This is a genomic window from Bacillus sp. E214, assembly GCF_008087365.1.
In the GTDB taxonomy this organism is placed as follows: Bacteria; Bacillota; Bacilli; order Bacillales; family Pradoshiaceae; genus Pradoshia.
Genome location: NZ_VENN01000002.1, coordinates 115,343 through 346,028, shown reverse-complemented (window position 1 = coordinate 346,028; position 230,686 = coordinate 115,343). Strand labels below are relative to the sequence as shown.

Here is a 230,686-nt window from a genome sequence, read left to right as displayed (position 1 = left end):
TGTAGTCGTAGTTTGATTGTATTCTTTTATATACGAACTGCTTACCCAGCCAGTTTTACCACTATAAGAAACCTTATACCATGAGCCTGATTTTGCTGTAGCCGTGATAATTTTATGCTTTGGTATAGTAAGGAGTCGAGTGCCACTTGTTGATGCTTTTGACCTCATGTTTAAATTTGCTGTCGTTTTAAATTTAGTCGACTTAATCGAAACAGTGGCAGAGGAACTCGTTTTTTTAGTGACCTTGATATATTTTGAGCTTACATAACCTGTTTTTGTTCCATATTTCACTTTATACCAGCTGCCGCTTTTTGAAAGATACGAAACTGTTTTTCCTTTTGGTATAGTCGTAATGATGGCCGCACTGGTTGAAGCTGATTTGCGTAAATTCAGATTAGCTGTCGTTGTGTATACTGATGTACTCGTTGGCAAAACGGCTTTTAAATAGCTAGAACTGACATAACCCGTTTTTGTTCCATATTTCACTTTATACCAGCTGCCGCTTTTTGATAAGTATGTAACTTGTTTTCCTTTTGGAATCGTTGTAATAATTGATGCAGTCTTACTTGCAGACTTTCGCAAGTTCAAATTAGCTGTTGTCTTGTAATATTTCTCCGCAGCTGCTTCTACTTTTAATTCCCAAAAACTATCCTTCAATCCAATTTCAGGCCCAAAAATCAAGCCTGTAGATAGAAGAACGGATGTTGCCATAACTCTAATTGGTTGTTTATACCTTTTATTCATTGAACTCTCCCTTTTTAGTAAATAAGACGCACCGTACTAAACTATTATTTAGATATACATTTTATTCTCTTATAAGCATATATTCCCCCCATTAATAGAATTACGAATAATAGCGCGTTTTTCTAAGGGTAAGCACTGAATTAATTCATTCATTAATCAATTTTCTTGTAAAAATGCTTACTTTTCACACTACCATTTCATTCTCTTCCCATAATAGTTTCAATCTTATTCGTGCCCACTTTCTTAATGATGACCAACAAAAAGAGGCTGTTGACATGATCAACAGCCTCTCTTTCTTAAACCTATTTATTTAACTCCCTTACTAAATAACTACCTGATACCCAGCCAACTGTGCCATTTGATAGCTTAACCTTATACCAACCGCCATTAGTGATTGGACTTTTACTTGAATCCACCACAAGCTCGACATATTGATGGTTCGATAAAGATCCCACTTTAGTCACTGCCGTACTAGCAGATGCGCGTACATTCAATGTACTCATACCACCAACACTTACACGGGCTAAATTTTTTACAGTCATATAATTATTATATGTGCTTAAGCTAACCGTATTTGTATAATATGTTTTGCCCTTATAAATAACTTTCAACCAGTAATCATTCCATTTTTCGAGTAGATTAAAGGTCTCACCCTTCTTAATCGTTGCGGCCACAGTCGCTGAGCTGCTTTTTGAGTTTCTTAGACTAAGAGATGAATTGGCAACAGCCATCGTACCTGTTGGGAATACATCCTTTCCGCTTGGATAGCTTGGTTTAGTTGGTACCGTCGTATTTGGACGTTGACTGACAGCCCCTTCCTTGCTATAAGCCAATATATTCGACATATGGGTAGAAACCCTTTTTCCCCAATCGGAATCACTCGCATAGTAAAAGTTCATTCCTTTACTTAAATCAGTGATTCGATTTCCATTCGCATCCTTAATTGTATAACCTAGCGTTGCACCCTTGTACTTCCAGTTAGATGGATTTAAATAGGTTGCTTTCATTTCCTGTGCAATAAAGGCAATATTCTCTTCAATAGAAGCAAATTTGACGGAGCCAACAAACGGCGTACTATCGTAGGACCCAAAACCAAACAAGTTATTTTTTGCTAACGCAATTGTAGATTTTCCATAATTACTTTCATGAATGGCATGTGCTGCTAAATAAAGGGCATTCACTCCATATTTATTGGCTGCTGTAATAAATGCAGATCCTTTATTATAGAGAACACTATTAGTCGATGTTGCATGCTTTGCAATATAGGCATTAATTTGCGCAGCCGTTACAGAGGATTTTGTACGTAAATCCATATGTATATAGGAATTCTTATTATTTTCATAAGAGTTCATTTTATCGTAATTCGCTTTTGTAATTAAGTAATCTCCTGAGACGTAGCCTGTTACTCCACCATATGTTACCCGATACCAGCCCTTGCTAGTTTTATAGGTAGATTTCACTTGAGTATATTTAGGGATTGAACCTACTTTAGCCGATGATGTCGAATCGGAGGCACGAATATTCAACTTAGCAATTGGCAAGTATATGTTTTCCGTAACACTAGAACCGCTCGAGTTGCTGCCCGTATTGTTGCTTGAACTATTATACGCAGCCAAATACGTACCGCTGACCCAGCCGGTTTTACCATTGTAGCTCACTTTATACCAATCTCCCGATTTTGCAGTAGCTGTGACAATCGTATTTTTAGCTATTGTGTCTAATTTCTCTCCGGAAGTAGATGCTGTCTTTCTTAAATTCAGATTGGCGGTAGTCTTAAACATTGTATCTGTAATAGACGCGCTTGATGAAGTTACCGCTTTTGAGAATTTAGCCATATTGATATATCCTGTTTTTCCACCATACGTTGTTTTATACCAATCTCCAATACGATAACTGGTTATTATTTTGGCTCCCTTTGGAATAGAAACCAAAGTCCCGTGTTTTTCCCCAGCAAATGAATATAAGTAAGTATTTTGGTTTGCCGTATAGGAGGTACTTGTAACATTTGCTGCAGATACCTTACTTACTGATCCAGCTTTAATATAATAATTTTTCCCTTTAAAAGAAACTCGATACCAGGTTTCTCCTATACTATTGACGATCTTTTGGGTAGAAGAAAATATATTATTCTTAGGAATCGAATAAACAGCTGCTTTATTTGTATTGGCAGCACTATACAGGGAGCTTGTCGCATTCGTCTTATAGTAAGCAATACTTGTCGTTGTAGTTTGATTGTACTCCTTTATATACGAGCCGCTGACCCAACCGGTCTGACCACTATAAGAGACCTTATACCACGAGCCCGATTTTGCGGTGGCTGTAATAACTTTATTCTTTGGTATAGTTAAGAGCCGACTGCTGCTCGTTGTGGCTTTAGACCTCATGTTTAAATAGGATGTTGTTTTATATTTAGTCGACTTAATCGTTGTTGACGCAGACGTAGATTCACTTGTTTTGTTCGTAACCTTTATATAGCTCGAACTGACATAACCGGTTTTTGTTCCATATTTCACCTTATACCAACTGCCGCTCTTCGATAGATACGAGACTGTTTTCCCCTTTGGGATGGTCGTTAAGATTACCGAACGGGTTGAAGCTGTTTTGCGTAAATTCAAATTGGCCGTCGTTGTATATACGGATGTACTTGTTGCCGGAGCAGTCGAACTCGGTACAATCTTCAGATAGTTGGAGTTGACATAACCTGTCTTCGATCCATATTTCACCTTATACCAACTTCCATTTTTAGATATATAGGTGACTTGCTTTCCTTTGGGAATGGTTATGATAATTTGGCCCTTAATACTGGCTGTTTTTCTCATATTTAGATTGGCTGTTGTTTTATAATATGATTCAGCAGCTTGAGCCACTTGCATTCCCAGAAAACTTTCTGTCGGTTCAAGACTGCTCCCCAAAACTAGACCCGTAGATAGAAGAACGGATGTTGCCATAACCTTAAGTGGTTGATTATACCTGTTATTCATTGCAATAAAATCTCCCTCTTTAGTAAATAAGACACCAAACTAAATTACTATTTTTATATATCTTTATTTTTATATAAAGTTTTAAAATTATCAAATATTTTGTAAATATCCAGATTTAATCAACTTTAAAACATATATTAATTGCTGATTAACCAATCAAATATTATGTCTAAATAGTTAATTTCCATCGTATTCGCTATAACTAATGGCTTACTTAATGAAAAAAGAGGTTGTTGACATGGTCAACAACCTCTTTTCCTAAATTCTATTTATTTAATTCTCTTGCTAAATAAGAAACTGATGCCCAGCCAACTGTGCCATTAGATAACTTAACCTTATACCATCCGCTACTAGTGATTGGATTATTGCTAGAATCTACCACAAGTTCGACATATTGATGGTTTTTTAAAGTTCCCACTGTAGCTGACTCCGCATTAGCTGACGTGCGGACATTCAACGTGCTCGCACCATTGACTCGCGCTAAATTTTTCACGGTCATATATTGATTATAGGTGCTCAGACTAACCGTATTTGTATAATACGTTTTGCCTTTATAACTGATTGTTAGCCAATAATCATTCCATTTTTCCAGTAGATTAAAGGTTTCACCCTTCTTAATCGTTGCAGCCACAGTCGCTGAACTACTTTTTGAGTTTCTAAGACTGATAGAAGAATTGGCAACAGCGATTGTACCTGTCGGGAACACATCCTTGCCGCTTGGATAGCTAGGTTTGGCTGGAACCGTTGTATTTGGACTTTGGCTGACTGCCCCCTCATTCCCATAAGACAGGATGTTAGACATATGTTTGGCAATCTTATTTCCCCAATCGGAATCACTGGCATAGTAAAAGTTCATTCCCTTACTTAAATCAGTGATACGATTTCCATTAGCGTCCTTAATCGTATATCCAAGTGTCGCCCCCTTGTACTTCCAGTTAGATGGATTTAAATAGGTGGCTTTCATTTCCTGTGCAATAAAGGCAATATTCTCTTCAATAGAAGAAAATTTAACTGAACCTACAAATGGCGTAATGTCATAGGATCCAAAACCAAACAAGTTATTTTTTGCTAACGCAATTGTAGATTTTCCATAGTTACTTTCATGAATCGCATGTGCTGCTAAATAGAGGGCATTCACTCCATATTTATTAGCCGCTGTAATAAATGCCGAGCCTTTATTGTAGAGAACGCTATTAGCTGATGTTGCATGCTTAGCAATATAAGCATTAATTTGTGCAGCTGTTACAGAGGATTTTTTACGTAAATCCAAATGCATATAGGAATTCTTATTTGCCTCATAAGAATTCATTTTATCGTAATTCGCTTTTGTGATTAAATACTCTCCCGATACAAAACCTGTTACTCCACCATATGTCACTCGGTACCAGCCCTTACTTGTTTTATAGGTAGATTTCACCTGTGTATATTTAGGGATTGAACCAACTTTAGCTGATGAAGTTGAATCGGAAGCACGGATATTCAATTCACCGATTGGCAAATATGTTGTTTCAGTTATAGCAGTGCCACTAGGTAATGTTGTTTGATTTCCGTTGTTACTATTTGAGCTGTTATTACCAGTACTGCTAGTGTACTTTGTCAAATAAGCACCACTTACCCAGCCGGTATAACAATTGTATGTAACTTTATACCAATCACCTGATTGTTCTGTAGCTGTAACTACTGTATTCAAAGGTATTGTAGTCAATTTCGCACCCGATGCAGATGCTGTCTCACGTAAATTCACATTAGCCGTTGTTTTAAACTCCGTAGCCGTAAAAGACGGTGTCGTTGAAGAGACTGTTTTTGTGAATTTAGTCAAATCAATGTAACCTGTTTTCCCGCCATAGGATGTTTTATACCAATCACCAATTCGATAATCAGTGGTTATTTTAGCTCCCTCTGGAATAGTAACCAAAGTTCCGTGCGATGCTCCAGCAAAGGAATACAAGTAAGTCTTTTCTTTTGCCGTATAGGACGTACTCGTAACGTTCGCCGCTGTTACCTTACTTACTGAACCAGATTGAATATAATAGTTATTTCCTTTATAGGAAACTCGATACCAGGTTTCTCCTATACTATTCACGACCTGTTGGGTAGAAGTGAACACATTATTCTTTGGTATAGAATAAACAGCTGCCTTATTTGTATTAGGAGCACTATACAAGGAGCTTGCAGCCTTTGTATTATAGTAAGTCGTACTTGTCGTCGTAGTTTGATTATATTCTTGTAAATACGAGCCGCTTACCCAACCGGTCTGACCACTGTAAGAGACCTTGTACCAGGAGCCAGATTTTGCAGTAGCTGTGACAACAGTATTCGCAGGGATTGTATTTAATTTCGCACCGGAATCGGAAGCTGTCTTACGTAAAATTAAATTAGCCGTAACCTTATATTTTGTAGCCTTAATCGATGTTTCCGAAGTAGCAACTATTTTTGTAAATTTAGTCAAATCAATGTAACCTGTTTTTCCGCCATAGGATGTTTTATACCAATCACCAATTCGATAATTAGTGGTTATTTTAGCTCCCTTAGGAATGGTAACTAGTGTTCCGTGTGTTGCTCCTGCAAAGGAATATAAATAAGTAGCTTCCTTTGCCGTATAGGAGGTGCTCGTAACCTGGGCTGCAGTCACCTTACTTACTGAACTGGATTGAATATAATAGTTTTTTCCTTTATAGGAAACTCGATACCAGGTTTCTCCAATACTATTAACGACCTGTTGCGTAGAAGTAAATACATTATTCTTTGGAATGGAATAAACAGCTGCTTTATTTGTATTAGCAGCACTATATAAGGAACTTGCAGCCTTTGTATTATAGTAATTCGTGCTTGTCGTCGTAGTTTGATTATATTCTTGTAAATACGAGCCGCTTACCCAACCGGTCTTACCACCGTAAGATACCTTATACCAGGAGCCAGATTTCGCCGTGGCTGTGACGACTTTATCCTTTGGTATAGTAAGGATCCGTGTACCACTCGTTGATGCGTTGGATCTCATGTTTAATTTTTCTGTCGTTTTGTATTTAGTGGCCTTCATCGTTGTAGATGTAGACGTAGACGCAGAAGCTGAGGAACTTGTTTTTTTAGAAACTTTTATATATTTGGAGCTAACATATCCTGTTTTTGATGAGTATTTCACCTTATACCAGCTGCCGCTTTTAGATACATACGTCACTGTTTTCCCTTTTGGGATGGTCAATAACGTAGCTGAACTGGTTGATGCCTGTTTACGCAAACGTAAATTGTCTGTTGTTGTGTATACAGAAGTACTTGTTGTGGAGGCAGAAGCAGAAGATGAAACTGTTGAACTCGCCGTCACCTTTGTTAAATATTGCGAACTGACAAATCCAGTTTTAGTTCCGTATTTCACCTTAAACCAGCTGCCACTTTTAGATATGTAAGTAACCTGTTTTCCTTTTGGAATTGTTGTGATTTTTTGCGCCTTTGTACTTGCAGACTTTCTCATATTCAAATTATCGGTTGTTTTATAATATGTATCAGCCGCTTCAGCTACTTGTATACCCGTTAAACTACCTGTTGGCCCAACACCACCACCCAAAACCAGTCCGGTAGATAAAAGAACGGATGTTGCCATGACCTTGAATGGCAGCTTATTTCTTTTAATCATAAAAATCTCCTTTTAAAATGGAAATATCAAACAAAACTATTATTTTAATATATTTATATCTAATAATGATACTTTATATAAATATATTAAACTTTTAATTACTTATCATTTTATTATATTAAACTAATTTTAGCATCTGCGGAATTATAACTTTATGGTAATTAAATAAAATAAAGAAGTTGATTACTGAACAGAACAGCAATCAACTTATTAAAATAATTATTTTCCTTTTTTATTTAAATAGATTTCATATATATACTAACACTCTAATTTTATGGGTTATTAGCATTCCTGTTTTTTGGTATTTAATAAATATAACCATGAGTAATTAAATCCATCATATTTATAGCTAATTTAATTTATTTTAGAAATCCTGGGCGTGAAAGCTTACCCATTTATATCAAACTTTCTCACAGTTCTTCTAAACTTATTCATTACTTTTTCTTTCTCTAATCCGAAAATACGTGTTCTTTCCTTAGTCATTTTCAGTATCCATCTTCAAATTTAGTTTAAAAAGCGCAAACAGGCTATCATCCTGTGATGATAGCCTGTTGATGAAAATTAAATTTCATGTATTTTATTTCGATGTGATCGTCATGCTGCTTTGTTTTTTAATAGCAGCTTCTCTAAATGCTTTTTGTTGAGCTGGAGTCATAGCTCTGTATTCTTTTAAGAATTTCTCATATTTTGGAACAACATCTTCCACTGTACCAAAATCTTTTATTTCTCCATATTCAAGCCATAAAGCTTTATTACAGAAATCCTTTATTTGTCCGATCGCATGGCTAACAAAGAAGATTGTTTTCCCCTGGTCTCGGAAGCTGTACATTTTCTTTTTGGATTTCTCAGCAAAAGCCTGGTCACCTACTGATAATGCTTCGTCAATAATCAGAATATCAGGATCGACGGTTACAGAAATCGCAAAACCAAGTCTTGATTTCATCCCGCTGGAATATTTCTTAACAGGCTGATCAATAAACTTGCCTATATCCGCAAATTCAATAATTTCCGGCTCCAATTCCTGAATTTGCTTTTTATTGAAACCCAGCATTAAGCATTTCAACTCAATATTTTCACGGCCAGTCAGCTGGTTATTTAAACCGGAAGCAATGGCAATTAAAGACGTTTGTCCAACTGTTTTAACCGAACCCATTGTAGGAGGTACCACACCGGCAATAATATTGGATAATGTTGATTTACCTGATCCATTAACTCCAATCAGTCCAATAACATCACCCTTACTTGCTGTAAAACTAATATCCTGAAGTGCATAGAAATCATCTCCATATCCTCCCGGAAGAAGAATATCCAATAATTTATCGGAGGTTTTGCTATGCATTTTGTATCTTTTATAAACATTTTTTACAATAACTGTTTCCATAGTAGACCTCACTCCATTTTACAAATAATCCACAAAATGATTTCTAAATTTCAAATGAAGCGCTGATCCAATCATGAGTAACACAATCGTTACTCCCCAAAAGTATAACGTATAGTCTGCATGCTCAATAAAGTACCAGGACTGGCCTAACATCGCTGCACGATACCCCTCCACTAGATACGTAAGTGGATTAAATTTAATAATCATTTGTAAAAATCCTGGCAAACTATTTGAAACCCACAAGATAGGGGTTAAATAAATCAGCATCCTCATGATGGCTTGGACAATCATCACTACATCACGGACAATGGTAGCCAACGTGGAGGTAACGAGTGTAACAGCAAAAAACAGAATGATAGCCGCAATCATAAAGTAAGGCAGCTGTAGATAATACAACGAAATAGGGAAACCACCAAACTGCAAAATGATAGAAACAATAATCACGATGACAATATGCTGATAAAATTTCGACATAATGACATATGAAGGAATCGCACTCATAGGAAAACTCATTTTAGAGATAAAATTAATCCTCGTATAAATCGATTTTGTTCCATCCATAATGGCTGGATTGGCAAAGAACCACAATGAAATTCCGGATAGCATCCAGTAGATAAATGGCACGTCCCCAATTTCTCTGCCTCCCCGGATTCCCATCCCGAATACAACCCAATATACTCCTATTTGAATCAAGGGATTTAAGAATTCCCACATGATTCCTAAATAGTTACTATTATTAGCACTTTTTAATTCAAATACAGACAATCGTTTTATTAAATAAAATGAACGTATTTGTTCTTGTATGACCGTAAACATAGACTTCATAAATTCTGAATATCCTTCCCCACTATTTTACAACAGATACATGTAATGCAAAGAGTCTTACAGCGCTCTCTGTTTGGATAGTATTGTTTTTTCATCAAACAAATATGAAATTAAGTTTTCGCTGGAATGTCCTTTTGAATACTTATTCCATTTATTTGCATACTCTTCAATCATGTCCATATCAAAGCTGTTCTCTTTAATGAGGTCAATAATCGCCTCTGTATTGTTTACTACTGGTCCTGGAACCATTTTTTCATATTGTTCCCAAAGTCCTCTATCTTTTGTGTATTCAACTAAATCATAGGCAAAGAATATCATCGGTTTCTTTAATAATGAAAACTCGTATGATATAGAGGAATAGTCTGTTATTAAAATATCCGCAACCACCAATAATTCATTAATATCGTACTTTGGTTTAGAATAATTCAGGACAAAATTGGGATAGATTTTTGAATAGTCCGGAATATCCTTAATAGCTGGATGCAAACGTAACATAACGACATAATCGTTATGCAATTCATCGTATAATCTTTTTAAATCTAATTCTAACTGAAATTTATCCAATTCGTTATCACGATAAGTAGGCGCATATAATATTACTTTTTTATCCCAGAGCAATCTGTTCTCGTTAGTCAATTGATTGAATACACTTTCTTTTTCAGCCTGATTATAAAAAAAGTCAGTTCGGGGGATACCAGTTCTAAGGATATTTTCTCCCTTTAAATTAAATGCATTCATGAAGTAAGTTCCCATAATATCAGAACCAACTACTACTTTGTTAAAACGTTTATAAACATCTTTAAAACGTTTTACAGCTTTTTCAGACCTGTTTTGAACAGAGGCATCTTCCAAGCCAAATTTTTTGATAGCTCCTGAGGCATGCCAAAGCTGAATACATTCCACTCCCGGTCTAAAGTCAGTGGCAGCCAAAAAACCATAATAATTATCAACAAATACATAACGAGATGTCGCCAAATGATAAATAGATTGAATGAAATCAATCGGATTTTTATTTTCAATCAGTGCTATAGTAGCATCCTCATATTGCTGAAATCTTTTATAGCTTGTCCCCTTACATAAAAAAACCACGTCAAAAGCAATATGTTTTCGACGCATTTCTTCATATACATACTGAGTGTTATCACCAAAAGATACAATAAATGCTACTTTATTTTGGATAGGAAATAAATTAAAAATATTAAATACGATTTTAAAAATCAACAAATACAACTGAATAACAAGATCTTTAACCATTTTTCACCTTAAATAAGTCTTTTTTGATTTGAGATGTTGAAATACCGATTGTTCTTGGCAAGTAAACGACCTGGCAGTGCTCTTTTAGAAAGTCAAAATGACCTTCCCAATCATCACCCATGACAAAAACATCAATATCATGTTCCTTAATATCTTTAATCTTCTGTTCCCAATTTTCCTCCGGAATCACTTCATCAACAAATTCGATTGATTCCAAAATCAGTTTTCTATTTTCATAGCTATGATAAGCTTTTTTATTTTTCGCCTTATTAAACTCGTCAGTGGACAAGCCCACTACTAAATAATCGCCCATTTCCTTGGCTCTTCGTAAAATATTGATATGACCGACATGTAATAAGTCAAAGGTGCCATACGTAATAATCTTTTTCATTTCTACATCTCCTTACCTAGTTCATTAGCAAACTGGTAACTGACCCAAAAAAACGGAGCATCATACAACAACAAGATGAAAACTTATTCTTAATTATATAACTCATGCATCTAACTTTCAAACCTGTGTCGAATACAATCTAAATTATATCGTATACACGTATTATTTGTAACATAAAGTTAACGCCTCTTTATGTTATATATGTTTATATCATGTCTAAGTCTTTATTTCATCTCACAAAAAAAGGAAATCATGATCTGGTCGATCATGATTTTTTAATTGGTTTTATAAATGTATCAACAAAACGTTTGGATGCTTTTCCATCAAAGTCTTCAAAGAATCGTTCTTTAAAAGCTTTAACCTTTTGAATGTTGAAGGAGTTTTGTTGAATCAGAGAGATAACTTGTTCTGTCTTCTCTGCAAGAGGGCCCGGGATAAATTCTTTGTACTCATAGTAGAAACCTCTATCCTCCAAATAATCCTCTAAATCGTATGCAAAGAAAATCATCGGCCTTTCAAGCAATGCGTATTCAAATATGACTGATGAATAATCACTTATTAATATATCTGTAATAGATAGAACATTATTGATATCATTCTTACTTAAATTTAATACAAAATCCTCTGCTTCTTTCGGTATGTCAATACCTTTCGTAACAGATGGATGAAGTTTCAATACTAATACATATTCATCCGATAGCTCTTCAGCCATTTTTTTTAAATCGAGCTGAATATTGAAGCTCGCTCGCTTTCCCGGACCTCCTCTAAAGGTTGGAGCATACGTAATGATTTTCTTATTACGTAAAGCCGGATAAACCGCTTCATATTTTTGTTTAATATATTCAATCCCTTCCGTATCAAAAAACACATCTGTTCTCGGAAGACCTACCGGATATACATTTTCTTCTGGTATATTAAAAGCTTCCGCATAGTGAGGGACTATTTCTTTACTTGTAACAGCCACTTTAGTATAGGAACCATGAGCTTCATTTTCAAACTCTTCCGTGTTGCTTTCTCTATAGCCTACCGCACTGTGTCCAAATTTCTTAAAGGCACCGGCAGCATGCCAAGTTTGAATCACTTCTGTTCTTTTTCTGGCCTTTAATTTATATAGCGGACGGTAATAATCATCCAAAATGACATATTTTGAAGTAGCAATGTCATAATATAATTTGGCAAACTCCTTACAGGATCTCTTCTTTTTAAAATACCCTACCACTTTATAGCCAGGTCTTGATTCCGCGATTTCATCATAAATACACTCAAAGGAATCCTGCAACTTTGGCATCTTATTTGATGCAAAGGTAATTTTATTTTGAAGAGGCAGAAATCCGGATAACGGAAAGACAATACGTCTTACAGCAGCTGTCTTTACTTTAGTCTTAAACCTTTTATATTTTCTGCCATACACATACATTTGGATAGGGAGGAAACTGTTCTGCCTATCTGTTTTTTGGGTTGCTATAAATGTTCTTTTAAAAGAAGGGGAATTCAATAACCTGGATTCAGTTTTAAAAGAAATCTTATCAAAAGCAATATCCAAACATTCCTTATAACTTTTTCTTGCTGAAGATCCCATTAAATCAAATCGATTCACTAAGTTTTTAAAAATAACCGTATGAAGCGCTGGAATTTCATTAAACAAATTCTTATCTAAACTCTTTATCCAATCATTAAAAATTTTAAAGGTTTGAACTGCAATGTCGCTATTTCTGCTATCCACAGCATTACGAATTGCCGGCCATATATCTGCAGAAACCAAGCGATTGTAATAAAATTTCTTAACATGAAAACGTGACACTTCGTTGTCAATATATTTCTCCCATAAAGGATCAGATATAGACATACTATTCATAATGTCTTTCAGGACACTAACTGAATTGACACGTACAGTTTGTGATAAAGATAGATTATCCTCGTCTTCTCTGGAACGATAATTATAGATCACTTTATCAATCGTATAAATATCAGCACCGGCTCGTAGATAAGCTTCAATAACAAATGGCTGATCTTCCGTTACCTTTATTCCTGATGGGAAGGATATATCCTTTACGATGTCACGGCGATAAATCTTATTGCATGGCCCCAAAGAATATAGTAATTCTTGATTAGCAATTAAGTTCTTCTCACCTTTTTCATACACTTTATTATTATAGTGGCTGCCAATAAACCAAGTCTCTGTTTTATTAAAGCTCAGGGATGCTCCAAGCACGATAGCTGAGTTCTTATCAAGAGCAGCTTTGTACATACTTTCTAACGCATCAAGCGGCAGTATGTCATCTGAATCCACAAAACTGATATACTCGCCTCGGGCTACTTTTAACCCATTATTACGGGCTGCACCAGGACCGGAATTCTCTTGCTTCACAAAAATGATATTGGAATATCTCTGACTGTATTCCTCAATAATCTCCGGGCTGCGATCAGTAGATCCATCATCTATCATAATGATTTCTATCGGTGATAGGGTTTGATTGACTAATGAATCTAATGTTTCCCGCAAATATTCTTCAACATTGTAGACGGGTGTAATGATACTCACTTTAATTTCTCTATTATTTACACCCTCAATTTGTTTAGTATCCATATTGACTTTAACCCCTCTTAGTAGTTGTTTTTCTGTTTTAATATTCATCATTTTAATAAATCGACAACTCGTTCGCTGGATTTCCCATCGATATCATCAAAAAAGTACTCTCTAAACGCATCTAGCTTTTCTGTATGAAACTGCCTGCTTTTTATCGTACTAATCAATTCTTCCTCAGTTCTAACCAGAGGACCTGGAATAAATGATTGATAGTCATAATAAAAATCTCTTTCTGACGTATATTCTTCCATGTCTGGAGCATAGAAAATCATAGGTTTATCCAATAATGCATATTCAAAACATACAGATGAATAGTCTGTAATCAGAAGATCTGTAATCAACAATAAGTCATTGATCTCACTATAAAATGAGAAATCATAAAAAAAAGAACTATACTTAAGCGGTATCTCCCATTTTTCCTTAACAAATGGGTGAATCTTAAACAAGAATATATATTCATCATGAAATGCCTGATAAATTTTATCCAGATTCAGATATTCCAACGGGTAATAAGCAGATTGTTGCCCAGGCCCCCGAAAGGTTGGTGCAAATAAAATAACCTTCTTATCTTTAAGAAAAGGATATTGCTCATAAAGCTCACTTCTCTTCTTAGTTTTATATTCCTGATCAGAAAATATATCAGTTCTGGGAATGCCTGTAGCGACAACTTTACTTTCTTCAATTCCAAATCCTTCAGCATAATGCTTTGCGACATTTTTGGAACTGACAATTGCTTTAGTATAGTTTTTATGGTTTAACGAATCCGGATCAGGGCCTCCCGGCAAACCAACACGGCTAAACCCGAATTTTTTAAATGCTCCTACTGCATGCCAAAGCTGAATCAGCTCAGCGCCTTCTCTGATTTTCAATGGGTATACCATTGGGTAAAAATCATCAAGTAAGATGTATTTCGATGTTGCTAAATCATAGGATAGCTTCAGAATTTCCTTACAGGTTTTCTTTGCTGATGTCCCCTCTTTTAACATATATCTATAAGTGAAACCTTTATTTTGCCTTTGCAATTCATCAAATACAAAACGAAAATTACCCTCCATTTTTGTTCGACTATCTGAGGCAAATAAGATTTTCTTTTTATTAATTGGCAAGATAGTAAATACCCGATAACAAAATCTAAATACATAGGTAGAGAAAAATCGATTAAAAATTCTCCCCTTATTCTCTTTGAATTTTGATGTTATTCTTAGAAGTAAATTTGATTTCTCCAAATAGATCACTCACTTTTATCTATAAAACTAACTTATACACGCTTTATTTTTCTTTACTTGCTCAATAAGTGTTTTACAATTCTTTCGCTGGCTCTTCCATCTGTATAATCAAAGAACTCCTGCTGAAATTCCTCAATTTTAGTAATATTATAGCCCTTTTCTTTAATCCAATTAGCTAACGGCAAAGTTTCTGTAAAAAATGGGCCAGGTATAAAGTCAAGATACGGATAATAAAAATCCCTCTCTTTTAAATACTCTTCCAAATCATCCGCTATAAAAGCGATAGGACGCTTCAACAGACTATAATCAAAAATAACAGAAGAATAATCCGTAACTAAAATGTCTGCTAAAACTAATAACTCTTGAATATTATATCCCTTTTTCATGTGGATTACGAAATCACTATATTGTTCAATACCACTTAAATGTAATTTCATATAGGGATGTAAATGAATAATAAAAGCATATTCATCACCAAGTTTTTTCCTCATCAATTCCAAATCTACAGGCATAGTAAACTCTTCCTGATAATGGCTTTTACCACGGAAAGTGGGGGCGTATAAAATTAATTTCTTTCCATCCAACTGTGGATATTGCTGATAAAAACGAATCCTAAGCTTTTTATGCTCTTCATGATTATAAAAATAATCCGTTCTCGGTACTCCCAAGGGAAATATTTGTTCTTCAGGCATATTAAAAGCTTCAGCATAAGCTGGTATTACTTTTTCAGAACTGACATAAACTCTGGAGTAATTGGAGTGTACCTTGACTGTCTTTAAATAATCCTCGCTGGGTCCAAAATCCTTACCGATTGTACTCCAGCCAAACTTTTTAAAGGCTCCGGCAGCATGCCAAAGCTGTACAAATTCAGAACCATTTCGCGGTTTAACTACGTATATAGGAAAATAAAAATCATCTACAATAAAAAAGCGCGAAGTCGCTAAATGAAAACTTGCCCGGATTAGATGAAAGAAATAAGAGACTTTCCCTCCAATAGAGCTATTAAACTTTTTCGCCAGAACAAACCTTTTTTTCCGCGGATCATTTCGATCTATTTCGTTTGCTATGTAGGATAAATTACCTTCCAATTCATTAGAACGATACGTAGCAATGGTTATTTTATTTGGATCAACCTTAAAAAAAAGAGAAGACAAAGCATAAGCAAATTGAATACTATACTTTGTTAATAACGTAGGTATCATCTTCAAATGCTTCATACTTTGCCTTCCTGCCTTCCAATATTTAAAAATTATATTTTCCATTCCATAACTGTCTTACCCCAAGAAGAAGTCAGATCCTTTTCAAATGCAGATAAAATATCCCCAATTGTTTTAACCTCTTGCACTTCTCCAACTAAAGTACCCAAATAGTCAACAACATCCGGGTTTTCTTTTAGAAAGTTTACTGTTCTCACAAAATCTTCACGTCCGCTGCGGCTGCTTCCAATTAGTGTGATTCCTTTTTCCAAAATCATTCTTGTATTAACCTCAACTGGGAACTCAGATACCCCCATTAGAGATATAGAACCTTCCGGATGAAGGTGGTCGATCATCTGGTCAATCGCATATTGGCTTCCTTTCCCACCAACACATTCAAATGCATGATCAATTCTCAAATCTTCCGGGATTTCATCAATTGTATAAACTTCATCCACGAAGGAGAAGTTGTCCAATTTATATCCGGTTTTACCGAAAATAATAACTTTGCAGTCTTTGTACATTTTTTTAAGGAATAGAGTCGTAATGAACCCAAGGTTTCCATCTCCCCATACGCCAAATACATTGCGGCGTTTATGAGACCGACTCTCAAATCTGGATAAAACATGAGTTGTAATGGTCATCAATTCCGTAAATGCAACAACATACGGGTCAATTCCTTCTGGTAATTCAACAATGCGGTCCCGTCCCATAAAGACATAATCCTGCATGAATCCATCATAGCCACTTGAACGGAATTTGCTGGAACGCAAGTAGTTCTCACCAATTACTTCATCTTGCTCTGTCGGTGTGTTAGGTATCATAACGACCATTGTACCATTCTTAATTTCACCCTTAGGATCGTAGACGACCTTACCTATAGCTTCGTGGATTAAAGCCATTGGCAGCTTTTTCGCCATTGCTTCTTTCCCTCGAGATCCAGTATAGTATCGTTGGTCAGCAGCACAAATAGATAGATGCGTTGGTCTAACTACAACAAAATCTTCATGGTACTGTAGTGAACGATCATTATAAGCTACTTCAAATTGCCTAGGAGATACAAGTCTATATACCTGATTAATCATTATTTATTCGCCCCTGTATAATAGCATTCGCCACTTTCAAATCATATGGAGTAGTAACCTTAATATTAAACACTTCGCCTTTAACGATCTTAACTTTTTCGCCTTTTAATGCACAGATTTTACAAGCATCTGTTAATATTCGTTTTTGCTCATCTGTTAAAGAGTTATAGTGTTCAGTCAACATTTTGATATTAAAGCTTTGTGGAGTTTGCCCCTGATACATGGTATCACGGACTGGGATGTCTGAAATAACTTCTCCATCCTCTGATTGGATGATTGTATCTATTGCTTCAATTACTGTATCAACCGCACCATATTTAAGACTGGCATCAATGTTCTCTTCAATAATCCGATGAGTTAAAAATGGACGTACAGAGTCATGAGTAATAATGACATCATCGTCATTGATCCCAAATGTCTCCTCTATATATCGAATACCACTCATAATGGATTCGTTTCGGTCTTTACCGCCTTCTACTACTACAATAAGGTTATTTTCACCGATAAATTTTCTGATGATATCTTTAGTATGGTTAATCCATTCTTTAGGTGTAACGACCAAAATTTTATCGAAGCGATCATTTAGCATAAATTTTTCAATTGTATGGATGATGATGGGCTTATTATTTAAAGGTAAATACTGCTTAGGCATATTCGTATTACCCATACGAGTGCCTTTACCACCTGCTAATATTTCTGCATAAATCATGACCTTACCTCATTTCTTTTTAAATTCAATATATGACAAAAAAGATTAAATTTCACCATTAGATTACGTTATAAAAATCCATGTAAACTATACACTTTTTCTAGTACCTTTTCAAGTATGCCCCTGCTAGCCCCTCTAAATCGACACACTTTATTCATTACTATACTAATTACCATACCATATAACTTATGTCCTTTGACATGCATAAACACATTTAACTATTACCAAGCAGGTTAAAGAAAAGGAACACGCTAAACAAAAACCTCCAAACCAGTTACCACCAGGCTGAAATATAAGCAGGTTAAATAACTAGTATTGGAGGTTTTGATATTCATATTAAACTACCACTTTATCGATAAACCGGTACATCGTATAGTAAGTTATATTGCGTTAAGCTGGCATACATTTCAGCCATTTTTCTTGTTTGTTTGACAGCCCAGCCAACATCAGATGCATATTGATGCGTAGCATATCCGTATTTAATCATTCCGTCTGGATTCCATCTCATTTTATAAAGAGTATTTTGTCCAGCGTGAATGTAATTCTTCGATACAAATGCCGCACCGCCTACAATGGCTTTTTCTATAGTCGTCCATCCTTGATTATAAGCATACTCTGCACCTTTATTATTAGCATCTCCATCAAAAGCTCCAATGCCGTATACATTGTACACCGTAACGCCATTATACTTGATTCCTGTTGCCAACGGACTAGTCCCATTTCCAGTTTCCAATAATGAATGGCTTATTAAATACACTTCGTTAATATTATGCGTCTTAGCAGCCTGTATAAAGGAGGATGCCTTACCAGCCAATACTCCTCTGCCCTTCAAAATTGTATTGTTAACTTCTGTCGCATTAGTTCCTGCCGGAGAAGACAGAACTAAGAACTGATAAAAGCTAGTAGAGGCCGCAGAGAAATTCTTTGGATCCATATAATAACGCACCTGCTCAGCAGTTGCATCAAAAAAACCTGGATCTGAAGCTCTCTCTATTGAGGTTATAAAATTCGTATATTTCGATAAGACCCCGGTAGTATCTGTTTGCGGCGGGGGATCCGTCAGCCTCATCTGCATTGCTACTGCTTGATCTAAAGTAATGGAGTACTGACTTAACTGTTCAGCACTTACATCAACCTTACGAATGTAAATATCCTGATACTTGCCATTTACCGTTATCCCGGTCACATACCAATTTGGACTGTAATCGTAATATTTTAATATTGTTCCTTTATTATATTTCCGTAAAACTTTAGAGTTAGTTGATGGTAATTGGTAAACATTTGTTGGTGATGTTTTTGCGATTCCCTGCAAGACTGCAGATTGTCTATCGGCTTGCTCTATATCTGCTTTATTAATATAAATAGTTGTTGCTTTTCCATTTACTGTGATAGTTGATTTATACCAATTAGTAGTATAATCATAGTATTTTAAAATGGTACCGGAAGAGTATCTTCTTAATACATTTGCATCTCTTGATGGTGCAGAATACACATTAGTTGGTTCCTTCAGTGCAATCCCCTCACCTTTTGTCGGGTTAGCAACAGGCTGCTCTATATCACTCTTTTTAATATAGATTGTCGTCAAGTTCCCTTTAATGGTGATGTTTGAACGGTACCACCCTGTTGTATAGGTATAATACTTTAATACGGTTCCTGCCGGATAAGTCCGGAGAACCTTACCGCCTGTTGATGGTGACGCATACACATTAGTAGGATTTTTTACAGCAACTCCCTCGCCTCTTACGGGGTTACTTGTCGGAAGTTCTATGTCATTCTTATTAATATAAATCGTTGTCAGTTTTCCGTTGACCGTGATATTAGATTTATACCATCCTGAAGTATAGGTATAGAATTTCAGTATGGTACCAGAAGCATAAGTTCTAAGAACCTTCCCATCTGTTGTTGGTGATGCATACATATTAGTTGAGGTTTTTAGTGCAACTCCCTCACCTCTTACGGGGTTGTCCGTAGCTTGTTCAATATCTTTTTTGTTTATATAAATCTTAGTTAATTTACCATTTACAGTAATATTAGACCAGTACCATTCTGTTGAATGTATATAAAATTTAAGCACTGTGCCTTTTGAATAGGTTCTAAGAACATTGGCACTCGTAGATGGAGTGGAATAAACTCTTGTGGCATTTAGTGTGACACCCTCGTAGACAGCAGAACTAGCTGCTACTGCCAGTTTACTCTGATTATTGCTTGTCTGCTGTTCTTCTGGTTGTTCCTCTTCAACTACTGGGTTCTGCTCTACAGTTTGTTGTTCTTCAGCAATTGGTTTGTCCTCTTCCTGATTGGATGGAACTTCTTCTTCAACCATTTCTTCCTCGGATGGAAGTTGGTCTACATTGGGTTCTTTTACTTGCGGTTTTTCTACTTGAGGATTTTCTTTCTGAATTTCATCATCCTGCATTTCTTGAGCAGGTAATTTAATATTTGATTTTTCTATATAACCCTTCCATATCTCACTCTTTTCTGGAATGCTATATTCGACAAGAAAAAAGCTTTCATCATCTTCATTTATCACAGTTACTTCCGTATTGTTTTGTAACTGAGTCAGAATCTCGCTCTCTTGATTATTTTCCTTATAAAGATTTACAGTACCACTCTCTTCTTCTGTGAATATGGTAGCCGTAACTCCTTCAGTATCCTTAGTTATCTCCTCGGTTACAGTTGCCAGCACCTGATAAGGCAGTAATGAAATAACCATACTCAGAATAACTAAATATATAGGTATTTTTTTTATAGCTGTCATTATATCTCCTTCTATATTAATTTCTCAGGTTGAGTAAATAGTTTAGCTCGTATGTATTTCTGCTTCACATCCTGAAAGTATAGTAAACAATCCTCCTTTTCTATCAATCAAATTACTTTTAACCCTTATAATAGGATATTAAATCCAAAAATACGCATATACTAAACTAGTCATATTTTAACAAACTACCAATATAATTTGTACCCTTTTTAGCAAAATTTGTCGAAAAATAACATATTAAGACTATTTTGGTTTTTAAAATATTTAAGTAAAGTTTTCTCTATGAAATTTCATAAATACTAAGCAATCTCCCTACTCCGATAATACTTTTCATAAACAAAAAGAAGCCGAGCGTCATAGCTCAAGCTTCTTTTTTACGTTTAGAATCAGTAAATCAAAAATCTAAAAACTGAGGTGTAATAAGGATAGAATTAATGTTGTGAACGAATACCACCGCATCAATATCATTTTTATTGATATATTCCTTAACAGTCATATGCTTATAGTGCCTTAAATCCAAAACTCTGGTTTCCTCAAAATGGGAAGGGAAAAATTGGATCATCGCATTAGCATAAGAATCTTTAAGGACTAATACCCTTTTGCCATTTTGCACGTTAGGATTTCGAATAATCCCTTCTGGCACATCTCCAGAGAAATAACTAACATATCGATTCGTATATACATCTTCTTTTTTTAATACCTCTTCATTAAAAAGAGGCTGATTACTTTTACCCCTATAGGATATTTCAAGCGGTTTTTCTTTTGCTTTTTTCTCCACTACCGTAATCGTGTCTACTTTGGAAATATTGCTTTTGCCTACCTTCCTCGCTTCAGAACCATAAAAAGAGGTAGTATCCTCCTTCCAACTATAGGCTGACATCGGTAAAGGTTGTCCAATATCAGCCAATCGTTCATTCATATTTGTTATGATTTCACTGTAAGCATAGTAGGCTGCCTTAGGCTTCCAATGATGGTCAGTATAAAAATACATATCTTTTTCATTCATATGCGGCTGAATAGCCGATCTCAAATCAAGAAAATTTACATCAGCAGAAAAACCTTTGGATAATTCATCAGACAGCTTATTAGCATTACTCTCTATATAATCCGGCAATTGATGCTCCATTATCGTTGTCTTATTAGGAGCCAGCGCAAAATAGACAGGTACACCTTTTTCCTTTAATCCAGCAGCGAAGTCATTGATCTTCTTATTTACATGTGTAATGGATTCATCCGTATTATCCGGCGCCACAGTGCTAATTAGATATCCATCATTGTTCATATAAACATCCTTAAAAAGACGTTGTCCAAAAACTTTATGACTGACAAGTGAATTGGTTTCTATCCAATGATTACGTAAAGGGAAATTATCATTATAATAATCCTCAAACCTGCTGAAATATTCGCCGGAGGTCAAAGTCTCTACATTTAAATCAGGTCGCTTCTCTAAAGTTCTTCCTTCCATTTCTGAACTCACACGATCCTGGTCTAACAAAGACCATATACCAAAAATAGAAATCAAACATAAGAAAAATATTGCTATAAAATATTGACTTGCTTTTTTTTCCATGCGATTACTCCTTTAAAAGCGGAAATAAATAAATGGGTTAAAAGTATTTGAAACAACATAGGTAACTGATAGGACAAATATAGTTACATAATAGACAGCTGACAACGTTTCTCTGCCGCCAATCATCATTTTAGATGATGTAAACACTGCTTTCTCTTGTATTAATTTAAATATAGGTGTTGCAGCTATAATAGCCATTAAAATAATGATGCCAAATTCAAAGGTATAATATTTCGCTTGAAGATCCCATAGGCCTATACCATTAAAGCCAAACATGGTCTGTATATAAGCAAATGCATAATCAAAAGTTTCTGATCGGAAGAAAACCCAACCAATAACTACAATAATCAAGGAATATACATGTTGCAGGAAAACTGGAATCCTTTTCAATAGTTTTCCAAGAAATGCTCTCTCCATCATAATAAATAAACCGTAATATAATCCCCAAGCTATAAAGGTCCAGCTCGCACCATGCCATAATCCTGTGGCAAACCAAACAATTAAAAGATTCCTATATGTCGTTAGATTGCCGTTTCTATTTCCACCCAGCGGGATATACAAGTAGTCCCTAAACCATGATCCTAAAGATATATGCCATCTTCTCCAAAATTCAGCAATGGACTTTGAAATATATGGATAGTTAAAGTTCTCAAGGAATTCAAAACCAAACATTTTCCCTAATCCAATAGCCATATCCGAGTATCCTGAAAAGTCGAAGTAGATTTGCAATGAATAGGCAATAATTCCAATCCAAGCTAGCCCAGTTGACATTTCCGAAGGATGCAAGGCAAATATTTGATCAGCTACTAACCCACAGTTATTAGCTAGCAACATTTTTTTTGCCAATCCGATAATGAATCTTTTTACACCTTCTGAAAATTTATCGAAGTTTTCAAACCTTACTTTAATCTGATCTGCCACTGTTTGATAGCGAACAATAGGTCCGGCAATCAATTGTGGGAACAAAGCAATATATAGAGCCATATTAAGAGGGTTTTTTTGCACATCCCCATCTCTTCGATAAACATCTATTACATAGCTCATTGCTTGGAAAGTGAAGAAAGATATACCGATTGGTAATGGAATAGTCGGAATTGAAATAGTAGTATGAAGAATCTCATTTATGCTATCCACAAGGAAGTTGGCATATTTAAAAACTCCTAATAATAATAGGTTGCACGCAACCATAATTCCCATTATCCATTTAACCTGAGTCTTTTTGTCTCTTTTAGCGTCTACAAATAAGGCAAAAAGATAATTCATTATAATGGATATAATCATAATGATTACAAATTTAGGTTCACCCCACGCATAAAAAAACAAACTAGCAGCCAGCAGTACGATATTCTTCAGTCCTGGCCGAACCAAAAAGTATAAAATTAAAACTAGTGGTAGGAATAAGAATAAAAAAACAGTCGAACTGAATAACATGTGCTTACCTCTCTTTATCTTGGCAATAAAATAAAAACCAAAAAAAATCATATCATATTTAACGAGATTAGAATACACATAATTATACCAATATGTTACATATACCTTCGTATAGCATTAGCCTTACTCTCTTAGCTCGCTATATTCACCCTTTTGATATGCCAAGTAGCTAAATAATGAGGCGCTTTTCCTTGCTAATGTCCCATAAATGACACATAGTAAGTAATACTTCCTCTCTTAGCCAAGTCTCTAAATAACAATTTCTTCTAGTTTACCGCCATTTACTAACATTGATGATTTTTAATGAAATTTCCTTTTTAATCTCCTGTAAAGTAAAATATAAAAGAATTATCTTTAGAAGGGCAGAAATACTTATGAAGAAGAATATTATATATATAGAAGGTATACCTTTTCACTCATCGACAATGCAGGAGTTTGTTCACTCGGAGATAAAGGATAGAATTGATAGAGAGGAAAAAACCTTTATCGTTACTGCCAATCCTGAAATTGTCGAGTATGCACGCAGTCACACTGATTACCGTAAGATTATCATGCAAGCTGACTATATCACACCTGATGGAGTTGGCATTATTATGGCTTCTAAAATTCTCAACAAACCATTAAAAGAAAGAATAACCGGCTATGATATGATGCTTGAATTTTTTAAAATGAATACAAAACGGCCTATACGCATATATATGCTTGGAGCTGAAGCAGAAGTAATTGAAAATTGTGCCGAGAAAGTCAAGGCATCCTATCCAAATGTTGAATTAGTTGGATACCATCATGGCTTTTTTGATATAGATGACAATCAATTTGCTACGGAAATCAGCGCTTTAAAACCCGATCTCGTTTTACTTGGCATGGGCTTTCCCCGTCAGGAAAACTGGATCACCAGACATTATGATAAATTTAATAAGGGACTCTTCGTTGGTATTGGCGGAAGCTTTGATGTTTTTTCCGGCAAACTGAAAAGAGCACCTGAATTTTGGATTAAGCTGAATCTTGAATGGTTGTATAGATTGCTCAAGCAGCCAAGCCGCTGGAAACGGATGCTTGTTCTACCATTATTTCTTTTAAGAGTTTTAAAACATAAATTTCTTAAATGAGATGAAAGGGAAATATTATTCCCTTTCTTTTCGTTTTGTTAATTTCTTACACTTCTCTATCATTGTTTTATAAATTTAACTAAGAATTAGGTGTTTAAAAGTTACATATTTTGTAAAATAACTAGAGGGAAATCAATTTTTAGTAGAGGTTTTGACATAAACCGTATATAATTGATAGTTGAGGTTGATATATTTATACAACCATTTCAATCTACTATATTTACTACAATCTGGTTTAAAAATAATCATATTGGGTATTTATATTCAGACTTATAAGATAGAGGGTGGACAATTTGTTAATTGCAGCTTTTTTAGTTGCCGTATGCCTAACCATACTCATCACCCCATTTGTAATTAAATTAGCGCATAAAATTGGAGCAACCGATGCTCCCAATAATAGAAAAGTGCACATAAAAGTGATGCCAAGCATGGGCGGATTAGCAATTTTCCTCAGCTTTATTATAACGCTTCCGATTTTTTCACCGGAAATTGCCCGTTCAGACACATTTTCAGCCATGTTTTTGGGTGCAGCTGTCATTTTAATTCTTGGTATATTTGATGATAAATATGAATTGGATGCAAAAGTGAAGTTAATCGGGCAAATTGCTGCCGCTTTAATTATTGTTATTGTCGGCGATATCCAGGTTAACTATATTAATACACCGTTTGGGGAAACGATTGAATTTGGATTTATGGCTATCCCAATCACTGTCATTTGGATTGTAGGCATCACGAATGCCATTAACCTAATTGACGGATTGGATGGATTGGCAGCAGGTGTTTCAACAATAGCTTTATTAACCATCTCCGCAATGGCGATCTTTAGAATTGGCGATATATTCGTTGCCATGATTGCTTTAATTCTTGCTGGAAGTACATTAGGATTTTTGAAATTCAATTTCTACCCAGCTAAAATATTCATGGGCGATACAGGAGCTATGTTCCTTGGATTTATGATATCAGTACTATCCCTATTAGGATTTAAAAATATTACGGTAATTTCCTTAATCATACCGATTATAATATTAGGTGTACCAATTTCTGACACGTTTTTTGCAATGGTACGGAGGTTCCTTCAGAAGAAACCATTGCATGCGCCAGATAAGTCTCATTTACACCACTGCTTATTGCGATTAGGCTATTCCCACAGAACCACTGTACTGATGATTTATGCAATGGCTGCTGTCTTTGGACTGGCCGCTTTCATCTTTAGTATGGCCACACTATGGGGCGGAATATTCTTCAGTTTTATTCTGCTTATAGCACTTGAATTGATGGTCGAACGAATTGGCCTTCTTGGCGATAATCATAGACCATTGCACAAACTTTTAGCATTACGTTCAGCTGATTCAAAGGAAAGATTATAATAGAAATTGATAAAGCTGCCATACAAATTAATGGCAGCTTTTTTTATGGGAACTTATTCAAAATGGGTATTAGTAGTTTCTAATAAATATCTAAACAAGCCGTTTCTTCTTTATTTCATTCATGCTCAGCTAAAAAGATCAAAGGAAATCTTCACTCTATAAATGCTAAAACCCCGAATTCTTTAACAGAATTCGGGGTTTTATTAGCAAATTAATCTTCATTCAATTATAACTGAATCATTAGGAATGGATTCTGTTTCTGCATCCTTTTTATAATCAAGATGAGCTTGGAGCTCCTGTTTAATATTTTCCAGGGATTGCTCGTCTAACTCATAATAATACGTACCTCCAATATAAGAATCCTGACCTTTCAGATTAATAGATTCGATTTGAAGGTTAGATGCAGCTAGCACATAGCTAGAGAAGCTCTTCATTTCTTTGAAGGTCATATTGGTTTTCATATTTTTACCGATACCTTCAATGACATCAGCATATTTCGTAATCGATTTAGCTGAAGCTGCCTTGTCAATTATAGCTGTCAGAATCTCCTGCTGGCGTTTACCACGCTCAATATCACTGTCTTTCTTTCTTGTTCTGGCCAATGCCAATGCTTCTTCACCGTTTAATGTTTGCAAACCTTCTTCAAGGGTGATCGCACCTTGCTCATCATTTGAGTTCTGCTCTGAGAATGTATAAGGCACATTAACTTCGATGCCTTCCAATGCATCAACTACATCAACAAAGGCATTAAAGTTCATTTTTACATAGTAGTCAACTGGGACATCCAGTAATTCTTCGACTGTATCGATTGTATATTTTACCCCGCCATATGCATGGGCATGAGTGATTTTTGAATACTTATCTTTCCCAGGGATGTATACATATGAGTCACGCGGTATACTTAACAATTTAACTGTTTTTTCTTTATCATTGAATGTAGCAAGCATAAGTGCATCTGTTCTAGAACCTTTTTCATTATTACGTACACTGCTATCATCTACTCCCATAAATAACACGGATACATTATCCTTAGCAGGATTTACTCCCCGTCCATCGTTTGCAAAATTTTCATCATATGATTCAGAAAGTACATTTTGAGCTTTCACATATAAGTAACCTGCATAACCACCAGCAATTAAAATAACAATAAGAATCGGAAATAAGATGACCGCTGCAATGCGTTTCTTATTTTTCCGCCTGCGCCTTACCTTGCGCATATTTTGCCTATTTTGCATTGGTTTTCTCCTTTTATATATATTAAAAACATAGAAGTCATTTTAGTCTTACATCATTGTACCCTTTTTCTTAAATTGCGTAAATTAATTTTTTCTCCCAAAAAAAGGGTAATAATCTAAATCTCAACATTATAATTCAAAAAAGACACTAGAATAAACCACTCTAGTGTCTTTCCATTTTTATTAAATTGGCTGACAGTATATAACGCTGCGGCGCATCCCCTATATAATCAAACGGATAACACGTAGTGACTGTCAGAACAGGACGTGACTTAGGCACAATAACGGTCCGATCATCTGCATCTACAATGCGGACGCCAAATACTTTATAGGTAAAAGTCCCAGCCGTTGTTTGAACAATCAATTCATCGCCTTTACCAACCTGCCCGAGTTTACGAAATACTGTATCACGATGGCCAGATAGAACTGAATTATCTTTCATTCCAGGCAGTACACTGTCTGCATAGTGTCCTACCCCCTTTTCCAGTTCATCTTCATCTGTTCCTTCAATAATCGGGAGATAAGCTGATATCTTCGGAATAATTAATTCACCAAATTTTTCACCTGTTTTTGGGTAAACTTTATATAAATCATCTAATTGATCCGTATCTTCTGACACAGAAACCGGTGCAGACTCGGGAGTTTCTTCAACATTTACCGGCCCAGGCGCTTTTGCCGTTATAAGAGGCAGACCATACTTCACTATCATGCCAGCACCTATGAGGATCAGAATGCTAGCCAAAAGCACCACTATTCTTGCTTTAGGAATCATGCAGCTTCCTTATTTTTCCGACGGAAAAATAATAGTCCAGCTCCTGCTGCCAAGGCTCCTATTCCTAGTAATACACCTTCAGCATAATTGCCGGCTGTATTAGGCAATTTACCGCCGTTAATTGTTTTATTAATGGCTTTTCCTTCTTTATTCTCGATTTTCCCTGCCTTATTCTCAACCTGTGGCTTTGGAACTGTCTTAACCGGTTCAGTAACCTTATCAATTAAATCAGAACCAAACATTTCTGCTGTAATAATCATGTCTGCAAGTAATTCACCTTGTTTGTTATAAAACTCGATTAGTAAATCTGCCCCATTAGTTGATTCAAGTACCATAAGTTCTTCAATAGAAATAGCCTTCTTGCTGCCATCCTTCGTTAAATAAAATTTAGCTTCCATTTGATAGATATCCAAAACTTCATTAAACAAAGCTACAATCTCTTTCATCTGTGCCTCAGTTAACTCTGAAGAACTCTCAAATTCCGGTAAATTATCTGCTCGTTTTTCTAATTCCAGGAGTTTCTCCTCTAGTGCAGGATCTTCAAAATCTATGGCAGAGATGTGTTTTTCTAAATTCTCCAACTCTTGCCTATCAATTCCGAATTCAGCAAGCCCTTCTAATATTGCATCTATAAACATATAACCTAAAACAGCTGCCTCAAGATCCTCAAGGTATTGATAATTGGATAAGCTATCACTGTTGCTGGATAACAATTCATTTAATTCCTCTAAAGTCATTTCATAATCCACAAGCCATTGTTTCAAGGATTCATCTGTTATTTCAGTGCCCTCAATTTCTTCCCAGCTTAATGCATGTTTTAAAATATTTATAAAAATATAGGTGTCTTCAATTGAGTTAGATTTGTCATAACCATCCTGGTATTCCAATTCAACCATCAATTCATCCCTGCTGGAAAATCCGTATGTTTCCATAAGCTCATTCAAATTTTCTTCAGTTATTTTTTCACCCAATTCTTCTTTCAAATCATCAATTGAGTTATATTCTGTATATTCTTTACCGAGGTATGTAAGTATGAGTTCTTCTAATGTATCTGGTGAAATCCCCTCTGCTTCAGCAAAATCCCCAAAATCTCCTTCATTAATTTCAGCCAAACCGACCACTGGCTTTATTACTGTAAATAACAGCATAAAAGCAACTAAAGACATAACTATCCGTTTCATCTTTTCCCCCCATAAAGTAATGTTACAAAAATATTACACTCCAAATTTAGTATAGTACTAATTAGAAAATATTACCACACGTTTTTTTATTAAATGACACATTCGTATATATTATTCTGACATTTAAGGTTAAAATAACCATATAATACGTTATAATTTGTAATATTATATTTTTCAAGGAGGAATCTAGTTTTGCTGGGTACAAGAAGACAGATCTATTCGCCCCTACATGTGAATAAAAGAACGAGGTTCTCTATTTGGCTTTCCATTATTACTATATGTTTTGTATTTCTCCTACCGTTAGCACTCATGATTGTCTGTGAAACTTTAGTCAGAAAAGACCTAAATTTATACACACTCGGTCAATTTTTTGATTTAAAGACGAAAGCTTTCCTATTAAACTATCTAATTTATTTTTCTGTCATTAATCTATTCTATATACTTCCACGTAAATTGTATTACATTACTTCTCTAGTCATAAGCGGTTTATTCATTCTCTTTACGATTGCCAATCAAATGAAACTTGAATTGCGAAATAGCCCCATTATGTTATCCGATATGAGTCTTATTAAGGAATTGCAGGGGTTAGATAATCTAGAATTACCAATGAAACCTATTATATTGGGACTTGTAATTTTAATTGTCGGTATACTGATCATCTACTTCTTACCAAAAGGGAAAGAATTTTGGATTCCAAAGACTCTACTGTTTACTGGTTCATTCGTTTTTCTCCTTATATTATGGAATGAGAAACCGATATCTCCAATGGCCCAGGCTAATCTTTGGTATACACGCTGGCGACCGGAACTGGGCATCAGCGAAAACGGTTTAATAGGCAATTTCACTCTCTTTGCAAAAAAGGCACAAATTCAGCCGCCAGTGGGGTATTCTGAAGCTAAGATTAAAGAGCTTGCTGAAAAATATCAACCTGACACGAAGCAGCAAACTGTCGAAGAAAACAAAAGACCAAATGTGATTTACATCATGAGTGAAGCATTTGTTGATCCATATACTTGGGGAAAGCAATATTTCACAAAGGATCCCACCCCTAATTTCAGAAAAGCCTTCCAGGAATCTATGCACGGATTTATGTATTCGCCCGAGTATGGCGGAGGAACGGCAAATGTCGAATTTGAGGCGGTAACAGGTTTGAGCAGACAATTCCTCCCCGGAGATGATGTGGCTTATAATCAATATTTAAATCATCCAGTTCCATCAGTTGCAAGAGCATTTAACAAAGCAGGATATCACACTACGGCGATTCACGCTTTCAAGAACTGGTATTATCAGCGTTCCACCGCTTATAAAAACCTGGGTTTCGATCGGTTTATATCCGGTGATTTTATGAATCTTGATTTCCCGTTCAATAGTGGGAATGGCTATCCATCCGATCGACATATGAATGATTCTATTTTAAAAATTGTAAAGGAAAATAAAAATCCTTCCTTTATACATGCCGTTGGACTTGAAGGCCATATGCCATATCCAAGAGAAAAAAATGGTTCCCCTTTTCTTGATAAAGCGAAAATGAAAATGGCTACTTATGAAACCTTTGGTACATATGTGAATAAATTAAACAGTGTGGACAAAGATTTGGGCAGACTGTTGGGGGAACTAAAAAAACTGGAACGACCAACCATTGTTGTCTTTTGGGGTGACCACTTCCCTGGTTTCACACCCTTTCAAACATTGTACGGAAAAGAAGGATTAAATTTTACATCCAGTCTAAATGGAAGTTTTGAGGACTGGATGAAACTTCATAAAGTCCCTTATTTCGTTTGGAACAGCAAGGATAATACACCGTTGGAACGAGATGTAACACCAAATATGTTCAGCCAAATTGTTACAGAAATGGCCGATATCGAAGGTAATGCGGTTACAAACTTGTTGACACAGGTCATGGAAGGCGGAACCTCCTATTTCCCATATAAGCAATTTACAAAGGAAATGGGAGACTATACGAATGAGATGAAGGATTTAGAAATGCTCCAATACGACATGCTTCACGGCAAAAGGTACTTTACGAAGACTGCCTTAGCTACAAAAGGTTCTTCCGACTACATCGTTGGATGGACGAAAAATCCAAAAGTTAACATAACTAAAAGTAATGGGGAAATCCTGATTTATGCTGAAGGAATACCTAAATACGCCAAACTATTTGATGAATCTGATGAAAAGCTAGAGATTACTTGGATAAAATCAGAAGAGGGTAGCTCAACTTTTAAGGTCCAAGGAAAACCGAAAAAGGTTTATTTTGAGGTACAGGATGATCGTAAAACAACTCTACTAAAAACAAAGAAATATTCTGTTGACTAATGACCGAATTGAACCCCCTCATTATTTCAGAGGGGGTTCATTTAAAAGCAATTATATGCCACTTTTCACTTTTACTCTCAATTTTCTTTTTAAAAAGGTAATAATCGATTCTTTTCGGTATTTTTCAAGTTCTTTATGGTACTCTTCCTTAGCCAAATTAATTATTGCCTGTAATCCCTCAGAAACTTTCATTTCATTTAATAAATTTTGAGACAATTGTTCATTTTTTTCTTTCAAATCATCATGATGCTTAAAGATATCTTCCAATATTTTATTCACGGCATGGTCGTTAATATGGTTGGCAAACACTATCCGATGCAATTTTAATAAAAAGTTATGATAATAATCCTCTGTGTAGTGAACATAAAAAGGTCCCCAAGGATGTTCTTTATATGTATGATATTCTTTATCATTTATTTCGATAACTGATACAGGATAATGATCAATTACATATTGATCAAGCTCATCCCAGTACCGGTTTAAGAGCTGTACATTTTCTTTTTTGACACGTCCACTTGTTGCTAAATCAACTAATGTACCATTATCATTGAGAATACTCACATTCCTAGCTTTATGTATTATGACATGACAATTGGGCAATCTCTCATTTAAAAAAGCGAACAGCTTATCTACACTCTGTTTCCACTTCACAAAATATTCTTCTGTATTATTTATTATCGTTAATCTCTCAATGACATCCTTCTCTATTAGGCTTTTATAGTAGGGGGTTTTCCATAATTTCCAGCGATTATCCGTAATATATTGGTCACACTCCAGGGATATTACCCCAAAGTGAATATCAGCGAAAAAATCAACAATTAAATAAGTTGGCTCCAGCTTAATTAAATCTGCAAGGAAACCCTTAGAAAAGTCCGTCTCTACATTCCATCTATCATAATCATCTAAATCACCAATGTCATTTTCGGTATAATTCAATGGATGAGACATCAAGCTTATCAAAGATGTTTGATTTTGCGTCAAGATACAATCATAATATTCTTTATAGCTTGGATTAAACTTTGAATTAAAATTATCCCTTGTTGCACAGCTACCCAAAACAGCTACTTTTATAATATCCATAATAGACTCCTTTTGCATATCTCGATAAATGAATTTTATCATAAAAAGTTCGCCTGTTATATAACAATTCTGTATATTTTATATAATTTCAACCATGCAATATCTAAAAAATCACCTAAAATGAATATTCCTCCTAATTCCTAACCGTCAACCGATATGAACTTGTGTTTCCGATAGTATCAGATAAGTAAACTTTCATGGTTATCTTTAATTTTTACTTTTTGACAGAAACGGAGAAGCTACCAATTTATTCGCTTTCCCTTTTCCTATTAATTTATTGTTGACATTCAACACGACATTCGCATATGGTTCTGTCGTACCTTTTACCTTCGTTGAATTGGGCGAGAATTTATTAATATTGATTAATTTAGGCGCCGTTTTATCCTTCACAATCGTTTTGGTGGCCGGACTCTTATTTCCTGTTTTATCAGTGGTCTGAATGAAGAGTGCCATTCCAGCCTTTTGGGCTGATTTCAGGGTCACTTTAAACTTCCCACACTGTTTGCATTGCCTGATGCCAACAGGCTGTTTCCCTTGCGAACAGTTACTTTTGTGCCTGCTTCTGCTTTTCCTTGAACAACTCTACTATTATTTGCAATACTGTTAATCTTGGGAGCAGCAGGCGGTGTTGTGTCTTTCACCCTTCGCTTGACAGACAACTTTCATTCCCTTTTTCATCGACTAGCTTAATAGAAACAATTGTATCTCCCTTTTGGGGAGGGATATTAATCAACTGATTAAATGTCCGGTCTGAGCTTAACTGCTTTTCAACTTTCGTTTTTCCTGTAATGATAACTTTACCCTTAAATGCTTCTTTATACTGTATACGAATGGCCTTATCTTTATCGGTTAGTTGGCTGACCACCGGGGTGGAAAGCAACCGGTATTTCAGGGCATTCGCCACATTTACCCTGCCCGCTCCATAACTGGTATCTTTCCCCCTTGCCCCAAGGTCATCCGCTGTAGACGCCAACCGATATGTCACCTGCTCATTCGTTAATTTGGGCTCCTTTGATAAAACCAATGCAGCTGCCCCCGCTACAATGGGAGCAGCCATTGAGGTTCACTCATTGACCCGTATTTATTATTAGGAAGAGTAGAGGTTATCTCTGAGCCTGGTGCGGATAGGTCTATCGAAGTCCTGTAATTGGATAAATATGACTTTTTATCAAACTTCGTTTAGAACTGACAGATAACACATTTTGCAATGCTGCCGGGAAGGATGGTCTGGTAGTTTGTTCATTGCCGGCTGCGGCTACATTCAATACACCTTTTTATAAGCAGCCTGAACAGCATCATTAAGTGCTTTTGAGCTTTCATACATCCCGAGGCTCATATTAATAACATCCGCACCTGATTTGGCTGCATATTAAATTCCTTTAATGATATCGGATGTATAAGCTACATCGTTTACAAAAACATTAATCAGCATTATTTTCACTCCAGGGGCAACCCCAGAACCGCCTATTTTATTATTCCCTACCGCAGCAATCAAACCAGCTACGTGCTTACCATGTTCCCCAACAGGCATCTTTTTGTTGGTATTTGCCATAATATCAAATGGCTTAATAATATTAGTAGAAAGATCCGGATGCTTTAGATCAATCCCATTATCAATCACCGCAACGATTGTTTGCTGAGAACCTTTTGTCGTATCCCAGGCTTGCCCTGATTGAATGGCATTATGATGCCATTGTTTATTAAGTAACGGATCATTCGATAATCCATCCAGCGTTACTTTATAATCAGGCTCAGCATAGAGAACCCCAGGATTTTTCTTTAACTCCTTCAAAAATGCAGCCATTGATTTACTATTTGGCTTTTGAAGCGTCATGAGGTTAGTCTTCTTTTCTAGTATCGAACTTCCGTATTGAAGCAATAACCCTATCAGTCGTTTCTTTGCTATTTTTCGAGTTTTGTATAGCTGCTTCGACAGGAGTTAAAGGCGCCAACACCAAAGCGATAATGCTTAGCGCCACTATCATTCTTTTCATTCTACTGCTCCTCTTCTCACTTATATAAATATATAATTCGACCAATTTTACCATTATTCCCTATAAACTCACATAGTTCTTTTTTATCATAAAAATAGAAAAAGTTCCCAAAACCCCTTCCTTGTGTTACCATATTATAGGAGATACTTTCAAAGGGGGAGTCCAAAATGAAATCAAAAGCTGTCGCATTCGCTGCCGTCGCCATACTTTCTGCAACATATGCAGGATCTACATCTGCCGATTCCAATTCATATACAATAAAAAAAGGAGATACCTTGTCGGCTATTGCCAATAAAAGCGGAACAACTGTAGCTGCTCTTAAACAAGTAAACCAACTAAAATCCGACTTGATTTATCCCAACCAAGTATTAAAGATTATATCTACTAGTCCTACCAAACCGGCAACAACTAAAAAGACCGCCCAAGCCAAAATTCCTTCCCAGACAAGCTCTGCTAAAACATATAAAGTTGTATCAGGAGACAGCCTCTCAAAGATTGCAGCCAAGTATAAAGTCTCCATTAACAATCTAATAGAGTGGAATAATCTCAAAAGTACCATCATTTATCCTAATCAGGTGCTTAAACTATCAAAAACTACAGGGACTATTAACCAACCAGATGCCCCTAAGTCCCCCTCCACTTCAAAAACTACAGTATATGTCGTGAAGAGTGGCGATAGCCTAAGCCAAATTGGAAAAAAGTACGGATTAACGGTAGCTAAGCTAAAAACCCTTAACAATCTTAAGTCCGATTTAATTTATGTTGGGCAGAAACTAAAGGTGGCAGTTCTGACTACAACCAATCCACCCAAACAGCCAACTGTACCTAAAACTCCAACTCCATCAACCAATACAACATACTCTGTAAGGGGCGGAGATACGTTGGGCAGAATCAGTCAGCAATATGGAATGACAGTGGCACAGTTAAAATCATTAAATAACCTTAAATCAGATATGATTTATGTAGGACAAACACTAAAGTTATCAGGTAACTCTGCAAGCAAACCAGCTCCTAAACAAGATGAAATTGTACGAGATGATTCAGATAGTCAAATCGGCAATTCCACTTTCACTTCTAGGCTAATCGATGAAAGTAAAAAGGTTATTGGAACCAAATATGTCTTTGGCGGCACCAGCACATCAGGCTTTGACTGCAGTGGTTTTATCTATTATGTATTTAATAAGGCTGGATATGATATTAATCGCTACTCAGCAGCAGGCTATTATGACCGTTCCTATTATGTAGATAATCCGAAGCCTGGCGATTTAGTATTCTTCGAAAATACCTATAAAAAAGGCATTTCACATTTAGGTATTTATATAGGAAATAATCAATTCATTAACGCAGATAATAGCGGCGTCAGAATCGTCAGCTTAAGTAATTCATATTATAAGAAGCACTTTTCCAGCTTTAAGAGATTCTATTAAACCCAACTCCAGCTAAATTATTATTCGGCTGGAGTTTTTATTACTTGCTAAGTCATAGGTAATATGAAATTGTCATTAATCAATAAAGTACTATATGTAATTTTTTCGTCTTATTCAGACAGATATATTATATAATATAAATAGAATGTAATATTTTGTAGAAAACGGGGAGTTATATGAGAACAGATAGAACAAAAAAGAAAAAGATGAAGACCTGGAAAAAGATAGTTTTAGGAATCATTGGACTATTTATTTTAGTTGGAGGCGTATACGCCTTTACGGTGTATCGTTCTTTCGACAATGCGTTAGACGCGATGCATGATCCTATCGATCGGGATGGTTCTAAAAAGAGGGTGGAGAAGGTCAGCTTGAAGGATAAGACACCTTTTTCTGTACTTTTATTAGGTGTAGATGAAAGAGAAGGCGATAAGGGCCGCTCTGATACGATGATTGTTCTGACGGTAAATCCAATCCTCGAATCAGTCAAAATGGTAAGTATCCCTCGTGATACAAGAATGGAAATAATCGGCAGAGGAACTGAGGATAAAATCAACCATGCATATGCCTTTGGCGGTGTCGAAATGTCCATGGATACAGTAGAGAACTTCCTTGATATTCCGATTGATTATTATGCACAAGTGAATATGGAAGGATTTAAAGATATCGTTGATGCTGTTGGTGGCGTCACTGTTGTAAACGATCTTGATTTTACAGCTGATGGTCATCACTTCGCAGAAGGAACCCTTAATTTGAATGGCGAGCAGGCCCTGGCATATTCACGAATGAGATATGAGGATCCACGCGGAGATTTCGGGCGCCAAATGAGGCAAAGGCAAGTTATCCAGGCAGTCCTTAAAGAAGGAGCAAGCCTTTCTTCTTTAACCCGCTTTGATGGTATTTTTGATGCACTTGGTGATAATGTGAAGACTGATATCAGTTTCTCTCAAATGGTCAGTATCCAGCAGAATTACAAGGAAGCAGCCAAGTCGCTAGAACAGCTGCAGCTTGAAGGGCAAGGAACAAAAATAAATAAAATTTATTATTATATTCCTTCAGATGAATCTCTGACAAACCTTCAGGATACGTTAAAGAAACATTTACAAATCAATAAGTAAATAAAAGAAACGGATTAAGCAGCTCGCTTAATCCGTTTCTCATTTATAGATGTTCTTAATCTCTGATTTAATTTCTTCGATGAATTCCTGTGCAGTTAATGTTTCATCTGTTGTTCCCCGAGTGTAGGCATTTCGAATTAGATCCATAAATGCTCTTACCTGAGTATCCTCAGTCTCTCTGTATTTTAGTTCATTAGTCATCCACTTTTCTCCTCCAAAAACCATTACCTAATTATACAAATTAATCTATATGTTGTAAATATCTGAGAGATTTTGACGCACAAAAGTAATACCAGTGAAACAATCATCTATTTAGATGACAAAAAATCTAACGGTCTTTCCTTCCTTTCCCTTTTATAATAGAGAATGGCCTCGACAATACGCCTGGATGCTTCCCCATCTCCATAAGGATTAGATGCTTTCGCCATTTCGGCATGCGCCCCTTCATCTGATAAAAGCTCATTTGCCATATTGAAAATAACATCCTCATCTGTACCCGCGAGCCTCAATGTACCGGCTTCTATTCCTTCCGGCCGCTCTGTCGTGTCTCTTAAAACCAATACCGGAACTCCAAGAGATGGAGCTTCTTCCTGAACACCGCCTGAATCGGTCAGGATTAAATAGGATCTGGAGGCAAAGTTATGAAAATCTATCACATCCAACGGTTCAATTAAATGAATACGCGGATTTTCTCCTAATATTTCAGCTGCCAGTTCTCGAACGACAGGATTTAAATGGACAGGATAGACCACTTGAATATCCTGGTGAACTTCAGTCAAATGCTGAATGGCTTTAAACATATTACGCATCGGCTGACCTTGATTCTCCCGGCGATGAGCGGTCATTAAAACAAGACGGTCTTCGCCCACAGCATCTAAAATAGGATGGGAATAGGTTTCTTTTACGGTTGTTTTCAATGCATCAATCGCTGTATTCCCGGTGATAAAGATTGATTCGTCCGGTTTATTTTCGTTTAACAAATTGAGCTTTGATTGATATGTAGGTGAGAAGTGCAAATCACTTAAGACTCCAGTCAGCTGACGATTCATTTCCTCAGGATATGGAGAATATTTATTATGTGTCCGTAAACCTGCTTCGACATGCCCAACCGGGATGGAATGATAAAATGCTGCAAGGCTTGCTACGAAGGTTGTTGTAGTATCACCATGGACAAGCACAATATCCGGTGTAACCTCCCCCATTACCTCGTGAAGCCCTTCAAGTGCGCGGGTCGTAATCCCTGCCAATGTTTGTTTATCTCTCATAATATTCAAGTCATAATCCGGTTTAATATCAAATATATCAAGTACCTGATCAAGCATTTGACGATGTTGGGCTGTTACCGTAACAATCGTTTCAATTTGCTCTGAATACTTTTCTAACTCTTTAACCAAGGGAGCCATTTTAATCGCTTCCGGCCTTGTACCAAAAACAGTCATTACCTTTATTTTTTGAGCCATCGGAACTCTCCTTTTTTCGACAATCAATAAACGTTGAACTCAAAACTCCAAGTTAGTTCATATATCCTATACTAACAAGTAAGCATCATTTGAACAAAGGAAATATTAAAAACCATCCTCATATTACCATATATATAGATAATAAACTCCATTATTAATATAATCTTTCGCTATTCTCTATTACCCTGAATCATAAACATTATTCTAGGAACTAATAGGCATAATTTACAAATTTCAGTTTTATTCATACACAAATTAATGGTCAGTTAATATTCCTGAAAAAACATCCTACCTCTATCTCATCAACTATATCGAACAGGCTATTTCAGACGCTAAAAAACTTACTGAAATAGCCTATTCAGACGGAAACCAACGTGTTAATATTTGGAAAAGAATAAGAGGTGATCTATGAAGCGAATAGGGATTACAGGTGTAACAGCTCTACTGTGTATTGGATTTTTAGTCTATGGGAATAACCATTATTATGCGGAAATTGAGGAGACCCGTGCAGAAGCGTACAAGCAATACACAGAGGATCAGGCAAACCAGAGCCTAGAAAAAGAACAACTCGAGAATGAACGAAAATCAATTAATGACTAGCAGCAAAAAAAGCTAAAAGAAGCCCAAAAGGTGATCAAAAAAGTGTATGATGACTCGAAGCATCAAAGCAGTGAATTAAAAGGGGTACTACAGGACCTTACTCCTCTAATTGAACAAAAAGGAGACTGAACTGACTAGACTTTAGAGTGTTCAGTCTTTTTTCCGTAAAAAAGAATCCATCCTTTTGCCTATATTCGGGACAAAAGGATTATTTTAGAATCAGAAGGGAATATATATTTTATATACTGAACAAAAAGAGGTGCTAAAATGATACTCTTAAAACATCTTTGGTATGAATATAGACTAAAACGCCTTATCAATAAAGCAGATTCCTGTACGAATCCCGATATGAAAAGGGATTTAAACAATAAAATTTATGACTTACATTTAAAGCTTAACGAAATAGAGAAATTTTATTTTTCAGGTGAACAATCCAATGGATGATTCATTCATATAGATGGAGTAGAATTGGAATACGCTCTGACCATTCTACTCCATAAAACGAACTCATCTTCTCTCCGTTTCGATCAGCCGAGCAATATATTTTAGAACATCCTCTCTTAGCTCTTCATTTTTCAAAGCAAAATCAATCGTTGTCTTGATAAACCCTAGCTTCTCACCTACATCATATCGTTCCCCTTCAAATTCATAGGCATAGACACGCTGGATTTGATTGAGATTTTGAATGGCATCGGTCAACTGAATTTCACCACCCGCTCCTATTTCCATTTCACCGAGAAAATCAAATATCTTTGGCTTAAAAATATATCGCCCAATAATAGCAAGATTAGAAGGTGCTGTTCCTCTCGCCGGCTTTTCAACAAAGCTGCCTACGAGATGGCAACGCCCATCCACCTGAATCGGATCAATAATCCCATACCGGTCGGTTTCATTTTCAGGTACAGCTTTAATGCCAATAACTGATGAATCAAGTACCTCATACTGTTCAATCAATTGCTGTAAGCACGGCTTATCATGGACGACAATATCATCACCGAGCAATACAGCGAATGGCTCATCTCCGATAAAATTACGCGCACACCAGATGGCGTGACCGAGACCTTTTGGTTCCTTTTGGCGGATATAATGAATATTCGCAAGCTCAGAGGGTCTTTGAACCTCCTCCAACAAATCAAATTTGCGCTTTTCCCTCAAATTATGTTCTAATTCAACAGCATGATCAAAATGATCCTCAATGGCTCTTTTTCCTTTACCTGTCACGATGATAATGTCTTCAATTCCGGATGCAACAGCTTCTTCGACTATGTATTGAATGGTCGGTTTATTCACAATTGGCAGCATTTCCTTTGGCATGGCCTTTGTTGCCGGTAAAAATCTTGTTCCAAGACCTGCTGCCGGTATGATGGCTTTCGTAATTTTTTTCATACGCATCCCCTTTATCATCAGTATAATCATTCACTCTATATAACTAATTCCCTAACCTCCATTCTATTCCTCCAAAAGTAAATAAACAGCCCGCTCAAATTTAGTTCTTCTGGGAAAGCAAGATGTAAATAGTATTTCGTAGTAATGATTCCGGCTTTTTACTGGGGGATCAGAAGGATAATGTCTTACAGCAAGACTAGTTAGATTCAACTGTTATAAGTAAATAGAAAAGCGGATTATATAATAAAGATGTAAAATTATCCATCTTCAAAACAGCATTGACAGTTACTTTATCATACTGGTATTTTTAAATTGTTATAATACATAAAATTTTATTCTATTTTTTGACAAAACGCGACTTTGGTCCCTGTTTTATATTTAATACATTTTGTACCATTATATTAAACGCTGAAAAAGCAAAGCTAGCGAAAACTAGTGACGCAAAACTAAAGGGACTAAGGCTCGTCTCATGCTAGCTAAGTCAGCCAGTTACCGAAACGAGGAGGCACGATTTTGAATTACTATCAAACTCCTGAGGAAATGTACAGAAAAAGAAAACTTAAAAAGACTGCAACCTATGCAGGCTTAATTGTAGTAGCTGTCGGAATCATTTTAGGATTACAAGTATTGCTATACAATATGTAAAAAAGAGTGGAACTATGGGTTTCATTCTTTTTTATATTCTTTCTTCTTATCTTTTGATGCTATGAAGAGGGTTCTATCAACGTAGCAATTTTTTATACACATATCTTAATGAATGATCAAAATATTTACACAAAATCATTTGAATAAAAGATGATATTTGAAAACTATTTATATCTTCTTCATTATCCTAGTTTAAAATTCGATGTTCCTTCCTAGAAGATATCGTGAATTGGGGAGTATTTTTGAGGCATTTTATAGTAGAAAAGTGGAGAAAACTTTAATGATTTCTCCACTTTTTTGAAACACTCATTATTTATTTAGAAAATAAAATAATCTATTTCTATTTAATTCTCCGTAAACCATTGTACGTCTTGATACATTTAGAGAATACTGGGTTTAACTTCTATCCTAGTCTTTTGAATTAGTGCAATACCCAGCTATTATTTCGACATATAACCTTTAGGATTATTCTTATGCCAATTCCAAGCATCAGTAATGATTTTTTCTAAAGAATCATACTGCGGTTTCCAACCCAATATGTCTTTTGCTTTCTGTGATGAAGCAATTAAGACAGCAGGATCTCCAGCTCTTCTTTCTTTTACTTCTGCTGGAATAGGATGGTTTGTTATATGTCTTGCTACATCAATAACCTGTTTGACAGAGTATCCATTCCCATTTCCCAGGTTAAAAATATCACTAGGATTTCCTTTTCTTAAATATTCTAATGCTTGATAATGTGCTGATGCTAAATCCATTACATGAATATAATCACGGATGCACGTTCCATCCTCTGTAGGGTAATCATCACCAAACATATAAACTTTATCCCGTTGACCAAGCGGAACCTGCAAAACCAATGGAATAAGATGTGTTTCCGGGTCATGCATCTCTCCTATATTTCCACTTTGATGAGCCCCAGCAGCATTAAAATATCGTAAAGAAACATATTTAATATCATATCCTTGGTCAAACCACTTCATCATTTTTTCCATCGCAAGTTTGGTTTCACCATATGTGTTGGTGGGATTCGTTTCATTATCTTCAACTATAGGAATATTTTTAGGTTCGCCATAAGTAGCTGCTGTAGAGGAAAATACTACTTTATTGACGTTATTGTTTTTCATGACATCCAATAAACACATCATGCCGTAAACATTGTTATGATAGTATTCATGTGGCTTACTCATGCTTTCTCCAACTAATGAGTTAGCAGCAAAGTGAATAACAGCCTCGATATTATGAGACTTAAAGACACGATCTAAAGATTCTTTATCTCTAAGATCAATCTCGTAAAAATGATCAACGTATACTGCCTCTCTATGTCCACTTTGTAAATTATCAACAACAACCACTTCTTCGTTCTGGTCTAAAAAGTACTTCACTGTATGAGAGCCAATATAGCCTGCTCCCCCTGTAATAAGTATCGCCATCCTAACACCTTCTTCTTATCTATTGATATTACCATAATAAAGCTTCCACTTTGCTCATCAAGCTATTCTGAACAGCATCCAGCTTTTCTCTACTATCCACCATCGTTTGGCCCTTCACACCAAAATAGAATTTCGCTTTTGGCTCTGTCCCAGATGGACGTAAAGCAATCCATGATCCATCAGTTAAATGATACTTCAACACGTTCGAACGGGGCAATTCAATTTTCTCTTCTTGTCCATCTACAACTCGAATAGAAGCTAAATAATCGTCAACCGCAATAACTTTCACACCAGCAATTTCAACTAATTGTTCATTTCTAAATGTCTCCATCAATCTTGCAATCTGCTCTGCGCCGTCTTTTCCTTTAAGGGTAATACTTTGCAAGGCTTCTTGATAAAACCCATACTTTTCAAAAATGGATAGCAGTCCTTCGTACAACGTCATGTTCTTCGTTTTATAGTAAGCCGCCACTTCAGCCACGAATATCGCTGATTGAACAGCATCCTTATCACGCACAAAATCTCCAATCAAATAGCCGTAGCTTTCTTCATAACCGAACAAGAAAGTATGTTCATTTGTCTCTTCAAATTCTTTAATCTTCTCTCCAATAAACTTAAAGCCAGTTAAGGTATCCAGTGTAACAATTCCATAATGCTCAGCAATAGCACGACCCATTTCAGATGTTACGATGGTTTTAATGACAACTCCATTTGCAGGAAGCTTTCCTTTTTCCTTCTTCTGAGAAAGCAAATACTCCACCATCAAAGCACCAATTTGGTTTCCCGTTAAGACGACATACTCTCCTGCTTCATTCTTTACCGCTACCCCAAGACGATCGGCATCCGGGTCCGTTCCCATGAGAATATCCGCATCAATCATCTTACCATAACGAATTGCCAATTCGAACGCTGCATGCTCTTCAGGATTGGGGGATTTCACCGTCGAGAAATTTGCATCAGGTAACTCTTGTTCTTTGACAACTGTTACATTTTCAAACCCAAATGCCTTAAGACCTGCACGTACCGGTTTATTCCCTGTCCCATGTAAAGGGGAGTAGACAATTTTCAGCTCTTTCGCTACATCTGCAACCATGTCAGGATTCATTTGCAGTGTAGTTAACTGCTGAATATACGCCTGATCGACCTTTTCCCCTATATATGTTAATACTTCACTTGAAAGAAGTTCCTTTTCTTCCGCGACTTCAACAGTCAATTCATTCTCAACTGCTTCGACATAACGGATAATCGCATCAGCTGCTTCTGGGGGAATCTGCCCCCCGTCTTCTCCGTATACCTTAAATCCATTATACTCAGGTGGATTATGACTTGCTGTAATCACTACTCCAGCGAAAGCGTTCAAATAACGAACCGCAAAGGATAGCACTGGTGTTGGACGTAACTCATCAAATACATATGCTTTAATACCATATTTCCCAACTGTTTTCGCTACCTCTAATGCGAACTCCGGTGATTTGTGACGAGAATCGTAGGCAATGACAACCCCACGCTGTTTTGCTAGCTCTCCTTGTTCCGCTATATAACGAGCAAGCCCCTCTGCTGCTCTTCGAATAGTATAGATGTTCAAACGATTTGTACCAGGCCCCAGTTCTCCGCGCATGCCACCGGTACCAAATTCTAAGTGCTTATAAAATAGGTCTTCTAAAATCTTTGGATCCTCTTTAAGTTCATTTAATTTTTCTTTAAGATCATCATTAAGCTGTTCAAATGATAGCCATTTATCTGCATTACTTTTCCAGTTCACTCATTATTCTCCTCTCTTATTCTATATTGGTTTAACTTTTAAACAATCTACCTGCAACTTCTCATCATTACTATTAAAATTTATAAACACAATAACTTATCTTTACCTGCCAAAACATCCCTTTTTACCTGGCAGCATTCTTCTTACTTTTTATTAATAATTTCATATCATCCAAATCAGTCTCGTCATAAACATTTCATGTAAATAATCAAAAATGTAGTCAAACCTCTAAAGGGTATTGAACATGGATAAACGAAGGGGTTTTTCATAATCGGTTCTGTCTGGGAAGTTTCTTTGAGCATCCCAATACGTTTCTATGTTACATCAAAATTCTGCTTCATTTAGCTACTGGTTGATTTGCACAGAAAAAAGCGGGACTTATCTCTCTAAGAAATAAGTCCCGCTTTAAAATTAAACAAGTGCAGCTTCTAAGCTATTAACTGTTTTTCTACCAATAGATTCATAAACAACATTCGCTTTTTTAGCAGATGTTAAGTTATAGCAGTTACGACCATCAAGGATAATTGGGTTCCTCATTAACTGGCTATACTTCGCTAAATCAAAATCTTTAACTTCATCCCATTCAGTAAAGATAAAACAAATGTCTGCATCTTTAAGAGTTTCTTCTATTGAGTTGCAATACGTAATTTCATTAGGATATATCTTCTTATAGTTATCAACACCAACTGGATCCCATGCTTTTACTTTTGCTCCATCCTCAAGTATCAATGGAATACTTACTAATGAAGGCGCTTCTCTTAAATCATCCGTTCCAGGCTTGAACGTTAACCCTAATACCGCAACATTTAACCCTTGTAGATTATTATAGTACTTACGTGATTTCTTAAATAACTTAAGTTTTTGATTCTCATTAACATCAATCGCAGCCTTAACTGTTTTCAACTCAGTATCATAGAAATTTGCTATCCAATGTAATGCCTTTGTATCTTTAGGGAAACAAGAACCGCCATAGCCAATCCCAGCATTTAAGAAACGATTTCCTATACGACCATCAAGGCCCATACCAAGCGCAACATCTTCAATATCTGCTCCAATGGTTTCACATAGGTTCGCAATTTCATTGATAAATGAGATTTTTAGTGCCAGAAAATCATTGGAAGCGTATTTAATCATCTCTGCGCTCTTACGATTTGTCACAACGATAGGTGCATTAAACCCTTTATAAACCTCTTTTAAAACCTCCGCAGCGTAATCTTCTTCAGCACCAATTACAACTCTAGAAGCCTGCAAAGTATCACGAACTGCTGTTCCTTGAGCCAAAAACTCTGGGTTAGAAGCAATATAAACATTGACGTCATGAATTAAATTTCGTTTAATCATTTCCTCAACCTTATCGTTCGTCCCAATAGGCACAGTAGATTTAACAACAACAACACAGTCTTTTTCTATACTCCGAGAAATCTGATCAGCTACTTCATAAACATAGGTTAAATTAGCGGATCCATCAGCTTTTTCAGGAGTACCCACACCGATAAAAATTACGTCAGCATCTTTATAAGCAGCATGATAATCAGTTGTATATGTTAACCGTTCCTTGTTTTTCTTCATTAACTCTTCTAAGCCAGGCTCATAAATTGGAGAAACTCCTGCTTCCATGATAGCTACTTTATTTTCATCAATATCTACACAAGTAACAGAGTGACCATGCTCTGCAAGACAAACTCCTGTTACTAAACCAACGTATCCTGTTCCAGCTACTGCAATTTTCATATTGCTCACCTCATATTTATGGATTATTTTAAACTTGTTATCTAATAGACCACTTATACTATACTAGTATAATAATTTTTAGTAGTATTGTACCACTATTAAATGAATATATAGCTACGATTTCAATAACTTGAGTATTCCCTTTGCCACTCTACTAGCCTCATTACTAAACTTGTTATCTCTTATATTTGTTGATTCATATAGTCCCTTTATAAATTCAGAATCAACTTCAAAGGATTTAAAATCATCCCATTCTATTGTCTTACATAAATTACGTTCCTTTAAATACTGAATGGTATTTTGATCTTCTCTCATTGATTGCCTGTTAACGAGCAATAATGGGGTATTGGAGCACAGTGCCTCCCCAATCATTCCCCAACCAGCCTTTGATATAACCAGATTTGATGCTGCTATATAGTTTTGTGTCTCAATGTAGTCAATTGGTACTTGATAGACATTTTCCCGAATTACCTTAACATTAGTGGATACAATAAAAGATACATTTGGACTATCCCAAATAGGTAAACTTTCAAGTAAATCGAGGTCAATCTTCATACCAAGTCCTAGAAATACTATATTATTATTACCTGTAGGGTTAATTAACTGTTGAATTCGGTTAACCTCTTTTTCATCTATAGCCCTTGAGAAAAATCCATAGTCCTGAACTTTACTATTCCATGGCTCTTGACTACCCGCCAAGGAAAAATAATGATCCATTTTTTGATATGCTTCTTTAAAGGGTTGTAAGTCTTGTTCTTCTATTAATTCCTGATAAGCTGTATACCATGTAAAGTTTGATATACCAATTGAAGGAATACTTAATTTGTTTGCTGCTTCAATACCCAGTGGAGATATATCTGATATCACCAATCTAACATTATTAATTTCTAAAAAATCACTTTCTTCCTTTACTTTGGTCTCCCAATCAAGGAGATAACTTTTATATTCTCTAAATAATAACCTTTTATCAGGATATATTGAGTTTTCCTTCAAAAAGTACCCTATATCTGTCTGAATGATTTTATAAGTGACTCGTTTATTCTGAATCGAGCTCTTAATAAAGTTATGTGCAAACGAATGACAAACAATAATACTCACCTTGGGATCTTTCAGTAATTCCCTAATAACAGCTATACTTCTCGAAGCATGACCATATCCATAGTCTGAAATATAGTAGGCGATGGTTTTCAATTCAATCTCCTCACACTAAAAAGGGAAAGAACCTCCATTATTCCCCAATTAATTATATAATTACTTTTGCCTTTGATTTAGTAAAGTGTGTAATAACCTCATCCCACTCAAAGCAAAGGCGGACAAAATCTTCATCACTAATCTCCGCACCTGTTTGTACCTCAACGAACTCTAATTCTGAAAGAGCTTTAATTCCGTGTTTCTTCCCTGCAGGAAGGTGAATAATGTCTCCTGCCTTGACACGAGTAATATGATTATCTAATGCCAATTCTCCTACGCCACGAACAATTGTCCATACTTCATCCCGTAAATTATGGAAATGATAACTCGAGTTTTTTCCATCATAAATACAGATACGCTTAGTTACCATTTCATTTCCATCATCATATTTCGCATAATCAAGTACTCTTGACCATCCCCAAATGCGTTCCTCATACATTGGAGGTTGATTTAAACCGCCAATTAACTCCTTAATTTTAGGACTTGATTCTTTATCGGCAACTAGAATCCCATCTGGACTTGCAGCTACAACAATATCTTTTGTTCCGATAACTGTTACCGGAATATCAAGTTCATTAATCAAGTGAGTATTAACCGAGTCCTCACTAAGAATACCCTTACCTATTTGAGAAGTTGCCATTTCTTCAGTTAGGGTATTCCAAGTACCAAGATCCTTCCAATATCCATCATAGGGTAAAGCAACAATATGACCGGCTTTTTCAACCACTTCATAGTCAAAGCTTATTTTCGGTAAATGTTTATATTTATGAACAAGCTCATCATATTGAAGCGGCAAATTTTTTTCTAATAAAATATTAATTAAATATTCTAATTTAAAAGCAAAGACACCGCAGTTCCATAGAGCATTCATATCAATTAAAGTTTGTGCTTTTTCCTCGCATGGTTTCTCTGTAAAATAATTTACCGTAAAATAGTTATCACCTTCAACATTCCCTTTAGGAACTATATAGCCGTATTTTGATGAAGGATAAGTTGGCTTAACTCCTACCAATGCTAAATCAGCTTGGGAATCAATTAAGACTTGCTCAAGCTCTTTAATCTTTTCAAAAAAACTGTCTTCCACATAAGGATCAACAGGTAGGATTACAATATACTCATCAAGGGATACAGTTTTTATAGAATGTAGATATGAAGCTGCAAGGGCAATGGCTGGGAATGTATCTCTTCTCTCTGGCTCAATAATAAGAGGAACACCCGTACCCACTTGACTTTGAATCATGTCTCTCTGCATTTTTGAGGTAGCAATCACAGCAGAGTCTGCAAGGCCTACTGTTTCTATTTGTCTCCAAACACGCTGCACCATAGATAGTTTCTCTTCATTCTTATTCATTAACACTTTTAAAAACTGTTTGGACCTAGTGTCATTTGATAAAGGCCATAAGCGTTTTCCTGAACCACCCGATAATAAAACTAGTTTCATGTAATTTCCCCCCTAAGAAAAAAAAAAAAAAAACCAATCGACGATTAGTTCTTTACTATTCCTATATAACAGTATTTAATTAATTTTACTTGAAATTTTTATAATCTTTTTAGCAGCTCGCGATATTTATTAATTGAGATTTCTTTTTTGAGGAATTTTTCCAAGTAAATCCTACCGTTTGTGCCAAGTTGTTTACGTTCTTGATCGCTTAATTTATAAAGTTCTTGTATTGCTTCTTTTATACTAGAATAATCCTTCGGTTCAACTACTACGCCGTTATTGCTATCCTCAATTAAACGCTGAGCTTCACTCCCATGCTCCAACACACCTAGTATAGGCTTACCAGCTGCCATCACTCCATATATTTTACTGGGTACTGATACACCTTTAATCCCTTTTTGATTGACTACAAGATGCACATCGGCAGCGTTCAAGGAATACTTAATAAAATCTTTAGGTTGATATGGAATAAATACTACATTGCTAAGATTATGTTCCATCACGTACTCTTCCATCTGTAGTTTTACAGCACCTTCTCCAATAAAAAGGAAAATAATATCCGATTGATGTTTAAATTCCTTGGTAATATGAATAATATTTTCCAAATCATAATAAAGACCAATGTTCCCTGAGTACATTACAATAAACTTTTCTTGCAGATTATGGTCATTTAGAAAGGCCATAATTTTGTCATGACTTTTCTCCAAGGGTACAATATCATCTTCATCCGTCCAATTATTTATAACCGTAAAATTAGGTACCTTCTTATTAGAAAATCGATTAATCAATGTCTCAACCATATCTTGACCTACTAAAACAACGTGATCTGCATAACGGCAATTTAATTTATCAATAAACATTGCTATCTTAAAAATAAATTGTTTATTCGTATACGAAACCACCTCTGCTTGCTCAGGGTTAAAATCTTGGATGTTATATACATGTTTAGAACGTTTCAAAAACTTTCCAATGGTACCAATTAGCCCACCTAAAACAGGAGGTTGAGAAATAGTATAAATAATATCAGGTTTCTTCACTTTTAGAAGAGCCAAATTCGCTAAAAGGAAATATGAGAATATATAACGTATTCTACTAAGTTTGGAAGTTTTATTTACCTTTGGAACTTTAATTCGGATAACTTTAATATTCTCCAAATAATCTAAATCAAATAATTTACTAGCGTTTTGATTTTCTCCAGCATAGCCTGGTTGGGCAGCAATTACAGTAATCTTAAAGTCACTTTGAAGATTTTTACAAAGCTCAGTCATCAACTGACCAGTCGAAGCTAAATCCGGATAAAAATAGTTAATAACAAATACTATTTTTTTCAACTTAATATTCCTCTTTCTCTTTAGGTCTTTTCTTTATAAACTTTGCAGGAGAACCCCCGTGCACCTCGCTTGCAGGTATATCTTTAGTGACTGTACTTCTAGCAGCTGCAACAGCCATTTCATGGATGGTAACACCCGGATGGATAAATACATCACTTGCAATCCAAGCTCCATCTTTAATTTTAATTGGTTTTGTAATTAATCCAAAGTAGGGGTCTTTTAAATCGTGTGTACCAGTACATAGATATGACTTTTGCGAAATAACACAATTTTCCCCAATTTCAATCTTATCAAGACTATAAAGATTCACATCGTCACCAATCCACGAATAATTTCCTATAGTAATTTTCCATGGATAAGTAAATTTTGCCGAGGATCTAATTTTTACTTTTTTTCCTATCTTGGCCCCAAAAAGTTTTAATAGGTATATACGCCAGTTGTACATATTATGAAACGAATATCGAAAGATTGTACCTTGAATAAACCACCATAATAAAACAACTACACTCGATCTACCTCTTGAGTACCATGATTGGTTATATTTCTCTAATTCAACCTTCATGTTCTATAACCTCTTTGAATATTTGATCTAATCTTTGCAAATAGTCCATCTCTTTAAATTTACTTAATATATGTTTTCTGTTCTCATTTGCAATATTGAATAATAATTGTTTATCAGATAAATTTAATATAGCATTAGCAATATCTTTGGAATCTTTTTCTTTAACAAGAATACCATTTTCGTTAGTGACAATATCAGGAATTCCCGCATGCCTTGTTGTTATAATAGCAAGTCCATTTCCCATAGCCTCTATAATGGAAATAGGCTGCCCCTCCTTAGGATAGTATGTGGGTAATGCAAAAATATCACATTTTAGGAGTAGTTCCTTCTTTTTTTCTCCTTTTACTATACCATGGTATTTTACTTTTTCACTTATACCATTCATAGAGATAAAGCTTAAAAAGTCATTTTTTTCGTCGTCGTTAAAAAATGCCCCTGCAAAATGAAATTCTATATTTTTACTCTGTAAAATTAAAGCTGCATTTAAAATATCCATATATCCCTTACTTTTAATAAAATTACTTAAATAAAGTACTTTAATATTTCCCTCATTACTTTGAAGATTTCTTAGCTTTTTTTCAAATAAATCTTTATCTAATAAGCTTGTATCTTCAATGAAATTCTCACAGACTCTGAGCTTACTACCCGGTACTATATCTAAAAATAAATTCTTTAATCCTTCACTAAGAACAACCATTAGATCAATTTTACTTAATAATTTATAGTTAACCTTTTTCTGTATTAGATTGAATGAACCATATAATTTTTGGTAATATCCACCGTGATAATGAATAATTATCTTTTTTTTCATTTTTATTAAGACCATTAATATAAGCATATCACGTAAATTTCCAAGTTTTGTTTGTGCTATCGTAAAATAATAAATATCAGCATTATATTTCTTTAATAAACTTAAATTATATAAAATTAATTTATTATTAGTTATATCAATTTTATATAATTTGTACTTGTTGTTTAAGTAACTAGAGTCAACAATAGTTTCCAAAGCCTTTGAGAGACCATGTATTGGTGGTGGAAATTGACCGATAATACATACTTTTTTCTTAGACACTATATCACCTTATTAATATTTATTTCGCTGAATTTTTTTGTACATCTGCTTAACTCTTTTATATAGACCTATCCTTTTTAGAAATATTCCAACATAATTATAGTACCTCAAGTTATAGTGCTTCGAAAATTGAACAAGTATTTCTTTACTCACTCCTATATTTTCTAACTCAAAACTATAATTATCTAACATTTTTGAGTCCCTCATTTTACTTAGCGAACCATGTGTTGATTCTCCCTCTAGCCCTATATTTTTAATAAGGGAATATCTCGGATAAACTGTGTAAGTATTTTGGATGAACTGATTATAACACCATCTAATTGCCCATGAATCTATTGTACCTTTTATTTGATCTTCAAGCATTTTGGCCATGTCATTTCCAGCCCTATTAAATTGTTTTCTTTTAACTTTATTTTTCTTGAATTGTTGATAATCCTCTATATTCCAATCTATACTGTTCCATCTATCAATCCATGTTGCCCATCCCCAAGAACATCCTCTTGGTATTAAGTAGATGTCGGATTTGTAGTACTGAGGAAATTCTATTTTTGGTGAATATCCTGAAATAGACCAAATATTTATATCAGATTGATAAAATTGCAATGATTTATTCATATATTCAAGAAAAGATGTTGAAGTTATTAAATCATCTTCCAACACTATTACTTTTCCATATTGTAAAATAATTTTGGAAACACCATTGATAACCGAATTTGCCAGCCCACAATTTTTATCTGAAATAAAAACTTCGACATTTTTAAAACCTTGGATATTATTAATAATTTCTCTTACTTTACTAACATTTATGTTCTGTTCACTATTTTTTGGACCATCTGAGAAAATAAATAAGGAACTTTCCTTAGCTAATTTGTTCCTTTTTAAAGCTTCTATAGTTTTAAGAGTAGATTCAGGACGATTATATACAAAAAGTAGAATTGGAGCTAAATTATTCATATCTTCACCTATTTATAAAAAATAATACTTTTTAGTTAGTTTTAAAGAATACATACTTTTTTTAAAAATAAATCATATATTTTCTTTATAAATTTTTTCTAAAATCATATTTTGTTTCCTTATATTGAAATTTTCTTCAGTATACTTAATCCCATTTTCACCGAATTGAGTTGCGATATCTTTATTGTTTAAAAGATATAATAATTTTGTAGCTAATTCTTCTGTATCTTTTGGTTTGCATAATATGCCAGTTTCACCATCTATCACTGCCTCTTTGATTCCACCCGTTTTAAAACTAACAATTGGCAACCCATTTGAACTAGCTTCTAAAAATACCATTCCCAACCCCTCTGACTCCCCAGTTTCTATCTCGACACTTGGCACACAAAATATATTTGATTGTCTCATGATATCCATTACTCTAGTATGTGGAAGTTTTCCTAAAAAAATAAAATTAGATAGTTTTTTTTGAGCATAACTTTCTAATTCCTTTTTCAGTGGCCCTTCTCCTATTACTATTAGCTTTGCATCTCTGTAATTCCTTTGAACAGTCTGCATGGCATCAATTAAATAATTTAACCCTTTATTTTCTACTAGTCTCCCAACAAAGAGTATAATTTTCTCATTAGAGATACTATTATTAACAATATTATTATTTTTATGTTCTATTTTTATTCCGGTGTAATGGACTACTATTTTATCTTCAGGGCAACCATTTTCAATTAATTTTTCTTTTATATAATTAGAAACTGCAATAACTTTAGTTGAGTCACTAAATATTTTTTGTTGATTTTTATAATATTTTTTTAACCAGATACTATTTGCATTCTCTTTCTTTCTTGTTATATCTGAGCCATGAAAAGTCACAAAAAAGGGAAGTCCTAGTTTCTTTGCTAATTTTAAACCATTTACTGCATCCGGCCCAAAATGTGCATGTATTAGTACTGGGTTCAATCTTTTGATATAGGAAGTTAAAAAAAAGTTAAAACCAGTAATTTTATTTATATAATATTTAAGTTTTCCAAATGCAGATCCATTACTTAACGTTATCACACTACGCTCTTTTAAATTAATACCATCAATTTTTTTTAAACCGACATAATAAGGTTTAAAATTAACTAATTCATTAGTTTGATCATAAATAAATGTTTCTGAATAACCCAATAACCATTCTCTATATATAATAATATTTTTTTTCATTATAATTTCACCTTTAGACTAGAGCATACATATCAACTAACTCTTTATATAAAACGTAGATTAATAGTTTGTAGTATATCTTTAACTCTTTCTTTTAAATAGAATCTCAAAGGATTTGCTTTTCTATAACTAACTATAATTCGAGGGTAATGTGAATTTATATATTTCTTACTACTAAAAAGCCGCATGTCTGATAAATATTCCCAAGGTCTGTCTCCATATTGTGAAGGTTCTCTAAATGAATCAATTTTATACTTTTTTGTTAGTAAACTAAAAATAGATTGGTCATGCCGATGATCAATAAATTCTTCGTAATTCTTCCCTTTAATATTTGTTAAATCACTAATTATATTTTTATTACAGCAATAACGTAAATATTCATCTATAAATTCCAATGTTCTGTTAGTCTTTTTCATTAAAAAATATGTTGCTATTCTTTGATTTGTATTAGTATACTCCTCAGTATTACACCCCATAAAATAGAAGCAATCTCCTTTTGTCCACTGTTTTTCAATCAAAGGATTTTCAAAAACTAATATATCTTGTTCATATTCTTCTAATGTTTTAATTAAATAATCAATGGAATTACAATAAAATGCCCCAGAATCACAATAAAATAAGTAGTCTCCCCATTCAATTTGTTGCAAAGCATGTCTGATAATATAAGGTTTCCATAACCAGTAACCACCCCCCCGAGGACTATTGAGAATAAAATTATTTTCTCTTTTAAACTCTAAATCTATATCCTCCGGTCCATATTCTAATACCTTGTCAAATTTTCCTTTTTTATAAGCAGTCTTTGTATTGAATTTTTGAGCTGCTTTAAATTTTACATCAGCATAATTTATTGCATACTTCATTAATCAATCTTCCTTCTGTTTTTTCTGTAAAAATCTCACTACATCTAAGGGACAAAACACTAAAATTATTATTTGAGAAATAATATTGGCTAATATTACACCACTCACTGATAAATCAAGGTATTGAATAAAATAGATCGCACATGGAATATTTACTATTACAGCAAAAAATACTGAGAACATCTGTATTTTCACTTTGCCGATTCCATTTTGGATATTAATAAATATTCCATTAAAACAAAGCAAAAATACATAGATTGCCATTAATATTATAAGATTATTTTCAACAACTGATGTTCTACCAATCCATAAATATGTGATTTGATCAAATAAAATTACACAAAAAACCAGTATTAGAGCTACGGGTATTAAAGAAAGCAATAGCTTTTTTATAGCACTTAGTATCCATTGGAATTCTTTCCGCTGATAGGCTTCCGCACTTGAATTCCATAAAGGTATTAGTAGGATAGAATATAAAGTATTAATAGTTACAAATAGCTTATTTAATATTGAATAATATGTGACATCTTGAGCTCCAATGTATTTAGAAATCAAGAAGTTATCTGTAGATATTAATAATAATGACCCTAATTGGAGGAAAAAAAATTTAAACCCCAAACCATACATATCTTTTTCTACATCAGACTTTTTATACTTTATTTTAGGGATAATATCTTTATTTATTGAAAACATTAAAATAGAAAGAGTAATATTACCAAAGGTAGTAACTAAACTATATACAATCGCTATGTATACAATATTAGCCACAACAATACTATTCAAGATATATACCATTATTAAAGTTATTAAAGATGTTACTGTTTGTTGTATGGTTGTGTAGTGGCTCTTATGCAGTCCATAAGCTACTGAATTACATAACCCAATAACAAAATTTAAACAAAAGTTAAAAATTACTATTAAAAACGCTATCCTAATTTCAGAATTATTTACACTTGTACCTAAAAAGATATCTTTAGGATTTAAAAATAATAGACAAAGCAATAAAACAAATAGTATAACTAACGATATTTTTAAGATTAATATATATGCGGCAGAAACATTTGCCTGCACTTTCTCTAATTTATTTTTTGCCACTAATTCTGTAATCTTATTTCGCAATCCATTCCCTATACCAAAGTTAGCTAACGTTGCCCAAGAAATTATTGTTAATATTGTTTGCCATATCCCAAATCTCTCATCTCCAAGATAATTTAAAGTAATTGGAATAGATATGAAGCCCAAAATCATACCGATTATACGAAATAAGTAATTGATTATTGAAACTTTAATAAAACTCATCTTGCTATACATATGAGGATCTCTTCCTTATATATTGTTTTGTTAAAAAACTGAAAGGGAATTATCATTATACCCTTCCAGTTTTTTTAATCTGTTATTTGTTATTATTACTAAACACAACATTAAAATGAAGTAGGGATGAACATATATAGCCATCCTTACCCCATAACAAACTAAACAAATTAACCCTATTCTATTTGTTATATAAAGTTCTGAGGTTTTACTTACATATTTGAATTTACGAACCCCACTTTTGACGATAAAAAATAAATACATCAAAAACCCTATTAGTCCAAACTCTGAAAGAATTCTAATATATAGAGAAGCCCCATCTTCGTAGTTTAAATACATTACGACCCCACTATACACTGAGTCTATGTATTCAAAATAAGTTCTTGCATGCGAATCTAAGCCTGTTCCAAAAATGAACCCGTCCTTAAGTTTTTCAATAGCTATTTTAAAATTTGAAATCACAGCAAAGCTTGATAGATTATTTGTATCTAACTTGCTTAATGTAAATAAACTTTCAAACTTATATCTTATAATAAGCAAACTATCAATATAATTTATTACTATAAAGGTAATAATTACTGTCAATCCCAAAGTAAAAAATACTTTTTTCCTTATATTTTTTCCAAACACAAAAGTAATCACTAAAATTGCCAAGAGTACTTCAAAATAAACAATCATAGAGAATGTTAAAAGGGTACATATAAAAATAACGATATTCTTGTAATTTTTAGTTATTCTCCAATCATTAAAATAACTCAGAGTCATTAAACTAACTCCATATACCATAAAAATTGCAAGGTGAGCTGGTTCAGTCATAAGTGATGTTACCCTCAAAAAATCCCCAGAAATTGAAACAGCGTTATTGACTCCTAAAAAAGAAAAATCATATAGAAACTCAATATTTAATAGATAAGCTAGCTCTTGTATAACTCCTATTAATGCTAAGTAAAAGCTTATGTTATACATAATTAGTATGAATTTCTTAAAATAGCTAATATTATTTAGATAATTATAAAAGGTAAATAGATAAACTATAAGGATAATTAAGCTTTTCAAACTCTCTATCCCATTTATATTGATAATAAAAGTTACTAACAATATATAATATAATGAAAAACACAATCCCTTATTTACTTTTAATTCTTTTTTCTTAATTATTTTCATCAAAATTAATGCTGATAATAATATCACAAATATTTGAGATAAATTAATTGGTAATAACCCATTAATATCTGCCATTCCTAAAGAGATAATTGATAATATCACTAGAAGATCTTCAAAATTATACTTCAGGTTTTGATTAACGTTCATTTCTTTTTCCTTATACTTTTTATTTTTTTGATTAATTTAATGATATTAGTCTTCAGAACTATATAACTGTATTTTTTACTACTAATGAGCCCATACTCTTTTTTTAATCTAGCTGTTTCTAAGACCCCATTTAGAGTTGATGATTCTCCGCCTAATCTAAAATTTGCTAAAATACTATAAGTCTTTTTATATTGAATGCTATCCACTTTATTTATTCTTAGGAAAAATTCATAGTCTGCTGATATTTTATATTTAGTATTATATCCTCCAAATTCTTCATAAATAGCTCTCGAGATAAAACATGAAGGATGGTTTATCATTCTCTCCTTAATAAATTCATGATTCTTAAATACTATTTCGTACTCTTTTTCATTCTTTATTAATCTAAGAGCACCATAAATAACATCCATACCGTTTGAGGCATTTGATTCATATCTTTCAACCACTTTTTCTAGACAATCTTCCTCATACCAATCGTCACTATTTAAAATACCTATTAATTTACCTTTACATAAGTTTATGCCCTTATTCATAGCATCATATATACCATTATCAGTCTCTGAAATATAACTCATTTTTCCATTAAATTTATCAATATAACTATTAATTATTTCTACAGTCTTATCATTAGATTTTCCATCAACAATTAAATACTCATAATTTGAAAATGTTTGAGATAAAACTGATTCTATAGTCTTTTTAATAGTACACTCACTATTATAACAAACAGTTATTATAGAGATTAAAGGTTCGTTATTACTGTAAGTTTTCATTTTTTATCCCCTAATATAAAGTTCCCGATGGTGAAATTGGTTTAACCAATGAAAAAGAGTGATTGAATAAAATTAATCACTCTTTTTAGAATAGTTTTTCCATATTTAATACAACTTTGCTTCACAAATATCTCGCTTACCGTTTCTAAGCAAGGAGTTTCCTAGGTAGATTGTTGATTAAATATAGTACTTTTCAACTTAACGGAAGAAGCATTATTAAAATTCTCTTTCTTTAGTAAGAATTAGCACAATATTTGACCGAATCATTCTAAGTTCATGCCAAACGACCCAAATAAATTGCATCAGAAAATCATTCGAATGTTTCAATCTTGCGCAGGAACAAAACTACCTTATCTTTTATTTGATGAATAATCTCGCTTAAAATGAGTTAAGGCATTCCATTGATACCCTTCAATTTGGGTCACTTATTTTTTCAATCTTTCAAAGATGTATACATCTTTCACTAGCTTACAAGCGTTACAGTTAATACCACAAGTCCTAGTCAAACATTCTTTTGATATTTTTTTCTTGACTAACCTTTAACATATCATGACTTACCATTTTCTTCACTAACTCTTCAAAAGAAGTTTTAGTAGGGTTCCATCCAAGTAGTTTTTTTGATTTAGTAGGATCACCCAATAACTGATCAACTTCTGCAGGTCTGAAAAACTTAGGATCTACATCAACTATCACTTCACCGGTTGATTTATTAATCCCTTTTTCGTCTATACCTTCCCCAGTCCATTCAATCTCAATGCCAACATGCTTAAATGCTAACTCTACGAATTCTCTTACCGTGTGCATTTCACCAGTAGCAATAACAAAATCTTCTGGTTTATCATGTTGTAGAATTAACCACATACATTCAACATAATCTTTTGCATATCCCCAGTCTCGCAAGGAATTTAAGTTTCCTAACGAAAGCTTCTTTTGCTTTCCTTGTGCGATACGTGCAGCTGCTAGAGTAATTTTTCGTGTTACAAATGTTTCTCCACGGCGCTCTGATTCATGGTTAAATAGAATTCCGTTCACAGCAAACATATTATAAGATTCACGATAGTTCTTGGTAATCCAGAAACCATAAATTTTCGCCACACCATATGGTGAACGTGGATAGAATGGTGTTGTCTCTTTTTGCGGTACTTCTTGCACCTTTCCAAATAGTTCAGATGTTGAAGCTTGATATACACGAGTTTTTTCTGTTAGACCTAAGATACGAACTGCTTCTAAAATATTTAATGTTCCTTTTGCATCTACATCTAACGTATATCCTGGCATATCAAAGGAAACACGTACATGTGATTGCGCTGCTAGATTATAGATTTCATCAGGTTGGATTTCACCGATAATACGTGTCACATTTAAAGCGTCCGTAACATCACCGTAATGAAGGTGAAAGTTTTTATTGTTCAATAACGAATTTGCTTCTTCCTCAGTTAGAAGATCCTCTAAACGCTCTTGGTTATATGAAGAACTCCTGCGAATGATTCCGTGTACTTCATATCCTTTTTCTAATAAAAACTCAGCTAAATAGGATCCGTCTTGCCCTGTTACCCCTGTAATTAACGCCTTTTTCATTTTAATCCTCCAATTTATGTTAGTTCACTGTTGTAATTTCATTTTCTAAGAACCACTGATAAGCCTTTTTTAGCCCCTCATTTAATGAAGTGGAAGCTTTCCATCCAAGAGAATTCAACTTATTTACATCAACTAATTTTCTTGGTGTACCATCAGGTTTAGTAGTGTCAAATTGAATATTTCCTGTATATCCTACAGTCTCTTTCACTTTTTCCGCTAGCTCTTTAATAGTTATATCTTCACCAACACCGATATTTACAATTTCTTCACCTGAATATGTATTCATTAAGAATACACAAGCATCAGCTAGGTCATCAGAATATAAGAATTCACGTTTAGGAGAGCCAGTCCCCCAAACTTCAACGAACGGTGCGTTGTTTTTCTTTGCTTCATGGAATTTACGAATCAATGCTGGAAGAACATGAGATGTATGCAAGTCAAAATTATCATTTTCACCGTACAGATTCGTTGGCATTACTGAAATATATTGTGTTCCATATTGACGATTATATGATTCACACATCTTAATTCCCGCTATTTTTGCAATAGCATATGGTTCATTAGTTGGTTCTAATTCACCAGTCAATAGATACTCTTCCTTTAAAGGTTGTGGAGCCATTTTAGGATAAATGCAAGTACTTCCTAAAAATAATAGCTTAGTCACATTATTTCGATAAGCCGCATCAATAATGTTCGTTTGGATTAATAAGTTATCACGAATAAAATCAACCGGATACTCGTTGTTGGCAACTATTCCTCCTACCTTTGCTGCAGCTAGAAAAACATAGTCTGGTTTTTCTTCTGCAAAGAAGGTATCCACCGCATATTTGTCTCTTAAATCTAATTCTTTACTTGTTCTATAAACCAGGTTTGTATATCCTTGTTCTTCTAGCTTCCTAACGATTGCTGATCCCACTAATCCACGATGGCCAGCAACATAAATTTTTGAGTCTTTATTCATCATTTGAATCCCTCTTTCCTAAAATGCATCTTTCGAACCAAATAATACACCCACTGTTTTAAAGATGATTTTAAAATCGAATAGAATGGAACGCTCTTCAATATATTTAAGGTCTAATTCCAACATTTCTTCAAAACCAACACTATTCCGAGCAGTAACCTGCCATAGCCCTGTACAGCCTGGTGTGACCATCAATCGCTGTTTATCATAATCATTGTACATTTCTACCTCTCTTGGTAGAGGCGGCCTTGGACCTACTAAGCTCATTTCCCCTTTTAAAACATTAAACAACTGAGGAAGTTCATCGATACTCGTTTTTCGAATAAACTTTCCTACCTTTGTTACGCGAGGGTCATCCTTCATTTTAAACATCGCACCAGAAACTTCATTATATTTAAGGAGTTCCTTTAATTTTTCCTCTGCATCAGTTACCATCGAGCGAAATTTATACATTTTAAACTCTTTCCCGTTTAATCCGACTCTCTTTTGGGCAAAGAAAATCGGACCTTTTGGATCTTCTATTTTAATTAAAATAGCAATGACAACAAATAATAAACTTAATAGGATAATTCCACATAATGAGCCGATGATGTCTATTAAACGCTTAGTATACAGATACCCACGGCTATTATTTAACTGAATTGACACATCTTGATTGCCAAATAATGCAATATCCTGATTTGCTTGTCCAGACACTCCTGCCCCCCCGCCTTTACTCAACCAATGATTTTCCATTTTCAAAACCAACAACCAATTGTTTCAAGTATTGCCTCATTTCATTTCGGAGGTCTTCATGTTGTAATGCATATTCAATTGTCGTTTTCACAAATCCAAACTTTTCTCCAACATCATAACGCCTGCCTTCAAAATCATAGGCAAAAACCCTTTGGATTTCATTTAATTTTTGAATAGCATCCGTTAACTGAATTTCCCCACCTGCTCCAGTTTGTTGCTTTTCAAGGAACATAAAGATTTCCGGCGTTAACACGTAACGTCCCATGATAGCTAAGTTAGATGGAGCCGTTCCCGGTGCTGGTTTCTCAACAAAGTTACTTACTTGATATCTTCTTCCTTCTTGTGTTGAAGGATCAATGATTCCATACCGATGCGTTTCATTTTCATCTACTGTTTGTACACCAATAACTGAAGATAAGGTTTTTTCATATTCATCAACTAGTTGACGTAAGCAAGGATTATCATTTTGAACAATGTCGTCCCCTAATAGAACAGCAAATGGTTCATTTCCAATAAAATTACGTGCGCACCAGACGGCATGTCCCAAACCTTTTGGTTCTTTTTGGCGGATGTAATGGATATCAACCTTGGAAGGAGCCTGTACTTTTTCGAGAAGATCAAACTTACCCTTTTCCATCAAGTTATTCTCTAAATCATACGCATGATCGAAATGGTCCTCGATGGATCTCTTTCCTTTACCGGTCACAATAATAATATCCTCAATCCCTGATTCAATCGCTTCTTCAACGATATATTGAATGGTTGGCTTATCAACAATAGGTAGCATTTCCTTTGGCATTGCTTTTGTTGCCGGTAAAAATCGTGTACCAAGTCCGGCAGCTGGTATAATCGCTTTTCTAACTTTTCGCAACGGTATTCCTCCTTCTAAAGGTTCGTTATGTATTTTACTAATAGACATAAATACCTATATTTAAATACATTAATTGTCATTTTTTATCTTTTATGCTTTTTAATTTTTAAGAATTGTATGAACTGATTAATGCTCATTCCGTATTTTATATAAAATACTTAATCTTACATAAATTAAAAAACGGGGCATCTAACCCATCCTCACACCATCCCATTGATGACTTCGCATCTAAGGAAGCTCCTGGCTCCCCACAGCATGGCCGAGTGCCTCCTTTGATAAAGGCTAGGAGGCATCACCTAACTAATTCACCATTAAAATAATCCTAAAAATTTACGTTTTCTGACTGGCTGCGGCATTTCTCTCATGATTGTCTGCCCGCTAATGAGTAACTCTGCATTTTCTTCAAAGTAATAGATTTGGTCCAATCCAAACTGTTTTTCCAGTTCATCCAACGCTTCGTTCATCCAGAATTGTCTGGACGAAACATTGTGCGCATCAGATGCTACAAAATGAATAAGATTTGCTTCAATGAGATCCGTAGATAATTTCTTGATTTTTTTTCCAAATTTACCAACGATGCTACCACTCGTGATTTGCGCACTGATGCCCTGTTGTATAAAGTCGTATAATAAGTTCGGATTATCAGCGATGGCTGCATTCCGTTCAGGATGAACCAAAATAGGATTTATTCCGCGTTGGAGTAAATCGAAAAATAAAGTGTTGGCATATCTTGGAACATAGTTTGAGGGAAATTCTATTAATAGATAGGAAGAATCGTTCACAGTCTGTATAAATCCTTGTTCCATATCTTCAAGCAGCTCCCCATAAACTCGTACCTCTTGGCCTGGTAAAACCGTTAGAGGAATTTGTTTCTTTTCTAATTCTTCGTTTAGCTGTTTAACCGATGATAGAATACATTCTTTTTCATTTTCATATTTTCCATTTTTATGATGAGGGGTTGCAATAATGGTCTCTATGCCATTACTAACGGCTAGTCTGGCCATATTTAGTGATTCCTCTAAACTTTTAGCTCCATCATCAAGATTCGGTAATATATGACTGTGTATATCAATCATTCTTGTGCAACCCCTTACTAGTATAATAATGTCGTAAACTGGTCACTCTTCGCTATATTCGAAAATAAAGTCTATGAAAATACTCTAATGATTACCGTAGTAATAATAGGTATTATCCTTCATTTGTTTGTTATTAAGAACAGCTCCGAGAATTTTAGTACCCGTTTTGGTCAGTAGTTCCTTTGTTTTAATTGCATCCTCTATCTGAGTTTTACCACTGCTGACTACCAGAACTATGCCTTGGCAAAGACTTGATATAATTTGAGCATCTGTGACAGCCGTTACAGGCGGAGTATCAATAATAATCAAATCATAGTCATTCTTTGCCTCGTTAATCAGCTCTTTCATTGCTTTTGATGACAATAACTCAGCTGGATTTGGAGGTATTGGGCCACTCGTTAACACATGCAATCCAAGCGGTTCAATAACATTAACAGCTTCTTCTAAACTGGAATGTTTCGTTAAAACACTCGTTAATCCAAAAGTGTTTGTAAAAGAAAATGTGTAGTGTGAAGATGGCTTACGCAAATCCGCATCGATAAATAATGTACGTTTTCCCTGTTGAGCAAACACAACCGCTATATTAGCTGCAGTAGTTGACTTTCCTTCTGCCGGACCGGAAGACGTTATTAACATCGTTTGAATTTCTTCATCAACCGAGGAAAACTGAATGTTCGTACGAAGCGTACGATACTGCTCTGAGATCGGTGATTTTGCATCCCACATGGTGATTAGTTTTCGTTGATTTCGATTTCCAGTTTGTTTTCCCTTATTACGCGCCATGCTGCCCACCTCTTCCTGATCGCTTCGTTCTTGCTCTCGCTTCCATTTGCGCATTATCCGCTTCAATAACACCAATCACACCAATAACCGGCAAATCAAGGATTCGTTCGATATCCTGCTCGGTTTTGATTGTATGGTCCAAATGCTCCATCAAAAATGCTAATCCGACACCGACCATCAAACCTACTACCATCGCAATCGCAATATTAAGTAACGGCTGTGGTTTAATCGGTGAATCATTATCTGAAACCGTTGCTTTCGCAAGAATGCTTACATTATCCACGTTCATGATTTCAACGATTTCTTCTTTAAAAATATCTGCTGTCGTATTGGCTATTTTAGCAGCCATGTGCGGATCCTCATCTGTAACTGATACGTTTACAACCTGAGAATTCTTTTCACTTGCTACCGTAATTTTTCCAGTGAGCTCGTCTACTGTTAGCTCTAATCTAAGTTCCTTAATTACCTTATCCAATATAGCCGGACTTTTCATAATGACATTATATGTTTCAATGAGTTGCAGATTTGTTTGAACCTCATTGTAGTTATACGCAGCTTGGTCTGTTTTAGCCTGATTAACAAGTAGCTGTGTAGAAGATTGATAGACTGGAGTCATAATAAAAAAGCTTGTTACTCCGCTTATCAAAATGGCCAAAACAGTAATCATAGTAATGAACCATGCACGTTTTTTTAAGGTTGCAAACAAATCCTTCAAGCTGATAGTTTCTTCCATTTCGCCCTCCGATTAAAATAATAATAGATATTATACTATAATATCTTTTTGAACACCTTTACTTTTTCTGGAATTTCACAAAACAGTGATAAACTTGAAAAAAATAGTGGATTTTTATTTTAATTCAAAAAAATATATAATATATAATATATTATTAATTATATTATTATAATAAATTTGTCAATGTGGAGGATGGAAAATGAAATATATAACAACGCTTTTACTTACCTTATTCACTTTCATTGTTTTAGTTTTCGGACAAACAAGCTGGAATAATCAAATTGAAGAAACTGTAGCGATGAATAGTGAAAAAAAGCAAACTGAAGAAAAAAAAGAAATGAACACAGAAAAGAGCACCGGCTCTTTATATAAGAATGTTAAAAATCAAGAACTAAAGAGCGCGCTTGAAAAAGGAATCAGTAAACATGAAAAAGCTAATGTTTTGATTGCGGGTTCCAAAGCATTGGGCGATCAAGATAACGGCCTTGGAAAAACAATTAGTTGGGAATTACAAGAAGAGTTTGAAGAGGGTATTGCTGTATCTCATATAGAATTTAACGGTACATCCACCGAATTAATAAAAGAGGGTCTAATCAGTGATTATCAGGATGCCAACCCTGATGTTCTGATTCTTGAAGCTTTCACATTGGCAGATAACGGAGTCGTGGAAGTGGAGGAAAATCACGAAAATATTACAACTATTATCCAAGAATTGAAGTCTATTAATGAAGATCTTTTTGTCATTTTGATGCCGCCTCACCCTATTCCAAATGCAATCATCTACCCGACACAAGTAGATGCTTTAAAGGAATATGCAGCAGAAAATAATATTACGTATATTAATCACTGGACTGAATGGCCTGATTATAAGAATGAAGCCGAATTGATGGAGTATTTGAAAGAGGATAAAAGCGCTCCGAACGAACAGGGAATTCAAATTTGGAGCAATGAGGTATATGAGTTGTTCGGAATTTAAATTGAAGTAGGATGGAGGCAGGGGGATTACCCCCCCCCGACTCTCACACTATTTTAAGTATGTTCGGTAATCAGCGGTTCAATTAAGATGGCTTACGTATTTTCTCGTAAAAACATGTAGATTTTGAAGCTGTAGGACTCCTCGTAAATTAAACGCTTATGACATTCCTGTGTAAAGGACTATCGAGGCACGAATAACATTAATGAGAATTTTTGTCACTTAATTAGTACAGATCGAATTATAGCTTTAGTTATTCTTTTGGTCCATAAGACTCCACTTCATATTCAACTTGGTGAAGCGGGAATCTTATGCACTCTGTTTCATTCTTTTTATATACTTTTAATTGGTCAATGAAATGGATTTAATATCCTTAACCTAAAACCTAGATAGAACTGGCTTCAACTTTTCCACTGTTATAAACTTTTTTAATACTTGAGTCTAAAGCAGTACCGAGTAATCCTCCAGTATAACTCTCATAATCAAGTGATTCGGTGTATATGTAACCTATATTCCCACTATTTGATAGGTCACTATTAGAAATTTGTCCAGCTATTCCGCCAGTATAAATGATATATCTCGATTTCAAAGAAATGTTATTGTTAACAGTGCTCCCCATTATTCCGGAATCCGTAATAGACCCGGCTAATCCACCGGCATAGACCATCTTCTTAACATTGCTTCTGCTAACCTTAATAGTACTACCAACTACCTTAACATCCTTTATATTTGAAAAGGCGACATATCCAAATAATCCAGCTGTTATTTCCTTATCAGCAATCATATCAATATTCATACCGGAAATGGAATACCCATTACCATTCAGTGAACCTGCAAATGGAGTAGCGACAGTTCCTATTGGCTCATATGCCGAGATAGCCGATAGATTAATATCATTCACAAGCTCAAAAAAGGAATTTTCCTTTCCTCTAATAGCTTGTAAATGTTCCGGCTTTGAAATTTGATAAGCACTAAACGCTGTTCCCATTCCACCGGCAAAATCTGTAGTGTTCTCACTAAGCTGTAATTGAGTTGATCTGAGTTTTGGAAAGGGATATATAGACTCCTTATCCATTATCCAAACATTATCAAAATCAAATCCTTGATAGGTTGATTGTTCTTTCAATTGCTCAATAGTTCTGGAAAGCTCACCACTGGATGGCTCGGAGAGATGATCCTTGTGATAATAAGTATTTACTTCCCTTCGAAAGAACATTGGTAGTACTGTTATACGCTTTACCAAACACAGCCAATCTACCAATACTATAACTATTCATAATTGAGGAAGAACTGTTCGCGAAACCGGATAGAGTTCCTGCTGTTAAGTGTCCATTGATTTTAGGTTTGTTGGCGGTAATATTTCCATAGCTAAAACTATTTTTAATCGTAGAGTTCGTCATATGCCCTGTAAGGTCGCCAATAAAGATTTCGTTTCTCTTGGCTGTTATAGTTACTCCGCTATAAGCACCGTTATATATTCCCCATCCGGAGATATAACCTGTGAGAGGTCTATATCATTCATTAAAATATAATGACCACTTAAATCATTACGGATATTATGTAAATCTTCCGGATTATAAATACCAATAAATCCATCAGGTACTTTTTGTTGAAATGCAGAAGCTTCTGATTTTCCAACGATCAACAAAAAACTCACTAAGAAAAGAATAAATATCATTTTGAAATTCTTAACGTACAGTCACTCCTCATAAAACCAAAAATTACATACACCATTTAGTAATACATAAAATAATTTCAAAAACATTCATATTATACTACGAAATTAATGCCATCCATATTTAACTATATACTTCTACTTTTGTTTACAAATACACTACGGATTTCACTTAATTAACCCAAAAATAAACCCTCCATAATAAAGGGAAGATTTAGATTGTACCACGCTTGTAAAATGTTGAATTGATAATTGATAAAAAGAACTTCTCTCTACAAATGATGTAAGATAGTTATAACAATTACCAAGACTAAATATATGATTTGCTATTTCAACACAGCAATTCTTTCATGGTATTTTTCAACTAACCGTGTAGATCCGCTCCATCGTTGTTTCCACTCGGAAAGATCGGTGGGTCAAAGCTATTATTTTAACTAATTCTGCTAGGATAGCATTAATAATAACTGCGCCAACTACATCGATATACGGCCAAACGAGACGCTTACCTTATTATAAATAAAAATAGCATCTCCTTTTGTTGAGTAATTATCGATAACTAAATCAACCGAATTATATAAATGCCTGCCACTTGACTGGAAGGCTAGCTCTGTGAGCAAATTTCCGTAGGATCACTGTTCGTTTGGTCAACAAGCTATCTAACTTTAATGTCCCGATTTTAAATGAAGGGGGGATCTTAGCTTAGTGCGAACCTATTCTATTATCTCATATATTTCCGAAGAAATATGAGGCATGCTCTATTATTACCTCTAACAAATCTTATATTGGATGGAGGAATACTTCGGAGATGATGTCTTAGCTACGGCAGTGTTAGACCGGCTGCTTCACCACTCCACTACGTTTAATATGAAGGGAGAATCTTATAGACTGCGAGAAAAACAGAAATCTGGAATTCAACCTGTACTAATTAAGTGATGAAAATGGGGATTTTTTGACCGCTGAAATTGGTGGATTTTTATACATTATTGACACTAAGGAGAGAAAAAGAAGAGATAACTAATTTAGGCTGTTTTAAATCTCCTTTTTTAGTATTAATATAATATATCTGTATCGAACTCATTTAGATATTTATTAAAGAGGCAACAGTACGTTAGAGGATTTTAAGTATTTATTTCTAAAAAGGCGGAGAAATCGTTTAGGATTTCTCCGCCTTTTTGAATTGTTATATTTCATAGGCCCGCTAATTTAAATGAAAGGTAGGATACGGAGCCATTCCTAAGGAATTGATAGGAAATCACCATTTTCCTTCTAATACATCAGCAATTCTTTTACTTGCAAAACCATCACCATATGGGTTACTAGCTTTACTCATTTTTTCATATTCTTCTTTATCTCCAAGGAGTAGCTTGAAGTTCTTATATATGTTTTCTTCATCAGTACCTACTAACTTAAGTGTTCCAGCTTCTATTCCTTCAGGCCTCTCAGTAGTATCCCTCATAACCAAAACCGGTTTTCCTAAGCTTGGCGCTTCTTCTTGAATCCCACCACTATCCGTCAGGATTAAATATGATTTAGAAAGGAAATTATGAAAATCTAGCACTTCTAACGGCTCAATAATTCTCACTCTTTCATTGTCACCGAGGATTTCGTTTGCTGCCTCTCTGACAGCTGGGTTCATATGGATGGGATAAATAACCTTAATATCTAGATGCTCTTCCACAATTCTTTTAATTGCTCTAAACATATTTCGCATTGGTTCTCCAAGATTCTCTCTTCTATGGGCAGTTATCATTATAAGTCTACTATCTGCTGCCCAAACAAGTTGTTCATGTGAATAGCCTTCTCTTACCGTCGTTTTGAGTGCATCAATAGCAGTATTACCAGTTACATAAACAGTAGAAGGTTCTTTTCCTTCTTTCAAAAGATTCAGTTTAGACACTTCAGTAGGGGCAAAATTATACTTTGCAACAATACCTACAGCCTGACGATTAAACTCTTCTGGAAAAGGCGAATATATATTATAAGTTCTTAACCCTGCTTCTACATGTCCAATCGGAATTTGTAAGTAAAAACATGCTAAAGACGTGACAAAAGTTGTAGATGTATCCCCATGTACTAACACAACATCCGGCTTTACTTCTTCCAATACTTCCTTCATTTTTTCTAGTATATTTATGGTTACATCAAATAAAGTTTGCTTTGCTTTCATAATCAATAAATCAAAGTCTGGTACAACATCAAATGCATCTAAAACCTGATCTAACATTTCTCTATGTTGACCGGTTACACATACAATTGTCTCTAATGTATTCCTTATTTTTAATTCTCTAACTAAAGGACACATTTTAATAGCTTCTGGTCTCGTTCCAAATACAACCATTATTTTTTTCCTCATTTATCTACCAACCTTAATTCAAACTATTTTTATACCTAAAATCCTACCTATATATTCTTTTCTCCGATTTATACAAATCATTTGAAAGATGAATATTTAAACTTATTCGCTTCTCTATCCCCGTTTAATATCCTTTAGATATTAAACGGGGATAGAAATAAACAAATCTTGTCTAGATCGGTTGGTTTATACAGTAATTTTTTTAAATATATTGCCCTTTTTAGATAACCATACAAACATTTTGCTTTATTTACAAAGATCTTTTATAAAGTGATTTAATCTTATTAATTAAACTAATAATTATATTTTTTTCATAATAATTCATACCAAAATTCCATATTAAACCAACATACACTAGTGAAAATATCAAAACTTTCAAAACAAAGAAACCAACCGATGTTTGATCGATTAAACTATTTATAAAGGCTCCCATAGCAGTTGCCAAGATAAAAGGAATTAATAACTCAAATAAACTCATCCAAAACTTTCTAATATTTATTAAAATTAATTTAGAATAATATATATTCATTATTATATTCTCTATTAGCCGACTAATCCCTGTAGCAAACGCCACACCAATTATTCCCCAGTATTCAACAAACAAAATTGATAAAACTATATTCATGAATGCAATCATAATAAGTAATACTGAACGAAACTTATGTTTATCTTTAGCCTGTAATATAGAAATACCGGTATTTTGTATTAGGTCAATGGTAAAGGGAATCATTATAATACAGGCTACATAATAAGCAATTTCATAGCCATTGCCAGCCCAAAGTATAATAAACTCTTTTCCAAAAACCACAAAACCGCTTAAGACTATAGATAATATGAGGAACTGCAATCTACCCATTCTAATAAAAGTATCTGTTAATTCCTTTTCACTTACATTATTGGAAACCATTTTTGTAATCCTCGGAAATAACACTCCACTGATAGCAAATGATAAAGATGAATAATAATTACAGAGTTGTAATGCAATAGAATAAACCGCTACTGCTACGGTTCCAGTTGAAATACCCAATATAAACTGTCCGGTACTTAAATACACCTTATCAACAATCACCGTAAGAAGGATAAAAAAAGAGTATGTCGAAATTTCTTTAAGTAACTTAAACTTAATTCCACCAAATATAAGTTTTATTTTTAATTTTTTAAAACAATACAATAAATTAATTATTAATATTAACACATTAAGTAAAGAACTAACTGTTACCATCGCAATGGATGCATATCCGTTTAATAACAACGGTAACATTATACAAGGATTTAATATATTTTTAATTATAATTAGACTTTTTTGAAAAACAAACTTTTCATGTGCAACTATAATAGAACTAAATATACTTAAAGGGAATGTTAAAACTATATTAATTAATAGAATAAACATAACTGATTTTGTCTTATAAATCTCCTTTGGAGATAAAGAAGTCGCAAAAAGAACATCGACATTTAAATAAAGAATGAAACCAACTATCCCAGCTATTATACCTAAAATTAAATATATTATTAGGAACATCCCATAAAGCCTATACTCTTTTTCTTTATTACCTTTATTATGGTATTCAGTAGTAAAACGAACAATTGCATTACTAAAACCTAAATCTAATAATGTTAGGTAACCAATTACTGATGCAGATAAAGAATATATACCATATTCAGATTGACCTAATAATCGCAACATAATTGGTGTATATAATATTCCAATAATATTGTTTAGAAATAGGGATAAATACGATAATATTGCTCCCACCTTAAGTTGATTAACCTTCAACTATCTTACCTTCTTTTTAAATTACTTTTAATATACAGATTACGGCATAGAATATATATATATATATATATATATATATCCATTTACCTTATATGCCATAAAATCATTTCTTAACATTGATTTTCTCTACAATTCTCAATTAATAAGAGGCATTTTTTTATGTGTTATATAAAAAAGAATATTTTTTTTCATAATATTTGGATAATACCTTACCTACCACCATTATTTTCAAAGGAATTTTTATATTTGGAAATTCATCATGAACCTTTACAGTTCTTAACCAAGCAAAATATTGGGCTGCATATTTGACTTTTAAAATAAAATCTCCATATGTAGTAGCTCTTTGTTTTAAGAAATATGCATACCCCTTTGGGTTATTAAAGAACAAATTAATTCCTTGGTTTGTATATCCATCCGTTTGATATTCGAAAAGATAAATAATCTCATTCATAAGCCTCATTGGTGCAATATTATCAATTTGATCATAAAAAACACTTTCAGTAACAAACTTTTCACCCTCAAAGTACGGAAACACATATTGTTTTATTAATTTTGTTTTCAGTATGATAACTGCTTCGCCTTTAAATTTATCTTTAAAGTATAACTCATTTAAATGGGAATATTTCTTATTTAATGGCCAATTCGAACCTGTGGGATTACCATTTAAATCTCCTTTTCTCCCGTAAAATCCCAATATGTTACTATCCTTTTCAAAGTTAACATAAGAATAAATAATATCAACTGCTTTTGGAGCAAGAATATCATCAGAATCCACACATAAAAAGTAATCAGTATTTATGATAGAAAGCGCTAAATTATGTGCTATATGTTTCCCTGAATTTAATTGCTTATGATATTCTATTTTAATTCTATCTTCTTTTATCCATAGATTTACTAAACTCGAAGTTCTATCGGTAGAACCATCATCTACAATTAACCATTTAAAATTCTTATTAGTTTGATTACATAATGATATATATAAATTACTTAACATATCTTCTCTATTATATGTAGGAGTAAATATAGTTAAAAAGTTCATGTTCTCACTCTTAATTTCCTCTTTATTTTTATAAATTTATTAGTGATTTTTTTTCCTAATAAATATATGATTCTTCGTTTAATTTTTTGTCGTTTAGAAAGCCACGATCCAGAAAAGTGATGAATAGTATGTGTATTAGGTGTAATCTCGAGTTTACCTGTTGTTATATTAAATGGACAGAACCATTCACTTGGATAAAGATGTATATCATCCGATAGTACTTGATACATATTATTTTCTTGTAAGTTGTATTTACTCTTCGTGATTTTTGTTATTGTTTCAACGTTAGTTGTTAAATCAAATGAAGAATCCCTTTTGATAAAACTTCTTGAATTATAATCATCCAATAAAATTTTGATCCATTCATTATATTTTGTTGAACCGATTATACCAGTCGGTATAGTAGTATTTGATTCAAAGCCACTAAAAGCATTATGATTTAAAAATGAATCCAGTGGCCTAAGTACCTCAACATCAGTATCCATATAAATTCCACCGTAATTATATAATGCATACAATCTTACGTAATCAGTTACAAACGCCCATTTACCCGATTCATACGCTTGTTTAACATACTGGTTTGAGTTTATGTCAAAATTATCTTCATTCCATTCCATTATTTCATAATCAGGTAAATGCCTTTTCCAACTTTCAATACATTTTAATGCCAAATCAGGTAATGGGTTCTTACCGAACCAACAATAATGAATAATTTTGGGTATCTTTTTTTTCACCAAAATCCTCCTAAAGTTTATTTATTTGGTTTCCTGTTTACATTTAAAATTGGGCTATTTTTAGAATGACGTTCTACAAAAAAAACATGGAGAATTAATAAAAGTATAATAATATATATTTTAAACTCATTAAGTGATCCTTCGGTTAAAAATATAGTACCTAAAGTTAAAGCTGGAATTAATTTACTAATATTAACTTGAGGATTACCACGATAGATTTTACACTTTGAATAAAAACTCCATAATATAATAATAATAAATATAGACCCTATAAAACCAAATGATAATATGGCATCTATATATAAATTGTGTGCCCATGCGCTAAACAAATAACCTTCTTGTAGACCAATCTGAGCATAATTATTAATACCAAGTCCAAACATTAACGCTTTCGGATGTTCCAGAAGGTACTTAAAGCTATCTTCATAAATCTTAAATCTAACGTCATAATGTTCATTAGAGCCTCCACCTGGTTCTATTCTTTCTTGAAATAAATCCAATACTCTAACTACAATTTCCTCATTATTAATTATGAATATAAAACTCATAATTCCAACAATTAAGATAAACATAAAAATGGATTTAGGTTTCTTAAAAGAATACATAAGTAATAATATTAGGATAACTGTTAAACCCACTAAATAAATACGAGAGATTGATAAAAAACCTACAATAAATGAGGCTAATATAATAAGATAGCTATATTGTTTATAACGAAAATTAGGATTATTTAACAAATAACTTATATGCATCGTTATTAATAATAAACAATAGACTGGTATACCCATTGCCCCTCCTAGATTTCTAGTTTGCTCACCGAATCTACTTTCCGATATATTGTCATTTATCTCAAGACCTGCAAATAGCCCACCAGAATCTATTGAGGTTACAATAATAACAACTAAAACTGAGAGAGTGAAATAGTTTACAGCCTTAAAGTGATTATATTTCTTTAAATCTACGAAACCAATAAAACAGATAAAATAAAGCAACATCATAAATATATTCAAAAAATTTCCAATAGATACAAAAAACAAATCATTTATAGTCTCAAGTATTAATAAAATTAACGATGATAATACATAAATTACAGTAACCCTCGTATCTTTTTGTAATAATTTAATTATTGCGATTCCCAAAAAGATAAATAATACCCCTCTATCATTAATACTAATTAATGCCGAAAAAGGAATCAGTACTAAAAAGAGGTAAAAATCCTCAATACAATCCTGTGTTAGGATTAAAATCAATATCAGCAATAAGGATATTAACGAAAATAAAGTAGATTCATTAATTTCAGAAATACCGAACGATACTGTTATCATTAAAATAATAAACAATCTAGTAATAACCACCAGACTGTTTAATTTCGACTTTTTCATTTTTATAATCAACTCTAATTATAATTTATTTCCCAGAACTTCTAGGAGTTAATACTTATTTTATTTGATTGAATTAGGATTACGGAGATGTTTTACCCCGAAAGGATAAATTATTATAATGTCTATAAGCGGTTGTTAATTATGTTCAAATAGTAATATAGATGTTTACTAAAAGTTAATATTACTACTTTTAATTTGGTCCTTTTAGTATAAGCGTTTCTTTTCAGAAAGTTTTTATCAACAAGATACTTGTACTGTTTTCTATGCAATCCAGCAACTTGGAAGGTATTAAGATATTTCTGAACCAAATTGTCATTTAGTAAACTTTTTAATTCATTATCTTTAATTTCACTATATAATCTTTCCAATTCTTTGCATATTTTAATTATATGTTCTGCATTCTTGATCTTGCCCTTTTGATTTGTAATCGATCCAGCCCTAATTAAATAATTATAAAAAGTAATATCTGTTCCAAGTACTTTTTTCGCTTTCAGAAAAGCTCTTGGAGTAAAATGCTCATCCTCATGTAAGAGACCTACCTCAAATTCTAAATTATTTATTATAAGAAAATCTCTTTTATATAAATTTAACCATGCAGCCATATACATATTACCTTTTTTTAATTCTCTTTTTAAATAATCTTCACCTGTTAATATTTGACCATTATTATTAACATTATGGCACATAGGAGAAGTATGATTTTCTTCTATTCTCTTAGCATTACCTACTATAATATCTGGACGTTTATTGCTAATCACCTTTACAAACATCTCGCAAGTATTTAATTCAATAAAGTCATCAGAATCGACAAATAAGATGTATTCTCCGGTTGCTGTTTTCAACCCAGCATTTCTAGCATCAGATAAACCACCATTTTCTTTGTGAATTGTTATAACTCTTGGATCTCTTTTTTCATAGCTCTCACAGATTTGAGGGCAATTATCCGGACTACCATCATTGACAAGAATAATCTCTATATCTTTATATGTCTGATCAATTAAACTCTGAATACATTTATCTAAATATTTCTCCACATTATATACAGGAACTACAATCGACATTTTCGGTTTCATCTTTTCACCCTTTTAACATCTCTTATTCCTTTACTCATTAACATAAATGCTTCTTTTAAAGTCTTTTCATGTTTAAACATTTTAGAGTGCCTTATTATAAATTGTAAACACAGTATCTTCGCCCACTTTTTTGATAAACAGTAATAAAATACTCCCTTATCGTAAAAATATCTATCCGTATATCCTTCAAACCAAGAAGAATCCTCTTGACTAACATAACCGATTATAGATGGAACTGCATATACCTTTAATTTTTTTTTAACACACTCAGATACAAATAGACTATCCTCACCCGCACTATATTTAGCTCCACCACCAAATAAAAGCGAGAAGTAAATATTTGCTTGTTTTAAACTGTCACTTTTCACCGCTATTCGGACAGCACCATATTTTAGACAGTTATACCATCTAACTCTACTATTTTTTTTAGTTAAATGTGCTGGTCTATCAGGGTTTTTACTTGGTACATTAAATAGAATAACATCAGCTTTAGGATTTTCTCCAAAAGCCTTTAATACTATTTCATAATAGTTATCAATATAAGTAACATCTTCATCTGCAAACAAACAAATATCAGCTGTAGATCTCATCAATCCATTATTTCGACTAAGACCAACACCTCTTTCTGAAAATGAAAAATATTGAATCGAATTACCATTATATTCAAAATCCTCAAATCCATATCTATCACACTGATTAACAAAAATTGCATCTGATTGAATATTCATTTTTTGTACAAGGCTATAGTCTTTCTGATTCATTGTTGATACAAGAACTTGTAGTTTCATTATTTAGTACTCCTATTATACAAAAGCAATTCGAATATAAGCTTGTAAGTCTGGTTTCTATCAAATTTGACTTCTGCTAGTCTACGACTATTTTTCCCCATTGTTTTTCTAAGTCTATCATCTGCATATAGCATTTTTAATTTATCTGCCAAATCCTCTGAATCATTGCTTTTACAATTTAAACCAGCCTTAAATTCGTCCAATAACCTTCTATACTCTAATGATTCTTGAGTATTTAAAACAGGTAATCCTGCAGCTGCATAATCACCAACTTTATTTATAATGCTACCAGCAGAGCCTGCCTTAATCGGATTAATTGCAATATCACATACTGTTAAAATCCCTACCATATCACTATAATTTAACCTTCCAGTAAATTCAGCATATACCCCACTATCTTTTGCATAATTCTCAAATCTTTGCTTAAGTGGTCCATCCCCCATTACAATAAATTTAATATTATTGATTCCTTTGTCTTTTAATATCTTCATAGCATCTATTACATTATAAATGTCATAGCTATGACCCAACGTACCAATATAAACTAACCAAATTTCATTATTCGGCTTTTTATTATAGCTATTCTTCATAGCTAACTTATCAAAATCTGCCAATTTAGTGCCTAAATAAACACTATGAGCATTTTTGCATTTTTTATTTGCAATTAAGGCTCTTTGTGCATAAGTTTGAGAAACCGCTACAATTTCATCTGCTTGGGAATAAATATAATCAGCCCTTTTTTTCATTGGGGAAAACATAATATTGCTGATTATTGGAATATTAAACACCATTTTAAACGCTTCAGGCCACAAGTCTTGAATATCAATAATAAAAAATATATTATGTGAATTAGCGTAATCAGCAACTACTTTCGCCACATCCAATGATGGAACTGAACAATAAATAACATCCGGTTTCTTCCTATTTAAAAGATATTTTCTTAAACTTTCTCCTAACTTGAAATGACTATAAAAACGCTTAAGAGAAACATTCTTCTTATATCCAGGCTCATTTAACATAGTTAGCTTATAACTAATAGTGTTTCTTTGTTCTTTTGTTACATTTCTATATTTTTTAGTCCTGTGCGAGAAATTTGTTGTTACAACTTCAACAGTTGCTTTTTGTTTGTTAATCTTTTCTGCAATGTAGTTGAATCTTCCATTCCCCATTTCACCTGGAACTTGAGTAAAGTGAGCTATTATCAGGATATCTTCCATATTCTTCATCCCTGCCTGTATTCCGGAAAAAAATTTACTTCATCGTTAATACCAGCTTTTGCACATAACTTTTTATAAATTTCTTCATTCCAGACCTTTTTACCAATATAAAAATCGAACTCTGTGTTTTTAGCAAATCCCTTTTTAAATTTATATAAACCATCATCACTCGAATTAGTACGACCACCACCATGATGAATCGTCTCAAATCCATTTTCTTTTCCCCATAATGTGACCGCATATCTTAATATATATGCAGGTGAAAGGTATAGGTATTCACTTAATGTTCCTGATAAATGGATGTGTATATACTTTTCATAAACAAAATATAGCCCTTGAGCAATTGTCTTATCATCATATATAGCCTTAACAATTATAATATTATCCTTAAAATATGATAGTATATTATCAAAATATGAATCATCAAAGTAGTAATAGTTAGTTGCATTATTTCTATCCATTGTAGAATAATAAATTTGTTTGAATTCACCAATATCTGATGGCTTTTCCAAAACCTCAAAAGTAACTTTATTATTTAATGCCTTGCGTATATTTTTGCGGCAACTCTTTGAAAACTCATTTTGTATAGGATCATCATAATCTTTTAAATTCGTACCAAGTGTTTTTCTAATGCAAGAAACATCATAGAAATCTTTGAAATCATAAACATTATTTATCATTGGGTGGAATCGGATAAATTCACTAACAATATTGTTCTCTTCACAATAATGAGAAAAAGCTTTAAAATACTCTGAAACCAAATCTTTTTTCTTCCTATTATTACTTTCTATAACCAGCGGTCCTCCATAGCCATTTGGAGTTACAATATCGTAATAAACTTCACCATCTATTTTTATAGGTATTTCCCTTAATATAAATTGATATTTCACTTCACCAAGTTTACTTTGAAACCGGAAAACCCGGGCTTTTCCATCTTCTACTTTTTCGTATAACTTCCCATAGTCATCATCAAAGTAAATATCTTTACTATTCTTAAATGTTAATCTATTCATAAAACTCCTCAAGTCTCCTTATTAGATACTCCATATCAGTATCATCATATCTTTGATCGGCCACCAAGGATAACCCATTATCATAAAGGCTGGTTGTTTGTTGCTCATTTAATATAGTAGGTTTAGGCCAGTGTACAGGACAATATACATTACTATTAATTAAATGTCCCCTTAAAGTATTTCTTTCTGTATTGCTATGGAAAATTATAGGGATAAAAATGGGACAATCACCACTTTCCAATTCAGAAAAAACCAACTTATATTTTCCCTTTACTAATGGTAATTTATCATATATAGTTTTGGCATTTTCCTTACGTCTTCTAATAAGTGAATCTAAGTCTAATGTCAGAATAATTCGATAAGATTCTCGATCAATACTATACAAAGAATATTCCTTATTAAGGATTTGATTTGCCATACTGTATTTCTGTATAAATTCTGATTTTTTTACCGACCTCTGATTACTTATATATTTTGCCTTTTCTAACATTGCTACCTTCCTTATCTCAACCATTTCATCCAGTGTCTCTTCTTTAGGTAAGATATCAAACCTGCCCAATGATTTAACTGCAAGGCCGCCACTTATAACTGGAAACCATTTTCTTAGACTAGCAACAATATAGTCAGAACGAACATTAAATGACTTGTTAGATAGAAAAGAATGTGTAGAATCTTCAATAACAATAATATTCCTTTGTTTAAATTCCTCAATATATCTATCAATTCTTCCTTTTGCAAAACCAAAATAATTCACAGCGAAAAATATATCGCATTCTTTTGTTGTATCTATATTAAATATGAACTCTTCTTCAAAATGAACATCATAAAAGATTATATCAACATCATTGTCAATAAATGGTTGCATCATGGATTGACAACAATACGACGGAAAATAAACAGTATTGATTTTTCTGTATTTTTGTATATCTTTTAAAACAAAATCAATAGCCGTACGCCCACTTAATAGTAGTTTACTGTCAGTTCCTAGATTTAACCAAGATGGAATTCTTATATCTAATGCATCATCCGCTTGATTATTTAACCAATATTCACTTCCTATTTCCTTCATTTATGCTCACTTCTTAATAAAGAATATGATAAGAGATCTTGATAAGCACCCTCTTTATATACACGGTTCCTTAGTGTACCTTCACAAACAAAACCACACTTTTCGAACAATCTCTGTGAAGCAGAATTATAGTATAATATATTTGCAACAAGGCAGTTCAAATTTAATTGCCTAAATGCGTAATCTATCAACATTGTAATTACTTTATAACCTATGCCTTTATTTCTTATTTTCTCTTCTTTCTTCAATTTTATATTCACAGTCGCAGTGCCATTTTTAAAGTCAATACTGCTTAGAGATGCTAAACCAATCGCACCGACATTTTTTATATCTATAATAAATCTAACACTACTAGTATCATTGCTTAAATTATTAATCCAATTAATCTGTTTATAGCTCGATACTGGAAAAGACCATCCTACAACCATTTTTTCAATTTCCGGATCATTAATTAAGTCCTTCATTAGTTGCATATCTTCTTGTTCAATTGCTCTTAATATTATTCCCTCTTTATTAATAATGTTCATTTGGTAAAAGTCTCCTCTTTTTTACCCATTTGGGATTCTCTGTAAATGTGAAAACTTACAATTTCTGTAGTCCCCCTTACAGTTACTCCTTCTCGTTTAAAGACCTTTAACAGCGTTTTAAATATAATAGACATATCTAATAACACATTGATATTTTCTACATATTTAATATCATAATCAAACCTTTCCTCCCAATTTACTGTATTGCGACCATTTATTTGTGCTAATCCTGTCAATCCTGGTCTTATTGTATGTCTTATCTTTTCATTTTGGTTATAATATGGTAGATAAATAACTGCTAATGGCCGAGGGCCAACTAATGACATATCACCTTTCAAAATATTGAAAAGCTCCGGCAATTCATCAAGAGATGTGGAGCGTAGAAATCTTCCAAACTTAGTCAATCTAACATTATCAGGAAGCAGATCTCCATTACCCTCTCTCTCGTTTGTCATCGTTCGAAACTTGTACATCGTAAATATCTTTTCATTCAGCCCCGGTCTTTCTTGCTCAAACAAAATAGGGCTACCTAGCTTTGTTCTTACTAGAATAGCTACTATCAGAAATACTGGGCTAAGAACAATAATAGCTATTAATGATAAAATAAAATCTATCGGTCTCTTTAGAAAGTTTCTGTAAATGCCACCTCTTGAATACACCATTATTTCACAAACAACCCCTTAATAATGCTGCAAACTCTTTTCAAATCCTCATCTGTCATCTTCGTATCAGATGGCAAACAAATACCGTTCTTAAATAATTTTTCTGCTACATCAGATCCAACAAAATCATACATTTCGAAGAACGGCTGCATATGCATTGGTTTCCAAACTGGCCTTGATTCAATATTCTCTTTATCAAGAGCATCCATCACATCAATTGGTCTAATCTTCCCAGATAAAGTCATTGAGCTTAACCAATAGTTAGGGGCATCCCAATCATTACCTGGCGTGAACTGAACACCATCAAGTTCACCTAGTTCACACTTATAGTACTCAAAAATATACCTTTTCTTTTCTACTCTTTGATCTAATACCTTGAGCTGTCCTCTACCAATTCCAGCAACTACATTACTCATACGATAATTAAATCCTAATTCACTATGTTGATAATGCCTTGCTTGATCTCTTGATTGAGTTGCCCAGAATCTAGCCTTCGCAACACGTTCTACGTTATCTGAAACTAGCATTCCGCCACCAGATGTTGTAATAATCTTGTTCCCATTAAAAGAGAAGATGCCATAATCTCCAAACGTTCCTGTATGCTTCCCTTTATAGTAAGTACCTAAAGACTCTGCAGCATCTTCTATGACTACTACACCATGTTTCTTACAAATCTCCATAATCTTATCCATATCAGCAGACAAACCATATAAATGAACAACAATTACTGCCTTAACTTCTGGATACTTTTCAAATGCTTCTTCTAATGCCTTTGGGCTCATATTCCAAGTTTCATAATCACTATCGATGAAAACAGGAATTGCATTTTGATAGATAATTGGGTTTGCCGTTGCAGAGAATGTAAGTGTCGGACAGAAAACAATATCCCCTTCTCCTACGCCTGCTGCTTTAAGAGCCAAATGAATTGCAGCTGTTCCTGAAGAAAGCGCCGCTGCAGCTTTAGAACCGACCTTTTCGGCTAGCTCTACTTCAAATCTATTTACATTTTCACCAAGAGGCGCAATCCAATTTGTATCAAAAGCTTCCTTTACAAATTGCATTTCATAACTTTCATCACTCATATGAGGTGAAGAGAGGAATATTCTTTCTTTTACTTTTGTGGAACTCATTTTGAGTACTTCCTTCCCGTATTAATTTATACTTTAGTAAACTAGTACTTGGATTGAAATCTATCTTTTTCACTACTTCAAACCAACTATTATTTTACTAAATCCACTATTACTTTAATTATCTCGTAAATCTATAGGCATTTGCGATTTGATATTAGACTCTTAAAACTCACAAAAAAAAAAACAAAGTTATTTGAGTTTATATCAATAAAGATAAATACTTTTAATTCATCACATAAAAGTTGGTTAGCAACTTCAAATTTTGAACTCACCAACCAACGATCACACTATAAGAAATCTCGATTATTCCTCATTATGATTTTCTAAGAGTTAGAAATAGGTTATTTTGCCAACAGCATCTAATTTTCTATTCAAACAAAATCGAAATAAATTTAGATTCTTTTACCTAATTCCTATCCACCAATCACTATAGAATGATTCTCACTAAACTTCGTATTTGCAATCCCAACAAGCGTTTCTTTCATCTCAATAGAATGCTTATCAAGAAGGGTCTCAATTACCTCATAAAGTTCACGCTTCTCCATCGGCTGAGCTTTCCCAATAAAGATTTTAGGAAATACCTGATCTTTTTGAACCTCATTCTCATTTAGAAGCTCCTCATACATCTTCTCACCAGGCCTTAAGCCAGAAAATTGTATTCCAATCTCATCTACCGAATAACCTGATAGAGTTATTAGATTTTTAGCCAGATCAACAATTTTAACAGGTTCCCCCATATCAAGAACAAATATCTCTCCTCCACGAGCCAATGCTCCTGCCTGTATCACAAGCCGAGAAGCTTCCGGAATCGTCATAAAATATCTCGTAATATTAGGATGTGTAACAGTTATTGGACCACCAGCTTGGATTTGTTTCTTAAACAGTGGTATTACACTGCCACGACTGCCCAATACATTGCCAAATCGTACTGCAACAAACTTCGTCTTACTTTCTTTCGCTAAATTCTGAATAATCATCTCAGCAAAACGCTTCGTTGCTCCCATTACATTAGGGGGATTCACAGCCTTGTCTGTTGAAATCATTACAAAAGTACCAATCCCAAACGTATCTGCCGCTTCTGCTACATTCCGAGTGCCTAGAATATTGTTTTTTACAGCTTCTCTTGGATTATATTCCATCAACGGTACATGCTTGTGCGCTGCCGCATGGTAAATAACGTCAGGTTTATACTCGTCCATCACATCGAAAATCCGATGTCGATCCTGTATATCTGCAATAATCGGAATGATCTCAATAGATTCACCATATTGTTTTCTTAATTCCATATCGATTAAATAAATGCTGTTTTCTCCATGTCCCAGCAACAGGAGTTTACCCGGTGTAAACTTGCATATTTGACGGCATATTTCAGAACCAATCGAGCCTCCAGCACCAGTAACTAGAATAGTTTTTCCTTCCACATAATCAGAAATACTACTAATATCCAGCTGAATTGGCTCACGACCCAATAAATCCTCAACCTCTACATCCCTAAACTGTGTGACAGATACATTACCAGACATAATTTCTTCTATCATTGGCATAATTTGTACCTTCGCCATCGTTTTTGAGCATTCCTCGTAAATACGCTTGATTTCACCCTTTGAAAGGGAAGGAATTGCAATAATTATGACCTCAATCTCATGTAAGGCAACAGCCATCGGAATAAAGGCCGTATCACCTACAACCGGTAATCCGTGGAATTCAAGTCTTTGTTTATTTAAATCATCATCAATAAATGCAACAGGTAGTAAATCAGAGTCCATCTTATGGAGCAATTGTCTTGCTACCATCGTTCCTGCTGCACCAGCTCCAATAATTAACGTACGCTTTTTTGTTGCATCAGAAGTGTTGATGTAACGATCTCTGATAACTCTCCAAGAAAATCGCGATCCACCAATCAAAAGAATATGAAGCATCCAGGTAATCCCTAAAGCCCGTACGTAAACATCCTGAAATATGATTAACTGAATGACAGAAGTCGTTAAAATTGAAAACGATACAGCTTTTACTATCGCAATTAACTCTCGTACACTCGCATATTCCCATGCCTTGTTATAAAGTTTATAAATAAATGCATACACATGATGACTGATTAACAATGCCAGAGAGGTTATTAATAAGGTTTCCATTTTGAAAATATCCAAATACGGGTGGAGGACAAGGTAACTGCAATAAATAGCCGTTAACACGATAATGGAATCTACTAGTATCAATGTGGTCAACCTTTTACGGTATGTCACGTTCAAACCTCTCCTCTAAAAAAGACCGGTACGTGTCCGGCCTATCTCCAATTAGTTTATTTTTTTATCACTTTTAATTTTTCTTCCATAAAGCGCAATAAATCATTACGCAAGGATTCATCCTGAAGCGCAAATTCAATTGAGGTTTCAATGAAGCCTAATTTTTCTCCCACATCATAACGTTTGCCTTCAAAATCATAGGCAAATACACGCTGTATCTCATTCAGCTTCTGGATTGCATCAGTTAGCTGAATTTCTCCACCAGCCCCAATATTTTGCTCTCCAAGAAATTTAAAAATTTCCGGACGTAAAATATAACGGCCCATAATTGCCAAATCGGATGGCGCTGTTCCTTTATCCGGCTTTTCTACAAAACTCTTCACCTGATAGCGGTGACCATTTTGCTCAATCGGATCAATGATTCCATACCGATGGGTCTCTTCCATTGCTACATGCTGAACACCTATAATAGAAGAAAATGTTTTTTCATATTCATCCATCAATTGACGAAGACATGGCTTGTCTGCCTGGATAATATCATCACCAAGTAAAACCGCAAATGGTTCATCTCCAATAAAATTACGAGCACACCAGATCGCATGGCCTAAACCCTTTGGTTCTTTTTGACGGATATAATGGATATCGACCTTGGAAGGAGCTTGTACTTTTTCGAGAAGATCAAACTTGCCCTTTTCCATCAAGTTATTCTCTAAATCATACGCATGATCGAAATGGTCCTCGATGGATCTCTTCCCTTTACCGGTTACGATAATGATATCTTCTATCCCAGACTCGATTGCTTCTTCAACGATATATTGAATCGTCGGCTTATCTACAATTGGCAGCATTTCCTTCGGCATTGCTTTTGTAGCCGGCAGGAATCGCGTTCCGAGTCCAGCAGCGGGAATAATTGCTTTTCTAACTTTTTGCAAGGTATAGCCTCCTTTTCACAACTACCATATATAACGAATCATAAATTTTACATTTTCAGGGAAAATAATTAGGTACAAATTCTCAATTATCAAAAAATAATTAAAAACTATTAGACAATTACAATTACTATGTTTCATAATCAATATTAGGGGTAATTAATCGCACGTTTTTTATAGCTATTTTTATTTTTTTATACACACTTATAATCAATTCACATGAATTTTAAAAAACATGGGCATCTAACCCACCCTCACACCATCCTACTGATGACTTGCATCTAAGGAAGCTTATTAAACCTCCCACAGCATGACCGAGTGTCTCCCTTGATAAAGGTTAGGAGGCATCACCTAATTGGGTTCATCATTAAAATAGCCCTAAAAACTTACGCTGTCTGACTGGCTGTGGCATTTCTCTCATGATTATCTGCCCGCTAATGAGTAACTCTGCATTTTCTTCAAAATAATAGATTTGATCCAATCCGAACTGTTTTTCTATTTCATCCAATGCTTCATTCATCCAGAACTGTCTGGTTGAGACATTATGTGCATCTGATGCAACGAAATGAATCAGGTTTGAGGACAGTAAATCCATCGATACTTTCTTAATTTTCTTGCCAAACTTACCGGCGATACTGCCGCATGTAAGCTGTGTACTAACACCTTTTTGGACAAATTCATAGAGGAGATTTGGATTTTCGACAATAGCCATATTCCGTTCCGGATGGACCAATATTGGATTAATCCCTTTTTGCTGCAGTTCAAAAAATAATGTATTTGCGTACCTTGGTATATGATTTGAAGGAAATTCAATCAAGAGATAAGAGGAATTGTTTACTGTTTGGATGAAGCCCTGCTCCAGATCCTCGAGCAATTCGCCGTACACCCTGACCTCCTGGCCGAGTAAAACCTTTAATGGAATTTGGCTTTTCTCCAAATGTTCATTTAATTGATCAATCTTGGGTAATAAGTTTGTTCTTGTATTCTCGTATGCACCATTTTTATGATGTGGGGTTGCAATGATTGTGTTGATTCCCTCGCTGATAGCAAGCTTTGCCATGTCCATTGAATCTTTTAAACTCTGTGCACCGTCATCTACACTTGGCAAGATATGACTATGTATGTCAATCATTATAAAGCAACCCCTTCTTGTTTATTTATAATCAATAAATCTATCTTACTAACATTTATTGTAAAAGTCTAGCAACATACCTATTTTTTGCCATAATAATAGTACGTATTATCCTTCATTTTTCTGTTATTAAGAACAACACCCAGGATTTTAGTACCGGTATTTAATAAAAGTTCTTTCGTCTTGACAGCATCTTCCACCTGCGTCCGTCCGCTGCTCACTACGAGTACGACTCCCTGGCAAATATTTGCAATGATTTGTGCATCTGTAACGGCTGTGATCGGCGGGGTATCAACGATGATGATGTCAAAGTCTTCCTTCGCCTGATTAATCAATTCATTCATCCATTTTGATGATAATAACTCAGCAGGATTGGGCGGAAGCGGTCCGCTTGTTAACACATGTAGACCCAAAGGCTCTACAATCTGGATTGCTTTACCTAACTCTATTTGTCTCGTCAATACACTTGTTAATCCCACGTTGTTCGTAAACGAGAACGTATAATGCGAAGAAGGTTTACGCAGGTCGGCATCTATGAATAATGTCCTTTTCCCCTGTTGGGCAAACACTACGGCGATATTAGCAGCTGTTGTTGATTTTCCTTCAGTGGGGCCAGAAGATGTAATCATAATCGTTTGCATCTCTTCATCTATAAAGGAATATTGGATATTAGTCCTTAATGTACGGAACTGCTCCGAAATCGGTGATTTTGGTTCCAAATAGGTAACGAGCTTTCGCTGATTGCTGTTTCCAAACTGTCTGCCCTTCTTACGCGCCATGTTGCTCACCTCTTCCTGCTCGTTTCGTTCTTGCATTTCCTTCCATTTGCACATTGCTTTCTTCAATTACACCAATAACACCAATCACCGGTAAATCCAGAATTCGTTCGATATCCTGTTCTGTTTTAATCGTATTATCTAAATACTCCATTAAGAAGGAAATTCCCACACCAATCATTAATCCAACAACCATGGCAATCGCGATATTGAGAAGTGGCTGCGGTTTAATCGGTGAAGCATTCTCTGAAACCGTTGCTTTTGCAAGGATGCTGACATTATCGACCTTCATAATTTCCACGATTTCTTCTTTAAAAATCTCTGCTGTTGTGTTGGCTATTTTTGCAGCCATATGCGGATCCTCGTCTGTAACAGATACATTCACTACCTGCGATTCCTGTTCACTTGCTACCGTTATTTTATTGGTGAGCTGGCTTAGTGATAGTTTCAAATCCAATTCTTCAATCACCTTATCCAATATGGCCGGGCTCTTCATAATGACATTGTACGTTTCGATGAGTTGCAGATTTGTTTGAACTTGGTTGCTGTTATATATTGCTTCTTCACTTTTTGCCTGATTAACAAGCAGCTGTGTAGAAGATTGATAGATTGGAGTCAAAATAAAAAAGCTTGTTACTCCGCTTATTAAAACTGCCAAAACGGTGATCATGATAATGAACCATGCACGTTTTTTTAAGGTTTCAAACAAATCTTTCAGGCTAATAGTTTCTTCCATTTCATCCTCCGTTTAACATAATATTAAGTATTATACAACAAATTTGGAAAATTTCATCTGTTTTTTGGAAATTTTATTTAATTCTTTCTAATAAAATGTAATATATACATATAAAGTGAAATTATTTGTCGACTCGGGGGGGGGGGGAGAAAAATGAAATCTATTACCATGCTTTTACTTACAATATTCACCGTCCTTGTTCTAGTTTTCGGTCAAAACTACTGGAGCAGCCAAATCGCAAAAACAGTTGCCATGGAAAACGAAAAAGAACAAGCTGAACCAAAAAAAAGAGGAGAAGACCTCTTCACCTTTTGAGAATGTTAAAGAGGATGACCTGAAGAGCGCTCTCGAAAAAGCGATCAGCAAGCATGAAAAAGCTAATATTTTGATAACCGGATCGAAAGCATTGGGAGATCAAAAAAGCGGGTTAGGGTTAACAATCAGCCAGGAGTTGCAAAGGTCATTTGAGTCGGATGTTACTGTATCATTCATAGATTTCAACGGCACATCGACTCAATTAATAGAAGAAGGTTTAATCAGTAATTATCAGGATGCCAAGCCTGATGTTCTTATTCTAGAAGCCCTTACACTAACTGATAATGGCAAAGTCGTTGTGGAGGATAATCACGAAAACCTTTCAACCATCATCCAAGAATTAAAATCTATAAATGAAGATCTTTATGTGGTTCTCATGCCATCTCATCCTATTCCAAATGGTCCCATCTATTCAACATAAGTAGACGCCCTAAAGGAATTCGCAACGGCGGAGGAGTATACTTATATTGACCATTGGAAGGCCTGGCCAGATGAAGCTGAATTAATGGATTACCTGAAAAAGGATAAAAGCGCTCCAAATGAAAAAGGGATAGAGATTTGGAGTAAAGAGATCTTGAAGTTATTTGGGATATAATTAGAAGTTCTGAAGAATAGATATGGTACCTTCGATTTTATATTAATTAAACTTATAGAGTTGCCAATAATTGCAGACGATAATCTCCTAAGCACCCATTTTCGGTGTTTTTTTGTTTTGAGTCTAATCCAATACAATCACCACATCACTCTTTCCTTTCTCCACTAAAATATATTTCAGGAAATACTGCTCACTAAAATATTTAGATATCCTATTTTCATCCTAGTTTTTTTACATTCTTTAACAAACCTCTTTAAATCTATTCGATTCATCCGATGAAAAGAAAAGAATAAATATAAAAGAGGTAAAAGAACTTTTGGGAAAATATTTTATTAAAGCTGCCAGTTTACTGATTTTGCTATCATTTATCATTACTCTGTTACCAGAGAAAGCAGATGCCGCCAGCTTTTCATCTAAAGTCAATGCTGATGTCCTAAATGTCCGTTCCAAGGCAACTACCAAATCCTCTGTCATCGGAAAAATCAAAAAAGGCAAAGTGGTCACAGTTCAATCTGAGCAAAATAACTGGAGCAAGATTACATACGATAAGAAAACTGGTTGGGTAATGAGCAAATATCTTACATATTCCAATTGGATAGGATATGCAATAGTGAATAACCTGTCTATTAAGAAAACGGCCTCTCCCTCTGCCAAATCTCTTGCGACTATTAAGATAGGGACAGCCCTTTCAGTAAAATGGCAAACGGGAAGCTGGGTTAACGTCTATTATTCCAGTAAAAAGATAACAGGCTGGGTATATGCTTCTAGCCTAACCAAATCAAAGCCCGCAAAAGTTAACGCTAATCTTGGAACCTACTATGTTACGGCTACCAGCTTGAATGTTCGTGCAACGGCAAGCACAAAAGCAAAGGTTATTACAACAGTGAAGAAAAATACTGCCCTTACTCTTCAGCAAAAAAGTGGATCTTGGGGGAAAGTGAAAACCTCTAATGGTAAAGTCGGCTGGGTAAGTCTCTCTTATCTTTCTACTAAAAAACTGGCTGTGAATCTTGGAACCTATTATGTTACGGCTAGCAGTTTAAATGTACGCCAGAAGGCGGACACATCTTCCAAAGTCATCACGACTGTGAAGAAAAATGCAGCCCTTACTCTGCAGCAAAAAAGTGGTACCTGGGGAAAGGTGAAAACCTCTAACGGCAAAATCGGCTGGGTTGCTATGAAACATATTTCAACTAAAAAACCGGTTAATACGAAAACACCACAGCCAGTATCAAATAAAACGGAGTACCTGGTTACCAACGCCAACACTTCTCTGTATAAGAATGCTGACTCAAAATCTACCGTATTGGCTTCAGTTGCAAAAAACTCTAGTGTGATGAAACTGAATACAAATGGTAGCTTTACACAGGTAAAACTGACATCCGGCCAGATTGGTTGGATTACCAGCAAAACACTGGTTGTTTCCAAAAGTGTGAGGGGAAAAGTCATCGTTATTGATCCAGGGCATGGCGGATCAGATTCGGGAGCTATTGGGGTAAAGCTAAAAACGAAGGAAAAGAATATTAATCTAAGTACAGCCAATCAATTGGTTACCCTACTGAGGAATGCCGGTGCCACCGTCATCATGACTCGCAGCAATGACACCTTTATTTCGTTAGCCAATAGGGCAGCACTCAGTAACTCAAAAAAAGCAGATGCGTTTGTGAGTATTCATTACAATGCAGCTCCAGCCACATCAGCATCTGGAATTGAGACTTTTTATTATCATAATAGTAGTCTGGCAAGTGCTATACACGCTGAATTGATTAAAGCAACAGGGTTGAAAGATAGGAAAGTTAAACAAGGTAATTTTCAAGTCTTAAAGAGTAATAAACAACCAGCTACCTTGCTAGAACTTGGATTTCTTACAAATGCAGCCGAGGAAAAAACCATTTCCCAAACCAGCTATCACAAGAAAGCAGCACAGGGTATATTAAATGGCTTAAATGTATATTTCAAAAATAAATAACGTCCAGCCTGAAGCCTCCGATCATTCCTCGGAGGCTTTTAATTTTCACTAAAATCCAATCCATCACTAAATCCTCGGAATACACTATAACGATTATCCAAAATGGATGTGATAGGGTGTCAAATCAATTAAAAGAAATAGTTGGAGCCTGGCTGACGGCTATCGGAGCCATTGTTGTAGCCATCGGCTCTACTCCAAACACTGGATTATCAAACAAAATACAAAGAGAACTTAATTTAGTCGGGAATGCACTCGAAGCAGTCGGTGCCGGCTTAGCCGCAGACGGGCAGGATAATAAATCCTCACTTGAATATGCTGGGAATGTTATATCTAGTATCGGAGCCTTGGAAGTCATTACAGGAATTGCTGTTGATTTCCCTGAACCTACCAATACGAATATTGCGATTCAGGGTAATTTGTTACAGGCATTAGGCAGCGGAGTCAGTGCAGCTGATGAATTAGGCGATAATACTACTCTAGGAGCATCAGAAATTTTGATCGGTAATATTCTTCAGACCATTGGGAGTGTCATTCAAGCATTCGGCGTTAAAATTCAAGTTAATGACCAGCAGGAGGGACAATTCTATGTTGCATTGGGAAGCTGGATTCAAGCCGTTGGTGCTGTTCTATCCGCCATCGGTCAACAACTCGAGGAAGCTCATGAAAATAAACCAGGTATTAACGAATAAGATGCCCTCCTCTGGAGGAGGACATTTTTACATACAGGAATAGCTTTAAATAGTAGGGAGAAAAGCGGAGAATCCAATAGAGGTATATATCGGGACCAACTTTCTGTGCCATCCGCTAGATGACGAGCTGATTAGCGACAGTATATTCTGGACAACAAGATTTCCTGAAGTTTGATGTATAGTGGGAGTTGGTTTATAGAATATATCGGAAAGAAATAGCTGCTATCGTATCACTTGAGAAGATTCCCATGATGACAATAAGTCTAATTCCCCAATAAACGTTCTTTTTTATAAATTTCTTAAACTTTTTACCGACACCTTCTGCTATTCAGATAGCCGTTATACAGGTTTCCCTATCACTTTTCCACAGTTGCTGGCTAACCAGTTCATTTAAAATGACTATTTGTTGGTATTTGTTTTGTTTCACTTCGTGTTTTTTACGGTATAAATAGAGTACAACTATTCCAAATTATGTATAAAAAGGGAGGCGCGAAACTATGAGAATCCGAGCAGGCAGTTGGAGAATGCTTTCTAAACAAGAAAAGATCTTTATCCTGAATGCAGTCAGTCAGCGTCGGACATTTTAATCATCGCCAATCGGATGTTCCTTACCTCAAGTATATTTGTAGGGCAGGAAATAGGTTAAAGGTCTTTTCCTCTTTTCACTTCTAAAAAGATAAATATACTAGCCACCGCTTTATTTACTTTCTCACTTTTCCTCAATTGTTGCTTTCAAGTAACTAATCATCCGTATCGTGACGGGTGATTATTTTATTTGGGCCTATTCATTAATCGATTGATTAATTTAGTCTTCTAACTCCTCCGGGTTGAAAGTATACTATACATATAGATGGTTACTGTCTTTTGTCATAAAAAATTCAATATGTATTATTTGAAATTATCTTCAATATGCCGATATAGTAGAAGTAAGTAACCGTTACTTATGACCCAATTCTAAAGGTGGTGTGAGGAAAATGGCGAATCTAAAAATATCCCCACTATTTAAAATATCCCTAATGATTATACTTACTGTCCTTTTATTCGTTAGCTTTTATTTTATAAAGGGACCGTTTCTCGATAAGGATACTCTTGTCAAAAAAGTTGAGACCGCTCTCGCCGATCAAAATGTACGTCAGCTCTCCCGGATTCTTACCTCATCAAATGAAGACCTGGTTATTAACGAAGAAAATACAAAGATCTTGATGGATTACCTTCAAAAAAATCCTGATTACACCCAAAGCCTTCTGACAGTTCTCCATGAACAATCCCGATATTATGATGATGATTCATCCAAAACAGGTAAGGAACAGCCCAGGATTGAAGGATTTTTAACACTGAAAAAGAATACGAATTCCTGGCTGCCGGACAACTATTCAATTGAAATCGATCCAGTTTATCTGACGATCACCACAAATTCTAAGCATGCCACCTTAATGGTGAATGGTGAACAAGTCGTTAAGGCCAACGAAGCCATTTATGAAAAGAAAGTCGGCCCCCTTCTACCGGGAGAATACAAAGTCGAGGCAAAATTGAAAACAAATGATACGGATATCAACGAAAAGAAGCAGGTTGTTTTGTGGAATAGTGATGAGAAAATCAACTTGAATTTAAATGATGAGGAAGTCGGCTTGGATACAAATGAATAATGATAAGAAAGACAAAGATCTCTTTTGATCTGACCCAAGAAAGTTAGACATATATTGCTAGGCTGCTTCAAGGACCTGGATCCGGTATTCAACCGGGCTCAGGTCTTTTAATTTTGCCTTCATTCGTTTGTAGTTGTAGTAATGGATATAGTCCGCTAGCTCTTTCTCGAAATGCTCAATATCATCAAATTCCTGGAGATATAGAAGCTCAGACTTTAATAAACCAAAGAAGTTTTCAATGACTGCGTTATCCAGACAATTCCCCTTGCGGGACATACTCTGGGTAATTCCATGTTGTTTGAGTGTCCGTTGATATTTCTTCATTTGATAATGCCATCCTTGATCTGAATGGAGGATAACCTGATCTCCGGGCTGAAGATGCTCTATAGCTTGGTCTAACATATCCCCCACCAATTGATAGACGGGATGGTTCATGAGGCGGTAAGCAATGTTTTCACCATTGCACAGATCAAGGACAGGGGAAAGATACCGTTTTTCACCAAATAGATGGAACTCTGTGATATCTGTCACCCATTTTTGATTCATTCTGTCGGCTTTGAAATTCCTTTGGACGATGTTTGGTGCAACGGATCCTACGTTCCCCTTGTAGGAACGGTATTTCTTCATACGGACCTCGCATTTTAGGCCGATTTCATTCATTAGCTGATTGATTGTCTGATTGTCTTTGGGTCATGGTGAATCCCGTTCTTTTTGAGTTCCTTCGCAATACGTCGATACCCATATCTTCCCTTATGTTCATGATAAATCTGTTGAATTTTTGCTTTCACATCCGCGTATTTATCCGGACGGTTCAGACGTTTTTCCCAATAGTAATAGGTGCTCCGCGGAATGCCTGCGACTTTGACTAATTCCACTACATCGTACGTATCCTTTAGTTCAAAAATTACTTGCGCTTTGATTTTGGTTGTAATTTTTCTTGAATCTGAACTAAAGCGTTCAACTTTTTTAAGTATGCATTTTCCATTTCAAGTTGTCTGATACGTGCTTCCAGCGCTTCAACTGACCCTTCGGCTGGAGTTGGTTTAGTGGATTTCTTCGTCTCTTTTTTCATGGATGCCGCCCCTTTTTCTTGGAAATTAGGGCATCAAATCCTTCCGTCTCAAACCTCTTTTTCCAAGTTCGGATCATTCCAGAAGATGAGATGTTGAAGATCGCAGCTGCGTCAACAGAGGAAACCCCATTATCGTTCATATAAGTAAGTACATCCATTTTAAACGCAGCAGGATAGTTTGTATAGGATTTAAGAAAAGCCTCTACTCCATGGATTTTATAAAGTCTGATCCAGCCACTTAAAACTGATATCGTGACCCCAATATTATTCGAAATCTCTGTCATTGATTCGTTTCCATATAAATATCTTTGAATTGCTTGAACTCGTTGTTCAGCATTCAACTTAGCCATAAAAAACACCCCTTAAAAGTTAGATTGGTGTCTAACTTTTAAGGGGCAGTTCATTTACGGTCTTTGTCTTTTTTTATTTCAATCTTTACAAATATATACTGAAATATCATAAGCAACAAAAAAGAAACTTAGGTCTATTCTCTTATTATATTGTCAAAACTTCTCAGTATACTTTTACAAATAGGAAGTTTGAATCAAGCACAGAAAACGAACATTCGATAATATTGTAGAAGAAAGCCCATTTTTATGATTCATTCTTTCATATAAAAGTACTGAGAACATCATTTCCTCAGTACAGAAAAATTATTCTGTTGTAAACAGTTCTTAATATACTGTTGGCAACTCATCCGAAGTCTTATCATCTTTTTCCTTCTGTTTTACATATAAAAATTCTTCAATATAGTTAGCCAATTGTATTCACTCCGTTACTCAGTTTCACATTGTACTGTGTTGGCAGCTCTGCTACTCGTGTTGGTTTCACATTGTACTGTGTTGGCAGCTCTGCTACTCGTGTTGGTTTCACATTGTACTGTGTTGGCAGCTCTGCTACTTGTGCTGGTTTCACATTGTACTGTGTTGGCAGTTCTGCAAGGTCTGATTTAGATGTAGAAATTGAAAAAACACTCATGCCTAACACGCAAGCACCGATTAACATAATTTTCTTTTTCATCCGAATTCCCCTTTTCATTATTTAGCTTAAAAGTATAATTAATTTATGATTATAAATATATTTAACCATATATTTACTTTCTTTAGATTGATGAATTTAGGGACTTTAGATTCAATTTATTCTGTATAACAAGCAAATACACAACTATTTGCCTTTAAATATAACTATAGGAATACTCTTGGAAAGGGGATACCATAAATGGACTTCTCCGCAATTGGTCAACGAATTAGAGAACTAAGAAAATCTCTTAAACTTTCCCAGGATGAGTTGGCACAGGGGATTTGTACACAAGCACAGATAAGTAAAATTGAAAAGGGTGACGTATATCCTTATGCTAATACTTTATATCTTATTTCAAAGAAACTGGGAGTGGATGTAAACTACTTCTTCGAAATTGGCTCTACACCCAGAGTAGACTATGTTAACGAAGTAAGCAGACAACTGCGCCTAACTCGTCGCAATCTTCTCTATGATGAAATGAACCGAATTGTTAAATTAGAAGAGAATAATCCACTTTTTACTCAAAACGGGCGTAACAAACAGCTGATTTTATGGCATAAAGGTATTTACGAGCATGCGGTAAATAATAATGTAGAAAAATCAATAGAACTGCTGCAATCAGCAATTGACTTAACGCATGTATTAGATAAAGTTTGGAATGAAAGAGAAATAGAAGTGTTAATGTCCATGGGAGCAGTCTATGTTACTGATAATCAGAATGAAATTGCCTTAAAAATTTTTTTAGAAGCTAAAGCACACTTATCCCAATTATTTTTTATTAGCGATCATTCCATCCTTCCACGGCTGTATTATAATATCGCAAGAGTATATACAAGAATCAAACAATACGATGAGTCTATTACATATTGTAAAAAGGGCATCCAATACTGTATAGAAAAAGACAATCTCTTTCCTTTAGCCGAATTACATTATCAAGTTAGCTACAATTACGAAAAACTTGGTGATTATTCACAATCTATATTTTATGTGGATAAAGCTATTTCAATATTTGAATTAAATGAAGATACGAGGTTTATGAATCTTGTAAAGGAAAAAAAGAAATCATTAGAAGTCCATCTTTCAGAATTAAAAAAAGCTGATCAATTATAGAATGATCAGCTTTTTCCATATACCGTAACAATTTTAGTGCCCGTGAAGAGGCAGCTTAGATATTTACTTTTCCAAATGTTGTAGCGTAATACGAACGACTGACAACTCCATCTGCGGCAGCTCTGATCACTGCGTTGTCTGGGCAACGCGATATCTACTCCAAACTGATTCTTGGATTTATAATTGTGCGTATAGCTACCGAGAGACGGTTTAATAAAGTCCATTTTCCCATCTCCTCCTTGTTTGTCTCATTTATAAATTATGCTGGCAAGGAGAAATGGAATAGATAATAGCGTAATTTCAAACAAAAAGAGAGCCTGTTTTTTATGATAAAAACAAGGCTCTCCGATCAGTGTTGCTTTCGAAATTTTCTCCATACAAAATATAAGACAATCCCTGTCAATCCACCCACTGTATCAATCATAACATCATGAAAGAGTGGAGTACGGTCGCCTGTAAAGGACTGATGCCATTCATCTGAGCAGGCATATAGAAAGACAATCCCCATAGTGATTGCCGTTACTTTCACCGCACGCTGTACCCACATTCTGATGATACTGGCCAATATAAATGCCATTACTAAGTAAACACCAAAATGGGCACCCTTACGGATGAAAAACTCAATAAACCCCGGCAACCCCGATGCTTCCACACTAATCTCTACGCCAGCATAGGTGAAGCTTATTTTTGAAAGCAAAGCCACAACCGAATCGGGAAGCTTTAAATTTTCACTCAGCAAAGGTTGGATATTCTGTTCGGTATAAGGCTGTGAGGAGGAATAAAATACTACTCCCACAACCAACAATAAAAGTATTAAACGGTATATGATCTTTTTCCTAGCATTATTCATATTCCTATCCTAGCGGAATTCATCAGCAAGGTAAATGCCAAAGACTTGTAAAATGGAAATTTCCTTCTAATTAATCGATTGATTAAGAAGTAAAGGGCTATTTGTAATACGCTTTTTTGTAGGATTGCACTCAGTAAAAAGGATTAGGAATAAAGGAACTTGAAGTGGGATCAAATCTTTAACCTGTGCCAGAACCATGCATTTGCTAACCTTCAAAGTTAAAGCAATGGTTGACAAAATCAACACAAAACAAGATTTAGCTTATCGCACAGTTGGCGGACACTGCCAAACAATCCGACTTAAATACAACTAATCAACAATTACAAAATGCATTACAAATTTTAGCCAATGCAGTTAAAAAGAACGATACTGGCATCTTAAATTTAAATATATTTGACGAATCTACCAGAGCTGTTCTATAAGGATTACAACCCGGACAAATTAATGCTGTTTTAGGTGGTCATAACGTAAAAAACCTAGATTTTAATGTAGTGAGTGCGGAAAAAACAACATTTATTAAACCGAGTAAAAACCATCTCAACCCTAAAAATACTATAAAAGGTAAGCAAGTAAATGGGAATGGTGATGGATCACTCATCGACAATACCGACCATGTTACATTCGACTGGTTTGAAATAAAACCGAATCAAAGGTAGGTATGTACCAGACCGTGTTCTTATGTCTTTGCTGATTTGAATAAAATAAAACTTTCTGGTGCTAATTCAAATCCTGCTGGTACAGTAATGGCGGCAAAATCAATACGGTTTATATGAGAGTGTCCATACCTGGACATAATTCAAATCCAAATAACTACTTATCTACGCAATTAGAAGAAGGTGAAACTTCTACTCCAATAGTTCCATTTCAACGTGAATTAAATACAGAATTAATTAGTGTAAAATCGGATTCAAACAAGTTATTAGGGAAAAACGGAATCGCTTATGGGGATAGCATAAAAGCTAACGTATTGCGGGTCCCTATAGTGAAAGATTATTATAAACTTAACTCCTTGGATAATCTCGGCATCGGCGGAACAACGGTTGCCGATAACGGTATAGCTAATCCGTTTTACAGTCAAACAAGATTGAATAGCTTACCAACAAACAAAGATTTCAATTATGGGTGGCACAAACGATCAAGGTCAAAACGTTCCATTAGGTGATACCATTTATAATAATGGTTTTAAGACTAATACATTTAAGGGTGCTTTAGCCCACATCATTACTTACCTGTAAAATCGTATGCCTAATATACACATCTTCTTATGTAGTCCAGTAGGTGGTAGAGGAAAAGTAGTGGGCCAAAACATGACGGAACAAGTAAAAAAAAAAACACATTGGGGTTAACCACTCAGCAATTCGCCCTTGCTGTTAGCGAAGTGGCTCATGAATTTTCTGTAAACTTTATTGACTTATTCGGCACAAGTGGCATTAATCAGTTTAACCGTTCACTCTATATTAGTGATACAGTTCATCCAAAAGATTTAGGTAAAGTAAAAGTGGCTAACGCTATTATTAATGGAATTAATAAAGTGTTTTAAATCCCTTATTAATATTGTTAAAATATATTGATATAAATAAAAATATTGTAATAAGGGTAAGGTGAATGGATTGTTTGAAAAAGCATTATACATCTTTTTAAAAAAGCTGTTAGCTATATCCAAAAAGATGAACACATTTGTACAGCATTATGAATTAAAACAACGATTTGAAACATGCAAATTTTTCGGGGACATTTCAATTACAGATCTAACAAAATTTAATTTGGGACAATACTCATGTTTGAAAAAATGCTATATTGACTCATCAGGCGGGGTATCAATAGGGGATTATTTCCATCCAGGTATTAATCTAACAATATGGTCTTCTGATCATATTTATAATAATGAATATATACCATTCGATTATAAGAATATAACTAAAGAAGTGATTATAAAAGACTTTGTTTGGATAGGAGCAGATGTGACAATCCTTCCTGGTGTAACAGTAAATGAAGGAGCTATCATAGGAGCAGGGGCAGTGGTTACTAAAGATGTGCCTCAGTATGCTATAGTTGCTGGTAATCCTGCAAAAATAATCAAGTATAGAGATATTGATAAATTCATAGAAAACAAAACTAAAGGCAGATTTAGAACTCCATAAACTGTTAAATACGGTCCGGTAAAAAAAGATGTAAGGGAAGTATTAATTTAGTTTTTTTCTGCTTTTACTCCGCATTATAATTTGTGGTGGGATTAGAAAATTTAACGTAAAAAAAGTTTAACTCCACCAATATACCCCTTTGTTGTAAAATATTAGAACTGATTAGGGGGGTATAAAATATGGTGGAGAAAATTCTGTATAAGCTAATTCAGTTATATTGCAAAACAAAAGTTTCGATACAAAATAATAGGAGAAATCCAGTATGGGTAACAATTGGTGATAGTTAATCTAATTCTTATGGATATCAAGCAAATTCAAAAGTGGGTAAGGATCACCAAATTATTAAATCGAAGTATTGGAGAATGCACAGTAGCCGATAATGGATCTACTGATTCTATTTGTTTACGATATACAAATGCTATCCATCGAACGTTAATATGATTTCAGTATTAGGTGGTTCTAATGATTTTAGACAAAACATTCCCATTGGAGGTAAAGAAGATTCTGAGAATTCCACCTTTATAGGTGCTTTAAACAATATAGTAATTGGAATACGACTTGTCCATCCGAACATACCGTTAGTTAATTCTGATGTCGCCACCAAAGAGATTTAATAATGACAATAATATTGGTTTAACAATTACAGATTATAGTGAAGCTATGAAAAAAGTTGCAGACAAATTCAGTTTAATATTTATCGATGTAAATAAGGAAAGTGGAATTAATTATAATAATTTAAAAGAAAATACAATAGACGGAATACATCTAAATATTAAAGGATATAAAAAAGTTGCTCGATTGATTGATAGTCAATTGGAATATACATCGCCAAAAGGTTAACGATTAAAAGTAATACAACCTTTGAACTTAAAGAAGGTGTCACGCTTAAACTGAAAGATAACGCATTTGATTATCTTATAGTTAATGAAAAATTTCTAAATAGTGACTTCTTATGACGAAAACATTTCTTTGGTTGGTGGATTCTTCGACTTAAACGGTTCTACTAATCCGACCAACAGAATGATTAGTACAGGGAAATTCCTAGGAATAGGGATTGTTTTCAATAACGTTAAGAATTTAATTATTAATAACACAAAGAAAATAGGTGCTTCAACTAAGTATTGTTACCTGCTCGCTAATATTATCGGTGGGAAATTCGAAAACATAAATACTGTTAACAATAGTGATGGATTACATTTCCAATCCCAATGTAAGAATATACAAATTAACAATATAACTGGATTAACGCATGATAATATGATTGCCTTTACAACTGGAGATTATCGAACATATGTAATTTCGGAAGATGAAGATTTTGAAAATATCAATATATCAAACGTATACAGCGATCCCGCTCAATCTGCAAAGGACTTGATACGTTTCATTGGAGCAGGGAAAAACTGCACAGGTAAGCACAAGAATGTGAAAATTACAAATGTTAAAGGTATTACAGGTACTAACCCATTGATTGTATTCATGTATGCAGATCAGGCTGTATCCAATCCTTATTTAACAAAAACAATACTTGAGAATGTTGAAGTAAGTAATATCCAAAAGCTCGATGGTTCTGGTGGAAGATTATTATACATACTTTCGAATTTTAAAAATTTTAAAGTGTCCAACTTGACATATGAGGTTATATTCACTGAACAAACGATTCGAATCGGTGGTGATATTGACCAGTGTATAATTGAAAATGTTAGCATATTTACGTTTAATGCCAACATTAAAAAAACTAAAGGGATGGTATTAAAAACTGTTAAAGTTCGTTTACCCTATGACGCAGCCTTGGCGGGTATTGGGGCAGTTTTTTTTTTCAAACCGGTTCAACGCTGAATGTCGAAGAGTTTGTCTCCTTGTCTAATTGGGATGTTGTTGCAGAAAAATCAAAGTTTATTCGTTTTGGTAGAGATACTATATATATAACAAATTTAAATATTATAAATAGCTTAATAAAAAAGCTAAAGTATTTTTCTATAACAGTGGGACAATGAAAGTGAATCTAAAAGTGAATGGTTCAAAGGTGAATATTCTAGATACCCAAAATGATTGACAGGATCGTGGAAGACTTCGATTTATGAGTACTGCTTCAGATTCAATCCAGCCATTAAAATAAGAGGGACTTTAGCGCCAGCGAAAATACCCGTCAGTATGATAGATTCCCCGTATGATAGTGAATTATCTAGATTAACTCCTCAGATGGGGGATGTTGTAAATTCGTATGTACACTAACCAAGGGACACATAGGATCATATATATAACGGTTCATCCTGGGTAAATTTAACTTAAATGAATAGGTTAATAATCTACTCAATATTATTATTATTTGTGTATAATTGAATTATCAAATAATAGGGAGTTTTTTATGGGAAAACTATCGAAAATTATATTATTGATATTAGGGATACCAAAAACTATTTACTTTAATTTCAAATACTTATCTTTCAAAGACGCAATTAAATTTCCAATCATTTTATCAAGCAGAGTACTTCTTTATAAGACAAGTGGCAAAGTCACTATTAATGCTCCTATTAAACCCGGTATGATTAGATTAGGGTTTGGCGGTGTTAGAATTTTCGATAGAAGACACTCTCGTAGTGTTTGGTACTTACAAGGAAATATAACTTTTAAAGGAAAAGCCAATTTAGGATATGGTACAAGATTATCAGTATTCGGTGATTTAACTTTTGGTGATAATTTTGCGATTAGTGCACAGACACAAATAGTCTGTAACCATAAAATCACTTTTGGTGATGGCGTCATTATAGGTTGGGATTGTCTGTTTATGGATAGTGATGCTCACTGGATTTTAAATGAAAGCAACCAAAGGACAAATAAACCTAAAGAAATAATAATAGGGGATAGAGTTTGGATTGGTGCTAGATGCACAGTTAATAAAGGAACAAAAATTGCTAATGATGTAGTTATTGCGACAAGCAGTGTTGTATATGGTACACATGAAACACCAAACAGTATACTTGGAGGAAACCCAGTAAGAATAATTAAAGAGGGTATCACATGGGAAATATAATCTGCCATTCGGAACAAACTGCGCGGTAACTACAACTATCAAGAACTACTCTAGGGGTACTTTTTTCATATCTTAATTGAAAATTTGACCAAAGTGAAAATGACCAAATCCCGTCTGCCTATGAACTGCTCCCTGTCAAGTAGACAGCGGAAATAATAAAAGTGCTTTAAGCGGCTTGAAGCCTTTATTCTAGGGGGCTCAAGCCGTTTAATGTTTCTTCGTAACGTTCGTTATTGTAGAATGCTGCATGAGGCGATAAATTCGTTTCTTATTCACTTTCTTCAAGCCTTCTTTTATACGCTGACGGTTAATCGTCATAGGGCGATACGACGATACCCCTATATGCCATCCACTTGCGTATATAGATGTTGAATGGATGCCACTAGTTGTTGGTTTTCGACTTCACGTGCTCCTGGTTGACGTTTGCCCATTTATAGTAAGCTGCACGGGAAACGTCTGCGATTTCACACAATAACACAATCGAAAAATTCTCCTTCTTCGCCAGTTCTTGAATCGCGATATAGCAGCTCTGAATACGAACTCTACTTAACGATGCCTCCTTTCGATTTCCTCTAACTTTTTAATAATAGATTCTCTGCCCGTAATCGCTCGCTTTCGCGATTTCAATACGTTCTTCTATAGTTGGTTTTCTTCCTTTAGTCATCGTTTTACTCAATCCTTTTCTCGAATTGTTGCATTCACTATGACTAGTATAGATTTTCAACCAATTCTTGAACACAGACGAACTGCTAATTCCATATTTGGCCAGGATATCGAACATCGAATAGTTTCCTGATAAATAGTCTTCCACAGCACACTGCTTTAATTCTTCTGAGTATACCCTGTTTTTCTTAGGGCGTACTAAAGCTTCTGTTCAATTTCACGAAGTGTATGACGACCTTCCTCTATATATTGAAGTGCTAAGATTTTAACATCTAGTGAAAATGATTTTTTAGACATAAAAAACTCCCCATTTGATAAACAGATTTTTTTTAATCTGTCTACCTAATGGGGAGCATATCACCAAGAGCGAAATTTGGTCTTCTTTTATATTAATTTATGCCATACTGGCTAGTCGATTATCTTGGTAACGAATATTTTGGATTCCAATGACGTTTAGAAATTTTTTGATTTCATTAATAGCGGCTGTTTTATGTCCGTCTATGACTGCTAGGTCCGTGACAAAGGCAATTTTCGGGTATTTTGTTTCACGTTTCTTAGGGTTTAGCATCGGCTTTTCTTCAATAAGTTGAGCGTCCATTTCCTCTTCACATGTCAGAATAACCGCTTCACCAATTTTCATGTTTTCCCAATCAAAAGAGAACGAAAATTCAATTGAACACTCACCGTCAATAAACTTTGGTTGTACTTTTACGTTTAACTCCACTATGCCCAGCCTCCTCATTGGTTATTTTTTCCTAGTATAACAGGAGTGCCTATGAAGGTGGCCTGACCACATATGAGTAAAACACCAATATTCTTACATGTTTATTCAAAAATGCTCGCTCTGGCGCATATTTTTATAACTCCAAGAATATTCCTAGACGAATATTTTATATTCTTTATTCTACCTTTAATCCCTAAAATATTCCATATGTTTTTGTAAAATTCCTTTAATTCTTTTGACCTCTTCCGCGCGAATTACCTCATAATAGATTCCATTTATTTTTTCAGCTGTGCCTTCCATACTGATATGATCAATATGCTGAACTGCCTCCTGATAGTTATTTTTTATTTTTATCATCTCTGAAATTGTGATATTTGTTTTCACATTATTCATTAAGGTAGTAGCGATTTGATCATAGTGAGTTAAGCTTCGGATATTGGCACCTGTTCGAATTACCTCTCCAATGACCTCGTACCGGCGTTGTTGCCGCCCTTCTTCACCATTTGGCTCCAGCTGGCGCATGCGCATATAGGCCAATGCCTCTTCACCATTTAACTGGATTTTACCTTTAGCAAAATGTTGGCCATCATAAGAGAAATCTAACTGGTTTTCAACGGTGATACCTCCGATGGCGTCCACCAGCTCCTCCACCCCATCCGTATTGATGCTCACATAATAATCAATCGGGATTCCGAAAAACTGTTCAACTGTCTCCATCGACAGTTCCGCTCCGCCTTCTTGATAGGCATCGCTGATTTTATCCCAATTCTTGCTTCTAGCAATTTTTACTCTTGTATCCTGTGGAATACCAAGCATTTTAATGTTATTGTGTTCCGGATTGACCGTTATGACCATTGTTGTATCCGGTCTGCCGTTTGTATCTATACCAAGCAGCAATAATGAAAATGGCTCTTTTTTAGTTAAATCAAGCTGTTCTTCTCTATACGGAGATTGGCGTTCCCGCAGTGGATCCTTTATTGCTTGAAGGGCCTGATAAATAGGATATCCGACAACCATGACAATCACAATTACGAAGCCGGAAATCCATAACCATCTATATTTCTTTCGTTTATCTGCACCTCGATTTACATTCATCGCATTCTCTTCTTTTTAGTTTTTATCTTTAGTCTTCTACTTTCCTCCCCCTTTTCATACGTTTTTTTGATCAGTTTTGTTACAATTAAGATTAAACTTGGTTAAACTGTCTCGTAAGGAGAATGATATATGCACGATGCACTTAAATTCTACGGGGAGCGAATTTCGGATATTCTCTCTCCTAAATCAACTAATGATGTTAATTTAGTTTCGAAGGGTCTTGTTCTTTATCGTCAAGGGACAGTGGTAAAGCTATCGATCGAATCTGATCTTATTCAAGGTGTCGTACAGGACGTGACAAAGGTGAACGTCACTTTGGATTTAAGTTTTCCAAGCAATAGCTCTTGTTCCTGTCCAGCGATTGATTTATGCCGGCATCAGCTGGCTGTATTCTTTGCTGCCTACAGTAAGGAAGCCAGCGTTACGGAATGGGTGGATCATTGGAAGAATAAAGAGGACCCCATGTTCCGTTTAAAGGAATCACTAAAAAATGGCCCCGTATATAAAGAAAAAAGCAAGCCTTCTAAACCGGAGCATACATACAGTGCCTGGAAGGAATTTTTCATCCGTTCCGCACGGGAAGAGTTAGCCATCCCTCCTTACTTTATGGCCGGGATAAACCGCTCTGCTTCTAATTTTCAGCGTGCGATCCAGCGCAGCGAGCCCTCCAATCAGCAATGGGTGCCTTTATACCGTAGCATTGCCTATTATATGGGCTTGGTACATTTATTTGATCTGCAGAGCAGTACGAAGGATCACTTTCAGGAGGAACTGCTGGAATCTATGATTCACGAATTGTTCCTTGCCTTTAAGGATGAGGTTCATCGGTTTGAATCCTCTATCCGTCCATTTGATTCAGAGGAGTTTATCCATTCCTGGATTGATGAAACAAAGAATTTGCCAACTGGTGAAATGGGAAGCGGCTATTATCGCTGGGATATCTATCGCACAATTTGGACAAATATCATTACAACTAAAGAAGAGCGCGGGGCTGAAATAGATCGTTTGTCAAACCAGCTTCCGGCTCTCGCTGACTCCTTGCAAATTGAGTTGGTCTTTTGGATGATGATTCACATATATATGGTCGATGGCAAGGATGAGCAGGCGTTAGAATGTTTAAATAAGCTTGGTCCGATATCCTGCTTCTTCCTTACCTTTGTATTAGAGGAACTGCATAATGCAAAGGAACATGCACGAATGGTTCCCTTTGTTGAATTCTTCTCAAAAAATATTAAAGCTTATTTGCATGATTATCAGACTCAGGAGTATAAGAGAACTCGATTTTTATATAATGCCCTGCAAATTATTCGTCCTTTTTGCTCAGCCGCTAAACGATTCGACTTGCTCGAACGTATTCTAAGGGGAACCATTCCTTACTCCCTTATTCCATATTCACACTATTTGTATGAGAAGAAGGAGTATAAAAAATGGGTCGAGCTCCAGGTTGCTGAGCGTGTTGATGTCCTTTATGAATGGTCCAATCAAACGAAGGAAATTCAAAAGGAACAGCCTGAAGTCCTCCTTCCTATTCTGCATCTGCAGGTAGTTAATTTGATTGCGGCTAAAAATCGTTCATCCTACCGGGAAGCGGTCCGTTATTTAAAAAAGCTGAGAACTATTTATAAAAAACTTAAGCGCGTAAACGTTTGGGAATCTTATATTGAATACATCAGCGACGATAATAAGCGATTACGTGCTTTTCAGGAAGAACTAAAGAAAGGAAAGTTAATTGATGCAGCTGATTGAAACTCTTCATATTCAAATTGAATTACTTGAAGGCGGACGCGTCTTTATTTATGGAACAGATGAGGGTGAGCCCGTTCCTGCTGAATTATGGGCAACAAGCTTCTTTCTTTGGGATGCGGATAGTTACTTTGGGACGAAAGTGGATATCCAAACACTTGATGGTAAAAGCGGTGTCCTTATGAGCGCCCATAAATGGATGAAGGTGCTGGCAGAAGAGCCTTTCAACAGCTTTATTAATTGGTCCTGGTCCAATTGGGCATCCATTAGTTTAGCTTTGGCCCAATCCTTATATGAAACCGTTGAAAACGGAACGGTTATGCCTGATTTTAACGATCGGAATCAAGACGGCATTACCTTCCCGCTCCCACAGGAAATACTCGAAGACTTTCAGGACTCCTTTTGGGAACAGGAAATGGCCAGACACGAGCATGACGGAATCCAAACCATTACGGTTCGGCGTTTTGCGGAGGAATGGTTAAATGAAGCGATTAAAGACCGTCCCGGCAATCATCGCGTAGGTGATTTGCTTGATTTGTTTGCTGAAAAAAATATCTCCACCAAGGTACTCAGCCGCTTCTTTGACGGAGACCGTTGGGAAATTTGGACCGGTGCCAAAGAAGATGAATTGCCTTTTTCTATGGGAATGCGCCTGAGCGAGCCTGATTTTGCAGCGGGTGATGAGGTTGACCAATGGAAGCTAGAACCGTTTATGCGCGGCAAGCGAAATGAGGAGCAATTTTTCATATGGGCTGATCGCCATAGGATTCCTTTTGCCTGGAAAAGGTATTTAGAGATGGCTGAAAAGGAAATCGCCCGCTGGAAGGATATTTTCCCTTGGATTGATGATATTGTCACTGAGGATCAGGCCTGGGATTTCTTAACGGATGCTTCCGAGGTCCTACATATGCTTGGCGTAGAAATTCTATTGCCATCATGGTGGCAGGCAATTAAGGATGCGAAAATCGCCATGAAGGCTAAAGTGAAAAATTCGCCAAGCCGCCGAAAATCATTTGTGGGTATGAATGCCTTGCTCGATTATAATTGGCGTTTCTCCGTCAATGGCGCTGAGGTTTCCGAGGAGGAATTTAACAAGCTTGTTGAGGAAAAACGGAAGCTTGTCTATATTAGAGGACGCTGGGTGAAACTGGATCCTGCCTTAATGAGGCGCATGCAGGAATTGAAGAAGGAAGCAGATGAGCGAGGATTGCGTATCAATGATTTACTTCAGCAGGAGTTCGCACAGGATGAGGAGCTTGAGGATGAGAATGAAGGGGATTACGCACGAATTCAATTTGAGCTGAATAGTGACCTGAGACGCTTTATGACTCGCATCAACTCACTTCAGGATATCCCGACTGTCCAGGTACCCGATGCCTTCCAGGGCGAATTGCGGCCGTATCAGCAACAGGGAATGAGCTGGCTGATGTTCTTACGTGAATATGGATTCGGTGCCTGTCTGGCCGATGATATGGGTCTAGGGAAAACGATTCAGCTCATCAGCTATCTGTTAGCGGTGGGGGCGAAGAATGGTCCAGCAAAATCTCCATCCTTGATTGTCTGTCCGACTTCTGTGCTCGGAAACTGGCAGAAGGAGTTTGAAAAGTTCGCTCCATCCATGAACGTCCATCTTCACTATGGTCCAAGTCGTATGAAGGGTGAACAGTTTAGGGATGGGTTTGGCAATGCCGATGTGATTCTGACAACCTTTGGGTTGCTTCATCAGGATGAGGAAGACTTTTTATCCATGCAATGGAATGCTGTTGTGCTCGACGAAGCGCAGAATATCAAGAATTCCCATACGAAGCAATCCCGTTCTGCCCGTAAGCTTGAAGGTATTCATCATATCGCCTTAACCGGTACTCCAATGGAAAATAGACTGAGTGAGCTTTGGTCCATTTTTGATTTTATTAATAAGGGCTATCTTGGCTCACTAACGCAATTTGATAAAAACTTTGCCGGACCGATTGAACGCAATGGTGATAAGAATAAAATTGCCACCCTGCAAAGGCTTATTCAGCCTTTCCTTTTAAGAAGGACGAAAAAGGATGAAGAGGTTGCTCTCAATCTGCCGGATAAATTGGAGCAAAAGGAGTTTATCAGCCTAACAACCGAGCAAGCCGCTTTATACGAACAGCTTGTTAAAGATACGCTCGATCAAGTTGAAAAACTGAGCGGTTTTGAACGGAAAGGGCTTATTTTGCAGATGCTGACCAAGCTGAAGCAAATTTGTAATCATCCTGCCCTTTATTTAAAGGAAGAGGCACCAAAGCATATTCTTCATCGATCCGGAAAAATGGAAAAGCTAATCGAATTGCTCGATATCATTTATGAACAGGATGAAAGTGTGCTTATTTTTACCCAATACATTGAAATGGGTAATATGATTAAGCAAATCGCTGAGCGCCGCTATGGTCATGTCGTTCCATTCCTGAACGGCAGCGCCAATAAAAAACAACGGGATACCATGGTGGCCGATTTTCAGGATGGCAAGTATCCGATTCTTCTACTTTCCCTGAAAGCGGGCGGTACAGGGCTTAACCTGACGGCTGCCAATCATGTCATTCACTATGACCGCTGGTGGAATCCAGCTGTTGAAAATCAGGCGACCGACCGTGCCTACCGTATTGGGCAAACGCGCTTTGTACATGTCCATAAGATGGTTTCCTCCGGTACACTTGAGGAGAAAATTGACGTTATGCTGGAGAAAAAACAATCGCTTAATGATGAAATCGTCCAAAGTGACAATTGGATTACCGAGCTATCCTCAGATGAATTAAAGGATTTGCTGGTGCTTGAAAGATAACTTTTTGGCCATCCCCTTCTTAAAAAATAGGGGATGGCTTTTTTGTATCTATTAGAGTCGAAATAATAAAAATTGATTATATAAATAAAATAATTTACAGTTATTAGTAAAAGGGAATGGAAACAGAGGTGAGGAAACTGAGTTTTAAAGAGGTTGTACAAACTTTTGAGAAGACACAAGATCTAGCTGATGCACCGCTCACGTATATTGCGGCGATCTGTTGGACAATCATTGGAATAGCTATTCTCTTTCATGTCATACGTGATCGGAGATCTTTATCCAGTGTTGCGGTTGGTATAAGAGTGATTTCCTTGGCCGCGGTTGGCTTCATTGCGTTTCACTTATATACGAATATCTCTGAATATGATTATTCACTTGATGAGGAAAAATGGAAACAAGAATATTTACTTGCTTATTTAGATTCACAGCCTGAGGAAAGGCTGGCCATTGAACAGGTAGAGGCAACGAATACAGATAGTGACAAGGCAATTCCTTCAATGCATCTAAAAAAGGGATCACCTACCGTACACGTGAAATTTTTAACTATCGGAAAGAATGGCAAGAAACAGGAGATTTCGACTCAAGTAAAGATTAAACACGTACAGGCAGATACCGCTACATATCTCACCTATAAAACTATTAAAGATGAATTATCCAGTCAATATAGAGATGATATTTACTATGAAACGACTCTATATATCAATCAAGATAGCAATTTGTATAAGTAAGGAAAGAGGGACTCTCCTCTTTCTTTTTTTAAGCATTTATTTACTTACCCTCTTTTAAATAATGTCAAACCACTTATTTGACGAAATTTGTTCTTCGTTGTATACTTTTCTACATTATTCCTTCTTTTTCCATATTTTCTATATCGATTTATGTAGTAATTTGTTGCGAATGTATAGTCACAGTCCTGGCATATCATGTTATATGCCCAATTAAAACAGCCAGATTAATTAACAGGAGTTGCTTACATTAATGATCGTAGAAGAAAACATCTCTCTTGAAAGTACCTTAAATCGCCCCTCCAGATTAGCGAAAACAGTTTTACGTAATCATTCAAATATCCTATCAGATTTCCAGCTTAAACAAATACTCAAATTACTTTATGACGATTATAAATACTTAGGAATGACCATTTCCATATACGATCATCCAGATCAAGTCATCGCAGACCGAACCGATTATGGAAAGGAATTTATTGATGATTGGTGTTATGAGGATTCTTTAAATGGCACATTGGGCGGATACCATAAGCTTGGTAAGATTGCATTATTTCCCTTTAACCATAAGGTAAAAAACAAAAAATACAAGCGCGGGCTTATGCAGCTGTTTTTACTACAGGATCTCTTTCATGAAATTCGCCATGCCTACCAGCGTGTCTATATGAAGAGGCAGTATAATACGCCTTATGTCAACACAGGCAGAAATGGCTATCAATCACAATGGGTTGAACGGGATGCTAACATGTTTGCCCAAAGGATGATTGAGAAGCATCGCAACTCTATCAACACTATTTTAAGTATCGATTTCTTATGGCAAAGCTGCTGGGGACGTTTTTACGTAACAATTGTACGCCAATAGAAATAAAAAGGAGACTCAGGAATGAGCCTCCTTTCTCTTACAATTTTTCAAGTAGTAACTCGCCTAATTTACGAATCATATCCCCACGGCTAATTACACCCACAACCTCACGATTTCCATTGACTACGGGTATCTTTTTGAAGTGATGTGTTGCCAGCAGCTTGAGTACATCTTCAAGCTCATCCTCTTCTCGAACAAAGACTACTTTTTTCTTCATAATTGCTTTAACCGGAGATTCACTTTTTGATTTTAAGGTTTCATCCAACTCTTCTATATAAGTGACATAAGAGGAAATGAAGGCTTTTGGGTTCATATATCTCAGGACATCCCCATCTGTTACAATCCCTAACAGTTTATTGTTTGGATCGACCAGTGGAAGTCCTCCGATTTTATGTTTCATTAAAACTTCCAGCAATGTTTTAATACTTGCCTCTTCATTTAAACTAATTACATCCTTGATCATGAAATCCTTTGCTTTCACTTTAAATCCCTCCTGGCTGTAATAAGAAAATATGTATCTACCGTTATCTTACCAATAATTTCAATTCTATTTCTAATAGAAATTTACCTTTTAGCAAAATAATTATCACAAAACTGAAAAAAGCCGCGCATTGGCGGCTATCAAGAGGGGGTATTACTTTTATAAGTGTTGTATTGGAGGCGTTTTGTGTGCAGATTATGTTTGTGAGGGATTAATGTTCGTGGAGCTGATACGTTTGTTCACATAATTGATATTGAAGCTCCTTCATGTTAGACAATTCTTTTATGAGGATTTGCAGGGTCTGTTCGATTTTTCTCAAATCTGACTCACTTTTGGATACACGGCTATTTACACTGCCAACGATTCGGATTAAATCAGCGACTACTTCCCGCTCGTTCATAAAATAGGCACTGCGTCCGTTTCCAGACTGCCTTCATGAAGGTTATTCACCCGTTTTCGATCTAAAAAGTTAACACTTTCCACAATAACTTCTGTTACATACGTACGCTTTCCTTCTGGATTTTCATAATTACGTGTATGAATTCTTCCAACGATACTGACTACAGAACCTTTTTGACAATAGGATGCGGTATTTTCAGCTGCCCGATTCCAAAGTGTACAGTTTACAAAGTCCGTCCCATACTCGCCATCAGCATTCTTAAAATTTCTCGTAACGGCCAAAGTAATGTTTGATACAGCTTTTCCCTCCGGTGTGATTTTTAATATAATTTGTCATAAATAATATTTAATTCCACTACTTTTTTTAACGAACATCTGACATTTTCTTTATCTTATTTTGTCATTTAATTGTTTAAATTTAATTAAAAATGACATGTATAAAGAATATGTAATTTGGAAACAAAAGGCACTCAGAATATACTTATTCTGAATGCCTTTTTTGTTTTTTAATTAATAAATATTTCCTGTATTATTCCAGTATTTATAGAAGTTACTAGCACGTGATACTGTACCGCTTCCTTCCCAAATAGCGCCAGAAGCTTTAACGGTACCCGAGACTGTTGTGGTGCCAAGATCGTAAAAAGATCCATTTAAATGCCACCAAATTTTTTGAGGACCATCAATTTCTGCTTTAATCTTACCATGATACTGTTTTACTTTACCACTTGGAAGAGAGTTATGTCTTAAGTCCAATCCAACATCTTGGATTTTATTATACTGATGGAAAGAACCGCTAGTATAGACTTGAACGAATAACTGAAGTGCTGGTTTGTAAGAACTTGCTACACTTTGACGTACTTTTATCTGGTGATAGTTTTCTGTTGCCAATGGGGATATTACCTCGTTTGGCGAAGACAATGTGCGCGCTGAAAGTGTAGGTCTAGGATTCATTTTTTGGGCCTCTTGTTTAGAAATACCCCTCATATCTGCAATCCTAGTAATCATTTCTTCGTATGTAATTTTCTCGATGGTTATGTTTTCATCGTTTTGAAGCGCCTCCATGTTGCTTAAATCAATAACACCTTGATTAGCCCTTTCCTTTACCACTTCATTAGAAGCCGCTAATGCTCCTGGGACATTTAGAGCAAAACACCCTGCCAAGATACCCGTACTTAGTGAGACTGCTAAAACCTTTTTTAACTTCTTCATTCCTCTCTCCTCCCATTCCTTTAGATGGATTTATTTGTAAATAAAGGAATAATTTAACTATATACCAGGAGGCACAAAAAAACAACAAAATTTTCAAAATATTCCGTTGTTTTTTGTGTAGTTATTTTCTGCTTGCGACTAACTCTAATATTCTTATTAACATAGTTTCATTTTTTTCTTTGTTTGTCGGTTTATTTGACAATAACAAATCCCAATGTTGTTTTTCACCGCTTAAGTTGAGGTACCCTTGTACATATGCTGTATTTTTGACTCTAACCTGATCCATAGTCACACCACTGTCTGTAAAGGCAAATGCTTGAAGATCTTCTGTTCCATAAAAAAAGATGGGATACTTCGTAGAATTATATAAGGAAACATATTTATCTTTATCCGCTTCTTCAAAAGCATTCTTTTTTATAATAAGAGCATCCAATATGTCATCCTTGCTATTTTTTGATAATTCTTCTAGCGTTAAATTTTCATAAATAACCTTTGGTGATTCTTTAAAATCATTTCCTCCTACTACCCCTATAGTAAGGGACGGACCATCATAAGATAGTAGCTCGTCTTTCGTTTCATTATTAGGTGTATTTGTGGCTGTTTTTACATTATTTTCATCCTTAGTACAGGCTGTGAACAGTAATAAAATCGACATAATTGATAGAATAAAAAAAGAATTTTTCATCAATGTCACTCCTCCCATTATCCATATATTGTATTATACATCAAAATACAATATATGGATAGTTATTGATAAAAAGAACCTTCTGTAGTTTTTATTATACTTTGTCATTATTTTTTGTGATTTTAATCCTATTTTTTAATATAAATATGGCACCTATTATATTGTAAATTGGCATATTTCATGAAAATTTCAATTGTCATTAATTTACTCTTTTAGAAAAAACTATTTACTTGGGTAATTATGTAAATGTATATTTATATTAGGGGGGTGTTACAATGGAACAGTTGTCAAATATTACAATTACATTTATTGATCAAATGGAAGTCTTATTAAACATGGTAGAAAAAGATGTCCCTGCATCACCAATAAAGGATGAAAATCTATCAATTACAGAAGTGTTAAACATGATAGCAACATACAAAAAGCTTTTAGCGCAGGAAGAACTAAATGATCAGGAAATAAGATTAAAGATAAAAATAGAAGATATCTTTGAAGAAAAGAAGTCACCAACTTTAGAACATTTTATAAATAATATTAGTGTAGAAATTGAGGATAAGCGGTTCTTAATAAAAACTTCTTCACCAATTGTCAGGAAAATACTGGAAAAGCACGAAAAAACACATGTATATAGAAATAAGGAAAATGATTTGTATACAAAATCAATAATAATATCTCTAGCAACATCATTTGAGTTATTGGTAGCTGAATTAATTAAGGATTTTGCTTTGTCAAATAAAAATCCTAACTTTTTCAACGATGATAAAATTGACTTCAAAACACTTACACAAATAGGAAGCATAGATACTGCAAAGGAATACCTGATTGATAAATATATTGAATCTATTCTTCGAGGAAGTGTCACAGATTGGCTTTTAGAATTATCCAAGATAAACAATAAAATAAATATTACTGAACTATCTAAACATCAACCACTTTTAGTTGAAATGTTCCAACGAAGACATCTATTAATACATAATAATGGAATAGTAAACAACCTTTATCTTAGTAAAGTGGATCATAACTTAACAAAGGAAATGGTTAACGGACAAGAACTTGATACAAGTAAAGAGTACATTAAAGATCGAATTAAAGTGGTACAAGAGATTGGATTACTATTAATATATAAGTACTTTATTGCTATTTATAAAAATAATTCAACAGATATATATACTGAATTCAGCCACCATATAACAGCTAGGATTAAAACTAATTGCCAAGCCACAAAAAAAATTTATGAGATCGCTATGAGAGATAAAACCTTAAATGACCAAAGTAGATTGTACGCAAAAATAAATTACTGGCTATCCAAGAAAATGAATTTAGAATTTGATGATATTATAGATGATATTAAATCCTTCGATGTTAGCACTTTAAAAGTTGAATTTCAAATGGCTAAATATTTGCTATTAGATGATTTAGATAATGGGTTCAAAAAGTTAACTGAATTTGCACAATCAATCGGTGATGAATTATTGTTTAATTTGTTAGAATGGCCTATTCTATCACTATTAAAAGATTATGAGCCGTACAGACAATTTAAGTCCGAAAAGATAGATGAAATATTTCTGTCGCCAGAAACTAACTAACTAACTAACAAGTTCCTTCCTCTTTCAAAGGAAGGAACTTGTTTATGTGAAAGGCTATCTTAGATTTTATTATGATAAAAAAATCACACTTCAATAGTGGCTGTATCTGTACATATCCAAACATCCGTGTGGTTATTAAGATATTTTGTCATAAAAAAAGCCCAGATTTAGGCTTTTTTTTAATATATTATTGTCACTTTCTTTATATTTATTTGTCATATAATAGGCTACTTGTATTTAAATATGTTATTTAAAGGGGTCGAAGAATCCGAATACTATTACTATTGCCAACAATACTATAATTTCAATGAACCAAAGAAATGTAAATAAATTTGCAGTCTGATTTACCAACTTTAAATTATATTTAAATTGTCTTTTATGGAATAAATTATTAAGCTCTTCTCTATCGAAAATGTCCCGATATATCCTTTTCATTGAGTAAAAATACCTGATATTGCTTTTTTGTTCCTTATATAATTGTTTCCGCGTAAATACCAAATACACAGTTGATACTAGTAGCACGGCCAGAGAAAAATAAGATATCTCTTTATTAAAGATCTCTTTTCCAAAATCGTCAGACAAAGAATTTAAAACAAAAATAGAAATAAAAAATGATAATAGCGTTAAATTGTTACTTTTAAAGTTCGAGATAAAGTATTGAGCAATATCTCTACTTTTCACAGAGAGCTCTGTTGTAATTTCTGCCACTTTATTTTTAGTCTCAATATATTTTTCTACATTTTCTTTAAGATAAATAGCATGCGCTGACTGTATGGAACTCAATGTTTCTTGCGGTAAAGACCATTTTTTAGATGTACTAATGAAGTATCTCGTAATTATGTTTCGAGCCAGATCTAACTTATCATGAATTTCATCATCTCTATATATCCATCGATATATGTCATAGAATGTAGTCGCTTCAAAATTGTTTAAACCATCATAATCTGTTTCAACCTCTAAATACTTATGTCCAACAAATGATAATTTGATGCCATTATTTTCAGCAGTGACATTAGAAATATTAGAAATAAAAGTAGAAGCTAAGATTACTTTCAATGTATCAAAAAAAGGAAGTAACCCAAATGTTTCAGCACTGTTATCTTCACTATGTTTAAAATCTTCCGGTATGAATTTAACCTTTGAAAACCCCATTGAATTTGAATTAAGTTCCCTTCTTTTCAATAACTTTGACCTATCATTTTGAGTAATGAGTTCTTCATCCTCTATAATTGTCGCAGATGCTGAAAAAACTATCAGGTGACTTCTAAAATATACTTGTGGTTCATTAGTATTTTGTAATTCAAATATATTAGTAGTGGAGTATTCAATATTTTTTTCCAGATAATTTAAGATATGCATTAATTTTTGCTTCTTCATAAACTCAATAAATAAATCTAAATCGTATATTGACAAATATGAATTCACTCTCTTTTTTGTAATTTCATATTCGATCTCTACGATACTTTCATCATCGATATTTTTACAAAGATTATTAAACCAATTAGCGGGAGCTTCATCTGGATCTACCAGTTGATAAGAATATGGTTCTCCGTCATCTACTTTAATTCTTAAAGAAAGGGTATCTCTGCTATTTACAAATTCCAGAATTGAACTTAAATGCCCCCAATTAAATTCACTCACTATGTTTTCCAACTTTAAGGAAACCATATAGGATTCAAAATCTTCCTTAAATCTTCGGACATTAATATTTGATGTGTACCTATCAAATAACTCTAGAATTGCACTTTTCATAAATTGAGTACCTTCTATCTTTTAAATGTGTTATATATATCTTCATCAATATCTTTTATTACTAATACTTTTTCACCAAAATCTTCATCCTCTTTTGCAATAATTACATTACGCATATCCTCAATATAATCGGATGTACGAAGCTCTATTTTGTCCGATATCTTATAAGAGCGTTTGAATCTAGACTTTACTTGTGAAGCGATAATATTAAAAGCAGAATCAAATCCTTTAGATTCAGGTAAAGCGACTAGTCTTCTTTTTAACTCACTAATATTGACATTCTCACTTTCAGGGACATAGTCACCCACTACATACTCCACCATTTCATCTAATCTGAATGACTTCTTAGTTTGGAAGTAACCTACTAGCAGATTTCTTAAATCAGTATAATCTTTTTTAGATTTCCTCTTAACATATCTACTCAATACATTTTCGATAGCGGTAAAAGCACCTAAAGTGTTACTTTCATCACACGTTAACTCTTTAAGTTCCAAGAAATCATCATACCAGTATACTGAAATTTTCGACTTAGTATCTGTTACTACAATATCCAATAAACGGTACTCATCATCCTCTAATTGATAAGTTATTGAACATGTCTTCTGTGTTGCATTTTCATCTGGTAAGCCAGACCGGTATACAAATTCTTCAAGACTTAAGAATAGCACTTGTTCAATTTTTGAAATCAAAATATTTATTCTATCGGGTAACTTCTGAAAAATAATGACAAGACTTCCCTTTTTCGGCGCTTTAATACCAGGAGACATTTGAATTCTTCGTTTCTGAACATCAAGTAACCTTTCAGCTATTAAGTCAGTTTTAGCCTCAAATATTGATAAAAACTCCGGATTATCTATTTCACTAACAATGTCAGTGATAATTCTACCTACCTCTGAGGTTTCCCTAGCAAATTTATAACCTCGTTTATTCTTAGCATTTAAGTCTTGCATAAATAATTTATTAGTAAATTGTTCACCATCATCTGTAACAATTTCCACCTTAGTTGGAATGTCTTTTTCATTCTCTATCTGATGGACAGTGAAATATACTAACGTATTTCCGACGCCACTCTGTACCGTATTCATTTTAGTAATCACCTCAGCAATAAATTTTCAGTCAGTTGGCTAATGAAAAATGGAAAATCACGGGGTCAAACCTTTATCTAGCATACTTTTATTTTACATTAAACAGACAAATTTGGAAATATATGTAGTCCAACTAAGTTGCACAGGAATATGAATTACAATGATTAACGTTACATTTATCTCACCAAAAAATATCAAATACATACACTAGATCCTCTCGCTATAAACGATTACAAAAAAAGAGACAATTATACTTAATCGTCTCTTTACTTCCCATATCTTTTAAGCTGATATCATTAATATTCTTAAATATATCTAATGATTATATAACTTTAGACAACTGTTAACATATGCTCTTAACTTATATCTGCTTACATCAATTTTACTTATATCCAGTTTTTCAAATAACTCATCTGGTATCACTGGCTGATTCAACTGTAGCGATTGTTTTATTTCAAACACCAATCTTTTCTTAATTGTTTTCTCCAAGTTTGCGAAATATTCAACATGCACATATTCCTGTATTTTTCTTTTATGAAAACTTATATAAAATTCTCTTATACTTATTCCAAGTAGTTCACATATATTCCTCCGCAGATTTCTCTTACCGAAAAAGCTTTTATAACCTTTCAAAATCTCCTTATCTGGAGGGAGAGATATTCTAACATGATAGTTTACTAGTTTATGGACTATAGAATAGCCAAGTAAATAATTAAACCTTGTAGAGCTATAGTTCATCGTATCTTGATTTATTTTTAATGATGTCTTGGAATCAAATTTATCAATGAATATTAAAATATCTTTTAAATCGTCCGTTACTGTTACCCATATACCTTTCTCCCCCCTTTTATAGCCATATTTCATAAAGCAATCCTTACATATCCAGGCACTTTTTAATTCTCGAATAGGAATATACATAGATTTCTTTACGTTAATCATAGATATGTTTGATTTAAATGATTTACACCACGGAGACAAACAGTTTCCGATGGTGTTTTCCAATACATTATTTATCGTAGTGTGTTTTTTAATGAATTCATTATCTACAATAACTTGATTTAATTGATCTAACTTAATATTTGTTTTTTCAACAATATCTAATATGAATGGGATATTTAATCTACCCATTTTATTTTTTCCCTTTGCTATTTTTAACAATCGTTTAATCATTATATGACCATATAAAGATTCAAGTTGTTTAAATGACTGTTTATGATTTTGTTGTAGAACATATAAAAACTTAATCGCTATCGATACTTCTAAACTGTATGCTTCAATTTTCATAGTTATCACTTGGTTCGGATCTAATAAATAATGCCAAGTATCAATAATGATATCCATTCCAATATTGTTATCTTCTGAAGGACAAGTATTATTTAGCAAAGATTTATTACATTTAAAACATTCATAAATTAATAATGATGGCGCTAATAACGGTTGATTAAATCCGCAACTGGGGCATTCAGAGTGGATTTTTTTATTATGTTTTTTGCAAAATGGGAGATCGGTTAATTGCCATATCATCATATATCGACCATTTTCGATAAGACATTCCGAACAATATCTCCTGTGGTTAGTATCATAATAATCCTTTATCTTCAAATTAAAATCCACTGCATTAGCCATATCATCTTCATCTACTATCTTGTTATAGACCGAATAGAGTAGCGATGATGTTAACTCATCCTCTTGTAATTTGAGCCAATTTAGTAAAAATGGGAAATCTAAAATTAACTTTGGATATAAATCTATTATCCAATAGTTGAAGCTGCCTACTTTATGATATTCTTTATCTTTTAGGAATTTGATTAAGTAATAGAATTCAATATAATTGCTTTCAGCAACCCTTAATAAGTAAATGGATAAAGATTCACCCTTATAAAGTTTTGGTTTGATCGATAACGACTCCATCATAGTGCTCCCTCTTTATTAAAACACCTAATTATTTGCTTTAAACCGTATAAATCCCCTATTAATTGCTAATCATGTTTTCAGGGAGTGATTATAATGAAGTTGAGTATTATTCCAAGTGTAAAAGCTGGGGAATCTTTAACTAGTTGGCTAATGAGAACATGCAATGAAAATCAAGTGAAATTTGTTAATCTACCGATTTTTAAATCCCGGAAGAAAAATATTGATTCTAGAGCATTTCATAAAATTGATTTTAATCCTGAAAGTATTTTAGACATCAATAATACTTGTTCCCTTTTTGGAAGAGACTCCAACTTCTTTGATTGCTTATCATACGTGAATATTTCAAATAAGTTTGTTCATAAACAGGATTTATTAAAAAACTTTTCACAGTCTTTCCTATTTGAGGTTTTAGTAATCAAATATAGGAAATTTTGTCCTGAATGTTTATATGAAGATGTTTATTTTAAATTAGATTGGCAATTTACCGATTTAAATACTTGTAGTAAACATGGTTGTAAACTATCGATTTTCTGTCCACATTGCACAGCTCCTCAACCTTATTATCACGATACATTAATATTGGGTTTATGTAGCTATTGTGGATGTAGCTTAAAAGGAAAATCAGTATATTTTCCATGCTCAAAAAAGGGAGAGGAACAGCTCCATCACCAATTATTAACTTTATTAGACCCCAATAATAATCTATTCTTTAATTGGGGAGGCTCTAGCGGACCATCGCTAATTCATATCTTTCTTTATATATGTACTAATAGAAGTAGAGTTTTCAACCCACATGATGTACAGTATATTTCCCGAGATATAAAATACAAACTCTTAACCGTTTTGTCTACAAATTCAGCCGAAGACAACTCTTTATTCATCAATTTGATGGAGTTTCTCAAGGTATTGAGACAACAGAATATAGACTTCCTTGAGTTGATAAGCATGGAGATTCCAATCTCATTTCTTATTTCGTTAGAAGCATATTTAAAACGTACACAATATATAAAATGCCTTTCGCCGTGGTGTACAAATTTTAACTCAGATTTCCATTTACAAAAATACAATACTCGTTCAAAAACGCATAATAATATATATCATTGCACAAAGTGTTTTTTGAAATTTGGACTAAATAAATCCAATAATTTATGGGAAGAATATGGAGATCTAATAGATATAGGATATCGGAAAGTTTTGCCTCTATTATTGCAGAGACAAACTCAAGTATTTATTGCAGAATATGTGAAAGTAAGTAGATTTAAGCTTACCAAAATAATTTGTTACTTATCACAACAAAATCTAATACCTATAGCGCTAATTGATTTTTATCTAAAAATAGATCATACACGGTTAAAGGAGATATCATATACAAATATTAATATTGATTTTAAGGGCGAAGTAAGTTTCGTTAAATCATTAAAAAAATCCTATAACTTGAGTATTAGTGAAGCATATTATTATTTTTTCAGTAACAATTTTCAGAATGGGTTATTACGATGATTATTGCCTCTCTAAAAAATTATTTACTTCATCTTCACTTAATTGGCCAATCACATTCTCCCGAGCCTTTAATAAAATATTTCCGTCTAGCTTGCTCAGTATTTGAAAATCATTAAAATCAGAATCAAAAACACCCAACAAATCAAAACTTTCTCGTAAAATTGGTTTTAACCAACCAATCAATCCTCCGGTAAGTTCATGTAATAATTCTGGTAAATAACTATTTTCATCAGCTAACCCTAATGGAATTTCACTAGCTAGTTGGTGTTCAATATCCTTTAATAAATACAAAAAGCTATCATCAAATTCTTTAAACCAAGGAATTGTAACTGGCGCATACCTACCAACATGTTGGTCACTGAGTTTTCTCAAATCTTCAATGGCAGGTGTTCCCACACAGACCAGGCATACATCAGTCATATTTGCTACTTTCTTTATCTGTTCCATAACTTGATTTCTATTTACATATGTAGAATTAATAACATAATCCATCTCATCGATTATAAGCATCTCAACTCTTTGCCTTTTTAGAAGAGTAATGGCTCTATTTTCTAATTCATAAACTTTAGGACTTCCATTTATAATAGGTACATTAAGCCCCATGTTTAAAATTTGACTATAGAAACCCACTAATGTAAATGGACTTGGCATCTCCATATATGCTACCGGCACAATCGCTACTTCAGTACCATCTTCCTCTATTAACAACTTTCTTTGGGAAGACCTGGCATACTTTTTCATCATTTGTGTTTTTCCTACTCGAGATTTTCCTTGTATAAAAAGATGTAAGGGAGATTCAAAAGCTTCATTTTCGATACCTAATGCCCTATACTTCCTTCTTTTATCAAGCATTTCCCAAATTCTTTTCACTTCTGGGTGTTCAACATATAAGTTTATTATCCTTCTTTGAAAATCTCTGTATTTATTCAAAATAATTACCTTTTACCTTCCTTTTCAGCGTTAAATTTATTTGCCAAAATTTCTAATCTAGTTAAAGGTTCTTTCTTTATATTACTCGATTCGTTATCAGGAATACCTAATGTCAAAGTATGACCATGCTTAATTGCATCTTTCCTTGCCTTTTTATTTCTCTTTATTTTCTTTTTAGTCCTCTCTTCTAACAACCTTTTTGCTTCTAAGATGTCCCTTGAACCAGGTATCTTTGACATTGTTATTTTGCCTAACTCCCTAAGATGTTGAAGTATCGTATTATACATCTTTCTGTTCATACCGATAATTTGATCTACAGGAGGATTTACAGCTCCTAACTCTAAATATGATTTGCTAACTGGATCAAGCACAAATATTCTCGATATATCATCAATGTCATACTTTATTTTCAACTTCTCGCCATTTTTTCTAATTAAATTGGATGCTGTTGGAGATGCATACAAAACATTACCAAATCTTATCCCGTCCCGAGAATACTTTCGGCTATCAGTAGGAAGTAATTCAAAACTATAATAAGCTTCGTCCTCCTGCGATATAAACTCTGGATAACCTAATGTATCTATACCTTGATAAAATCTTGCCGTTGGTGTTGGGTAGTCATGCGGTAACCCCCTCTGTATACTATGATGATATACATCGACAATATATGCGGTTAATAATTCAATAATGTCATCTAAGGTAAATATCGCTTCTGACTCTGCATCATATTCTCCTAACTCAACAGTATTACTTTTCCTTGTTCCAGCCAGTTTATGAATAAAGTTTTTATTAATAGTGCCAAAAAATCTTTCTATTACTCCTCCATATCTTGGGGTTGCAACTGGACGGTACATCACTTGGGACTGAAGAGTTTCTTCCACCATTCTTTTAATAGAAGTATTTTTAAATTCTGTTCCATTATCGAAGTAAATTATTTTGGGTATACCCGATATTTCCCATTCATTTACCGTGTTATATTTCTCCTTAATCTTTTTAAAGAATATACCGTGTTGTATAGCTTTTCTCACCTTATCTGCAGAGGGATCTTCAAAAGAAATATGCATGCACCAAATCATTCTTGTATAAACATCAATACCCATAGTGACCCAGGGACGGCCTAAATTAGCTCCACTATTTTCATCGATAATATCTATATCAAGTTTTGTATGATCTACTTCTACTATATGCAATGGTGCTTTTGCGAATTGATTGGCAAACCCCCTACTATGCTCAAGGTAATCTTCAATATTACCCTTTCTATAAATATCTTTAATCTTATCATCCAATCGATTAGCGATTATGTTATATACAGTGTCGTATCCAATCGATTTTATTCCTTTGCTATGACACATTATTTCAATTTGCTCATGTAAATTTGCAATTGTGATTTTTCGTTTTTTTAAATAATGCTTTTCTATAGCTTCTTTAATAATCTCGTCATACTCTATACCTAGCCTACTATAAATTACCCCTAATACTTTCTCAGGGTATTTCGGATGGCAAATATTTATAGCTCTTTCATCAGTTCTAACAATCCTTACGATTGAATGCTTATCCATCAACCCCTCCAAACCATGATTTGGAAAATTGTCTTCTGCATTCTTATATGCTGCTAAATACCTTTTAATTTGCCTAGTTGATTTGTTGTACTCTTTGGAGATACGGTCAATCAACTTCTCTTTCGAAATACTCAAGGGTGATTCATCATCAAATAATAAATAAGCGTATCGCTCCTTAAATGCATAATTAGATACCAAGTCACCATCTTTGATATTTTCATGTAACAGAATGGGAGCTATCATTTCATATTTAGATGATACTTTGTCCCGTTTCTCCGGTGTCAAACAATCTAATTGAGATACAATTGTTCTTTCCGTTTCTTTTTTTAACTCCTTCTGGATTTCTCCAACTAATCTAAAACTCGAATCTGTTACTAACGTGTGGTAATTAACCTTGTGAACCTTGTTACCACCATCCAACCGCTGTATAGATACACCGCTGATATCGATATCAAACACAACGTGCTTAATATCGTAGTATGTAAATTCATCTCCAATTTTTAAAAATCTAGTTCTCAATTAACCACTTCCTTTATGTAATAATCAGAAAGCATAGTTGTTATATTTCCTGGTTTTACAATTGTTCTATTGTTAATTGGCTGCATTAGATTTACATATAAATCCCCTTTAAAAATTAGATGATATATTAGCGGTAGGACAAATCTAAAATCAATTTTCCCTGTGAAACTTTTGGCTAGATCCTCAATTTTAATCTCACCAAAATGCTGAACTTTAAATAATACTTCATCTAGAATAAACTCAAAATTCTTTGGTTTTTTACTAAAATTCCATAATAAAATTACATTTGATTTTAATATCTCAGGAAGCTCTTTCGGATATACAATGCTATAGTCCCAATTCTTATTAGCACATAACTCCAAGCAAGCTTTTAATATATTCTGGGATTGTGAATCTTTTTTCATCCCTTTAATTTGATATAGATGTGGTTTATGACCGCTCCTAAAAACCAGTACATCGGGCACATGGTACCACATTTTAACTTCCATAGAGTTATTATCAAATGTAGATATTGGTACATTAATTGGTTGCTCATAGTATCTTATTACGGAATTATCTAATTCCAAACAATAATAAAATAAACATTCCCCCCATAATGACTCATAACCGACTGATCGTTTCAATTTAGGGCTATAAAAATAACCACTCATATGGTTAATATATCTACTCTGTTTATTATTAATAAGCCTCTTCGCTGAATATAAATTGTCTTCATATATCCAATCTTTATTACACCAGTAATTAGATTCCAAAGATTCTGCCCCTATTCAATAAATTATCAACATAGTGTTATATAAGGAACACACTTAACAGAAAGTATTATAACCACATTCTTTTATTATTAGCAAATAATTCCATTAAGTGGTGAAAGTTACTCACATATTTAAAAAAGCGTTTGAAAGTTGCAATTAATACGTTGCGACTTTTTTAATGTAACCAAAATGGAATTCAGGAATCTAGGTGCAATAACACAGATATGAGAATATCCCCTTCTAATTATGACATTTTTTAATAAATTCTATTCCGCTATAAAATGGTTAAAAGAGAATTCAATATATTATAACCAATGTGGCTTTATCCCCTGAATTTAGCGATTTATTTGTTAGAGTATGTGACAAAATATATAAAAATATTATGACAATTTATCTTTAAACTCATGACATTTTATCTTAAATTCCACATCCGGTGTATAACGCAGATCAGGATCCTTCGTCAACCTTCCAACAAGCGCAACCTGATTTAACATACCAACTTCACCTCTCTTTTATTTAACCTACAGAGGTATCATAAAAGAATTATGGTTAAAAGTAAAAGAGGCGATTTGGGACTTTAGAGGGAGATTTTCACTCAAATTTCCTTTTTGAATATATAAATATGGTGTTTGTAATCAATATTTATAATCTGTGAATTATTTAACAAACTCTTCGACAAACAATATAAATATTATTTCTTTTTTTTACCATGCTATAATGAACATATATTAATTTAAAAGTGGAGGTAAGTTGATGAAAACCTTTAAGTTAGTTTCCTTGCAGTTACTTCCAGACAATCAGAATCCAACCGAATTACATATCCTCGACGGATTAATTATTAATAAAGAAAATGAGGCTAACACTTGGCTTATTGAGGCAGTCGTTGATTATGAACATTTCAATCTTTTCAAGGAAATCACTGCTGATACTGACAAGCTTACCGTTAGCTGTATCATCACAAAGAAGGATAATATCCCTGCCTACTTCGATGCAACTATCGCTGATGTCCGCAAGATGGATCAATTCGCCAGCATCCTGTTTCGGGCAAAGATTCGCAATCGCAGAAGAGAAGCCGTTGAATTCCTATTGGATACACTAGTAGATGAAGGATATAATGGTGAGGATTTAAAAAACGCCTTTAAAGAAGGCCTGGGTAGTAATAAATAACAGCTGGCGAGATTACCTCGCCAGCTTAAACTTGTTACTTATTTTTATCTTTACCATTGTTATTGTTGTTATCAAGGATATCGTCTGCGCCTCGATCTGCATCGTTCCTGATTCTATCCCCATCTTCTCTTACATCTGTATCTAAATTGCCACTATCTAGATCGGAACCATTATCATTGATATCATTCATACCATTATTATCATTGTTACGATTGATACCATTGTTACCATTCGTTCCGTTGTTACCATTTGTACCATTATTATCTTTTGTACTTTCGTTCGTATCTATCCCATTATTATCGTTCGTACCGTTATTTTGCTCATGGTTGTTGTTACCTTCTGGAGGCGGGTTATTGTCATCGTTATTATTACACCCCACCATTAACACAGATGCCAACGCAACCCCCATAATCGCTTTATAAAACTTCTGCATTCGGCATGCTCCTTTCAAACTTTTATGACCTGATCAGGTCTGTTTTTAGATTACCCAGAAGAGGGCAGATTATGATGGAGCAAAAAAAAGCAGGCCCAAACATTTGGGCCTTCAAATAGGGAGAAGTGATATGGTTATCCACGTGCCAGTGCTTTTACACTAGCCTATATTCCTTTAATAACACAAACAGGTAAATTCTAAACGTATTTGTGAAAATTCCCTTCACCGTAAATGTGTTCGCTCCTTATTTCAGCTGATGCTTACCCTAATTTTTATTGTATGGATGGTTCATACTAATACAGCCGGAGTTCCTGAAAGCATTTTGCATAAAGGCCTCAAGGTAAAAGGCATACATCATAAGTGAGGAATACTTTATGGATATAAAAAAAGTCGAACAGATGAAAGATCAATCTATGGACAGACTCCATTTAAAGGAGCTGAAAGACCAGGTAATTGTTATTACTGGTGCTTCTAGTGGGATTGGGCTTGTTACGGCACGTATGGCAGCTGAAAAAGGAGCCAAGGTTGTTGTGGCAGCCCGGAATAAAGATGCCCTCCAGGAATTAGTCTACGAATTGAAAAGCAAGGGGCATGAAGCAGTCTGGGTTGATGCAGATGTTGGTGTTGAAGAGGATGTCCTTAAAATTGCTGAAACAGCCATCTTGAATTTTGGCGGCTTTGATACATGGGTGAACAATGCGGGTGTTTCGATTTATGGAAAAACAACCGAAGTCAGCATAAAAGATATGCGCCGCATGTTTGATACTGTTTTTTGGGGTGTCGTATACGGATCCAGAATCGCGGTCGAGCATTATAAAAAACGTGGTGGCCCAGGTGCCATTATTAATATCGGCAGCTTCTTCGGCGATAGGGGAACTGTTGTTCAGTCAACCTATTCTTCCGCAAAATTTGCTTTACACGGCTGGACGGAGAACCTGCGGATGGAGCTCGAGAAGGAAAATGCGCCGATTTCTGTGACACTCATTCATCCCGGAAGAATTGACACACCTTACAATGAGCACGCTCGTAGTTATCTGGAAAAGCAGCCGACCCATATAGGGATGATTTATGCACCTGAAACAGTAGCCGAGGCCATCCTTTTTGCCGCAGAGCATCCAAAACGCGATATGTATGTTGGATCTCAGGCTAAACTCCTGGCTATGCTTGGCCGGTTTGCCCCAAGGCTTACTGATAAATTTATGGAAAAGACTATGTATCATACACAGCACGATGACCGTCCCTCCAACCCACCGGAGGAAAGCGCCTTGTATAAAGCTGGATATGGATTGCATGAACGCGGCACCAATAAAGGCTGGATCCGCGAAACAAGCTATTATGTAAAAGCATCCAAACACCCAGTCCTAACTTCCGTACTGGCAGCCGGAATCGGTGCTTGCCTATTGGCTACCTTCATGCAAAATAAGTAGGCAAAAAAGCAGAAAGGCTATTTATGTGAACTGCCCCTTAAAAGTTGTTTGTTGTCTAACTTTTAAGGCCAGTACATTTTGGCCCTTCTGCTTTTTTATTTTTTACGTGAGTATTAAGGAATTCAGGATTTCTGATCGCCTAAAGCAAATGTTATTTCAGCTTCACAAGCCAGCTCACCATTCACAGTTGCCCTGCTAATTCCTTTTCCAATCGGACCGCGTACTCTCGTCAATTCTACTTCCAAACGCAGTTGATCACCAGGACGCACCTGTCTCTTAAAGCGGCATTTATCGATACCGGCAAAAAAAGCAAGCCTGCCCTTATTTTCCTCTTTAATCAGAACAGCCACCGCTCCCACCTGTGCCAGCGCCTCCACAATCAGCACCCCCGGCATAACCGGATAATCCGGAAAATGACCATTAAAAAACTCCTCATTTGCCGTCACATTCTTAACACCAACTGCCCGCTTCCCCTCATCAACCTCCAAAATCTGATCAACCAACAAAAACGGATACCGATGCGGAATAATCTCCTTAATTTGCTGAACATCTAACATATAATTTCCCCCTTATTATTAAAAAGCTGAGACGACTGCCCAGCTCCGAAAAGCATAAGATGAGGTGCGTAGGGAGAGCGTCTTTTCTCTCCCGCAGCAGCTACACTTATGTCTCGAGGAGCTAGGAGTCGAAGCTGGATTACATCAAAAAGCTGAAGGGCCTTGGTCAGCCGCGACAAGTGTAAGGAGAGGCACGTAGGGAGGCTCTTCTCCCGCAGTGGCTATCCTTACAACCTCGAGCGGCTAGGCCCTGAAGCTGGATCGACTAAAAAGCTGAGACGACTTAATCAATGAACGAAGACTAAATGCGCTACGTCCTGTGGCAACGTCTTCATGACCTACATCCTGTAGGCTCGCGAGGAGCATAAGACAGGACATCGGAAGGAGGTGTTCTTCCTCCTGCAGAGGCCATGCTTATGTCCTGAGCTTCTAGCCGTCGAAGCTGGATTACACTATAAAGCTGAAGGGCCTTATTCAAGGAACGAAGACTAAATGCGCCACGTCCTGTGGCAACGTCTTCATGACCTATATCTTATGTCCTGAAATCCTAGACCCTGAAGCTGGATTACACTAAAAAGCTGAGACGACTTATGCGCCACGTCCTGCAGGCCAGCAGCAAGTGTAATGAGACGCGAAAGTGGTAAGACCACTTTTCATCAAACTTCTCCTACCTAATAAAAAACAGGAAGGGATATATCTTGCCTTCCTGCCCGTATTATTTGTCTTTATTCTCCGTCGTGTCCTTATTGACCAAATCAACGATATGAGTCCATGTAGATTTCTTAAAAACATCCATTGCTTTTCCATCACCCATAACGGAATAGCCAACCATGGCTCCACCAACAAGGGCCATCATCGTCAACACAAGGACAATTATAATACGAGCCCAAAGTGGCACTAACCGGATTTTGATTTTTTGATCATTACCCAGTTTTTTTCTATCTATTCGACTGTTTGGTTCAGACTCAGTCTGCTCACTTTTATTATTAACCAACGCTTGCATTCTTTTACTCCTTTAACGAATACCGTTGACCAACCCCATCATTTGATCGGCCATACTAACCGTTCGTGATTGAAATTGATATAACCTCTGAGTTTGCATCATTTCTGTCATCTCAGTACTAATATCGACATTAGATTGCTCCAAGTTTCCTTGAACCATAGAAATTCCTTCTCTAAAAGCACCGGTTAGTTGGGTATATATGTCGTTTTCTGATACATCCAATTGTGCCATATTTTTCGGAAGAGTGAAAGTATTATTATTTATCATTTCCATAAATTGCGGCTTCTTGACGGAGATAATCCCCAGATTAAATGATTGCGTCCCATTTTCAGTAGTGACATTTAGCTGGCCTTTATCTGTAAATGTTATGTCACTAGGATTACCATTTATCCTAATTTCCTGATTATTTTCATCCAATACTGCACTGCCATTTGAAGTTACCAATTGCACTTGATTAGATCCATCAGAAGCTGGACTAAGATAAAAAGCCCCATCCCTTGTGTAACCAAGCTCACTGCTAGTGCCATCTGCCGTGCGAATGGCAAAAAATAAATTCTCATTAGTAAGGGCGACATCCAAGTCACGTTCCGTTTTTTGCAGATTACCCTGTGCCAAATTAAGCTGAGACTGACTCATTTTTGCGCCAACACCCACTCGAATACCATTTGGCGTCAATCGGCCTTTTTCCTTCTCAGTTCGCTCCTGATTATTGAATTCCTGAGCGAGCATGTCTGAGAAATAGGTTTCTTTTCTTTTAAAACCGGTCGTCGAAGTATTTGAGATATTATTCGAAACTGTTTCTAGCTTCTTTTGCAGCTGCCCCATAGTATTTGATGAGGTTATCATCATTCGATTCATCCTTATTTACCCTCCTCTTCAATTCAGCTCTTTATCGATTACAGCTTACCTATTTCATTGACAGTTTTTTGCATGCTTTGATCATAGGCTTGTACAATCTTTTGATTGGCTTCAAATGTACGATAGGCAGCCATCATATCAGTCATTGTTTTGGATGAATCCACATTGGACTGTTCAATAGAACCTTGTTGAACAGCAAATTGAACATTATTTAATGTATAGGCAGAAGGCAGCTCTCCTTCATTGATCCGGTATAATCCATCGCCTTCCTTGATGAGCTGTGCCGTTGGAGTAGCGCTAAAGCTTATTCCAATTCGTCCTCTATTCAATGTTCCCTCAGATATCTCACCCTGAGAACTAATCGCAAAATTTTCGGAGTTTAAAAGGATACGTTCCCTATTCTCATCTAGGACATAATAACCGTTAGCAGTTGTTAAATAGCCTGAGCCATCTAATGTAAAATTCCCGTTTCGTGTATATCTCAAGCCATCAGGAGTCTCAACTGTAAACAGGGCCGTACCCGGTTGATTCCTTTCAGGATCAATAGGCATAGCTTGATCTACAATAGCCATGTCCGTAGTATTGTCGGTTGTTTTAACATCACCCTGTGAAAAAGACGGGATAGTCTCTTGTACATAAACACCCGTGTTCAATGCACCCACATATTTTGAATGATTGATGGATACTGATTCCTCAACGGGAAGATTCACTTTTTCATAACTGCTAAGCAGCATTTCTGGAAATGAGCGTACACTCGCTTGATCCTCTTTATATCCGACCGTATTGGCATTCGCTAAATTATTTGCAAGCAGCTCCGTTTTGCGTTGCTGAGCCAGCATACCGGATGCCGCTGTATAGAATCCTTTAAACATTTCTCCACCCCCAAATAGGCCTAACAAACACCCATATTACCATTATATAGGGAATAATTTTATAAGATACGGACTTTTTTCCTAAAAACCGATTTCTCTCGACATAGGGGGAGTATATGTGGACTTTGTAGTGTTAACTGGAGTTGTGTGGAAGGAGAGATGTTGTAGAGGTGTTGCATAGGTCGGGTATAGGTGCTCCATAGCCAGGGCATAGGCGGGGCATACCTGCTTTCCTCTACCCTTCACCTACCTTTGACCGGCCTTTAACCGGGTATAGGTGCCTCATAGCCAGGGCATAGGTGGACCGTAGCTGCTTTCCTCTACCTTTCACCTACCTTTGACCGGCCTTTACCCGGGTATAGGTGCCTCATAGCCAGGGCATAGGTGGACCATAGCTGCTTTCCTCTACCCTTCACCTACCTTTGACCGACCTATACCCGGGTATAGGTGCCTCATAGCCAGGGCATAGGTGGACCATACCTGCTTTCCTCTGCCTTTCACCTACCTTTGACCGGCCTATACCCGGGTATAGGTGCCTCATAGCCAGGGCATAGGCGGACTGTAGCTGCTTTACTACACCTCTCACCTACCTTTCACTTACCTATGACCCACCTTTACACAGGCACAGGTCGCAGCATAGATGAATCATTCCCATGCACGGCATTGCCCTCCAACAGAGGACATCCCTTTATACATATAAAAAAACCAGTTCATCAACTGAACTGGTTTTATATTGCCTGGTGATTATACTAATTTACGGCGAGTGATTCGATCAATATTATCAAGCATCATACCTGTTCCTATTGCTACGCAATCCATTGGATTTTCTGCGATTAATACAGGTACCTTTAGTTCTTCAGCCAATAACATGTCCATGCCGTGAAGCAGAGCTCCGCCGCCTGTTAGAATTACTCCGCGATCAATAATATCAGCGGATAGTTCTGGAGGTGTTTGCTCCAACACAGATTTTGCTGCATGAACAATGACATGAATGGACTCACGTAATGCCTCTTCGATTTCTTCTGAACCAACTGTGATGGTTTTTGGTAGCCCTGTCACCATATCACGTCCGCGAATATCAATAGTTTCATTACGGGAACCTTTAAAAACGGTCGCAACTTTCACTTTTATATCTTCAGCTGTACGCTCTCCGATTAAAAGCTTGTATGTACGTTTGATGTAATTTAGAATCTCGGCATCAAATTTGTCACCAGCCATTTTTATGGATGCTGATGTAACGATATCCCCCATTGATAATACGGCAATGTCAGTTGTGCCTCCGCCGATATCGATGACCATGTTACCGCTTGGTTGGAAGATGTCCATACCTGCGCCGATTGCCGCTACCTTTGGCTCTTCCTCAAGGTAAATCTTTTTGCCGCCACTTTTCTCTGCTGCTTCACGAATCGCTTTTTGTTCAACGCTTGTAATATTAGTTGGACAGCAAATCAAGATACGTGGTTTTGATAAGAATCCTTTTACGTCCAATTTGTTAATGAAGTATTTTAACATGGATTCCGTTACATCAAAGTCAGCAATCACTCCATCTTTAAGCGGTCGAATGGCAACAATATGTCCTGGAGTACGGCCAACCATACGGCGTGCTTCTTCTCCAACAGCTAATACACGATTAGTATTCTTATCCAAGGCTACGACAGATGGCTCATTCAGCACAATTCCTTTACCCTTTACATAAATGAGTACATTTGCAGTACCTAAATCGATTCCAATATCTCTCGAAAACATAACCTAATTATCCTCCTCAAGGAACTCTACAATTCCTTCTACTGTACTAATTAAAAATTTTATCATATTTTGTAGAACAAAAGGAACTATATTACCAAAAAATCTGCCATATTCAGGAACAGTGTAGGGAATATGACTCAAATTAAAAAGGCCGTTGATTTCCTCCGGCCCCTTCCTCCTGTTATTCAATTACTGAACCGGCTCTTCCTCTGTTTTTTTATACTTCTGCTTGGTTGCTTCTCCGCCTCTTAAATGCCTGATTGATTTATGATAATCAAGTATTTCCTTAACCTCATTAGCCAATTCCGGATTTATATCTGGCAGTCGTTCAGTTAGATCTTTATGGACAGTACTTTTGGATACACCAAACTCCTTCGCGATTACGCGAACTGTTTTTCTCGTTTCCACGATATACTTTCCAATCTTGATAGTTCTTTCTTTGATGTAATCGTGCAATTCCCTCGCCCTCCCTATTTTTTTGAGAAGTACGAGATGTTGATTCGCTGTATTGCAGCCTTTAGTATGTATTTTTATGAATGAGTAATTCATTGTCTTGGATTCCTGATAGATTTAACGAGTCTTCACCTCTTGCATTCTCTATGTGTCAGGTTTGTAAAAGTTTATTAGCTTGGTTCCACTTTTATGCACAAAACATGCAATAAGGACAAGACTTCTTTGGTTTTCGTGCCATTTAAGCCTATTCGACAACTTTTTTTCCTGCACTATTTCCCGAGAAATAACAGGCAATACGTCGAAAAAAATGCCTCCAGACAATAGAGCCTGAAGGCATTTTCTTTATTCGTTACCTGGTTCTTGATTTGGATCGGACTCTTGATTCTCATTTGAGTCCTCAGATGTTTCATTACCTGCATCATCTTGATTTTCAGTTGTTTCTTCTTTTTCTTGATCAGCTGAATCTTTAGCCTTTGTATCGGCTTCCTTTTTCTCAGCTTTCAAAGAACTGATTGGTTTATCAAGATACTCTAACGGGTTGACAGCAACATTATCTTTTCTCACTTCGAAATGGACATGGGTGCCAGCTTCTTCATTAATAGCACTTGTTCCGCCTTTGGCAAAGGTTTCACCTTGTTTAAGGTTGTCTCCCTCTTTTACTTTAATATCCTTAATGGAGGAATAATGAGTTTCTATCCCTTTATCGTGCTCAACAACAACTAAGTTACCGAGTAATGCATCTTCCTGCACACTTTTCACTTTTCCGCTCATAGAAGCCGTAACATCAAAGCCTTTTCCATCCTTCATGGCATAGTCGATTCCTGTGTTAGGCTGATACGTATTATTATAGACAACAAGGGATGCTTCCTGTTGCTTTGTATCTCCATCCACATCATAAAATTCCTTTTTAATGACAGCAGACTCTGCCTCGCTCATTGGAATTGTGAAGGTTTCCAGCGAATTGTTCACTTCAATAGATGGCTCATTATTTTCAGACGTAATGTTTTGTTTGTTCTCAGATGGATCTTGCGTAAATTCATTATCGCTTGCTTGATAAACTAAAATACCTGTCAAAAGGACCGCTGCACTAAAAATATAAACTGCCGGCAAAAACCAACGCTTTTTCATTATACTTTTTACTTTTGACTGAGAAGATCGTTTATTTTCTTCCTCTCTCATTTTCATCACCTCTGTCATCATTCTGAACACTTTTCAGAAAATATATACATGGGCGGTGAAAAAATTTATATCTTTTGTAAAACAAGCTGAAATTATGCATGAAATAATTTATTTATAAGAAGAAAATAAAAAAGAGCCTATACAAAGGCTCTGGTCAGTTCACTTCTTCGCTGTATACGTAGGCAGGTAGGCTGTTGCCTGTGATATTTTTACGTCTTTATAATAGTAGGAGATGATATCCTTATAGGATTTACCTGACTGTGCCATTCCGTTCGCTCCATACTGACTCATTCCTACTCCATGACCGTAGCCCTTTGTCGTGATTACAACTTGGTCGCCCTTTTTGTACCAGGAGAAATCACTTGATTTAAGGCCAAGCTGCTCTCTTACCTTTTTACCAGTGAGACGTTTACCGCCTATCTCGATTTCTCCAATTCGATTTCCTTCTGTTCGGCTAATTATCTTGCCAACATCCTCTTTGCTCGCAACCTTCACATTTAGGAGACGTTCAAACTCTGATAACGATATCGTTGTTTCGCTTAAATATTTTGGGGATTTCTCATCCCAGGGACTGGCCACACTGCGCAGGTATGGAAGTGCATTCGGCCAGTAATCTTCTGAGTTCTCGGTGTATCCATTGCTGGTTGAGAAAAAAGATGGAGTAATTAATTCTTCCTTATAGGTTAAAAGCTGCCCTTTCGTTGCGGAAACGGCCTCTTTAATCTTTTGCATATTCGTTTGATATTTATTTCCCCAGGCAGCTTTTAACTCTTTATCATTTAAATAGACCTGATCATTCACAGTATCCGTTATATCGGCACCCTTTGGAATTTCCTTCTTCGTTGTGGCTGTAAGTGCCTTTACGATAAACGTTCTGGCTGTCAGGGCTTGTGCCTTTAATGCCTCTAACTCGAAATTAGCAGGCATTTCAGCCGCAACTACACCAGCTACGTATTCCTCCAAATCTACAGCCTCCACCGTCTTTTGAGTGTTTCTGTACACTTGGATGGTTGTTTGTATCTCGGCCTTTTTCTCCGGCTGCTGTTTCGGTTCCCTTAACACGTGCTGCTCAGCCTCTGCTTCATCATCATTAAAAGGTGCGACCAGGAGTGTGGGAATCATAATAGTAACGGCTGCAACAAGACTAATAGCAAAAATAATCGGTTTCCAATGCTTCATATAGTAGTCTCCCCTCTATTCAGTTAACTGTCCAACACTTCATATGTATGAATTCTCTTATATGAATATGTCTATAAATAGTTAAGAGGGGCAAACTATTTATTAGGAATGATTCTTCTTTTTCTTTTCATAGTTTCTGTAAAGACTAAATAAAATATATAGAATGATTCCAAACAATAAAACATCAAATAAAATCTTAGCTACCTTAAAGATTAAAACCGCTAAGCAAACAATTAAAATAAGTTTTATTATGGTCGATACGCTTATGTCTTTCAAACTAAAAATCTCCTTTCCTTTATTTTATCAATTATAGTCTATCAAAATTTCAGATTATTTAGTGAGTTACCCCCAGAAGTGATGGAATTGTGTATAAAGTTGTGGATAACTAGTGAACGACCAATATTTTTAATAAAATCTTTAAAAAAACTTGAAAAATAAAGGTTTGAAATGTTGGAGAGCTATTTTCACACCCATTTATGTGGATAAGGCTGTTGATAACCCTGTTACAATTGTGAATAACTTGTTGTTAATTTGTTTATACACCTGTGGGTAACTCTATATACGTTGATATTTATATAAAGGTAACCAATAAATTGTCCACCGTTTTTCGTGAAAACGAAAAAGCCAGACATTTCTGTCTGGCTTTCAACGCACTAAAATTTACGCGTTTTCCGCAATAACTGTAGATTCTTCCTGCTCAGAGGATTCATTAATACGCTCGATATCTGCACCAAGCGCAGCAAGTTTACCATGGAAATTCACATATCCACGATCCAAGTGCTTAAGCTCTGTTACCCGAGTGACACCGTCAGCAACAAGTCCGGATAAAATCAAGGCTGCTGCTGCGCGCAGATCTGTAGCTGCTACTTCAGCTCCCTGAAGGTTTGCTTCTCCAGAAATTATAACAGAACGGCCATCAATTTTAATATCAGCGTTCATGCGACGGAATTCTTCTACATGCATAAAGCGGTTTTCGAAGACCGTTTCAGTAATCATGCTTATTCCATTGGCACGTAACAACAATGCCATCATTTGAGATTGCATATCAGTCGGGAACCCTGGATGCGGCATTGTTTTAATATCTACTGCTTTCATGCTATCTGACCCAATTACACGCAGGCCATCTTTCTCTTCTTTGATTGTAATACCCATCTCTTCCATTTTAGCCACAAGAGAGGATAAGTGCTCCATTACTGCACCTTGCACCAATACATTTCCGCCTGTAATTGCAGCAGCAACCATGAAAGTTCCAGCTTCAATACGGTCAGGAATAATGTAATGTTCAGTACCATATAGCTTTTCTACACCCTCAATACGGATTGTAGCTGTTCCTGCACCCTTAACCTTTGCACCCATTTTATTCAAATAGTTAGCCAGGTCCACAATTTCAGGTTCTTTTGCACAGTTATCTAATACAGTGACACCATCTGCCAATGCAGCAGCCATCATGATGTTTTCAGTAGCTCCTACACTTGGGAAATCCAAATAGATTTTTGCACCTTTAAGACGACCATCAACCTCAGCTTCGATAAAACCGTTGCCGACTCTCACTTTAGCGCCCATTGCTTCAAACCCTTTTAGATGCTGATCAATTGGACGTGAACCAATTGCACAGCCGCCAGGTAAAGCGACGCGAGCTTTTCCGTTTCTAGCCAATAAAGATCCCATTACAAGGACTGAAGCACGCATTTTACGAACGTATTCGAACGGCGCTTCTTCTGCTAATGGCTTTGAGGCATCCACTGTTACAGTATTATTGCTAAAAGTGACTTCTGTATTTAAATTTCGGATTACTTCATTAATTGTATATACATCGGATAGCTCCGGAACGTCTTTAAGAACGCTTTTTCCTTCACTTGCTAATAATGTTGCAGCTAATACAGGTAAAACGGCGTTTTTTGCACCCTCTACACGAACTGTACCTTCTAACCTGTTTCCGCCGCGGACAATGATTTTTTCCAAAGTTATTCCCCTCCGCGTTCAATATCTCTATATTAGTATTCAAATGCTATTATCGGTGTGCCAATGGTAAACTGTGTCCCACTGTTCTTTTGATCCTCTCTGATATCTCGAAAGGCCAGTTGGAGGTTCATTCCATTGGTCATCATATTCTTAAATTGATTGCTTTTTGCAGCAACAGAAATAAAATTACTTTCTATTGCACTTTCCATTGACTTAGCTTCATATTCATTCATCCAGTTTTTTAGTAGAACCTTATCCATATTAGCACCGGTTATCCCTTTGATACAAGAGAAATAGTGAGGGGGGTCCTTAAACATGACCTTTGTCCCATTTTTTAGCCAGTTTTGGATAAAATCAACTTGTCCACGTGTCCACTCAGTCCCTTCTATACTCGTAATTAGAACTGTTTTTTGTGAATCACTGGACATGATTTTAATCTTCGAGGTAATATTCAACTTTTCATTCAGATATGTACCAACCAATGTTTTTCCGTTGCTGCTGGAATCTTCGCTCCAAACATAATTGGTATATTCAGTCTGTATGTCAGCCGCCACTTCAGAAAATTGATTATCAACACTTGCTCGGGCCAAAACAATCCAATCCGTTATTTCTGCTGCTGGATCGACACGCTTTATACCCTCAGCAATCATTAGCAAGTCGCTTTTAGCCAATGCTTCTGTCGTTTTATTCCCCACATATAAAATCATCAAACCAACAATTATTGAAAGAATCACTTTTTTCATGTATGCCACTCTCCCCTATTGCCTTAGTTTTACCTTAGGGAATCATATGCATACAGAAATCCGTTCGTCACTTTCTGACAGCTTCGGTTAATTAAAGAGATTCGTTAATTGCTGAGCATAACTCCAGTAATCAAGAAAAAATCCGCTGACTGCTGAACCGATGGTAATGGTCAGCAATATATACAGCACTCTTGCCTGAAATACTCTTCCTGCTCTCAGCAGCTTATCAAAGTGCAGCGCTTGTAATGCCCACCATGTAACAGCTATAAAAAACAAATGACTCACAATACTGAGCAAAGCTTGCATTCCGAATGAATTCATGGTCTTTTTTCCTTTCAAAACTAAAGATATACGAATTCAGTGTACCATATTTAAAAGGACCGTTCCTCTTTTTCTACAAATTATCGACATTTTCTAACAAAAAGAATCTAAATCGTATGAAATAAACGGATTCTATCAAATAATGTAATAAACAGACATATTTAGGCACGCATAATATTATTTTACAACATAACACCTGTTAATAGCTAGATTCACTTCTTCACAATTTAATGGTAATTATTAAGTTTTCTTTACAAAGAAAACAAATAAAAAGCCAGGAGGTATTTTCCCTCCTGGTCATGTAAATTTATTTTAACATTTGATATATATCCGTGAAGTTCTGATGGAAGAAATCGAGCAAATAATGAGGGAATAATCCGAACAGGATCGATCCCACAGCACAAATTCCGATTACATAGTGGATGACTGATATTTTCATCTTACCTTTTGTTTCTTCTTCCGTCCTCATAAAGAGATGGACAATGATGTTGAAGTAATAGAGATAGGAAATTACGGTAGTCACCAGCATGATTGCTGCCAGTATATAATGGCCTTGTTCCTTCGCAAAAAGGTTCATGAAAATATTCAGCTTTGCAATGAATCCTGCCGTACCAGGAATTCCTGCCATGGAGAGAATGAAAATACACATGGAAACCGCCAAAAATGGTGATTTTTTATACAGGCCGGCCATCATATATTGATCCTCGTCCCCAATCTTCCTATCTTCTGCTATGAATTGGATGACGGCAAAGGCCCCGGTCATCATTAGGATGTATGCAGCAAAATAGTACCAAATCGATTCAATCGTATATTCTCCAAAGGCTGTAACCGCAGCAAGCAAATATCCTGCATGGGCAATGCTTGAATAAGCAAGCATTCGTTTCAGATTCTTTTGCCTTAATGCAATTAGATTTCCGGCAATCATCGTTATACTAGCCAGGACAGCCAGATAGTTTTGATTGGCCGTAAAAATCGATAGGAATCCGATATCATCCATTGTTGCTGTTAAAAACACGGTAACAACGATACGAAGTAAAAGCGCAAAGCCTGCTGCTTTTGAAACAATACTCAAGAAGGCAGTCACCGGCGTCGGCGATCCTTCATATACATCAGGTGCCCACATATGGAAAGGCACGGTTGCCAGCTTGAAGGATATCCCGATTACGAAAATAAAGAAGGATAGTCCAGCAATATATTGAAGCTGCGAGTTTTCTTGGGTGGCAAATATAGTTCCAATTTCGAATATATTCGTCGTCCCGCTCACGCCGTACATATAACTCAGTGCAAACAGGATGATGGCTGTCGAGATTCCCCCATTGACCACATATTTCATTGAAGCTTCAGCTGATTTTCGGTTATTTTTCTGCATTCCAGCCAGAATATAGGATGAAACGGACAAAAGCTCTAGCCCCACAAACAATGTAATCAAATCTCCGCTTGATGTCATGATCATGGCACCTAATAAAGCAGTTAGAAGTAAATAATAAAATTCTGCCTGATACGGCTGCATCCCAGCTCTCGGTTTATGTACCACAGCCAGCACCATGACAAAGGCTAATCCAATCAAAAGTATAAGCTTAAATGCTTTGGCAAAGGCGTCCAATCGGAATGTATCATACAAAATCGAGCCAGCCTCCAATGGGAATAAGCCAATTAAAGAAATGATGGCAAGCCCGATACTACCAAAAGCAAACCAGCCAAGTACCTTTCTTCCAAATTGTTTAGGCATGCATAAATCCAATATAGAGAGGATGATCGCTGCACCAAGGATTATAAATTCAGGTATCATTAAATTCCAGTTCATCGACAGTAATGTTTCCATATCCATATCTTAGTCACCCCCTATCCCTGTCATCATGTCAGCAATTTCAGCCTGAAGCGGTCCTTCCAGGATGGCAGGGCAGACGCCGATCAAAATAATAAAACCAAGTAATACAAATGCCAGTACCGCTTCGTTCGGTTTTAAGTCGGCGATGGATAACTCGTTCTTGGGCGCTCCAAATGTCATATTTAGAACGGCACGCAGCACGTAAACAGCAGTCAATACAATTCCTAACGTACCAATGGCAGCAAGGATTGGTTCGGTCTTAAACAATCCCATGAACGCCATGAATTCACTGATAAAACCGGACATCCCCGGCAAACCGAGTGAAGCCATCCCTCCTGCCAGTAAAATCCCCGAGAAAACCGGAATAGATTTAGCCAATCCACCAAGTTCTTTCAGATTTGTAGTTCCGACTCTTTCATAAAGAAAGCCAACCAGTAAAAAAAGCAAGGCGGCGATCAAGCCATGAGATACAACCTGAAATAAAGCACCCTGAATTCCTGCTGTATTTAATGCCCCCAGTCCCATAAGGACAATTCCCATATGAGAGATTGAGGAATAGGCCAGCACGAGCTTGAAATCCGTTTGTTGCAAAGCAAGCCAAGCACCATATAGGAAATTAATGACGCCAAGCAAAGCAATCCAAAAGGCCATCTCTTTAAACTCACCTGGGAACAATCCCATTCCAAATCTGATTAACCCATAAGCACCAATCTTCAGTAATACTCCGGCATGCAGCATAACAATTGCTGGAGGCGCCTGTACATGGACTCGCAGCATCCAGGAATGGAACGGAAAAATCGGCAGCTTGATTCCAAAAGCGATGACAATCCCCGTAAAGAGGATATATTTCAATTCTGTACTGATTGGAGCTAGAAGCGTCTGCCCGCCAACTGATAAGATTTGCCCCAATATCTCAATATTGGCTGTGCCGGTTCTCGCAAAAAGTACCATGATGACAAACAAGAGGATACAAGAGCCTAAGCCGTTATAAATCAAGAAGCTAAATGCGGCTTTTTCTTTGTCGAAATAACCCCATTTCCCAATCAAGAAGAACATGGCCACCAAGGTAACCTCAAAGAAGAGGAAGAATAAAATCAGATTCTGAGATAGGAAGACACCCAGCATACCAACCTCTAATAAGAGAAGAAGAATAAAATAGCCCTTCCATTCTTTTTTTATCTGAAGAACAGAGGCTAGTGCTGCCAATGTTGATAAAATCGCTGTAAGAATTACCATCACAAGGGAGATTCCGTTCAGGCTCAGTTCAAAGGGTATGGCATATAATTGACTTTGCCTAACTCCCCCGCCTCCTAATTGAAACCACTTATGAAAAACCGAAAACACCGTAAATTTCGTTCCAGATAGATATTCACTATATAGGTAGATTGTAAGAATCAATGGTGGAATGGTTCCCAATATACCTAATCGTTTCAGTGCGTTTTCATTGTTTTTCGAAACAAACATTAATCCAGCTATCCCTAGCAAAGGGGAGAAAACGAGCAAACTAAGAATATATGGGTTCATCTGACATACCCTCCTGTCCATGCAAAGATCACAAGTACGGCAGCCAGGCCAATCAGAGCAATCGTCCCATATATCTGCATTTGGCCATTATGCGCATTGGCACCTTTAGTAGCGCCAAAATTGATCAAGTAAGAAACATATGACACAATTCCCTGCAGGATATATTTTTCAACCCAGGAGAGAATCATTCCGAAGCCCTTCACCATCCGCACAATTGTAAACTCGTAAAATTCATCGATATAAAATTTGTTCTCCAGTATTTGATAAAGCGGTCCCGGAACTTCCTTCTCCACACCGACACTTTTCCTTTTACCATAAATCAGCCAGGCGGTGCCGCTTCCAATTAAAAAGGCAAGAGTTGCCACAATAGGTATCCAAATTGGCCCCTCTATATGTGCATGGTCCAGATATCGGTTCCCATCAGCCAGCCAATCCCCAAGAAAAGTTCCAAACCACGGGGTGTTAACATAGCCTGCAAAGATAGAAAGTACAGCAAGTATCATCATCGGAGCTGTCATGGAACCAGGTGATTCCTGCACATCCTTTGTTTCATTACATGATGGTCCCCAAAATACGATAAAGAACAGGCGGAACATATAAAAAGCCGTCAAAATGGATGTTAGTAATGCAACTATAAATAGGACGGTATGGCCGCTCTCCCAAACAGATATAAGAATCTCATCCTTACTAAAGAATCCTGATAGGAGTGGAAATCCGGTTAAGGCCAATGTCCCGATTAAAAACAATGGACCAGTTCGCCGTAATTTTTTCCACAAGCCACCCATCTCGTCGATATTTTGAGTATGAACAGCATGGATGACACTGCCGGCTGCCAGGAACAATAGTGCTTTAAAAAATGCATGAGTCGTTAAATGGAATACACCGGCCACATAGCCTGCTGTCCCAAGTGCGAGCATCATATAGCCGAGCTGGCTGACCGTGGAGTAAGCCAAGATCCGTTTAATATCCTTTTGGACTGTGGCAATTGCAGCGGCAAAGTTGGCTGTAAACGCACCAACAATCGCTACAGTCAGCATGGCTGTTTCACTCGCTGCAAACAGAGGAAACATCGTTGCGACTAAATAGACGCCGGCTGCCACCATGGTAGCGGCATGGATTAATGCCGATACGGGAGTCGGGCCTTCCATCGCGTCAGGAAGCCATGTATGTAATGGAAACTGGCCAGATTTCCCGATAGCACCAATAAAAATCAACAGCGCTGTGGCTGTAATCCAGCCTGAAGTCAGGACTCCATTTTCTACAGCTGAGAAAATCGCTTCATACTCAAAGCTGCCTGTTTTCCAGAATAAGAGGATAATGCCGATTAAAAGTCCGATATCTCCAATTCTGGTCATAATAAACGCTTTTTTAGCTGCGCGCCTGGCAGCATCCTTGTAAAAATAAAAGCCAATCAACAGGAATGATCCCAATCCGACCAATTCCCAAAAGATATAGAGCTGCAGGAGATTCGGTGAAACCACCAAACCCAGCATGGCGAATGTAAACAGCCCCAAATAAGCAAAGAAAACAGGCACCCTTCCATCGCCTTGCATATACCCAATTGAATAAATATGTACCAGTAAGCTTACAAGTGAAACAATCACCAGCATCAACGCATTTAATTGGTTTACCTCTACCCCCATTGTCACTTGGTTCTCACCAATTCTTAGCCAATCCACTACAGAGCGATAGTCTGGTGATTGAAGGCGGCCAATGAGAACCAGGAGGGAGAAAAGGAAAGTAAGTAACGTGAAGCCAATCCCTATGTATGCACTCGAAGCCTTCAGCCTCTTTCCAACCACAAGCAGAAGCACAAATGACAGGAGCGGGAAAAGAGGAATGACCCATACAAGCTTCATCATATAAACATTTCCCCTTATGATTGAAGAGCAGCAGTTCCCCTCTTCAATTCGTGTTATCCATTGACGTTAATTTTTCAATGTGTCCATTTCATCTATATTGACAGTTTTTCGATTCCGATAAAGTGAAAATAAAATCGCGAGTCCTACTGCAGCCTCGGCAGCTGCTACTGCAATCGCAAACAAAGCAAATACCTGCCCGGTTATGGCAGGGGCCGGTCCAAGCTTACTGAAAGCTACTAGATTGATATTCACGGCATTTAGCATTAATTCAATCGATACGAGGACAATAATTATATTTCGCTTTGTCAGAGCACCATAAAGCCCAATACAGAATAGTGTCAACGCTAGTGTTAAATAGGCAGGAAGCGGAACTGAAGTCATTTCTCCTCCCCCTCCTTCTGATCATCTTTTTTCGCCAATACGACGGCACCTACCAAGGCAACCAGCAGCAATACGGATACAAGCTCAAATGGAATCACAAATTTCGTATAAATAGCAATCCCAATTTTCTCTGTATTATTTAAATGCAGAGTACTCGATTGGCTGACCAGATCTGTCTCGCCACCTGCTGTATTGACAGTCTCTGCAAAGTTTAAATTGTAGATGCCTGCATAGACTGCACCTGCAAAGCCCAAAACTCCTATTAGGACAAAGGCTTTCCTCCACATGCCTGCCTTTGTTACACTTGGATCCCGGTGATTGGTCAGCATAATTCCAAAAAGCATAATGATTGTGATCGCTCCAGAATAAATCATGATTTGGACTACCGCCACAAACTCTGCTGACAGTAACACATAGATTCCGGCAATGCTGATAAAGGTAAACACAAGTGACACCATCATATGCATGACCTTGGTTAGATGGATCATCAGCACAGCGCCGCAGATTGCTATTAATCCCAGCACAATGAATGCTGTCATTTCTCCACTCATTATTGATTCACCTTTCGAATATTTTCGTCATTTTCATCAAGCCACTCCAGATTCTTAAATAACTCATCCCGGCTATACTCCGCCAGTTCAAAATTATTCGTCATCACAATGGCTTCAGTCGGACAAACCTCTGTGCATAAATCACATAGTATACAAATCTCAAAATTTATATCATAGGTATCGATAATTTTGCCTTTTTTAGTAGAGTCAGGGTGTTTTTTACCTGTCAGATGAATACAATCTGTTGGACAAATATTCATACATTGATTACATACAATGCATTTTTCGGGATAAAATTTTTGAATGCCGCGGAAACGATCGGGTACCATAATCGACTCATTTGGATAATCGTAGGTCACTTTTTCACGAGATAAATTCTTCAGTGTGTACTTCAGACCCTTAGCTAAACCGAACATTTTTTTCTCCCTCCCTCTATTACTCTCTCTATCTTAGGCTATTATTTTTATGACTAATGCTGTTACAAAGATATTTAGTAAGGCAACCGGCAATAACACCTTCCAGCCAAACTCCATTAAATGATCTGCTCGTAAACGTGGGAACGTCACACGAATCCAAACTAGGAAAAACGTGACCGCAAACCATTTCAAGCTGAACCAAACGGCACCTGGAATCCAATCAAGGAACGGGAGAGGCTGCCACCCTCCAAAAAACAGGATTACAGTCAATGTGGCCATCGCAAACATGTACACATACTCTGAAAGCATAAAGAATGCCCATCTAAAACCCGAATATTCAACATGAAATCCTGCTACCAGCTCCGATTCAGCCTCGGATAAATCAAAAGGAACGCGATTTAATTCTGCTACTGCCGCTATCAGAAAGACAACAAACGCAATTGGCTGGCGGATAATATTCCAAACACCTGCCTGGGATTCTACAATATCATTTAAATTTAAGCTGCCTGTTAAGAGAACAATCCCAATCACAGACATGACGAGCGGAACCTCATAGGAAATCATTTGTGCACCTGCACGCATCCCGCCCATTAAGGAATATTTATTATTGGAAGCCCATCCTGCTGCCAATATCCCAACTGTACTAACCCCAGATACTGCAATATAATAGAGCAACCCTACACCCAAATCCGCAAATTGCAGAGCTTCTGTGAATGGCAATGTAGCTACAACAACCATCGCAGGTGCAAACGCAATAAAGGGAGCCAATTTAAACAATGGTTTATCAGCCTGATCCGGAATCGTATCTTCCTTAAGTAGTAATTTGAGGACATCTGCAACTGTCTGGAGTAAGCCCCATTTCCCTCCAAGCTGATTGGGTCCATGGCGCAGCTGCATATACCCCATAACCTTTCGCTCTGCTAAAATGGCAAATGTCACGAATCCCAGTATGACGAACATGAGTACAATTGCCGAACCAGCAAAGACTGCAAATGAACTCCAGCTCGGAGTTGAGGTAAGTAAATTTTGAATCATTACCCATCAACCTCCCCAAGGACAATATCAATTGCACCCAATATTGCAACCAGATTGGCGATATTTTCTCCCTTTAATAACTTCGGCAAAATTTGCAGGTTGTAAAAAGACGGGCGCCTGAATTTAAGACGGTACGGCTCTTTTTTTCCCTCGCTCGCTATGTAACAACCGATTTCTCCTCTTGGTGATTCAATTCGGACGTACCCTTCCCCTTTTGGCGGCTTTATTATTTTTGGAACCTTAGCCATAACAGGCCCATCAGAAGGAAATTGTTCAATACATTGTTCAAGAATCTTTAAGGATTCTTCGATTTCATCCAGACGAATTTCATATCTGGATAACACATCCCCTGTTTCACGTGTAACTATTTTAAAATCAAAACGGTCATAAATCGAATAAGGAGCCGTTTTTCGTAAGTCCTGTTTCACACCTGTGCATCTTAAATTTGGACCGCTTAATGAATAGGCAATCGCTTCTTCAGCGGAGTAAATTCCTATACCCTTCACCCGTGTCAAAAAGATCTCATTTCCGCTTACCAGTTGACGGTATCCCTGCAGCTGTTCACGCATATATGGAATAAATTCAGCCACCTTTTGAATCCATCCATCCGGTGCATCCCATTTCACACCACCAACACGCATATAATTAAATGTCAGTCGGGCACCAGATAGCTCATTCAGGAAATTAAGAATCATTTCCCTTTCCCTGAATGCATAGATAAATGGACTGGTCGCTCCCAAATCCAGCACGAATGTCCCCCATGCCACAAGATGGCTCGATATCCGCCCCAGTTCCATGGCCATAACCCTTAAATACTCAGCCCGGTCCGGCACTTCAATCTTCATCATTGTTTCGACCGCATGGCAGAGCACATAGTTATTGGTCATGGCAGATAAATAATCAAGCCGGTCGGTGTAGGGAATAATTTGAGTGTATTGCAGGTTCTCCGCCAGCTTTTCCGTTCCTCTATGTAAATAGCCAATAACCGGTTTTGCCTCGGTAATGATTTCTCCATCAATTTTAACGACAATCCGCAGAACACCATGTGTACTTGGATGCTGCGGCCCTACATTCAAAAGCATTTCTTCCGTTCGAATCATGCCCTCCTACACCTCCACATCATCATACTGCTCATAATCCTTGCGCAGTGGATGACCAACCCAGTCTTCCCCAAGTAGTATTCGTTCTAAGTTCGGATGGCCTGTAAACGTTATGCCCAGCAAATCATATATTTCTGACTCTGCCCAATTTGCACCTATCCATAACGGCACGACAGATTCCAGCTCTGGCTGCTCTCGATCCACCTTGACCTTAATGACAATTTCACGCTGATATGGAAATGAATACAAATATAAATATACCTCGAAATGGGTGACAAAGTCTGTTCCGTGAATCTCAGATAAATAATTAAACTTCAGTTGCTCATTTTTTCGTAAAAATTCGAGAGTTCGATAGTATGCTTCCTTTTTTAAAACAATCGTTGGTACATCCTTAGAAAGCCTATTAATATAGGCATCTTCCAAAATTTCAGTTCCAATATTGGTTTCAAGTATCGTTCGATAGGTATCAAGCAGGGATTGATTTGGAGATGGCGCTTCTTCTGATGCAGGTGCGGATGTTTTTTCGGCAAGTTTTGATTTCGCCTTGGCTGCTGCCGCGGCTTTTGCCTTTGCTACTGCAATTGCTTTGGCTTTTTCTGTTTCTTCTAGTGGTTTGGTGGATTCGGTGTCTCCCTCTGTCCGTTTTTGCTTCGCTAATGCAGCTGCCTTTGCCTTGGCTGCGGCTGCCGCCTTTGCTTTCGCGAGGGCGATGGCTTTTTCTTTTTCTGTTTCCTCTGACGGTGTGGCGGATTCAGAGTTTGCTTCTCCATCTGTGCGTTTTTGCTTCGCCAATGCTGCCGCCTTTGCTTTGGCCGCTGCTGCCGCTTTTGCTTTCGCGAGGGCGATCGCTTTTTCTTTTTCTGTTTCCTCTGGCGATGTGGTGGATTCAGAGTTTGCTTCTCCCTCTGTTCGTTTTTGCTTCGCCAATGCAGCTGCCTTTGCCTTGGCTGCGGCTGCCGCTTTTGCTTTCGCGAGGGCGATGGCTTTTTCTTTTTCTGTTTCTGTTTCCTCTGGCGGTGTGGCGTTCTCGGAGTTTGCTTCTCCCTCTATTCGTTTTTGCTTCGCTATTGCGGCTGCTTTTGCCTTGGCTGCGGCTGCCGCTTTTGCTTTCGCGAGAGCGATGGCTTTTTCTTTTTCTGTTTCCTCTGGCGGTGTGGCGTTCTCGGAGTTTGCTTCTCCCTCTATTCGTTTTTGCTTCGCTATTGCGGCTGCTTTTGCCTTGGCTGCGGCTGCTGCTTTTGCTTTCGCGAGGGCGATGGCTTTTTCTTTTTCTGTTTCCTCTGGCGGTGTGGTGGACTCAGAGTTTGCTTCTCCCTCTGTCCGTTTTTGCTTCGCTATTGCAGCTGCCTTTGCCTTGGCCGCGGCTGCCGCTTTTGCTTTCGCGAGAGCGATATCATCTTTATCTTGATGAGGATCTGCTTTAGGTGATTGCTCGGAGGATTGCTTTTCAGCAAGCTTTTGTTTGGCTGCTTCCTTCGCCTTTTCTGCTGCCTCTTTCTTTTGCTGGGATAAGTCTTTTTCGCTCAACTACAACACCTTCTTCCCAGTTTTCGCCTCATATTTAATCTTTTCCTTCAATTTATTGATTCCATATATGAGAGCTGCAGGATTGGGAGGACATCCTGGTATATAGACATCAACCGGCACTATTTGGTCGACTCCCTTCACTACACTATAGGAGCGCACATATGGACCTCCTGCGGTAGCACAGGAACCCATCGCGATGACCCACTTCGGTTCAGGCATTTGGTCATACAGTCTTCTTAAAATAGGAGCCATTTTCTTTGTCACAGTCCCTGAAACAATCATGACGTCTGATTGACGTGGAGATGTACGAAAAAAGGAACCAAATCGATCAACATCATAATGCGAGGAACCAACAGCCATCATTTCAATAGCACAGCATGCCAGTCCAAATGTAAGTGGCCATAGGGAATTTCCTCTCGCCCATCCCTTTACCTGTTCCAGTGTTGCCAAAAATATCGTACGTTGCAGTTCATCCTTCTCCCTTGGAGAGAGCTCTTCCAATTTTAATTCCATTTCAGCACCTTCTTTTTCCAGGCATAAAGTAATCCAAGTACAAGCATCAACACAAAAATCAGCATTTCAATTAATGCAAATACGCCTAATTTTTCATAGGCTACCGCCCATGGATAAAGAAATACGGTCTCTACATCAAATAAAACAAACAGCAAGGCAAAGATATAATAACGTACATTAAATTGAACCCTTGAATCATGAAAGGGCTCCAAGCCACTTTCGTAGGTTGTACCTTTTGCGTCGGTAGGTTTGTGAGGTCTTAATAACTTCCCTAAAGACAATGCTACAATTGGAAGCAATATTCCAAGGCATAAAAAAACCAGAACGATTATATAATTGTTCTGATACCAATGTAGTGATGCCAATCTCATCCCCCCATTTTTCCCACTAAAATTTTCTAAATATTCAATATGTAACCGTATACATTATAACATTCTGATATATACGTGTCGATATGATATGGTGATTTTGGTCATACCACTTTTATCTCAATTTTATTGGATAGGTGGGGATGATAGGTGACTCATAGGTAGTTGATAGCAGAGCTTTCTACGACCTTTCACACACCTTTGACCGACCTTTACCCCGGTATAGGTGGGGTATAGGTGCCTGATAGGTACCCCAGAGCTCCTTTCCCCCACCTTTCACATACCTTTGACCGACCTTTACCCCGGTATAGGTGGGGCATAGGTGCCTGATAGGTACCCCAGAGCTCCTTTCCCCCACCTTCCGCATACCTATCACCGATCTTTCACCCATCTACCACCGACCTATGACCGACCTCCCACCGACCCAACAGCAAGAGACAAAGTCCTCTCATCCCACTTGTTCCATTCTTCCTTCCTCATATTCTATATATATTTCTCATTTGCCAAGTTATGTACAAAAAAACTCCAGGGGCCCCTCTCCCCTGGAGTTTATTCAACGTTTAACGTTGTCTTTGTTCAGCAATATCTAGACGGTTTAAAGCACGCTTAAGTGCCAATTCAGCACGATGTGCATCAATTTCAACTTGTCTGTCTTGAAGTCGTCTTTCAGCACGTGCTTTAGCCTGTTTGGCGCGAGCAGTATCAATATCTTCAGCACGTTCAGCTGACTGTGCGAGTATGGTTACTTCTTCACCGTTGACTTCCATGAATCCACCGGATACAGCAACCCATTCTGTATTGTTACCCGTTTTTAAACGAACGGAACCGATATCAAGTGGAGCTACCATTGGAATATGTCCGGCAAGAATACCAAGTTCCCCCGTTTTTGCTTTCGTACTGACCATTTCTACTTCTTCATCCAACACAGGACCGCCAGGAGTAACTACAGAAACTTTAATCGTTCTCATATATGTGCCCTCCTATAAGATCCTTCGGTTAAGCCTCAACGCCCATTTGCTTAGCTTTTTCTACAACATCTTCAATGCGTCCAACTAGGCGGAATGCATCTTCAGGAAGGTTGTCGTATTTACCATCAAGGATTTCTTTGAAGCCTCTAACAGTTTCTTTAACTGGTACATAAGAACCTTTTTGACCAGTAAACTGTTCAGCTACGTGGAAGTTTTGAGATAAGAAGTTTTGAATACGTCGTGCACGGGCAACAACTAATTTATCTTCTTCTCCCAATTCATCCATACCTAGAATGGCAATAATATCTTGCAACTCTCTGTAACGTTGTAATGTAGATTGAACGCTACGGGCAACTTCATAGTGTTCTTCTCCTACGATTTCAGGAGAAAGCGCACGGGAAGTAGATGCCAACGGATCCACCGCTGGGTAAATACCCATTTCAGAAAGTTTACGCTCAAGGTTTGTTGTTGCATCTAAGTGGGCAAATGTTGTAGCTGGAGCCGGATCCGTGTAGTCATCGGCTGGTACGTAAATTGCTTGAATAGATGTAACAGAACCCACGTTAGTGGATGTAATACGTTCTTGTAATTGACCCATTTCTGTAGCCAATGTTGGTTGGTAACCAACGGCAGATGGCATACGTCCAAGCAGGGCAGAAACCTCTGAACCGGCTTGTGTGAAACGGAAGATGTTATCGATGAAGAAAAGTACGTCCTGACCTTGTGCATCACGGAAATACTCAGCCATTGTCAAACCTGTCAAGGCAACACGCATACGTGCACCAGGCGGTTCATTCATTTGTCCGAAGACCATGGCTGTTTTCTTGATAACACCGGAGTCAGTCATTTCGTGGTAAAGGTCATTTCCTTCACGAGTACGTTCTCCAACGCCTGCGAATACGGAGATACCACCGTGTTCTTGGGCGATATTGTTGATTAATTCTTGGATTAATACAGTTTTACCTACACCGGCACCACCGAACAATCCGATTTTTCCACCTTTGATGTAAGGTGCAAGTAAGTCTACTACTTTGATACCTGTTTCAAGGATCTCAACTTCAGTAGATAACTCTTCAAATTTTGGAGCTTCTCTGTGGATTGGATCTTTTTGATAGTTGCCTTCTAAAGGAGCATCTAAATCAATTTTTTCACCCAATACGTTGAATACACGACCAAGTGTTATGTCTCCAACCGGTACAGAAATTGGTGCTCCTGTATCGATTACTTCTGCATTACGGACTAATCCGTCTGTAGAAGCCATTGCAATCGTACGAACCGTATCATCGCCTAAGTGAAGAGCAACTTCCAAAGTAAGGTATTCTGCCTCATCAGCAGGCGCTCCTTTGGAAATGTTGATCTTCAGAGCGTTATAGATCTCAGGTAGTTTGCCGTTTTCAAATCTAACGTCGACAACCGGACCCATGACTTGAGTAACGCGTCCTATGTTCATTCCATTCCCTCCTATTTACTCTATGCCGTGTGAATGTTCGAATCTATATTTCCATTTTATCTATTCGAGTGCAGCGGCTCCGCCGACAATCTCGGTAATTTCTTGTGTAATTGCAGCTTGGCGTGCACGGTTGTATGTCAATGTTAGAGAGCCGATAAGCTCAGAAGCATTATCAGTTGCACTCTTCATTGCTGTCATCCGTGATGCGTGTTCGCTTGCCTTACCATCCAACAATGCGCCATATATTAAACTCTCAGCATATTGTGGCAGTAACACTTCAAGAATCTCTTCCTGGTTTGGTTCGAATTCGTAAAGTGTAGCTACAGCATCGCTTTCTACACTTCCAAGAGGTAAAAGTTTAGTTTCCGTTACTTCTTGGGAAATAGCACTAATAAAGTGGTTGTAGTACATATAGATTTCGTCAACAGTTTCGTCTGCGAATAACTTTACCGTACTGGCGGTTATTTCTTTAATGTCATCAAAGCTTGGCTGATCAGACAATCCGACCATTTCCTGGATAACGTTCATACCGCGGATACGGAAGAATTCACTTCCCACCCGCCCAAGAACGATAATACCGTATTCATCCGGGGATTTATGGCGTTCATTGATTGTCTGATAAACTTTTCTTAAGACACTACTATTATATGGTCCAGCTAATCCGCGATCGGAAGTGATAACCAGATATCCGGTTCTTTTCACAGGACGAGTGACCAGCATCGGATGAGATGCATCCGAGCTTCCATTCGCAATGCTCGCTACGACCTCTTGGATTTTCTCCATGTACGGTACAAAAGCTTTCGCGTTTGCTTCGGCACGATTCAATTTGGAGGCGGAAACCATTTGCATGGCTTTTGTGATTTGGCTCGTCTTTTTCGTTGATTTTATACGCGCATCTATATCACGTAATGATGCCATTTCTTCTCACCATCCTTTATTAAATGCCTATCCTGTTATTCCGATACAACAAATTGTTTTTTAAATTCAGCGATTGCTGCTTTCATATCCTCTTCTTTTGGCAGATCGCCAGTAGTGCGGATATGTTCAAATAATTCGTTGTGGTTACGTGCAGTCCATTCAATGATTTCAGCTTCAAAACGTCTGATATCAGCCAATGGAATATCATCTAAGAATCCACGAGTCAAGCAGTATAGAATTAATACTTGTTGTTCTACACGCAATGGCTTATGAAGATCTTGTTTTAATACTTCAACTGTACGTTGACCACGATTTAATTTCGCTTGAGTTGCTTTATCCAAGTCAGATCCGAATTGGGAGAATGCTTCAAGCTCACGGAATGATGCCAAGTCCAAACGTAGAGTACCGGCAACTTTTTTCATTGCTTTAATTTGCGCTGATCCACCTACACGGGATACGGATAGACCCGCATTAATCGCAGGACGTACGCCGGAGAAGAATAAATCAGATTGCAAGAAGATTTGTCCATCTGTGATGGAGATAACGTTTGTTGGGATATAAGCGGAGATATCTCCAGCTTGTGTTTCAACGAACGGTAATGCTGTGATTGAACCCGCACCAAGTGTGTCGTTCAATTTAGCAGCACGCTCCAATAGACGGGAGTGCAAGTAGAATACATCCCCTGGGAATGCTTCACGGCCTGGAGGACGACGAAGCAACAAGGAAAGCTCACGATATGCTGCTGCTTGCTTAGATAAATCATCATATACAACAAGGACATGCTTGCCTTGGCGCATGAAATATTCACCCATTGTTACCCCACTGTAAGGAGCCAAGTATAGCAATGGAGCTGGTTGAGATGCAGATGCTGAAACAACGATTGTGTAATCCAATGCACCATGCTTACGGAAAGTTTCAACTGTTCCACGAACTGTTGATTCTTTTTGACCGATTGCTACATAGATACAAATCATGTTTTCATCTTTTTGATTCAAAATGGTGTCAATCGCTACAGATGTTTTACCTGTTTGACGGTCACCAATGATTAATTCACGTTGTCCACGTCCGATAGGAACAAGGGCATCGATCGCTTTAAGACCTGTTTGTAAAGGCTCGTGTACAGACTTACGATCCATTACACCCGGTGCATTGTTTTCGATCGGTAATGTTGCAGTTGTAGCGATTGGACCCATACCATCAAGTGGTTGTCCAAGAGGGTTAACGACACGTCCGATAATAGCCTCACCTACTGGTACTTCCATGATGCGGCCTGTACGGCGTACTTCGTCTCCTTCTTTAATGTCGCGGAAAGGACCGAGGATAATAACACCGACGTTATTTTCTTCCAAGTTTTGCGCCATACCAACTACACCGTTTGAGAACTCAAGCAGCTCTCCGGACATGACGTTGTCCAATCCATGAACACGCGCGATACCGTCACCAACAACGATTACGGTGCCGACTTCACTCATTTCTATATCAGATTGATAGCCTTCAATTTGTTTCTTAATCAGCGCGCTGATTTCTTCAGCTCTGATGCTCATGAATTTCACCCCTAACTTCTAATATTAACCCAGCAAACGACGTTCCAAGCGTTCTAGCTTACCTGAGACCGTACCATCAAAAATACGGTTACCGATTCGCAGCTTGATTCCACCCAGAAGACTGCTGTCTACGATATTTTCAATGCGCAGTGCCTGTTTTCCAATTTTTTGGGCAAAAACCTTTGAAATGCCTTCTTGTTCCTGCTTCGTTAAAGGACGGACAGAATAAACTTTAGCATCGACTACACCTGTGTATTCGTTTACTAATAAAATAAACTCATCTGCCAAAGTCGCCACAATATCCTCGCGATGACGGTCTACAAGAATCATTAACAGGTTTTGAATAGATGGAGACATAGTAGCAAAAGCCGTTCTTATGGCGTCTTTTTTGCTCTCCATAGATACCTTTGGATGCTCAAGGAATAAAGTAAGCTCCTTGTTTGATAGAAATACTTCCTTCAAAGTCCGCATTTCGCCTTCCAAACGGTCTATTTGATTATCTTCCTTGGCAATTTGGAAAAGAGCATCTGCATAGCGTTTTGCTACAACTGTATTACTCATCGCTCTTCTCCTGCCTCTTGAATGTAATCGTTAATCAATTTTTGTTGATCAGCTTCACTAAGTTCTTTTTCAATCACTTTAGACGCAATTAGAACAGACAAGGATGCAACTTGCTCACGAAGTTGAACCATAGCTTGTTCTTTTTGCTGTTCAATTTCACGTTTCGCTGACTCTTTCACACGTTCAGCTTCCTGACGGGCAACAACGATGATTTCTTCGCGTTGTTTTTCACCATGTTTCTTAGCCTCTTCAATAAGAGATAAAGATTCCTGGCGCGCTTCTTTCAGCATAGTACGTTGTTCTTCTAACAAAGCGGCTGCTTCTGCACGATTCTTTTCTGCTACTTCAATTTCACTCGCAACGTGTTGTTCACGTTCTTTCATAATGCCCATAAGAGGACCAAATGCGAATTTTTTCAGTAAAAGCATCAAGATGATGAAAGAGACTAATTGGAAGATGATATCTCCTGTATTAAGTCCGCTATGTGCTGCAGCTCCAAGTACCAAATTATTAAATAACACCCCTATTTCACTCCCTTCAGAAGTCTTTACGGCTTACCTTTTTAGTGCATATACGTTTAAACCGTGAACTCACGGTCAGATTTTAGTAAACATAAAGGAATGGCGAAGATAATCACTCGATTCTCCGCCATCAGTATTGTCAATTACATTACCATGAACGCGATAACAACCGCGATGATAGGAATCGCCTCAACTAAAGCTACCCCGATGAACATTGTAGTTTGAAGCATACCACGTGCTTCTGGTTGACGTGCAATTCCCTCTACTGTACGAGATACGATCAAACCATTACCAATACCTGCTCCAAGAGCTGCTAAACCGATTGCGATTGCTGCTGCTATAACTCCCAAATCCATTATGAAGTTCCTCCTTTAATTTGTATAACTATAGTTAAATTTTTTATATTATTAATGGTCTTCGCTGACTTTGTGGGCCATGTAAACCATTGTTAACATCGTAAAGATAAATGCCTGGATTGCTCCGATAAATATACTGAAACCTTGCCATACAATGGTTGGACCAATAGCAAGGGCACTGCTCCAGAAATCTGTTGCAAGAGATCCTGCCAGTAGGCTGAGTAAGATTTCACCCGCATAAATATTACCGAATAGACGCAAGCCCAGTGTGAGGGTATTCGCGAACTCCTCAATAATCTTAAGCGGAAATAAGAACGGCATAGGTGATACAAAGTTTTTACTGTACCCTTTAAAGCCTCGCATTTTGATACCATAGAAGTTTGTAAGGACTACGATCATTACTGCAAGGGTTAAAGCGACTACTGGATCGGCTGTTGGTGACTTCCACCATAGGTCTCCATTATAAGTAACTGAGAATGGAAGACCGAGCATATTTGAAACAAATATGTACATGATGAGCGTCGTTCCAAGCACTAAAAAGCGCCCGCCAGTGTTCCAGTCCATATTGCTATTAATAATGTTTCTGACGAAGTCAATGACCCACTCCATAAAGTTCTGCATACCAGATGGCTTAACTGCCAATTTTCTTGTCGACAGTACGGCGATTAAAAATACAATCACACTTGCGACCGTAATCATCAGAACGTTACCAAGATTAAAAGTAAGGCCCATTAATTCGACTGTAGGTGCTCCATGATTCAATCTAAATTCACCTCTTTTCCCCCCGCCTTATGTTATGGATTGTTAAATCTATCATAATGACAAGGTAACCCGTCATTAATCCCAATACGACAAAAAAAACATTAAATTGATCAGGATATCGCATAGCAATGGCGACAGCTAAAACTGCAGCTGCCATTCTTGAGATTGTCCCAAGTGATTTCATGCTGCTTCCCTCAAGCACTTTCTCACCTAATTGAGCAGTTTTTCTTGATAAAAGCCAAATATTATAAATACCAATTATACTGCCAAGTGTCATTCCCAAGGCTTCTGTTTTATAAGGGGTTACTCCCCATAGGATAACATAAATGGATAATAAGGTGAACGTATACCTCAGATAGCGTCTGAAAACAATGTGGACTTCTAGCATTTGAATAGGTTTCTCCATTTAGTAGTTATTTGAACGGATAGCATATACACCTTTCACCAATCCGATCAGGAGACAATATGGGGTTCCAACTGTAAGCGATTATAGACACCCACCAATAAAGATCCGATAAGCATTGGGCCGATCAATTATAATAAACCAGCAGACATTGTAAATTGTTGCAGAAAAACACTGCGATTATTATTTTGTATCGAATCAACTCAGATATGTATATTAGAGGTATATAATCAACACAATTGACAATATAAATGGAAAATTGTCTGTCAATTTGAAAACCCTACCATTTATACCCTATGTAAGAATACAATAGGCAAAAATGATTGTCAATTCAGATAGGTATGAAATCCATTCCCTATACTAGAATAAATTATCAATTATGTTAAAAATAAGTGTATAAATTTCATTCTAACTGAAATTTCAAGTAATTTGTATTCTTAAGCACTACTTTTTGATGGTCTTTTTCAACTTCTGTCACAATTTCGTAATAATTTGAGAGGATATTTTCCGGTAAGTCGACTTTTTGTTTAAGTACCCCTCTTTTAACACCTTTCACTTCTACTAGATCTTTTATGTAAAGAAGTGAATCTGCATTATACAAGGTAAATCTTACAGAATCGGCTCCAAACGGTAAATAAACACTTATTTCCATCTTGCGATCGCCTTTCTCTTGAACAACCTCTACCCCTTCAGCAATTGGGTAATCAGGTTTCGTCATTGCAAAAATGTAAGGGATCTTGCGCACCTTATTTCTTCCCGCTTCATTGAGGTATAGATAACCATCATCCAGTTCACTTTTCTCTTTCCAATTATCCAATTCAAGCTGAACTTCCAGTTTCTTCTTTTGGCCTCCTTCAAGTACAAAAGCTAACGGCAGTTTCCATGTCATAAATCTTTCCTTACGTGGAATAGAAAAATAATATCGCTTTTTTCTACTACTTCTATTTTCTACTACTATATTCGCTTTATACATTCGACCATTGCTTGCCATGCCAAAAGTTACAGATGACGGAGCTAAAAATGTATCCTCTTGCAGTGCATCCTTCACATTTACCCGACCAGCTCCCTGTTCAAATGTATGATATATTTCATCCTTATCATTTTTCAATGATATAGCACTGGTCATTAAAGCCGATTTGATTTTTTCTGGGCTCCAATCAGGATGAACCTCTTTAATCAATGCACACACCCCCGCCACATAAGGAGCAGCCATACTCGTTCCTTGCAAAGAAAGATACGTTCCGCCCGGTATCGTACTTTCAATTCTCACACCTGGCGCTACTACATCCGGCTTTATCGCTATGCTATGAATAACCGGACCTCTTGAACTAAAGGAGGCTAATTTCTCTTTTTCTTCTATATCAATTGTCCTACAGGTGAGTTGTCCATTTTCCAGAGCCTTTTTCATTTTTCGCCCATCTTTTTGCGAAACGGTGATTACGGGAATTTTTGAATTCATTTCGAGAGAAGCGCTTAATTCACCAGGTTCATTATTAAAAATAATTACACCCAGAGCTTCGGCATTCACTGCATTTTTTACTTTATCTTTAAATGATATTACTCCCCGCTCCACTAACACAATTTTATTTTTCGCATTGATATTTTCGTAATTCTCCCTTTTACCAAGGCCTGCATAAGTCATGATCATAGAATGTGAAAAATCCCACTCGGGGGAGCCTGCTGTTAATTGAAAATCAATGTCCGCCCATGGTTTCGTAAAATTCAACCTCTTCGATTTACCTGCATCTGAACTCGCCCCTACACTGATCGCTCCCCCTGATGTCCCAGGCGTACCTACCGTCCAAATACCCGGTCCATCATTTCCATTTGCTACAACAGCCACTATTCCCTTTTTAACTACCTTATCGAGCGCTTTACTTGTAGGAAGATCCGGACCATTCATCGTATCTCCCAAGGACAGATTGATAATATCCATCTTGTCCTTTACCGCTCTTTCTATTGAAGCAATGACTTGATCAGTTGTTCCGTATCCTCCCGGCCCTAGTGCTCTGTATGCATAAATGCTTGCTTCAGGAGCTATCCCTTTCATTTTTCCATTAGCCGCAATAATTCCAGCCACATGCGTCCCATGAATGGTTGCTTTTTTAGAGCTCCCCATCGTCTCCATTGGGTCCTCATCTTGATCCACTAAATCATAGCCGCCTTTATAGTTTGCTTTAAGATCAGGGTGCCTATAATCAATTCCCGTATCAATCACTCCGACCTTTACACCTTTGCCCGTAGCCTGAATTGGCTGGTTGAATTGAAGTTGCGGCTGACCTTTTGGCAGAGAATTCTTTTTAATAGTAGCTTTAATTGGACCCGATAGAAAAATAGCTGAAACTGATTCTTCCTTTTTTAATCTCGGTATTAATATAGAAGGTACGCTAGCAGAAAAGCCGTTGCACACTAAATTGAAATAATAGCGCGGTTTGATTGCTGGATACTTTTCTATCAGCTCTTTCGCCACTCGATGAGCTGATGTGTCTTTTACTGTTTCAATCATCACCACCTCTATATCCTCAGCAGAACTATGTGGAGCATATACTATTAATTGAATAAATATGAAAGCTCCAATTAAAATTTGCTTCAATGATTATCACATCCTTGTTTTTAGAATGGATTAACGGCAGTCTCTTATGCATGTAAAAATAAATAGTGGTTGTTCTGTGTTCTCCATTTTCGGGTAATGGATTGATTCTCCTGATTACAAAAAAATGAATGTCCACATTCTTCCTGTTTGTATGTTAAATAGGTCTGGGTATGAGTGTCAGGTATATGAGTAATTTAAGTTAGGATGTGTAGAGTTATGTTTGGTCTGGCCGATCTTACGTCATTAGTGATTTCTGCCTTTATCATCTTGCCTGTCGTTGTTTTTCTTCGGGAGACAGGCTATCTGTTAGTCAGCTGGTTATTTGGCGTAATCAATCCGAGACTTACGATTGGTTCCGGCCCCCGTATCAAAAAAATTGGAATGATCGATATTCGCAAATACTACCACTTATATAGCTGGTTTTCGTATGATGAATTAAAGCGCAAGAGTAAGTTTGCTTACATCTGCATCTATCTAGGTCCGATTTTAATGAACCTATCCATCGCCCTCCTCATCAACTTTTTAATTGCCAACCATTTTATTGAGGAGTTCAAGACATTTTGGGATCGCTTTGCTTTCTATGCGATTTATTATGTTCTGTTTGACGTTATACCAATGCATACAATTAACGGAAAACCTAATAATGGTATGATCATTTATGAAATGATCCGTTACGGAAAAAGGGTTGATTATAATAATGAATCCTTCCTTCCGGCCACATCAGAAGTCGAGGAACAATATCAGGAAGAAATAAAGAGAATTCAAGAAATCAAAAAAGAGCGCGATGAACATTTAAAATCTTAGGCTTTTAATGAAATCAGTTCTGCTATCACAGCATATTTTTATGCCTGAATAGCATATGCTGGAATCCTTAAAGCGGTGTAGTTGAGGTATCGCCCAGAGAGCTTACTTGATCTAAGACGAGTCAATTATCCGCAAAAAAAAGAGGTGTTCATCAGTCAGAAACGGCTGATGAACACCTCTATAAATTATCTTTATTTTGTTCCGAACAATCTGTCGCCCGCGTCACCTAGACCTGGAACGATATAGCCGTGATCATTCAATTTTTCATCAAGTGCAGCGATGAAAATATCGACATCCGGATGGACTTCTTCCACTGCTTTAACGCCTTCAGGCGCAGCAACTAGACAAACGAATTTAATATTTTTTGCCCCGCGCTTTTTGATTGCGCTAATGGCATCGACAGCAGATCCACCTGTCGCAAGCATTGGATCAACTACAATAAATTCTCTTTCCTCTACGTCAGCAGGAAGTTTTACATAATACTCAACTGGTTTCAATGTTTCTGGATCTCTGTATAAACCTACATGTCCAACTTTTGCTGCCGGAATAATTTTAATCATGCCGTCAACCATACCAAGACCAGCACGTAAAATAGGGATAATGGCTACTTTTTTACCCGCAATTGTTTTAGATGTTGATTTGCTGACTGGCGTTTCAATTTCCACTTCTTCTAACGGGAGATCTCGGGTGATTTCAAAAGCCATTAAAGTAGATACTTCATCTACCAATTCTCTGAATTCTTTTGTACCCGTATTTTTATCACGGATAAATGTTAACTTATGCTGTATTAACGGATGGTCAAACACATAAACTTTTCCCATATGGATCTCTCCTCACTTTTATGTTCCTATTTTTGCACTCGTTTTATTGTACAGAAAATTCTCCATTAGTTCAATTAAGTTTCTGTATGCCAAAATCTACCGCATTCAAGGTTTATTTAATCTAGCTTCAACAGCTAGAAGCTCAGGACATAAGCATGACCTCTGCAGGAGGGAAGTACACCTCCTTCCGAGATCCTGTCTTATACTCCTCGCGGGCCTACAGGATGTAGGTCATGAAGACGTTGCCACAGGACGTGGCGATTTTAGTCTTCGTTCCCTAAATCAGTTTCAGCTTTTTATTCAATCTAGCTTCGGCTCCTAGCTCCTCGAGGTCATAAGTGTAGCCACTACGGGAGGAAAGAGCGCCTCCCTACGTGCCTCCTCTTATGCTTGTCGGAGCTGGGCAGTCGCCTCAGCTTTTTAGTCTTCATTAGTTTTTTATTAAAACTTGATTCTATACCTTCTTCTCTATTATCCACTTTTTAAAGAGTTAAAATCGTTATAGAAGCGTAAATGGATGTGAAATTTCCGTGAATTGAGCGGAAATGAGAATTAATTGAGCCAATGCGGCGATTATTCCAGCCGATTTTGACATTAATTTAGCCGACCCACGGATTTTACCAGCCAAAACACTCCTCATTCCAGCCATTCCTAAATTTCAAGGCTCATTGATCGCCATTCAGCATCATTTTGCCCAAACCATATAAAACGACATGTTATACTGCCAAACATCATAAAAAGAGGTGTCGATAAGTCCTATCAGACTCGCCAACACCTCTTCTATTCACCCTTAATACTCAGGGTATAATTCATATTTTCCAGATAGCTTAGTCACTCGCTCTGCAGCTTCTTTCAGTTTCTCTTCGTCCTCATGGTTCTTGAGCGCGAGACTGATGATTGCCGCGATTTCATCCATATCCTCCAATTTGAATCCACGGCTTGTAACAGCCGCTGTTCCAATACGAACCCCACTCGTTACAAATGGGCTTTCTGGGTCAAATGGAATCGTATTTTTGTTCACTGTAATACCAATATCGTCCAGTACCTTTTCTGCTACTTTACCAGTTAAGTTGATGGAGCGGACATCGATTAATAATAAGTGATTATCTGTACCGCCTGAAACGAGCGTAAGTCCTTCCTTCTGCAGACTTTCACCAAGGCGTTTTGCATTCTCTATAATTTCCTTTGCATAGTCTGTAAAGGAATCCTGAAGTGCCTCGCCAAATGCCACTGCTTTTGCAGCAATTACATGCATTAGAGGTCCTCCCTGAATACCAGGGAAAATGGACTTGTCTATTTTCTTGGCAAACTCTTCTCTGCAAAGGATCATTCCTCCGCGTGGTCCGCGCAATGTCTTGTGAGTTGTCGTCGTGACGAATTCCGCATAAGGAACTGGACTTGGGTGCAAACCGGCTGCAACAAGCCCTGCAATATGAGCCATGTCCACCATTAAATAGGCGCCTACTTCATCTGCAATTTCACGGAATTTCTTGAAATCAATTGAACGTGGATACGCACTCGCACCGGCAACAATCAATTTAGGCTTACACTGGATTGCTTTCTCTCTAACATCCTCGTAATTTATAAGATGGGTTTTTTCATCAACACCGTATTCAACAAAATTGTATTGGATTCCGCTGAAGTTTACAGGGCTTCCGTGAGTTAAGTGGCCTCCGTGGGATAGGTTCATTCCAAGTACCGTATCTCCTGGATTCAAAATCGTAAAGTAAACAGCCATATTTGCTTGAGCGCCTGAATGTGGCTGTACGTTTGCATGCTCCGCACCAAATATCTTTTTGGCACGTTCCCTAGCCAAATCCTCAACTACGTCCACATATTCACAGCCGCCGTAATAGCGTCTGCCTGGATATCCTTCCGCATACTTATTCGTAAGCACGGATCCTTGAGCTTCCATTACTGCTTCGCTGACAAAGTTTTCTGAAGCAATCAGCTCAATCTTACCGCGTTGTCTGCCCAATTCTTGTTGAATTGCATCAAATACTTGCGAGTCTTGCTTTTGCAAATGCCTCATCTTATAGCTTCCTCCCTTTTCGTCAAAACGGACAAATCTTCAATTTAATCCCTTCAATTCTAGCACGAAAAAGGACAATAGTCATTTATTCCATTGACGTATAATTCTTACATTTCTCTAATATTTACTCTATCATATTGAGCTCTCGGCCCACCTATCAGTTTCGGCCGGGTCATAGCAAATGTTACATGCGCCTTCCCAATCTCTCTAATCGCTGAACGCAACGGGACTGCAACATGCTTCAGATGCATTCCAATCATTGTATCCCCAATATCGATGCCTGCATCAGCACGAATATGCTCAACCACAACTGCATTCTCGAAATTAGCAAATGCACAAGCGGCCAATGCTCCACCCGCATTCCGGGCAGGCACAACTGAGACTTCATCCAGATTATATTGAATAGCTGTCTTTCGTTCAATAATCAGAGCCCTATTAATATGTTCACAACCCTGAAAAGCCAAGTAGACTCCCTTTTGTTTAGAAAAATCATATATGGCCTCAAAGATTGCTTGTGCCACTTCCATCGTCCCGCTTGTACCAATTCGCTTTCCGATTACTTCACTTGTACTGCAGCCAATTACCAACAAACGGCCATTCATCGGAAAATGAGCTTCCAAATCTTCGAGAATGGCAGTCACCTGAGTTTTTATTTCTTTTAAATTAATCTCACTCATTCTTCTACTGCCCTTCTAAGATTTATTTTTCTGCCTCAGCTATTTTTCCAATCCGTGTTTCATGGCGGCCGCCTTCAAATTCCGTTGTCAGCCAAACGCGGGCAATTTCTCTGGCTAAACCAGGACCAATTACACGCTCTCCCATTGTTAGTACGTTACTGTTATTATGAGCTCTTGTAGCTTGGGCACTAAACATATCATGTACCAATGCTGCACGAATTCCTTTTACTTTATTCGCCGCGATGCTCATTCCGATTCCAGTACCGCAGATCAAAATCCCTCTGTCAAATTCTCCTTTTGCCACTCTTTCAGCAACAGGCAACGCATAATCCGGATAATCAACAGATGTTTCACAATCGCATCCAAAATCCTCATATTGAATCTCAAGCTCTTCCATTAGGTTCATAATTTCTTTTCTTATATTTATTCCACCGTGATCTGATGCAATGATAACTTTCATGGTAACATGGCTCCCTTCAATTTGAACTGCACAGTTTCTATCCTAAATCTAGTCTTTTAATTTTTCCACAAGCTTTTTAATCCATTTAGATAATTCATGGAAAGTTTGCTCATATACTTGTTCATTACCCCCGAATGGATCTGAAATATCTCTGTTCCCAGGATCGTCACTTACAAATTCCTTTAATGTAAACGTCTTTTCAATCGCCTGAGGGTAATGCGAAGCAATTAACTGCTTATGGCCTTCTGTCATCGTTAATACATAGGTTGCCCACTCGATGTCTTCTCCTTTTAATGGAGATGAGGCATGGTCCTGCGCAATTTTGTGTTTATCAAGTACCGTAACCGTATACTCAGATGCCGTTTGACCCCCATAGGCATAAACCCCTGCTGATTTTACTTCTATATCAAACAGATTATAATTTCGCAAAATAGCTTCTGCCATAGGACTTCGACATGTATTTCCTGTACAAACGAATAAAATATTCTTCAACGTATTTTCCCTCCTGTCCCCATTATAGAATATTTACGGACAATAAAAAAATGTATCAGATTAATCTGATACACATCTTTATCCATGCAGGTGCAGGATGATCTTTAACCCAACCGCAAACATGATGCTCCCCCCAAAAACAAGGCTGTATTTGCCGAGATATGTATGTACTCTTCTCCCTAACAACAACCCTGACACCGTCAAGAAAAAGGCGGCAAAGCCAAAGCACAGGATGGTCATCAGCGCTCGGGATCCCAGCATTCCGAGGCTCAGTCCAACTGAGAAACTATCCAAACTGACACTTATCGCAAATAGAATCAATCCTGTTCCAACTGGAGCCACAACCGTTTCACCTTTACCCTGAATTCCAGTGAGCAGCATTTGCAAGCCAAGAAATAGTAATAAACCAGCACCGGCGTATGAGGCAAACAATCCAAACTGAGCGGATAATAACTTTCCTGAAAAGATACCCAAGAGCGGCATCCACACATGAAAAATACCAACAGTAAAACCAATGATGAGTACTTGCTTAAGCCTCAGCTTGTACGATCCCATTCCCAATCCAATTGAGAAGGCATCCATTCCGAGTGCGAAAGCCATAAAAAGCAGGCCAAAAAATTCAACCATCGTTTGTTCCATCCAAGTAACCTCCCGGGACCAGCCTAAATAAACATATGCCTGTCCCGGATCAATTAGAACTTGTCTTGTGTGATGATTCTTCCTCCTGCCGCTTTCTTCAAGCGATTCATGATTGCAATCCCAATCCCATCCTCCGGATACACTTCTCCGAAAATTAGATCTGGCTGCTCTTTATCAAATTGGCGCAGCACTCCATACATTTTTTCAGCCACAGTGTCCAGCTGCTCACGGCTTCCGCCAGTAATAATAACATCAGCTTCATACAAATGGGCATGTTCGTCAACCGTGTACACACCCACTCGCTTACCTAAGTCCCGCTCTTCATTTATTAATGTTTGGATAAACTGAGGGGTACCCTCAACCAAGGTCAATGGGGCTTTCGGTGCGTAATGTGTATATTTCATACCAGGAGCTTTCGGTGCATCACTGTCCTTCACCAAGCCAGGGTCCACAGACACTTCACCGACTACCTTCTCCAGTTGTTCACGCGTAATACCACCAGGTCTAAGTATTTGCGGAATACAGCCAGTCACATCAAGTACTGTTGATTCCAAGCCAACCCCAGTTGGACCTCCATCCACGATCCCAGCAATTTTACCATCTAAATCCTCGCGAACATGCTCTGCTGTTGTCGGACTTGGTTTACCAGACAGATTTGCACTTGGCGCGGCTGTGGGACAGCCCGCCTTTTTCAGTAAATCCAATGCCACCGGATGATCCGGCATTCGGATCGCTACTGATGAAAGACCTGCTGTTACAACATCCGGGAACACGCCCTCTTTCTTTTGGAAAATTAGCGTCAACGGACCTGGCCAAAATTGTTCCATTAGTTTATCTGCGACTGCAGGAATTTCTCCTACCAATCCATGAACCTGTTCCTTTTCTCCAATATGGACGATTAAAGGATTATCACTCGGTCTTCCCTTCGCCTCATAAATAGCTGCTACAGACCCTCCAAGTAAAGCATTTGCTCCAAGTCCATAAACCGTTTCAGTCGGAAAAGCAATCAGCTCTCCGGCTTTCAATTTTTGGGCCGCATCCATCAATTGTGGATAACCCTCTTCTTTATCCACAGTTTTATCCACTGTCCACATTTTTGTTTCCACTATTATCACCTGCCACCAATCTACAACATTCTCTATAAATTACTTATTAAATAAGGATTCCTCGACATTTTTCACAAAATCACCTTGCAAGTATAAAAGAATTTATACAATAAAACAAGCTTTATCCACAGTCTGTGAATAAAGCCAATAAAATCGTGGATAATTTCATCCTTATAGGGCTCTTTCCATGATATATGTTTCGTTTATTGTCCACACCTTTTCCACAACCGAGGAATCTCTTACGTCTTTAGGAATCTCCCCGTTTTTCACTCTTTCAAATTGAAGAGCCTCAAAAAATCCTAACGCTTGCAGTTTATTCGATATCAGAAATATCTTTTTCAACCCTTTTTCCTTTGCTAAAGCCAAGATCGTTTCAAACAGGGCAGGTACTTGCACCTGAGCCTCCTCTTTAAACAGAAAAGACCTAAGCACCCCATAATCTCCACATGGCTCCAGACCAATCATTCCTTTAATAGAGCCTTCTTCTTTTAATAAAACAAATTTTCCTGAACTAATGTCTTCATGATGCAGCTCAACTCCTTGAGGTGCCGCAAACCGCTCAATTCCTTCAATATCGGTACTTTTTGATATAGATAAATAATACACCTTCTATTCTCCCTTCACTATCAAATCACAACTACTATATGGATATGAATTAATAGGGAAAATAGAACCGGATCAGGCTGATTATCCGGTTGGCTGCTATTTTGGCAAATTCAGCTGAATTCTATGCCAGTTCGGCTGAATTCTGTTCAACTTCGGCTGGTATTTCCCAGTTTCCCGCTCTATTCTGAAACCACTTCGGCTCCAGCACAACACTTCCTATTTGTACTTTTAACTTGATTTGCTCCGAGTACTATTCTGTTTCTCAAAACAAATCCTTCAAGATCTCTTTTAAAAAGAATTTCACCTTAACCGGCTCTTCATCCTGATTTTCATAAACAGGAGGGGCGATATCTTGTCCGGCTTCTTCAGACTGGTTCTCGTAATCCATTTGCGTTTCTTGATCTTCTGCCTTTTCAATCGATTTATCCGTTTGGGCGGCAGTCTTAATCGGTTGTATTTTTTGATCATCCGTTTGCGTTTGTTCTGCAGTTTCCTCGTTCATACTATTATTAACTGGCTCAACTTCTTCAGCTGACTCTTCATACGCTGAATCATTTGCTACAGCTGTTCCGCTGTTGAAATCCAGAAAGCATAGCGGCGGGAAAAGGACGCACCACCAGTTCTCACCTTGACCCTCACCCAATGTGATTTTAATAGCTTCATACTTGCCTGCCGGATATAAATATTGTCCATATAGCTTAGTTGGAAAAACAGTTTCACCAAAATCAACCTGTATCTTTTGTACATTACCTTCTTTGACCATAACATCTTCAGCTATAGCTTCTATATCAGACAAACGGGAACCAATCACTTTTCTGGCTTCCTCAATTGAAGTTAATTCTGCTACCCATTTGTTAATTTCTTTATTGACCTCATCCCTGATGGATCGTTTCAATTCCTGGTCAGCTTCTTTATTACTGTTTGCTAAGATCCGTAAGCGGATCGCTTCATTCGGGATTACTTGAACCTCTGTTTCTGTCGCAGAAGAACTGTTTTTCGGTGTAATCATTCCAGTCATTGTTGCCGCACAAAGTAATACAATATATATTAAAGGCAAATATTTTTTTGCCATCATCGTAAACACCGTCCCTTCACTTACAAACAGTGTGGACAGTTTTTTTCTATCTTAAACTATAATTATCTGAATTTTATTTCTACTGCGTTTTATTTACCGCATTCTTGAAATTAAGGGAAGGGAGAGTATAAAAATGGATAATTTTTTGATGGATGATGGTGGGTTCTTTGGCATTTTTTTAACTGGATTTCCAATCATCTTTGGTATTATTTTTATTTTAGTCATTGGCACTTTTCTATTTATTATCATCAAAAGCCTATCTAAATGGAGTCATAATAATAAACAGCCCAGGCTGAATGTAGTTGCTAAGGTTGTCACCAAACGATCAGAGAGCAGAGGAAGTGACAATTCGTCCAATACCTGGTATTATGCGACGTTTGAGATGGAAAGCGGCGACCGAATGGAATTGACTTTAAGTGGAAAAGACTACGGGATGTTAGCAGAAGGAGATATTGGGAATCTATCTTTTCAGGGCACACGGTATCTCGGATTTTTGAGAATCTAGCTTCGACTCCTAGCTCCTCGAGGTCATAAGGATAGCCACTACGGAGGTCAACAGGAAGTTGATCACAAAGACGTTGCCACACGATGTGGCGTTCTTAGTCTTTGTTCCTTAATAGCCTCCCTTCATGCCTCTCCTTATGCTTGTCGGAGCTGGGCAGTCGCCTCAGCTTTTTATGTAATCCAGCTTCTGGGCCTAGGAGCTCGAGTCATAAGCAAATACTCTACAGGAGAGAAGAACGCATCCCTCCGAGTATTCATCTTATGCTCGTCGCGGGCCTACAGGATGTTGGTCATGAAGACGTTGCCACAGGACGTGGCGTTCTTAGTCTTCGTTCATCGATACAGGCCCTTCAGCTTTTTATGTAATCTAGCTTCAACGGCTAGAAGCTCAGGACATAAGCATGACCTCTGCGGGAGGGAAGAGCACCTCCCTCCGAGCCCCTGTCTTATGCTCCTCGCTTCTGATCAAGCCGTTTCAGCTTTTTATTTCGCCAAAGACCATTCGATCTTTTCCGTTGATATCGAACAGGACTTCTACATGGGCTTCAGGGTAAACAGCTTGCATTAGTTCTGCTACTTGCTCTCCCTGACCGGCGCCTACTTCAAATCCAACCAATGCTTTGTCTGCAAGTACACTTGGCAGATCTGATGTAATTTGGCGATAACAATCCAAGCCATCATTTCCAGCAAACAAGGCGAGATGAGGTTCATGGTTTTTAACCACATCCGAAAGGATTGCATGATCTGATTCAGGAATATAAGGAGGATTAGAAAGAAGAACATTCACCCTTTTACCAGCATCTATTAATGGTTTGAGCAAATCCCCCTGCAAGAACGCCACCTCAGCCTGAAGGCGTTGAGCATTTTCAGCTGCCTGTTTCAATGCTTTCTCTGACAAATCGACAGCCGTCACTTTCATACCTGGGCATTCCAAGGCCATCGTAATCGCAATAATCCCGCTGCCTGTCCCAATATCAGCCATGTCCAGCTTCTCTTCAGGATTGAAAAGCTTTTTTAGTTTAGCTAAGGCATGAAATATCAGCTCTTCCGTTTCAGGACGCGGAATCAATACATCTCCATTCACCAGAAATGTCCTGCCATAAAACTCCTCGCTGCCAATTATATGCTGCACAGGTACTGCTTCGATTCCATGCTTTTTTACATCCTTTATAAAGATAGCTTCTTCCTCTTCCGTTAACTCATCATGCATATTCGCAAGCATTTGAGCACGGGATAGACCCAGCTGATTCATCAACAGCCATTCTCCAGCATTTTCATCACGGCCATTCTCCCTTAAAAAAGAAGAAGCCCATCGAAGAGCTTCATACACTTTCATCATTCTTAATCCTCCGCATTTTGAAGACGGCTAGCCTGGTCCTCAACAATCAATGCATCAATCACTTCATCCAATTTGCCTTCCATGATTTGATCCAGCTTTTGAATGGTTAATCCAATGCGGTGATCTGTAACACGGTTTTGCGGATAATTATACGTACGGATACGTTCTGAGCGATCCCCTGTTCCGACTGCAGATTTACGAGCACTGTCATACTCAGCCTGTGCTTCCTGCTGGAATTTATCATAAATACGAGCACGCAATACTTTCATTGCTTTCTCTTTGTTTTTAATCTGGGATTTTTCATCCTGGCAGGATACAACAATCCCCGTAGGAACGTGAGTAAGACGTACAGCTGACATGGTAGTGTTAACACTTTGTCCGCCCGGTCCGCTGGATGCAAACGTATCTACACGGATATCTTTGTCATGAACTTCAACCTCAACCTCTTCTGCCTCCGGTAAGCAAGCCACAGTCGCTGTTGATGTGTGAATACGACCGCCTGATTCTGTTTCAGGGACACGTTGTACACGATGGGCACCGTTTTCGAATTTCATCTTGGAGTATGCGCCATTTCCATTAATCATAAAGATGATTTCTTTATAACCGCCAAGCCCCGTTGGATTTGAATCCATTACATCAATCTTCCATCCTTGTGCCTCAGCATAACGGCTGTACATTCTATAAAGACTTCCTGCGAATAGGGCCGCTTCATCACCGCCGGCTGCTCCGCGAATTTCCATAATAACGTTTTTATCATCATTAGGATCTTTGGGAATTAGCAATACTTTAAGCTTTTCTTCCAACTCTTTCATTTGTCCGGAAAGTTCATCTACTTCTTCCTTCACCATTTCACGCATTTCAGCATCCAGCTTCTCTTCAAGCATTGCTTTCGCATCAACAAATTGGGAACGTACATCTTTATATTCTCGATACGCAAAGACAGTCTCCTGAATATCTGATTGTTCCTTGGAATATTCGCGAAGCTTCTTAGTGTCATTTACGATTTCCGGGTCACTCAAAAGCTCATTTAATTTGTCATATCGGTCTTCTACCGCTTGTAAACGATCGATCAATTTCTTCACCTCATTAACAGGTTTTTAAAAGAGGTTTTTACCTCAGTATTTGATTTGTTTATTGTACCACAATCAGACGGAAACGAAAAAAAGAGACGGCAAAGATGAACATACATCCTTTAATCTGCCATACCCTTTTATTTCTGACATACAAAAACACCCCCAAATTCCACTTATTCCTCCGGAGGTGTTCATTCCTTTTAAAGCCTGTTTGTTTTTATGTTTTCGATACCACCGTTAATCGGTGTATGTACCGTTTCTTGTTTGCCTGGTACTTCATGATGATGACGGCATCTTGGCTCATAGGATTCCGATGCACCCACTAAAATAACAGGGTCCTCATAGCCTGCAGGCTTCTTATCAATCAAACGCTGCGTCCGGCTTGCAGGGGATCCGCATACGGAACAAACTGCCTGTAGTTTTGTTACCTGTTCTGCCAGGCACATTAACTCCGGCATCGGCCCGAATGGCTCTCCTCTAAAATCCTGATCAAGGCCAGCCAGGATTACTCGATAGCCGCTGTCTGCCAAATGCTGAGCAACCTGTACAATTTCTTCGTCAAAAAACTGCACTTCATCAATGGCAATTAAATCTGTATCTAAATCTATATGATCGAAGATATGGGATGAATGCGTAATGCCTTTGGCAATAACAGAAGTTCCATTGTGGGAAACCACCGCTTCCTCACTGTATCGATTATCAATAGCCGGTTTGAAAACAGCAATGGATTGCTTAGCAAAGACCGCTCTCCTTACCCTGCGAATCAGTTCTTCAGATTTTCCGGAAAACATGCTGCCACAAATTAATTCTATCCAGCCAAATTGTTTCGTTTCGTACATGTGTTGGGGTCTCCCTTCCTGTCTTTACTAGGTTCATTAGGATTTTGCTTGTAACATTCCTGCATTTACTATACCAATAGATAATTATACATCATAAACTGCTCAAGAAAAGATTTTTTATCATTTGTTAATAGAGACCTTTGTTGTTAAAAAATTGATATAACTCCTCTAAAAACATACAAACACAGACCAACATGTTTTTCTCAGTACATTAGCCTGTGTCTGCCTTAAAGCAAAAAAACAGGCAAGCGGCTTACCCGCTGCCTGTTTCCGAAAATCAAAATTATTGTTCTTGTTGTTGGGATTTGAAACCATACTTCTTGTTGAAACGCTCAACACGTCCATCAGCAGAAGCAAACTTTTGACGTCCAGTGTAGAATGGGTGGCATTCATTGCAAACCTCTACGCGCACCTCTTCTTTAACAGAGCCAGTTACAAATTCATTACCACAAGCACATTTAACAGTTGCTGTTTTGTAATTAGGGTGAATTCCTGTTTTCATCTTTTCCACTCCTTCCGCCCTGAGTCTTTCGAAACAGAGTTATCAAGCGTGCTCTTTTTAGTATAAGCACACTCAAGATATTATAACAGACGTGTTATTTTAAATCAACAGCTACTGCTACTATTACAAGATTCTTTTCGATCCGCCCGTTGACTTTTTCATCTCGTCATCGAGGTATTGAAAGAATTCTTGGTTGGTTTTAGTTTGTTTAAGTTTTCGTAACAGACGCTCAGCAAAATCAGGCATATCTGACATCGTTTTGCGAATAGCCCATAATTTTTCCAAATGGTCTTTCGGAATAATAAGCTCCTCTTTCCTTGTCCCAGATCGGCGAATATCAATAGCAGGGAATATTCTTCTTTCTGCTAGTGAGCGATCCAGGTGAAGCTCCATATTACCCGTTCCTTTAAATTCTTCGTAAATAACGTCATCCATTCTTGAACCTGTATCCACAAGAGCTGTTGCTAAAATGGTTAAGCTACCGCCTTCTTCAATATTACGGGCAGCTCCAAAGAAACGCTTCGGACGGTGAAATGCCGCCGGGTCAATCCCACCTGACAATGTTCTGCCGCTTGGAGGGATTACTAGGTTATAAGCACGTGCCAATCTTGTTATACTATCCATTAAAATAATAACATCTCGTTTATGCTCAACCAGACGCATAGCACGCTCTAATACAAGCTCTGCTACTTTGATATGGTTTTCAGGAACCTCATCAAATGTTGAGCTGACTACATCTGCCTGTACAGATCGCTCGATATCTGTTACTTCCTCAGGACGCTCGTCAATTAAAAGGACGATTAATTCCGCATCCGGGTGATTCGTTGTAATGGCATTGGCGATTTCTTTAAGAAGCATCGTTTTACCAGCCTTTGGAGGTGCGACAATCAATCCACGTTGCCCAAAACCAACAGGTGCTACGATATCCATTACACGTGTAGATACATTGCGGGGAGTTGTTTCAAGTACAACCTGACGATCAGGATACAGCGGAGTTAATGCAGGGAAATGCACCCTCTCCTTAGCTGATTCAGGATTATCCCCATTCACTGCTTCAACATGCAATAATCCATAATACCGTTCATTTTCTTTTGGAGGACGTACCTTACCGGATACTTTATCACCGTTTCTTAGATCAAATCGGCGAATCTGAGATGCCGAAATATAGATATCCTCTGAACTTGGTGAGTAATTGATCGGTCTTAGGAATCCAAACCCTTCAGATGGAATGATTTCTAAAACACCTTCCATGAATAGGTACCCATCTCGCTCCGCCTGAGCTTTTAAGATGGCAAAGATCAATTCTTTCTTTGTCAGCTTACTATAATAGGACACTTTATACTTTTTAGCTTGTTCATAAAGCTCTTTTAGCTTTAAATTCTCTAAATCGGAAATTGTTAATTCCATTATGACACCACACTTCAGTAAATTAATTAGATTGATTTTAGTGATTTGTTTATTACTACATGGATAGGGTTATCAAGAAGAAAATATTTAGGAAGGTAAAAGGATGAGTTGCGGTTTAAATCCACGTAAACCATTTGTTGCTTTCATTAGCAATTATATTCTATTCTATTTTTTTCTCAAAAACAAATCCATTTTACTCGCTTTTGATTCAGACTTCAACTATTAACATCACATAGAGGTTTTTAAAACTATTGCAACATTCTCAATATATCACAATTTCATAATTTTTATAATAAAGTCCTCCAGATTTTCACCTGGAGGAACTACTATTTTTATCTAAATTACGTTTTCATAACCAAATTTGGTTTCTTATTTAGATTGTTACATTAAGAATTCTTAAGCTGCTCAATCTCTCTCGGCGATAATTGTTCTCTCCATATGGTCGCTCCCAGTCCTGAAAGCTTGTCCACTATAAAGCTGTATCCCCGATCGATATGCTCGACACCGGTTATTTCGGTAACTCCCTCTGCTAATAGACCAGCAATAATTAAAGCAGCTCCGGCGCGCAAATCACTTGCCTTCACTTTTGCTCCATTAAGCTGAACAGGTCCATTAATAATTGCAGAACGGCCTTCTACCTTAATATCGGCGTTCATCCTGCTTAATTCATCTATATGTTTAAATCGAGATCCATATATGGTATCCGTAACAACGGAAGATCCAGTAGCCTTCGTCAATAATGCTGTTAAGGGCTGCTGTAAATCCGTAGGGAAACCAGGATATACAAGGGTTTTTATATCTACTGCTTTTAATTTTTCAGCCTTCGGTATATAAATCTGGTCGTCCCGCTCTTCAATATCAATTCCCATTTCTCTTAGCTTTGCAATCAGGGATTCAAGATGCTGCGGTATTACATTATCAATCAATATACCTTCTCCAACTGCTGCGGCAACAATCATATAGGTTCCTGCCTCGATACGGTCAGGAATAATGGTATGTCTGCAACCATGAAGTTTTTCGACACCCTCGATACGAATGACATCCGTACCTGCACCTTTGATACGGGCTCCCATATTCGTTAACAATGTTGCAACATCGATAATTTCCGGCTCTTTCGCAGCATTTTCAATAATGGTTTTGCCTTTAGCTAATACAGCTGCGAGCATGATATTAATCGTTGCTCCTACGCTGACAACATCCAGGTAGATTCGGGCTCCACGTAATTCTTCAGCACGCAAATAGATTGCCCCCTGCTCATTTGTTACCTGAGCACCGAGAGCTTCAAATCCTTTGATATGCTGATCAATTGGGCGAGGTCCCAAATAGCATCCCCCCGGCAAGCCAATAACTGCTTTCTTAAATTTACCGAGCATCGCTCCCATTAAATAATAGGAGGCACGTAATTGTTTGACCCTTCCGTTTGGAAGAGGCATTGATATCATCTTACTCGGATCAACAGTCATTTCAGTTGAGTCAAGTGTTACCTGACCGCCGATTTCTTCAAGTAATCCTTTAAGCATTTCTACGTCAGAGATATTTGGAAGCCCCTCAATTGTTACAGATGAGTCAGCAAGAATAGTTGCTGGTATTAAAGCAACTGCACTATTCTTTGCACCACTTATGCGAACTTCCCCTTTTAGCGGATACCCACCCGCTATTTTAAGCTTTTCCATAATAACTCCCTTCTGCGCCCTTGATGTGATTTTATCCGTCCGGCGAGAATAAGGTAAATATTACCACAAAAATCACCTGAATTAAAGCTAGTCTGTCAAATTATTTCACAAGCTCGGATCATTCATACATATTTTACCACGATTATTTTTCTGTTCTTGTTTCCCAATCCTTAAGGAATGCTTCAATTCCTTTGTCTGTTAGCGGATGCTTACAAATTTGAAGAATTACGTTATAAGGAACCGTTGCAATATGTGCGCCGCGAAGTGCTGCTTGCGTCACATGCTGTGGATGACGGATACTTGCTGCAATAATCTCTGAATCGATATCATGGATTGCAAAGATTTCTGCAATTTCAGCTATTAAATCAAGTCCATTTTGTCCAATATCATCTAATCTTCCGATAAAAGGAGAAACATATGTTGCACCTGCTCTAGCAGCTAATAAAGCCTGATTGGCATTAAAAATTAAAGTTACGTTTGTTTTGATTCCTGCTTCAGTCAATGCATGAACTGCTTTTAATCCGTCTGGAGTCATTGGTACTTTTACTGTGATGTTCGGAGCAATCTCAGCTAATTCTTTACCCTCACGAATCATACCTTCCGCATCCAGTGCAATAACCTCTGCACTTACAGAACCAGGTACCAACGCTGTTATTTCACGCAGACGATCATGGAAAGAAACATCTTTTTCCTTCGCAACTAATGATGGGTTCGTTGTTACACCTGCCAAAATACCAAGTGCATGGGCCTCTTTAATTTCATTTAAGTTTGCTGTATCTATAAAAAACTTCATTTAAATTCCTCCTTGAATGAATTTCTATGTCTTTTATATTGTGTCATTGTTCTCCATTTTGAGCAAATAATTTCACCTTTAAAAACGTATGATTTAACCAAAATTATGTATAGTAAAAAAGAGGATCCCATGATGAGTGGCATCCTCTCGTAAAGATATCTTTTATGCTTTGTTATTAGAACCGAATTCACGAATTTTACCGATAACCGTTTCTTTAATTGCTTCACGAGCTGGTCCAAGGTATTTACGTGGATCGTATACTTCTTTGTCCGCAGCCAATACTTCACGTACCGCTTTAGCAGAAGTGATTTGGTTTTCAGTATTTACATTAATTTTAGCTGTTCCAAGAGAAATAGCTTTTTGGATATCGTGTAAAGGAATACCGGATCCACCGTGAAGTACTAATGGCATACCAGTTTCTTTTCCGATTTCTTCCATCTCTTTGAAACCTAATTTCGGTTCACCTTTGTAAGGTCCGTGAACAGAGCCTAACGCTGGAGCAAGACAGTCGATATTTGTACGTTTTACAAGATCTTTACACTCTTCAACGTCAGCATAGATAACGCCATCAGCTACTACGTCATCTTCTTGTCCGCCAACTGTTCCAAGTTCTGCTTCAACAGAAACACCATTTGCATGAGCATATTCAACCACTTTAGAAGTAATTTCAATATTCTCTTCGTATGGGTGATGAGAAGCATCAATCATAACGGAAGTGAATCCTGCATCAACAGCTTCTTTACATTTTTCAAAGCTGGAACCGTGGTCTAAGTGAATAGCAACTGGAACTGTTGTCTTGTATTCTTCCATTAAGGCTTTTGTCATTGCTACACACACTTTAAAACCGCCCATGTAACGAGCTGCCCCTTCAGAAACCCCTAAGATTACTGGAGATTTTTCTTCCTCAGCAGCTTGAAGAATAGCTTGGGTATACTCTAGATTATTGATATTAAATTGTCCAACTGCATATCCTTCTTCTTTTGCTTTGTTCAGCATTTCAGTCATTGATACTAAAGGCATTTTTCTTCCTCCTTGTTAATAATAAGCTCGAGCCAAACGGCTTCCCTTATCATTTTCCCTAATGGATCGATATGTATTCCCCCTTCTGCAAAAAGCGTCAGAGGGAAGTTATCTCTAGCATATCAACTTGTCCTCAAACTATCAACAAGTGTGCAAAATGTACATTTAACTGTCAATTTTAGCAACCGGTAAATGATCCTTTACCGCTTTCCTAATATCATCAATATCAAATGGTTTTGCAAAATGAGTCAAGGCTCCCAGGTTCATCGCTTCCTGAATCATATCTAATTCTCCATACGCTGTCATAATTAATACACGAATGCCCTGATCTTCTTCTTTCATTCTTTTTAAAATCTCAATTCCGTCCATACCGGGAATTTTCATATCCAGCAACACTAAATCTGGTGATTCACTTTTCTGGAGCGCCAATGCCTGCTCTCCATTTGCCGCCAGAAATGTTTGATATCCTTCCTGCTGCAGTACTTCATTCAGCAAAATACGGATGCCAAATTGATCATCAACAATTAAAATTTTTTCATTCATTTTACACAGCTCCTTCTTTCCGTTAGCCTGTATAAATAAGACACTTAAATCTATAAGTTCTACTAATAGGTAAATAATACCTTTATTCAAACGAAATTGTCTTTCGACAATTTACGTTCAAGCATTTATACTTTGACAGGAACTTATCATTTTAATGCTGTAAAAACAGTAAAAATGAAAGCATCTATTACTATTAAAATCAGGAGTTGACCCAAATGCTGAAAATATATTTAACTCAATTAACTGGTATTTATAAAAAAATTGAACAAGATGAACAGGAAAATATGGAGGACGCAGCGAGATTATTAGCTCAGGCTTTAGTCAGCCATGGTATTGTTTATCTTCATGGTTTTAAAGAAATGGATGGGATTATCAGCCAGGCAATCGATGGACCTGAACCGATCAAAGGCGTGAAGCGATTGTATAACGGCCAATATATGGCTCAAATCGAGCAACGAGACCGCGCCATCATTTTTGCACGAACTGCAACCGAACCGGAAGCAGTTGCTTTAGCTGAATCCTTAAACGGACAGCGTATCCCTTTTGTTGCCGTTTCCCTGGCTCCTGCTGCAGATGATATCAATACGCCGAACCTTGCCAATCTGGCAGATATCCATATTGATTTAAAAGCAACACGAGGTCTTATTCCAAATGAGGATGGAACAAGAAGCGGGATTCCCACCCTTGCAGCCGCCCTCTTCGTTTATCAGGGAATCACTCTGTCAATCGATGAAATCATTAAGGAATATGAAGAAGAATAATTATCCTGCTTGGCCAAAAAATAACTTTACATTACGTAAGCGCATACCAGCAAGTTTCTTGTCTGTTTTTGTTTGATAAAAGTTTTCTGATAATGATTTCGTTTACTATATAAAGTTGTAAGTTTGGACGATTGAGGTTAGTTGAAATTTTATAATTTCAACTAATTGAATAGCCTTTTCAGATGAGCGTTTTCCAATTTATTGAACCTTTATAGGACGAATTGTATATTTAATCGCCCTTATGAGTACAAATATCACTTTTGAGTAAAAAATCACTCGAAAATAAAAAAGGTGTACAGAGCTATCAGTAGTAACTGATTTTCTGTACACCTTTATTTTTATTATTTTTCGCCTAGTGATGCATGAATGAATTCACGGAACAATGGCTGCGGACGCTGTGGTCTTGATTTGAATTCTGGATGGAATTGAGAAGCAATGAACCAAGGATGATCCTTCAATTCAATAATTTCTACCAGACGTCCATCCGGGCTGGTACCTGAGAAGATAAAGCCTTGTTTCTCCATATCTTCGCGGTAATGGTTGTTGAACTCATAACGATGGCGGTGGCGCTCATATACCACTTCATCTTGATAAGCTTCAAATGTTTTCGTTCCAGGAACAATTTTACATGGATATAAACCAAGTCTAAGAGTCCCGCCAAGGTCCTCGATATCAATTTGTTCAGGAAGTAAGTCAATGATTGGGTTTGTCGTTTCCGGATTAAGCTCAGAAGAATGAGCATCTTTTAACCCAAGAACGTTACGTGCAAATTCAATGGATGCTAACTGCATACCAAGACAGATTCCAAAGAACGGCTTTTTGTTAGTGCGGGCATATTCGGTTGCTAGGATTTTTCCTTCAACACCACGGTCTCCAAATCCGCCCGGCACCAAAATACCATCCACATCATCAAGCATTTCATTTACATTCTCTTTATTTACATGCTCTGCGTTAATCCATTTAATCTTCACATCTGCATCAAATGCATAGCCGGCATGTTTTAATGCTTCTACTACAGAAATATAGGCATCTTGAAGCTCTACATATTTTCCAACAAGACCGATTTTCACTTCTTTGGTCAGATTCGTTACTTTATGTAGCAACTCTTTCCATTCTGTCATATCTGCATCGTTTGTTTGCAATTTCAAATGGTTACAAACAATTTCGTCCATTCCTTGTGCCTGAAGATCCAATGGAATGGAATATAAAGTTTCTGCATCACGGCACTCGATGACAGAATTTTTATCAATGTCACAGAACAGAGCAAGTTTGTCTTTCATATCCTGAGAGATTGGTAATTCTGTACGCACGACGATAATATTTGGCTGAATACCTAAGCTGCGCAATTCTTTAACACTGTGCTGTGTAGGCTTTGTTTTCATTTCACCAGCAGCTTTAAGGTAAGGAATCAATGTACAGTGAATGTATAGAACGTTATCGCTGCCAATATCACTCTTAATTTGACGAATCGCTTCCAGGAATGGCAAGGATTCAATATCCCCTACTGTTCCGCCAATTTCGGTAATAACGACATCCGCATTTGTATCATGGCCAGCTTTCAAAATCCGCTCTTTAATCTCATTCGTAATATGCGGGATTACTTGCACCGTTCCGCCTAAATAGTCTCCGCGGCGCTCTTTCTTTAACACGTGAGAGTATACTTTACCTGTTGTTACATTGGAAAGCTTAGATAAATTGATATCAATAAAACGCTCATAATGGCCTAAGTCTAAATCTGTTTCTGCACCATCATCTGTTACGAAAACTTCACCATGTTGATAAGGACTCATCGTTCCCGGGTCCACATTGATGTATGGGTCAAATTTTTGGATTGTCACTTTCAAGCCTCTGTTTTTCAATAAGCGGCCAAGTGAAGCAGCTGTAATCCCTTTTCCTAAAGAAGATACAACTCCGCCTGTAACAAAAATATATTTTGTCATCTATAAAAACCTCCTAAAAGATCGTATTGATTTCATTTGGTAAGCACAAATCTATTAATAGTGATTAGTTTTTGTTTTTTCATCGGGCCTATCCCCTAAAAAAAATAAAAAAGCCCCCTTGCAAGCAAGGGAGCTTAAAATCGCTTAATAGTGTTTCCTTTATTTTAAAGGAGCCCAATGAATATTCTACAAAGATTGACACTTTAAGTCAAGGTTAAAGGATTAGCGATTGTCGTCCTCTTCTTCTTCGTCAATCACAAGATCTTCTTCCTCTTCTTCTTCGTCAAGATCATAATCATCCTCAACGATAACTTCGTCCTCGATTAGATCCTCGTCATCATCATCCTCATCATCATCGATGTCATCGATATCGTCGAAATCATCAATTAAAGAATCATCCTCATCATCGTCGTCATCGAAGTCATCAAGATCATCAAAATCAAGAACTTCATCCTCATCATCAAAGTCATCAACGAGTGCTTTTTTGCCTTTTTTCTTCTTCTTCACTTTAGAAGCTGGAACTGTTTCTTCTTCAACTTGTTCAACAGGGTACCATCCTTTTAGTCCCCAGCGATTGTCTCCAATACTGATAAAACGGCCGTCTACATTTAGATCTGTATAGAATTGGCCCATTTTTGCACTAACTTCTTCATCTGTCAAACCAAGTAATTTTTGGATTTTATCCATCATTACCTTAAAATCTATTGCTTCTTTCTTTTCTATAAGTAACACGTTCGCAATTTCAATGTAAGCCATTTCACTTACTTCTTCCTTAGACAGGTTGGCTAGTTTCATTGTTCGCACTTCCTTTCTATCAAATCAACATGAATGCCCAATTATGCATATCCCATTATAACCAAACGATTCATCTTTTTGCCACTTTATTTTATCCGTTCTATCCTTTTTCCTCTTGCGGCTTTATAAGAATATAAATAAAAAGCCATCACAAGGACTTAAAGGGGCACTGATCGGTCTTTGTTCAACCCGTTTCCAGTATCCTCTCGTTTCTCCATTATAACCTGCTTTTATGTATCTTATAATAAAAAGCTTCTACTTTTTTATCCTACCATACAACCAGCTATTAATGTTCAATCCCATACACAAATATTGAGCAAATGATCAATCCTTTGAATGTCATCCTAAAAAATCAGAGTACAGACATTAATTAGTCTGTACTCTGGTAGCACAGAAACTTACATATTTCTGCGATATTGCCCTCCAACTTCATATAATGCATGGGTGATTTGGCCAAGACTGGCTGTTTTAACAGTTTCCATCAGCTGTTCAAATATGTTCTCTCCATTAATGGCAGCCTCTTTGAGTTGAGTTAGAGCATTTTCTGCAGCCATTCCATGAATCTCCTTAAATTTATCTAGATTAGCAATTTGTAAATTCTTTTCATCCTTTGTGGCACGGGCCAATTCCATATTGTTTACTTCATCTTCACTCGGCGGATTAGGATTTAAATAGGTGTTCACACCAATAATCGGAAGCTCACCCGAATGCTTTTTCATTTCATAAACAAGAGATTCATCCTGAATTTTGCCACGTTGATACTGCATTTCCATTGCTCCAAGGACTCCACCTCTGTCGTTGATTCGTTCAAATTCGCGGAGAACCGCTTCTTCTACTAAATCCGTTAATTCCTCAACAATGAAGGAACCCTGAAGAGAATTTTCATTCTTCATCCAGCCAAATTCTTTCGTAACAATCATCTGAATGGCCATGGCCCTTCGTACGGATTCCTCCGTTGGTGTAGTGATTGCTTCGTCATAGGCATTGGTATGCAGGGAGTTACAATTATCCTGCAAAGCAAGCAAAGCCTGCAGAGTCGTACGGATATCATTAAAATCAATTTCCTGAGCATGCAGGGAACGTCCCGAGGTTTGGATATGATATTTCAGCTTTTGGCTTCGTTCATTCGCACCGTATTTATCTCTCATAACAATTGCCCATATTCGCCTTGCCACACGTCCGAGAACAGTATATTCTGGGTCCAGTCCATTTGAGAAAAAGAACGAGAGATTCGGTGCAAACGAATCAATGTCCATACCTCGGCTTAAATAATATTCTACATACGTAAAGCCATTCGACAGTGTAAATGCTAATTGTGAAATGGGATTTGCTCCTGCCTCAGCGATGTGATAACCGGATATGGAGACAGAATAATAATTTCTCACCCGATTTTTTACGAAGTACTCCTGGATATCGCCCATCAGTTTTAATGCGAACTCAGTAGAAAAGATACATGTATTCTGTCCCTGATCTTCCTTTAAAATATCTGCCTGAACGGTTCCTCTGACAATCTCCAGGGTCTCTTTTTTTACAGTTTCCTTTTCCTCAGAAGTAAGAGTTCTTTTAAGCTCTGCTTGCTTTTTCTCTATTTGTTGATCAATGGCGGTATTCATAAACATAGCAAGAATGATGGGAGCAGGGCCATTGATTGTCATAGAAACGGAAGTACTTGGTGAACATAAATCAAACCCATCATAGAGTTTTTTCATATCCTCAAGGGTACAGACACTTACACCGCTTTCCCCAACCTTCCCATAAATATCTGGGCGTATATGCGGATCCTCGCCATATAGTGTGACCGAATCAAAAGCCGTGCTCAGCCGTTTGGCCGTATCATCCTTTGATAAATAATGAAAACGGCGGTTCGTTCTCTCCGGTGATCCTTCTCCGGCAAATTGCCGCTTCGGATCCTCTTCCTGTCTTTTAAACGGAAACACACCTGCAGTGAACGGAAATTTCCCGGGAACATTCTCTTTCTGTACCCAGCGCAGGATTTCTCCATAATCCTGAAACTTAGGTAAAGCTACTTTCGGTATGGTCAGACCACTTAATGTACTAGTCCTCAATTCTGTCTTAATTTCCTTATTTCGTACTTTCGTAATCAGTTCTGTTTTTGAATATAATTCCTTCTGATTATTCCAGCCATCAAGAATGGCTTTTGACTCATTGGTTAGATTTTGCCTGTATCCCTTTTGAAGCTCGCTCAGCGGCTCTGTTCCATCCGCTGAATATCCCTCTTCCTCTAACGCCTGTATGGTACCTTCTATTTGAAATAATCGCCTGGCAATCTGTTGTTGCTCAAGTGAGGCGGCATGATATTGCTTTACTGTTTCAGCGATTTCCCGTAAGTAATATTGACGGTCGGGAGGGATGATGACATTTTGCTTTTCTGAACGCACAGATGTATTAAAACGGCTTTTGTATTCCTGACCTGTTTTCTTCTCAATGACTTCAAGCAACGCAGCAAAAAGTGCGTTTGTACCCACATCATTAAACTGGCTCGCAATCGTTCCGTACACCGGCATTTCAGCCAGATCCTTATCAAATAGATTGCGGCTGCGCTGGTATTGTTTTTGAACCTGGCGCAATGCATCCTCTGATCCTTTTCTTTCAAATTTATTAATAACAATTAAATCAGCAAAATCAATCATATCTATTTTCTCAAGCTGTGAAGGGGCTCCAAACTCACTTGTCATGACATACATGGATATATCACATACTTCCGTTATTGCCGCATCTCCCTGGCCAATTCCGCTTGTTTCAATAATTACAGCATCAAATCCGGCTGCTTTTACGACAGCTATTGCATCTTTTATCGAATTGGAAAGCTCAGAGTGTGAGTTCCGCGTCGCCAAGCTCCTCATATACACACGCGGATGAAAAATGGCATTCATTCGTATTCTGTCTCCAAGCAACGCTCCGCCTGTTTTCTGCTTCGTTGGGTCAATCGAAAGAATTGCTATGTTTTGTTCAGGGATTTCATTAATGAATCGCCTTATTAATTCATCTGTAAGCGAGCTCTTTCCCGCTCCCCCAGTACCGGTTATCCCAATTACCGGAATATGATTAACCTGTTTATCATCTATTTTTTGCAGTTCATCTGACAAAGCAACGGCTTCCTGCCCAGCCAGCAAGCGATTTTCCACCATCGTAATCGCGCGTGCTACAGTTAATGGGGCCGATACGGATAGATTCCCCTCATTCAACTCTTCAAGCGGGGGCAGTGGATAATCACATTCACGTATTAGCAATTCCATCATGCCCTCAAGGCCCATTTCTCTTCCATCATCCGGTGAAAAAATCTTTGCAATCCCATATTCATGCAGCTCTTTAATCTCCCTTGGTATGATGACTCCTCCGCCGCCCCCATAAATACGAATATGGCCGGCTCCTCTTTCCTTGAGCAAATCGTACATATACTTAAAAAATTCTACGTGACCACCCTGATAGGAAGAAACAGCAATCCCCTGAACATCCTCCTGAATAGCTGCATTAACAATTTCCTCAACAGAACGATTATGACCAAGGTGAATCACCTCCGCTCCTTTTGCCTGAAGAATTCTTCTCATAATATTGACACTGACATCGTGCCCATCAAATAAACTCGAAGCCGTCACAAAACGGATAGGGTGTTTCGGTTTATATCCTTTATTCATCTTTTTTCATTCCCCTTTGCTTATCTGTTTTCCCCATTGGCTAAACCGCTTAAAAGAAGATGCGATTGCATTTCAATATATTGATCGATTGTAAAGCTTTTTCTAAGTCCCCATCTCCTGAATGCCCACATTTGTCCATGAACAATAATGTTATGTGCAAGCAGGTGAATTTGTATCGGGCTTAAATCAATTTCCTCATGCTGTACACATGTCTGAATAAGTTCCTCAAACATTTTCGTCATTTCATTTTCTTTATTTAATACATATGGCAGTGCTGCCCTACTCAACGATTTTGCTTCCTGGTACATCACCAATACTTCATCCTGCATTTCATCACAAATTTTAAAATAATAGGCGATACCTAAGCGCAGTCCGGCAAATGTCCCCTCGCTTTCTTCAAGCGCCTTTTGAAGCCGGTCCTTCACCTCATCGTAAATATTGTCACAAACGAGATATAAAATATCATCCTTGGATCTGATATATTCATAGAGCGTTCCAATACTGAATCCTGCTGCCTTCGCTATTTCCCTTGTTGTTGTTCGGTGGTAGCCCTTCTCTATGAATAAAGAGACCGCCCCTTTGATCATCTCGTCCCGGCGTTTTTTCACTAGCCTCTCATCCTTTACTGAGGCATGGACTACGATTCTCTTCACCCTTTCACCCACCTACCTACAAGTATTTCTTTTAAAAATCAATTCTCCCCGGATAAAGATAGCCGGGAAGAACCCTATAAAAATTTGAAATTAGTTTTTGGTGAGCATTCTTGAGATAACAAGTCTTTGGATTTCCTGTGTTCCTTCATAAATTTGTGTTATTTTCGCATCACGCATATAGCGTTCAACCGGATAATCCTTTGTATATCCATACCCGCCAAATACCTGTACCGCTTCTGTTGTGACCTTCATTGCTGTATCGCCGGCAAATAATTTGGACATAGCCGACTCTTTTCCATACGGAAGTCCCTCGGATTCCAGCCAAGCCGCCTGATAGGTTAAAAGTCTTGAAGCCTCTATACTGGTTGCCATATCTGCAAGCTTAAAGCCAACTCCCTGCTGGGCAGAAATTGGCTTGCCGAACTGAACTCGCTCCCTCGCATAATCCACTGCAGCGTCGAGCGCTCCCTGAGCGATTCCAACAGCCTGCGCAGCAATGCCATTTCTTCCTCCATCAAGGGTCATCATGGCGATTTTAAATCCTTCTCCCTCTGTACCTAATAGATTCTCCTTCGGTACTTTACACTCTTCAAAAATAATCTCTGTTGTTGGAGATGAACGAATCCCGAGTTTCTTTTCCTTTTTTCCAACACTAAAGCCAGGGAAATCTTTCTCCACAATGAATGCGCTTGTACCTTTATGTTTAGAGGACGGATCTGTCAATGCAAAGACCACATATGTATCCGCCACGCCCCCATTTGTAATGAATATTTTAGAGCCATTTAAAACATAATGATCTTCTTCCAGACGGGCAGTTGTTTTCATAGCTCCCGAATCCGAGCCCGATCCCGGCTCCGTCAGCCCATACGCTCCAATTTTCTCTCCCTGCGCCATAGGTCTTAAATATTTTTGCTTTTGTTCTTCATTGCCAAATTTATAAATTGGCCAGCCAGCCAATGATGTATGAGCAGATAGCGTAACACCTGTTGAAGCACAGACACGCGAAAGTTCTTCAATGGCAATGCAATAGGCTACATAATCACTGCCGATTCCACCATACTCCTCTGGCCAAGGAATACCTGTAAGCCCGAGCTCCGCCATTTTGTTAAAGATTTCCCTGTCAAAACGCTCTTCCTCATCCCGTTCGGCCGCAGTCGGTGCGACTTCATTCCGGGCAAAGTCCCTAACCATTTTGCGAATCATTTCATGTTCCTCTGATAATTTAAAATTCATTCCTATTTCCCCCTGTTCTATTAGCCCATCAAATGCTTACTGATTACTATTCGTTGGATTTCGCTTGTACCTTCGTATATTTCTGTCACCTTTGCATCCCTGAAATAACGTTCTACTGGGTATTCCTCGGTATAGCCATAGCCTCCAAAAACCTGGATTGCTTCGGTCGCCACTTCAACTGCCGTACGCGAGGCAAACAGCTTTGCCATGGATGCCTCCTTTGTACAAGGCTGATTCGAACTTTTTAAAGCAGCTGCCTGATAAACCAGTAATTTTGAAGCCTCAACCATTGTCCCCATATCGGCGAGCTTAAAGCCTATTCCCTGCTGAGCAGAGATTGGTTTCCCAAATTGGCTGCGATTCTTTGCATATTGGACAGCATGCTGAAAAGCCCCTTCCGCTATTCCAAGTGCCTGTGCTGCAATCCCAATCCGCCCTGTATTCAGGTTATTCAGCGCGATGGACATTCCCTGTCCTTCTTCCCCTAGCAGATTCTCGGCCGGTACTCTCATATCCTCAAAGATGAGCTGAACTGTTCTTGATCCATGCAAGCCCATTTTATTTTCATCCTTGCCGATGATAAGTCCGGGCGTGTCTTTGTCTACAATAAAAGCGCTGATTCCCTTATTTCTCTTAGAAGGATCCGTAGAGGCAAAAACAATATAGACATCTGCCTCACCGCCATTCGTGATAAATATTTTTGAACCATTGACGATATACTCCCCATTTTTTCTTACAGCTCTTGATTTCAGGGAGCCTGCATCTGATCCGGCACTTGGTTCAGTTAGACAGAAAGCCCCCAGATATTCGCCACTTGCAAGCTTCGGTATATACGCCTTTTTTTGTTCTTCATTACCAAAATTCAAAATCGGGTAGGTTCCAACAGATGTATGGACGGATAAAATCACGCCGACTGTCGGACTTATTTTCGATATTTCATGTATCGCTGTAATGTAGGAGATATAATCCATTCCGGCCCCGCCATATGACTCCGGTATCGGAATCCCCATCAGTCCAAGCTCCGCCATTTTGGATACAATCTCCCTCGGAAACAATCCAGCTTCCATCTTTGGTACAAATGGCTCGATTTCCTTGACGGCAAATTCACGAACCATTTTTCTCATCATTTGCTGCTCATCCGTAAACGTGAATTCCATTGCAGCCAGCCTCCTTTTTGACAAACTTAGTTGTATTGGTAAAATCCTCTGCCGGATTTCTTGCCGAGCCAACCGGCACTTACATATTTACGTAGCAGCGGACATGGCCGATATTTGTCATCTCCAAGACCTTCATGCAAGGTTTCCATAATGTACAAACATGTATCAAGCCCAATAAAATCAGCGAGCTGCAGCGGACCCATTGGATGATTCATCCCCAGCTTCATCACTTCATCAATGGCTTCCTTGGAAGCAACCCCTTCATATAGGGTGAATATGGCTTCGTTGATCATCGGCATGAGTATGCGGTTTGAAACAAAGCCAGGAAAATCATTTACTTCTACCGGAATCTTTCCGAGCTCTTTAGCGGTCTCTTCAATTTTTTTATATACTTCTTCAGAAGTTGCGAGACCGCGAATGATCTCCACAAGCTTCATGACAGGCACAGGATTCATAAAATGCATACCGATTACCTGCTCCGGACGTTTTGTTGCTGCTGCAATTTCCGTAATTGGTAAGGAAGAGGTATTCGTAGCGAGAATTGTGTGAACCGACGCAACCTCATCAAGCTCTTTAAATATTTTCTTTTTGATATCCATATTTTCTGTAGCTGCTTCAATTATGAGGTCGACATGACCTGCATTTTTCATTTCAGTTGAGGGTGTTAATCTTTCCAGGATCTCTACTTTTTCCTGTTCACTTAAACGCCCCTTCTCCACTTGCCTTAACAAATTATTTTCGATGGTAACCAGACCCTTTTTTACAAACTCTTCAGTTAAATCGTGCAGAAACACCTCGAACCCTGATACCGCACAAACCTGTGCAATTCCAGACCCCATTTGCCCTGCACCGATAACCATTATTTTTTTAATCTCCATCCCACTTCACCCCGTTTTTTTATTCTTTTGCCTTTGGCACTTCGATCATAATGGCATCTCCCTGTCCGCCGCCGCTGCAGATAGACGCGATCCCTATGCCGCCGCCACGTCTCTTCAGTTCATACATGAGGGTGAGAATGATTCGCGCCCCACTAGCTCCGATTGGATGGCCAAGGGCAACCGCTCCACCATTTACATTCACTTTTTCAGCATCAAGATTGGCAAGCTTGCCACTCGCAAGGGCAACCGCTGCAAATGCCTCATTCACTTCAAATAAATCAATATCATCCAGTGATTTTTCTGTTTTCTTAAGCAGCTCATTAATGACTAAGCCGGGAGTTTTTGGGAAATCCTTTGCTTCCACAGCAATTTCGGCATGGCCGATAATTCTTGCACCAATCTTGTATCCTTCATCAATTGCTTTATCCTCACTCATTAAAACAAGTGCTCCAGCCCCGTCATTAATCCCCGGTGCGTTTCCAGCCGTTATTGTTCCATCCCGGTCAAATGCCGGTTTCAAGGAACTCAGCTTCTCCACTGTCGTATCTTTTCGCGGCGCTTCATCGATTTCCACAACAACCGGCTCACCTTTACGCTGTTTGACCGATACTGGAACGATTTCTTCCTGCAGAAGGCCGGATTCAATTGCTCGAATTGCCTTTTGATGGCTCTGATAAGCCCAGTTATCCTGATCACTTCTTGATAATTCCAGGTCCTCAGATGTGCTGTTACCGTAAGACCCCATATGTACACCGGTAAAGCTGCATGTCAAACCATCATGGACCATCATATCGACCAGCGGCGTATCTCCCATACGAGCTCCCCACCTTGCTTTCGGAAGAATATATGGAGCATTGCTCATTGATTCCATCCCGCCGGCCACGATAACTTCTTCTTCACCAAGCCGAATGATCTGGTCTCCGAGCGTGACGCTTCGTAAACCCGATGCACATACTTTATTAATCGTCTCTGTCTTTACTGACCATGGAAGCCCTGCATGTCTTGAGGCCTGACGAGAAACGATTTGCCCTTGGCCACCCTGTAATACACATCCCATAATGACTTCATTCACATCTGCCGCATTTACACCTGCACGTTCTATAGCCTCTTTGATTGCTATTCCGCCTAACTCCGAAGCTGTTAAACTGCTTAATGCTCCTCCAAATTTTCCAAAAGGCGTCCTAGCTCCATCAATAATTACGGTTTTCCCCATCGTTATCCCTCCGCTTTCAAATTTCATACTTTGGTTAATTGACTGAACGCTCGCTCGTCGTTGGCAGAAAATATGTAAGCGCTTTAATTTGGTATATTTGTATTTTACTGTAAATAAGAAAGAAACGGAAATATTTACACAATATTTCGAAAACAAATAGTTGTGTAAATTTCCGTTTCTGTCTCATCTATTACTATATGAACCCCTTCATATATCGGTGAAAATTAAGATGCAAGCTCCCTATGTTCCCCAAATACCGCTTTTTCAAGCAGTTCTGCCACATCGTATGTTTTAACTTCTTCTTCAACTTCCTTCGCCTTTGTGCCGTCACTTAACATAGTTAAGCAATATGGACAGCCTGAGCTGATAACTGTCGGATTGACCTCAAGAGCTTGTTCCGTACGGGCAACATTGATACGGTGGCCTGTTTCCTCTTCCATCCACATCAAGCCCCCACCCGCTCCACAGCACATTCCATTTTCGCGATTTCTTTCTATTTCTACAAATGAGGCTCCCGGAATTGCTTTTAAAATATCCCTCGGTGCATCATAGACATCGTTGTACCTTCCCAAGTAACAAGAATCATGGAACGTAATTTTTTCATTAACGGCATAAGTTGGTTTTAATCTGCCTTCCTTCACTAGATCAGCCAGCACCTGTGTATGATGATAAACCTCTGCCTGTAAGCCGAAGTCCGGATATTCATTTTTGAAGATATTGAAAGCATGCGGATCGATTGTAACAATCTTTTTGACCTCATTTTTTTCGAACTCTTCAATATTCTTTGTAGCCAGCTCCTGGAACAGGAATTCGTTCCCAAGACGTCGCGGTGTATCTCCGGAGTTTTTCTCCTTATTACCGAGAATCGCAAATTTAACGCCGGCTTCATTTAAAAGTTTCGCAAATGATAAAGCAATTTTTTGTGAACGGTTGTCATAGGATCCCATTGAGCCGACCCAGAATAAGTATTCAAACTCTTCACCAGACTTCTTCATTTCCTTCACAGTCGGTACAACTACATCCTCACGAGCTTCACGCCAATCTTCACGCTCTTTACGGTTTAATCCCCAAGGGTTTCCCTGACGTTCGATATTTTGCATCGCACGCTGAGCATCAGCAGGTACTTTACCTTCCGTTAATACAAGAAAGCGACGCATATCAATAATGGTTCCAACATGCTCATTCATAACCGGACACTGATCCTCACAGTTGCGGCATGTAGTACATGCCCAAAGCTCTTCCTCTGTAATAACCTCACCCACCAAAGCTGGATTGTACAATTCAGCTGCTGCCGCAGACTCCGCAGCACCCGCACCCTGTGCAGCCACCGCGATTTGATTGCCTTTCGTATTACTGAATACAAATCCCGGAACCCATGGCTCTTTCCTTGTAACTGCAGCTCCCGTAAACGTTAAATGGTCACGCATTTTAATTAGAACGTCCATTGGTGACAGCATTTTTCCTGTCCCGGTTGCCGGACACATATTGGTGCAACGGCCGCACTCCACGCATGCGTATAAATCGACGAGCTGCAGATCCGTAAAGTCCTGAATCTTACCTGCTCCATACGTTTCCTGTGTTTCATCCTCAAAATCAATTTTCTTTAATTTTGGCGGAGTTAATCTGTGCAAATAAACATTGGCTGGTCCGGCAATTAAATGTGCGTGCTTCGATTGCGGAATATATACCAAGAACGTCAAAATGAATAGTAAATGTATCCACCAGGCCACATAGAATACAGCTATGGCAGCTGTCTCATTCATCCAGCCAAGCGCCATCGCAATCGTAGAAGCAACAGGCTCTGACCAATGAAGCTCACCGCCATGCCATACAATAGCAGCCCCGTTCGCTACAAGCGTTGCTAGCATTAATCCTCCGATAAAGATCAGAACTAGACCGGCTTTAAATCCCCTCTTTAGCCGAACAAGCTTCTCAATATAACGGCGATAGAATGCCCAAACAACAGCCACCAGTACCAGGAGTACAACTATCTCCTGGAAAAAAGTAAAAATCGGATATATAGGTCCCAATGGCAAATGAGATCCCGGTTTAATCCCTTTCCAAATTAGATCAATCGCTCCAAATTGGACAAGGATAAACCCGTAAAAGAAGAGCACATGCATCGTTCCGCTTTTCTTATCCTTCAGTAATTTTTTCTGCCCAAATACAAATACCCAAATCTTTTCCAGCCTCTTCTTTACGTCATTATCAAACTCAGTTTTCTTGCCAAGTTTAATATAGGCAATCCTTGTTCTGATCAGATACGTGAACAGCCAAACTGCGTAAGCGGTTACAAGAACAGCTGCAACTAAGTTGATCCATAGAAGACCATTCATCTCCATCCCCGTCTTCCCCCTTTTGCTACCGAAAGCATGATTTAAAAGTTACCTACAACATAAAACGACACTAAACCCAATATAGTATAACTATATTTTATATAATGAATGAGCATTCAGTCAATCAATAACTTACATATTTTAGATTAATTATTAAAACATGGTAAATATAATCTAGTTTGTCGAATAGATCATTTGAGATTTATTTTTATATTTTTAGTCATACTAAGATGAGTAGATATTGGTTAGAGGAACTACTTTGAGGTATACATTGATTCAGTTTCAATCCATATCCAGGAAGTATTTTACAGTTTAATACCAATACCCTGCCGCATAGCTTAATAAACGGCTACTACTTAAAAACATGGAAAGGAGAGGCCTTTATTTATGGATATTCGATTTGGATATGTATCCACTGCTTTAAATCTTTGGAATTCAACCCCCTCCAAAACCATCACCTATACACGATGGAGCGGACTATCTCAAGAAGAGCAAATCGAACGATTACTCGCAATTACTAAACAAAATATCGAAACCACCAAACGAATTCTCCATTATAATATTGCACATGAAATACCGATCTATCGTTTCTCAAGCTCGATTGTACCGCTTGCAACTCACCCTGATGTTAAGTGGGATTTTATTACACCTTTCAAAAAAGATTGGGCTGAAATTGGCAAACTGGTACGGAAACACAAGCTTCGTGTCAGCTTCCACCCGAATGCCTTTACACTTTTTACCTCTCCTAATCATGATGTGACAGATAAAGCGGTTGAAGATATGGTTTACCATTATAAAATGCTGGAGGCTATGGGAATGCCAGACCAAGCACTCATTAATATCCATGTCGGCGGATCATATGGAAATAAACAAACGGCTATTCAACGGTTTTATGCCAATAGCCAAAAAATCCCTGAATCCATTAAGCAGCTCATGACACTCGAAAATGATGATAAGACTTATACAACTGAAGAGACTCTGCAGGTTTGTGAGCATGAGGATATCCCGCTTTTATTTGATTACCATCATCACGTGGCAAATCCTTCTATGACTCCATTGGAAAAATTGTTGCCCCGTATTCTTCTGACATGGGAATTAAGAGGCTGGAAGCCTAAAATCCATATTTCTTCTCCCCGTTCGGAGCGTGAAATTCGCGCACACGCATCCAACGTCGATGTTGACTTTATCATGCCATTTATCCAAATGCTGAAGCAAATAGGAATTTCTGAAATTGATTTCATAATCGAGGCGAAAAATAAGGATATCGCGATGATGAAGCTAATTGAGGATTTGGCCTCATTAAGAGGAATCAATCGAATCAGCGGCGGAAGCATCAGGATAAGATAATATTTGTTAGCAGTCTGTCACTAGACTAACAAAAACAACCCACACCTCTCTTATGGTGTGGGCATTTTATTAGTATGAGATTACATTTTTTCTGGAGCAGATACACCAATTAGTTTTAATGCATTTGCCAATGTAATTTTTGTTGCCTGAACAAGAGCAAGTCTAGCTTTACTTCTTTCAGGCTCTTCCTGATCTAATACTTTATCAGCATTATAGAAGCTATGGAATGTGGAAGCCAGATCAAAGATATAATTCGTGATTCTGTGCGGCATACGTTTTTGAGCCGCTTCTGCAACCGCTTGTGGGAATTCACCAAGTTTCTTCAGAAGGTCAATTTCTTTTTCAGAACCCAATCGGCTAAGCTCTGCGTCGCCTTCCAATGTAATACCCACTTCAGCTCCCTGACGAAGGATACTGCAAATACGAGCATGTGCATATTGAGCGTAGTACACTGGATTATCATTGGATTCGGATACAGCCAGATCAAGGTCAAAGTCCATATGCGTGTCCGCACTTCTCATCGCAAAGAAATAACGCACGGCATCTAAACCAACTTCCTCCATCAAGTCTCTCATTGTGACAGCTTTTCCTGTACGCTTGGACATTTTCATTTTCTCACCATTTTTGAACAGGTGAACAAGCTGGATGATTTCTACCTCCAACGTATCTTTTCCGTAACCCATCGCCTGAATCGCAGCTTGCATACGAGGAATATACCCATGATGGTCTGCTCCCCAAATGTTGATTAATTTTTCAAATCCGCGTTCCAGCTTATTTTTATGGTATGCGATGTCTGGTAGGAGATAGGTGTATGAACCATCATTCTTAATTAATACACGGTCTTTATCATCGCCAAAATCAGTAGATTTGAACCAGGTAGCTCCATCCATCTCATAGATATATCCTTTTTCTCTTAACAGCTCCAATGCAGGCATAATTTTGCCATCTTCATAAAGAGATGTTTCAGAGAACCATACATCAAATGGGACACGGAAGCTCTCAAGGTCTTTTTTCAATTTTTCCATTTCATATTTCAACCCGTACTCACGGAAAAATTTAAAGCGCTCTTCTTCATCAGCATTTACATATTTATCGCCAAATTCTTCAGCCATACGTTTACCGATATTGATAATGTCTTCTCCATGATAGCCATCTGCAGGCATTTCTTTCTCCATTCCAAGCGCCTGTAAATAGCGAGCTTCAACTGAATATGCCAGATTATTGATTTGGTTACCCGCATCATTAATATAGTATTCACGGGATACATCCCAGCCAGCTTTAGCCAGGATATTGGATAAAGAATCCCCAACTGCCGCACCGCGGGCATGACCCAAGTGAAGATCTCCTGTTGGATTCGCAGAAACAAACTCAACCTGAATTTTTTCTCCTCCGCCTACATTAGATTCACCATAAGCTTCCCCTGACTCCAAAATAGCGGGAATCAGATTTGTTAAGTATCCATTGTTTAAATAAAAATTGATAAATCCCGGTCCGGCAATTTCAATTTTTTCAATTGATGCCTTTGAAGTATCAAAATGATTAATGATTTCCTCTGCTATTGTCCGAGGTGCCTTCTTAGCAATACGGGCAAGCTGCATAGCCATATTAGTAGAATAATCTCCATGTGTTTTATCCTTTGGCAATTCAAGAATTACACCTGGAATCACTGCTTCTTCCGCTAATCCAGCCTTAATTACTGCCTGCTTAATCTCTTCTTTAATCTGATCCTGAATCTCTGTTACGATGTTCATCTTGTCTTTTCCTCCTTGACCGTCAATGTAAGTGAGTAGTTGCCCACATTCTCTTGTTGTAAAAATAGGTTGTAGGAAACATGGAAAATCTCTTCCTTCGTTTCCGGATGGACGGTATGCTCCAGCTTATTTGTACGTGTCGTTAAATCCAGTGTACCATGAATGCTTTCATAAGAGCCGCTGGTTTCTGTGCCAATTTTGTAAAGCTGTCTCATTTTAACCGCGCCGCTTCTAATAATTAGCATTTCATCCCCGTCATATTTAACAGTTGTATTGATTTTCCCATTGTTTTCAACGTGCTCAATATAGCGGATATATGTGGCATTTGGCATGTGATGCAACGTGCCAAATGTAATTAGCTCGATGTTCTCTTCATCGTCAACATATTGGATATGCGTCTTTAGCCGTACCATGACCTCTATGGGTGCGTTGCTTTTTTCCTCGGTCATTTAATGAATTCCCCCTGGAATTGATTATTTTACTCAATCATACAAGTATAAGGTAAAGAAAAACTCTCTGGCAACTTGTCCGAATCTTTTTTTCTAAAAAAAATCCCCTTGCTCTACTATCATAGACAGGGGATTGCTAGTCTTATTCAATTACAGGCGTTTATTTACCCAACCTAAAAGAATTTCGCGAATAAATTTAGCTGCAGCAATTTGTGTTTGTTCAGAGGAATCATAAGCAGGAGCAACTTCTACAAGATCTGCTCCCACCACATTTACGCCAGAGTTTGATATAGCAGTTATAGCCTCAAGCATTTCTTTAGATGTAATACCGCCTGCTTCAGCAGTTCCCGTACCCGGTGCATGTGCTGGGTCAAGTACATCAATATCAATGGTGACATACACATTTCGGCCGGCAAGGGTGGGCAGTACTTTTTTTAATGGCTCCGCCACATCAAATTTATACATATGCATTCCGGAATCCTTGGCAAATTGAAACTCTTCCCTCATACCTGAACGAATGCCGAAAGAATAGACATTCTCTGCACCAATCAAATTACAAATCTTCCGAATCGGAGTTGAATGGGAAAGCGGCTCGCCTTCATATTCTTCTCTCAAATCTGCATGAGCATCAAAATGGATAATAGCCAAATCCTCATACTTCTTATGAATTGCTTTTATAATCGGCCATGTAACGAGATGCTCGCCGCCCATACCAAGCGGGAATTTCCCTTCTGCCAAAAGGGTTTCAATGTACGCCTCTATCATATCAATGCTTCTTTGCGGATTTCCAAAAGGGAGCGGAATATCGCCCGCATCAAAAAATTTAACAACCTCTAAATGTCGATCGATATAAGGGCTGTATTCTTCCAAACCAAGGGATACTTCTCGTATACGCGCTGGGCCAAACCTGGATCCAGGACGAAAGCTAACTGTCCAATCCATTGGCATTCCGTAGAGAACCGCCTCTGAATCTTTAAAATTGGGATGACTTCCTATAAAAACATTACCGGAATAGGCTTCATCAAATCTCATAATCTGCACTCCTTTAATCCTCATCTATATGTTCATTTCTGTTTATTTTAAAAGATCAGCTACAAATTTAGGCAGCACAAAGGCAGCCTTATGAAGCTCCTTTGTATAATACTTTGTTTCCATTTCAATGAATCTATCATCACAAATCTCTAAAGGATGGTGTTTTTTTGAACCAATTGTAAAGGTCCATAAACCGCTCGGATAGGTTGGGATATTAGCCGTATATAGGCCGGTAATCGGAAAAATCTCTTTTACATCTTTAAAGACCGATTGAATTAAATCCGCTTTAAACCAAGGGTTATCCGTTTGTGCAACAAAGATGCCCTCTTCCTTTAATGCCTGATAGATTCCTGCATAGAAGCCCTTCGTAAACAAATTTACGGCCGGTCCAACCGGCTCTGTAGAATCTACGATAATTACATCATATTTATTTTCGCTTTTGGCAATATGCATAAATCCGTCATCAACCAGTACTTCAACCCGATGGTCAGTCAGGCTTCCTGCAACTTCTGGTAAAAACTGTTTTGAGTACTCAATGACTCTGCCATCAATCTCTACCAAAGTAGCTTTTTTTACATTCTCATGCTTAAGCACTTCACGGATTACGCCACCATCCCCGCCTCCTACAACGAGGACATGCTCTGGACAAGGGTGCGTATGTAGGGGAACGTGGGCTACCATCTCATGATAGACAAATTCATCCTTCACAGATGTCATCACCATATCATCCAGCAGCAGCATCTTACCCCACTCTACTGTCTCTACAATATCCAGTTTTTGAAAGTCTGTTTGTTCCGTATGCAAGGTACGACTTATCTTCATGGTGATTCCAAAATGATTTGTTTGCTTCTCCGTGAACCAAATACCCATGATGAACCTCTTTTCTTGTTTCAGTTTCAGCGGCCCAATTATCATTCACTATCTATTAAACTTAGAAGAGTATAGTGCATTCTTATAAAAAAGTAAAGATTTTCCGATATTTCCAATATTATCGTTTCTATGTCTGTTTTACGTTTAAAAATGTTGGTTTATTTTCATACTACTAATATGAATAATTTCACAACAGATCAGGGGGAAGACATGTGTCTCCAAGCAGACTTAGAAGAAGGAAATTACTTGCCTATAAGAGATCCCTTATACTTTTCGGATCACTGATTGCTACATTTGGAGTGATTGGGTTTGTTACCGTCCTACTTATTGTAAAGCTTGCCGGACCTCCAGCCATATCCGTCCCGCAAACCACTCAATATTTAGCTGATGATTTAAGTACATTTACGGAAAGCCACGGGGCCGAGAGGCGGTATTGGGTACCTCTCAGTGAGATATCGCCTTATTTAATACAATCTACTCTGGCAGTTGAGGATCGAAATTTTTATCATCATAACGGGTTTGATACAAAGAGAATTATAGGAGCAATTGTATCTGACACGATTGCCATGGCCAAGGTGCAGGGAGCCAGTACAATCACTCAGCAGTATGCCAAGAACCTCTTCCTTGATTCAGAAAAAACCTGGTCACGAAAGGCTAAGGAAGCTCTCTACACTCTTCGGATTGAAGACCATTTCAGTAAGGATGAGATTCTCGAAGGTTATTTAAATACGATTTATTACGGGCATGGAATGTATGGTATACAGGCTGCGAGCCACTATTATTTTCATAAGGATGCCAAAGATCTATCCTTGGCTGAAGCAAGCCTGCTTGCTGGCATTCCAAAGGGACCAGGCATTTATTCACCACTTGTTTCGAAAAAGAACGCAAAGGAACGGCAGGCTATTGTCCTCAACTCTTTAAAGGAAACCAGTCAGCTGAGTGCAGAACAGGCAAAAGAAACATTGGCATTAGCCGACCGCTTGCCCATATACGGTTCCCTGATTACAGAGAAAAAACAGGAGGCACCCTATTTTCTGGATGCAGTCAATCATGAGTTACGTCAGGTCTTAAAGGGGAATGAGGAGCTGATCAGGCAAGGGGGATTAAAGGTGTATACAACCTTCAATTCCAAGCAGCAGGCCATTGCTGAAGAGGCTATTGCCAAGCATGTGCAGCCGGAAGGTGATTTTCAGGCTGCTTTAATTGCGATGAATCCCCATAACGGTATGGTTAAAGCATTGATTGGCGGAACCAATTATGAGCATAGCTCATTCAATCGTGCGACCCAGGCACTTAGACAGCCCGGTTCCACGATTAAGCCGCTGCTATATTACACAGCTTTAGAAAAAGGGTTCACACCATCGACGACCTTGCGAAGTGAAGTGACCACCTTTTCATTTGAAGGAGGAAAAGAAAAATATACACCCCATAATTTTAATAACCGATATGCCAATGAATCGATTACACTGGCTCAGGCCCTGGCTGTATCAGACAATATATTTGCCGTCAAAACACATCTGTTCCTTGGAGAGGATGAACTGGTTAAGGCTGTAAAGCGATTTGGATTAACCACTCCTATGACCAAGGTTCCCTCACTGGCGCTTGGAACGTCCGGAGTTAAGCCTTTGGAAATGACAAATGCCTATAACTTATTTGCCAACGGAGGAAAAAAGGTTAAACCTTACTTTATCACTAAGGTTACAGGGCGTGACGGAGAGGTTTTATATCAGAAAAAATTAGAACGGACAGCCGTACTGAAGCAAGCGGATGCCTATGTCATGACACAAATGCTGACAGGTGTGTTCGATAAAAAGCTAAATGGTTACGCATCTGTGACAGGCGCCTCAATCGCACCTAAGCTTTCAAGGCCCTATGCTGGAAAGTCAGGCTCAACTGAGTATGATAGCTGGATGATTGGCTATACTCCTCAGCTTACGACAGGTGTTTGGACCGGATATGATCGCTCTCAGAAAATCGAAACTAAACAAGATAAAATTGCAGCCAAAGAAATTTGGGCGAGCTTTATGGAGCAATCCCTAGAGGATGAGCCTGTTAAAGAGTTTAAACAGCCGAAAAATATTGTTGCGGTAGAAATTGACCCCGAAAGCGGCTTGCTTGCACACGGAGCCTGCCCGGTTAAACGCCTTACTTACTATAAAAAAGGAACCGAGCCGAAACAGTATTGCCATAATCATATAAACAAGGGAAACGATCTAAGCCCTTCTGATGAAAAGAATAAAGAAAAGTCACATGATCCGTGGTACAAGAGAGTATGGCCATTTGGAAAGCTTTAAACAATCCGACCCATGAGCATAAGAAAACAAAAATCCCCAAACCATTAACGGTTTGGGGATTTTTGCGTCCTAGCTCTACGTGCTTGCACACTGTTTTTAGTGTACTTTTTTTACTGAAAACCGACAAGTAATATGCTGAATTACTTTACAAAAAAATCCATAATTTTCACGTTTTTGTCAATATTAGTTAGCGTTTAGCTTTTCCTTCAATTCATCAGGGGAGTTTTTCCAAAGCTCTTCATTATGTTTTTTCAGGAAGTTAGCTAAGATGATTTTTGAAGGTTCATCCATATGCTCAACGATAATATGTCTTTTCAATGATTTATCCATGCGATTCACATGCTCTGGCAATGATTTATAGCCGCGGCGAATCTCTTCATCAACCGTCATTTCGCATGCCGTCACACCAGCATAATAGGCTCCCTGTTTCGTCTGTTCAATTGTAACCCAAACAAGCCAGTATGGCTTTCCGTTTGGTACTTCATCTTTATTCGGTAAAAATTTGATTCGTCTTTCGATAGCACTTCTTGCATGCATAGCACCAATATCGACAAACGCTTCACCTGCTTCCACATCAATAATGACAGGTGAAACATTTTCCAGGCTCAACGCCCCCATTCCAAAGCCTTTATGGCCATCAGTAGGGTCGTTTTTAATGATATTAAAAGTTGGTTTTTTCTTCTCTTGACTCATGGATATGTACAAGCCTCCCTTTAAATAAATATTGAAACTAAGAATCGCTCAATCGCTGGTACTAAATTATAAATGATTGGATCGATTGTGTAATTACCAAGCGGTGTAATCACCAGGATAAGGAAAATCAACGCTCCATATTGTTCATACTGTGTCATTTTTGGACGTATATCAGCCGGAACGAGGTCCTCAATAATACGATACCCATCAAGTGGAGGAAATGGCAATAAATTAAATACAAACAGTACAACATTCAAGCGGATAAAAATATTAAAAAACGTGTAGATAAACTCAGGTAAATTAAATCCTGCGATGCTTATAATATATATCAATAGGACACCAATAAAAGCCAGCACAAGATTACTCAAAGGGCCTACCACTGAAACAACAATACTGTTCATCCGTGGATTTTTAAAGAAGAAGCGATTGACCGGTACAGGTTTCGCCCAGCCAAACCCGACCAATATAATAAATATCGCACCTAATGGATCAATGTGCCGAAGCGGATTTAATGTCAGCCGTCCCTGATTTTTTGCAGTCATATCTCCAAATTTATAGGCCGCATAGGCATGTGCATATTCATGAACAGTAAACGCAATGGCGAGAGTTACAAGTGTATATGGTAAATTGACCAATATGCTTTGAAAATCAAACATCAAAACATCCCCTTTTTCCTTAATATAAAACCTTTCAGTTAGGTTCAACTTTCCATTCTGCTTTTCACCACTTGCTTTCCGCCGGCGATTATGAAAAACTATCAACATAATCACTTGTTTTACAAATGAGGAGGACATTATATGCCGTATGTAACCGTTAAAATGTTGGAGGGCCGCACTGAAGAACAAAAAAAGGCCTTATGTGAAAAAGTCACTGAAGCAGTTTCTGAAACAACAGGAGCACCAAAAGAAAGAATTACGGTGTTCATTGAAGAAATGACTAAATCTCATTATGCGGTTGGCGGTGTACGCGCCAGCGATCAATAAACTTTGTTCGGATTGCGTGTCTTTCATCCACACCGAACATTATTGATCCAATTACATATTATTGGACCCGACTTTCGTTTTTAAGTGGGAGCCGAATGGAGCAAATATGCTCCATTCTTTTTATTTCTCCAGTATTAAAAAGAACTAATTCGCGTACATTGGTTTATTTTCCTTAATAAGCTGTGCTGCATAATTGAAGGCTTCCTCTATTTCCTCAGGCAAATACTGTTGCTCCGCCTTTAGTTCCTGGATTTTCTTAATAATCTCATCCTTGGATAAATGGTCGAAATAAAAAACCGTAGAAACCAATTCAAGAAAACGTGCATTATGATTGTTCAATCCCTTCACACATGCAGACAGCTCGTCGTTTTCATTGTCTTTGCTGTATAAAGAAAGAAATTCTTTGCCTGCCTCTGTTAAAGAGTAGTCATAATGAACATAGCCATTTTCCTTATCCTTTATTTCAGATAAAAGGCCTAAATTGCAAAGCTCTTCTATCTTTAACGTTAATTCCTCTGAATAGGGTCCATAAAAATGAAATTCAAATCTCTCCTGAAAAGGATATTCGAGTTTTTTTGAGATAAACACCATCTTTTGAAGCTTTTTTCTTCCCCCAATATGCCCGGCCGCATCTATGGCTGAAAGAATTCTGGCATGCTCCTTCAACACCATTCTTCACTCCTTCAATATCAATTAATCCCAATCAAGCAATTCTTTTATTTTTTCCTTTATTTCTTTATGATTCGCTTCATCTTCTAAAATATCAGCAGGAAAGTACAGTTTATGATCCGTGCGTCGTTTACCGGAAATCGCGTCTACGATATCCGATTGTCTGGAAAGCTCTTTAAGTTCTCTCGTTTTGGATAACAGATAAATCGGTACCCTTTCTCCTTCTTCTCCAGGCCGATAAAAATCATACGGTAAATCCGATGAAGAATCTAGCACCAAATAATACTCCGGATCGAGACCGGCTGCTGCGAACAATTGAGTGAGCTCCATCACTTTTTTCATTTCCGCACTGGATGACGGAAGGAATTCTACATACTGGAACAAATTCCGGTTCATGAACCTCGTGCATAAATCACTCAGTATGCTATCCTCTTCTTCTCCCCATAACTGAAAATAGTACAGCATTATACTATCGTCTAATTTCAAATAATCATATAGGGTAACAGACTGGGTAAATAAAGACGAAAAATGATGAGGTTCCTGTTTAAATTGATAATTCTTCTTATATAAATCTTTAGCGCGGTGCAAGATTTTTGTCAAAATCACTTCTGCGCTTCGAGATACTGGATGGAAATAAACCTGCCAGTACATTTGATAGCGGCTCATAATGTAATCTTCTACAGCATGCATACCGCTTTGCTTGAAAACTACCTGATCCTCCGTCGGTCTCATCACTCGGAGAATCCGCTCCATATCAAACTGGCCGTAGCTCACCCCAGTAAAATAAGCATCCCGTAACAAGTAGTCCATCCGGTCTGCATCAAGCTGACTCGAGATTAAGCTGACAACCAATTTATTGGCATGTGTTTTGGCAATGACTTCAGCTACCTCTTTCGGAAAGCTGGCATCTACCTTTTTTAAAATTGCATTAACCTCAGTATCCCCTAAAATAATCTTCCTTGTGAATTCCTCATGGTCCAAATCAAAGACTTTTTCGAAGGCATGTGAAAAAGGACCATGCCCGAGGTCATGGAGCAAAGCTGCACATAAAGAAAGAAGACGATCTTTCGGGTTCCATTCCGGCCTATTAGCAAATACCCCATCCACAATTCTTCTCACAATCTCATATACTCCAAGAGAGTGATTAAAACGGCTGTGTTCAGCCCCATGAAATGTTAAATAGGTCGTTCCAAGCTGTTTAATTCGCCTTAAACGCTGGAATTCCTTTGTATCAATTAAATCCCAAATGACCCGGTCATTCACATGCACATAGCGATGCACCGGATCCTTAAATACTTTTTCTTCGTTTAATTTTTCCAGAGAATATTCTATCATTCTATTCCCTCTTCCTAATCGGTCATGGTTTTATTATAGCTTGTTTAATCTAAAAAAACATAATCATCTTCTTCCACAATAATACACAACAAAAACCCTTTGAATAGAAATCGATTCTGTTCAAAGGGCACTTTATCTTTATTTAGTCGTAAATTTCCAGACCGGAGAACGTGATCGCCCTCCATAGCTGTCGCTCACTTCTACATACCAGAAATAATCCTGCTTGTTTTTTAGATCCTTTAGGCGGATTTGTACTTTTTCCCGATTCTTTCCGTCCTTATCTTCACCCAATAAGGTATTCGAGTACACATTTACGCCAATATAGTCTGTTGCCACCTGTTTCTGAATCGGGTTCAGCTCCAGTTGGTCAATTGTAAATTCATCGACTTCCGGCTCAAAATAATTATAATCATCCAAGTAAGGCGAGTACGTTTTGACTGATAACTGCTTTGCCTCCGGATTGAAATGGAGCATCCGCATATACCCCTCCCCGCCTTCCGGACCACTCTGATAATCGGCCAGCATTTCATACACTTTACGGAATTTCGACGGTTTTCCCTTCAGAGGAATGGTAGCTACATTACGGCTTGCCCCCGAAATATGCCCTGCAAGAACCAATTTAATATTCTCGTATTTCCGGACAATTTCTTTAAAGACCTGATTACCGTTATACGTCCGTTTTCCTTGATGGTCGAGATAATTATGGACCGCAAGCACCACATTTCTCTCTGAGTATTGGTTTAATACCTTATTAACCCAATCTAGGGTTGCAGTCGTGGTTTCTTTACCCCAGCCCAGATACAGGAAGAGGAAATCGTGCCCGCCAAAGGATGCTAAATCATAGTGATTTGTGTTATTTTCCATCCCGCCTCCGTAATGGGATGTATGCTTAAATCTTTTTTCTCCAAAGTATTTACCATAATTGCGATAATCCAGTACCAAGTTTCCCACATCATGATTTCCGGACACTACCCCATAAGGAACATGATGTTCATCCAAAATGCCCATACTCTTATCCGCGATATCCCATTGCTCCAAATCCCATCTGACATTAATAATATCCCCTGTATGAATAACATATTCCGCATTTCCAAGCTGATTTTGGATTCTAATCCAGTTTGTCATTACTGGGAAAATATGTGGGAATGATTCGGAATAATATTGGGTATCTGACATCCAGACCAAATTAAATGGACGATTCACTTCGCCAATAATCTGGTCCTGCACAAGGACCTGCAGCTTTTGATTTTTCAAATAGGCCTCTGTCTCAACCTTTGCTTTCAACGAAAAATCCTTATTTCCGTAGCCATACGCTAATGCATCCCATCTAGATTTTTGTATATTCCAGGCATATAAAGTGACCTTTCTTCCCTGTAAGGAATGCCCGATCCACTTTACTTCAACCTCTTTCATTTCCGCGGGTGTTTCATCCAGTGAAATTTCAAATCGCTGATACGGAAATCCTTTATTTGAGGCAGTCACCCAATAAGTCTTATCTGCTTTGGCTATCTGATTTACTTGCTTGGCTAAGATACCTGTTTCACGCGGATAAGTTTGATTGGGCGGCGGTTCCTCATCTGCAATGTTGGAAAATGCTTTTAATTGTTTCCTCCCTTTGGAGGTAAAATCATAGCGATTGCCTGAGAAAAACTTAGCCATTATTTGATCATTAGTTGGATCTTCTACCTTCACGCTTAGCTTCGGATGAACAGATACTTTTTTATCATTATCAAGCGGTATGGCTTGATTCATAATAATAGGTGCTTCATCCACAATCTTAAAATGAATCGTTTCCTTTTTGCGATTCCCAGCTGCATCTACTGACATGAAGGTTACCTTGTGTTTCCCTTTAGACAGTCTGCCGGAGGAGGTCGTATATGGCAGGGTGATTTCCCGACCATCCAGATAGCCTTTAATCGAGGCTATTGAAGTCACCTCATCCTCGGGGTTTGCATCAATGGTGAATGTTCCCTTATAGGTTCTGCCATTCAGCGGTGTTTTTACATGGAGCTTTGGTGCTGTATTATCAAAAACAACATCTGCTTGGTGAATGGATGTGCCTTTAGATTGAATATTATGGACTCCATCCTGATAAGCCATCGTATCAATCTCTGCCTCCTCTGCTGTGAACATAGCTGCCGGGATGATAAATTCGTAGGATAGGATTAACACTCCCTGATTTCCCACCTTCCATTCCTGGGCTTCCCGAGTGCCTTCTCGATTCTCATCACCATCTGCCGTGATTGAATTTACACTGATTGGGCGAATCATCGTACCATCACCCATCAGTAGCTTTATATTCTTGATAGAAAAGCGATCGACATCTTTTTCTTCAACTGCACTTCCGGGCATAAATGTTTCCTTCTTCGTGCCTGTGTGGATGGAAATCGTATTTTTACCCGGTTTGAGTTCATCAATTGGAATTGACAATTCATATGGAAGATATAACCCTGCTGTAGGTTTTAATTTGGATATTAAACGGTCTCCCATGTAAACTGCACTTTTCTTTCTTTCATCAATGCCAAGGCCTTCAAATACAATTGCAGCAGGACGGCTCAAGATCCTCTGTGTCTTCAGTTTTTGTCCATCAACCGTAAGCTTAATCTGTTCCTCAGCTGTTGCCTTTTGAACTTGTATCTTTTTTGTACCTTTTAAAATCGTATTTTTTTGGACAGAAAGCCCCGGCTTTAGGGGTTTGTACATATCTGGATTTCCTATTTTTATCGTCTTTGTCCCTTTTTCGGGGTATCTAATGACATGCTGTCCATCCGATATTTCTATATAATACTCAAAGGTTGGAACAGAACCATAAACATCGTATCGAGATATAATTGATTGATAAGAAGTCGTGGTTTTCATAAGCATATTTGCTTGTGTAAAGGCAGAATCCTGACCTCTTTTATAAAATATTTCTGCCCGCTTAATTAGATGTTCATCCTCAATTTGAATCTCGATAGAGACATCCGAGCGTTCTGGTACTTCTTTTGGCATGGTCACAGGTCTAACAATCGGCTTAGTGGTATCCGTCTGCTTATTGGCATTTAACGGCACCTGTTCATTACTCACTTGACCTGGTGTACTTTCTTTGATTTGTTTATCCTGTTTTAATTTTTTTGCTCCCATATCCTGCTTATAATGGATGAGTCCCTTATCGTAGGTTACATATGAAATAACCGCTCCTGTATCAGTTGCCAGAACGACCGTATTTTTGCTGCTATTGTGTAAGTTACCTTCCAGGCGAATCAGTTGCTTATGATCCACCGAGGCATGAAAGTGGTGTTTGAAATCCTCAAAATCAAACTCATCTTTGCTGGCAGCATTTTTAATCCAAATGATTTTCGTAGATTTTGGCTCTATAAAAGTTGATTCTTTTATATCCCATACTTGCATCGATTTATTCATAGAGAGGTATCGCAGATTGTAATCACGTAAATCGATTGGTACGTCTGTATTATTATAGATTTCGATATATTCATACGTTTTCCCCTGCGGAGAAATCTCTGTAATCAGTAAATCTGGTGGATCATTCGAAAGCGCTATGCTAATTTCGGGATTAAGCCATATACAACAAACTACAGTTAGAATCAGTACACCTATTTTTTTCATATATAATCCTCAATTCCCCATTCAAAGATTGATACCTTAGTATGGATTATTAGATAGGATTTTATGAAAAAAAGTCGCTCTTCTAAAATTTGATCTTTTAGAGGAGCGACTTTTTATTTATTTTATCTTAGCTTTTACTTTTTCAATTAATTCATCTTCTGTTGGTGCAGCTACTGGACGATTATTGACGAACGCAAATGATTTTTTGCGTCCAGGTCCACAGTAGGACTGGCATCCAATCTCAATTTTTGCATCGGGATCGAGCTTGTTTAATTTTGGTAGCAATGTCTTTAGGTTTGTAGCCTGACAGTCGTCACATACTCTAAATTCGTTCGACATGACCGCCTATCCTTTCTTGCCAAAAAATTTGACTCTTTGTTAGTTGTGAGCCTCTTGGGACTAAAGCGTATTGTATCACTCCGGCTCCCTTATTTGCAAGAATCGGCTAAATATCTATTAGGTTAATGAAAAAATCTAGTAACCTGTATAAACTTTGTTCTTTTTGTCCATGCTAGAACCATAATTTGCAAATTTATTTTAAATCTTATAGAAAAGGGAGTTGCAGATCATGAAAATCAGACAAGATGCATGGACTGAAGAAAATGATTTATTACTAGCAGAAACTGTTTTAAGACACGTCCGCGAAGGCAGTACCCAATTGAATGCATTTGACGAAGTTGGAGATAAATTGAACCGTACCGCAGCTGCTTGCGGATTTAGATGGAATGCGGTTGTAAGACACACTTATGAGAAAGCATTGCAGCTTGCCCGTAAACAGCGTAAACAACGCCAAAGATTGCTTGGAAAGGATCAGGGCGGCAAAAAGAAAATCCTGTACCAGCCACCGACTCCATCTTTACGAGACTTTGAAACAGTAACTACCGCAATGGAAGATGAATTGATGGACATGGATATTTCCACCGAACAAAAAGATACTGAAACATTTGAGCAAACAAGCCTATTTCCAGTGCTGGAAGAATACAAGACTCCGGCTTTGACGATGGACGATGTTATTGTATTCTTACAATCTTATGATACAAACAGCCTGAAACTGCAAACATTACAATCTGAAAATGAAAGATTGCGCCTTGAAATCAGGGAACTGAAAAATACAAATAAAGAATTGCAGCACAAGCTTGATAATGTTGAAGAAAATACCGTTACGATTCAGGAAGACTACGAAACACTCATGAATATTATGAATCGTGCCCGTAAATTAGCTTTATTGGATGAAGATGACCGACAAGCTACTAAATTTAAGATGGATCGTAATGGAAATCTAGAAAAAATCGCAGAATAAATATAAAAAGCCGGCTCTTTTCAGAGGAGCCGGCTTTCATCTGTAATATCAAACCATGCTCACTTTCATTCGAGCATGTAAGAGACTACTTTTAACAGCCCCTCCTAAAACGATGGAAAGAATTAATCGATTTCCAATTTCGCATTGCGGTCTTGCATTCTTTCTAAATAGGATTCGAACAGTGGCATTTCTGCTTCCGCCAAAGAATTCATCTCAATCTGCCCGGCATGATCCTGTAATGCCTTCATTAAGCGAAGCATTACATCATTTACAGTCAGCTCGACACCGAGCAAATCAGATAAGGAAGCCATAACTTTTGGATTCACAGTAGGGTAAACAAATTTCGTCTCAGTCCCATTTAGAGCAATTTTATAAAAATCTCTCACTAATGCAGCTCTTTGTTCAGCATCCCCATTGATATCCAAGTAGATTTGTACTGCTACACCATGACGGATTCTCCTTTGAGAGATACCGGCAAATTTTTTGCCATCAATGCTTAAATCATAGCTTCCCGGACAATAAGAGCCTACGATTTCACCCGCTTTAATCTCATTATCAAAGTCTCGAAACATGTACTTGATCAGTTCCCACATAGCGTCATATCCGCGATTAATCTCAATTTTCCGGTCTTTTTCCGGAAAAACAAGCGTCAGGTTCAAAATTCCTTCATCCAATACAACGGCCAATCCGCCTGAATTTCGGACAATACAGTCATAGCCCTTCTCATGCAGGAAATCAGCAGCTTGCTTCAGCATCGGGAGCCTTCCGTCCTGGATACCCAACACAACTGTTTTTTGATGAACCCAAGCCCGTGCGGTAACTGGTGAGTTCCCAGCTCCAACCGAAGCGCATAATGTATCGTCAATCGCAAATGATTGAATGGCACGTGTATGCATACCTGATTGACTATGGTCAATGATTCTCCAGCGATCCTGCTGTAATAAATTCATCTTACCTCTCTCCATCTATAAAAAAATAGGCGCCAAAGGGCGCCATAGGTCACTTATAAACTTATTTTACCAAAGCTTGAGAAGCTGTGATCAGTGCAAGGTTGTATACATCCTCTGCGTTACATCCTCTGGATAGGTCGTTCACAGGAGCATTTAGACCTTGCAGGATTGGTCCAACTGCTTCAAATCCGCCTAGGCGTTGTGCAATTTTATATCCAATATTACCTGCTTCAAGGCTAGGGAATACAAATACATTTGCAGAACCTTGAAGTGGAGAGTTAGGAGCTTTAGATGCAGCAACAGATGGAACAATCGCTGCGTCGAATTGAATTTCTCCGTCTACGATTAATTGTGGGTCCATCTCCGTTACAAGCTTAACAGCATCCGCCACTTTTGTTGTTTCTTCAGATACAGCAGAACCAACTGTGGAGAAGCTAAGCATTGCAACACGTGGATCTAGATCAAACATACGCGCTGTTCTAGCACTTTCAATTGCAATTTCAGCAAGATCCTGGCTGTCAGGAGCAATATTGATTGCGCAGTCTGCAAATACGTATTTTTCATCACCTTTAACCATGATGAATACGCCAGACGTCTTTTTAACGCCTGCTTTTGTTTTAATGATTTGCAATGCCGGACGTACTGTATCTGCTGTAGAATGTGCAGCACCGCTGACCAAACCATCTGCTTTATTTAGATATACAAGCATTGTTCCGAAATAGTTTTCGTCAAGCAAGATTTTACGTGCTTGTTCTTCAGTCGCTTTACCTTTACGACGTTCAACGAAAGCTGTCACAAGCTCGTCCATCATAATATATGTAGCAGGATCGTAAATTTCCATATTATCTACAGAAATATTCATATCCTTCGCTTTTTTTGTGATTTCATCAATATTTCCAACTAAGATTGGAATGATTGTTTTCTCAGCTGCCAATCTTCCTGCTGCTTCAAGAATTCTTTCATCCATTCCTTCTGGGAATACAATTCGCAATTGATTGCCAGAAACTTTTTCTTTTAAAGTTGTAAATAAATTACTCATTTTTTATGTCCTCCTCAAAATGTCACTCTACCTAGAATACACCTTTATGATGAATTATTTAATAGGTTTGCCTTATTTTTTAAAATTATAGCGGTATGTCAAAATATCGACAAGTTTATCGAAGCCTTGATTCAAGAAAATATGCCATTGATTGTGATATAGTAAATGGCATGAACGAAATGTTATGTGGGAGATGATAAGTATGAGTGAAGCAGCTAAAACATTAGACGGTTGGTATTGTTTACATGACTTCCGTACAATTGACTGGTTATCCTGGAAAATGTTACCTGAAGACGAACGTGCCACTGCCATCAATGAATTCCTGGGATTGGTTGAAAAATGGAATAAAACTCAGAATGAAAACCAAGGCAGTCATGCTCTTTATACAATTGTCGGACAAAAAGCAGACTTTATGATGATGCTTTTACGCCCAACAATGGAAGAATTAAATGCACTTGAATTAGAGTTTAATAAAACTAAATTAGCAGAGTTCACAATTCCGGCACATTCTTATGTATCTGTTGTTGAGCTAAGTAATTATCTGCCTTCTGATTCAGATGAAGATCCATATCAGAATCCTCATGTTCGTTCCAGACTATACCCGATCTTGCCGACATCTAAGCATGTTTGCTTCTATCCGATGGACAAGCGTCGTCAAGGCAATGATAACTGGTATATGCTTCCGATGGAGGATCGTAAAAAACTTATGTATTCTCACGGAATGATTGGCCGACAATATGCTGGCAAGGTTAAACAAATTATTTCTGGATCCGTTGGATTCGATGACTATGAGTGGGGTGTTACCCTTTTCGCAGATGATGTTCTCCAATTTAAAAAATTGGTTTATGAAATGCGTTTCGATGAAGTGAGTGCCCGTTACGGTGAATTCGGTTCCTTCTTTGTTGGAAATATCCTTACACCGGACTGTGTCAGCGAATTTTTACATGTTTAAATAGGATAAAAGGAAGTGCCTTTAAAAGCCATTATACATGGTGGATAGGGCACTTTTTTGTTGTCCAAGCACCAAGATCCCCTTTATTTCAAAATACTCTGTTCCCCTCAGATAAAGGTTGAAGCATTTCCCCAATAACCGCCTGTCTCTTCATTTGCTTCAGTATCGACTTCCCCTGTGTTGTTAACCTTTTTAAATTCCACCACACAGGAAAATCATGTGAATAGTGCGACCTGCAAAAACAAAGCAATCTCTTCTGCTCTTCTTGAAATGGATGAAGTAATATCCTTTTTTATCATAAGCCGGTCTCCCCCTGCATAATTTTCTATAGTGAGCATACCTTTTACGTATCTACAACACATCATGAAATGACCTATCGAAAAGAGGTGCTTCAAGCATGGCAGTTATAAAAGCTACTGAGGAGGATATAAAAGTTCTTGCCCGATTAATGAGAGCAGAAGCTGAGGGTGAAGGAAATTTGGGCATGTTAATGGTTGGCAATGTAGGTGTCAACAGGGTACGTGGTGAATGTTTGGATTTCGTAAATATCCGATCGATTCCTCAAATGGTTTTCCAAAACCCCGGTGGATTCGAAGCGACACAGAAAGGATACTTTTATCAACGTGCCAGAGAGAGTGAAATCAGGCTGGCAAGAAGAGTCGTCAACGGGGAACGTTTTAATCCGGCCACGAACGCTCTTTGGTTCTTCAGACCGGAAGGGGACTGCCCGGCACAATGGTTTGGACAATACAATTCTGGGCGTTACAAATCACACTGCTTCTTTGCACCGACACAATCTGATTGTCCAACTGTTTTTTAGAATACTATTGTTTATAGAGGAGGAGTCATTTTATGAAACAACCGGGTTCACAATCATACGGCGGGGGGCAAACGTATGGAGGCGGATATCAAGTCCCTTATAATCCCTATATGGCAGGACAAACAGGCATGGGGCAGCAGCAACAGTTTCAGCCACAACAACAGCAACAACAACTGCCCTTTCCGGCGCAGTCGTATACTCTAGGCGGTGGTGGATCACCGTTCCAAACTTCTCCGTCGCCTGCTCCGGGTCAATTCGTAGAACAATCCTATATCGAAAATATTCTGCGTTTAAATCGCGGTAAACTCGCTTCGGTATATATGACCTTTGAGGGAAGTAAGGATGGTAATACAAGACTATTCAAAGGAATTATTGAAGCAGCCGGCCGAGATCATCTTATCTTAAGTGATCCGCAAACAGGCATGCGCTATTTATTGCCACTGATTTACCTCGATTATGTAACTTTTGATGAAGAAATCGAATACTCCTATCCTTTTGGTTCTCCATCTCGTTAATCGAGAATGGTTAGCATACCGAGAATAAAAAATATTTGACGAACTAATCCCTATAGTACATAGAAGAACCGCTTATGTCAGACATAAGCGGTTCTTCTATGAACATATCAAACTTATGAATATTTATAAACAGCCACAATCATTAATACCCAGGAAGCAATAAATGCAACTCCGCCAAACGGCGTTATAATACCAAGCTTACCAATACTTGCTACACTGAGTACATATAAGCTTCCAGAAAAGAGAATAATTCCAACTAACATGAGCCAACCTGACCAATTTAACAATTGATGTGAGGATAATCGATCCCACAACAATCCTATTGCCAATAATCCACCTGCATGGAACATCTGATACTGAACGGCTGTTTTCCAGACCGCCAGAGACTTTTCAGAAATCTTCCCCTCCAGCCCATGAGCTCCGAATGCACCGCATGCCACGGACATCGCCGCATTAATGGCTGCAATAATAATAAATGTTTTCATCCCCATTCTCTCCTTTGCGTTTAAAAATCAAGCAGTGAATCCCCGTTTGCGTCCTCCATCTTAACTGGTTCCTCCTGAGGAAGAGAGACAGTCGGATTCGTTTGCTGAATTGGATTATATGGAACAGTTTTCTTCACAGTTTGTCCTTCCGCCTTCGTATGATCACTTATGACCAAGTCGATTAAGCTTTGAACGGCAATTAGGTATCCATTCCTTTTTTCAGCAGGCGCCATTTTAGCCTTCTGAATCAGTTCATCCATTTTGTCCAATACCTTTTCTGATGTTATTTCCACAGATTCACACCTCTTACCTTCATCTCTTCTTATTCAATTCTATCCTAACTTCGCCAAGGAATCTATTTTTCACAACCTCACAAATCAGGAATGGCCCAATCGATTTCCTTCAGCCCATTTTGTCGGAGAAGTTCATTCGTTTTAGAAAATGGCTTACTTCCAAAGAAACCTCGCCGAGCAGATAGCGGGCTCGGGTGAACCGAGGTAATGATGTGATGCTTCTTCTGATCAATTAAGTGAATTTTGGATTGTGCTGGTTTTCCCCATAATAGGAAAACAACCGGTTCTGATTTTTCATTCAATGTCTCTATTATTTTATCTGTTAATCGCTCCCATCCTCTCCCCTTATGTGAATGGGCTTCTCCCTGTCTGACAGTCAAAACGGTATTTAACAAAAGTACCCCCTGATCCGCCCAACTTTTCAAGTATCCATTGTTAGGGACTGGAATTCCTAAGTCATCATTTAGTTCCTTGAAAATATTCCGTAGCGAGGGCGGGAGAGCAACTTCAGGCTGTACAGAGAAACTTAATCCATGAGCCTGATTGGGGCCATGGTAGGGATCCTGCCCGAGCAATACCACTTTTACGGATTTAAAATCAGTATAGTTCAAAGCGTTGTAGATATCTTCAGCCTTTGGATAGACAATCTCGTTTTCATACTCCTTTTTTATAAAATCACACAGGGCTGCATAATATGGTTGTTTAAATTCATCCACTAAATACTCCAGCCAGTCATTCTGTAAAATTTGGTGACTCATCCAATCCACTCCTCTATATACTTCAGAAATTATTATATTTGTCGAACAATATTTTCCGCTTACACTCTCTTTACCCTGCTCAACTTATGTTTATAGATTTTTTAATAGGTTATATAAACACTGTAACTACATTTTAAATTAAAATCCAAAAATCGAGGAGGATGCAAGATGTATCAAGTTTTTGTAGTAGAAAATTCAGTTCAAGCTAAAGAGAAAGTTGAACAACTTGCAGCTGAGGGATTTACAAAAGAGAATGTTTATCTGTTTTCCCATAATAAAGAGTTTTCGAAGGATTTAACTGATGCTACGGATACAGGCAACATTGGTATTGGTGAGCAAGGTTTCTTTGAAAGTGTAGGAAATCTGTTCAAAAAACGTGGCGACGAATTGCGCAGCAAGCTCCAATCACTTGGATTATCTGAGTTAGAAGCACAACAATATGAAAAAGATCTTGATGACCACAAAATTGTTATTGTTACTTCGAACCAGGCAAGTGATATTGATAATACAAAAATAATGTAACCGATACAGCATAAAAAGGGCTTAAGGATGGGTTCTCCCTTCCTTAACGCCCTTTTTTTTACTGGCTTTTTTACTACTCTGATCAAGTTACAATGCATAAGAAAAAACTTTTTTGCATATATCAATCTGATGTTATTAGAATCAATCATTGTTCATTCTCGTCTCCATGATCATGAGCATCTGCTTACTATGTCTTAAATCATATAAGCGTTATTGTTATCCACTATTTTTCACTTATAGTATCATTACTATATGAGCTTTTACCTTTATAAACTCTTACTGTATACTTCCGGTTTATACCTATGATAAAATACCGCAAAATGGTAATTCAGAATTTATTGTTCACGGATTATGTATACAATTAACAGCATCAGTTTTTTTCCATACATATTGTTTTGGTATGTATTATAAAGTATAACTAAATTAAGTTTTATAATGAGGGAGGATAGGCCAATGAGTCTAAAAAAAGCATTGACTATAGCTGGATCAGACAGCAGCGGCGGAGCAGGACTTCAAGCAGATTTAAAAACATTCCAGGAGCTTGGCGTTTATGGAATGACTGCTGTTACTTCAATTGTTGCAATGGACCCTAAAAATAACTGGTCTCATAATGTATTTTCTATTGATGTTTCAACTGTGGAGGCACAACTGGATACAATCCTTTCTACAGGAATTGATGCCATGAAAACAGGGATGCTTGGGACCGTTGATATTATTGAATTGGCTGCACGAAAAATTAAAGAGTATGGCCTTGATAAAGTCGTCATAGACCCTGTAATGGTTTGCAAAGGGACAGATGAAGTGTTAATGCCTGAGAATACAGTGGCAATGAGAGAATTGCTTCTCCCTCTTGCTACGGTTGTAACACCAAATCTTTTTGAGGCTTGGCAATTATCCGGGATTGGCCCCATCACTACTATTGATGAAATGAAACAAGCTGCAAAGATTATCCATGATCAAGGGGCAAAATATGTCCTTATCAAGGGTGGCACTAAACTTGATGGGCAAGATAAAGCAATTGACCTAATTTATGATGGAACAGACTATACCATCCTTGAATCCGAAAAGTTTGCGACTACTTATACCCATGGTGCCGGTTGTACAACTGCTGCAGCCATTACTGCTGAGCTGGCTAAAGGAAAAACAGTTGAAGAAGCCTTGGCTACTGCAAAGGAATTTATCTCAGCCGCTATTGAACATAGCTGGAAGCTAAATGAATTTGTTGGACCAGTTATGCATGGTGCTTACCGTACATATAAATAATTTCTTTTTTATAACAGGCTGTCCGAAATTTAGGACAGCTTTTTTCCATCTCCATTTTTAGCAATTTTTCAGATACTTTAGTATCATAATTAATACAACACTAATTTAATAGGAAACTAATGTGTTCCTTTTTATATAGGAGGTAATCTTAATGAAGCCAATTGACCTGCTTGATTCACAAAAAGCACTGCAATCATATGCCGGTTTACAGGTTTATTTGCATTTAGAGACAACAAACGGCGCTTATGCCACTCATAATGATGAATCATTCTTCTCAGCAGGTGCGTTTATCCGTAATGTTTCTATTTGTTTTGAAGAAGGTAAAATTATCGGAGATGGCCCTTATCGGGTAGGATTAAGAATGAAGGAAGGCTGGGTATACGCTGAAGGGATTACCCATTACGAAATCGATGAATTCGGCCGCCTTTTAATGGCTGGACTTGACCAGAGCGGAAGACTGGCTGTCGCTTTTGAAATCAGTACCGCCCCATTTGATAAATAACAAGGAGTTGGGATAAATGGATAAAGAGAAACATGTATTAGTCATATTCCCTCATCCTGATGATGAGGCATTTGGGGTTTCCGGAACAATCGCCTCTTATACAAGAGCTGGTATCCCCGTTACCTATGCATGCTTAACGCTTGGTGAAATGGGACGTAATCTTGGAAATCCTCCTTTTGCAACACGGGAGAGTCTCCCGAAGATTCGCAAGAAAGAATTAATAGACGCAGCACAAATAATGGGTATTAAGGATTTACGTATGATGGGACTGCGCGATAAAACTGTTGAATTCGAAAATGAAGAGTGGCTAGCTAATCAAATGACTAAGCTTATTGATGAGCTTGATCCTTCCCTCATTATCACTTTCTATCCGGGATTCAGTGTCCATCCGGATCATGAGGCTTGCGGAAGAGCTGTCGTACAGGCAGTCTCTGAAATCAATCCTGAAAAAAGGCCAAAGCTTCATTGTGTAGCCTTTTCCAACAACCATCAGGATGTCCTTGGAGAGCCTGATATCATAAATAATATTCAGGATGTAATCGAGACTAAACTAAAGGCAATCTCTGCCCACCGCTCTCAAACTGAGGCGATGATGGCTGGTTGGCCTGAATTACTCGCCCAAAAGAATAAAGAGCTTGAAAGCCGCCTTTGCTTTGAAAGATTTTATTCATATAAATGGCCTGAAAAAATATAAGAATTAGATTTATAAAAGCTGTCATACTAATGACGGCTTTTTTTGCGGGCATCTTTATTTCATAAAAAAAACCGCCTTCATTACTAAAGGCGGTTCAAAAAAAAGGGGGGGATACTTTGGAAAACTTCATTGTAGTACTATGATAGCCATATTCTGGACCACCTATACCTAATTTTTAAATTTATTTTTGAACGATGTACTTATAAATGATATGGGCGACACCATCCTCTTCATTTGTTAAGGTAACATCCTTGCACAGCCCTTTAATCTCATCGGATGCATTACCCATAGCAACGGACATCCCCGCTTTTTCGAACATAGATAAATCATTAAAGTTATCTCCCACAGCAATTGTTTCTTCAAGTGGGATTCGTAATTTTTCTAGCAATTTCTCCAAAGCTATTCCCTTAGAAACACCACTCTGGTTAATTTCAATATTCCCCTTACCGGATGAAGTGACAGTTATTCCTTCCATCTCTCCAAGAATAGTGCCAGTATTTTTTAGTTTATTCATATCAGAGGAAAAGACTAGTATTTTGTATATTTCGATATCCTCTTCATTAATTAGCTGGAAGTAATCGTCTGTCGCAAATAAGAATCCAAATTTAATTCTGCCTTCAGCAAATTCACGAACTTTATCTTCTTCCTGATCAGGATTGGCACTCAAGAAGATATCGACAAGTGAATCAATAGCCTTTTCGGGGTTTTTGGAAAATGTCCCCCTGTTTGTATACATTTCAAAATAAAGATCCATTTCTTCCAAAAGCTTGACTGTCTCCACTAAGCTTTCTTGCTTCATCGGATTGGAATCCACCAAACTGCCTTCCTGATTATAAACAGCTGCTCCATTTAAACTGATAATAGGACAGTGAAAGTTAATCTCATCAAGTGCAAACCTTGCTTCTTTATAAGATCGGCCCGTAGCAACAATTACTTGTCCCCCGCTATCCCTTACTGCCTCCATCGCCTTTCGGTTCTCGTCACTTACCATTTGATGCTCATTCAGTAATGTTCCATCCATATCGGTTGCTATACACTTCATACAGTCTCCCCCTTTAGAAAATGCTTACTACCTTCTCTTCTGCTGAGAGGTGCAAGCTCTGTTTTTTTTATAAAGTTCTTCACAGACTCCGGATCCGTTTTTGAATATTCTCTCAGTGCCCACCCAATCGCTTTTTGAATAAAGAATTCTTTACTATCCGCATTTTTCAATATGTAGTCATATAAGATTCTCTCATTTGTTTGACCTTTATAGGAAAGTTGAAAGAGGATTGCTGTTCTACGTAGCCACATATTATTATCTATTACCCAATCATTCATGATAGTATCTATTAAATCAGGATTTCTTAATACCAAATTGCCAACCTGCTTAGAGGCAATCATATCTACGGTATCCCACCAAGATTTTGTCGTAATTAATGTTTTTAGTAGCGGTAAATCCTTTACTTCCAGTTTGTCGATATAGTTAGCAAGGTAATCAAGCGCAGCATTTTGCCATTCTCTCTCCGGCATATTCCAAAGCTTTAAACAAAATTCATGTGAAAGCGGCATAGCAAGAATACCTGTTTCCTTAAAGAATACAGACATACATTTTCTTCTTTCCGGGGTTTTAATCCCGTAAAAAGGAAATTGATTCTTCATATATTGCGCCATTGCTACTGCTTGTTCTTCATTCTTTTCATTCTCAAATAACTGTTTTAAACGATTAATATAATCCACATTTCCACCTCACCTATTCTTCCCTTATAAGCCAGCTTCAGGGCCTAACCGCTCGAGTCATAAGTGTAGCTGCTGCAGTAGAGGAAAAGCGCTCTCCCTCCGTGCTTGTCGGAGTTGGGCAGTCGCCTCAGCTTTTTGATTAATCTAGCTTCGGCTCCTAGCTCCTCGAGGTCATAAGGATAGCCTCTACGGAGGTCAACAGGACGTTGATCACAAAGACGTTGCCACACGATGTGGCGTTCTTAGTCTTTGTTCCTTAATTCGCCTGCCTTCGAGCCTCTCCTTATGCTTGTCGGAGCTGGACAGTCGCCTCAGCTTTTTGATTAATCTAGCTTCGGCTCCTAGCTCCTCGAGGTCATAAGGATAGCCTCTACGGGGTAGAACACCCCTTCGAGCCTCTCCTTATGCTTGTCGGAGCTGGGCAGTCGCCTCAGCTTTTTGTATAATCCAGCTTCAGGGCCTAGCCGCTCGAGTCATAAGTGTAGCTGCTGCAGTAGAGGAAAAGCGCTCTCCCTCCGCACCTCCTCTTATGCTAGTCGCGGCTGGGCAAGACCCTTCAGCTTTTTGTATAAATGAGCCTGTATTGGATAAACATACAATTAATTAATTGAGTGTTACCTCTTTTTTATTAAGTCTAAGAATATTAAACTAGGGAAGTGGCTTCATGGAAGCTATTGCCAGAACTCATAATAACCTGGCTATGTATATACATATATTCTACGCATACATAATGACTGTTTTCAAATATAGTGATGAAAGAATTAGGAGTGACTACTATGACTAAACAAACTCAATCTCCTTTATCATTTTGGGGAGGTCTTGGCTTTACGGCCTTATTGGCGCTGCTTGGATTTGTCCTTGCTGAATTGCCCTTTTTCGAATACATAGGACCATTAGCATGCAGTATTTTGCTCGCCATCCTGTATCGTAATATTCGCAGCTATCCAACAAATTTACGGACGGGCGTTCATTTTTCAGCAAGAATTCTCTTACGTGCTGCCATTATTTTATATGGGTTGAAATTAGATATGCAGATTATTTTTAGTGAAGGTCTTGGCCTTTTGGGTAAAGCTCTGATTTGTATCGTATTCTCTGTAGCCCTCATGGTATTGCTTGGCAAATGGCTGAAAATTGATCCAATGATTTCTTTCCTGCTTGGTGCAGGGACAGGAATATGCGGCGCAGCGGCTATAGCAGCGGTTTCACCTATAGTGGATTCAAAAGAAGAGGACACGGCGATGAGCGTCGGGATGATTGCATTGATTGGTACTATTTTTTCAGTCGCCTATACGATGCTTATTCCGATTCTCCCCCTAACACCTACTGAATATGGAATTTGGTCCGGACTTAGCTTACATGAATTGGCTCATGTAGCTTTAGCGTCTGAGCCTGCTGGGGAAGCTGCTGTTACAATGGCTTTATTAGCTAAATTATGTCGTGTTTTCTTATTGATTCCTTTCTGTTTTGTATTAGTGTTCTGGATGAAACGTAAACAAGGCGCTGGCAGCCAATCCTCCATTCCATTTCCATGGTTTCTTCTAGGATTTCTGGCCTTAAGTATTTTTAGAACTTATCTTGCTGGATCCTGGTTTCCTGAATACCTATATGATTACATTGCCATGCTGACCACTTTTCTACTTTCGATGGCTATGGCTGGGCTAGGCTTAACGATTGATTTAAAAGAGCTTAAGAAACGAGCAAGCCTTCCCTTGCTTACAATGGTTATTACGTCCGTTCTTTTATCAATTCTGACATATTTTTGGGCATGAGCCATTTGAGGCTTATGCCTCTTTTTTATGTTTTCCTTAAACTATTCTTTTTTGTCGTACAAGCCTGTATACATGCATATGATAATTTGAGCAATTAAAATGGAGGTATAAATTGTATGTATGGATTATTGGGATATGTCTATCTAGGAATTTCCTTATCGGCTCCTATCGGACCAATTAATGCTGCACAAATGGAAATTGGTTTAAGGCATGGATTCTTAAATGCCTGGGTATTCGGTCTGGGCGCTATACTAGCCGATATCTGCTATATGCTTGTTGTTTATACCGGGTTGGCTCAATATATGCAAGTTCCTCTAATCCAAACCTTTCTCTGGTTATTCGGGGCTTTCGTGCTTACTTATTCCGGAGTAGAGAGTCTGGTTGCTGTTTATCATAAAAAAAACCAAAGCAATATACGGAACAAGGATATCACTCGTTCCTTTCGCTCTGGCTTTTTTATGTCGTTATTGAATCCATTATCCATTCTTTTTTGGTTGGGCATCTATGGCTCTGTACTCGCCAAAACCGTGAGTCACTTATCTCCTCAGCAAATCATCATTAACAGCTTGGCCATCCTTTTGGGGATATTAATTTGGGACTACTCGATGGCGATGATGGCATCCATATTTAGGCGCTATTTAACCAATAAACTCTTAGCGGGAATATCAATCATATCCGGAATTTCCTTAGTTGGCTTTGGGATCTATTTTGGAGTTATGGGGGTTCAATCCCTAATTTAATCGTTAGTTATGGATTCTTCGCCTTGTTAAAGGCCGTTTTCGTTTTCGAATAATAGCCATAATAATTGTAATCAGGCTTACAAAAGAAACAAAAGCTAGACTTACGAAAAAGCCCATTCTCGTGTCCTTTTCAATGACCGTCCCAACAATAGCCAGCAAAATAAGCCCAAGCCCTATAGTTCGTTTTATTTTATCCTTTGTTTTTAGGTCAGCAAGCTTGGAATACGTCAACAGGATTAATATCCAATTGTAAAGGATGAGTAAACTCGCACCAGTCGTAAAGTATTCATAGACCTTATCCGGCATCACTCTCGACAGAACGATAGAGATTAGCAAACCAGTCACTGTTACAGCAAAAGCAGGCAGAGGGATTGCGAACTTCCCTTTTTTTCCCAATATTTTCGGGGCATCTCGATCCTCAGCTAAGGTCGTCAGCATATTTGCAACAGAAAAAAGTGAAGCCGACATTGTTGAAAAACCGGCAATTATCAAAGCTCCATTAAAAAGATGCATAATGAACCTAAATGGATAATAACTCAAGACCGTTAAAAACGGGCTTTCTTTTAGATTAACCTTATCCCATGGCAACAGCATTACGACTAAGCCTAGGGATATGATGTAAATGACGGTTAATGCTAGAATCATGACTCTCCCTGCTTTTGGAGCATCCTCTTTTTTCTCTAATCGCATAGACATAATACCCAGAACTTCAATACCTCCAAAGGCAAAAAAAGCAAAAACGAGAGATGACCAAGTTTTCTTCCAATCTGTAGGAAAAACCTCCTTAACCGTTGAAGGAAAATCAAGTGTTTCTTTTCCATCAATCACACCACACAAGCCAAGGATCACGATAATGACAAACATTAAAATTGCGGATACTTTAACGATTGCACTGACATTCTCCATCGGTTCAAACAGCTTTGCCCCAATAATAATAACAATCAGTCCAAGTGCTCCGTAGATGGCTGCAAATATCCATAAAGGAAATTCAGGAAACCAAAACCTAGAAAATAGAGACAGGGCTGTTAATTGGCTTCCCATTATAAGCATTTCTGAAAACCAGTAAACCCACCCATTTAAGAACCCAAAAGAACGTCCAAACGCCTTACGGGAGTATGTACGAAAAGACCCTTTTTGAGGATCTTTTTCCGTCATCTTTGCTAAAGCTTCATATACGATATATGTCGTACAAGCGGCAAGTATAAACGCAATTAATATTGATGGGCCGGCAAGCCTGATTCCTAATCCGGAACCTAAGAAAAAGCCGGTTCCAATTGTACAGCCTATCCCTATAAGGGAAAGCTGCCACCATTGCAGTTTTTTCTTTTCTTGATTTTTTGTCGCTGCTGCTTTTTTCATATCCTATTCCGCCCTTTGATTTATATCAGACTGTATCCTCAATTAATCTGCTCCATCCAGGCGAAACTTATGCTTTATTTGCTTGCCAATATAAAAAGGGTACAATCCGAAAAGGATTGTACCCGATGGTTTTAAATTTAATTAGATACGCTCTACATTAGCAGCTTGTGGTCCGCGATTTCCATCAACGATTTCGAATTCAACTTCTTGACCTTCTTCAAGAGTTTTGAATCCTTCACCTTGAATAGCAGAGAAGTGTACGAATACATCGTCACCATCTTCACGCTCGATAAAACCAAAACCTTTTTCTGCATTAAACCATTTTACTTTTCCGACCATTTTTTTGGCCCCCTAACTTTTAGTGAAAATTTTAAAAGTAGAAAACCAGAAAAACCTTTTCTGTCTAAGCATGTACTTAAAGACTGTAAAAATTTTTTTGATCTTCAAACCTTTTTGCTGTTTTATTGTAACATACAGCTTACTAATTAACAAACAATTTAAACAAATCAAACTAATCCAAAATGTGATGGTTATTCCAATATAGGGTAAAAATATAATTTGTATCTTCTTTATCAATACAAAATGAAACTTTTGAACTGTCTTCTTCGTAAAGGCTCGTTAATTCATCTGGTACCACTTGATCTTCATCAGTCTCCTGATTTTTAACAAAAACGCCTATCCTCTAAAATTAGGATAGGCATTTTTGTTTTTGAAAAATTAACTTAATTCTCTAGTCAAATTTCATTCCTTTTAATAAATCAGCAAATGGATTGTTGATAGGCTCCGTTTCCTTTTCTTGCTGTTTCAGGTACTTTTGTACAGTTCGTTTATCCACTTTTCCGCCAGACTCTTTTTTACGTCTCTCTTCAAAAGCAGATAATTTTTCACGGTATCCACATTTACAGGTAAATATTTGTCCCTGACCTTCGCCACGGAGTTCCATTTTCTTTTTGCATTGAGGGCATCGTGCATTAGTGACACGTGACACGTTCTTTCTATGACCACATTCGCGATCTTGGCAGACAAGCATTTTGCCTTTCTTTCCGTTTACTTCTAACATTGGTTTCCCGCATTCTGGGCAGGATTTTGTGGAGATATTGTCGTGCTTATACTTTTTATTGCTGGCTTTAATTTCTGCCACAATTTCTTTTGTATGCTCTTTCATCTCATTAATGAACACAGCCTTTTTCATTTTCCCTTTAGCGATTAGCTCAAGTTTTTGTTCCCACTCTGCTGTTGTAGTTGGCGACTTCAATTCTTCCGGTACTAAATTAAGTAACTGGCGTCCTTTAGAAGTAATATATATATCTTTTCCACCACGTTTTTCGATTAAGAATGAATTGAATAATTTATCTATAATATCTGCACGGGTTGCAACTGTACCAAGCCCGCCAGTTATCTTTATCGTATCTACAAGCTTTTTATCTTTTGTTTCCATGTACTTCGTAGGGTTTTCCATCGCTGACAGTAAAGTAGCCTCTGTAAAACGCGCAGGTGGCTTAGTTTGACCTGAAGTTTGCGATATTATCGTAATTGCTAATTTGTCACCCTTATTGATTTTCGGAAGTAACTGTTCCTTCACCTCATCGCCAGATTCCTCTTCCTCAAAACGATTGTTATAGACTTCCTTCCAGCCTGGCTGAATCACTGTTTTACCACGGGCGATAAAGGACTCTGGGCCAATCTTCGCATGGACTGTTAATTGCTCGAATTCATGGGCCGGAAATAGAACAGCGAGAAACCGCTTCACGACCAAATCATAAATTTTACGTTCCTTATCATTAAAGGCAGCATAATTAACGAAGCCTTCCGTTGGAATGATGGCATGGTGGTCGCTGACTTTACTGTCGTCAACAAAGGCCTTCGTCGCCTTAATAGGCTTATTTATAATCTTAGTTACTAACTTACGATACTCATTACCGCCGATTGCCTTTAAGCGCTCTGGAATGGTGCTGACAATATCAGATGATATATAGCGTGAATCAGTACGTGGATATGTTAGTACTTTATGTTGTTCATATAGTTTCTGCATAATATTCAGTGTTTCTTTAGCTGAATAGCCAAAGATCTTATTAGCATCACGTTGAAGTTCTGTTAAATCATATAAGGCAGGTGAAAAGTTTTTCTTTGCTTTGCGTTCAATAGAAACTACATTCGCATCTTTATATCCAAGCGATTTAACAATTGCATCTATTTTTTCTTTATTAAAGCTGCGGCTATTACCATTCACATCTTGCCATGTTAATTTAAGCCCATCAGCTTGCGCTTCAATACCATAATAAGTTTGCGGTTTAAAGTTTTTGATTTCATCTTCACGTGCCGCTACCATAGCAACTGTTGGTGTTTGGACGCGACCACAATTTAATTGTGCATTAAATTTAGTTGTTAATGCACGACTTGCATTTAAACCGATATACCAGTCTGCTTCTGAGCGTGCTACTGCGGAAGCATATAAATTTTCATACGATTTACCAGGTTTTAAGTTATTAAATCCGTCTTTTATCGCTTTATCTGTTACAGAAGATATCCATAGGCGCTTGATTGGCTTATTGACTTTTGCTTTATCAATAATCCAACGTGCAACTAATTCTCCTTCCCTTCCCGCATCAGTAGCCACAATTATTTCATTCACATCACTGCGACTTAATTGTGCTTTTACAGCATTAAACTGTTTTCCAGTTTGTTTAATGACAACTAATTTCATACGTTCTGGAAGCATAGGAAGATCTTCTAGATTCCATGTTTTATATTTATTATCATAAGCTTCAGGATCAGCTAAAGTAACTAAATGCCCTAATGCCCAAGTAACTATATATTTGTTTCCTTCGAAAAATCCATTGCCCTTCTTTGTACATTTCAGTACATTCGCAATATCACGGGCAACGGAAGGTTTTTCAGCAATGACTACACTTTTTGCCATATTTCTAAACTCCTTTACTAACTATGTACTGTCAATATACCATAGTTTCAATGTTTGAATTGAATAGACATCCTATCGCTTTTTTTCCAAATTAAAACTGCCCCATAAAAGTTAGATTTAGTCTAACCTTTAGTGGGCAGTTCAACTATCTTTCATTTAGACTTCAATAATTTCTTCAAATCATCACGGACTGTACGGTCGGTAAGTTTTACGTTTGAGCGATAAGCTGCCCGGCAGATGATATGGCCTGCTACCGGAGCAGTCAGGAATACAAAGAATATTCCGAGAAGCAGCCGTATACTAACATATCCTTCACCAATTAAAAAAAACAGAAATGCTCCCAGAAGGATGAATAGTACTCCAAGTGTTGTACTTTTTGAAGCTGCATGTGATCGTGTATAAACATCCGGAAGCCTAATCAGCCCAACACCACTTAGAAGCGTTAAGATTGTCCCCGTAAGAATACAGACAGCAGCAATCCACTCACTTATCATTTCCACGTTCAATGACCACACCCCTTTCTATGAATCTCGCAAACGCGATAGTCCCGATAAAAGAAAGGATCCCTAACAACAATATGATGTCCAAGAAGGCATGGGATTTGAACAGTACAGAAAAAATAGCCACACCTGAAATTAAGTGGATTCCAATTGAATCCAGTGCCATAACCCTGTCTGGCATGGATGGACCTTTATAGAGGCGATAGATGGAAATGAGAATGGATAACGTTAAAATGAATAGCGCTACAGTCATGGCTTTTTCAAACATTATCGTGTAACCTCCTTAATCGCCTTTTCAAAGCTCATTTTTGCCTGAATAATCGCTTGTTTAGATTCTTTGTAGTCCATGGCATGAATATAGAATGTTTTGTTGTCCGGCGAAATCTCCAATACCACGGAGCCTGGTGTCAGCGATAATAGCAAAGCCAACATTGGTATTTCCCAATCTCCATTCAGATCTGTCTTTAAGGCAAAAACCGCCGGCTGAACATCTATTTTTTTACGTGTGACCTGCCTCAGAACAAGCACCGTAGAAGAAACGAGCTCTTTAAGAAATACAAATAGCAACTTTAATATAGAGAGAAATGTCCCCATGTAGAAGGATTTATTGAAAAAGCGACGCACAAAAAACAAAATAACGATTCCCACTAGATATCCGGCAAAGAACGAAGGGAAACTCCATTTATCCTGCAAGAGCATCCATAAGAAACCAATGAATATATTAAGCAAGACTTGAACGGGCACAACGACCACCCCTTTTTGTTTATAGACTAGCTACTATTCTCCTAAAACCGCATCGATATATAAATCAGGGTTCATCAAGCCTTCGGCAGCCAACTGGATATAAGATGAGATTATTTCTCCACCCAATCCCAGAAAAATTGTTGCAGCCGTCAAAAGCGTAATTGGTATAATAACCCCTCTTGTTGTCCCTTTCTCCATTTCTTCACTTAGGTTTGTCTCACCCCAGAATGCATTCATGAAGATTTTCATAACAGAATATAGCACTAACAAGCTTGATAGTAATCCAATTGCCCCCAGCCAATAATCTCCGGCTTCAAAGGTACCTTTTGTAATCAGCATCTTCCCGAGGAAACCACTGAAAGGTGGGATACCTGCCAACGCCAAGGCTGCGACAAAGAACATCCAGCCAAGAAACGGATGAGTCCGGATCAAGCCGCTGATTTCCTTTAATTTAGCAGTGCCAGTTAGGTAAATAACTGTACCGCCGATTAGAAAAATCAGTGCTTTCACATTGATGTCATGCACAAGATAAAAAATGGAACCTGTGATGCTGCCTGTGGTGAAAGCAGCAAGTCCGGCCATAATCAAACCGACAGAAATGATAACATTGTAGGTCAAAATTCCTTCTATATCCCATCTCGAGACCGCACCGATTGCTCCGAGTAACATTGTCGCTGCCCCTAGGATTCCGATCAACAAGTGGGTGATTTCCGGTTGATGATAGAAAATCAATGTAAACATACGGAAAATAGCATAAATTCCAACCTTGGTGAGCAAAGCCGCAAAGATTGCTGCCACCGCTGTAGGTGGAACACTATATGATCCTGGTAACCAATGAAATAGCAAGAGACCGGCCTTCAGGCTGAAAACCATGAGCAGTAAAATCGCAACGGTCGTCAGCAGCCCATTTTGTCCCGCTTCCGCAACACGGACAGACAGATGCGCCATATTCAACGTACCTGTTACAGCATATAGGTAGGCAACGGACACAAGGAAAAAGAAGGATGACATGACATTAATCAATATATATTTGATTGATTCCCTGAGCTGTTTTTTCTCCCCGCCAAGTGTAATCAATGCATAGGAGGAAATCAGCATCAGTTCGAAAAAGACAAATAGATTGAAGATATCTCCGGTCAAAAAAGATCCGTTCACACCGCTGATCATAAACAGGAACAATGGATAGAAGAAATTTTTCTCTCTTATCTTTCCAATTGTGTAAAAGGCGTAAAGCAAACAACAGAAAGACACAAATGCCGTTATAATCAACAGAATGACCGCAAACATATCGGCGACAAGGCTAATTCCATAAGGGGCCGCCCATCCCCCTGCCTGCAGAACCTGTATTCCCTCCACCTTTACTTTCATAGCCATTAGCACTGAAACCATTCCCGTGGCTAGAATTGCCAGAAGAGCAATTGATCTTTGCGCATATAAGTTTTTTCTGAATATGACCATGATAAGTCCCGCGATAAGCGGAATAATGACCGGCAGAATGATTATATTATTCATCTTCATTTCCCCTTAATTCATTCAAATCGTCAGTTCCCAAGACTCGGTAACTACGATAGGCAACCACCAGAAAAAGACCTGTAACTGCAAAGTTAATAACAATCGCTGTCAGGATGAGCGCCTGTGGCAGCCCGTCTGTAAAGGAAGTGCTTTTCAATCCTAACAATGGCGGACCCCCGGTCTTTAATCCCCCCATTGTTAAGATTAAAAGATTGACAGCGTGGCCGATCACCGAAGTCCCAAGAATGATTCTCAGCAGGCTTTTGGATAGGACCATATATGTTCCAATTGTGAAAAAAACACCTACAAGTATAGACATAACTGTTTCCATAATTATCGATCCTCACTTATGCTCAGGATGATTGTCACAGCTGAACCAATGACAGCTAACGCTACACCAGTGTCAAATATAAGAGCGGTAG

General features: G+C 37.4%; 216 protein-coding genes, 5 pseudogenes and 1 riboswitch (2 of these 222 cut by a window edge). Of the genes and pseudogenes, 46 read left to right on the top strand and 175 right to left on the bottom strand.

All coding sequences use genetic code 11. From position 1 onward, the window contains the following. The 15 genes and pseudogenes from FHY47_RS10900 to FHY47_RS10830 all read right to left on the bottom strand — a co-directional run. Positions 1–744, bottom strand: the start of a protein-coding gene (locus FHY47_RS10900) for an SH3 domain-containing protein (RefSeq protein WP_148630590.1). It extends 1,905 nt beyond the left edge of the window; 744 of the gene's 2,649 nt are visible here — the first part of the coding sequence; its start codon is at positions 742–744; its stop codon lies beyond the left edge, outside the window. A gap of 302 nt (positions 745–1,046) precedes the next feature. Beyond that, positions 1,047–3,725: an SH3 domain-containing protein gene (locus tag FHY47_RS10895; protein ID WP_148630588.1), complete on the bottom strand. Its 2,679-nt coding sequence runs from the start codon at positions 3,723–3,725 to the stop codon at positions 1,047–1,049. A gap of 265 nt (positions 3,726–3,990) precedes the next feature. Further along, positions 3,991–7,353: an SH3 domain-containing protein gene (locus FHY47_RS10890; RefSeq protein ID WP_148630586.1), complete on the bottom strand. Its 3,363-nt coding sequence runs from the start codon at positions 7,351–7,353 to the stop codon at positions 3,991–3,993. A gap of 601 nt (positions 7,354–7,954) precedes the next feature. Further along, positions 7,955–8,734, bottom strand: a pseudogene (tagH, locus tag FHY47_RS10885) (teichoic acids export ABC transporter ATP-binding subunit TagH); the annotation flags it as partial. 18 nt (positions 8,735–8,752) lie between these two features. After that, positions 8,753–9,559: an ABC transporter permease gene (locus FHY47_RS10880; RefSeq protein ID WP_066105973.1), complete on the bottom strand. Its 807-nt coding sequence runs from the start codon at positions 9,557–9,559 to the stop codon at positions 8,753–8,755. A 57-nt stretch (positions 9,560–9,616) separates the two neighbouring features. Then, on the bottom strand, positions 9,617–10,813 hold the full coding sequence (locus tag FHY47_RS10875; RefSeq protein WP_148630585.1) for a CDP-glycerol glycerophosphotransferase family protein: 1,197 nt from the start codon (positions 10,811–10,813) through the stop codon (positions 9,617–9,619). Continuing rightward, positions 10,806–11,204: a glycerol-3-phosphate cytidylyltransferase gene (gene tagD / locus FHY47_RS10870; RefSeq protein WP_066105967.1), complete on the bottom strand. Its 399-nt coding sequence runs from the start codon at positions 11,202–11,204 to the stop codon at positions 10,806–10,808. The genes FHY47_RS10875 and tagD overlap by 8 nt, the downstream gene beginning before the upstream one ends. A gap of 265 nt (positions 11,205–11,469) precedes the next feature. After that, positions 11,470–13,842, bottom strand: coding sequence for a bifunctional glycosyltransferase/CDP-glycerol:glycerophosphate glycerophosphotransferase (locus FHY47_RS10865; protein WP_262366000.1), 2,373 nt, complete (start codon positions 13,840–13,842; stop codon positions 11,470–11,472). Continuing rightward, a complete protein-coding gene (locus FHY47_RS10860) occupies positions 13,839–15,026 on the bottom strand; it encodes a CDP-glycerol glycerophosphotransferase family protein (protein WP_148630583.1) in 1,188 nt (395 codons plus the stop codon). Before FHY47_RS10860 ends, FHY47_RS10865 begins: the two co-directional genes overlap by 4 nt. A gap of 44 nt (positions 15,027–15,070) precedes the next feature. After that, positions 15,071–16,234, bottom strand: coding sequence for a CDP-glycerol glycerophosphotransferase family protein (locus FHY47_RS10855; protein WP_066106837.1), 1,164 nt, complete (start codon positions 16,232–16,234; stop codon positions 15,071–15,073). Positions 16,235–16,266: 32 nt separating this feature from the next. After that, positions 16,267–17,298, bottom strand: a complete 1,032-nt coding sequence (locus FHY47_RS10850) for a ribitol-5-phosphate dehydrogenase (RefSeq protein ID WP_148630582.1) — start codon at positions 17,296–17,298, stop codon at positions 16,267–16,269. Continuing rightward, on the bottom strand, positions 17,291–18,007 hold the full coding sequence (locus tag FHY47_RS10845; RefSeq protein ID WP_148630580.1) for an IspD/TarI family cytidylyltransferase: 717 nt from the start codon (positions 18,005–18,007) through the stop codon (positions 17,291–17,293). Before FHY47_RS10845 ends, FHY47_RS10850 begins: the two co-directional genes overlap by 8 nt. A 349-nt stretch (positions 18,008–18,356) precedes the next feature. Next, complete coding sequence (locus FHY47_RS10840; RefSeq protein WP_148630579.1) at positions 18,357–20,765, bottom strand: glucosaminidase domain-containing protein; 2,409 nt, start codon at positions 20,763–20,765, stop codon at positions 18,357–18,359. Between the two features lie 394 nt (positions 20,766–21,159). After that, positions 21,160–22,335, bottom strand: a complete 1,176-nt coding sequence (locus tag FHY47_RS10835; RefSeq protein ID WP_148630577.1) for a DHHW family protein — start codon at positions 22,333–22,335, stop codon at positions 21,160–21,162. 12 nt (positions 22,336–22,347) lie between these two features. Beyond that, positions 22,348–23,766, bottom strand: coding sequence for an MBOAT family O-acyltransferase (locus tag FHY47_RS10830; protein ID WP_148630575.1), 1,419 nt, complete (start codon positions 23,764–23,766; stop codon positions 22,348–22,350). Between the two features lie 374 nt (positions 23,767–24,140). Here FHY47_RS10830 and FHY47_RS10825 point away from each other — a divergent pair, with 374 nt between their 5' ends. Together FHY47_RS10825 and FHY47_RS10820 are read left to right on the top strand one after the other, a co-directional pair. Further along, a complete protein-coding gene (locus FHY47_RS10825; RefSeq protein ID WP_148630573.1) occupies positions 24,141–24,875 on the top strand; it encodes a WecB/TagA/CpsF family glycosyltransferase in 735 nt (244 codons plus the stop codon). Positions 24,876–25,168: 293 nt separating this feature from the next. Then, a complete protein-coding gene (locus FHY47_RS10820; protein ID WP_148630571.1) occupies positions 25,169–26,242 on the top strand; it encodes a glycosyltransferase family 4 protein in 1,074 nt (357 codons plus the stop codon). A gap of 218 nt (positions 26,243–26,460) precedes the next feature. Here FHY47_RS10820 and FHY47_RS10815 read toward each other — a convergent pair whose 3' ends face one another. The 3 genes from FHY47_RS10815 to FHY47_RS10805 all read right to left on the bottom strand — a co-directional run bounded on the left by FHY47_RS10815 (position 26,461) and on the right by FHY47_RS10805 (position 29,430). After that, on the bottom strand, positions 26,461–27,477 hold the full coding sequence (locus FHY47_RS10815; RefSeq protein ID WP_148630569.1) for an LCP family protein: 1,017 nt from the start codon (positions 27,475–27,477) through the stop codon (positions 26,461–26,463). A gap of 163 nt (positions 27,478–27,640) precedes the next feature. Further along, positions 27,641–28,186: a class D sortase gene (locus tag FHY47_RS10810; protein WP_262366005.1), complete on the bottom strand. Its 546-nt coding sequence runs from the start codon at positions 28,184–28,186 to the stop codon at positions 27,641–27,643. 59 nt (positions 28,187–28,245) lie between these two features. Continuing rightward, positions 28,246–29,430: a processed acidic surface protein gene (locus tag FHY47_RS10805; protein WP_148630565.1), complete on the bottom strand. Its 1,185-nt coding sequence runs from the start codon at positions 29,428–29,430 to the stop codon at positions 28,246–28,248. Positions 29,431–29,661: 231 nt separating this feature from the next. Between FHY47_RS10805 and FHY47_RS10800 the strand changes: the two genes are divergently transcribed. Then, the gene (locus tag FHY47_RS10800) at positions 29,662–31,746 is read left to right on the top strand and encodes an LTA synthase family protein (protein ID WP_148630563.1); all 2,085 of its coding nucleotides are present in this window, start codon (positions 29,662–29,664) and stop codon (positions 31,744–31,746) included. A gap of 51 nt (positions 31,747–31,797) precedes the next feature. Here the strand turns inward: FHY47_RS10800 and FHY47_RS10795 are convergent, their stop codons facing one another. The 6 genes and pseudogenes from FHY47_RS10795 to FHY47_RS18960 form a co-directional block, all read right to left on the bottom strand. Next, entirely contained in the window at positions 31,798–32,826 is a 1,029-nt protein-coding gene (locus FHY47_RS10795; protein ID WP_148630561.1) for a DUF6270 domain-containing protein, read from the bottom strand. A 207-nt stretch (positions 32,827–33,033) separates the two neighbouring features. Then, positions 33,034–33,467: pseudogene (locus FHY47_RS19245) on the bottom strand (Ig-like domain-containing protein). After that, positions 33,464–33,883, bottom strand: coding sequence for a S8 family serine peptidase (locus FHY47_RS10785; protein ID WP_148630557.1), 420 nt, complete (start codon positions 33,881–33,883; stop codon positions 33,464–33,466). The pseudogene FHY47_RS19245 and the gene FHY47_RS10785 overlap by 4 nt, the downstream one beginning before the upstream one ends. 73 nt (positions 33,884–33,956) lie before the next feature. Then, positions 33,957–34,091: a hypothetical protein gene (locus tag FHY47_RS19240; protein ID WP_262365999.1), complete on the bottom strand. Its 135-nt coding sequence runs from the start codon at positions 34,089–34,091 to the stop codon at positions 33,957–33,959. Positions 34,092–34,195: 104 nt separating this feature from the next. Next, positions 34,196–34,660: a S8 family serine peptidase gene (locus FHY47_RS10780; protein ID WP_148630555.1), complete on the bottom strand. Its 465-nt coding sequence runs from the start codon at positions 34,658–34,660 to the stop codon at positions 34,196–34,198. Positions 34,661–34,664: 4 nt separating this feature from the next. Beyond that, positions 34,665–34,811 carry a hypothetical protein gene (locus tag FHY47_RS18960; protein WP_187393479.1) on the bottom strand — a complete coding sequence of 49 codons (147 nt, stop codon included), beginning with the start codon at positions 34,809–34,811 and terminating at the stop codon, positions 34,665–34,667. A gap of 176 nt (positions 34,812–34,987) precedes the next feature. Between FHY47_RS18960 and FHY47_RS10775 the strand changes: the two genes are divergently transcribed. Together FHY47_RS10775 and tagU are read left to right on the top strand one after the other, a co-directional pair. Next, positions 34,988–36,247, top strand: a complete 1,260-nt coding sequence (locus FHY47_RS10775) for a C40 family peptidase (protein ID WP_148630554.1) — start codon at positions 34,988–34,990, stop codon at positions 36,245–36,247. Between the two features lie 176 nt (positions 36,248–36,423). Then, on the top strand, positions 36,424–37,362 hold the full coding sequence (gene tagU / locus FHY47_RS10770; protein ID WP_148630552.1) for a polyisoprenyl-teichoic acid--peptidoglycan teichoic acid transferase TagU: 939 nt from the start codon (positions 36,424–36,426) through the stop codon (positions 37,360–37,362). Between the two features lie 39 nt (positions 37,363–37,401). Here the strand turns inward: tagU and FHY47_RS18955 are convergent, their stop codons facing one another. Then, entirely contained in the window at positions 37,402–37,563 is a 162-nt protein-coding gene (locus FHY47_RS18955; RefSeq protein WP_187393478.1) for a YwzD family small protein, read from the bottom strand. A 107-nt stretch (positions 37,564–37,670) separates the two neighbouring features. Then, positions 37,671–38,822 carry a non-hydrolyzing UDP-N-acetylglucosamine 2-epimerase gene (gene wecB / locus FHY47_RS10765; protein ID WP_148630551.1) on the bottom strand — a complete coding sequence of 384 codons (1,152 nt, stop codon included), beginning with the start codon at positions 38,820–38,822 and terminating at the stop codon, positions 37,671–37,673. Between the two features lie 408 nt (positions 38,823–39,230). Between wecB (FHY47_RS10765) and FHY47_RS10760 the strand changes: the two genes are divergently transcribed. Both FHY47_RS10760 and FHY47_RS18950 read left to right on the top strand, forming a co-directional pair. Beyond that, the gene (locus tag FHY47_RS10760; RefSeq protein WP_148630549.1) at positions 39,231–39,422 is read left to right on the top strand and encodes a hypothetical protein; all 192 of its coding nucleotides are present in this window, start codon (positions 39,231–39,233) and stop codon (positions 39,420–39,422) included. A gap of 267 nt (positions 39,423–39,689) precedes the next feature. Then, entirely contained in the window at positions 39,690–39,866 is a 177-nt protein-coding gene (locus tag FHY47_RS18950) for a hypothetical protein (protein WP_187393477.1), read from the top strand. Between the two features lie 63 nt (positions 39,867–39,929). On the opposite strand, the gene galU (FHY47_RS10755) is transcribed toward FHY47_RS18950, so the two are convergent. Then, a complete protein-coding gene (galU, locus tag FHY47_RS10755; protein ID WP_148630547.1) occupies positions 39,930–40,808 on the bottom strand; it encodes a UTP--glucose-1-phosphate uridylyltransferase GalU in 879 nt (292 codons plus the stop codon). 405 nt (positions 40,809–41,213) lie between these two features. Beyond that, positions 41,214–41,305, top strand: a riboswitch (cyclic di-GMP riboswitch). 16 nt (positions 41,306–41,321) lie between these two features. Between galU (FHY47_RS10755) and FHY47_RS19235 the strand changes: the two genes are divergently transcribed. After that, positions 41,322–41,453: a hypothetical protein gene (locus FHY47_RS19235; protein WP_258188215.1), complete on the top strand. Its 132-nt coding sequence runs from the start codon at positions 41,322–41,324 to the stop codon at positions 41,451–41,453. 440 nt (positions 41,454–41,893) lie between these two features. On the opposite strand, the gene galE is transcribed toward FHY47_RS19235, so the two are convergent. The 21 genes from galE to FHY47_RS10650 all read right to left on the bottom strand — a co-directional run bounded on the left by galE (position 41,894) and on the right by FHY47_RS10650 (position 65,119). After that, complete coding sequence (gene galE, locus FHY47_RS10750; protein ID WP_148630544.1) at positions 41,894–42,883, bottom strand: UDP-glucose 4-epimerase GalE; 990 nt, start codon at positions 42,881–42,883, stop codon at positions 41,894–41,896. Positions 42,884–42,911: 28 nt separating this feature from the next. After that, the gene (locus FHY47_RS10745; protein WP_148630542.1) at positions 42,912–44,645 is read right to left on the bottom strand and encodes a phospho-sugar mutase; all 1,734 of its coding nucleotides are present in this window, start codon (positions 44,643–44,645) and stop codon (positions 42,912–42,914) included. Positions 44,646–45,056: 411 nt separating this feature from the next. Then, positions 45,057–46,376: a UDP-glucose dehydrogenase family protein gene (locus tag FHY47_RS10740; RefSeq protein ID WP_148630540.1), complete on the bottom strand. Its 1,320-nt coding sequence runs from the start codon at positions 46,374–46,376 to the stop codon at positions 45,057–45,059. 114 nt (positions 46,377–46,490) lie between these two features. Then, a complete protein-coding gene (locus FHY47_RS10735; protein WP_148630538.1) occupies positions 46,491–47,567 on the bottom strand; it encodes a glycosyltransferase family protein in 1,077 nt (358 codons plus the stop codon). Between the two features lie 52 nt (positions 47,568–47,619). Then, complete coding sequence (locus FHY47_RS10730) at positions 47,620–49,008, bottom strand: sugar phosphate nucleotidyltransferase (protein ID WP_148630536.1); 1,389 nt, start codon at positions 49,006–49,008, stop codon at positions 47,620–47,622. A gap of 98 nt (positions 49,009–49,106) precedes the next feature. Then, on the bottom strand, positions 49,107–50,339 hold the full coding sequence (locus FHY47_RS10725; RefSeq protein WP_262365998.1) for a glycosyltransferase family 4 protein: 1,233 nt from the start codon (positions 50,337–50,339) through the stop codon (positions 49,107–49,109). Position 50,340: 1 nt separating this feature from the next. Next, positions 50,341–50,901, bottom strand: a complete 561-nt coding sequence (locus FHY47_RS10720) for a WcaF family extracellular polysaccharide biosynthesis acetyltransferase (protein ID WP_148630534.1) — start codon at positions 50,899–50,901, stop codon at positions 50,341–50,343. Then, entirely contained in the window at positions 50,891–51,973 is a 1,083-nt protein-coding gene (locus FHY47_RS10715) for a glycosyltransferase family 4 protein (RefSeq protein WP_148630532.1), read from the bottom strand. The genes FHY47_RS10720 and FHY47_RS10715 overlap by 11 nt, the downstream gene beginning before the upstream one ends. Positions 51,974–51,985: 12 nt before the next feature. After that, positions 51,986–52,927, bottom strand: coding sequence for a glycosyltransferase family protein (locus tag FHY47_RS10710; RefSeq protein ID WP_148630530.1), 942 nt, complete (start codon positions 52,925–52,927; stop codon positions 51,986–51,988). Between the two features lie 72 nt (positions 52,928–52,999). Next, positions 53,000–54,127: a glycosyltransferase gene (locus tag FHY47_RS10705; RefSeq protein ID WP_148630528.1), complete on the bottom strand. Its 1,128-nt coding sequence runs from the start codon at positions 54,125–54,127 to the stop codon at positions 53,000–53,002. A gap of 44 nt (positions 54,128–54,171) precedes the next feature. Beyond that, the gene (locus FHY47_RS10700) at positions 54,172–54,987 is read right to left on the bottom strand and encodes a hypothetical protein (protein ID WP_148630526.1); all 816 of its coding nucleotides are present in this window, start codon (positions 54,985–54,987) and stop codon (positions 54,172–54,174) included. A gap of 3 nt (positions 54,988–54,990) precedes the next feature. Continuing rightward, entirely contained in the window at positions 54,991–56,286 is a 1,296-nt protein-coding gene (locus FHY47_RS10695) for a lipopolysaccharide biosynthesis protein (RefSeq protein WP_187393476.1), read from the bottom strand. Positions 56,287–56,328: 42 nt separating this feature from the next. Continuing rightward, the gene (locus FHY47_RS10690; protein ID WP_148630522.1) at positions 56,329–57,609 is read right to left on the bottom strand and encodes an O-antigen ligase family protein; all 1,281 of its coding nucleotides are present in this window, start codon (positions 57,607–57,609) and stop codon (positions 56,329–56,331) included. After that, complete coding sequence (locus FHY47_RS10685) at positions 57,606–58,382, bottom strand: glycosyltransferase family 2 protein (protein WP_148630520.1); 777 nt, start codon at positions 58,380–58,382, stop codon at positions 57,606–57,608. The genes FHY47_RS10690 and FHY47_RS10685 overlap by 4 nt, the downstream gene beginning before the upstream one ends. Positions 58,383–58,880: 498 nt before the next feature. Beyond that, positions 58,881–59,960, bottom strand: coding sequence for a GDP-mannose 4,6-dehydratase (gene gmd, locus FHY47_RS10680; RefSeq protein WP_148630518.1), 1,080 nt, complete (start codon positions 59,958–59,960; stop codon positions 58,881–58,883). Between the two features lie 19 nt (positions 59,961–59,979). Further along, the gene (gene fcl, locus FHY47_RS10675; protein ID WP_148630770.1) at positions 59,980–60,921 is read right to left on the bottom strand and encodes a GDP-L-fucose synthase; all 942 of its coding nucleotides are present in this window, start codon (positions 60,919–60,921) and stop codon (positions 59,980–59,982) included. Between the two features lie 18 nt (positions 60,922–60,939). Further along, the gene (locus FHY47_RS10670) at positions 60,940–61,662 is read right to left on the bottom strand and encodes a sugar transferase (RefSeq protein WP_262365997.1); all 723 of its coding nucleotides are present in this window, start codon (positions 61,660–61,662) and stop codon (positions 60,940–60,942) included. Then, complete coding sequence (gene galU, locus FHY47_RS10665) at positions 61,634–62,527, bottom strand: UTP--glucose-1-phosphate uridylyltransferase GalU (protein WP_148630514.1); 894 nt, start codon at positions 62,525–62,527, stop codon at positions 61,634–61,636. The genes FHY47_RS10670 and galU (FHY47_RS10665) overlap by 29 nt, the downstream gene beginning before the upstream one ends. A gap of 311 nt (positions 62,528–62,838) precedes the next feature. Beyond that, complete coding sequence (locus tag FHY47_RS10660) at positions 62,839–63,603, bottom strand: tyrosine-protein phosphatase (RefSeq protein ID WP_148630512.1); 765 nt, start codon at positions 63,601–63,603, stop codon at positions 62,839–62,841. A gap of 84 nt (positions 63,604–63,687) precedes the next feature. Next, positions 63,688–64,386 carry a CpsD/CapB family tyrosine-protein kinase gene (locus FHY47_RS10655; RefSeq protein WP_148630510.1) on the bottom strand — a complete coding sequence of 233 codons (699 nt, stop codon included), beginning with the start codon at positions 64,384–64,386 and terminating at the stop codon, positions 63,688–63,690. Then, positions 64,376–65,119: a YveK family protein gene (locus tag FHY47_RS10650; RefSeq protein WP_148630508.1), complete on the bottom strand. Its 744-nt coding sequence runs from the start codon at positions 65,117–65,119 to the stop codon at positions 64,376–64,378. Before FHY47_RS10650 ends, FHY47_RS10655 begins: the two co-directional genes overlap by 11 nt. 199 nt (positions 65,120–65,318) lie before the next feature. Here FHY47_RS10650 and FHY47_RS10645 point away from each other — a divergent pair, with 199 nt between their 5' ends. Next, on the top strand, positions 65,319–66,095 hold the full coding sequence (locus tag FHY47_RS10645) for an SGNH/GDSL hydrolase family protein (protein ID WP_148630506.1): 777 nt from the start codon (positions 65,319–65,321) through the stop codon (positions 66,093–66,095). Between the two features lie 382 nt (positions 66,096–66,477). Here the strand turns inward: FHY47_RS10645 and FHY47_RS10640 are convergent, their stop codons facing one another. The 3 genes from FHY47_RS10640 to FHY47_RS10635 are packed head-to-tail and all read right to left on the bottom strand — an operon-like array spanning position 66,478 to position 67,770. After that, entirely contained in the window at positions 66,478–67,218 is a 741-nt protein-coding gene (locus FHY47_RS10640; RefSeq protein ID WP_187393475.1) for a hypothetical protein, read from the bottom strand. 22 nt (positions 67,219–67,240) lie between these two features. Beyond that, entirely contained in the window at positions 67,241–67,492 is a 252-nt protein-coding gene (locus FHY47_RS18945) for a hypothetical protein (RefSeq protein WP_187393474.1), read from the bottom strand. Positions 67,493–67,542: 50 nt separating this feature from the next. Next, positions 67,543–67,770 carry a hypothetical protein gene (locus FHY47_RS10635; RefSeq protein ID WP_148630502.1) on the bottom strand — a complete coding sequence of 76 codons (228 nt, stop codon included), beginning with the start codon at positions 67,768–67,770 and terminating at the stop codon, positions 67,543–67,545. Between the two features lie 739 nt (positions 67,771–68,509). On the opposite strand from FHY47_RS10635, the pseudogene FHY47_RS10630 reads away from it, so the two are divergent. Beyond that, positions 68,510–68,700: pseudogene (locus FHY47_RS10630) on the top strand (ATP-binding protein); the annotation flags it as partial. Between the two features lie 319 nt (positions 68,701–69,019). On the opposite strand, the gene wecB (FHY47_RS10625) reads toward FHY47_RS10630, so the two are convergent. The 18 genes from wecB (FHY47_RS10625) to FHY47_RS10540 form a co-directional block, all read right to left on the bottom strand. After that, positions 69,020–70,120, bottom strand: a complete 1,101-nt coding sequence (wecB, locus tag FHY47_RS10625) for a non-hydrolyzing UDP-N-acetylglucosamine 2-epimerase (protein WP_148630498.1) — start codon at positions 70,118–70,120, stop codon at positions 69,020–69,022. 250 nt (positions 70,121–70,370) lie between these two features. Next, positions 70,371–71,897, bottom strand: coding sequence for an oligosaccharide flippase family protein (locus tag FHY47_RS10620; protein ID WP_148630496.1), 1,527 nt, complete (start codon positions 71,895–71,897; stop codon positions 70,371–70,373). A 157-nt stretch (positions 71,898–72,054) separates the two neighbouring features. Beyond that, on the bottom strand, positions 72,055–72,936 hold the full coding sequence (locus tag FHY47_RS10615; RefSeq protein WP_148630494.1) for a glycosyltransferase family A protein: 882 nt from the start codon (positions 72,934–72,936) through the stop codon (positions 72,055–72,057). Further along, the gene (locus FHY47_RS10610) at positions 72,933–73,670 is read right to left on the bottom strand and encodes a glycosyltransferase family 32 protein (RefSeq protein WP_148630492.1); all 738 of its coding nucleotides are present in this window, start codon (positions 73,668–73,670) and stop codon (positions 72,933–72,935) included. Before FHY47_RS10610 ends, FHY47_RS10615 begins: the two co-directional genes overlap by 4 nt. Positions 73,671–73,687: 17 nt before the next feature. Further along, positions 73,688–75,052 carry an O-antigen ligase family protein gene (locus FHY47_RS10605; RefSeq protein WP_148630490.1) on the bottom strand — a complete coding sequence of 455 codons (1,365 nt, stop codon included), beginning with the start codon at positions 75,050–75,052 and terminating at the stop codon, positions 73,688–73,690. Between the two features lie 122 nt (positions 75,053–75,174). Then, positions 75,175–76,125 carry a glycosyltransferase gene (locus tag FHY47_RS10600; RefSeq protein ID WP_148630488.1) on the bottom strand — a complete coding sequence of 317 codons (951 nt, stop codon included), beginning with the start codon at positions 76,123–76,125 and terminating at the stop codon, positions 75,175–75,177. Beyond that, the gene (locus FHY47_RS10595) at positions 76,122–76,913 is read right to left on the bottom strand and encodes a glycosyltransferase family A protein (protein ID WP_148630486.1); all 792 of its coding nucleotides are present in this window, start codon (positions 76,911–76,913) and stop codon (positions 76,122–76,124) included. Before FHY47_RS10595 ends, FHY47_RS10600 begins: the two co-directional genes overlap by 4 nt. Beyond that, positions 76,913–78,130: a glycosyltransferase family 4 protein gene (locus tag FHY47_RS10590; RefSeq protein ID WP_187393473.1), complete on the bottom strand. Its 1,218-nt coding sequence runs from the start codon at positions 78,128–78,130 to the stop codon at positions 76,913–76,915. The genes FHY47_RS10595 and FHY47_RS10590 overlap by 1 nt, the downstream gene beginning before the upstream one ends. A gap of 5 nt (positions 78,131–78,135) precedes the next feature. Next, the gene (locus FHY47_RS10585) at positions 78,136–79,143 is read right to left on the bottom strand and encodes a GNAT family N-acetyltransferase (protein ID WP_148630482.1); all 1,008 of its coding nucleotides are present in this window, start codon (positions 79,141–79,143) and stop codon (positions 78,136–78,138) included. Beyond that, complete coding sequence (locus FHY47_RS10580) at positions 79,136–80,212, bottom strand: aspartate aminotransferase family protein (RefSeq protein WP_148630480.1); 1,077 nt, start codon at positions 80,210–80,212, stop codon at positions 79,136–79,138. The genes FHY47_RS10585 and FHY47_RS10580 overlap by 8 nt, the downstream gene beginning before the upstream one ends. Further along, positions 80,209–80,739 carry a GNAT family N-acetyltransferase gene (locus FHY47_RS10575; RefSeq protein WP_148630478.1) on the bottom strand — a complete coding sequence of 177 codons (531 nt, stop codon included), beginning with the start codon at positions 80,737–80,739 and terminating at the stop codon, positions 80,209–80,211. The genes FHY47_RS10580 and FHY47_RS10575 overlap by 4 nt, the downstream gene beginning before the upstream one ends. Then, positions 80,736–81,401 (bottom strand): sugar transferase, encoded by a 666-nt coding sequence (locus tag FHY47_RS10570; RefSeq protein WP_148630476.1) that lies wholly within the window; start codon positions 81,399–81,401, stop codon positions 80,736–80,738. Before FHY47_RS10570 ends, FHY47_RS10575 begins: the two co-directional genes overlap by 4 nt. Next, positions 81,401–82,531, bottom strand: coding sequence for a DegT/DnrJ/EryC1/StrS family aminotransferase (locus FHY47_RS10565; RefSeq protein ID WP_148630473.1), 1,131 nt, complete (start codon positions 82,529–82,531; stop codon positions 81,401–81,403). The genes FHY47_RS10570 and FHY47_RS10565 overlap by 1 nt, the downstream gene beginning before the upstream one ends. A gap of 413 nt (positions 82,532–82,944) precedes the next feature. Beyond that, positions 82,945–84,774, bottom strand: coding sequence for a polysaccharide biosynthesis protein (locus FHY47_RS10560; RefSeq protein WP_148630471.1), 1,830 nt, complete (start codon positions 84,772–84,774; stop codon positions 82,945–82,947). A 56-nt stretch (positions 84,775–84,830) separates the two neighbouring features. Continuing rightward, on the bottom strand, positions 84,831–85,706 hold the full coding sequence (gene galU, locus FHY47_RS10555) for a UTP--glucose-1-phosphate uridylyltransferase GalU (protein WP_148630469.1): 876 nt from the start codon (positions 85,704–85,706) through the stop codon (positions 84,831–84,833). Positions 85,707–86,070: 364 nt separating this feature from the next. After that, positions 86,071–86,835: a tyrosine-protein phosphatase gene (locus FHY47_RS10550; RefSeq protein WP_148630467.1), complete on the bottom strand. Its 765-nt coding sequence runs from the start codon at positions 86,833–86,835 to the stop codon at positions 86,071–86,073. 80 nt (positions 86,836–86,915) lie between these two features. Continuing rightward, entirely contained in the window at positions 86,916–87,614 is a 699-nt protein-coding gene (locus FHY47_RS10545) for a CpsD/CapB family tyrosine-protein kinase (RefSeq protein ID WP_148630464.1), read from the bottom strand. Further along, the gene (locus tag FHY47_RS10540; RefSeq protein WP_148630462.1) at positions 87,604–88,347 is read right to left on the bottom strand and encodes a YveK family protein; all 744 of its coding nucleotides are present in this window, start codon (positions 88,345–88,347) and stop codon (positions 87,604–87,606) included. Before FHY47_RS10540 ends, FHY47_RS10545 begins: the two co-directional genes overlap by 11 nt. A gap of 153 nt (positions 88,348–88,500) precedes the next feature. Between FHY47_RS10540 and FHY47_RS18940 the strand changes: the two genes are divergently transcribed. From FHY47_RS18940 to FHY47_RS10520, 5 genes are all read left to right on the top strand, one after another. Further along, a complete protein-coding gene (locus tag FHY47_RS18940) occupies positions 88,501–88,662 on the top strand; it encodes a hypothetical protein (RefSeq protein WP_187393472.1) in 162 nt (53 codons plus the stop codon). Further along, entirely contained in the window at positions 88,595–89,083 is a 489-nt protein-coding gene (locus FHY47_RS10535; RefSeq protein ID WP_148630460.1) for a hypothetical protein, read from the top strand. Before FHY47_RS18940 ends, FHY47_RS10535 begins: the two co-directional genes overlap by 68 nt. 490 nt (positions 89,084–89,573) lie before the next feature. Then, positions 89,574–91,226 (top strand): N-acetylmuramoyl-L-alanine amidase family protein, encoded by a 1,653-nt coding sequence (locus FHY47_RS10530; RefSeq protein WP_148630457.1) that lies wholly within the window; start codon positions 89,574–89,576, stop codon positions 91,224–91,226. Positions 91,227–91,342: 116 nt separating this feature from the next. Further along, positions 91,343–91,915, top strand: coding sequence for a DUF6944 family repetitive protein (locus FHY47_RS10525; protein WP_148630455.1), 573 nt, complete (start codon positions 91,343–91,345; stop codon positions 91,913–91,915). 974 nt (positions 91,916–92,889) lie between these two features. Further along, complete coding sequence (locus FHY47_RS10520) at positions 92,890–93,561, top strand: TcaA second domain-containing protein (RefSeq protein ID WP_148630453.1); 672 nt, start codon at positions 92,890–92,892, stop codon at positions 93,559–93,561. Positions 93,562–93,618: 57 nt separating this feature from the next. On the opposite strand, the pseudogene FHY47_RS10515 reads toward FHY47_RS10520, so the two are convergent. Then, positions 93,619–94,983: pseudogene (locus tag FHY47_RS10515) on the bottom strand (IS3 family transposase). Between the two features lie 403 nt (positions 94,984–95,386). After that, positions 95,387–95,653 (bottom strand): hypothetical protein, encoded by a 267-nt coding sequence (locus FHY47_RS10510; RefSeq protein WP_148630451.1) that lies wholly within the window; start codon positions 95,651–95,653, stop codon positions 95,387–95,389. A gap of 198 nt (positions 95,654–95,851) precedes the next feature. On the opposite strand from FHY47_RS10510, the gene FHY47_RS10505 reads away from it, so the two are divergent. Then, positions 95,852–96,763: a helix-turn-helix domain-containing protein gene (locus tag FHY47_RS10505; protein WP_148630449.1), complete on the top strand. Its 912-nt coding sequence runs from the start codon at positions 95,852–95,854 to the stop codon at positions 96,761–96,763. Between the two features lie 349 nt (positions 96,764–97,112). Here FHY47_RS10505 and FHY47_RS10500 read toward each other — a convergent pair whose 3' ends face one another. Further along, positions 97,113–97,613: a VanZ family protein gene (locus FHY47_RS10500; protein ID WP_148630447.1), complete on the bottom strand. Its 501-nt coding sequence runs from the start codon at positions 97,611–97,613 to the stop codon at positions 97,113–97,115. A gap of 769 nt (positions 97,614–98,382) precedes the next feature. On the opposite strand from FHY47_RS10500, the gene FHY47_RS10495 reads away from it, so the two are divergent. The 6 genes and pseudogenes from FHY47_RS10495 (at position 98,383) to FHY47_RS10470 (ending at position 102,785) form a co-directional block, all read left to right on the top strand. Next, positions 98,383–98,775, top strand: a complete 393-nt coding sequence (locus FHY47_RS10495; RefSeq protein ID WP_148630445.1) for a hypothetical protein — start codon at positions 98,383–98,385, stop codon at positions 98,773–98,775. 174 nt (positions 98,776–98,949) lie between these two features. Then, on the top strand, positions 98,950–99,153 hold the full coding sequence (locus FHY47_RS10490; RefSeq protein ID WP_148630443.1) for an SGNH/GDSL hydrolase family protein: 204 nt from the start codon (positions 98,950–98,952) through the stop codon (positions 99,151–99,153). A 379-nt stretch (positions 99,154–99,532) separates the two neighbouring features. Next, positions 99,533–99,700: pseudogene (locus tag FHY47_RS19570) on the top strand (LbetaH domain-containing protein); the annotation flags it as partial. A 645-nt stretch (positions 99,701–100,345) separates the two neighbouring features. After that, entirely contained in the window at positions 100,346–100,594 is a 249-nt protein-coding gene (locus tag FHY47_RS10480) for an SGNH/GDSL hydrolase family protein (protein WP_148630441.1), read from the top strand. 102 nt (positions 100,595–100,696) lie between these two features. Then, entirely contained in the window at positions 100,697–101,590 is an 894-nt protein-coding gene (locus tag FHY47_RS10475; protein ID WP_187393470.1) for a hypothetical protein, read from the top strand. 529 nt (positions 101,591–102,119) lie between these two features. Continuing rightward, positions 102,120–102,785 carry an acyltransferase gene (locus FHY47_RS10470; RefSeq protein ID WP_148630436.1) on the top strand — a complete coding sequence of 222 codons (666 nt, stop codon included), beginning with the start codon at positions 102,120–102,122 and terminating at the stop codon, positions 102,783–102,785. 580 nt (positions 102,786–103,365) lie between these two features. Here FHY47_RS10470 and FHY47_RS10465 read toward each other — a convergent pair. The 3 genes from FHY47_RS10465 to FHY47_RS10455 all read right to left on the bottom strand — a co-directional run bounded on the left by FHY47_RS10465 (position 103,366) and on the right by FHY47_RS10455 (position 105,267). Further along, positions 103,366–103,596 (bottom strand): hypothetical protein, encoded by a 231-nt coding sequence (locus FHY47_RS10465; protein WP_148630433.1) that lies wholly within the window; start codon positions 103,594–103,596, stop codon positions 103,366–103,368. Between the two features lie 246 nt (positions 103,597–103,842). After that, the gene (locus tag FHY47_RS10460) at positions 103,843–104,172 is read right to left on the bottom strand and encodes a hypothetical protein (RefSeq protein WP_066105755.1); all 330 of its coding nucleotides are present in this window, start codon (positions 104,170–104,172) and stop codon (positions 103,843–103,845) included. Positions 104,173–104,358: 186 nt separating this feature from the next. Further along, a complete protein-coding gene (locus FHY47_RS10455; protein ID WP_066105750.1) occupies positions 104,359–105,267 on the bottom strand; it encodes an LCP family glycopolymer transferase in 909 nt (302 codons plus the stop codon). 129 nt (positions 105,268–105,396) lie between these two features. On the opposite strand from FHY47_RS10455, the gene FHY47_RS10450 reads away from it, so the two are divergent. The 4 genes from FHY47_RS10450 to FHY47_RS10435 all read left to right on the top strand — a co-directional run bounded on the left by FHY47_RS10450 (position 105,397) and on the right by FHY47_RS10435 (position 111,400). Next, complete coding sequence (locus tag FHY47_RS10450) at positions 105,397–107,013, top strand: SWIM zinc finger family protein (protein ID WP_148630431.1); 1,617 nt, start codon at positions 105,397–105,399, stop codon at positions 107,011–107,013. Continuing rightward, on the top strand, positions 107,000–109,816 hold the full coding sequence (locus tag FHY47_RS10445) for a DEAD/DEAH box helicase (protein ID WP_148630428.1): 2,817 nt from the start codon (positions 107,000–107,002) through the stop codon (positions 109,814–109,816). The genes FHY47_RS10450 and FHY47_RS10445 overlap by 14 nt, the downstream gene beginning before the upstream one ends. A gap of 128 nt (positions 109,817–109,944) precedes the next feature. After that, the gene (locus FHY47_RS10440) at positions 109,945–110,544 is read left to right on the top strand and encodes a hypothetical protein (protein WP_187393469.1); all 600 of its coding nucleotides are present in this window, start codon (positions 109,945–109,947) and stop codon (positions 110,542–110,544) included. 250 nt (positions 110,545–110,794) lie between these two features. Continuing rightward, positions 110,795–111,400 (top strand): DUF3920 family protein, encoded by a 606-nt coding sequence (locus tag FHY47_RS10435; protein ID WP_148630424.1) that lies wholly within the window; start codon positions 110,795–110,797, stop codon positions 111,398–111,400. Between the two features lie 37 nt (positions 111,401–111,437). Here the strand turns inward: FHY47_RS10435 and FHY47_RS10430 are convergent, their stop codons facing one another. The 5 genes from FHY47_RS10430 to FHY47_RS10410 all read right to left on the bottom strand — a co-directional run bounded on the left by FHY47_RS10430 (position 111,438) and on the right by FHY47_RS10410 (position 114,174). Beyond that, positions 111,438–111,881 carry a CBS domain-containing protein gene (locus FHY47_RS10430; protein ID WP_139892095.1) on the bottom strand — a complete coding sequence of 148 codons (444 nt, stop codon included), beginning with the start codon at positions 111,879–111,881 and terminating at the stop codon, positions 111,438–111,440. Between the two features lie 211 nt (positions 111,882–112,092). Then, entirely contained in the window at positions 112,093–112,281 is a 189-nt protein-coding gene (locus tag FHY47_RS10425; protein ID WP_066105730.1) for a hypothetical protein, read from the bottom strand. Continuing rightward, on the bottom strand, positions 112,278–112,610 hold the full coding sequence (locus tag FHY47_RS10420) for a single-stranded DNA-binding protein (RefSeq protein ID WP_148630422.1): 333 nt from the start codon (positions 112,608–112,610) through the stop codon (positions 112,278–112,280). Before FHY47_RS10420 ends, FHY47_RS10425 begins: the two co-directional genes overlap by 4 nt. A 180-nt stretch (positions 112,611–112,790) precedes the next feature. After that, positions 112,791–113,489, bottom strand: a complete 699-nt coding sequence (locus FHY47_RS10415; RefSeq protein ID WP_148630420.1) for a hypothetical protein — start codon at positions 113,487–113,489, stop codon at positions 112,791–112,793. A 121-nt stretch (positions 113,490–113,610) separates the two neighbouring features. Next, a complete protein-coding gene (locus FHY47_RS10410; protein WP_148630418.1) occupies positions 113,611–114,174 on the bottom strand; it encodes a hypothetical protein in 564 nt (187 codons plus the stop codon). A gap of 275 nt (positions 114,175–114,449) precedes the next feature. On the opposite strand from FHY47_RS10410, the gene FHY47_RS10405 reads away from it, so the two are divergent. Then, a complete protein-coding gene (locus FHY47_RS10405; RefSeq protein WP_148630416.1) occupies positions 114,450–115,760 on the top strand; it encodes a hypothetical protein in 1,311 nt (436 codons plus the stop codon). Between the two features lie 246 nt (positions 115,761–116,006). Here FHY47_RS10405 and FHY47_RS10400 read toward each other — a convergent pair whose 3' ends face one another. The 3 genes from FHY47_RS10400 to FHY47_RS10390 all read right to left on the bottom strand — a co-directional run bounded on the left by FHY47_RS10400 (position 116,007) and on the right by FHY47_RS10390 (position 120,511). Further along, positions 116,007–117,512 carry a hypothetical protein gene (locus tag FHY47_RS10400; protein ID WP_148630414.1) on the bottom strand — a complete coding sequence of 502 codons (1,506 nt, stop codon included), beginning with the start codon at positions 117,510–117,512 and terminating at the stop codon, positions 116,007–116,009. Positions 117,513–117,526: 14 nt separating this feature from the next. Further along, positions 117,527–118,597, bottom strand: coding sequence for a hypothetical protein (locus FHY47_RS10395; RefSeq protein ID WP_148630412.1), 1,071 nt, complete (start codon positions 118,595–118,597; stop codon positions 117,527–117,529). Between the two features lie 315 nt (positions 118,598–118,912). After that, positions 118,913–120,511 carry a TniQ family protein gene (locus FHY47_RS10390; RefSeq protein ID WP_148630410.1) on the bottom strand — a complete coding sequence of 533 codons (1,599 nt, stop codon included), beginning with the start codon at positions 120,509–120,511 and terminating at the stop codon, positions 118,913–118,915. A 93-nt stretch (positions 120,512–120,604) separates the two neighbouring features. Between FHY47_RS10390 and FHY47_RS10385 the strand changes: the two genes are divergently transcribed. After that, positions 120,605–122,011 carry a TniQ family protein gene (locus FHY47_RS10385; RefSeq protein ID WP_148630408.1) on the top strand — a complete coding sequence of 469 codons (1,407 nt, stop codon included), beginning with the start codon at positions 120,605–120,607 and terminating at the stop codon, positions 122,009–122,011. Here the strand turns inward: FHY47_RS10385 and FHY47_RS10380 are convergent, their stop codons facing one another. The 4 genes from FHY47_RS10380 to FHY47_RS10365 form a co-directional block, all read right to left on the bottom strand. After that, positions 122,012–122,941 carry a TniB family NTP-binding protein gene (locus tag FHY47_RS10380; RefSeq protein ID WP_148630406.1) on the bottom strand — a complete coding sequence of 310 codons (930 nt, stop codon included), beginning with the start codon at positions 122,939–122,941 and terminating at the stop codon, positions 122,012–122,014. A gap of 5 nt (positions 122,942–122,946) precedes the next feature. Continuing rightward, a complete protein-coding gene (locus FHY47_RS10375; RefSeq protein ID WP_148630404.1) occupies positions 122,947–125,019 on the bottom strand; it encodes a Mu transposase C-terminal domain-containing protein in 2,073 nt (690 codons plus the stop codon). Beyond that, on the bottom strand, positions 125,016–125,585 hold the full coding sequence (locus tag FHY47_RS10370; RefSeq protein ID WP_187393468.1) for a TnsA endonuclease N-terminal domain-containing protein: 570 nt from the start codon (positions 125,583–125,585) through the stop codon (positions 125,016–125,018). The genes FHY47_RS10375 and FHY47_RS10370 overlap by 4 nt, the downstream gene beginning before the upstream one ends. A gap of 566 nt (positions 125,586–126,151) precedes the next feature. Continuing rightward, a complete protein-coding gene (locus tag FHY47_RS10365; protein ID WP_148630399.1) occupies positions 126,152–126,265 on the bottom strand; it encodes a single-stranded DNA-binding protein in 114 nt (37 codons plus the stop codon). A 259-nt stretch (positions 126,266–126,524) separates the two neighbouring features. Between FHY47_RS10365 and FHY47_RS10360 the strand changes: the two genes are divergently transcribed. Further along, positions 126,525–126,938: a YwpF family protein gene (locus FHY47_RS10360; protein ID WP_148630396.1), complete on the top strand. Its 414-nt coding sequence runs from the start codon at positions 126,525–126,527 to the stop codon at positions 126,936–126,938. Between the two features lie 34 nt (positions 126,939–126,972). On the opposite strand, the gene FHY47_RS10355 is transcribed toward FHY47_RS10360, so the two are convergent. Then, a complete protein-coding gene (locus FHY47_RS10355) occupies positions 126,973–127,389 on the bottom strand; it encodes a hypothetical protein (RefSeq protein WP_148630395.1) in 417 nt (138 codons plus the stop codon). 356 nt (positions 127,390–127,745) lie between these two features. On the opposite strand from FHY47_RS10355, the gene FHY47_RS10350 reads away from it, so the two are divergent. After that, on the top strand, positions 127,746–128,798 hold the full coding sequence (locus FHY47_RS10350; RefSeq protein WP_148630393.1) for an SDR family oxidoreductase: 1,053 nt from the start codon (positions 127,746–127,748) through the stop codon (positions 128,796–128,798). A gap of 122 nt (positions 128,799–128,920) precedes the next feature. Here FHY47_RS10350 and fabZ read toward each other — a convergent pair whose 3' ends face one another. From fabZ to FHY47_RS10190, 33 genes are all read right to left on the bottom strand, one after another. Beyond that, positions 128,921–129,355 carry a 3-hydroxyacyl-ACP dehydratase FabZ gene (fabZ, locus tag FHY47_RS10345; protein WP_148630391.1) on the bottom strand — a complete coding sequence of 145 codons (435 nt, stop codon included), beginning with the start codon at positions 129,353–129,355 and terminating at the stop codon, positions 128,921–128,923. Between the two features lie 715 nt (positions 129,356–130,070). Beyond that, positions 130,071–130,358 carry a DNA-directed RNA polymerase subunit beta gene (locus tag FHY47_RS10340; protein ID WP_066105709.1) on the bottom strand — a complete coding sequence of 96 codons (288 nt, stop codon included), beginning with the start codon at positions 130,356–130,358 and terminating at the stop codon, positions 130,071–130,073. A gap of 12 nt (positions 130,359–130,370) precedes the next feature. Continuing rightward, on the bottom strand, positions 130,371–131,216 hold the full coding sequence (locus tag FHY47_RS10335) for a flagellar hook-basal body protein (protein WP_066105706.1): 846 nt from the start codon (positions 131,214–131,216) through the stop codon (positions 130,371–130,373). Positions 131,217–131,254: 38 nt separating this feature from the next. Continuing rightward, the gene (locus FHY47_RS10330) at positions 131,255–132,088 is read right to left on the bottom strand and encodes a flagellar hook-basal body protein (protein ID WP_140461885.1); all 834 of its coding nucleotides are present in this window, start codon (positions 132,086–132,088) and stop codon (positions 131,255–131,257) included. A 744-nt stretch (positions 132,089–132,832) separates the two neighbouring features. After that, positions 132,833–133,834, bottom strand: a complete 1,002-nt coding sequence (gene mreB / locus FHY47_RS10325; protein WP_066103249.1) for a rod shape-determining protein — start codon at positions 133,832–133,834, stop codon at positions 132,833–132,835. Between the two features lie 189 nt (positions 133,835–134,023). Beyond that, a complete protein-coding gene (gene spoIIID, locus FHY47_RS10320) occupies positions 134,024–134,290 on the bottom strand; it encodes a sporulation transcriptional regulator SpoIIID (RefSeq protein ID WP_139892089.1) in 267 nt (88 codons plus the stop codon). A 339-nt stretch (positions 134,291–134,629) separates the two neighbouring features. Further along, complete coding sequence (spoIIQ, locus tag FHY47_RS10315) at positions 134,630–135,466, bottom strand: stage II sporulation protein SpoIIQ (RefSeq protein ID WP_066103298.1); 837 nt, start codon at positions 135,464–135,466, stop codon at positions 134,630–134,632. 159 nt (positions 135,467–135,625) lie between these two features. Further along, positions 135,626–136,645 carry a stage II sporulation protein D gene (gene spoIID / locus FHY47_RS10310; protein WP_066103256.1) on the bottom strand — a complete coding sequence of 340 codons (1,020 nt, stop codon included), beginning with the start codon at positions 136,643–136,645 and terminating at the stop codon, positions 135,626–135,628. A 102-nt stretch (positions 136,646–136,747) separates the two neighbouring features. After that, a complete protein-coding gene (locus FHY47_RS18935; RefSeq protein ID WP_175354248.1) occupies positions 136,748–136,921 on the bottom strand; it encodes a hypothetical protein in 174 nt (57 codons plus the stop codon). A gap of 384 nt (positions 136,922–137,305) precedes the next feature. Then, the gene (murA, locus tag FHY47_RS10305; RefSeq protein ID WP_066103259.1) at positions 137,306–138,607 is read right to left on the bottom strand and encodes a UDP-N-acetylglucosamine 1-carboxyvinyltransferase; all 1,302 of its coding nucleotides are present in this window, start codon (positions 138,605–138,607) and stop codon (positions 137,306–137,308) included. A gap of 32 nt (positions 138,608–138,639) precedes the next feature. Next, on the bottom strand, positions 138,640–139,350 hold the full coding sequence (locus FHY47_RS10300; protein ID WP_066103262.1) for a YwmB family TATA-box binding protein: 711 nt from the start codon (positions 139,348–139,350) through the stop codon (positions 138,640–138,642). Positions 139,351–139,437: 87 nt separating this feature from the next. Beyond that, the gene (locus tag FHY47_RS10295) at positions 139,438–139,671 is read right to left on the bottom strand and encodes a DUF1146 family protein (protein WP_066103265.1); all 234 of its coding nucleotides are present in this window, start codon (positions 139,669–139,671) and stop codon (positions 139,438–139,440) included. A gap of 307 nt (positions 139,672–139,978) precedes the next feature. Further along, positions 139,979–141,499: an NADH-quinone oxidoreductase subunit NuoN gene (gene nuoN / locus FHY47_RS10290; protein ID WP_139892088.1), complete on the bottom strand. Its 1,521-nt coding sequence runs from the start codon at positions 141,497–141,499 to the stop codon at positions 139,979–139,981. A 3-nt stretch (positions 141,500–141,502) separates the two neighbouring features. Continuing rightward, complete coding sequence (locus FHY47_RS10285) at positions 141,503–143,023, bottom strand: NADH-quinone oxidoreductase subunit M (protein ID WP_139892087.1); 1,521 nt, start codon at positions 143,021–143,023, stop codon at positions 141,503–141,505. After that, the gene (gene nuoL / locus FHY47_RS10280) at positions 143,020–144,885 is read right to left on the bottom strand and encodes an NADH-quinone oxidoreductase subunit L (protein ID WP_148630389.1); all 1,866 of its coding nucleotides are present in this window, start codon (positions 144,883–144,885) and stop codon (positions 143,020–143,022) included. Before nuoL ends, FHY47_RS10285 begins: the two co-directional genes overlap by 4 nt. Before the next feature lie 66 nt (positions 144,886–144,951). Beyond that, positions 144,952–145,266 carry an NADH-quinone oxidoreductase subunit NuoK gene (gene nuoK / locus FHY47_RS10275; protein ID WP_066103278.1) on the bottom strand — a complete coding sequence of 105 codons (315 nt, stop codon included), beginning with the start codon at positions 145,264–145,266 and terminating at the stop codon, positions 144,952–144,954. Continuing rightward, positions 145,263–145,817, bottom strand: a complete 555-nt coding sequence (locus tag FHY47_RS10270) for an NADH-quinone oxidoreductase subunit J (RefSeq protein WP_139892085.1) — start codon at positions 145,815–145,817, stop codon at positions 145,263–145,265. Before FHY47_RS10270 ends, nuoK begins: the two co-directional genes overlap by 4 nt. Further along, entirely contained in the window at positions 145,817–146,233 is a 417-nt protein-coding gene (gene nuoI / locus FHY47_RS10265) for an NADH-quinone oxidoreductase subunit NuoI (RefSeq protein WP_066103287.1), read from the bottom strand. The genes FHY47_RS10270 and nuoI overlap by 1 nt, the downstream gene beginning before the upstream one ends. A gap of 33 nt (positions 146,234–146,266) precedes the next feature. After that, entirely contained in the window at positions 146,267–147,268 is a 1,002-nt protein-coding gene (gene nuoH, locus FHY47_RS10260; protein WP_139892084.1) for an NADH-quinone oxidoreductase subunit NuoH, read from the bottom strand. Continuing rightward, entirely contained in the window at positions 147,268–148,368 is a 1,101-nt protein-coding gene (locus tag FHY47_RS10255; protein ID WP_066103293.1) for an NADH-quinone oxidoreductase subunit D, read from the bottom strand. The genes nuoH and FHY47_RS10255 overlap by 1 nt, the downstream gene beginning before the upstream one ends. 6 nt (positions 148,369–148,374) lie before the next feature. Next, a complete protein-coding gene (locus tag FHY47_RS10250) occupies positions 148,375–149,706 on the bottom strand; it encodes an NADH-quinone oxidoreductase subunit C (protein ID WP_483861448.1) in 1,332 nt (443 codons plus the stop codon). 189 nt (positions 149,707–149,895) lie between these two features. Then, positions 149,896–150,408 carry a NuoB/complex I 20 kDa subunit family protein gene (locus tag FHY47_RS10245; RefSeq protein ID WP_066109280.1) on the bottom strand — a complete coding sequence of 171 codons (513 nt, stop codon included), beginning with the start codon at positions 150,406–150,408 and terminating at the stop codon, positions 149,896–149,898. Next, a complete protein-coding gene (locus tag FHY47_RS10240) occupies positions 150,399–150,779 on the bottom strand; it encodes an NADH-quinone oxidoreductase subunit A (protein WP_066109283.1) in 381 nt (126 codons plus the stop codon). Before FHY47_RS10240 ends, FHY47_RS10245 begins: the two co-directional genes overlap by 10 nt. A 557-nt stretch (positions 150,780–151,336) precedes the next feature. Continuing rightward, positions 151,337–151,744: a F0F1 ATP synthase subunit epsilon gene (locus FHY47_RS10235; protein ID WP_066109289.1), complete on the bottom strand. Its 408-nt coding sequence runs from the start codon at positions 151,742–151,744 to the stop codon at positions 151,337–151,339. Between the two features lie 28 nt (positions 151,745–151,772). Continuing rightward, positions 151,773–153,194, bottom strand: coding sequence for a F0F1 ATP synthase subunit beta (atpD, locus tag FHY47_RS10230; RefSeq protein ID WP_066109291.1), 1,422 nt, complete (start codon positions 153,192–153,194; stop codon positions 151,773–151,775). Positions 153,195–153,254: 60 nt separating this feature from the next. Then, complete coding sequence (gene atpG / locus FHY47_RS10225; protein ID WP_066109294.1) at positions 153,255–154,112, bottom strand: ATP synthase F1 subunit gamma; 858 nt, start codon at positions 154,110–154,112, stop codon at positions 153,255–153,257. A 35-nt stretch (positions 154,113–154,147) separates the two neighbouring features. Further along, entirely contained in the window at positions 154,148–155,656 is a 1,509-nt protein-coding gene (gene atpA / locus FHY47_RS10220; RefSeq protein ID WP_066109298.1) for a F0F1 ATP synthase subunit alpha, read from the bottom strand. 24 nt (positions 155,657–155,680) lie between these two features. Then, positions 155,681–156,217 (bottom strand): F0F1 ATP synthase subunit delta, encoded by a 537-nt coding sequence (locus FHY47_RS10215; RefSeq protein WP_066109301.1) that lies wholly within the window; start codon positions 156,215–156,217, stop codon positions 155,681–155,683. Next, the gene (gene atpF, locus FHY47_RS10210; RefSeq protein ID WP_139892082.1) at positions 156,214–156,738 is read right to left on the bottom strand and encodes a F0F1 ATP synthase subunit B; all 525 of its coding nucleotides are present in this window, start codon (positions 156,736–156,738) and stop codon (positions 156,214–156,216) included. Before atpF ends, FHY47_RS10215 begins: the two co-directional genes overlap by 4 nt. A gap of 143 nt (positions 156,739–156,881) precedes the next feature. Next, positions 156,882–157,088: a F0F1 ATP synthase subunit C gene (gene atpE, locus FHY47_RS10205; RefSeq protein WP_066109752.1), complete on the bottom strand. Its 207-nt coding sequence runs from the start codon at positions 157,086–157,088 to the stop codon at positions 156,882–156,884. Positions 157,089–157,145: 57 nt separating this feature from the next. Next, the gene (gene atpB, locus FHY47_RS10200; protein ID WP_066109305.1) at positions 157,146–157,856 is read right to left on the bottom strand and encodes a F0F1 ATP synthase subunit A; all 711 of its coding nucleotides are present in this window, start codon (positions 157,854–157,856) and stop codon (positions 157,146–157,148) included. A 7-nt stretch (positions 157,857–157,863) separates the two neighbouring features. Beyond that, positions 157,864–158,262: an ATP synthase subunit I gene (locus tag FHY47_RS10195; protein WP_077248192.1), complete on the bottom strand. Its 399-nt coding sequence runs from the start codon at positions 158,260–158,262 to the stop codon at positions 157,864–157,866. A 400-nt stretch (positions 158,263–158,662) separates the two neighbouring features. After that, the gene (locus tag FHY47_RS10190) at positions 158,663–160,852 is read right to left on the bottom strand and encodes a S8 family serine peptidase (RefSeq protein WP_139892081.1); all 2,190 of its coding nucleotides are present in this window, start codon (positions 160,850–160,852) and stop codon (positions 158,663–158,665) included. A 216-nt stretch (positions 160,853–161,068) separates the two neighbouring features. Between FHY47_RS10190 and FHY47_RS10185 the strand changes: the two genes are divergently transcribed. After that, positions 161,069–161,656: a hypothetical protein gene (locus FHY47_RS10185; RefSeq protein WP_066109314.1), complete on the top strand. Its 588-nt coding sequence runs from the start codon at positions 161,069–161,071 to the stop codon at positions 161,654–161,656. 191 nt (positions 161,657–161,847) lie between these two features. Here FHY47_RS10185 and upp read toward each other — a convergent pair whose 3' ends face one another. The 10 genes from upp to spoIIR form a co-directional block, all read right to left on the bottom strand. After that, on the bottom strand, positions 161,848–162,477 hold the full coding sequence (gene upp, locus FHY47_RS10180) for a uracil phosphoribosyltransferase (RefSeq protein WP_066109318.1): 630 nt from the start codon (positions 162,475–162,477) through the stop codon (positions 161,848–161,850). A 499-nt stretch (positions 162,478–162,976) separates the two neighbouring features. After that, positions 162,977–163,117 (bottom strand): hypothetical protein, encoded by a 141-nt coding sequence (locus FHY47_RS18930; RefSeq protein WP_187393467.1) that lies wholly within the window; start codon positions 163,115–163,117, stop codon positions 162,977–162,979. A gap of 150 nt (positions 163,118–163,267) precedes the next feature. Next, positions 163,268–164,509, bottom strand: a complete 1,242-nt coding sequence (glyA, locus tag FHY47_RS10170) for a serine hydroxymethyltransferase (protein ID WP_139892080.1) — start codon at positions 164,507–164,509, stop codon at positions 163,268–163,270. Positions 164,510–164,616: 107 nt separating this feature from the next. After that, positions 164,617–165,186 (bottom strand): TIGR01440 family protein, encoded by a 570-nt coding sequence (locus FHY47_RS10165; protein ID WP_148630384.1) that lies wholly within the window; start codon positions 165,184–165,186, stop codon positions 164,617–164,619. A gap of 22 nt (positions 165,187–165,208) precedes the next feature. Then, positions 165,209–165,646, bottom strand: coding sequence for a ribose 5-phosphate isomerase B (rpiB, locus tag FHY47_RS10160; RefSeq protein ID WP_066109324.1), 438 nt, complete (start codon positions 165,644–165,646; stop codon positions 165,209–165,211). A gap of 48 nt (positions 165,647–165,694) precedes the next feature. Next, positions 165,695–166,138, bottom strand: a complete 444-nt coding sequence (locus FHY47_RS10155) for a low molecular weight protein arginine phosphatase (protein WP_148630382.1) — start codon at positions 166,136–166,138, stop codon at positions 165,695–165,697. 78 nt (positions 166,139–166,216) lie between these two features. Further along, complete coding sequence (locus tag FHY47_RS10150; protein ID WP_066109327.1) at positions 166,217–166,777, bottom strand: manganese efflux pump MntP; 561 nt, start codon at positions 166,775–166,777, stop codon at positions 166,217–166,219. A gap of 53 nt (positions 166,778–166,830) precedes the next feature. Beyond that, positions 166,831–167,883 (bottom strand): L-threonylcarbamoyladenylate synthase, encoded by a 1,053-nt coding sequence (locus tag FHY47_RS10145; protein WP_148630380.1) that lies wholly within the window; start codon positions 167,881–167,883, stop codon positions 166,831–166,833. 171 nt (positions 167,884–168,054) lie between these two features. Next, on the bottom strand, positions 168,055–168,489 hold the full coding sequence (locus FHY47_RS10140; RefSeq protein ID WP_066109331.1) for a GNAT family N-acetyltransferase: 435 nt from the start codon (positions 168,487–168,489) through the stop codon (positions 168,055–168,057). A 262-nt stretch (positions 168,490–168,751) separates the two neighbouring features. Further along, on the bottom strand, positions 168,752–169,561 hold the full coding sequence (gene spoIIR, locus FHY47_RS10135) for a stage II sporulation protein R (protein ID WP_066109756.1): 810 nt from the start codon (positions 169,559–169,561) through the stop codon (positions 168,752–168,754). Between the two features lie 136 nt (positions 169,562–169,697). Here spoIIR and FHY47_RS10130 point away from each other — a divergent pair, with 136 nt between their 5' ends. After that, entirely contained in the window at positions 169,698–170,069 is a 372-nt protein-coding gene (locus FHY47_RS10130; protein ID WP_148630377.1) for a DUF2500 domain-containing protein, read from the top strand. Between the two features lie 474 nt (positions 170,070–170,543). On the opposite strand, the gene prmC is transcribed toward FHY47_RS10130, so the two are convergent. From prmC to FHY47_RS10085, 9 genes are all read right to left on the bottom strand, one after another. Next, positions 170,544–171,404 (bottom strand): peptide chain release factor N(5)-glutamine methyltransferase, encoded by an 861-nt coding sequence (gene prmC, locus FHY47_RS10125; RefSeq protein WP_066109759.1) that lies wholly within the window; start codon positions 171,402–171,404, stop codon positions 170,544–170,546. Between the two features lie 5 nt (positions 171,405–171,409). Then, positions 171,410–172,480, bottom strand: coding sequence for a peptide chain release factor 1 (gene prfA / locus FHY47_RS10120; protein ID WP_066109335.1), 1,071 nt, complete (start codon positions 172,478–172,480; stop codon positions 171,410–171,412). A 200-nt stretch (positions 172,481–172,680) separates the two neighbouring features. Continuing rightward, complete coding sequence (locus FHY47_RS10115) at positions 172,681–173,319, bottom strand: thymidine kinase (protein WP_066109338.1); 639 nt, start codon at positions 173,317–173,319, stop codon at positions 172,681–172,683. 283 nt (positions 173,320–173,602) lie between these two features. Continuing rightward, complete coding sequence (rpmE, locus tag FHY47_RS10110) at positions 173,603–173,821, bottom strand: 50S ribosomal protein L31 (RefSeq protein ID WP_066109340.1); 219 nt, start codon at positions 173,819–173,821, stop codon at positions 173,603–173,605. A 123-nt stretch (positions 173,822–173,944) separates the two neighbouring features. After that, positions 173,945–175,228 carry a transcription termination factor Rho gene (gene rho, locus FHY47_RS10105; RefSeq protein ID WP_066109343.1) on the bottom strand — a complete coding sequence of 428 codons (1,284 nt, stop codon included), beginning with the start codon at positions 175,226–175,228 and terminating at the stop codon, positions 173,945–173,947. Positions 175,229–175,614: 386 nt separating this feature from the next. Beyond that, positions 175,615–176,901 carry a UDP-N-acetylglucosamine 1-carboxyvinyltransferase gene (locus FHY47_RS10100; protein ID WP_066109346.1) on the bottom strand — a complete coding sequence of 429 codons (1,287 nt, stop codon included), beginning with the start codon at positions 176,899–176,901 and terminating at the stop codon, positions 175,615–175,617. 142 nt (positions 176,902–177,043) lie between these two features. Continuing rightward, on the bottom strand, positions 177,044–177,694 hold the full coding sequence (gene fsa, locus FHY47_RS10095) for a fructose-6-phosphate aldolase (protein ID WP_066109349.1): 651 nt from the start codon (positions 177,692–177,694) through the stop codon (positions 177,044–177,046). A 162-nt stretch (positions 177,695–177,856) separates the two neighbouring features. Beyond that, positions 177,857–178,714: a class II fructose-bisphosphate aldolase gene (locus tag FHY47_RS10090; RefSeq protein WP_066109352.1), complete on the bottom strand. Its 858-nt coding sequence runs from the start codon at positions 178,712–178,714 to the stop codon at positions 177,857–177,859. Between the two features lie 165 nt (positions 178,715–178,879). Continuing rightward, positions 178,880–179,257, bottom strand: coding sequence for a response regulator (locus tag FHY47_RS10085; RefSeq protein WP_066109355.1), 378 nt, complete (start codon positions 179,255–179,257; stop codon positions 178,880–178,882). A 215-nt stretch (positions 179,258–179,472) separates the two neighbouring features. Between FHY47_RS10085 and FHY47_RS10080 the strand changes: the two genes are divergently transcribed. Then, positions 179,473–180,018 carry a DUF2529 family protein gene (locus tag FHY47_RS10080; RefSeq protein WP_066109358.1) on the top strand — a complete coding sequence of 182 codons (546 nt, stop codon included), beginning with the start codon at positions 179,473–179,475 and terminating at the stop codon, positions 180,016–180,018. Positions 180,019–180,359: 341 nt separating this feature from the next. Here the strand turns inward: FHY47_RS10080 and FHY47_RS10075 are convergent, their stop codons facing one another. The 9 genes from FHY47_RS10075 to FHY47_RS10035 all read right to left on the bottom strand — a co-directional run bounded on the left by FHY47_RS10075 (position 180,360) and on the right by FHY47_RS10035 (position 193,879). After that, entirely contained in the window at positions 180,360–181,958 is a 1,599-nt protein-coding gene (locus FHY47_RS10075; protein ID WP_066109361.1) for a CTP synthase, read from the bottom strand. A 222-nt stretch (positions 181,959–182,180) separates the two neighbouring features. Further along, complete coding sequence (gene rpoE / locus FHY47_RS10070; protein WP_148630375.1) at positions 182,181–182,753, bottom strand: DNA-directed RNA polymerase subunit delta; 573 nt, start codon at positions 182,751–182,753, stop codon at positions 182,181–182,183. A gap of 398 nt (positions 182,754–183,151) precedes the next feature. Beyond that, positions 183,152–186,409, bottom strand: a complete 3,258-nt coding sequence (icmF, locus tag FHY47_RS10065) for a fused isobutyryl-CoA mutase/GTPase IcmF (RefSeq protein WP_148630373.1) — start codon at positions 186,407–186,409, stop codon at positions 183,152–183,154. Positions 186,410–186,429: 20 nt separating this feature from the next. Further along, the gene (locus FHY47_RS10060) at positions 186,430–187,062 is read right to left on the bottom strand and encodes a TetR/AcrR family transcriptional regulator (protein ID WP_139892075.1); all 633 of its coding nucleotides are present in this window, start codon (positions 187,060–187,062) and stop codon (positions 186,430–186,432) included. 90 nt (positions 187,063–187,152) lie between these two features. After that, entirely contained in the window at positions 187,153–188,295 is a 1,143-nt protein-coding gene (locus FHY47_RS10055; protein WP_139892074.1) for an acyl-CoA dehydrogenase, read from the bottom strand. A 20-nt stretch (positions 188,296–188,315) separates the two neighbouring features. After that, entirely contained in the window at positions 188,316–189,452 is a 1,137-nt protein-coding gene (locus FHY47_RS10050) for an acyl-CoA dehydrogenase (RefSeq protein ID WP_140461895.1), read from the bottom strand. Between the two features lie 26 nt (positions 189,453–189,478). Next, positions 189,479–190,330: a 3-hydroxybutyryl-CoA dehydrogenase gene (locus FHY47_RS10045; RefSeq protein WP_066109378.1), complete on the bottom strand. Its 852-nt coding sequence runs from the start codon at positions 190,328–190,330 to the stop codon at positions 189,479–189,481. Between the two features lie 19 nt (positions 190,331–190,349). Continuing rightward, entirely contained in the window at positions 190,350–191,543 is a 1,194-nt protein-coding gene (locus FHY47_RS10040) for an acetyl-CoA C-acetyltransferase (RefSeq protein ID WP_066109381.1), read from the bottom strand. Positions 191,544–191,767: 224 nt separating this feature from the next. Beyond that, a complete protein-coding gene (locus tag FHY47_RS10035) occupies positions 191,768–193,879 on the bottom strand; it encodes a (Fe-S)-binding protein (protein WP_066109762.1) in 2,112 nt (703 codons plus the stop codon). A 387-nt stretch (positions 193,880–194,266) separates the two neighbouring features. On the opposite strand from FHY47_RS10035, the gene uvsE reads away from it, so the two are divergent. Continuing rightward, entirely contained in the window at positions 194,267–195,226 is a 960-nt protein-coding gene (gene uvsE, locus FHY47_RS10030; RefSeq protein ID WP_140461898.1) for a UV DNA damage repair endonuclease UvsE, read from the top strand. Between the two features lie 80 nt (positions 195,227–195,306). Here the strand turns inward: uvsE and argS are convergent, their stop codons facing one another. The 4 genes from argS to speE all read right to left on the bottom strand — a co-directional run bounded on the left by argS (position 195,307) and on the right by speE (position 199,328). Next, the gene (gene argS / locus FHY47_RS10025; RefSeq protein ID WP_140461899.1) at positions 195,307–196,977 is read right to left on the bottom strand and encodes an arginine--tRNA ligase; all 1,671 of its coding nucleotides are present in this window, start codon (positions 196,975–196,977) and stop codon (positions 195,307–195,309) included. Further along, positions 196,974–197,426, bottom strand: a complete 453-nt coding sequence (locus FHY47_RS10020; RefSeq protein ID WP_066109390.1) for a YwiB family protein — start codon at positions 197,424–197,426, stop codon at positions 196,974–196,976. The genes argS and FHY47_RS10020 overlap by 4 nt, the downstream gene beginning before the upstream one ends. 150 nt (positions 197,427–197,576) lie before the next feature. Then, positions 197,577–198,458 carry an agmatinase gene (gene speB / locus FHY47_RS10015; RefSeq protein ID WP_140461900.1) on the bottom strand — a complete coding sequence of 294 codons (882 nt, stop codon included), beginning with the start codon at positions 198,456–198,458 and terminating at the stop codon, positions 197,577–197,579. Between the two features lie 42 nt (positions 198,459–198,500). Continuing rightward, entirely contained in the window at positions 198,501–199,328 is an 828-nt protein-coding gene (gene speE, locus FHY47_RS10010) for a polyamine aminopropyltransferase (protein ID WP_139892071.1), read from the bottom strand. A 212-nt stretch (positions 199,329–199,540) separates the two neighbouring features. On the opposite strand from speE, the gene FHY47_RS10005 reads away from it, so the two are divergent. Then, positions 199,541–201,622 (top strand): transglycosylase domain-containing protein, encoded by a 2,082-nt coding sequence (locus FHY47_RS10005; RefSeq protein WP_139892070.1) that lies wholly within the window; start codon positions 199,541–199,543, stop codon positions 201,620–201,622. Between the two features lie 183 nt (positions 201,623–201,805). On the opposite strand, the gene FHY47_RS10000 is transcribed toward FHY47_RS10005, so the two are convergent. Together FHY47_RS10000 and FHY47_RS09995 are read right to left on the bottom strand one after the other, a co-directional pair. Further along, a complete protein-coding gene (locus FHY47_RS10000) occupies positions 201,806–202,315 on the bottom strand; it encodes a YwhD family protein (protein ID WP_066109401.1) in 510 nt (169 codons plus the stop codon). Positions 202,316–202,335: 20 nt separating this feature from the next. Next, positions 202,336–202,971: a site-2 protease family protein gene (locus FHY47_RS09995; protein WP_140461903.1), complete on the bottom strand. Its 636-nt coding sequence runs from the start codon at positions 202,969–202,971 to the stop codon at positions 202,336–202,338. A gap of 141 nt (positions 202,972–203,112) precedes the next feature. On the opposite strand from FHY47_RS09995, the gene FHY47_RS09990 reads away from it, so the two are divergent. Beyond that, a complete protein-coding gene (locus tag FHY47_RS09990; RefSeq protein WP_066109407.1) occupies positions 203,113–203,298 on the top strand; it encodes a 2-hydroxymuconate tautomerase in 186 nt (61 codons plus the stop codon). Between the two features lie 144 nt (positions 203,299–203,442). Here the strand turns inward: FHY47_RS09990 and FHY47_RS09985 are convergent, their stop codons facing one another. The 4 genes from FHY47_RS09985 to FHY47_RS09970 all read right to left on the bottom strand — a co-directional run bounded on the left by FHY47_RS09985 (position 203,443) and on the right by FHY47_RS09970 (position 209,247). Beyond that, positions 203,443–203,967 (bottom strand): YwgA family protein, encoded by a 525-nt coding sequence (locus FHY47_RS09985; RefSeq protein ID WP_066109764.1) that lies wholly within the window; start codon positions 203,965–203,967, stop codon positions 203,443–203,445. Positions 203,968–203,991: 24 nt separating this feature from the next. Then, positions 203,992–205,302 (bottom strand): HD domain-containing protein, encoded by a 1,311-nt coding sequence (locus FHY47_RS09980; RefSeq protein ID WP_175354323.1) that lies wholly within the window; start codon positions 205,300–205,302, stop codon positions 203,992–203,994. A gap of 138 nt (positions 205,303–205,440) precedes the next feature. Beyond that, entirely contained in the window at positions 205,441–208,908 is a 3,468-nt protein-coding gene (locus FHY47_RS09975) for a lamin tail domain-containing metallophosphoesterase family protein (RefSeq protein ID WP_148630371.1), read from the bottom strand. A gap of 117 nt (positions 208,909–209,025) precedes the next feature. Then, complete coding sequence (locus FHY47_RS09970) at positions 209,026–209,247, bottom strand: YuzB family protein (RefSeq protein ID WP_066109413.1); 222 nt, start codon at positions 209,245–209,247, stop codon at positions 209,026–209,028. A 229-nt stretch (positions 209,248–209,476) separates the two neighbouring features. On the opposite strand from FHY47_RS09970, the gene FHY47_RS09965 reads away from it, so the two are divergent. Next, positions 209,477–210,208 carry an RsfA family transcriptional regulator gene (locus FHY47_RS09965; RefSeq protein WP_148630369.1) on the top strand — a complete coding sequence of 244 codons (732 nt, stop codon included), beginning with the start codon at positions 209,477–209,479 and terminating at the stop codon, positions 210,206–210,208. Positions 210,209–210,330: 122 nt separating this feature from the next. On the opposite strand, the gene lipL is transcribed toward FHY47_RS09965, so the two are convergent. Together lipL and pta are read right to left on the bottom strand one after the other, a co-directional pair. Continuing rightward, on the bottom strand, positions 210,331–211,158 hold the full coding sequence (lipL, locus tag FHY47_RS09960; RefSeq protein WP_139063884.1) for an octanoyl-[GcvH]:protein N-octanoyltransferase: 828 nt from the start codon (positions 211,156–211,158) through the stop codon (positions 210,331–210,333). Between the two features lie 61 nt (positions 211,159–211,219). Next, the gene (pta, locus tag FHY47_RS09955) at positions 211,220–212,197 is read right to left on the bottom strand and encodes a phosphate acetyltransferase (RefSeq protein WP_066109419.1); all 978 of its coding nucleotides are present in this window, start codon (positions 212,195–212,197) and stop codon (positions 211,220–211,222) included. A gap of 184 nt (positions 212,198–212,381) precedes the next feature. Between pta and hemQ the strand changes: the two genes are divergently transcribed. From hemQ to gerQ, 3 genes are all read left to right on the top strand, one after another. Beyond that, the gene (hemQ, locus tag FHY47_RS09950) at positions 212,382–213,149 is read left to right on the top strand and encodes a hydrogen peroxide-dependent heme synthase (protein ID WP_373925480.1); all 768 of its coding nucleotides are present in this window, start codon (positions 212,382–212,384) and stop codon (positions 213,147–213,149) included. Between the two features lie 397 nt (positions 213,150–213,546). Beyond that, positions 213,547–213,969: a cell wall hydrolase gene (locus FHY47_RS09945; protein ID WP_066109429.1), complete on the top strand. Its 423-nt coding sequence runs from the start codon at positions 213,547–213,549 to the stop codon at positions 213,967–213,969. Between the two features lie 32 nt (positions 213,970–214,001). Continuing rightward, positions 214,002–214,484, top strand: coding sequence for a spore coat protein GerQ (gerQ, locus tag FHY47_RS09940; RefSeq protein ID WP_077248193.1), 483 nt, complete (start codon positions 214,002–214,004; stop codon positions 214,482–214,484). A 113-nt stretch (positions 214,485–214,597) separates the two neighbouring features. Here gerQ and FHY47_RS09935 read toward each other — a convergent pair whose 3' ends face one another. The 3 genes from FHY47_RS09935 to FHY47_RS09925 form a co-directional block, all read right to left on the bottom strand. Continuing rightward, positions 214,598–214,969 carry a DUF423 domain-containing protein gene (locus FHY47_RS09935; protein ID WP_066109432.1) on the bottom strand — a complete coding sequence of 124 codons (372 nt, stop codon included), beginning with the start codon at positions 214,967–214,969 and terminating at the stop codon, positions 214,598–214,600. 20 nt (positions 214,970–214,989) lie between these two features. Further along, the gene (locus FHY47_RS09930) at positions 214,990–215,262 is read right to left on the bottom strand and encodes a DUF5327 family protein (protein ID WP_140461906.1); all 273 of its coding nucleotides are present in this window, start codon (positions 215,260–215,262) and stop codon (positions 214,990–214,992) included. Positions 215,263–215,339: 77 nt separating this feature from the next. Further along, positions 215,340–216,020 (bottom strand): uracil-DNA glycosylase, encoded by a 681-nt coding sequence (locus tag FHY47_RS09925; RefSeq protein WP_148630367.1) that lies wholly within the window; start codon positions 216,018–216,020, stop codon positions 215,340–215,342. Positions 216,021–216,188: 168 nt separating this feature from the next. Here FHY47_RS09925 and FHY47_RS09920 point away from each other — a divergent pair, with 168 nt between their 5' ends. The 4 genes from FHY47_RS09920 (at position 216,189) to bshB2 (ending at position 219,001) form a co-directional block, all read left to right on the top strand. After that, positions 216,189–216,542: a YflT domain-containing protein gene (locus FHY47_RS09920; protein WP_066109441.1), complete on the top strand. Its 354-nt coding sequence runs from the start codon at positions 216,189–216,191 to the stop codon at positions 216,540–216,542. Between the two features lie 453 nt (positions 216,543–216,995). After that, positions 216,996–217,805 (top strand): pyridoxine/pyridoxal/pyridoxamine kinase, encoded by an 810-nt coding sequence (pdxK, locus tag FHY47_RS09915; RefSeq protein ID WP_066109443.1) that lies wholly within the window; start codon positions 216,996–216,998, stop codon positions 217,803–217,805. Between the two features lie 151 nt (positions 217,806–217,956). Next, positions 217,957–218,307: a YojF family protein gene (locus FHY47_RS09910; protein WP_066109446.1), complete on the top strand. Its 351-nt coding sequence runs from the start codon at positions 217,957–217,959 to the stop codon at positions 218,305–218,307. Positions 218,308–218,323: 16 nt separating this feature from the next. Beyond that, on the top strand, positions 218,324–219,001 hold the full coding sequence (gene bshB2, locus FHY47_RS09905) for a bacillithiol biosynthesis deacetylase BshB2 (protein WP_066109449.1): 678 nt from the start codon (positions 218,324–218,326) through the stop codon (positions 218,999–219,001). A 181-nt stretch (positions 219,002–219,182) separates the two neighbouring features. Here bshB2 and FHY47_RS09900 read toward each other — a convergent pair whose 3' ends face one another. Both FHY47_RS09900 and FHY47_RS09895 read right to left on the bottom strand, forming a co-directional pair. Next, on the bottom strand, positions 219,183–220,043 hold the full coding sequence (locus FHY47_RS09900) for a Cof-type HAD-IIB family hydrolase (RefSeq protein WP_066109452.1): 861 nt from the start codon (positions 220,041–220,043) through the stop codon (positions 219,183–219,185). After that, positions 220,040–220,720, bottom strand: coding sequence for a DNA alkylation repair protein (locus tag FHY47_RS09895; protein WP_139892065.1), 681 nt, complete (start codon positions 220,718–220,720; stop codon positions 220,040–220,042). Before FHY47_RS09895 ends, FHY47_RS09900 begins: the two co-directional genes overlap by 4 nt. A gap of 776 nt (positions 220,721–221,496) precedes the next feature. Here FHY47_RS09895 and FHY47_RS09890 point away from each other — a divergent pair. Together FHY47_RS09890 and FHY47_RS09885 are read left to right on the top strand one after the other, a co-directional pair. Continuing rightward, positions 221,497–222,489 carry a YeiH family protein gene (locus FHY47_RS09890; RefSeq protein ID WP_139063885.1) on the top strand — a complete coding sequence of 331 codons (993 nt, stop codon included), beginning with the start codon at positions 221,497–221,499 and terminating at the stop codon, positions 222,487–222,489. Between the two features lie 116 nt (positions 222,490–222,605). Next, positions 222,606–223,229, top strand: coding sequence for a LysE family transporter (locus FHY47_RS09885; RefSeq protein ID WP_066109461.1), 624 nt, complete (start codon positions 222,606–222,608; stop codon positions 223,227–223,229). A gap of 3 nt (positions 223,230–223,232) precedes the next feature. Here FHY47_RS09885 and FHY47_RS09880 read toward each other — a convergent pair whose 3' ends face one another. The 9 genes from FHY47_RS09880 to FHY47_RS09840 form a co-directional block, all read right to left on the bottom strand. After that, positions 223,233–224,588, bottom strand: coding sequence for an amino acid permease (locus tag FHY47_RS09880; RefSeq protein WP_139892064.1), 1,356 nt, complete (start codon positions 224,586–224,588; stop codon positions 223,233–223,235). Positions 224,589–224,729: 141 nt separating this feature from the next. Then, positions 224,730–224,927 (bottom strand): cold shock domain-containing protein, encoded by a 198-nt coding sequence (locus FHY47_RS09875; RefSeq protein ID WP_066109465.1) that lies wholly within the window; start codon positions 224,925–224,927, stop codon positions 224,730–224,732. A 391-nt stretch (positions 224,928–225,318) separates the two neighbouring features. Continuing rightward, on the bottom strand, positions 225,319–227,508 hold the full coding sequence (locus tag FHY47_RS09870; RefSeq protein ID WP_139892063.1) for a DNA topoisomerase III: 2,190 nt from the start codon (positions 227,506–227,508) through the stop codon (positions 225,319–225,321). A gap of 152 nt (positions 227,509–227,660) precedes the next feature. Then, on the bottom strand, positions 227,661–228,014 hold the full coding sequence (gene mnhG / locus FHY47_RS09865) for a monovalent cation/H(+) antiporter subunit G (protein WP_217491087.1): 354 nt from the start codon (positions 228,012–228,014) through the stop codon (positions 227,661–227,663). Continuing rightward, complete coding sequence (locus FHY47_RS09860; protein ID WP_066109471.1) at positions 227,992–228,276, bottom strand: Na(+)/H(+) antiporter subunit F1; 285 nt, start codon at positions 228,274–228,276, stop codon at positions 227,992–227,994. The genes mnhG and FHY47_RS09860 overlap by 23 nt, the downstream gene beginning before the upstream one ends. Beyond that, on the bottom strand, positions 228,276–228,752 hold the full coding sequence (locus FHY47_RS09855) for a Na+/H+ antiporter subunit E (protein WP_139892062.1): 477 nt from the start codon (positions 228,750–228,752) through the stop codon (positions 228,276–228,278). The genes FHY47_RS09860 and FHY47_RS09855 overlap by 1 nt, the downstream gene beginning before the upstream one ends. Positions 228,753–228,785: 33 nt before the next feature. Beyond that, positions 228,786–230,264 carry a Na+/H+ antiporter subunit D gene (locus FHY47_RS09850; protein WP_066109479.1) on the bottom strand — a complete coding sequence of 493 codons (1,479 nt, stop codon included), beginning with the start codon at positions 230,262–230,264 and terminating at the stop codon, positions 228,786–228,788. Then, positions 230,257–230,595: a Na(+)/H(+) antiporter subunit C gene (locus tag FHY47_RS09845; protein ID WP_066109482.1), complete on the bottom strand. Its 339-nt coding sequence runs from the start codon at positions 230,593–230,595 to the stop codon at positions 230,257–230,259. The genes FHY47_RS09850 and FHY47_RS09845 overlap by 8 nt, the downstream gene beginning before the upstream one ends. Before the next feature lie 2 nt (positions 230,596–230,597). Continuing rightward, positions 230,598–230,686, bottom strand: partial view of a Na(+)/H(+) antiporter subunit B gene (locus FHY47_RS09840; protein ID WP_066109486.1) — the 3' portion only. Its footprint extends 334 nt past the window's final position; only the last 89 of its 423 coding nucleotides appear in the window; its start codon lies beyond the right edge, outside the window; its stop codon occupies positions 230,598–230,600.

Excerpts from the sequence above, each read along its gene's own strand:
- FHY47_RS10895 (WP_148630588.1), bottom strand. The coding sequence starts at position 3,725 with ATGAATAACAGGTATAATCAACCACTTAAGGTTATGGCAACATCCGTT.
- FHY47_RS10890 (WP_148630586.1), bottom strand. The coding sequence starts at position 7,353 with ATGATTAAAAGAAATAAGCTGCCATTCAAGGTCATGGCAACATCCGTT.
- FHY47_RS10880 (WP_066105973.1), bottom strand. The coding sequence starts at position 9,559 with ATGAAGTCTATGTTTACGGTCATACAAGAACAAATACGTTCATTTTAT.
- FHY47_RS10875 (WP_148630585.1), bottom strand. The coding sequence starts at position 10,813 with ATGGTTAAAGATCTTGTTATTCAGTTGTATTTGTTGATTTTTAAAATC.
- tagD (WP_066105967.1), bottom strand. The coding sequence starts at position 11,204 with ATGAAAAAGATTATTACGTATGGCACCTTTGACTTATTACATGTCGGT.
- FHY47_RS10865 (WP_262366000.1), bottom strand. The coding sequence starts at position 13,842 with ATGATGAATATTAAAACAGAAAAACAACTACTAAGAGGGGTTAAAGTC.
- FHY47_RS10855 (WP_066106837.1), bottom strand. The coding sequence starts at position 16,234 with ATGAAGCATTTGAAGATGATACCTACGTTATTAACAAAGTATAGTATT.
- FHY47_RS10850 (WP_148630582.1), bottom strand. The coding sequence starts at position 17,298 with ATGATTAATCAGGTATATAGACTTGTATCTCCTAGGCAATTTGAAGTA.
- FHY47_RS10845 (WP_148630580.1), bottom strand. The coding sequence starts at position 18,007 with ATGATTTATGCAGAAATATTAGCAGGTGGTAAAGGCACTCGTATGGGT.
- FHY47_RS10840 (WP_148630579.1), bottom strand. The coding sequence starts at position 20,765 with ATGACAGCTATAAAAAAAATACCTATATATTTAGTTATTCTGAGTATG.
- FHY47_RS10835 (WP_148630577.1), bottom strand. The coding sequence starts at position 22,335 with ATGGAAAAAAAAGCAAGTCAATATTTTATAGCAATATTTTTCTTATGT.
- FHY47_RS10830 (WP_148630575.1), bottom strand. The coding sequence starts at position 23,766 with ATGTTATTCAGTTCGACTGTTTTTTTATTCTTATTCCTACCACTAGTT.
- FHY47_RS10825 (WP_148630573.1), top strand. The coding sequence starts at position 24,141 with ATGAAGAAGAATATTATATATATAGAAGGTATACCTTTTCACTCATCG.
- FHY47_RS10815 (WP_148630569.1), bottom strand. The coding sequence starts at position 27,477 with ATGCAAAATAGGCAAAATATGCGCAAGGTAAGGCGCAGGCGGAAAAAT.
- FHY47_RS10810 (WP_262366005.1), bottom strand. The coding sequence starts at position 28,186 with ATGATAGTGAAGTATGGTCTGCCTCTTATAACGGCAAAAGCGCCTGGG.
- FHY47_RS10805 (WP_148630565.1), bottom strand. The coding sequence starts at position 29,430 with ATGAAACGGATAGTTATGTCTTTAGTTGCTTTTATGCTGTTATTTACA.
- FHY47_RS10795 (WP_148630561.1), bottom strand. The coding sequence starts at position 32,826 with ATGGATATTATAAAAGTAGCTGTTTTGGGTAGCTGTGCAACAAGGGAT.
- FHY47_RS10785 (WP_148630557.1), bottom strand. The coding sequence starts at position 33,883 with ATGGCTGCTCCCATTGTAGCGGGGGCAGCTGCATTGGTTTTATCAAAG.
- FHY47_RS10780 (WP_148630555.1), bottom strand. The coding sequence starts at position 34,660 with ATGACGCTTCAAAAGCCAAATAGTAAATCAATGGCTGCATTTTTGAAG.
- FHY47_RS18960 (WP_187393479.1), bottom strand. The coding sequence starts at position 34,811 with ATGATAGTGGCGCTAAGCATTATCGCTTTGGTGTTGGCGCCTTTAACT.
- FHY47_RS10775 (WP_148630554.1), top strand. The coding sequence starts at position 34,988 with ATGAAATCAAAAGCTGTCGCATTCGCTGCCGTCGCCATACTTTCTGCA.
- tagU (WP_148630552.1), top strand. The coding sequence starts at position 36,424 with ATGAGAACAGATAGAACAAAAAAGAAAAAGATGAAGACCTGGAAAAAG.
- FHY47_RS18955 (WP_187393478.1), bottom strand. The coding sequence starts at position 37,563 with ATGACTAATGAACTAAAATACAGAGAGACTGAGGATACTCAGGTAAGA.
- wecB (WP_148630551.1), bottom strand. The coding sequence starts at position 38,822 with ATGGCTCAAAAAATAAAGGTAATGACTGTTTTTGGTACAAGGCCGGAA.
- FHY47_RS10760 (WP_148630549.1), top strand. The coding sequence starts at position 39,231 with ATGAAGCGAATAGGGATTACAGGTGTAACAGCTCTACTGTGTATTGGA.
- FHY47_RS18950 (WP_187393477.1), top strand. The coding sequence starts at position 39,690 with ATGATACTCTTAAAACATCTTTGGTATGAATATAGACTAAAACGCCTT.
- galU (WP_148630547.1), bottom strand. The coding sequence starts at position 40,808 with ATGAAAAAAATTACGAAAGCCATCATACCGGCAGCAGGTCTTGGAACA.
- galE (WP_148630544.1), bottom strand. The coding sequence starts at position 42,883 with ATGGCGATACTTATTACAGGGGGAGCAGGCTATATTGGCTCTCATACA.
- FHY47_RS10740 (WP_148630540.1), bottom strand. The coding sequence starts at position 46,376 with ATGAAAATTGCAGTAGCTGGAACAGGATACGTTGGTTTAGTAACAGGA.
- FHY47_RS10730 (WP_148630536.1), bottom strand. The coding sequence starts at position 49,008 with ATGAAACTAGTTTTATTATCGGGTGGTTCAGGAAAACGCTTATGGCCT.
- FHY47_RS10720 (WP_148630534.1), bottom strand. The coding sequence starts at position 50,901 with ATGAAGGTTGAATTAGAGAAATATAACCAATCATGGTACTCAAGAGGT.
- FHY47_RS10710 (WP_148630530.1), bottom strand. The coding sequence starts at position 52,927 with ATGAATAATTTAGCTCCAATTCTACTTTTTGTATATAATCGTCCTGAA.
- FHY47_RS10705 (WP_148630528.1), bottom strand. The coding sequence starts at position 54,127 with ATGAAAAAAAATATTATTATATATAGAGAATGGTTATTGGGTTATTCA.
- FHY47_RS10700 (WP_148630526.1), bottom strand. The coding sequence starts at position 54,987 with ATGAAGTATGCAATAAATTATGCTGATGTAAAATTTAAAGCAGCTCAA.
- FHY47_RS10695 (WP_187393476.1), bottom strand. The coding sequence starts at position 56,286 with ATGAGTTTTATTAAAGTTTCAATAATCAATTACTTATTTCGTATAATC.
- FHY47_RS10690 (WP_148630522.1), bottom strand. The coding sequence starts at position 57,609 with ATGAACGTTAATCAAAACCTGAAGTATAATTTTGAAGATCTTCTAGTG.
- FHY47_RS10685 (WP_148630520.1), bottom strand. The coding sequence starts at position 58,382 with ATGAAAACTTACAGTAATAACGAACCTTTAATCTCTATAATAACTGTT.
- gmd (WP_148630518.1), bottom strand. The coding sequence starts at position 59,960 with ATGAAAAAGGCGTTAATTACAGGGGTAACAGGGCAAGACGGATCCTAT.
- fcl (WP_148630770.1), bottom strand. The coding sequence starts at position 60,921 with ATGAATAAAGACTCAAAAATTTATGTTGCTGGCCATCGTGGATTAGTG.
- FHY47_RS10660 (WP_148630512.1), bottom strand. The coding sequence starts at position 63,603 with ATGATTGATATACACAGTCATATATTACCGAATCTTGATGATGGAGCT.
- FHY47_RS10655 (WP_148630510.1), bottom strand. The coding sequence starts at position 64,386 with ATGGCGCGTAATAAGGGAAAACAAACTGGAAATCGAAATCAACGAAAA.
- FHY47_RS10650 (WP_148630508.1), bottom strand. The coding sequence starts at position 65,119 with ATGGAAGAAACTATCAGCTTGAAGGATTTGTTTGCAACCTTAAAAAAA.
- FHY47_RS10645 (WP_148630506.1), top strand. The coding sequence starts at position 65,319 with ATGAAATATATAACAACGCTTTTACTTACCTTATTCACTTTCATTGTT.
- FHY47_RS18945 (WP_187393474.1), bottom strand. The coding sequence starts at position 67,492 with ATGACGAACTCTACGATTAAAAATAGTTTTAGCTATGGAAATATTACC.
- FHY47_RS10635 (WP_148630502.1), bottom strand. The coding sequence starts at position 67,770 with ATGATATTTATTCTTTTCTTAGTGAGTTTTTTGTTGATCGTTGGAAAA.
- wecB (WP_148630498.1), bottom strand. The coding sequence starts at position 70,120 with ATGAGGAAAAAAATAATGGTTGTATTTGGAACGAGACCAGAAGCTATT.
- FHY47_RS10615 (WP_148630494.1), bottom strand. The coding sequence starts at position 72,936 with ATGAACTTTTTAACTATATTTACTCCTACATATAATAGAGAAGATATG.
- FHY47_RS10605 (WP_148630490.1), bottom strand. The coding sequence starts at position 75,052 with ATGAAAAAGTCGAAATTAAACAGTCTGGTGGTTATTACTAGATTGTTT.
- FHY47_RS10600 (WP_148630488.1), bottom strand. The coding sequence starts at position 76,125 with ATGAAACCGAAAATGTCGATTGTAGTTCCTGTATATAATGTGGAGAAA.
- FHY47_RS10595 (WP_148630486.1), bottom strand. The coding sequence starts at position 76,913 with ATGAAACTACAAGTTCTTGTATCAACAATGAATCAGAAAGACTATAGC.
- FHY47_RS10590 (WP_187393473.1), bottom strand. The coding sequence starts at position 78,130 with ATGGAAGATATCCTGATAATAGCTCACTTTACTCAAGTTCCAGGTGAA.
- FHY47_RS10585 (WP_148630482.1), bottom strand. The coding sequence starts at position 79,143 with ATGAATAGATTAACATTTAAGAATAGTAAAGATATTTACTTTGATGAT.
- FHY47_RS10580 (WP_148630480.1), bottom strand. The coding sequence starts at position 80,212 with ATGAAGGAAATAGGAAGTGAATATTGGTTAAATAATCAAGCGGATGAT.
- FHY47_RS10575 (WP_148630478.1), bottom strand. The coding sequence starts at position 80,739 with ATGAACATTATTAATAAAGAGGGAATAATATTAAGAGCAATTGAACAA.
- FHY47_RS10570 (WP_148630476.1), bottom strand. The coding sequence starts at position 81,401 with ATGGTGTATTCAAGAGGTGGCATTTACAGAAACTTTCTAAAGAGACCG.
- FHY47_RS10565 (WP_148630473.1), bottom strand. The coding sequence starts at position 82,531 with ATGAGTTCCACAAAAGTAAAAGAAAGAATATTCCTCTCTTCACCTCAT.
- FHY47_RS10550 (WP_148630467.1), bottom strand. The coding sequence starts at position 86,835 with ATGATTGACATACATAGTCATATCTTGCCAAGTGTAGATGACGGTGCA.
- FHY47_RS10545 (WP_148630464.1), bottom strand. The coding sequence starts at position 87,614 with ATGGCGCGTAAGAAGGGCAGACAGTTTGGAAACAGCAATCAGCGAAAG.
- FHY47_RS10540 (WP_148630462.1), bottom strand. The coding sequence starts at position 88,347 with ATGGAAGAAACTATTAGCCTGAAAGATTTGTTTGAAACCTTAAAAAAA.
- FHY47_RS18940 (WP_187393472.1), top strand. The coding sequence starts at position 88,501 with ATGAAATCTATTACCATGCTTTTACTTACAATATTCACCGTCCTTGTT.
- FHY47_RS10520 (WP_148630453.1), top strand. The coding sequence starts at position 92,890 with ATGGCGAATCTAAAAATATCCCCACTATTTAAAATATCCCTAATGATT.
- FHY47_RS10510 (WP_148630451.1), bottom strand. The coding sequence starts at position 95,653 with ATGAAAAAGAAAATTATGTTAATCGGTGCTTGCGTGTTAGGCATGAGT.
- FHY47_RS10505 (WP_148630449.1), top strand. The coding sequence starts at position 95,852 with ATGGACTTCTCCGCAATTGGTCAACGAATTAGAGAACTAAGAAAATCT.
- FHY47_RS10500 (WP_148630447.1), bottom strand. The coding sequence starts at position 97,613 with ATGAATAATGCTAGGAAAAAGATCATATACCGTTTAATACTTTTATTG.
- FHY47_RS10495 (WP_148630445.1), top strand. The coding sequence starts at position 98,383 with ATGAGAGTGTCCATACCTGGACATAATTCAAATCCAAATAACTACTTA.
- FHY47_RS10480 (WP_148630441.1), top strand. The coding sequence starts at position 100,346 with ATGTCGCCACCAAAGAGATTTAATAATGACAATAATATTGGTTTAACA.
- FHY47_RS10470 (WP_148630436.1), top strand. The coding sequence starts at position 102,120 with ATGGGAAAACTATCGAAAATTATATTATTGATATTAGGGATACCAAAA.
- FHY47_RS10455 (WP_066105750.1), bottom strand. The coding sequence starts at position 105,267 with ATGAATGTAAATCGAGGTGCAGATAAACGAAAGAAATATAGATGGTTA.
- FHY47_RS10450 (WP_148630431.1), top strand. The coding sequence starts at position 105,397 with ATGCACGATGCACTTAAATTCTACGGGGAGCGAATTTCGGATATTCTC.
- FHY47_RS10445 (WP_148630428.1), top strand. The coding sequence starts at position 107,000 with ATGCAGCTGATTGAAACTCTTCATATTCAAATTGAATTACTTGAAGGC.
- FHY47_RS10435 (WP_148630424.1), top strand. The coding sequence starts at position 110,795 with ATGATCGTAGAAGAAAACATCTCTCTTGAAAGTACCTTAAATCGCCCC.
- FHY47_RS10425 (WP_066105730.1), bottom strand. The coding sequence starts at position 112,281 with ATGAACGAGCGGGAAGTAGTCGCTGATTTAATCCGAATCGTTGGCAGT.
- FHY47_RS10415 (WP_148630420.1), bottom strand. The coding sequence starts at position 113,489 with ATGAAGAAGTTAAAAAAGGTTTTAGCAGTCTCACTAAGTACGGGTATC.
- FHY47_RS10410 (WP_148630418.1), bottom strand. The coding sequence starts at position 114,174 with ATGAAAAATTCTTTTTTTATTCTATCAATTATGTCGATTTTATTACTG.
- FHY47_RS10405 (WP_148630416.1), top strand. The coding sequence starts at position 114,450 with ATGGAACAGTTGTCAAATATTACAATTACATTTATTGATCAAATGGAA.
- FHY47_RS10400 (WP_148630414.1), bottom strand. The coding sequence starts at position 117,512 with ATGAAAAGTGCAATTCTAGAGTTATTTGATAGGTACACATCAAATATT.
- FHY47_RS10395 (WP_148630412.1), bottom strand. The coding sequence starts at position 118,597 with ATGAATACGGTACAGAGTGGCGTCGGAAATACGTTAGTATATTTCACT.
- FHY47_RS10390 (WP_148630410.1), bottom strand. The coding sequence starts at position 120,511 with ATGATGGAGTCGTTATCGATCAAACCAAAACTTTATAAGGGTGAATCT.
- FHY47_RS10385 (WP_148630408.1), top strand. The coding sequence starts at position 120,605 with ATGAAGTTGAGTATTATTCCAAGTGTAAAAGCTGGGGAATCTTTAACT.
- FHY47_RS10365 (WP_148630399.1), bottom strand. The coding sequence starts at position 126,265 with ATGTTAAATCAGGTTGCGCTTGTTGGAAGGTTGACGAAGGATCCTGAT.
- FHY47_RS10360 (WP_148630396.1), top strand. The coding sequence starts at position 126,525 with ATGAAAACCTTTAAGTTAGTTTCCTTGCAGTTACTTCCAGACAATCAG.
- FHY47_RS10350 (WP_148630393.1), top strand. The coding sequence starts at position 127,746 with ATGGATATAAAAAAAGTCGAACAGATGAAAGATCAATCTATGGACAGA.
- fabZ (WP_148630391.1), bottom strand. The coding sequence starts at position 129,355 with ATGTTAGATGTTCAGCAAATTAAGGAGATTATTCCGCATCGGTATCCG.
- FHY47_RS10340 (WP_066105709.1), bottom strand. The coding sequence starts at position 130,358 with ATGCAAGCGTTGGTTAATAATAAAAGTGAGCAGACTGAGTCTGAACCA.
- FHY47_RS10335 (WP_066105706.1), bottom strand. The coding sequence starts at position 131,216 with ATGAATCGAATGATGATAACCTCATCAAATACTATGGGGCAGCTGCAA.
- FHY47_RS10330 (WP_140461885.1), bottom strand. The coding sequence starts at position 132,088 with ATGTTTAAAGGATTCTATACAGCGGCATCCGGTATGCTGGCTCAGCAA.
- mreB (WP_066103249.1), bottom strand. The coding sequence starts at position 133,834 with ATGTTTTCGAGAGATATTGGAATCGATTTAGGTACTGCAAATGTACTC.
- spoIIQ (WP_066103298.1), bottom strand. The coding sequence starts at position 135,466 with ATGAGAGAGGAAGAAAATAAACGATCTTCTCAGTCAAAAGTAAAAAGT.
- spoIID (WP_066103256.1), bottom strand. The coding sequence starts at position 136,645 with ATGAAGCATTGGAAACCGATTATTTTTGCTATTAGTCTTGTTGCAGCC.
- FHY47_RS10300 (WP_066103262.1), bottom strand. The coding sequence starts at position 139,350 with ATGAAAAAAGTGATTCTTTCAATAATTGTTGGTTTGATGATTTTATAT.
- FHY47_RS10295 (WP_066103265.1), bottom strand. The coding sequence starts at position 139,671 with ATGAATTCATTCGGAATGCAAGCTTTGCTCAGTATTGTGAGTCATTTG.
- nuoN (WP_139892088.1), bottom strand. The coding sequence starts at position 141,499 with ATGGATATGGAAACATTACTGTCGATGAACTGGAATTTAATGATACCT.
- FHY47_RS10285 (WP_139892087.1), bottom strand. The coding sequence starts at position 143,023 with ATGAACCCATATATTCTTAGTTTGCTCGTTTTCTCCCCTTTGCTAGGG.
- nuoL (WP_148630389.1), bottom strand. The coding sequence starts at position 144,885 with ATGATGAAGCTTGTATGGGTCATTCCTCTTTTCCCGCTCCTGTCATTT.
- nuoK (WP_066103278.1), bottom strand. The coding sequence starts at position 145,266 with ATGACTTCAGTTCCGCTTCCTGCCTATTTAACACTAGCGTTGACACTA.
- FHY47_RS10270 (WP_139892085.1), bottom strand. The coding sequence starts at position 145,817 with ATGAGTGGAGAAATGACAGCATTCATTGTGCTGGGATTAATAGCAATC.
- nuoI (WP_066103287.1), bottom strand. The coding sequence starts at position 146,233 with ATGTTCGGTTTAGCTAAGGGTCTGAAGTACACACTGAAGAATTTATCT.
- nuoH (WP_139892084.1), bottom strand. The coding sequence starts at position 147,268 with ATGATTCAAAATTTACTTACCTCAACTCCGAGCTGGAGTTCATTTGCA.
- FHY47_RS10255 (WP_066103293.1), bottom strand. The coding sequence starts at position 148,368 with ATGATTCGAACGGAAGAAATGCTTTTGAATGTAGGGCCGCAGCATCCA.
- FHY47_RS10245 (WP_066109280.1), bottom strand. The coding sequence starts at position 150,408 with ATGGAATTAAAATTGGAAGAGCTCTCTCCAAGGGAGAAGGATGAACTG.
- FHY47_RS10240 (WP_066109283.1), bottom strand. The coding sequence starts at position 150,779 with ATGAGATTGGCATCACTACATTGGTATCAGAACAATTATATAATCGTT.
- FHY47_RS10235 (WP_066109289.1), bottom strand. The coding sequence starts at position 151,744 with ATGAGAACGATTAAAGTTTCTGTAGTTACTCCTGGCGGTCCTGTGTTG.
- atpD (WP_066109291.1), bottom strand. The coding sequence starts at position 153,194 with ATGAACATAGGACGCGTTACTCAAGTCATGGGTCCGGTTGTCGACGTT.
- atpG (WP_066109294.1), bottom strand. The coding sequence starts at position 154,112 with ATGGCATCATTACGTGATATAGATGCGCGTATAAAATCAACGAAAAAG.
- atpA (WP_066109298.1), bottom strand. The coding sequence starts at position 155,656 with ATGAGCATCAGAGCTGAAGAAATCAGCGCGCTGATTAAGAAACAAATT.
- FHY47_RS10215 (WP_066109301.1), bottom strand. The coding sequence starts at position 156,217 with ATGAGTAATACAGTTGTAGCAAAACGCTATGCAGATGCTCTTTTCCAA.
- FHY47_RS10195 (WP_077248192.1), bottom strand. The coding sequence starts at position 158,262 with ATGGAGAAACCTATTCAAATGCTAGAAGTCCACATTGTTTTCAGACGC.
- FHY47_RS10185 (WP_066109314.1), top strand. The coding sequence starts at position 161,069 with ATGTTTGGTCTGGCCGATCTTACGTCATTAGTGATTTCTGCCTTTATC.
- upp (WP_066109318.1), bottom strand. The coding sequence starts at position 162,477 with ATGGGAAAAGTTTATGTGTTTGACCATCCGTTAATACAGCATAAGTTA.
- FHY47_RS18930 (WP_187393467.1), bottom strand. The coding sequence starts at position 163,117 with ATGAGGAGTGTTTTGGCTGGTAAAATCCGTGGGTCGGCTAAATTAATG.
- glyA (WP_139892080.1), bottom strand. The coding sequence starts at position 164,509 with ATGAGGCATTTGCAAAAGCAAGACTCGCAAGTATTTGATGCAATTCAA.
- FHY47_RS10165 (WP_148630384.1), bottom strand. The coding sequence starts at position 165,186 with ATGAGTGAGATTAATTTAAAAGAAATAAAAACTCAGGTGACTGCCATT.
- rpiB (WP_066109324.1), bottom strand. The coding sequence starts at position 165,646 with ATGAAAGTTATCATTGCATCAGATCACGGTGGAATAAATATAAGAAAA.
- FHY47_RS10150 (WP_066109327.1), bottom strand. The coding sequence starts at position 166,777 with ATGGAACAAACGATGGTTGAATTTTTTGGCCTGCTTTTTATGGCTTTC.
- spoIIR (WP_066109756.1), bottom strand. The coding sequence starts at position 169,561 with ATGGCAAAAAAATATTTGCCTTTAATATATATTGTATTACTTTGTGCG.
- FHY47_RS10130 (WP_148630377.1), top strand. The coding sequence starts at position 169,698 with ATGGATAATTTTTTGATGGATGATGGTGGGTTCTTTGGCATTTTTTTA.
- prmC (WP_066109759.1), bottom strand. The coding sequence starts at position 171,404 with ATGAAAGTGTATGAAGCTCTTCGATGGGCTTCTTCTTTTTTAAGGGAG.
- FHY47_RS10115 (WP_066109338.1), bottom strand. The coding sequence starts at position 173,319 with ATGTACGAAACGAAACAATTTGGCTGGATAGAATTAATTTGTGGCAGC.
- rpmE (WP_066109340.1), bottom strand. The coding sequence starts at position 173,821 with ATGAAAACAGGAATTCACCCTAATTACAAAACAGCAACTGTTAAATGT.
- rho (WP_066109343.1), bottom strand. The coding sequence starts at position 175,228 with ATGGAATTAACAATTTCCGATTTAGAGAATTTAAAGCTAAAAGAGCTT.
- FHY47_RS10100 (WP_066109346.1), bottom strand. The coding sequence starts at position 176,901 with ATGGAAAAGCTTAAAATAGCGGGTGGGTATCCGCTAAAAGGGGAAGTT.
- fsa (WP_066109349.1), bottom strand. The coding sequence starts at position 177,694 with ATGAAGTTTTTTATAGATACAGCAAACTTAAATGAAATTAAAGAGGCC.
- FHY47_RS10090 (WP_066109352.1), bottom strand. The coding sequence starts at position 178,714 with ATGCCTTTAGTATCAATGACTGAAATGCTGAACAAAGCAAAAGAAGAA.
- FHY47_RS10085 (WP_066109355.1), bottom strand. The coding sequence starts at position 179,257 with ATGAATGAAAAAATTTTAATTGTTGATGATCAATTTGGCATCCGTATT.
- FHY47_RS10080 (WP_066109358.1), top strand. The coding sequence starts at position 179,473 with ATGCTGAAAATATATTTAACTCAATTAACTGGTATTTATAAAAAAATT.
- FHY47_RS10075 (WP_066109361.1), bottom strand. The coding sequence starts at position 181,958 with ATGACAAAATATATTTTTGTTACAGGCGGAGTTGTATCTTCTTTAGGA.
- rpoE (WP_148630375.1), bottom strand. The coding sequence starts at position 182,753 with ATGAAACTAGCCAACCTGTCTAAGGAAGAAGTAAGTGAAATGGCTTAC.
- icmF (WP_148630373.1), bottom strand. The coding sequence starts at position 186,409 with ATGAATAAAGGATATAAACCGAAACACCCTATCCGTTTTGTGACGGCT.
- FHY47_RS10055 (WP_139892074.1), bottom strand. The coding sequence starts at position 188,295 with ATGAATTTTAAATTATCAGAGGAACATGAAATGATTCGCAAAATGGTT.
- FHY47_RS10050 (WP_140461895.1), bottom strand. The coding sequence starts at position 189,452 with ATGGAATTCACGTTTACGGATGAGCAGCAAATGATGAGAAAAATGGTT.
- FHY47_RS10045 (WP_066109378.1), bottom strand. The coding sequence starts at position 190,330 with ATGGAGATTAAAAAAATAATGGTTATCGGTGCAGGGCAAATGGGGTCT.
- FHY47_RS10040 (WP_066109381.1), bottom strand. The coding sequence starts at position 191,543 with ATGGGGAAAACCGTAATTATTGATGGAGCTAGGACGCCTTTTGGAAAA.
- FHY47_RS10035 (WP_066109762.1), bottom strand. The coding sequence starts at position 193,879 with ATGAATGGTCTTCTATGGATCAACTTAGTTGCAGCTGTTCTTGTAACC.
- uvsE (WP_140461898.1), top strand. The coding sequence starts at position 194,267 with ATGGATATTCGATTTGGATATGTATCCACTGCTTTAAATCTTTGGAAT.
- argS (WP_140461899.1), bottom strand. The coding sequence starts at position 196,977 with ATGAACATCGTAACAGAGATTCAGGATCAGATTAAAGAAGAGATTAAG.
- FHY47_RS10020 (WP_066109390.1), bottom strand. The coding sequence starts at position 197,426 with ATGACCGAGGAAAAAAGCAACGCACCCATAGAGGTCATGGTACGGCTA.
- speB (WP_140461900.1), bottom strand. The coding sequence starts at position 198,458 with ATGAGATTTGATGAAGCCTATTCCGGTAATGTTTTTATAGGAAGTCAT.
- speE (WP_139892071.1), bottom strand. The coding sequence starts at position 199,328 with ATGGGTATTTGGTTCACGGAGAAGCAAACAAATCATTTTGGAATCACC.
- FHY47_RS10000 (WP_066109401.1), bottom strand. The coding sequence starts at position 202,315 with ATGAGTCAAGAGAAGAAAAAACCAACTTTTAATATCATTAAAAACGAC.
- FHY47_RS09995 (WP_140461903.1), bottom strand. The coding sequence starts at position 202,971 with ATGTTTGATTTTCAAAGCATATTGGTCAATTTACCATATACACTTGTA.
- FHY47_RS09990 (WP_066109407.1), top strand. The coding sequence starts at position 203,113 with ATGCCGTATGTAACCGTTAAAATGTTGGAGGGCCGCACTGAAGAACAA.
- FHY47_RS09980 (WP_175354323.1), bottom strand. The coding sequence starts at position 205,302 with ATGATAGAATATTCTCTGGAAAAATTAAACGAAGAAAAAGTATTTAAG.
- FHY47_RS09975 (WP_148630371.1), bottom strand. The coding sequence starts at position 208,908 with ATGAAAAAAATAGGTGTACTGATTCTAACTGTAGTTTGTTGTATATGG.
- FHY47_RS09970 (WP_066109413.1), bottom strand. The coding sequence starts at position 209,247 with ATGTCGAACGAATTTAGAGTATGTGACGACTGTCAGGCTACAAACCTA.
- FHY47_RS09965 (WP_148630369.1), top strand. The coding sequence starts at position 209,477 with ATGAAAATCAGACAAGATGCATGGACTGAAGAAAATGATTTATTACTA.
- lipL (WP_139063884.1), bottom strand. The coding sequence starts at position 211,158 with ATGAATTTATTACAGCAGGATCGCTGGAGAATCATTGACCATAGTCAA.
- pta (WP_066109419.1), bottom strand. The coding sequence starts at position 212,197 with ATGAGTAATTTATTTACAACTTTAAAAGAAAAAGTTTCTGGCAATCAA.
- hemQ (WP_373925480.1), top strand. The coding sequence starts at position 212,382 with ATGTGGGAGATGATAAGTATGAGTGAAGCAGCTAAAACATTAGACGGT.
- FHY47_RS09945 (WP_066109429.1), top strand. The coding sequence starts at position 213,547 with ATGGCAGTTATAAAAGCTACTGAGGAGGATATAAAAGTTCTTGCCCGA.
- gerQ (WP_077248193.1), top strand. The coding sequence starts at position 214,002 with ATGAAACAACCGGGTTCACAATCATACGGCGGGGGGCAAACGTATGGA.
- FHY47_RS09935 (WP_066109432.1), bottom strand. The coding sequence starts at position 214,969 with ATGAAAACATTTATTATTATTGCAGCCATTAATGCGGCGATGTCCGTG.
- FHY47_RS09925 (WP_148630367.1), bottom strand. The coding sequence starts at position 216,020 with ATGAGTCACCAAATTTTACAGAATGACTGGCTGGAGTATTTAGTGGAT.
- FHY47_RS09920 (WP_066109441.1), top strand. The coding sequence starts at position 216,189 with ATGTATCAAGTTTTTGTAGTAGAAAATTCAGTTCAAGCTAAAGAGAAA.
- pdxK (WP_066109443.1), top strand. The coding sequence starts at position 216,996 with ATGAGTCTAAAAAAAGCATTGACTATAGCTGGATCAGACAGCAGCGGC.
- FHY47_RS09910 (WP_066109446.1), top strand. The coding sequence starts at position 217,957 with ATGAAGCCAATTGACCTGCTTGATTCACAAAAAGCACTGCAATCATAT.
- bshB2 (WP_066109449.1), top strand. The coding sequence starts at position 218,324 with ATGGATAAAGAGAAACATGTATTAGTCATATTCCCTCATCCTGATGAT.
- FHY47_RS09900 (WP_066109452.1), bottom strand. The coding sequence starts at position 220,043 with ATGAAGTGTATAGCAACCGATATGGATGGAACATTACTGAATGAGCAT.
- FHY47_RS09890 (WP_139063885.1), top strand. The coding sequence starts at position 221,497 with ATGACTAAACAAACTCAATCTCCTTTATCATTTTGGGGAGGTCTTGGC.
- FHY47_RS09885 (WP_066109461.1), top strand. The coding sequence starts at position 222,606 with ATGTATGGATTATTGGGATATGTCTATCTAGGAATTTCCTTATCGGCT.
- FHY47_RS09880 (WP_139892064.1), bottom strand. The coding sequence starts at position 224,588 with ATGAAAAAAGCAGCAGCGACAAAAAATCAAGAAAAGAAAAAACTGCAA.
- FHY47_RS09875 (WP_066109465.1), bottom strand. The coding sequence starts at position 224,927 with ATGGTCGGAAAAGTAAAATGGTTTAATGCAGAAAAAGGTTTTGGTTTT.
- FHY47_RS09870 (WP_139892063.1), bottom strand. The coding sequence starts at position 227,508 with ATGGCAAAAAGTGTAGTCATTGCTGAAAAACCTTCCGTTGCCCGTGAT.
- FHY47_RS09860 (WP_066109471.1), bottom strand. The coding sequence starts at position 228,276 with ATGTTTGAAAAAGCCATGACTGTAGCGCTATTCATTTTAACGTTATCC.
- FHY47_RS09850 (WP_066109479.1), bottom strand. The coding sequence starts at position 230,264 with ATGAATAATATAATCATTCTGCCGGTCATTATTCCGCTTATCGCGGGA.
- FHY47_RS09845 (WP_066109482.1), bottom strand. The coding sequence starts at position 230,595 with ATGGAAACAGTTATGTCTATACTTGTAGGTGTTTTTTTCACAATTGGA.